Below are 230,686 nucleotides of genomic sequence, written 5' to 3' on the forward strand. Positions count from 1 at the left end.
GAAAACGTGAATGCATCTAAGAGCCGTATTAAAGACACAGACTTCGCGAAAGAAACGACGCAAATGACTAAGTCGCAAATTCTTTCTCAAGCGTCTAGCTCGATTCTTGCTCAAGCGAAGCAAGCACCGAACTCAGCACTTAGCCTACTTGGCTAATTGAAAGCAAAATTAAAATTGAAAGCTAGGTGGTCAAACACCTAGCTTTCTTTTTATTGAGTGAATTTACCGAATAATGAATTGTATTAATGATGTGGGCAGTATCATTCAGGTGTATGCAATTTGTGTTGAAGGGACAACACAAGCGGTGAGTTGGGGTAAACCTAACTAAACGGAATACAACTTAATGGTATCGATACAAACAAATATATCTTCCTCAATCGCTCAGCGACATCTTGGTGAAGCACAAGGCCAAGCCGTTGACGCTCAATCAAAGCTGCAGTCAGGCTCTCGTATCAATGCGGGGAGTGATGACGCCGCAGGCCTTCAAATAGCCAATCGACTTAAAGCTCAGACTCGAGGCATTGATACTGCGCTGTCGAATGCGACCAATGCGAATTCTATCGCACAAACCGCCGAAGGCGCGTTGCACGAAAGTACCAACATGCTTCAAAAGCTCCGTGATTTCGGATTACAGGCGTCCAATGGTGCATTAAGTCAAGATGAACGCGAAAGTATCCAGATTGAATCGGAGGCGTTGATCGACGATCTCGATCGTATTGCATCATCAACGACCTTTGCCGGGGATGAACTATTTAATGGCTCTTTTGGTAAGCGTAACTTTAACCTTAGTCCCGACTCGAACGCAGTCTCCCTGACGCTAAAGAGTATGTACACCAATATCCCACAAATGGGCGGATATTTTACTGAAGCAAGCAGCAATGTGGATGAGAATTGGCGTGTTACCGCTAATAATCAAGACTTAAGTGTCAGCTATCAAGATAGCAATGACGAGTCGCAGGCGCTCGATTTTAAGCTCAAAGAGGGCGATGATATCTATCAGGTAGCCACCTATATTAACGGCCAGCAGGATGTGGTTAGAGCTTCGGTGAACGAGGAACATCAGCTGCAATTATTTTCAGCCCATGCAGATTCACCTCAAGGTTTCGAAGTCACAGGTAGTGCCGCGAATGTCTTTAATTTTGATGATTCTCAGGCAATATCATTAGATGACGTGGATATGACGACGGTTGGTGGTGCCCAGCTTGGGGTTGCGGTAATTGATGCTGCATTGGGTTATGTGGATGGGCATCGCAGTGAAATCGGTGGTTTCCAAAATGGCGTCAGCCGCACAATGAATAGCCTTAATAATACCTTTCATCATATCGCTGACTCAGAAGGGCAAATCAAAGATACCGATTACGCTAAGCTAACTACTGAGTTAACCAAATCTCAGATGCTTGAACGCGCGACATCAACGCTGCTTGCACAAGCAAACCAAGACACTGGCACTGCATTATCTTTGTTGAGGTGATTTTCTTAGGACAACAAAAAACGCAGCCGTGAGGCTGCGCTTTTTGAACTTTTGAAATGCTAAGTAGAGATTACTTAGTCACTTTCAGAACTGGAGTTTCACCTACAGTTACAGAACCAGCAAGTTTGTTCAGCTCTTTGATTTCATCCATGTTAGAGATAACAACTGGAGTAAGAGTTGATTTTGCTTTTTCTTCTAGAAGCGCTAGGTCGAAAGTGATGATAGTGTCACCAGCTTTAACAGTTTGGCCTTCTTCTGCTACACGAGTGAAGCCTTCGCCTTTAAGTTCAACGGTATCGATACCGAAGTGAACGAATAGCTCAACACCGTCGTCAGACTCGATAGAGAATGCGTGGTTAGTTTCGAAGATTTTACCGATAGTACCGTTAACTGGAGCTACCATTTTGTCGCCAGCTGGTTTGATCGCGATGCCGTCACCAACGATTTTCTCAGCGAAAACAACATCTGGCACGTCTTCGATATTTACGATTTCACCAGAAAGAGGTGCGATGATTTCGATTGCACCAGCGTCAGCGCTGTCATCAGATACTAGCTTCTTAAGTTTGTCAAACAGACCCATTGTGTCATGCTCCTAACGTTTAGTTTTATTCTGTAGAATATACTATACCAATCTAGCAAATTAGACGACTATTTTTAGCCGTCTAATTTGATTAAGCATAGATGATTACTGAGATTTTTCAGCGATGAATTTGTCTACAACAGCTTGGATTTCAGCAGCAGTTGGTAGAGAAAGTGCTTCTTCAGCCATAGCTTTTACTTCTGCGAAGTTAGAGTTACGGATTACTTTCTTAACTTTAGGGATAGAGATACCGCTCATAGAGAACTCATCTAGACCCATACCTAGTAGAAGCAGAGTTGCACGCTCGTCGCCTGCTAGCTCACCACACATACCTGTCCATTTACCTTCAGCGTGAGACGCATCGATAACCTGCTTGATTACTGTAAGAACAGCAGGTGACAGTGGGTTGTAAAGGTGAGAAATCATCTCGTTACCACGGTCTACAGCAAGTGTGTACTGAGTAAGGTCGTTTGTACCGATAGAGAAGAAAGCAACTTCCTTCGCTAGGTGGTGTGCGATAGCTGCCGCAGCTGGTGTTTCAACCATTACACCGATTTCGATCTCTTCGTCAAATGCTAGACCTTCAGCGCGAAGCTCAGCTTTGTACTCTTCGATAGCTTTCTTCAGTTCACGGATCTCTTCTACAGAGATGATCATTGGGAACATGATACGAAGCTTACCGTGTGCAGACGCACGAAGGATACCGCGTAGTTGGTCACGTAGGATTTCGCGACGGTCTAAGCTGATACGTACTGCACGCCAGCCTAGGAACGGGTTCATCTCTTCTGGAAGATCCATGTATGGTAGATCTTTGTCGCCACCGATATCCATAGTACGGATGATCACTGACTCGCCGTTCATTGCTTCCGCAACTTCTTTGTACGCTTGGTACTGCTCTTCTTCAGTAGGAAGTGCATCACGGTCCATAAATAGGAATTCAGTACGGTACAGACCAACGCCTTCACCACCGTTACGGATGATGCCGTCACAGTCTTTAACAGTACCGATGTTACCGCAAACTTCTACACGGTGGCCGTCTAGAGTCTCAGCGTGTAGATCTTTAAGTTTTGCTAGCTCTTCTTTTTCAGCTAGGAATGCAGCTTTAACTGCTTTCGCTTCTTCAAGTTCAGCTTCTGATGGGTTGATAACAATCTTGTTATTCATCGCATCAAGAATAAGCATGTCGCCATTCTTCACTTTCTTAGTGATATCGTTAGTACCAACGATTGCAGGAAGCTCTAGTGAACGCGCCATGATAGATGTGTGAGATGTACGACCGCCGATGTCACAAGCAAAGCCTAGTACGTAATCTAGGTTGATTTGTGCAGTTTCAGATGGCGTTAGATCGTAAGCTGCTAGGATAACTTCTTCATCGATATCGCTTAGAGAAACGATGTTGATGCCTAGAGCGTTTTTAACAAAACGAGTACCGATATCACGGATATCAGTTGCACGTTCTTTTAGGTATTCGTCGTCTAGTGACTCAAGTGCAGATGCTTGCTCTTCGATAACAGTGTGGATTGCGTTATCTGCGTGCATCTTGTCGTTCTTGATAAGTGCTAGGATTTCTTCCTCTAGCTCTTCATCTTCAAGAAGCATGATGTGACCTTCAAAGATCGCTTCTTTTTCTTCACCGAAAGTCTCAAGCGCTTTTTGCTTAACAATTTCTAGTTGAGCTGAAGATTTGTTACGAGCGTCAAAGAAACGCTGAACTTCCGCTTCAACTTGGTCTTCAGTGATAGTGTTAGTGTTTAGAACGATTTCATCTTCTTGAAGTAGTAGTGCTTTACCGATAGCAATACCAGGAGATGCTAGGATACCTGAAATCATAGCTTTACCTTAAGTTGGTCAACTGTAAACGGGAGAGTGTGTGACTTTTACCGCTGGGCACTTGGCCGAGCTTATTCTGTTCTATTTCGAACAAAGCCACTTTGCAGGGCAAAATGGCTTTGAAAGAAGAAGACCGAATTAGTGTAGTTGGTCCATTAGAGCAACTAGGTGGTCTACAGCTTGCTGAGCTTGTGGGCCTTCAGCAGAAATAGAAACTACAGTACCTTTAACTAGGCCTAGAGTTTGTAGTTTGAATAGGCTTTTAGCGCTTGCGCTTTTACCGTTAGAAGTCACAGTGATGTCTGCGTCGAAAGATTTTGCTTCTTTAACGAACTGTGCAGCTGGACGAGTGTGAAGACCGTTTTCTGCTGTGATTTCTACTTGCTTCTCGTACATTTTATATACCCCAATTAATTTATTATTTGTAAAGTTTATAACCAAGTTTAGCTTAACTTCTTTAACGCGTATGCGCCAGAGTGTAGTACGCCATGTTCGTGTTTGAACAGTTTGGTTAAAATTTTATCCAGCCATGGTGCTCTTTTGACGAGAACTCACGACCTTCAGAATCTGGTTTATTGCTTCTTTTATTTTGAAGCGAAAAATAAAACAGGGGTGATATTACCAAAGGTGAGGCAGGGATCAACAAAAAAGCCCCAATTAGGGGCTTTTTTAGACCAAATATTGATTTGACCACATATTACTGTTGGTTCTCTTTGTCGGTAAAAATGCCGGCAAACAGGGCTGTGCTGAGGTATCGTTCACCTGAGCTTGGTAAAACTGTAACAATTGTTTTCCCAGCAAATTCAGGTAGTTCCGCTAGACGGTTTGCTGCAACGACTGCTGCACCAGAAGAGATACCCGCTAGAATGCCTTCTTCTGCCATTAGGCGTTGTGCCATTTCGATTGCTTCTTCTGAAGTAACAGATTCAACACGGTCTACAAGCTCTAAATCAAGGTTACCAGGGATGAAACCTGCGCCGATACCTTGGATTTTGTGCGGTGCTGGTTGAATTTCGTCACCCGCAAGTGCTTGTGCAATTACTGGAGATTCTGCTGGCTCAACCGCTACAGAAGTAATTGCTTTGCCTTTCTCACCTTTAATGTAACGGCTTGTACCTGTAATTGTACCACCCGTACCTACACCTGCTACAAACACGTCGATCTCACCGTCTGTTGCTTCCCAGATTTCAGGGCCAGTCGTTTTCTCGTGGATTTCTGGGTTTGCAGGGTTGTTGAATTGTTGAAGAAGTAGGTATTTCTCTGGGTCGCTTGCCACAATTTCTTCTGCTTTAGCAATCGCGCCTTTCATACCTTTAGCCGCTTCTGTTAGCTCAAGGTTAGCACCTAGTGCTTTAAGCAGCTTACGACGCTCTAGGCTCATTGACTCAGGCATAGTTAGCGTTAGTTTGTAACCACGAGCAGCCGCAACAAAAGCAAGAGCCACACCTGTGTTACCACTTGTTGGTTCTACAAGCTCTACGCCTGGCTTAAGAGTGCCAGCTTTTTCAGCTTCCCAAATCATGTTCGCACCGATACGACACTTAACACTGAAGCTTGGGTTACGAGCCTCTACCTTAGCGAGTACATTACCTTTACTTACTTTGTTCAAACGAACCAGTGGAGTGTTACCGATCGTAAGGGAGTTATCTTCGTAAATCTTGCTCATGGAATATTCCTTCATTTGATGACAGAACTAAACGCGGCATATCAATGACTTAGTCGTCCCGTTTATTTCAATGTTTGTTTAAGTTGAATTTAGATTAAACAAGTTGAAAAAAAGGTAAAAGGATTAAAAAGTTATATCATATAGATATGTAGCAGAATGCACGCCCATTTTGATAGAAATTAGTGATTCAACAAAATAGGCGTGAAATAGGGGAGATTAGCGAAGGTGAGTAAATTGACCTTTGTGTTCAGACACCCACATCGCTGTCGCACCACAGACAGCAACAGGCACAACAATCAAATTCAGAATTGGAATGGTTGTGAAGATAGAGACGAGAGCACCAAAACCGTAGCTTTTACCTTGCTTTTGTTTCAATGAGCTTCTCATGTCATCAAAGCTGATCTTATGATTATCGAATGGGTAATCTGCATACTGGATTGCTAGCATCCATGCAGTAAAGATGAACCACAAGAACGGCGCTACGGTCTGGCCAAGTGCAGGAATAAGTAGAAGTAAGAAAAGACCGATTGCTTTTGGCAAAGTGTAAACGAGCTTTCGCCATTCGCGAGCTAGAATGCGCGGTGTGTCTTTAACCACGTCCATTAAACCATCGTCATTCACTTTTTTGCCTGTTAATAGCTCTTCTACCTTCTCTGACAGTAAACCGTTAAATGGCGCAGCGATGAAATTCGCTAACGTACTGAAGAAGTAAGAGAAGGTTGCCAGTATTGTCAGTGCTAACAATGGCCACAGAACATAAGTCAACCAAGTAAGAAAGCTAGGAAGACCTTCTAGCCAACCATCAATCCATGTATTGAGGTTAGAAAAGATGTAAAACAGCGCGCCGCCAACCAGCAATACGTTTGCAAGTAAGGGCATTAGCACAAATTTACGAATACTTGGAGAGAGAGCGATTTTAGCGCCGAAGATGAAATAGCCGAAGCCAGAGCGAGGAATCGATAAATTAGTCATATTGGAATATCAGCTCACATAAGGAGGAGTTGGTTAAATAGCAAACACCTATAGTGTACTCGACCGATATTAAGAAAAAAAGCGTGGTGAAAATCACACCAACTGAGGAACTTATTGTATTAAGTTGTTCTAAAACAGTAGCTACTTTTGATACAGTAGTGAGATTGGTCAAATTAACCTAACTGATATAGCAACCCAAAAATTCAGGGTGGCTATGAAAGCTGAGAGCGAAAAATGCAGGAATTGCGATTTGTACTCATTATTGTTGGCGCACTAGCGATCGCCGCATTATTGTTCCACGGATTGTGGACGAGTAAAAAAGAAGGGAAAGCCAAATTTGGTGATAAACCACTTGGCAAGCTCGACAACGACAGCTTAGATGACGTGGGCACAATGCCAGAGCGCTCTTTCGCGCCAGAAGACGACTTCGAGATCATTCGTAAAGAGCGTAAAGAACCAGACTTTGCTGTATCACCAACAAATGCAGACCCATTGATTGATTCAGATCCTCTAACTTCAAGCCCATCAGCGAAAAGTGAGCAAGAGGAGCTTGAACTCAATGACCTGCCTTCTTTCAGCGTCGAAACGCCAGCTAAAGAAGAACCTGAACTTCAAAGCGACGCCCCTGTTGAACCAGCAGTTCCAAGTTTTGAATTAACGGAAGAGCAAAAAGAGAGTCACGCCGACTTTAAAGAGCACTATGGTGCCATGTCGCAAGAGCCTGCTTTCGAAACTCAACCTTTGCATCAAGAAGAGGTTGAGCCAATTGTTGAAGCAGCTGTTTCAACGAAGCCTGAAGAAGCACAAGAAGATGACTTGGGCTTAGAAGTGATTGTATTGAATGTGCATTGTGCGGGCGAGACGCCATTTGTCGGTACTGAGCTTTTCCGTAGTATGGAAAACAACGGCTTAACCTATGGTGAGATGTCTATCTATCACTGTTTCGCTGAAGCAGCGGAAACACCTAAGGTGATCTTTAGTGTGGCGAATATGATGCAGCCTGGTACGTTAGAGCATGACAACCCTGCAGACTTTACCACAAAAGGCATTTCATTCTTTATGACGTTGCCTTGCTACGGTCAGGCGGATCAGAACTTCAACGTGATGTTGAGCGCGGCGCAGAAAATTGCTGACGATTTGGGTGGTAATGTGTTGGATGAATCGAGAAACCTGATGACACCAAACCGCCTGTCTGAATACCGTAAACAAATTCGTGATTTTATGACTAGTCAAAGCGCTTAGTAGTCAATATAAGCCTTACAGTTAATCTATAATGATAGAAAGGGCTCCTGATGGGGCCCTTTTTAATATTTCAATCCGACAGAGAATGATATGAAAGAATCCATTCAAAGTACTTTAGAGCAGTTAAAAGAGACTCTGCACTATCATGCCGTTCGCTACTACGTTGAGGATAGCCCAGAGATCCCCGATGTAGAATATGATCGATTAATGCAACAACTGCTGAAGATTGAGCAAGAAAATCCAGAACTGGTCACAGTAGACTCGCCAAGTCAGCGTGTTGGCGGTGCGCCACTAGATGGCTTTACCCAAGTGACACACGAAATTCCGATGCTCTCTTTAGACAATGCTTTCTCTGACGAAGATCTAGATGCCTTTAATAAGCGCATGTCTGACCGTGCTCCTCTGGCTGATCTAACCACATTTTGTTGTGAGCCGAAGTTAGATGGCCTAGCGGTGAGTCTTCTTTATGAAAATGGCACGCTCGTTCAAGCAGCCACACGTGGTGACGGTACCACGGGCGAAAACATCACTGAAAACGTGCGTACGATCAGTTCAATTCCATTGAAGCTTCAAGGTAAAGGCTGGCCAACACGCATTGAGGTGCGTGGTGAAGTCTTTATGCCAAAAGCTGGTTTCGACAAACTTAATGAGCAAGCGCTGAAAAAAGGCGAAAAGGTTTTTGTTAACCCTCGTAACGCGGCTGCAGGTAGTCTACGTCAGTTAGATTCTCGTATTACAGCTAAGCGTCCATTGGCCTTTTACGCTTACAGTGTTGGTGTCGTTGAAGGCGCTGAGCTGTCTGAGAGCCATTACCAACGCTTTCTTCAATTAAAGGGTTGGGGCTTACCTATGTGCCCTGAAACTAAGCAACTGAGCTCACTGAACGACGTAAAAGCGTATTACCAAGATATCATGACTCGCCGCGATGCTCTGGCTTATGAGATTGATGGCGTAGTAATCAAAGTCGATAATATCGCAGCGCAAGAAGTTTTGGGTTTTGTTGCTAGAGCTCCGCGTTGGGCGATAGCGTATAAATTCCCAGCACAAGAAGAGATCACTTTACTTAACGACGTAGAGTTCCAAGTAGGCCGAACGGGTGCGATTACACCTGTAGCGAAGCTGGAGCCGGTATTTGTTGGTGGTGTAACAGTGAGTAACGCGACCTTGCATAACGCCGATGAAATAGAGCGCCTAGGGGTTATGGTTGGGGATAGTGTGATTATCCGCCGTGCAGGTGATGTTATCCCTCAAATTGTTGCTGTCGTTGCTGACCGTCGTCCAGATAGCGCGAAAGAGATTGTTTTCCCAGAAGCATGCCCTGTATGTAGCTCTGCTGTCGAGCGTGTTGAAGGAGAGGCGGTCGCGCGTTGTACTGGTGGTCTTGTGTGTCAGGCGCAACGTAAAGAGGCTCTAAAGCACTTTGTGTCTCGCAAGGCTTTGGATGTTGATGGCTTGGGTGAAAAAGTCATAGAGCAATTGGTTGACCGTGAAATGGTTGAAACCCCAGCAGATCTTTTTAAGTTAAGTGCAGGTGTGCTCACGGTATTAGATCGCATGGGACCTAAGTCGGCTCAAAATGTGGTGAATGCGCTAAATAAAGTCAAAGAAACAACATTGGCGCGCTTCTTGTACTCTTTGGGCATTCGAGAAGTCGGTGAGGCAACGGCGATGAACCTTGCGCAGCACTTTAAGTCGCTGGATAAGGTTCAAGCCGCTACTCATGAACAGCTCGTAGAAGTGCAAGATATTGGTGACATTGTTGCTAGTCATATTACAAGCTTCTTCTCGCAAGAGAAAAACCGTGAAGTAGTTGATAAGCTTTTAGAGCTTGGGCTTACTTGGCCTGCAATAGAAGCGCCAGTAGAGGGACAGTCACTGCCATTAGAAGGCAAGACTGTCGTATTGACTGGTTCGCTATCTCAGTTAGGGCGTAGCGAGGCTAAAGCCGCATTACAAGCACTTGGTGCGAAAGTAACAGGCAGTGTTTCTAAGAAAACAGACATTCTTTTTGCTGGTGAAGCTGCCGGTTCTAAGTTAGCAAAGGCACAAGATTTAGGCATCGAAATAAGAAATGAGCAAGACTTAATCGACCTACTTTCGTAAGCAAACTGCTCTAAAAAAAGCTAAAAGGCACTCCCATTGTGGAGTGCCTTTTTTGTTTCTCATGCTTCAGTCATTGACTTTTTATACTTCGAAAAAATTGTTGCTATATTATGCGCCATTTTCGGTCTGTGACTTTGCTCAACATTAAGAAAATAGCGTAATAATGCTTATTTATTTGCGAGTCATATCTCTTTATATAAAATGAAATTTTAATTAACTGGTTGATTTTTATGCTTTTTATTTGGTTGTATTAATGTGGTTTGGATTTTGTCGATCGGGATCACTAAGTCATAGATAAATTTGCACCAACTCATATTTTTTTAGATGAAAATTAAGTTCTCATTGATCTTTTTAAGGGCAAAGTTAGTCTTATTGTCATGGATGCACGCAGTGTATACCCAGTAAGGAAAAAGAGCCTCGGGCGGTTAGAGGTTCTAAACAAGAAAAGGTATTTCTCTCTACGGCGGCCAACTTTAGGTGAGAAATAATCAAACAGCTATATCCATTTTTAGGAGTTTTATTCCATGGACAAATTTTTCAAAGTATCTGCGCTAACTGCAGCTATGGTAGGTGCACTATCAGCTGCTCCAGCAATGGCAAATGATCCTATCGGCCCAGAGTATGCTAGCCAAGCATCTGAGTTTTTCTCTGAATCAACGATTAGCGGTAACCTGAACTTTTTCATGCGTGCTCGTGATCGTGGCGATGTTGACGCTAACGGCAACGATACCCCAAAAAAGACTAACTTAGACCACGGTTCTATCTTCGCTAACCTAGGTTTCCACTCTGGATATGTTGCAGATGTGGTTGGTTTTGATGCGGTTATCTACAGCACATTCGACATGTGGGCTGGTGAAGAGACAGGCGGTTCTTTCGAGCACGAAATGAACTTCTTTGATTGTGACTCAGCATATGGTGCAGCTACTGGTTGTGATTCTTACAATACTGACAACGGTGTTTCTTTCGCAAAAGCCGCTCTAAAATTCAAGTTTGGCGAAAATGTAAATGCTCAACTTGGTTACTTCCAACCAAGTGTGCCAAGTACGCTAGGTGTTAACTGGTCATTTGCTCCAGGTACTTACCGTGGTGGTGAAGTAGGCGGTAACTTCGGTGACCTATCTGTTGGTTTGGTTTACGCGGACCAATACAAAGCGCCTTGGTTTAAAGAAACTTACGAGTTCCGCGATGGCTCTTTCTGGGGAAGCCCAGGTAAAGACGTCGGTGATGTTTACTCTGTAGGTGCTCGTTACACTCTCGCTAACGGTATCTCTTTTGATACTGGTTACGGTGCTCTAACAGACGGTGATCGTAAAAACTTCCACGTTAAAGTGAAAGGTACAACAGACGGTGGTTTATACTGGTCTCCACAACTTTATGTTGTTGAAGACGATAACCAATTCGATAGCACAGCATTCCAGGCTGCATTACTAACCTCTAAATCTGTTGGTCAGTACAGCTTCCGTGCAGAAGCAACATATACTGTAGCTGATTCAGAAGATACACGCGGCAACGTTGGTAACATGTCTTACCGTCTGACTGAGCAATACGGTGGCTCAAACGGTGCGTACGAAATCTGGTGGAACAACCGCTCTGACTTTAACCACGATGGCGAGTATGCGTTCTTCCTATCTTCATCTCGTGACTTCTCAGATGTTGGTGGTACAGGCTTTAGCGCTGGTGTAAGCGGTGCATACGGTGCAGGTGCGAAGGCTGATGGTTACGATGAGTTAGTTGAATACGCTTACAGCTTCTTCGCTAACTACGCAATCCAGGCTGGTGCACTTAAAGATGCTAACATTAGCTTCTACTACACTAACTTCTTCAACGATTCAGATGCTCCAAACTGGACTGGCTACTCTAACGCTTTCCAAGACGAGACTGACTTTAAACTAGCGCTAACAATTCCATTTGGCGTTAAATAATCGAAGTTAGATTAGATAAAGCTGGGCATTTGCTCAGCTTTTTTGCTTTCTAGGAGGTATTGATGAAACGTATTATTTCCACTCTAATGTTTACCTTAGTTTTATCTGCTTGTAGCCAAACACCAAAAACAGCTGCTGAGTTTTGGTACGGGCAGGGGGAGCGCTTCGGATTGCATGGTTATGCCATAAACAATGATTCGCTTGAGAGCGTTAAAGAGAAAGTGCCATTTGATGAAGACGCATACAAAGAGGGCTATTTGAAAGGAAAAGCGGAATATTGTGACCCATTTAAAGCGTTCGAAAAAGGGATTCGAGGTACTCGGTATACAGGCCAGTGTGAAGGCATGCCAAATGAAGATATGCTCAAAGCTGAATGGCAACGAGGTTGGGATACATTTATCGGTGCTGATTTCTACAGGTTTCGATAACCCAAAAACTAGGCAAGCGAGGTTTGGTAGCCTGCTTGCCTATTTTTGTTATTGATGTGTACCACCATGAGCTTTACACAATTCGCGAGGAAGGTGTTTGACAACACCATCGCTAAATGTACATTGCACACCAGCTCCAAAAACCTTTCCGGCGTTTTGATTTGCCAACGCGAGCGGTGTCGAAAACATAAATACTGTTGCTAACGCTAGAGTTAAAACTTTCATCATTGTTATCCTTTTCTTACTTACCAAAAATGAAATAAATAGCATTCAAACGTCATGCTTAATATCACAGTATGTACATGGTCAATAAAAGATCAAAATAATATATAAATTTTAAATGAAAAATAACAATGGATTATTTCAGTAAATTAATCAGTAACTTATTGAAATTGCGTTGTGTGACTTTCCTTAAATTTGCTCTTTCAACTGAAAATCCGGAAAAACTGACCATAATTCGTAGACTTTATTTTCTCTTATTATCTTTGCTACGCCTCACGTCTATTTGAGTGTATGATTTGAGCTAAATGTGATGGTGTATGAGTGGGGTAAACTTCCTCGCTCTGCTAATGATTTGAGTAATATCATGAATATAAGTGAAGTTGCTAAGCTAACCAATTTATCTACTAAGTCGATTCGTCTTTATGAAGATAAGGGCGTAATTTCTGAGCCGATGCGATCAGAAAACGGCTACCGGACATACACCCAGAAGCAAATAAAAGAGTTAAGTGTGGTTGCGAAGGCGCGCAGCGCCGGTTTTTCTCTAGAAGAGTGCAAAGAGCTGGTTGCTTTAGCTGATAATCCTTGCCGAGAAAGTGCCGATGTTAAAGCGAAAGCTCAAAGCAAGCTGGATGAAGTGAATCGAAAAATCGCAGATTTGATGGCAATAAAGACGACATTAGAGGGGTGGGTTGAGAAGTGTCCAGGGGATACCAACAGTCATTGCCCGATCATTGATGATCTTGTTGATGAGTAAGAAAACAGGCCATTAGCACGTGCGCAGCGTTAATGGCCCTGAGTTCACTTGTTGACTGGCGCGATGGTAAGAACAATTCCATCAACAGCTGTCACAACGACTTCGGTTCCTGCTGTTATATCTGTCGCAGCAATGGCTGACCAAGTGGTGTCACCGAGCCGGATTCGACATTGACCTTTCTGGATGTCGTCTTCTAGCCGAGTTGTTTTTCCTATCAGCTGTTTATCGCGCTGATTGAGTACTCGGGTTTTATCCGATTTACGATCACTTTTTAACTGTCTACGCCACCATAACCAAGTGGTTATTAAAGAGAAGCTAGCGAAAGAGAGCCATTGCATCTGCCAGCTTAGCGGTAAGGCACCCAATAGAGTACCGACAATCATCGCTGAAATACCAATCCAGAGAAAATATCCCGCAGTACCTAGTAACTCCAGCCCAAGTAGCAGTAAGCCAAAAGCAAGCCAGTGCCAATGGTTTACCTGATCTAATAGCTCAATCATGCGCTACTCCTTGTTGTTCGATCCTTTGTGTGAAAACATTTCTGCAATACCTGCAACAGAACCCATGAGTCCTGACGCTTCTAGCGGCAACATGATGATCTTACCATTTTCAGCTTGGCCAATCGATTTAAGTGCATCGGTATAGCCCTGAGCGATAAAGTAATTTACAGCTTGCATGTCACCTTGAGCTATCGCAGTTGACACCATTTCTGTCGCTTTCGCTTCCGCTTCTGCAGCACGTTCACGCGCTTCTGCTTGTAGGATTGCAGCTTGTTTTTCACCTTCAGCTTTTAAGATCTCAGACTGTTTATGACCTTCAGCCTTTAGGATCTCAGCTTGACGAACACCTTCAGCCTCTAAAATATCAGCACGTTTATTACGCTCGGCCTTCATTTGAGCGTTCATTGCTGCTGTAAGGTCTGCTGGTGGTTGTACATCTTTAATTTCGATACGAGTAACTTTGACACCCCAAGGGTTGGTTGCTTCATCGACAATGGTTAGTAGCTTGCTGTTGATCATGTCACGTTGGCTGAGCATTTCGTCGAGCTCCATAGAGCCAAGGACGGTACGAATGTTGGTGAGTGTTAGATTACGAATCGCGTGTTCAAGATCGTTAACTTCATAAGCGGCTCTTGCCGCATCGATTACTTGTACGAAACACACAGCATCGATAACAACATTAGCGTTATCTTTAGAGATCACCTCTTGTGCTGGAATATCTAATACGCGCTCCATCATGTTGATCTTTTGACCAATGCCATCAATGAATGGAATGATTAAATTTAAGCCCGGCTTTAGGGTTTGGGTGTAACGGCCGAAGCGTTCAACGGTCCAGTTATTCCCCTGAGGAACGGTTTTTACACCCGCAAAGATAAATAGAAGGGCAACAACGGTGAAGCCGCCGATAGTAATCAGAGTATCAATAGCCATACAAAATCCTTGTTTAAACGAGTCTTTGATTTTACTTTAAAGATAGTGGCTTAATTTTGTACTCTGGGCAAATTTATAAATGAGAAATGAGCCATAAAATATTGATTTTATGGCTCATTTTAAGTTTTTTCTGTTTGGCTGACTTATTATTTTATTGAGTCATTACGCAGTAATTCAGTCTAGTATAGCAGTGAATAGAGCTGTCGACGGTATTTACTCGCACTCGCGTTACCTTGACCGAGTGCGCTTAGAATATCCATGAAGCTCTTTTTCATGTCGCCATCCAGTGCGTTTAAGTCCTTCATTAGAAACGACCACAACAGTTCAAGTGCTTCTTCGCTACGATTGACTTGATGATATTGCAGCGCAAGCTCCGCGGCGATTTTCGCATCGCTAGGATTGGATTGTAGGCTCGCTTCCAATGCTTGGATTTCAGGGCTATCGGCAGCTTGTTTATGAAGTTCGAGTTTTGCCACTAAGCCTTTGAAGTAATTGTCTTGATACTCCAGTGGGATGGTAGCAAGTTGTGCCTCAGCCAGATCAAACTGTTGTGTCTCAAGAAGGCACTCTGCAATGGCTAGTTTGACTTCACCTTTTGCGGTGAGTTCTTCTGGTAACTGCTGCATCGCAGTAAGAGCTTGCAGGTGTTCTCCTGCTTGCATCTGTTCTAGAGCTTGGCGAAGCACTAACTCATCTTGGCTAGGTAGATGCTTGCTTAACATACCAACAATGGCTTCTAATGTTTGCGGACCGCCTAGGCCATCGACTGGTTGGCCATTAACGAATAGAGCAATAGTAGGTAGCGCTTGTACACCAAACTGGCTAGCAATTGCTTGTTCTTGCTCGCAGTTTAATAGTGCCAAAGTAAATGCACCATTGTACTGCTGAGTTAGCGTTTGCAAGTCCGGAATGATCTGAGCGCTTTCTTGGCTCATTGGTGCCCAAAAATGGATCAGAACAGGAGTCTGCATCGAACCTTCTAATACCTGACGAAAGTTCTGTTCATTGAGTTCAACAATATGCGGCGATTGCATCGGCGTTCCTTGAGTTTAATTGAGTGCTAACAATGATATGGGGTCAGTTGGTTGAACTTCAAGGTGACAAGAGCAAGAGAAAGTAGGGTGTGAAGATAATAAAAAACGCTACGTTTTCTGCGCCGTTTATGTAGCGCGAAAGCATAGCGTTAATTACCAATCAGGTTGGAGGTGCAATTCCTGTCAGTACTCAAAACAGTAAAAACAGGGTGATGGCAACACTCACACCAACCCAGTTTAAGGTGTTAAGAGTCATGAATGTACCTTCAATGGATACATCAAGCAGGGGCGCTTGATGCTATGATGTGAATCATGACATCTTATTGTTACGAACAAATTACATCGTTACATTATTTTTGCGATTTATTCGATTATTTGTTGTTAGGCTGCTTTACGTAGAATGGGATCTAACCAACGGTTAGGCAGCAGACGTTTCAGGACTGCAAAGATCTTCGTCGGCGTCGTGACTCGATAACGTAATTTAGGTCTGTCAGCAGTGAGTGCGTGATAGACAGGCTCGATACAGCTCTCAGGTGGCAATACGAAACGGTTGCCGGATGTTTCGTTTTCCAGTCTCTGTTGTTGCTGTTGATAGTACTGACTGTGGACACTATCGGTTGGGTTAATCCAACGGTTAAACGCTACTAGCGCGTTGCGTCTAAACTCTGTTTCAATCGGCCCAGGCTGAAGCAATGAAACATGGATACCACTACCATGGAGCTCCAACCTAAGAGTGTCTGTCCACCCTTCAATTGCAAATTTGGAGGCGTTGTAAGCACCACGATATTTCATCGCTGCGAAACCAAGTACTGAGCTGTTTTGAATAATTCGCCCTTCGCCACGCTTGCGCATGCTAGGAAGTACCAAGCGAATTAGGTGATGCCAACCGAAAAAGTTGGTTTGGAATTGATCTCGAAGCCCTTGTGTCGGCAGGTCTTCTAGCGCGCCTGGTTGGCCGTAAGCACCATTATTAAACACGGCATAAAGACCATTGGGAGCTAATGCGAATGCTTGCTCAACCCCTTGCTCAATGCTTTGCTCGCTATTGAGATCAAGTTGAACGCAGTCTAACCCCTCCTGTTGGAGCTTGAGGACGTCTTGTTCGCTACGGCATGAAGCGATGACATGAAAGCCCCTTTCTTTGAGTGCGTGAGCACAAGTGTAGCCAATACCTGTTGAGCATCCAGTGATCAATATTGATTTCGTCACGGTCGTTCCTTTCCTAGGGTCTGTTACCTTTCCCTAGGTTAAAGGAATTAGTCTTGATGTTGTAATAAGTTTTTCAACGCAGGCTCAATTCTTGAGTAACTAAATATAAAACCCATCTCGGTGAGTTTCTTTGGCTTGGCGCGAATGCTATCGAACAATAGGCAAGAGGATTCCCCCATCATTAGAGACATTGCCCATTTTGGCGTGAACAGTATGTGTGGGCGGCCAAGTTGCTTGGCTAAGGTGCGACTGAACTGCTTGTTGGTTGCTGGGTGAGGCGCGCACATATTGAATTCCCCTTGTGCATGGGGCGTGTTGAGTAGGTGATTGATCGCTCTGATCATATCGAGGAGGTGGATCCAAGGCATATATTGTTTCCCTGATCCCAACGGCCCACCCAAGCCAAGTTTATAAGGTAAGAGCATCTTCTTTAGTGCGCCACCATGTTCTCCCAAGACGATCCCCGTTCTGAGTAACACGACCCTGGTGTTTTCTGATTGAGCGCGCTTGGCTATCTCTTCCCAGTGCGCACACACTTTATGAGGGAAACTATCGTCTGAAACATGCAGTGCTTCGTCAAAAGGGTGTTCTTGTTGATCTCCGTAATAACCGACGGCTGAGCCACTAATAAATACCTTCGGTGGAGTGGTACTCGCGTGAATCAACTCAACGATTTTCTCGGTAATATGCCAACGACTTTGACAGATACGCTCTTTCTGTTGTGAGCTCCAGCGCTTATCGGCAATGGGCTCACCAGCTAAATTGATTACAGCATCAAAGTTATTGAGATCGGAAAGGTCATCCAATGAAGTGATGTAGTGAAGATTATTTTGGTTGAGGTGGCTGAGTGCACTCTGGGCTTTTGACGGATCTCGAGTGAGCAGTGTCACTTCATCTGTCTGCCAGCTTTTGATCAATTCTGAGCCAATAAACCCAGTACCACCCGTCAACAATATCTTCATACTAACCTCCTCTCAATTTATTAATTATAGACCCGGCTTGTTTTAGTCTGCCAACCAATACGCAGAAAACTATATAACGATCATAAGGTTTCATTCATGTGATAACGCAAAGAGTGGATTAAATAACGCGTTAACTTTAGTGAGTGGTTGTGCTCACAGTTTGGCGAAAATGTTTCAATATGTTACGAAGTGCTTAATGCGAGTCACATAACGGCAGAGGATAATTTGTCATGCTTATTTGAGAAGTGACACTCAATGTGTGGTTAATTTACTCACACTAACTCGATAGCCAAGGAGATTTGATGACAGCGATACTCGCTTTGATGAAAGCCATGCTCGGTAGCTTAAGAGACTTGCTGCCTATTGTCGTTGTTATTGCATTCTTTCAGTTGGTGGTGCTCCAAGAGCCTTTACCCAATTTGTTCTCAATTTTGACTGGATTGCTGCTGGTTGTATTGGGGCTGACCTTTTTTATCTTTGGGTTGGAAATGGGGCTTTTTCCTATTGGCGAGTCGATGGCACAAGCGTTTGCCCGTAAAGGCAGCGTAGCTTGGCTGTTAGTTTTTGCCTTCTGTCTAGGCTTTGGTACCACCATTGCAGAGCCTGCGTTGACTGCGGTTGCGGATGAGGCTGCAGAAGTTGCCGCAGAGGGAGGTGTGATTCCAAACTCCCACCAAGAGATGGAAGAGTATGCGAATGGTCTAAGAGTCACGGTGGCACTCTCTGTAGGCTTAGCCATAGTTCTTGGTGTGCTGCGCATCCTAAAAGGTTGGCCAATTCACTTTATGATTATTGGCGGCTACGTTGGTGTCGTTATTCTTACCGCGTTTGCACCAGAAAACATCATCGGCATCGCTTATGACTCGGGTGGGGTAACAACATCCACCATTACTGTTCCTCTTGTAACTGCGTTGGGGGTGGGGTTGGCGTCTTCGATAAAAGGGCGTAATCCGATGATTGATGGCTTTGGATTAATAGCGTTTGCTTCCCTTCTGCCAATGATGTTCGTAATGGTGTACGGAATGGTGATCGCATGATGAGCCTGAATCTATTCATCGATACATTCTTGGGTACGGTCACTGATGTGATCCCGATTGCTGTCATTATCTTTGGCTTTCAGTTGGCGGTACTCCGCAAGCCCGTGACGAATCTGATGCGAGTTATTCTTGGCTTCTTCTATGTCATATTGGGTTTAACCCTCTTTTTAATGGGACTTGAGCTCGCACTGTTCCCGTTGGGGGAGACGATGGCAATGCAACTGACGGCCCCCGACTTTTTGAGCAACTTTAAGATCAGTGATGGTCAGCAACTCGGTTGGTTTGACTATTATTGGGTTTATCTTTTTGCTTTCTTTATTGGCTTTAGCACAACGATAGCTGAGCCGTCTCTCATCGCTGTGGCTATCAAGGCAAATCAGGTCTCTGGTGGTAGCATTAGCGTCAACGGCTTGCGTATCGCGGTCGCGTTAGGGGTTGCTATTGGTATCTCTTTAGGGAGTTATCGAATCGTCGCCGGTGACCCAATTCATTACTACATTATTTGTGGCTATGTGGTGGTGGTCATTCAGACTTTTTATGCCCCGAAGCTGATTGTGCCTCTGGCATACGATTCCGGTGGGGTAACAACATCAACAGTGACAGTTCCATTGGTCACCGCACTCGGGCTCGGTTTGGCTTCTACAGTTCCGGGCAGAAACCCGGTTATTGACGGCTTTGGGCTGATTGCCTTTGCAAGCCTATTCCCCATTATTTCTGTGATGTGTTATGCACAGATCACTCAATGGCTCAATCAATCACAGCAAATTCAAACCCAAGAAGCTCAACCACAACCACAAGAACAGAAGGAGCATTAGATGCGTTTCAAACTCATTTTAGCCTTTGTCGAGGATAGTAAAACAGACATTGTTCTCGATGCAGCGCGCGGTGCTGGGGCGACAGGCGCGACGGTAATCAACAATGCTCGTGGAGAAGGACTCAATCAGAAGCGAACCTTCTTTGGGCTAACCCTAGAAGTACAAAAGGATGTGTTGCTGTTTGTGGTTGAGGAGCACCTTTCCCGTCATATTCTTGAAACCATTAGTGAAGTGGGCGAGTTCGACCAAGAGTCGGGGCAGGGGATAGCAGTACAGATCGACGTTGAAGATGCGGTCGGTGTGGCTCACCAAGTTGAAACATTAACCAAGGTTGTTGAGGACAAGCTATGAGCGAACAACAAACGATGTGCGTCGCTGACGTGATGGCAAATACCTACATTATTGTGGATGGACTGATCACCGTTGATGAAGCGATCAGATTGGCAAGGCAACATCAGGTCAAAGCGTTGATTGTGGACAAACGTCACGATGGTGATGAGTACGGCATTGTGTTAATGAATGATATCGCTAAACAGGTGTTAGCGAAAAACCGCGCTCCGCAGCGCACCAATATTTACGAAATCATGACTAAGCCTGCGCTGAGTGTATCCGCTGACATGAACGTGAAGTATTGCGCGCGATTGTTTGAACGCTTTGGTGTGAGCAGAGCTCCGGTAATTCAAGAAGGAAAAATTATCGGTATGGTCAGTTACAATAATATCGTGATAAACGGTATGGCAAAGGATGACGTAAAGTAAGTGTAGCCTTACAATAGACCCATAGTTTTTATGGAGATGTACGCGTGAAATTATTTTTTGCTTCCGACTTACATGGTTCGCTACCAGCGACTGAACAAGTGCTTGAGCTTTATAAAGCATCTGGTGCTCAGCATCTGGTGCTATTAGGTGATACCCTAAATCATGGGCCAAGAAACCCAGTCCCTGAAGGCTACTATCCTCCAGCTGTTGCGGATAAATTGAATGAGTTTGCTTCGCAGATTATAGCGGTAAGAGGAAACTGTGATAGCGAAGTGGATCAGATGCTGCTTTCATTCCCTATGATGATGGACTACTCATGGGTATTGTTGCCGACTGGACAGCGTATCTTTTTGACTCATGGCCACCTGTATAACACCAACAAGCGTCCACCATTGAATCCTGGTGATGTGATCGCTCATGGCCATACTCATATTCCAGTAGCAGAGTATCAAGATGAGGTATTCATCTTTAACCCAAGCTCTGTTACCTTCCCTCGCGACGGTCATCCAGCGAGCTACGGCCTTTATGAAAACGGACTGTTTTCTGTTGTGAGCTTTGATGGTGAGACTTTAAAGAGCGGCAGCCTTTAGTTGTGTCCGCTCTTAAGTGACTCTGAGCCTTTCTTTAACATAGAACAAAAGGCTATTTCGAATCGACGTGGCCTAAGTCTCGCTCTGGAGCAATGATATTTCGAACTCGCTGTTTGAGTATTTTTGCTTCAGGGAACCCGCCTTCAGCTTTCCTATCCCAAATTTGTACACCATTACAAAAGATCTCAAACCGACCGCCGGTATCTGGACAAAGTGTCACAGCACCAAGCTCTTCACTAAACGTGTGTAGAAGCTCTTGTGATAACCAGCTGGCTCGTAACATCCAATTGCACTGACGACAATAATGAATACTGACCGTTGGTTTATTAGAAGCGTGATTAAGAGTGGTTTGTTCCATGTCATTTTCTCTCATCGATGGTTTAGATTTGGTAGATACTTAGATAGCAAAAAGGGGCATCATGCCCCTTTTTTATCGTAATTATCGAATCACTTAGTTCGAAAACAATACCGTAGAACCGTGGTTCAAGCTAGTTAACAGCAGTGCCTTTGGATTTACAATATCAATTCTTCGACTTTGCTCGGCATCCATTTTGATGACCTGAGTGATCAAATCCAACTGTTGTTGCGAGAAGTCTTGGCGCTGTGCTGATGTAACGTCTTTAAACTCAGTTGGTGACACAAGTAAATAATTGTCGTTGATGTCCCATTGCCCTGTCTCTGAAATATTGATGACATTCGCTGGTGCGGTTTCTGTGCCGTACAGTCGAACAATAGACATTCTTAGGTACGTACCATTTGGTAGGTACTTAGCGTTTGAAGATAGTTCAACCTTGCGCAGTGGACCAATAGTGTCCTCTTGCTTATTTTCGGTTATCAGAGTCACCATCTTTGACTGCCATTCATGTGCAGTTAGTAGGCGCTCAACCTTAGCGTCGCTGCCCCAGTACAACCAACCACTAAATAATGCAGATGCTACGAGTAACGCGAGTGAGATTTTTAATTTCATATTACTGATCACCCTTACAAATTTCACTTAGGTCGGTTTGGTTAGCGTAAAGTCTCAGCGTGATATTCTCACTTGAGTATTCTTGTGCATGAATGTAGTTCAGCGCCAAGTTATTGGTTTGGCCACCAGTCGCAATGATCTGAATCGGCTTAAGCTGTCCGCCATGTTCTGCATTGTAGTGAGTCACACACTTTTCAATAGCAGGAATCCAGCCTGATAAATCTGGGTGATTAATTGGTGATAGGATTTGAACGCCATCTACCTCAGCCAGAGTACGGAACTCAGATTCGGCAGGATTCGTGAAAGTAACAACTAAGATAGGCATTAGAATCGCTAGGAAACCAAGTGCGCGGTATAGCCATTTGTTTTCTGCAGGCGATGCTGCCTTAGTAGCCGTGCTTTGACTAGGAACCTCAGGCTTAGCGGCCGGTGTCGGAGGTACAACTGCCTCAACTGCTGCAGTTTCAACCGTTTCTTCAGCAGGCATTTGTGCGGAGCTCGTCGCTTCTACTGCAACTTCTTGTTTTTCAATAGAAGCTGTTTGATCGCTTGATGAAAACGGTGCTGAGCGCTCTACTGTCGCGATGAACTGGTAACCACGCTTTGGCACTGTTTTTACGAACTCAGGAGATTTTGTTGAGTCTTTGAGCATTTTACGCAGCGTTGAGATCGCTTGAGTCAAGCTTGAGTCATCGACTTCAAAGCCTTGGTCTCGCCATACGTATTCGTGAAGCTCATTGCGAGTGATCACTTCATTCGGTCTTTCTGAAAGCATAAGGAGAATGCGGCTTTCATTGCTGCCTAAGCGGACGATTTCACCTTCATTGGTCTGATCAACGAGGGAGTTACTATTAGGGTCAAATACAAATCGCTGCGCGAGAATAAACTTTGTGCCGATATTGCTCATTGAACTCTTCTATGTTTTTGAATGGTTTTTTGGATGCGAAATAGACAAATTACGAAGGAATTCAGCTTCAATTCCATCTAAATCATGATTCTTTTATGTTCTTTTATATTTATGATCCTTAGCATAATAAAAACAGATCAAAAAAACAGTGTTTTTATGATTTTTGACCTTGAATTTACAATTGTCATCCTCATGTTAATGAACATGCTAGGGTGGACAAAACAGAATATCCTCCCGATTTTGACGTTTTAAGTATAGATGTTTTGGAGTAAAAATGAGCGAAACAGCAACGCAAAATAAAGAGACTCGTGGCTTTCAATCAGAAGTTAAGCAGTTGCTTCACTTAATGATTCACTCACTATATTCAAACAAAGAGATCTTTCTTCGCGAATTGATCTCAAACGCATCTGACGCGGCAGATAAGCTGCGTTTCCAAGCATTATCAAATGGTGACTTGTACCAAGGTGATGCAGACCTTGGCGTGAAGCTTTCTTTTGATGCTGAAGCAAACACCCTAACCATTTCAGATAATGGTATCGGTATGAGTCGTGAAGATGTAATCGAGCATTTAGGTACGATTGCAAAATCAGGTACAGCAGACTTTTTCTCTAAGCTTTCTGAAGACCAAAGCAAAGATTCTCAACTGATTGGCCAATTCGGTGTCGGCTTTTACTCAGCATTCATCGTTGCGGATGCAGTAACTGTTCGTACACGCGCTGCTGGCCTAGCAAACGACGAAGCCGTTCAATGGCACTCTGCGGGTGAAGGTGAGTACACGATTGAAACTATCTCGAAAGAGTCTCGTGGTACTGACATCATCCTTCACATGCGTGACGAAGGTAAAGAGTTCCTGAATGAGTGGCGTCTGCGTGATGTCATCAGCAAATACTCTGATCACATCGGTATTCCAGTTTCGATTCTAACTGCGGTAAAAGATGACGAAGGTAAAGATACCGATGAGAAGAAGTGGGAGCAAATCAACAAAGCTCAAGCACTTTGGACTCGCAACAAGTCTGATATTACCAAAGAAGAGTACCAAGAGTTCTACAAGCACGTTTCTCACGACTTTGCTGATGCGCTAACTTGGAGCCACAACAAAGTTGAAGGTAAGAACGACTACACAAGCCTGCTTTACATCCCATCTAAAGCACCTTGGGATATGATGAACCGTGACCACAAGAGCGGCTTAAAACTATACGTACAGCGTGTATTTATCATGGACGATGCGGAACAGTTCATGCCATCTTACATGCGTTTCGTTCGCGGCCTGATTGACTCAAACGATCTACCTTTGAACGTTTCTCGTGAAATCCTGCAAGACAACAAGGTCACTCAGTCTCTACGTGGCGCATGTACTAAGCGCGTGCTGACAATGCTTGAGCGTATGGCGAAGAACGACAACGACAAGTACCTTGAGTTCTGGAAAGAGTTTGGCCTTGTAATGAAGGAAGGCCCAGCAGAAGACATGGCAAACAAAGAGAAGATTGCCGGCCTACTGCGCTTTGCTTCAACTGAGGTGGATTCTTCTGAACAAGCAATCAGCCTAGCGTCTTACGTTGAACGTATGAAAGAAGGCCAAGATAAGATCTACTACCTGACGGCAGACAGCTACACAGCAGCGAAAAACAGCCCTCACCTAGAGCAATTTAAAGCGAAAGGTATTGAGGTTGTGTTGATGTTTGATCGTATCGACGAATTCTTGATGAACTATCTAACAGAGTTCGACGGTAAGCAGTTCCAATCGATTACTAAAGCTGGCCTAGATTTAAGCAAGTTTGAGGGTGAAGAAGAGAAAGAGAAGCAGAAAGAGACAGAAGAAGAGTTCAAATCTGTTATCGAGCGCACTCAATCTTACCTAGGTGATCGTGTTAAAGAGGTTCGTACAACGTTCAAACTGGCAAACACGCCAGCAGTGGTAGTAACGGATGATTTTGAAATGGGTACGCAAATGGCGAAGCTTCTTGAAGCAGCCGGTCAAGCGGCTCCTGAAGTCAAATACATCTTTGAGATTAACCCTGAGCATGCACTTGTTAAGCAAATGGCTGACGAAGCAGACGAGCAAGCGTTTGGTCGTTGGGTCGAGCTTCTACTGGGTCAAGCTATGCTAGCTGAGAAAGGTTCAATGGAAGATCCATCACAGTTCTTGGGTGCAATCAATGAACTGCTGTCGAAACGTTAAGCTTTCGACTTTGGGCTAAAAGCCTAATTGCACTAAAAAGCTCGCAAATGCGGGCTTTTTTGTTGAACGTCGTTGAACGGTCGTCATTAGGTCAAAAAAAGATAATGAGTGGTTCATCATTGTTCAACCTTACATTCTTTAGTCTTAAATTCAGCCATAATGAATATTAATGTGGTAGAATGCTCGACCTAATCGGGTAGCAATCGTTAAATTGGTTTCTACCTGTATGATTTTTAAACGTTATACCGAAACTTACCGTTGTGCTTATTTTTGCAGTTTTCGATCTCTATTCGTCAAATGTGAAATCAAATAGTGAGCTTCGGTATAAATCATAATTTTATAAGAGGATTAAACATGCGCATCATTCTTCTAGGTGCTCCTGGCGCGGGTAAAGGCACTCAAGCAAACTTCATCATGAACAAATTTGGTATCCCTCAAATTTCAACTGGTGACATGCTACGTGCTGCTATCAAAGCGGGTACTGAGCTTGGTAAGCAAGCTAAATCAGTAATCGACGCTGGTCAGCTAGTTTCTGATGAAATTATCCTTGGTCTAATCAAAGAGCGTATCGCTCAAGATGACTGCGAAAAAGGTTTCCTACTTGACGGTTTCCCACGCACAATCCCACAAGCTGATGGCCTAAAAGAAATGGGCATCGCTGTTGATTACGTTGTTGAATTCGACGTAGCTGACGATGTGATTGTTGAGCGTATGGCTGGTCGTCGTGCTCACCTTCCTTCTGGCCGTACATACCACGTTGTGTACAACCCGCCTAAAGAAGAAGGTAAAGATGACGTAACTGGCGAAGAGCTAGTTGTACGTGATGACGACAAAGAAGAAACAGTTCGTGCACGTCTAGGTGTTTACCATGATCAAACAGCGCCTCTAATCGCTTACTACGGTAAAGAAGCTGAAGCAGGTAACACTAAGTACCTTAAATTTGACGGTACTAAGCAAGTTGCTGAAGTTAGTGCAGAACTTGAGAAAGCACTAGCATAATTGGCTAACAGCCAGTTTTATAATTTGATATATTGGAAGCGACCGGTTAGGTCGCTTTTTTTATACCTGTTTTCAGCTTGATTCGTGTATGTAATTGCTAAAGTGATTGTTGGTTTATTCAGAATGAACAACGAGTCTGAAAGGTATATTAGGTGATCCCAAGAGTAACTGGCCAAGTATAAAGCTTTCCAAATTTCATTAATGGTCTCAGGTATCTATGGAAAACAAAAAAAAGCAGGGTGTGTTGTTGGTGAACTTAGGAACACCTGACGCAGCAACACCTGCAGCTGTGCGCCGTTTTTTAAGCGAGTTTCTACATGACAAACGAGTCGTGAGCCTCACTCGTTGGCTATGGTGCCCGATTCTTCATGGCGTGATTCTGCCAATCCGCTCGCCTAAAGTGGCAAAGCTCTATCAATCTGTGTGGATGGATCAGGGTTCTCCTTTATTGGTTTACTCTCAGCGTCAGGTGGCTAAATTACAAGATAAACTGCAAATGCCTGTGGCGCTTGGTATGACTTACGGAAACCCAAGCTTAAAAACAGGCATTGAAGCTCTAATGGCGCAAGGTGTAGATGAGGTTATTGTACTGCCACTTTACCCACAATATTCTGGCACGACGACGGCTGCAGTGTCTGATGGATTAACTAAAGCATTTAAGCAGCTACCTGTGATACCGGGTTACCGTTTTATTCGCGATTATTACAGTCACCCAAGCTACGTTAAAGCGCTGGCTGAGAGTGTAAGAAAGCACTGGCGTGAAAATGGGCAAGGTGACCACCTTGTTTGTTCTTTCCACGGCATTCCAAAGCGTTTGGCTGACCAAGGTGATATTTATCCTCAACACTGTGAGCAAACGACAGAGCTATTAGCCCAAGAGCTTGGTTTGTCCGCAGACAAGATCACCATGACTTACCAGTCACGCTTTGGCCGAGAAGAGTGGCTTAAGCCCTACACGGACGAAACGTTAGAAGAGTTGCCTAAGCGAGGTATTAAGAAGCTCGACATCATGGCTCCTGCATTCTCGGTTGACTGCTTGGAAACGTTAGAAGAGATCTCTGATCAATGTAAAGAGACCTTTATTGAAGCTGGTGGCGAGGCCTTTAGCTACATTAAGTGTCTCAACGACAATGATGAACACATTCAAATGATGGCGGAACTTGTCGAGATGCATCGCTAGAAAAGTGGCACTCATTGAAAAGGAAAAGGAGTGACTCAAAGAGCCACTCCTTTTTTATTTGTCGATGGTTTGTTGCGCAGTATTAAGCTAGCGAAGCTTGTGCATCAGTCTCATCTGACTCAGCTTCAACAGGGTTGCCTTCGACACCGTGCATCCAAGCAACCAGTTTATTTGCACATAGAAGCAGAATCACACCACTGATCGTTGCTGAGATAGCAATACCACTAAAGATAGCCATTGCACCTAGCTCACCGACGTGAGAACCCACCAGACCTGCAACATAGTTTGCGATTGCATTGAAACCAAACCATGCACCCATCATCAAAGAAGCTAAGCGAAGAGGAGCAAGTTTAGTGACCAGTGATAGGCCAATCGGTGATAGGCATAATTCGCCAAGAGTATGGAAGAAGAATGCGCCAACTAACCATAGCATTGAAGTCTTAACGCTCAGGTCACCACCTTGCTCCATAACTGCACCGATCATACAAACGAAGCCAAGCGCTAAGAAGAACAGAGCCATAGCGAATTTAACCGGTGAGTTTGGCTCACGCTTACCTAGTTTCACCCAAAATGCCGCGATAATAGGAGCTAATGTAATAATGAAGAACGGGTTTAACGATTGGAACCAAGCCGCTGGCACTTCAAAATCGCCAATCATACGGTCAGTGTATTGCTGCGTATAGATGTTCATTAGACCACCCGCTTGCTCAAAGCCCGCCCAGAATACGATAACGAACAAACCCATAATTAGGATAACTTTTAGTCTGTCGAATTCTTCTTTGGTTAGCGGTGCTTTTTCTTTTGACTTGCTAAGTGCTTTTGCGCGCGCAGCTGCTGGCACTGAACCAATATCACCTAACCAAGATTGAGCCATCGTCATTTGCATAACAAGGCTGATCACCATACCGATACCTGCAGCGAGGAAACCCGCTTTCCAACCATATGAGTCAACAGCAGCACCAGAAATTAGGCCGCCAAGCAATGCGCCTAAGTTGATACCCATATAGAAGATAGTAAATGCACCGTCACGACGGTTGTCACCTTCTTTATAAAGATCACCCACCATGGTTGAGATGTTTGGCTTAAACATACCATTACCGCTGATCAGAAGTGCTAAGCCTAGGTAAAGTGCGCTCACCTGGTCTAATCCCATAAAGCCGGTAGGTAGTGCTAAAGTGAACTGACCCAATGCCATTAACACACCACCAATGAGAATTGATTTACGTTGGCCTAGGTAGTTGTCTGCAATCCAACCACCAATAAGTGGGGTAATGTACACAAGGCCTGTGTAGATACCGTAGAGGTCCAATGCGTCTTTGGTTGACCAACCTAGGCCGCCATTGATTGTGGTATCTGTTAAAAATAGAACGAGGATGGCACGCATTGCGTAGTAGGAGAATCGCTCCCATAACTCTGTACTAAAAAGTAGAAACAGCCCTCTTGGATGGCCGAAGATGTTGTGTGTGTTTGGCATAAGTTTTACTAATTTTAGATATTAAAAGATTTTATAGTTACTCATGTATACATACCAAGATAAAAAGCTGCAATAGGGTCTTTTTATAGTGATGATAATTAAAATTTGTTAAGTCGATGATTTAATTTGTTTTTATTGGAAATGTTGGACGGTATTTATGTGCTGCAAACTAATTTTCCATTATTGAACAAGGTGTTATCGGTGGTTTTTTTATCTTGTAAGTAACAATTTGTGATTTGTAAGCGTATGTATTTTGCCCTGTATTTTTGGGTACGGCTTACTGTATAATTCCATGGCGGTTATCGAGAGAGTTATTTTGTTGATTAATTGGTCTGTTCCGCAATATTTCTTAATGATGGGCAATTCATGCCATTAACCTGAGTTAATCCAAATTTGGCTATGTTAAGATGTAAAAAAAATACAAAATGGCTAGGAAAATGAAACGTTGGTATCTACTTTACTGTAAGCGCGGAGAGCAACTCCGAGCGAAACAGCATATGGAAAATCAGGGGGTAGAGTGTTTCTATCCTCAACTTGAAGTCGAGAAAATTGTTAGAGGAAAAAAGAAGCGAGTCAAAGAACCGTTGTTTCCTTCTTACATTTTTGTTCGATTTGATTATGAACAGGGCCCAAGCTTCACTACGTTGCGTTCAACGAGAGGCGTCGTGGACTTCATTAAATTTGGTTCTTTGCCACACGAAGTTCAAGGTGACTTAATTTACGAATTGAAGCAGATTGAACGAGAGTGTCAGGGTTACCCAATTGATGACTGTCCTGAGCTCAGTACGAACTATCAAGCAGGTGATGTGGTTGAGATCTGCAGTGGTCAGTTCGCTGGCATCAAAGCGGTTTATCATGAAAAAGATGGTGAGGCGCGATCCATTATGCTGGTACAGATGATCAGCCAAGTGGTTCCGATAAGTATTGAGAACGCAGCTCTGGCAGCTCGTATTTAATCGGACTTGTGAATTTTAGATAATAAAAAAGGCGCTATGAGCGCCTTTTTTGATTCTGATTTTCTAGAACTAGAGATTTCTAGTACGAGTCGTTGTGAACTGCTTTAACAGCACGACCAGAAGGATCAGCGTTGTTCTTGAATGATTCATCCCACTCGATTGCTTTAGCAGATGAACAAGCTACAGATGGACCGCCAGGTACACACTCAGCCGCAGATTCTAGCGGGAACAACTCTTCAAAGATCTCACGGTAAGCGTAACCTTCTTTGGTTGTTGGTGTGTTGTATGGGAAGCGGAATTTCGCTGTTTCCATCTGCTGATCTGTCACTTTCGCTTCTGCTGTTGCTTTCAGTGTATCGATCCAGTCATAGCCAACACCGTCTGAGAACTGTTCTTTCTGACGCCATGCGATAGAGTCAGGTAGGTAGTGCTCAAAACACTCACGTAGGATGTGTTTTTCCATCTTACCGTTACCACACATCTTATCTTCAGGGTTTAGACGCATTGCTACATCAATAAACTCTTTATCTAAGAAAGGCACACGACCTTCAACACCCCAAGCTGCTAGAGATTTGTTGGCACGAGCACAGTCAAACATGTTTAGTGCTAGAAGCTTACGAACGGTCTCTTCATGGAACTCTTTTGCGTTTGGTGCCTTATGGAAGTACAAGTAGCCACCGAAGATTTCATCTGCACCTTCACCAGACAGTACCATCTTGATACCCATTGCTTTGATCTTACGAGCAAGCAGATACATAGGGGTTGATGCACGAATCGTTGTCACATCGTAAGTTTCGATGTGGTAGATAACATCACGGATTGCATCCAAACCTTCTTGGATTGTGTACGTCATCTCATGGTGAACCGTACCAATCTTGTCTGCCACTTCACGTGCTGCAACTAAGTCAGGAGCACCTTCAAGGCCTACGGCGAAAGAGTGCAGTTGTGGCCACCAAGCTTCAGACTGTTCATCGTCTTCGATACGCATTGCAGCAAAGCGTTTTGCAACTGCAGATGTGATAGATGAGTCCAAACCACCAGATAGAAGAACACCGTAAGGAACGTCGGTCATCAGCTGGCGCTTAACTGCTGCTTCTAGCGCTTCTGTAAGCTCTTCTTTGCTGGTTGAGTTACCTTGCACTGCCGCGTACTCGTTCCAATCACGAACGTAGTAACGTTGAGGCTCTGCATCTTTTGAACCGTATGAACAACCTGGAGGGAATTCGCTCACTGTTTTACATACAGGTACTAGTGCTTTCATTTCTGAAGCAACATAGTAGTTTCCGTGTTCATCATAGCCTTGGTATAGAGGAATGATACCGATGTGGTCACGGCCAACTAGGTATTCGTCTTTCTCTTCATCGTAAAGGACGAACGCGAAAATTCCGTTCAGCTCTTCAAGTAGGTCTGCACCCAGCTCTTGATATAGAGCCAAGATAACTTCACAGTCAGAATCTGTCTGAAATTCGTATTTATCTTGGTAACGAGCGCGAAGTTCTTTGTGGTTATAAATCTCACCGTTTACTGCAAGAATGTGCTTTTTATCTTGGCTGTATAGAGGTTGAGCACCACTATTTAGGCCAACGATAGCAAGACGCTCATGAGCAAGAATTGCTTTGTCACTTGCATAAATACCTGACCAGTCTGGGCCACGGTGGCGGAGCTTTTTAGACATCTCTAGAGCAACAGGGCGAAGTGCTGCAGCATCACTTTTTATATCAAGAATGCCAAATACTGAACACATAGAACTTCCTTTCAAATCATTTCCAAATCAACTGCATTCAATTTGCCATTCTGGTTAAAAAATGCAACCGGGTATGATGAAAAAAATTATATAAAGAGGGTTCTATTGGAAAATATTTAGTTTAATGGTTGTTTTGGTGAATTGAATTTAAATGTGGTGTGATTTTTAGCCACTCGTCTCAAATTATCGGCAATATTTGATTGAGAATAAGAGAGAGTGGCTAGAGTGAAATACTAGATTTTCATGATGTTAGGGTTCAGTTGCTCGCATACGTGGCGAGCAAAACCACTACCAGCTTCGCTATAAATATTGAACGCAGCATCCACACCATTTTCTTTTAGTGTTTCTAACTGATCTGAATATTCCGCGATAGCGGCAATTTGGCCTTTAAAGTTACGCGCTTTGAGCTGCTCTAATGCAGTCTGGTTACCTTGGTGGTGAGGCATGGCAAGAATGACGAGCTTAACATTGGCAGTATCTAAAATACGTTCCCAAAAATCTGGGTCAGTTGCATCGCCAGAGATAACATTGCGACCGTGGTTGCGATGACTGTGTGCAGCGTCTTCTCTTACCTCTACCCCTAGGCTGACTTTTCCGTAACGAGAGCGGAGCTCATCATAAGCACCGGTGCCAATTCGACCCATTCCAAGAATCAAAACTTGGGCGTGCCCCGGATCAATTCGTTTATCACGTTGGTTGAGTTTTTCTGCAGCATGTTCTTTTAACCACTTACCCGACTGTTGATACAGTTTGTGGCCAGCACGATTGAGGGGAGCGGCAATCAAGAAAGATAACGACACGGCAATCGCGACGGCAACCAAGATATCGCCCGACATCCATCCCATCTTAAATGCAAGACCGCCGACAATCAGGCCAAACTCACTGAAGTTGAATAGAGAGAGCGAAGCCAGCAGTGACGTGCGCACTCGGAATTTGAAGAAGTTGAGTACCCAAAAGTAAAGGAAGCCTTTGACTGGTAGTAGAAGCAAGAACAAGATCGCTAGCATAAAGCCTTGAATCGTCGGTTGCTCAGATAAGCCGATGTTTAAGAAGAAGCAGACAAGGAACAGCTCTTTTAGGTTGAAGAGAGACTTTGAAAGCTCTGATGCTTTTGCGTGTCCTGCAAGTAACATTCCTAAGATCAGTGCGCCGAGGTCTGGCTTCACACCAACAAACTCAAACAGACCGGCCCCGACAACTAATGCGAAGAAGATACCAAACAGTACCAACATTTCGCCGTGTCCAACCCAGTCGAGGACTTTGTAGAAGAATGGTCGTAAAAGAGGCAGTGCAAATAGAGCAATGGCATACCACTCAGGGATCTTACCAGTAGAGGCTGTGAGGAATACCACTGCGAAGATATCCTGCATAACCAAGATGCCAATCGCTAGCGTGCCGTACGTGGCATTCATTTCACCTTTCTCTTGAAGGGTCTTAACCGCGAAAACGGTACTAGAGAAAGAAAGAGCAAAGCCTAACAGGATGATCTGTTCATTCGACATTGCTGCAAGGGAAGAAATCCCAAGCAGCTTAAATCCAAACAGAGCCAGTGCAAAAAAGAGGGTTGAAAGTAGGTTATGCACTGTCGCGCCGGCCCAAATCTCCTTGGATAGCAAGGTTTTGATATCAAGCTTGAGGCCGATAGTGAATAACAGCAGGGTTACGCCGAGGTCGGCAAGGGTAACGATGGTGTCATTACTTTCAAAACCAAACGCGTTAAGCGCAAAGCCAGCAATGAGAAAGCCAACGAGTGGGGGAAGTTGACACTTTAAAGAGATAAAGCCAGCAATAAATGCCGCGGATAATAATATGAGTTCCATAACTTGTAGTAGTTGTTCCCTAGCTTATAAAAACGGGCCGTGTTTATCCAAACACGGCCCGCGGAAAATCAATATTGTTTTTCTTTAGTCTTCGAGTAGCTTCTGCAATAACACGCCGTTGAGCATGGCACGCTTGATCATTGCGAAGGCACCCATTGTCGGATGTTTATCGATCTCAGATGCTACAATAGGCAAGCCGCTATGGAAAGTCGTTAGAGATTGATTCTCTACATTGCGCTTAATTGCGGGGAAAACAATGTCTTGAGCCTTGGTAATATCGCCAGCAATGATCACTTTTTGTGGGTTAAACAAGTTGATCGTCATCGCAATGGCTTTACCTAGTTGGTTACCCACACGAACCAAGCTCTGTTTTGCAAGTTCGTCACCATTCATTGCATGGTCACACACATCTTGAATGGTAATGCGCTCAAGCTCGGTTAGAGAAGACTCGTAACCTTGCTTAATTAACTTTTGCACTCGCTCAACGATGGCTGGGTTTGCAGCAACGGTTTCTAAACAGCCAAAGTTACCACATTGACATTGCTCACCTAGTGGATCGATTTGGATATGGCCAATCTCACCAACATTGCGGTTATGCCCTAAGAACACTTGACCGTTAACGATGATACCTGCACCCGTACCACGGTGTACGCTGACTAGAATAGAATCTTGACTGTCTTGACTCGCACCAAAGTAGTGCTCTGCCAAAGCCATACCTCGAACGTCGTTACCTACAAAACAAGCAACGTGGAACGTATCGCGAATAATGTCGCTGAGGGCTAGGTTATCGATATCGGTATTTGGCATGTACTCAACCACGCCTGTTGTTGGGTTAACAAGGCCCGGTAGGGTAATACCAATCGCAATGAGTTGGTCGATTTGATACTGCTGCTCAGCAACAAACGACTTGAGGGTTGTCAACAAGCCTTCCATCAAATCAGATTGATCTGAGTAGTTTAAGTCTTCTTGAACGAAAGCCAGTTCACGACCACCAAGATCATGAAGGCTGAGTTGAATATAATCTCGACCCAGACGAACAGCGATGGAGTGAAAAGGCTCCACCTCTGTTGTTAGTGAGATAGCGCGTCTACCGCCAGTAGACGCTTGCTGTGCGACCTCTTTGATGAGGCCACGTTCTAATAGTTGGCGGGTAATTTTTGTAACACTTGCTGGTGCGAGTTGGCTTACGTCAGCCACCTGTATACGACTGATAGGGCCTTGTTGGTCTATTAGTCTGTATACCGCCGCACTGTTTAGTTGTTTAACTAAGTCTACGTTACCTATTTGTCCGCCATTCATACTTAATTGTGCTCGTATTGTCCGTTAACAACAGTCGCTTTTACATTGAAGTCTCTATCGAATACAGCCAGGTTAGCTACCATGCCTTTCTTAATTCGACCCAGCTTACCTTCCACACCCATCGCTGTTGCTGGGTATAGTGTTGCCATGCGCAGAGCTTCGTCTAAAGCGATTCCAGCGTGCTCAACTGTGTTCTGTACTGCTTCGATCATCGTCAGAGCTGAGCCGCCCAGTGTGCCGTTTTCATCAACACACTTACCATCACGGTAATATACTTTCTTACCGACAAAAATAAAGTATTCCATGTCAGCACCTGCAGGAGCTGTGGCATCCGTCACTAATACAAGCTTTTCTCTCTTGATTTTATGTGCAATACGGATGTTTGCGTAATCAACGTGGAAGCCGTCAGCGATGATGCCTGCGTAAACTTCTGGCGTATCGTAGATAGCGCCGACAACACCTGGCTCACGGCCTACCATTGGTGTCATCGCGTTAAATAGGTGCGTTGCGAATGTAATACCTGATTCAAAGCCTTTGCGAGCTTCCGCGTAAGTGGCGTTGGTGTGGCCAATTGAAACCACTACGCCCGCTTTGTGTAGGCGCTCAATGTGTTCTGGATCGTTCTGTTCAGGTGCCAAAGTCACTTTAGCTACCAAGTCACGGTTTTCACAGATTAGGTCGATCATTTCGCTGTCTGATTTACGGATATGATCAACGCTATGGATGCCTTTTTTCGCGACGTTAAGGTAAGGCCCTTCAAGGTGCAGACCAAGAGATTGGTTTTGGTACTGATTGTGGTATTCACGAGCTGCCGCAATCACGGCACGCATGTCTTCGTCTGAAGAGGTAATGAGTGTCGGTAGGAAGCTTGTACAACCAGACTTAAGGTTTGCGCGGTGCATGATCTGCATAGTCTCAGCAGTAATTTCATCGTTAAGCATCACACCGCCACAACCGTTAAGCTGTAAGTCGATAAAACCAGGGCTTAGGTTAGCGCCGTCTAGGTCACGAACTTCAATGCCGTCTGGCAGTTCACTAACAGGGCAGACTTGTTTAATCAGGTCGTTTTCGATAACAACTGCGTGATTGGTGAGAACATCACTACCAGTGTAGATTTTACAGTTACTTAGCGCGTACATAGTCAGCTAATCCTTATTTCGTGAGATCTTTAAATTTTGTTCGTTACCTAAATGTCGACTTAGTTTGCAAACATCATTTACGTAACGATTTAACTTTTTTGAACCGGCAGGCTTCAAAGTGAAGCGCGAATTAAGCCATTGAAAATACAGTAAACAAATGCGTTATAGCCATTCATTAGGCGGGCCTGTTATTGATTATTAGCGAGGCAAAGAAAGCGGATGCTACTTATGCGTTGGCCTAATGTTTAGTGTCGAATTTTATCTGTAAATCTTCATTTTTTTGAATGATAAAATAAGTTTTATGATCTCGCTAGCAAAAACCTTGGTATTTGGCAAAAACTGGTGATTAGGATCACAAATGGTAAGGTTTTAATTTGCGGAGCAAAATTAATTGAATACACTGATTAGGACTAAATTGAGCGACTAAAATAAGTTTCTCAAACGAATTCTAAAAATCCTATAGGGGGAAACAACAGGTGAATATTCTAGGATATGCACAGAAGCTAGGTAAAGCGTTAATGCTTCCTATCGCAACGCTTCCGATTGCGGCGCTTCTACTACGTTTAGGTCAAGGCGATCTACTTGATATTCCATTCATGGCGCAAGCTGGTGGTGCTATCTTCGGTAACCTACCGCTGCTATTTGGTCTAGGTATCGCAATTGGTCTTTCTAAAGATGGTAACGGCGCAGCAGGTCTAGCTGGTGCAGTTGCTTACTTCGTTCTAACTGCGACAGCAACGACAATCAATGCTGACGTAAACATGTCTTTCTTCGGCGGTATCTTCGCAGGTATCATCGCAGGTCACTCATACAACGCTTTCCATGCAACACGCCTTCCTGAGTGGCTGGCATTCTTCGCTGGTAAACGTCTTGTTCCTATCATGGCCGGTCTATTTGCTCTTGTAGCAGGTGCGATCTCTGGTGTGGTATGGCCTGGTGTTCAATCTGGTCTAGATGCACTTGCTCATGCAGTATCTACTTCTGGCGCTATCGGTCAGTTCGTATACGGTACTCTTAACCGTGCACTTATCCCTGTAGGTCTACACCACGTATTGAACTCGTACTTCTGGTTCGGTATGGGTACTTGTCAAGAAATCGTTGTTGCAGGTTCTGCAGGCTTCGAAAGCTTCAAGCAACTTTGTGTTGACCCAGCTCTAGCGAAAACTCTAGTTGTTGGCCAAGAGTACACATTCAACTTCGCAAACTCTGTAACTCCAGAGATCACTGCGGTTGTTAAAGAAGTAACTGAAACAGTGAAGTCTGGTGACCTACACCGCTTCTTCGGCGGCGACAAAGGCGCTGGCGTATTCATGAACGGTTTCTTCCCAGTAATGATGTTTGGTCTACCAGGTGCTGCACTAGCTATGTACCTAGCTGCTCCAGCTGAAAAACGTGGTCAAGTTGGTGGCGCACTATTCTCAGTAGCATTCTGTTCATTCCTAACAGGTATCACAGAGCCACTAGAATTCATGTTCGTATTCCTAGCTCCAGCTCTATACGCAATGCACGCAGTATTCACTGGTCTATCTCTAGTTATCGCTAACATGTTCGGTACGCTTCACGGCTTCGGTTTCTCTGCTGGTCTTATCGACTTCGTATTGAACTTCGGTCTAGCAACTAAACCAATGACTCTACTGTTCATCGGTCTAGCGTTCGGTGCTCTATACTTCTTCACTTTCAGCTTCGCAATCCGCGCTTTCAACCTGAAATCGCCAGGCCGTGAAGATGACGAAGAAGGTGCAGCAGCAACTGACGGCGAAGCGCCAAAAGGTGACCTAGCTCGTCAATACCTAAAAGCACTAGGTGGTCACGAGAACCTAACTTCAATCGACGCATGTATCACTCGTCTACGTCTAACTCTTAAAGACCGCTCAGTAGCTGATGAAGCTGTTCTTAAGAAACTAGGTGCTAAAGGTGTGGTTAAATTAGGTGAGAACAACCTACAAGTTATCCTAGGCCCACTTGCTGAAATCGTAGCTGGCGAAATGAAAGCTATCGGTGCAGGTGAAGACCTATCAGACGTTAAACTTCCTTAGTCGCTTTAGCGTAGAGCAAATCACTCACGCAACAGCCTCAAGAATTAAGTAAGTCGAAATCAAAGCCTCCCTCTTTTGGGAGGCTTTTTCGTATATGGATTCTGTCCTCGAAACATCTAGCGTTCTATTCTTCAGCGAATAGCAGAAATATTCGCAATAAACTGATGGTTCTTATTGTGTAAAGGCTAAGAATTGTGGATGATTAGCAACAATGATCTTTCTATCCTAGGCTTGAGATAAAAGGGCTGTTTATGGAACAGAAAGAAGAATTTTTCTCTGACAATACTAAATACATAGAGGTGCTATAGATGAGTGAAGCTGAGGCTCGTCCATCGAATTTCATTCGCCAAATTATTGATAAAGATTTAGCGGATGGTACACACACTAGCGTGCATACTCGTTTCCCGCCGGAGCCGAACGGTTACCTGCACATTGGTCACGCTAAATCTATCTGCTTGAACTTTGGTATTGCTCAGGACTACCAGGGACAATGTAATCTTCGTTTCGATGATACAAACCCTGAAAAAGAAGACGTTGAATACGTTGAGTCAATTAAGAATGATGTAAGCTGGTTAGGCTTCGAGTGGTCTGGTGACATTTGTTACTCTTCAAACTACTTCGATACGCTTTACGCTTACGCTGTCGAATTAATTAATAAAGGCTTAGCGTATATTGACGAGCTAAGTCCTGAGCAGATCCGTGAATACCGTGGCACGCTAAAAGAGCCAGGTAAAGCGAGCCCATACCGCGATCGCAGCCCTGAAGAGAACCTAGCGCTATTTGAAAAAATGCGTGACGGCGGCTTTGAAGAAGGTAAAGCGTGTCTGCGTGCTAAGATCGACATGAGTTCGTCGTTCATGGTAATGCGCGATCCAGTTATCTACCGTGTGCGTTTTGCTCACCACCACCAAACGGGTGACAAGTGGTGCATCTACCCAATGTACGACTTCACACACTGTATTTCTGATGCACTAGAGGGCATTACGCACTCTATCTGTACACTAGAATTCCAAGACAACCGTCGTCTATACGATTGGGTGCTAGATAACATCACGATCGATTGTCAGCCGCGTCAGTACGAGTTCAGCCGTCTAAACCTTGAGTACACGGTGATGTCTAAGCGTAAGCTGAACACACTAGTGACTGAAAATCTAGTTAACGGTTGGGATGATCCGCGTATGCCAACGATCTCTGGTCTACGTCGTCGTGGCTTCACGCCAGCGTCAATCCGTGAGTTCTGTAAGCGTATCGGTGTCACGAAGCAAGAGAACATGATTGAGTTCGGTTCACTTGAGTCTTGTATCCGTGACGACCTGAACGAAAATGCACCGCGTGCAATGGCTGTTCTAGATCCGGTTAAAATCGTGATTGAAAACTACGATGCAGACAAAGTAGAAACACTAACGGTTGCTAACCACCCGAACAAACCAGAAATGGGTACTCGTGAAGTGCCGTTTACTCGTGAAGTTTGGATTGAGCGTGATGACTTCCGTGAAGAAGCAAACAAGAAATACAAGCGTTTGGTTCTAGGCAAAGAAGTTCGTCTACGTGGTGCTTACGTAATTAAAGCTGAGCGTATTGAGAAAGATGAAGAAGGTAATATCACTACTATCTTCTGTTCTTACGATAACGAAACGTTAGGTAAGAACCCAGCAGATGGCCGTAAAGTGAAAGGTGTTATCCATTGGGTATCAGCTGACAAAGCACTACCTGCTGAGATTCGTCTGTATGATCGTCTATTCACAGTCGCAAACCCAGCTGCTGCGGATGACTTTGCTGCAACGATCAACCCAGACTCTCTGGTTAAGCTGAATGGCTTCGTTGAGCCAAGCTTGGTAGAAGCAGCACCAGAGCAAGGCTTCCAGTTTGAGCGTACAGGTTACTTCTGTGTTGATTCAAAAGACTCTAAAGCAGACGCGCTAGTATTCAACCGTACGGTTGGTCTACGTGATACTTGGGGTAAAACAGAAGCTTAATTGCATCTTCTGTTAGACATATTAAAAGCCGGCGTTGATGCCGGCTTTTTTACGTCTTGATGAAAGGAGATCAAAGGTGGAGGTTATTGGCTTAAGGCGCCATATCCTCTGGGCGACTGTTAGTGATTTCACCTGTGCGTGAGTTGTACCAGAATACGTATTCTGCTCGATTGGGGTTACGATGATGGCCAATCGCGGTATAAATGTAATAACAAACTGCTTTAGCATTTTCTATTCGTTGACCTTCTTTCGTATCGAAGGTTAGGTTTTGTCATCTCGAAACAAAGTCAAAGCCCTCGAAGTTATCTCTATCTGTCGTAACGGTGAGCTCAGTGTTCATAATCGCATTCCAGATATCAACACAGCCTTGATGACCTTGACCAATATTGTATGGTGCGCCCATAGGGTTGTTTTTGGTTGTACCTAGTGGGTAACCTTCGTCGTTGATATCGAGCTGAGGATTGCCGTTCTCGTCTTCACCAAACCCAGGTAAATCATTCATCTCAGAGCTGCCTCCGCCATTTACCAGCCATTTACTATGAGCGTAAGTGATAGCCGTTTGAAATTGCGACTCTGCGGCTTGGAATTGGGCTATTCGACTGTCGTTTTGAATGCCAAGAAACCGAGGTAGGGCGACAACCGCTATGATGCCAATGATTGCTATAGCAACGATCATTTCAATCAGTGTGAAGCCATTTGGAGTGGATGAAGTCGAGGTAATGTTCATGATGGACAAATAAAAAACGCTGACCAAGGCCAGCGTTTTTTTATTTCTTCGGTTTGTGTGCGTCTGGGTTGCCTTTGCAATCACCCGACATACTTTTACCGTATAAGTATAAACTGTGGTTGGTTAGCTGAACGTTGTAACGCTTAGCAATCTCTTTTTGTCTCTCTTCGATGATATCGTCAGAGAATTCAATCACTTCACCACAGTCTAAACAAACAAGGTGATCGTGATGGTGCTGCGTTGATAGTTCGAATACAGACTTACCGCCTTCGAAGTGGTGGCGAGTTACAATGCCAGCGTCATCGAATTGGTTAAGAACTCGATAAACGGTCGCAAGGCCAATCTCTTCACCTAAGTCGATTAGCTTTTTATACAAGTCTTCAGCACTAATGTGTTGGCAGTCTGGCTGTTGTAATACTTCTAGAATTTTGAGCCTTGGGAGGGTCACTTTAAGACCAGCATCTTTTAGCGCTTGATTGTTGTCTGACATATACTTTCCTGTTGATGATCTGCAGCAATTAACAGAATTCAATATTCCCATTATTATAGGATACTCGACCACAACAATAAACCACGAACTTCAAAGGGTTACTCACTTACATCACAATCTGTTTTGTAAATTCTAAATATCTCTCTTATATTGGAGGTACGACCAGTTATCATGGTGGTGAATTAAAAACAGAACATGGAAGATCGTAATGAACAAGCAACTCGCTAGAATCTATAAACCCAATATCGTTAAGTTTGCGCTCAATATTTGGCCACCATTTTGGGGGGCTGGAATCAAAATCAAACACATTAGCTCTGATTTCCGAGTTGTAAAAACAGTACTTAAGCTACGCTGGTGGAACAAAAATGCCAATCGCACTCAGTATGGTGGCAGTATCTTTTCGCTTACCGATCCTGTTTACTCATTGATGTTAATGGGAATTCTTGGTGAACGCTATTATGTCTGGGACAAAGAAGCGAGCATTAACTTTATCAAACCGGGTCAGTCGGATTTGCATGCCGAGTTTGAAATTACACAAGGTCAATTGGACGACATCTATCGTCAAACTCAGTTAGGTGAAAAGTGCTTCCCAGAATTTGTCATTTATGTGAAAGACAGCAAGGGGCAGGTGGTGTCCGAAATACAACGTACTTTGTACGTTAGGAAAAAACCTCAATTTAGAGAGGATGACGAGCCAGTTGAGGCTTAGTACTAATGTCTTTAATTGCGGTTTGAAAGAAATAGATACAAAAAAACCTCCGAGCGGGAGGTTTTTTAATAACTTCAGTTAGCAGACAGACTGATTAGTCTTCTAGCTCTGCTAGGCACATCTCTTCGTGGATTTGCTTAACCCAGTTTGATACGCGCTCGTCAGTCAGTTCTGGTTGACGATCTTCATCGATACATAGACCAACGAATTGGCTGTCGTCGCCTTCAACAAGTGCTTTAGATGCTTCGAACTCGTAACCTTCAGTTGATGTGTAACCTAGGATAGTGCCGCCTTTCGCTTCAACGATATCGCGGATCGTACCCATAGCATCACAGAAGTACTCAGCGTAATCTTCTTGGTCACCACAACCAAAGATAGCTACTAGCTTAGTCGAGAAGTCGATTGCTTCTAGCTCTGGGAAAAAGTCATCCCAATCACATTGTGCTTCACCGTAATACCACGTAGGGATACCTAGAAGAAGCAGGTCGAAGTTATCGATGTCTTCTTTGCTGCTTTTTGCAATGTCTTGAACATGAACGAGCTGCTTGCTCAATTGCTTTTGAATCATCTTTGCAACAGCTTCAGTGTTACCTGTATCGCTACCGAAGAAGAGACCTACACTTGCCATAGAATCATTACCTTTCATTTTGTCTGTTGTCGGTGTAATAAAGTTTGGGCGAGAATCAACCGATCCCCGAACCTTCCCAGCTCACTTGAATTATTCCCTTGGCGATAAAACCCGCGCAGCCAAGGAACAGCACTAACCATACGATTCGACGACCAAATGCCGGAACATTACCCTGTTTCAGAACGTCTTTAATTGCCATACCGATTAGAAAGAAAATCGATGCAAACAGAAGATCTAAACCAATAGATTCAATGATGTTCATGTAGTCGTAAAGCATGGGAACCTTATATACCAATTTTGCTTGGGCGCACTATATCACTGTTGTGAGATAAAGTTAATCCGCAGAAATCGCTGACTTCTCATTTATCTGTTGATATAGAGTTAGTTCTTTCAAAAAGCCGGGCGAATTAGCTCAAAAACTTGCGAATTGCGCGTAGCACTTCTTTTGGTTTTTCAGCATGTAACCAGTGACCCGTATTGGCGATCACGTGTGCTTTTACATTAGAAAACTGTTGCTGAACCACGGATTGGTGTTCTGGCATCAAGTAGTCAGAATCGCCGCCCTTAATAAGTAGAGTTTTGACGCTGGTTTTCTCAATAGGTTCCCAGCCAATAATGTTGGCGTAGTTGGCTTCAAGTGAAGCCACGTTAAAGCGCCAGACCATGATGCCTTGCTCATTTTTGTAGAGTGACTTCGTTAAAAACTGTCGCACACCATCAATCTCAATATGTCGAGCTAACACTTGGAGAGCTTCGGAGCGAGAGGTAGGTTGTTCTTGAATGACCGCATTGAGACCTGCAAGTACGTTGTCATGGCGGCTCTGTGTATAAGCGACAGGTGCCATGTCGAGCACAATCAGTTTATTGATTTCTACTAACTCGGTCAGCGCCATTGCTACTTTGCCACCCATGGAATGCCCAATGACGGTTGGGTTAGAGATGTTAAGTGACATTAATAGCTGCGCGACGTCGCCGGCCATTGAGCGGTAATCGTGTGTGTCGCTGTGTGGTGATACACCATGGTTACGTAGATCAATGCTAAGTACCTGATGATCGATTTTAAGATCGCGAGCAAGTAGGCCTAAATTATCCAGATTGCCGAATAATCCATGGATCAAAACGATGGTGTGACCCTCACCTTCCAATTTATAGTTGAGCTGTACAGACATTTTTATCTTATTCATGGTGGGTTTGACGTAGAGTATCCGCGCGGATCTCGCTATAATCCCCCAGAGTTTAAACATTGAGATTGTGAAAAGCGAATGAAAACAATTGAGGTTGATGAGGACCTATACCGTTATATCGCGGGTCAGACAGAACGTATCGGCGAAAGTGCTTCAGATATTCTGCGCCGCTTATTGCAGGTGGATAACCAAGGCTTGGCTCCGGCTGAAGAGATCGTGGAGCCGAAAGGTATCGTTGTGAGTAAGGAAGTAGGCTTTACTCCAGTTACTCCTGAGAAGCTAGATGGCGTAAAAGAGATGCGCTCTCTGCTTATTTCAGATGAATTTGCCTCTTTAAAGAAAGCCATTGATCGTTTCATGCTGGTGCTATCGACACTGCATAAAATTGACCCAGCGAGCTTTTCAGAAGCGACTCAAGTGAAAGGTCGCAAGCGTGTCTACTTCGCAGACAATGAAGCGACACTATTGGCTAATGGCAATACGACTAAGCCAAAAGCGATTCCACACAGCCCATTCTGGGTAATCACCAACAACAACACGAGTCGCAAAAGACAGATGGTTGAACAGTTGATGAGTCGCATGAATTTCCAAGCTGAACTAATAGAAAAAGTAACAGGTTCAATCTAAGGAAATCTGATTTAAACCTCATAATATCCATGCTAAAGAAGATATTATGAGGTTTTTTTGTTTTTTAATTTTGTATATAAGGATGTCAAAATGGCTATGCACCCTCGTGCCGGGCAGAAAGCTCAGCAGGAAGATCTTCATAATATCCCGGCTTTAGTTGCGAACTATTTCTTACAGCAACCGGATGCTTCTAACCCTGACCACAAAGTCCAGTTTGGTACTTCAGGTCACCGTGGTACAGCAGACAAGTCAACATTTAACGAAAACCATATTCTTGCTATTGCTCAAGCTGTAGCAGAAGTGCGTGCAGAGCAGGGTACAACAGGTCCTCTGTTTGTAGGTAAAGATACACACGCGCTTTCTGAGCCAGCATTCTCTAGTGTTGTTGAAGTGCTTGTTGCCAATGGCGTTCAAGTCATCACTCAACAAGACAATGGCTATACACCGACACCTGGCGTTTCTCACGCGATTCTAACGTACAACCTTAAGCATGAAGATAAGGCTGACGGTATCGTGATTACGCCATCTCACAACCCACCGCAAGATGGCGGCATCAAGTACAACCCAGTACACGGCGGCCCGGCAGAAGCTGAGCTGACTCAAGCGATTGAAGATCGTGCAAATGTGCTGATTGCGGAAGGCTTGCAAGGTGTGAAGCGCATGTCTCTTGTAGATGCAAAAGCATCGGAACTGTTTGTAGAAATGGATCTGGTTAAGCCTTACATCGATGATCTAGTAAACGTTATCGATATGGAAGCGATTCAGAAAGCAAACTTAAAAATTGGTGTTGATCCACTAGGTGGTAGTGGTATCGACTACTGGCGTCAAATCGGTAAAGCATACAACCTTGACCTAACACTAGTTAGCGAAGCGATTGATCCATCTTTCCAATTCATGTCTCTCGATAAAGATGGCGTGGTTCGTATGGACTGTTCTTCTCCTTACGCAATGGCAGGTCTACTTGCACTTAAAGATGAGTACGACTTAGCGTTTGGTAATGACCCTGATTACGATCGCCACGGCATCGTGACACCGAAAGGCCTAATGAACCCGAACCACTTCCTAGCGGTATGTATTGATTACTTGTACCGTCATCGTGAAGGTTGGGCTGCGGATGTTGCTGTAGGTAAAACTCTGGTATCAAGTGCGCTGATTGACCGTGTGGTTGCAGACCTTGGACGTGAACTTTGTGAAGTTCCAGTGGGCTTTAAGTGGTTTGTTGATGGCCTATACAACGGTACGTTCGGCTTTGGTGGTGAAGAATCTGCAGGTGCTTCATTCCTACGTAAAGATGGTACACCATGGTCAACAGACAAAGATGGCATCATCCTTTGTCTACTTGCTGCTGAAATCACTGCGGTTACAGGTAAGAACCCGCAAGATTACTATGAAGAGCTAGCGGCGAAACACGGTGAGTCTAAGTACAACCGTATTCAAGCTGTTGCTAACGGTCCTCAAAAAGACGTTCTTAAAAAGCTATCGCCAGAAATGGTAGCGGCAGAAACACTGGCAGGTGATGCAATCACAGCTCGTCTAACGCACGCTCCCGGTAATGGTGCAGCAATTGGCGGCCTTAAAGTGACAACTGAAAACGGTTGGTTTGCAGCTCGCCCTTCAGGTACAGAAGACATCTACAAGATCTACTGTGAGAGCTTTAAGGGTGAAGAGCATCTAAAGCAAATTGAAGCAGAAGCACAAGAGATTGTGAATCAAGTATTTGCTGCAGCAGGTCTATAATCGGTAATCGATTTTAAATAAATAGAAGGGTTGATGTGAAAGCATCAACCCTTTTTTGTACCACTTAGAAAATGGCCCTATCCATGTGGCCAGCGCTCAGGCATCACGAACCAGAATTGACCTGATTTTGTTTGGCCATGTACGAAGCGATCGCCAAACTCTGTAATGGCTGATTGCTCAAAATCGTCGGTACCTGAAGCCCACTGATTCTTAGTTAATGGATATAGCGTTTCTTCAATTAGGTGAGCTTGGTTTTGATAACACCAGTAGCCATTCACTTGTGACGGGTTAATGGCATAGCCCAAACAGTGAGTGGGAACATCTTGCTCAAGAAAAGGGTTGGTATACAAGCGACCTTGCATTAACAGATGTTGCGATTGAATATTTAGGTCTGGGTACTGAGCGCGAAACGCCTCCGAACTCGACATTTTAAGCTGATGGCTCAGCATACGATCAAACTTCTTGTCGAGTTGGTCATGCGCATTAGGGCCGTACCAAGTATCTTCATGAAGCAGATAAAACTTGATTGCCACTTCCCAATGTTCCAAGCGGGCACTGCGTTTATCTTCCAATATAAAGTCGATCGCACCCAAGGTTCGGCCATCAACATTAATTTGAATCTCGTCATGAGCGATGGAGTAGTGCGGAGAGTTCTCAATCAAGGTTTGGCACAGGTGTTGATAAACAAATCCAAGTCTTGGGTTGCCTTGATACTGATGGTCGTTCGGAAGTGCGAGAGGTGACGAAAATTGCGTTAAGTCACTGACAGGCTGTTTGCACTCCAATAGTGGCGGTGACTCCATGATCCATTGGAAAAATCGTTGTAATGACGCCATCAAATCCTCACTGGTTGGTTAGTATAAAAGACCTTACGATGCTTTCGACATTCTATCTGTAAATTGATATAACCACGTTATCAAAAATGTAAGCTGGAACAAGCAATGAATAACCTACAACTAGAAAAAATTCTTAACGAAAAGCTGCAACCTCAATTAATTAAAGATTACAGCCCAAATGGTCTTCAAGTCGAGGGTGCGTCTGAAGTAAAACGTGTGGTCACAGGTGTTACTGCTTCTCAAGCTTTGATCGACAAAGCGGTTGAGCTCAATGCCGATGCACTGCTTGTTCATCACGGTTACTTCTGGAAAGGTGAACCTGAGCCGATTCGTGGTATGAAAGGTAAGCGTATCCGTACTTTGATTAAAAACGATATCAACCTTATGGGTTACCACTTGCCTTTAGACATTCATCCGGAGTTAGGCAATAACGCAGAGCTAGCTCGACTGCTTGAGATTGAAGTAGAAGGTGGCCTAGAAGGGCACCCACAATCTGTCGCTATGTTTGGTAAATTACGTAAACCGATGACAGGAGCTGAGTTTGCAGAGAAGATTAATCAAGTTTTGAACCGTCAACCACTGCATATCGCTCCAGACAACGCTGATAAGATGATTGAAACGGTAGGTTGGTGTACTGGTGGAGGCCAAGACTACATTGAGCTCGCAGCAGCTAATGGCTTAGATGCATTTATTTCGGGTGAGATCTCAGAACGCACCACTTATTCTGCACGTGAGCAAGATATTCACTACTTCGCGGCGGGTCACCATGCAACGGAGCGCTACGGTATTAAAGCACTAGGTGAGTGGCTGGCAAAAGAGCACGGCTTGGATGTTGAGTTCATCGATATTGATAATCCGGTATAAGACCAGATACGGGATGAGGGATACGAGTAAATAGCGCTCGTCATTCCCTAGACTGACGAAGGAAGGCGTAGGGAATCTCTTGGACGGCTGTTATAGAGATTCAAAATATCTCGTATTTCGTATAAAAGAAAAGGGTTGATGCTTTCGCATCAACCCTTTTTAACAATCATACTTTAACTGCGACTATTCACGTTCGTGAAGTGCTTTAAAGTCACGCTGCTCTTGACCTGTGTACAGCTGACGTGGACGACCGATACGGTTCGTTGGGTCGCTGTGCATCTCGTTCCAGTGTGCAATCCAACCGATAGTACGAGACATCGCGAAGATTACAGTGAACATTGAAACAGGGATACCGATCGCTTTCAGGATGATACCTGAGTAGAAGTCTACGTTCGGGTAGAGTTTCTTCGATACAAAGTACTCATCAGAAAGTGCGATACGCTCAAGTTCCATTGCAACATCTAGCAGTGGATCTTTGATGTTTAGTTCTTTCAGTACTTCGTGACACGCTTCGCGCATTACTGTTGCACGTGGGTCGTAGTTTTTGTAAACGCGGTGACCGAAGCCCATTAGACGGAATGGGTCATCTTTGTCCTTCGCTTTAGCAACATACTCTTCGATGTTATCTACGCTACCGATCTCTTCAAGCATACGTAGACAAGCTTCGTTTGCACCGCCGTGAGCTGGACCCCAAAGAGATGCGATACCTGCCGCGATACACGCAAACGGGTTAGCACCTGAAGAACCAGATAGACGTACAGTTGACGTAGAAGCATTTTGCTCGTGGTCTGCGTGCAGAGTGAAGATCTTATCCATTGCGCGAGCAACGATAGGGTTTACTTCGTACTCTTCACATGGATTAGCAAACATCATGTGAAGGAAGTTTTCTGCGTAGCTTAAGTCGTTACGAGGGTAGATGAACGGCTGACCGATCGAGTACTTGTAACACATTGCCGCCAACGTCGGCATTTTCGAGATCAGGCGGTAAGCCGCGATCTCACGGTGTGTGTCGTTATTGATATCAAGTGAGTCATGATAAAACGCAGCTAGAGCACCAACCACGCCACACATAACGGCCATTGGGTGCGCGTCACGACGGAAGCCGTGGAAGAAGCTTGCGATTTGTTCATGAACCATAGTGTGACGAGTAACGGTTGTTTTGAATTTCTCGTATTCGTCGCGTGATGGGGCTTCACCATAGAGAAGGATGTAACATACTTCCAAGTAATCAGCGTTATTGGCTAGTTGGTCAATTGGGTAACCACGGTGCAAAAGGATACCTTTGCCGCCGTCAATAAAAGTGATTTGAGACTCACAGGATGCAGTGGCAAGAAAACCAGGGTCAAAAGTGAAAAAACCATTAGAACCTAGTGTACGAACATCGATCACTGGCGTACCAAGTACACCTTCTGTAATCGGCAGCTCGATTGGCGCTTGACCTTCAATATGAAGGGTAGCTTTCTTATCCGCCATAACAATCTCCTTTGTTTATTATTTAATCCGTCCAGGATGTTTATGTGCCATTTTTTTACTGGTCTTACGTCCGAAAGTCAATTTTTCTGCAGCTTTGTGTGCACTTGTTAGTGTTTTTTACATTAAATTCGTTAAAAATCTGTGCTGTGTAGCATTATTTGTTACATCAATTGTATTAGAATGTTGCCGTCCGTATAGTGGCGCTGAAAAGTTTGGTTAAAACCTTATAAATGCAAGGCTAAGAAGAAATGTGAGGTGTCTTCGTTAACCTTGTTGTTAACAAATATTTTACAATTAACTCAGGCTCAACTTCAGTTATTTGTTAAGTTAATGTTAAATTTTGCAGGTTTGCGACCAAATTTTGTCCATAACAATATCAAAGGTTATTTAATGACCGTAATGCTCAATGGAGCTGAGTGAGCAAGCCCGTGAAAGAAAGAAAGACAAGACCTGTTAATTTAGATTTGCAGACTATCCACTTTCCGATCACCGCAATAGCTTCCATCCTACACCGCGTGTCTGGGGTGATTACTTTTGTTGCGATTGGAATTTTACTTTATCTATTAAATATTTCCCTCTCTTCCCCGGAAGGCTTTGCGGAAGCAAGCGACATTGTCGATGGCTTTTTCGTTAAGTTTATTCTGTGGGGCATTTTAACCGCGTTGGCATACCACATTGCTGGTGGTATTCGTCACCTTCTTATGGACTTAGGTCACTTTGAAGAGCTGGAATCTGGCGCTAAGAGCGCTAAGGTTGCATTCGCAGCGACAGCGGTATTGTCTCTACTAGCGGGGATCTTAGTATGGTAAACAACGTTTCTACATTTGGTCGTAATGGCGTTCACGATTTCCTACTGATTCGTGCAACTGCAATCATTATGACGCTTTACACTATCTACCTAGTTAGCTTCTGTGCTTTCTCTGGTGATATCTCTTATGCATCTTGGACTCAATTCTTTGGTGGAACCTTCACTAAAGTATTTACCATGTTGGCGCTAACCTCGGTTCTTGTTCACGCTTGGATCGGCCTATGGCAAGTGCTAACCGACTACATCAAGTGCGCGAAACTACGCGTCGGTCTTCAAGTTGGTGTCGTTGCGGTTCTTCTTGGATATTTCTTCTCTGGTCTGTTTGTTTTGTGGGGTGCGTAAGTGACTATTCCTGTTCGTGAGTTTGATGCCGTAGTAATCGGCGCTGGTGGTGCTGGTATGCGTGCCGCACTGCAAATTTCTGAGCAAGGCCTATCTTGTGCATTGCTTTCTAAAGTATTCCCAACTCGTTCTCACACCGTATCTGCTCAAGGTGGTATTACGGTTGCGCTAGGTAATGCGCACGAGGATCACTGGGAACAACACATGTACGATACAGTTAAAGGTTCTGATTACATCGGTGACCAAGACGCTATCGAGTACATGTGTAAAAATGGCCCAGAATCAGTTATTGAACTAGAAAAAATGGGTCTTCCATTCTCTCGTTTTGATAACGGCACCATTTACCAACGTCCTTTTGGTGGCCAATCGAAAAACTTTGGTGGTGAGCAAGCGGCTCGTACCGCTGCAGCAGCTGACCGTACTGGTCACGCACTGCTACACACGCTTTACCAACAAAACATTAAACATAAGACAACAGTGTTCTCTGAGTGGTACGCACTTGATCTTGTGAAGAACGAAGACGGTGCCATTCTTGGTACTACGGCACTTTGCATGGAAACAGGCGAAGTATGCTACTTCAAAGCGAAAGCAACGATCCTAGCGACTGGCGGTGCTGGCCGTATTTACGCTTCAACGACAAACGCACACATCAATACTGGTGACGGCGTTGGTATGGCGATTCGTGCAGGCGTTCCTATGCAAGATATCGAAATGTGGCAGTTCCACCCAACGGGTATCGCTGGCGCAGGTGTTCTTGTAACAGAAGGTTGTCGTGGTGAGGGTGGTTACCTTCTGAATAAAGACGGCGAGCGCTTCATGGAACGTTACGCTCCAAACGCGAAAGACTTAGCAGGTCGTGACGTTGTTGCACGTTCAATGATGGTTGAAATCCGTGAAGGTCGTGGTTGTGACGGCCCTTGGGGTCCACACATCAAACTGAAACTGGATCACCTAGGTAAAGAGACACTTGAATCTCGTCTACCTGGCGTTTGTGAGCTGTCTCGTACGTTCGCACACGTTGATCCTGTGAAAGAGCCAATCCCAGTAATCCCAACATGTCACTACATGATGGGTGGTGTACCAACACAAGTTTCTGGTCAAGCGATCAAACAAGCTGCAGACGGTAGCGATGTTGAAGTACAAGGTCTATTCGCTTGTGGTGAAATTGCTTCTGTATCTGTACACGGTGCAAACCGTCTAGGTGGTAACTCACTGCTTGACTTGGTTGTATTCGGTCGTGCGACAGGTCTACACCTAGGTGAAACTCTGAAGAAGCAAGCTGACGCTAAGCCTGCTACAGAAGAAGACATTGCGCGTTCACTAGAGCGTTACAACCGTTGGGAAAACAGCACCGACGGCGAAGATCCAGCGCAGATCCGTAAAGATCTACAACAATGTATGCAGAACAACTTCTCTGTATTCCGTGAAGGTAAAGCAATGGCTGAGGGCCTAGAAGAGCTTAAAGCGATTCGTGAGCGTCTGAAGAATGCACACCTTTCTGACAAGTCTACAGAATTCAATACTCAGCGTATTGAGTGTCTAGAGCTTGAAAACCTAATGGAAACAGCTTACGCGACTGCTGTAGCGGCGAACTACCGTACAGAGAGCCGTGGCGCACACGCTCGTTTTGACTTCCCAGACCGTGATGATGAGCAATGGCTATGCCACACGCTTTACAACCCTGAAACGGAAGATATGTCGAAGCGTAACGTAAACATGGAACCTATCCACCGTGAAGCGTTCCCACCAAAAGCACGTACGTACTAAGGAGATCTAACCATGAAACTGAATTTCTCTTTATACCGTTACAACCCAGATGTTGACCAAAAGCCTTACATGAAGGACTACGTTCTTGAAGTAGACGAAGGGTCAGACATGATGCTTTTGGACGCTCTTATCCTACTAAAAGAGCAAGATCCAACAATTTCATTCCGTCGTTCATGCCGTGAAGGTGTATGTGGTTCTGACGGTCTTAATATGAATGGTAAAAATGGACTGGCATGTATCACGCCATTGTCTGCGCTATCTGGCCAAGACAAGATTGTGATTCGCCCACTACCGGGTCTACCAGTAGTTCGTGACCTTATCGTGGACATGACTCAGTTCTACAATAACTACGAAAAAGTGAAGCCATTCTTAGTGTCTGATGGCAATGTGCCACCGTCACGCGAAAATCTACAAACCCCTGATGAACGTGCTCATTTGGATGGGCTGTACGAATGTATCATGTGTGCATGTTGTACAACGTCTTGTCCATCATTCTGGTGGAACCCAGACAAGTTCATCGGACCTGCAGGCCTACTAGCTGCTTACCGTTGGTTAATTGATAGCCGAGATACAGCGACAGATGAACGTTTGTCTGATCTTGATGATGCATTTAGCGTTTTTCGTTGCCATGGCATCATGAATTGTGTAAGTGTTTGTCCTAAGGGATTAAATCCTACGAAAGCGATTGGTCACATCAAGACCATGCTCGTGAATCGTTCGGTTTAGAAATAGATAAAAATTGCCGCCCTAGCTGTTTTGGGCGGCCTTTTAATAGCTCGGCATAGACCGCAGCAAACGTGAAAACTACTGGTTAAGGGAAAATATGCACAACGGCGTGATGAAGGCATGGCTCGAGTCTTCACACTTGGCTGGCGCCAATGCAACATACGTAGAGGAACTCTACGAACTGTATCTAAGTGACCCCGACTTGGTAAGTGACGAATGGAGAAGCGTTTTTGAAGAGTTGCCTGTGCAAGCTTCTGAAGCGGTGGAACAACCACACTCTCGTGTTCGTGAATACTTCCGACGACTCGCTCAAGAAACAAAGCATTACAGTGTCCAAGTTAGTGATCCAGATGTCGATGCGAAACAAGTAAAGGTTCTGCAACTTATTAATGCTTACAGATTCCGTGGGCATCAAGCAGCAAACCTAGATCCACTAGGTTTATGGAAAAGAGATACAGTCGCTGAACTGGATCCTTCCTTCCACACTCTCACCGAAGAAGACCTCAACGAGACGTTTAACGTCGGCTCTTACGCGATTGGCCAAGAGACGATGGTTCTTAAAGATCTCTACAAATCTTTGAAGCAAACGTATTGTGGTTCTATCGGTGCAGAATACATGCACATGACTAACACAGAACAAAAACGTTGGATTCAACAACGTCTAGAGTCTGTTTCTGGTCAACCATCATTCAACAAAGAAGAGAAGCAAGCTTTCTTAGAAGAGCTAACTGCTGCTGAAGGTCTTGAGCGCTATCTTGGTGCTAAATTCCCGGGCGCGAAGCGTTTCTCTCTAGAGGGTGGTGATGCTTTGATTCCAATGACGAAAGAAATCATTCGTCATGCTGGTGGTCAAGGTATGCGTGAAGTTGTTATTGGTATGGCTCACCGTGGTCGTTTGAACATGTTGGTGAACGTACTTGGTAAGAAACCACAAGACCTATTCGATGAGTTTGCTGGCAAACACGACGAAACTTGGGGTACTGGTGATGTGAAATATCACCAAGGTTTCTCTGCTGACTTCGCAACTCCAGGTGGCGATGTTCACCTAGCGTTGGCATTTAACCCGTCTCACCTTGAGATTGTAAACCCAGTAGTTATTGGTTCAGTTCGTGCTCGTCAAGATCGTCTAGACGATAAAGATGGCAGCAGCGTACTACCTATCACTATTCACGGTGACTCTGCAATTGCAGGTCAAGGTGTCGTTCAAGAGACATTCAACATGTCTCAAGCACGTGGCTTCTGCGTTGGCGGTACGGTTCGTATTGTTGTTAACAACCAAGTTGGCTTCACAACGTCAAACCCACGTGACACACGTTCTACTATGTACTGTACTGATATCGCTAAGATGGTACAGGCACCGATTTTCCACGTTAATGCAGATGACCCAGAAGCCGTAGCTTTCGTTGCGCGTCTGGCACTGGATTACCGTAATACGTTCAAGCGCGATGTTGTTATCGACCTTGTTTGTTACCGTCGCCACGGTCACAACGAAGCAGATGAGCCGAATGCAACTCAACCGCTGATGTACCAAAAAATCAAGAAGCACCCAACACCACGTAAGCTATATGCTGACATCCTAATGGAGCGCGGTGAGTTTGGTATCGACACAGCAACTCAGCTGGTGAACGAATACCGTGATGCTCTAGACCATGGTGAAGTTGTCGTTAAAGAGTGGCGCCCAATGGCACTACATTCTGTCGACTGGAGCCCATACATTGGTCACGATTGGAACATCGATTGGAACAGCCAAGTTGATATCGAGCGTCTAAAAGAGCTGGGTACTAAGCTGTGCCAATACCCAGATAGCCATAAGCTACAAAGCCGAGTAAACAAACTGTACAACGATCGTATTGCCATGATTAATGGTGAGAAACAAGTCGATTGGGGTATGGCAGAGACGCTTGCGTATGCGACTCTGGTTGATGATGGTAAGCGTATCCGTATTTCTGGCCAAGATTCAGGCCGTGGTACTTTCTTCCACCGTCACTCTGTTCTACATAACCAAACAGATGCGAGCACTTATGTTCCACTTGCGAACATTCACGATAAGCAGGGTCCTTTCCAAGTATTTGACTCAGTACTATCTGAAGAAGCAGTTCTGGCATTTGAATATGGCTACGCAACTGCAGAGCCAAGCGGCTTAACCCTTTGGGAAGCACAGTTTGGTGATTTTGCGAATGGCGCTCAAGTAGTTATCGACCAATTCATTTCGTCTGGTGAGCAAAAGTGGGCACGTCTATGTGGTCTAACAATGCTTCTTCCACACGGTTACGAAGGTCAAGGCCCAGAGCACTCTTCTGCACGTCTAGAGCGTTACCTACAACTATGTGCTGAACAAAACATGCAGGTTGTTGTTCCATCAACACCAGCTCAGGTTTACCACATGATTCGTCGTCAGGTTGTACGTCCAATGCGTCGTCCTCTGATCGTTATGTCTCCTAAGTCATTGCTGCGTCACCCACTGTGTACGTCTTCACTAGAAGATCTAGCAGAGGGTACATTCCAACCAGCAATCGCTGAGATTGATGACATCAAGCCAGAGAACGTGAAACGCGTAGTGTTCTGTTCAGGTAAAGTTTACTTCGACCTATTAGAACAGCGCCGCAAGAACGAACAAGACGATGTTGCTATTGTGCGTATCGAGCAGCTATACCCATTCCCACTTGAGGAAGTTCAAGCTGCGATTGCACAATACACAAATGTTGAAGATTACGTTTGGTGTCAAGAAGAGCCACAAAACCAAGGTGCTTGGTACAGCAGCCAACATAATTTCCGTGCTGCGATTCCAGCGGGTGCTGATCTTAAATATGCAGGCCGTCCTGCTTCAGCATCACCTGCGGTTGGCTACATGTCGGTACACTTGAAACAACAAAAAGCGTTAATTGAAGACGCTCTGACCCTACTTTCGAACTAGAAGTAAAAGGAAAATACAGATATGACAATTGAAATTCTGGTTCCAGATTTACCTGAATCGGTGGCTGACGCAACAGTCGCAACTTGGCACAAACAACCGGGTGAAGCGGTTGAACGCGATGAAGTCATCGTAGACATTGAAACAGACAAAGTGGTTCTAGAAGTACCAGCTCCAGAAGCGGGTGTTCTAGAAGCAATCATCGAAGAAGAAGGTGCAACAGTACTTTCTAAGCAACTTATCGCTAAGCTTAAGCCTGGCGCAGTTGCGGGTGAACCAACGACTGATACAACGGAAGACACAGAAGCATCTCCAGACAAGCGCCATAAAGCGACGCTTTCTGAAGAGAGCAACGACGCGCTGAGCCCTGCGGTTCGTCGTCTTCTAGCTGAGCACAACCTACAACCAGCTGACGTTAAAGGCACTGGTGTTGGCGGTCGCATTACTCGTGAAGACATCGATGCGCACCTTGCTGCAGCGAAATCTGCACCTAAAGCAGAAGCTCCGGCAGCAGTAGAAGCTCCAGCGGCAGCTCGTAGCCAAAAACGCGTGCCTATGACTCGCCTACGTAAGACAGTAGCTAACCGTCTACTAGAAGCGAAGAACAGCACAGCCATGCTGACAACTTTCAACGAAGTGAACATGAAGCCAATCATGGACCTTCGTAAGCAGTACAAAGACCAGTTCGAGAAGCGTCACGACACGCGTCTAGGCTTTATGTCTTTCTACGTGAAAGCGGTAACTGAAGCATTGAAGCGTTACCCAGAAGTAAACGCGTCTATCGACGGTGATGATATCGTTTACCACAACTACTTCGACATCAGCATGGCGGTATCTACGCCACGTGGTCTAGTCACTCCAGTACTTAAAGACTGTGACACGCTAGGTTTCGCTGATATCGAAAAAGGCATCAAAGAGCTAGCGATCAAAGGCCGTGACGGCAAGCTAACTGTTGATGAGCTTATGGGTGGTAACTTCACTATCACAAACGGCGGCGTATTTGGTTCACTGATGTCAACGCCAATCATCAACCCACCACAAGCGGCTATCCTGGGTATGCATAAGATCCAAGAACGTCCAATGGCGGTTGACGGTAAGGTTGAAATCCTACCAATGATGTACCTAGCGCTATCTTACGACCACCGTCTAATCGACGGCCGTGAGTCAGTTGGCTTCCTAGTAACGATTAAAGAGCTACTAGAAGATCCAGCACGTCTCCTATTAGACGTTTAATATCGCTAAAACGTCTAGTTGGGCTCAACAACTAGACGTTAATAGTTTCAAAGGCTAGGCTAGCTCGACGTCTGGCCTTCACTTGAGCCAAAGATTACTTGTTAAATATGAAATGTTTATCTGAATAATCTAGGCTGATTTGAGAAGACCCTACAGACGTAACACAGATAACTGTGTCGTTATGGAAATAATAATCCCTTAAGGGAAAATAAACGGAATATCAAAATGAATTTGCATGAATACCAAGCCAAACAGCTGTTTGCAGAATTCGGTTTGCCTGTACCAGAAGGTTTCGCATGTGATACAGCTCAAGAAGCTTTCGAAGCTGCGGGTCGTATCTCTACTGAAAAGAAAGTTGTTAAGTGTCAAGTGCACGCAGGCGGTCGCGGTAAAGCGGGCGGTGTAGAACTACATGACACAAAAGAAGGCGTTAAAGAGTTTGCTCAAAAGTGGCTAGGTAAAAACCTAGTGACTTACCAAACAGATGCAAATGGTCAGCCTGTAACTAAAATCCTAGTTGAAGAAGCGTCTAACATCGCTAACGAACTTTACCTAGGCGCAGTTGTAGACCGTGCAACTCGTAAAATTGTATTCATGGCGTCTACTGAAGGCGGTGTGGACATTGAGAAAATCGCTGAAGAAACTCCTGAGCTGATTCACCAATCTGCGATTGACCCTCTAGTAGGTCCTCAAGCTTACCAAGGCCGTGAACTTGCGTTCAAACTTGGTCTAGTTGGCGACCAAATCAAACAATTCGTTAAGATCTTTATGGGTCTTGGCCAAATGTTCTCTCAGTACGACCTAGCTCTACTAGAGATCAACCCACTTGTAATCACAGGCGAAGGTAACCTTCTTTGTCTAGACGGTAAGATCAACATCGACTCGAACGCGATGTACCGTCAGCCTAAGCTACGTGAAATGCACGATCCATCTCAAGAAGATGAGCGCGAAGCACACGCAGCACAGTGGGAACTGAACTACGTAGCACTAGACGGTAACGTTGGCTGTATGGTTAACGGTGCAGGTCTAGCAATGGGTACGATGGATATCGTTAACCTACACGGCGGCAAGCCAGCAAACTTCCTTGATGTAGGCGGCGGCGCGACAAAAGAGCGTGTAGCTGAAGCATTCAAGATCATCCTTTCTGATGACAATGTTAGCGCAGTACTAGTAAACATTTTCGGTGGCATCGTACGTTGTGACATGATCGCTGAAGGTATTATCGGTGCGGTTAAAGAAGTAGGCGTAACAGTACCAGTTGTTGTTCGTCTAGAAGGTACAAACGCAGACCTAGGTCGTGAAGTACTTGCTAATTCTGATGTTGATATCATTGCAGCTGAATCTCTAACAGATGCTGCTCAGAAAGTTGTTGCTGCTGCGGAGGCGAAATAATGTCTGTACTAATTAACAAAGACACTAAAGTAATCTGTCAGGGTTTCACTGGCGGTCAAGGTACATTCCACTCAGAGCAAGCTATCGCATACGGTACGCAAATGGTTGGCGGTGTATCTCCTGGTAAAGGTGGTCAAACTCACCTTGGTCTTCCTGTATTCAACACAGTACGCGAAGCAGTAGAAGTGACTGGCGCAACAGCAACAGTTATCTACGTACCAGCACCTTTCTGTAAAGATGCAATTCTAGAAGCGATCGATGCAGGTATCGAACTGATCGTTACGATCACTGAAGGTATCCCAACAACGGATATGATCGACGTCAAAGTGAAGCTAGAAGAAACTGGCGTTCGCATGATCGGTCCTAACTGTCCAGGTCTTATCACTCCAGACGAGTGTAAGATTGGTATCATGCCTGGTCACATCCACAAGAAAGGTAAAGTAGGTATCGTATCTCGTTCAGGTACTCTTACTTACGAAGCAGTTAAACAAACGACAGACGAAGGCTTCGGTCAGTCTACGTGTGTTGGTATCGGTGGTGACCCAATCCCAGGTTCAAACTTCATTGATATCCTAAAACTGTTCCAAGAAGACCCTGAAACAGAAGCAATCGTAATGATTGGTGAGATCGGTGGTACAGCGGAAGAAGAAGCAGCGGCGTTCATCAAAGAGAACGTAACTAAGCCAGTTGTTTCTTACATCGCAGGTGTTACTGCTCCTCCAGGTAAGCGTATGGGTCACGCGGGTGCAATTATCTCTGGTGGTAAAGGTACTGCCGAAGACAAATTTGCAGCACTAGAAGCAGCAGGCGTTAAGACGGTTAAGTCTCTTGCTGACATCGGTAAAGGTCTACGCGAGATTACTGGTTGGTAATCAGCGCTTTACAGCGGTAGATAATAGAAAGGCTTGGTCGATGACCAAGCCTTTTTTGTATGTTATCTAAGGTAATTTATTGAAGATACGAGATACGAGATACGAGATACGAGATTATGCGCGGTTTTTCACAATTTGCGAAAGCATAAACATAGCGGTTGCAGTAATAACCACAGAAGGACCCGCTGGGGTGTCGTAGAACCAAGATAGGCTTAAACCACCGAGCACAGCTAGTGAACCAATACCCGAAGCAATGAAAGCCATTTGCTCAGGAGTCTGCGCAAATTTGCGTGCTGTCGCCGCAGGGATAATCAGTAGCGATGTCATAATTAGGGCACCAACAAACTTCATACCAACGGCAATCACAATACCGACCATCAGCATTAATACTAGGCGCATCAGGTCTATATTGATGCCATCTACCGCCGCGAGATCTTCGTTAACTGTTGTGGATAACAATGGACGCCAGAAGATAGCCAAAACCAGAGCTACGGCAGCTGCACCCGCATAAATGAACACAAGATCGGTTGGTGATACCGCAAGTAGGTCACCAAACAGGTAGCTCATTAGATCAACACGAACATTGTCGAGAAAGCTGACTGCAACTAAACCAAGAGATAGCGCACTGTGTGCCAGAATACCCAGCAACGTATCGGTCGCGACCAGCTTCTGCTTTTGCAATGTCACCAGCAATACAGCCAACATTAAGCAGCAGATAAGTAATGCTAAGTAGAGATTAATCTCTAATAGGAAGCCAAGCGCCAGTCCCATTAATGACGCGTGAGCAAGCGTATCACCAAAGTAAGCCATTTTACGCCAAACGACGAAGGAGCCGAGTGGGCCGGCAATTAAAGCAATGCCTAATCCAGCAAGGATAGAAGGTAAAAGGAACTCAAGCATTAGTGGTGTCCGTGTTTATGGTTAGTACAGTTATGGACATCGCCGGACACGGGTTGCCCTGCTAGGTCGTGATGGTGATGGTCGTGTTGATGGTGATAGAAAGCCAAACTCTCTTGCACCGCTGTGCCAAACAGAGCAATGTAAGAAGGGTGGTGCTTGATATCGGCAGGTGCACCAGAGCAACAAACATGGTGGTTCAGGCAAATTACGTCATCAGTCTTCGCCATTACCAGATGTAAGTCATGAGAGACCATAAAGACGGCACACCCGAAACGGTGGCGAATTGAGTCGATAAGCTCGTAAAGATCAATTTGACCTTGTACGTCAACACCTTGTGCTGGCTCGTCGAGTACCAGCAAGTCTGGCCTGCGTAGCAATGAACGAGCAATGAGTACGCGTTGGTTCTCACCACCAGATAATTGATGCATGTTGCTCTTAATCAGATGTTCAGCACCAACCAGCTTTAATGATTCAAGAATCTCTTGCTTGCTGAATTTACCGGTCAGTTTGAGAAAGCGCTCAACATTGAGGGGTAGAGAGTCGTTAAGCTTGAGCTTTTGAGGAACATAGCCAATTTTTAGTTTCTTTGTTTTGGTAATGGTGCCAGTGTATCGGTTCTGAAGCCCCAGTAGTACTTTGACGAGTGTAGATTTTCCCGCACCATTTGGGCCTATTAGAGTTGTGATTTGGCCGCGCTCTATATTTAGAGAGATATTGTCTAAAACTTTTCTACCGTCGAATTCAACACTGACGGAATCCAATTGGATTAAGTTATCCATGAATAGAACTCATTTGCAATTAGCTAATGTTATAATGTAACATTTACAGCAGGCCTAAGCTACTTTTCTATTATCGAGGTAATATGTTACGTTCATCTTTTATACTGACAAGCTTATTGTTAATCCCAAGCGTTGCCAGTGCCAGTACTATTCTAACAAGTTTTAAACCTATTCAAATGATTGTTACTGAATTAACGCAAGGTGTCAGTGAACCGGATGTGGTGATGAACAGTAACGCGTCTCCTCATGACTACGCTTTAAAACCTTCTGATGTGAAAAAGATTCAGAATGCAGACATGTTGATTTGGTTCGGCCCAGATTTGGAGGCTTTCTTAACGAAAGTGGCTAAATCGAATGATAACCTTGTGACGATCAGTGAAATCCCAAATATCAATCTTAGAGAGTTTGGTGAAGATCCGCATGATCACCACCATGATGGCCACGATCACGGTAGTCACGACCCACATTTTTGGTTAGGTATTGATCAAGTAGAAGTAGCTTCATCTTACATCAGCAACAAGCTTGTGGAAGTCGACCCTCAAAATGCTGACGTATACAAAAAGAATCTAGAGGTTTTCCTATCACAACTGGCTGACAAAAAGCGCTCAATTGAAGCGCAACTTGCACCAGTAAAAGATAAGGGTTACTACGTTTTCCATGATGCATACAGCTACTATGAAGATGAATTTGGCCTTAATAAGCTAGGTCACTTTACGGTTAGCCCTGAACGTAAGCCAGGTGCTAAGACACTGATATCGATTAAAAAGACATTGGCGAAACAAGATGTTCAATGTGTTTTCTCTGAGCCTCAATTTACCCCTGCGGTTATTGAGTCAGTGGTACGTGGTAGTTCAACTAAGAAAGGTCAGCTAGACCCTGTGGGCTCAGATATCGAAGTGGACAAAGGCAGCTACTTTGAGTTCCTACAACAACTCACTGATAGCTACACGAGCTGTTTGTCAGCCCAGTAATACGCTTAAACTCTATATCTTTATAGACTTAGCAATCAGACATTTATGAATAATGCCGCATATTTGCGGCATTTTCGTGATCCACAAGATAAATCCTTCCTCAATTTTACGAACCACCTTTTTCCTAGGGTAATTTCCGCTAAAATGGCGAGATAATTATAATCACAAAATAACTCGTTGACGGTTACTCCACTCAATGAATGATATCTGTCGCGTTTTATTTACTGTTTCTGGGAAAAACCCTTGTATCAAGTGATCATTAGATTGCTCATCATAATGAGTCTTTCGCTGAGTGTTTCCGCACTGAGTAGCGCGTCATCGGTTTTCTACCCTTTACCTGTTCAAGGGCAAGGGAATTTTCTTGCGGCCAAAAATCTTTACTTAGGTGAAGGGGGAGGTCTATGGATTCATGATGTGCATGGCAAAGTCATGTTCTATGATGGTGGAACGCTATTACCTAGAAAAGGTAGCCTGCTCGAATTCTCTTCCGATGAAGTCGCTTTTTTAAACGATGAATTTTGGACCTACTTTGATAATGAGGTCTATCGCCATGTCCCAGGTATCGAGAGTTTTCTCGCATTTAGCCTAAGCCCAGGCTCAGAAATTCGTAATATAGGTGCATCGGGTGACTATATCTGGGTGACCGATAGAAATAACTTCTACACCTACAATACACTCACCAGTGAATTCGAAACGTATTCTTTACTAAAGCTATATCGTCACAACAAGCGCAGCGATATCCGAATCAATGACGCTGAACGGGTGCTTTCCAAATGGGTACTTGCAACGTCTGCTGGGGTTTATCGTTCTGAAGAGCAAGAGTTTGAACACATTACAGCATCGGGCAAGTTCTACATTGAGAAGGTCTATTTTTCTGATGCTCGACGTGAGTTACTTGTTGGAACTCGTAATGGGTTAGTGATCATTAACTTATCATCACCGAACGTGGTGAATCGAGTGCCAGGCTCACATGTGTTGTCTTTAGCTGAAACGTCCGACCAATATTGGATTGGAACCGAACATGGGTTGATGAGCTACAACTTTGTTACGGATAAGGTGCAGCGCTTTCAACGATCAGACAATCAAGATTTTTCGCTACCAGGTGAGAAGATATATTCATTAGTGAACGACTCTGCTGGTGGTATGTGGGTAGCCACAAATAATGGCATACGCTATTTCTCGCTATACAGCAGTACTTTCCAAAGAACCTCCATCTCAGGGTTAGGCATGCACTCGGTGCGCTTCTCGGTCAATAAACTACTCGCCATAGACGAGTCAGAGTTTTGGGTGGCGACCTCGGAAGGTCTTTATGTGGCCAAAACGGATACGGACGAACTTCCCAAGCGCATTTATTCGGAACCAATAAGTGATATCGTGACGTACCAAGGCTTGGTTTACCTTGCAACGCCAACAGGCTTGATCGCTATCGATCAATATAGCCATCAACTCGCCTTTTTGAACTTACCTATAAACTTACGCCAACGACAAGTCGACACCCTTGCACTTAATAAACAAGGGGTGCTTTGGCTAACCTCTGAACAGAACCTTTATTCGCTTGATCTGGCTTCGAACAAAGCGACACCATACGGCATGGATTGGCTAGTCAGTAAGTACTTACCAGCGAAGATTACAGACCTTTCGGTGGACGAACAAGGAGAGCTCTACATTGGTACAGACCATGGTTACTATTCGTTAATAGATGGCAAGATTAGCTTTAAACGAGACAGCTTGAGGTTTGGCAAAGTTGTCGATATTGCTCATGCGAGCGATGGCTCACACTGGTTTGCAGGGAGCTATGGCGTTTACCGAATGGCCAAGGGAAGTGAATACATCGAAGAGGTAGAACTGGTTGAAGATAACATCAGCCCTGTTTGTTTAGTCAGTGATAAACATGGAATTTGGTTGGGTTCATCGAAAGGGATCAGTTTCTATGGGCTCAGTGGCATTCTTAATAAGCATATTGGTTCGCCATTTGGTTTGATACTTAATGAGTTTGCTTCTGGAGCTTGTGGTCTATCTGTGGCCGATCCATTGCAATCAGGTGTGCTTGTAATGGGATCAAAATATGGGCTTGTAGGCGCGATGTCCAATGAGCTGTTGGTGTCTGATACCCCGCAACGACGTGCGTTGGTCAGTAAAGTGACCGTCGATCAAAACACGGTCGCGTTGGGGGGAAAATATATAGACTCTTTGGAAGTACCCTATGGCTCCTCGTTGAGCTTCAAATTCGGGGTTCTGCCTGTTGGCTTTGTTCAAGCGATGGAGTATCGATTGAATGAGGATGAGCCTTGGATTGAATTTGAAGGTGGCTTGTTGGCTTTGGAGCATATTCTGCCGGGAGATTATGTCCTCGAAGTGAAGCCCGTTAAAGACTCCCATTATCGCTTTGTCTCAACTAAGCAGCCATTTACCATTTTAGAACCTTGGTATCTGAGCAATTGGGCCGCCGCAAGCTTTATGGTTTTGTTAATAGGTTTCGTAACGGTACTGGTGTTTTGGCGTTCCCGTTTTGTCACCTTTGCCAACCGTAAGCTTAAGGCTCAAGTGGCACTGAAAACCGATCAGTTACGTCATCAAAGCCGAATTCTATTAGCAACCAACCAACAACTTAAAAAGCAGTTGGCGGTTAAAAATGTTCTGGTCACTCATACGGCTGGTGGGCTAGTTGAAGAGGTAAATCGCGCTGCGGCCCTTATCCCTAATTGGCAAGAAAGTGATGAGGCATCACCTATCGTCGAATTGCGCCAAGGGTTAGAACAACTTGCTCAAGGTCATGAAAAAGGTAAAACCACCCATTACGACTTGGTGCTGGTACTTGAGTCCGTGTTAACGGCGTGGAAAGACGATCTTGCGAAAGCGGGTATTGAGCTTGAGGTAAACCTAGACACTAAGCAGCGATATATAACGCTGAACTACTTCAACCTAGATATTGTCTTTAATAGTTTGGTGGCGAGTGTCATTAAGCGTAACTTTAAGTCTCAACGAATGCTTGTCTCCGTTGAGGAGGTCAAGCAAGAGTTAGTGGTAACACTGCGCGACTTTGGGATGCCATTCCCGAAATGGGCTGCGGCAGATCCGGAAGCTGGGTTGGCTCAGTCGACAGATCTAAATATCGAGAAGTTACCACTCCTTATTCATCAGAGTGGGGGAGAGCTGAAGACATTTATATCGGATTCGCAAAATGTTGTTCAGCTCTCTTGGCCAATCGAATACCAAGCTATTCAGAAAATCACAGAAAGTACCTTAGAGCAGATTGAGACGATTAAACATCCCGTGCTCACTCAAGAAGAGCAGAGATTGAGTGCTGAGCAAGAATGGAAAAATCGTGTGGCTCTATTGGTAGGAGGACACTATGCCGATGCGGAGTTTGGCACAGCGTCTGCCGCTCGTTTGCTTTATATGTCCGAACGCAGCCTACAGCGTCGTTTCAAGTCTGCTTACGATAAGACGTTTAAAGAGTACTTGAATCAAGTTCGGTTAGAGCATGCGTGTGAAAGGTTACTGGCGGGCGAGAAGGTATCTGATGTTGCATTCAACTCAGGTTTCAATGACCCATCATACTTTAGCCAGAGGTTTAAACATCACTTCGGTATGTCGCCGTCTAAATTTGCTGAGAATTCTGACGACTAAGTAGTAATCCATTTCAATCTAGCCTCGACTCTGTTCGGGGCTTTTTTATGCTTGCGAGAAACGAGAAACGAGAAACGAGAAACGAGAAACGAGAAGTTATTTTGTGGTTGAGAATGAGTGAGGGAGATAAGAAAAAAAATATCGTGGTATAGCCGGGGGGACTATACCACGGGTGTCAAAGACACCTTCGCTTGCTGCCGGAGTGATACAACGAAAGCTGTATCACCTCTGGAATAAAGTTAAAGAGAAGGAGTTTCTCTTCGTTGGAATCAACTATACGTCGTGGTACTTATTTTCCTTATAAAATTAACGCCATCGTTATGTAATAAATGCGACATATTGATAAATCATTGTTTTTAATTGATTTTATTTGAACGCCTTCAGTTTGTACTTATGCGCTAGTTTTCGTTGAGTGTTGAAAGTAACGGAATTGACGTAGCGTGTTTTGACGAAATTTACGAGTATCTATTTTCGAAAACATTGATTTCACACAGTAAGATTAGGGTTATATATGTGTATTATTCTTCTTAATAACAATATTTCTCATTATCAATCTCTATTGGATGCTTATGAACCTATCACAGCTTGAGCAAGGCAAAGCGGCCATTGTCGTCTCCCTTACTGGGTTATCTCCCGAAGTTAGAAAAAAACTAATGGTAATGGGGGTTTTACCTAAAACCGAAGTCACTCTAATTCGTCGTGCACCAATGGGAGATCCATTGCAAGTTGAGGTTAGAGGCGTCTCTATTGCAATTCGTCAGAATATCGCTCAGCAGATTGAGGTGAGTCTATGAACTATCAAGTATTGACGGTAGGTAACCCAAACAGCGGTAAAACAACCTTGTTCAACGCCCTGACGGGTGCAAAGCAGCACGTTGGTAACTGGGCTGGTGTTACGGTAGAGAAGAAAACAGGTACGTACAGTCACGCAGGTGATGAGTTCAAGCTGACAGACCTTCCAGGTATCTACGCTCTAGACAGTGGTAATGATGCAAACAGCATCGACGAGTCGATCGCTTCTCGTGCTGTACTGACTCACCCTGCAGATGTGATCATCAATGTGGTCGATGCGAGCAGCTTAGAGCGCAGCTTATATATGACACTTCAGCTGCGTGAGATGGGTCGTCCAATGATTGTTGTATTAAACAAGATGGATGTACTTAAGCGTGAGCGTCAGGTGGTTGATCAAAAAGCACTAGAGAAAGCACTAGGTTGTCCGGTACTTAGCCTTTCTGCGAACGATAAGTCGCAAGTTGTTCGTTTTAAAGAAAAGCTGCATAAATTATTGGTTCAAGGTGTCAGCCTAGAGCCGATTGCTATTGATTATGAAGAAGCGTTCGAAGCGTTATTGCCACAAGTTGAATCGAAATTTGATGACGCGGATGTCTCACACCGTGCACTTGCTATTCGCGCCCTTGAAAATGATTACCTAGTTTTGAATAGCCTTGCGCCAAACGAGCGTCAACAAATCGATGCCGTAAGATCTGCTGCACAATTTGATATCGATTTAGCGGTTGCAGATGCAAAATACACCATGCTTCATGAATTGTGTAAGCGCGTGCGTCGTAGTGAGGGTAAATTGAGCCGAAGCTTTACCGAGAAAGCTGACCAACTCATTCTTAATAAGTGGGTCGGCATTCCGTTCTTCTTTGTTGTGATGTATCTGATGTTTATGTTCTCCATTAACATCGGCAGCGCATTCATCGACTTCTTTGACATCGGCGTTGGCGCACTGTTGGTAGATGGTGGTCACTACTTATTGGATGATCATTTGCCAGTTTGGCTGGTGACTATCTTAGCTGATGGCATTGGTGGCGGTATTCAAACGGTCGCGACCTTTATTCCGGTGATTGCTTGTTTGTACTTGTTCCTTGCTGTTCTAGAAAGCTCAGGTTACATGGCTCGTGCAGCGTTCGTACTTGATAAAGTAATGCAGAAAATTGGCCTGCCGGGTAAAGCCTTTGTTCCATTAGTATTGGGTTTCGGTTGTAACGTACCTTCTATCATGGCGACTCGTACGCTTGACCAAGAGCGTGAGCGTAAGTTAGCGGCAGCAATGGCTCCGTTCATGTCATGTGGTGCTCGTCTACCTGTATACGCGTTGTTCGCTGCGGCTTTTTTCCCTGGCGCGGGTCAAAACATCGTGTTTGCACTGTACTTACTAGGCATCGTAGCATCTATCTTTACTGGCCTATTCCTAAAGAATACGCTTTATCCAGGTAGCAGTGACAGTCTAGTGATGGAGATGCCAGATTACGAATTGCCAACTATGCAAAACGTAATGCTTAAGACATGGCAGAAGCTGAAGCGTTTCGTTCTGGGTGCAGGTAAAACCATCGTTATGGTGGTAGCGATTCTGAGCTTCCTTAACTCATTGGGTACTGATGGCTCATTTGGTAACGAAGACAGCGAAAACTCAGTGTTGTCAAAAGCGGCTCAAGTCGTTACGCCTGTGTTTGCACCAATCGGTATTCAAGAAGAAAACTGGCCAGCGACGGTCGGTATTATTACCGGTATCTTTGCTAAAGAAGCGGTAGTGGGTACGCTAAATAGCTTGTACACCACACCTTCAGAGGAAGAAGCTGCGGAGTTCGATCTAGCGGGTAGTTTGCATGAAGCGGTAATGACCATTCCGGACAACCTAGCAGGTCTAAGCTATTCAGATCCTCTTGGTATCGAAGTCGGTGACCTTTCAGATTCAAGCGCTGTGGCTGAAGAGCAAGAAGTAGATACATCTATCTTTGGTAACCTAAAAGAGAAGTTCGTTTCTAGCCATGCAGCGTTTGCGTACCTTATTCTAATCCTGCTTTACACACCTTGTGTTGCAGCAATGGGTGCTTACGTAAGAGAGTTTGGTCAAATGTATGCGCGTTTTATCGCTGTTTGGACGATGGCGTTGGGTTACTTTGGCGCGACTTTCTATTATCAAGCGGCGAACTTTGCTGCTCACCCAGTCACCAGTGCGGTTTGGATGGTTGTGATTGTGGCAGGTTTCGTTCTTACCTACATTGGCTTTAAAAAGTTAGGTAAAAAGCAGCGTGCAATAGAGGCTCAATTCGCATGATTTTAAAAGAACTGCATCAATACATTTGTGAACACGGTGGAGCTGCTCGTAAAGAGTTAGCGGCAAAGTTTGGCATGAGTGAAGACGGCGTCGATGCGATGCTGAATGTTTGGATTAGGAAGGGTAAGCTAAGTCGACTTGTGGATACCAATCAACATGGCCACACGACTCGAATACGTTACACCATCAATCAGCAAGACAGTCTGTCGCTTAATGTGATGATGTAGTTCGATAGAGCTTAAAACTAAAACCGCAGCTTGGTAGCTGCGGTTTTTTTTTGACATTGAATCTTTGAATCAAGCTTTTTGGAATAGTGAACTCAGTGACAAGACGTTCTGGATACGAGTGAGGATCGCTGTTTGCTCTTCTTCGCTGCGTTGTTCACCCTTAGTATTCCCCCAAACGGGTCCCGGCCATGCGATGTCATCTTTAAAGCGGGCGATATGGTGAATGTGCAATTGAGGTACCATGTTACCCAGTGCACCTAAGTTCAGTTTGTCTGGCTGAAAAGTGGCTTCTAATGCTTGGCTTACCGCTTGCGACTCGTGGAGGAACTGCTGTTGCTCTTTCATCGGTAGATGATGAAGTTCTTTTAGATTTGCACGCTTTGGTACAAGAATAACCCAAGGCACAGCGTTGTCTTTGTGAAGAAGGGCAAGGCTAAGTGGGAATTCGCCAATAACAGTGGTGTCTTTTGCCAATTGAGGATGAAGTTCGAAGCTCATGATCTTTCCAATTAGTTGTTTTAGTTGAGTATAAGGTTGGAATGAGAATGTGGCTAGCGCTTACGTTCTCAATAAGCAGATTCGCTATCACGTTCGTTCCTCATTGTAGGGAATGACAGATGAGGGAGAGTGATAGTGCGTCACTTTTGTTGCATTGGACTTACGACACCTATATGCGTCATCTCCTAAAGCGACGAAGGAGCGTAGTAGGAGCTCTCTTGCTTTGGAAATCTGCGGATAGTGGAGATTGCTAAGTAAACGTAATCTCCAAATAAAACAAAAGGTTGACGCTTTCACGTCAACCTTTCTAATTATTTCGAATTTCGAATTTCGAATTTCGAATTTCGAATCTCGAACCGCTTACATGCGCTCTAGAGTATCGATACCCAGTAGAGATAGACCTTGTTTGATGGTCTTCGCTGTTAGTGCAGCAAGCTTCAGACGGCTCTGCTTAACTGCTTCGTCTTCAGCAACAAGGATAGGGCACGCTTCGTAGAAGCTAGAGAATTGACCCGCTAGTTCGAATAGGTAAGTACACATGATGTGCGGTTGACCTTCGCGAGCAACAGATTGAACCGCTTCTTCAAATTGTAGAAGTTTCGCGATAAGTGCTTTCTCTTTCTCTGCAGTGATTTTGATTTCACCTTCAAGAGAGTCCATAGAAACACCCGCTTTAGCGAATACAGAAGCAACACGTGTGTAAGCGTACTGCATGTATGGTGCAGTGTTGCCTTCAAACGCCAGCATGTTGTCCCAGTCGAACACGTAGTCTGTAGTACGGTGCTTAGAAAGGTCTGCATATTTAACCGCTGCCATAGCAACCGTGTTTGCGATGTTTTTCTTCTCGTCTTCAGCCAGTTCTGGGTTCTTTGATTCGATCAGTTGCGCTGCACGAACTTCTGCTTCGTCTAGAAGATCAGCAAGACGAACCGTACCACCAGCACGAGTCTTGAATGGTTTACCATCTTTACCTAGCATCATGCCGAACGCGTGGTGCTCAAGAGATACAGACTCAGGGATGTAGCCCGCTTTACGAACGATAGTCCAAGCTTGCATTAGATGTTGGTGCTGACGAGAGTCGATGAAGTAAAGAACGCGGTCTGCGCCTAGCTCTTCGTAACGGTACTTAGCACATGCAATATCAGTTGTTGTGTATAGGAAGCCGCCGTCGCGTTTTTGGATGATAACGCCCATTGGGTCGCCATCTTTGTTCTTGTACTCATCTAGGAAAACAACTTGTGCGCCGTCGTCTTCTTGAGCAAGACCTTGAGCTTTCAAGTCTTCAACGATTGCAGGAAGCATGTCGTTGTACTTACTTTCACCCATCACGTCATCACGAGTTAGAGATACGTTTAGACGGTCGTAGTTACGCTGGTTTTGAATCATGGTGATATCAACCAGTTTCTTCCACATCTCCGCGCAGAACTCGTCGCCACTTTGCAGTTTCACTACGTAGTTACGTGCTTTTACAGCGAACTCTTCGTCTTCGTCGTATAGCTTCTTAGACTCTCGGTAGAAAGCTTCAAGATCAGAAAGCTCCATAGAAACTTCACCAGACTCTTGTTGTACACGCTCAAGGTTTGCGATAAGCATACCGAACTGAGTACCCCAGTCACCGATGTGGTTAGCACGGATAACCTTGTGGCCTAGGAATTCTAGAGTACGAACAACCGCATCACCGATGATAGTTGAACGTAGGTGACCAACGTGCATTTCTTTAGCAACGTTTGGAGCAGAGTAGTCCGCAACAATCGTTTGAGCTTCAGCTGCTGCAACGCCAAGACGAGAGTCAGCCAGTGCTGCGTCTGCTTGTTGTGCAAGGAAAGCTTCATCTAGGAAGATGTTTAGGAAACCTGGGCCTGCGATTTCAACTTTAGAAGCGATACCGTCTAGGTTTAGAACGTCCAATACTTTTTGAGCAAACTCTCGTGGATTAGTGCCTAGTCGTTTAGCAACGCCCATAACGCCGTTTGCTTGGTAGTCACCAAATTGTGGTTTTGCAGATTGACGAACCGCTGCAGGAGAGCCTGCAGGTGCGCCAGCGGCTTCTAGAGCCTGAGATACTTTGTCATTAATCAGTGCTTGGATATTCACACGCGTTTCCTTCAATTCAAGGATGATAAGAGTGGCTGTTCTTTCGTTGTTCGCTAAGGTTAAGGGACAATTGACTTAACGCTTTAGTGATGAAATGAACAACAGACTCTGTTTGAGTTCACAAAAATGGCGGTAATGATACCAATTTTGTTGGCCTTCTTATAGGGCGGATTGATAGAAAATTTACATTTCCTCTAACCAAATAAGCACAATCACAGAATAGAAATCTAAACCATAGGCAATAGAAGGCTTGTTGCAAAAAATAGAGCTGCTACCATGCGCGCATTAGATTTGGAGAAAGTAGATTATGACGCTCACGCAAGCCCAATTAGAACCACAACAGATGATGGAACGACTCGATGACTTTATGGGTAAAATCGAGGAGTTTGGCAACAAGCTGGGGTTAGATCTTAGCTTTGCTCAAGCCGACCATATTGCGATGAGAGTGAACGACACCGCGTTAGCCAAAGCGGCGCATGAGGCATGGGCAAGCTATGGTGAAACCATTTCTCAGGCGATGATCAATGGTCGCCCAATTGTAGTGATCGCTTTTGATGAACCATTAAAGAGCCGTGGTTGGTCGATTGAATGTTTAGAATTGCCGTATCCGGCAGAAGGTAAGGTTTACCCGAGCCAAGATTGGGAACATGTTGAGTTTGTGATTCCATCTCATGCACAAACGGCTGATGAATACTTAGCGGATCTTAAAGACACTTACCCGCAGTTCGCGGCTAACTTTGAAACATTGGCAGAGCAAGGCGTTAAGATCAAACTCTCAAGCCCGAAAGGGGAAGGTGAGCGTTTGAATAACCCAACGGTTGCGTTTAAGCATCAAGGGATTTGCATCAAGCTGCATCCACACTCGTTGAAGAAGATTGTGGAATCAGAGCAGGGTTAATAACGCCCTTCATTACAATGAAAAAAAAGGGTTGACGATAATTGCCAACCCTTTAAAACTACTCGCTATAAAATCACAGTCTTGTTGCCGTAAACAAATACATGATCGTTTATCACCTTGTTTAGCGCCTTACTCAACACATTCTTTTCTACGTCGCGACCTGCTTGAGCCATGTCTTTAGCACTGAAGTTGTGGTCTACAGGGATCACGTCTTGCTTGATGATTGGACCTTCATCTAAATCGTTAGTCACGAAGTGAGCCGTTGCACCAATGATTTTTACGCCACGCTCATACGCTTGCTGATATGGTTTAGCGCCAATGAATGCAGGCAAGAAGCTGTGGTGAATGTTGATGATCTTGTGGTTGTACTTCTCTACAAAACCCGGTGTTAACACGCGCATGTATTTCGCTAGGACGAGGTAATCGGCGTTGTAGCTGTCGATCACTTCTAGCATTTTTTGCTCGTGCTCTTCTCGGTTGAGCCCTTCGTGAGAAACGTGGTGATAAGGGATGTCAAAGCGCTCTGTTAGGCTTTGCAGAATATCGTAGTTACCAACAACAGCAGCAATTTCAACATCTAGGCTACCATCGAAATTCTTCATCAGAATATCACCTAGGCAGTGCGCTTCTTTGGTCACTAGAACCACGATACGTTTACGTGATGAGCCCATGAGTTTGCGCTTGGCGTTTTCTGGTAGAGCTTGGTCTAAATCGGCAAGAAAAGTCTCGTCGTTGAAATACCCTTCAAGCTCGGTACGCATAAAGAAGTGGCCGCTGGTATTATCGACAAACTCGTTGTTGTGGATGATGTTGAGTTGGTGTTTGTAACAAATGTTGGTGATTTTAGAAATCAGGCCCGGCGCATCAGTACAATGCGTCAGCAGTGTCTTTTTTTCCATTTCCATCTTACTTCCATGAAATAATTCTAATTTTTCAAAAAATATACAACCAGTCGAACGGTTAACTGAGCCGTAATATGACTGTTATAATTAATCTATTATTAACTGACTTTCAACAAAATATATTGAAGAAGGATTGTTTTAATAAATATCCCTCTGCGGAATTATTTATAAGCTCTATTTTTGTAGCTTATTCATATGCTTAATATTTCTATCATGCAGATGCAGTCTCGATTCGCGCTTGCTCACTAAACCTGCCATACTGCACGGTCTGATTTCTCAACCTGTACACGGTTTTCTTCAAGTTCATAAATTATGATATCCAAAACGTTTTCTGCTGATGGTGCGCTCGGTAAAGCCATTCCCGGTTTTCAGCCGCGACAAGCTCAGCTTGATATGGCCGAAGCGGTTTCAAGTGCAATCAAAGATCAAAGTCAGTTGGTGGTTGAAGCTGGGACGGGTACAGGTAAAACTTTTGCTTATTTGGTTCCTGCATTACTCAGCGGCAAGAAAACTATCATAAGTACAGGCTCGAAGAACCTTCAAGAGCAGCTTTTTCACCGCGATCTGCCGTTAATGACAGATGCGCTTGGCTTTTACGGCCAAGTTGCCTTGTTGAAAGGGCGGTCTAACTACCTTTGCTTAGATAGACTCAGTCGCCAGATGATAGAAAGCCATGGAACTCATACCGACCCAACACTGCTGGCACAGCTTGTTAAGGTGCGCAGTTGGTCGTCGTCGACTCAAACTGGGGACCTTGGTGATTGTGATGATATCGCCGAAGACAGTCCAATCATCCCGACAATCACGTCGACCAACGATAACTGTTTAGGAAAAGAGTGCCCAAGCTATACAGACTGTTTTGTACTTAAAGCTCGTAAGAAAGCGATGGATTCCGATGTGGTTGTGGTGAACCACCATCTATTCTTGGCAGACTTGGCGATCAGAGAAACAGGCTTTGGCGAACTCATTCCCGATGCTGATGTGTTTATCTTCGACGAAGCGCATCAACTGCCAGATATTGCTAGTGAGTATTTCGGTCAATCTGTGTCGAGTCGTCAGATCCATGAGCTCGCAAAAGATATTGAAATTGGTTATCGCACTGAAGCTAAAGATATGCGCCAGCTACAGAAGGTGGGTGACAGGCTGGTCCAGTCGGCGGCTGATCTTAGAATCGTACTGGGAGATACCGGCTTTCGAGGAAATTGGCGTGAAGCTCTGAAATCGGAGTCTATTGCGCGAGAGTTAGTGCGAATGCAAGACGCTCTTCAGTTAGCGGTAGATGTACTTAAGCTAGCGTTGGGGCGCAGTCAGCTATTAGATACTGCTTTCGAGCGCGCAACATTGATTAAAGCGCGTATTGAACGCGTCTGTGATGTCTCTATTACAGGATATTCCTATTGGTATGACACCACTCCGCGCCATTTTGCATTGCATATAACGCCGCTTTCTGTGGCAGATAAGTTCCATGAACAGATTGAGCTAAAACCCGGTGCATGGATCTTTACGTCGGCAACGTTAGCTGTTTCGGATGACTTCGACCATTTTACATCGCGTCTTGGTTTGAAGCCGAGTCAGCAATTTTCGCTACCCAGCCCATTCGATTATCCGAAACAGGCGCGTTTGTGTGTGCCTCGTTACCTGCCTGAACCAAACAGCCCGGGGTTAGCAGATAAATTAGTGCGAATGCTTGCGCCAGTGATTGAACAGAACCAAGGGCGATGTTTCTTCCTATGTACGTCTCATAGCATGATGAGAGAGCTTGGTGAGCGTTTTCGCGAAACCTTGAGCGTTCCGGTATTGCTTCAAGGCGAAACCAGCAAACAAAAAACCTTAGCTGAGTTTATGGTACTTGGTAATGCGCTGCTGGTGGCTACGGGTGCATTCTGGGAAGGGATAGATGTTAGGGGCGACGCGTTAAGCTGTGTTATCATCGACAAATTACCCTTTACGGCACCCGATGATCCCTTGCTTAAAGCGCGGATCGAAGATTGTAAGCTCAAAGGGGGCGACCCGTTTGCTCAGGTTCAACTGCCTGATGCGGTGATCACCCTCAAGCAAGGTGTCGGGCGATTGATTCGTGATAAGAGCGACAGTGGCGCACTGATTATTTGTGATAATCGCTTAGTGACTCGGGATTACGGCGGCATTTTCCTAGGGAGTTTACCTCCTATTCCTCGTACCCGAGATTTAGGGGTAATTAAAGAATTTCTAGCCAAAGCTGACGAACGATAAGTGGTGCTTTGGCGACTGTTTTTAGATTTAGATAACGAATATTTGAGACACAAATGAGCGCAAAAATTCTTGCAGTAGATACAGCAACGGAAAACTGTTCAGTAGCATTGATGGTGGGAGAGCAAGTGTTCGCCCGCAGTGAAGTAGCACCACGTGACCATACTAAAAAAGTACTGCCTATGGTTGATGAAGTACTGAAGGAAGCGGGGTTGACCTTAGCTGAGCTTGATGCGATTGCATTTGGTCAAGGCCCAGGTAGCTTTACTGGTGTACGCATTGGTATTGGTATCGCACAAGGTTTAGCCTTTGGTGCTGATTTGCCTATGATTGGTGTATCAACACTTGAAGCCATGGCGCAATCGAGCTACCGCCAGTTTGGTGATACACATGTTGCAAGTGCTATTGATGCGCGTATGAGCGAAGTTTACTGGGCACGCTACAGTCGTGAGCAGGATGGTCGTTGGTCTCTTGTTGATGAAGAGTGTGTTATTCCGCCACAAGAGCTTGTGAACCAAATTGATGAAGACCAAAACACATGGGCAAAAGTCGGTACTGGTTGGGCTGCGTACGCTGAACACATGGATACACTATCATTATCGACAAAGCCAAGCGAAGTTCTTTATCCAGAGGCGCAAGACATGGCGTTCATCGCTCAGTTTGCATTTGCTGCAGGTAAAGCGGTACCAGTAGAAGACTCTGAGCCGGTATATCTGCGCGATAAGGTCGCTTGGAAGAAACTTCCTGGTCGCGAGTAAATGTCTTAGTCGCGAAGTGAGCTTTCTGATTGCAAACTAAGCGACTTAGCTATGAATCAAAAAAACGTCATAACTTTTACAAGGTTCTGATAACCCTGGGCTCTAAATAGCGCATATTTGGGGCCATATCGAGGCAGAGATTGAGTGAATGGTATCAATTAATGGTTTACCTCCTTCAGCGATAGGCAATACATCTAAGACCAATCGCACCAACAAGAAGAATCAGGTAAAGAAAACTGATGCAAAGACCTCAGTGGGGCAACCCAGTAAGGTCGCCAATGCTGTCTCGCACTCTATTCGTCATGTTCAAGAATCGGATATTCACCGAGCTCAAGTCCAATACGACCTTCCAGAAGGGCGTGGGCGAAAGGCCATGGAAGAGTATATGGATGTCATGAATCAGGCGAAAAAAGAGGAACTTACAAGACTCATCGGTGTCGATATTTATATATAAAAACATCAATTTATCTTCTATTTTAAGGGTTAGAACCATGTCGATTTCCCCTGCAAAGTTGCGCCTTTTTGCCCTAAGCCTATTCACGTTCCTATTAGTTGGCTGCTCATCTTTACCCACCGAACTGGAAGCTTCATCAGAAACCGTTATTACTGACTATCAAGAGTGGGTCAACCAGTTGCCTGAGGCTAAAGATGTCCGTTTGGGTGGTGTGATTGCTAAGGTGACGAATCTTAAAGATAAATCACGTGTTGAAGTGGTGAACATGCCGATCTCTAGCAGCGGCAAGCCAGACCTTAATGCTGAACCAAGTGGCCGTTTCGTGGCTTATGTGGATGGTTATGTTGAGCCTTTAAGCTTTGCTGAAGGTCGTTTGGTGACTTTTGTGGGGCAATCAGCAGGTTCCGAAGATGGTAAAATCGGTGAATTCCCATATACCTTTCCTGTGATGAATGCAGATAATCAGCGCCTATGGCAAATTACAGAGCGTGTGATTGTGAATGACTTTGCTCCGACTTATTACTCGTGTCGTAGCCTACATTGTCGTAGTTTCCAGACCATGCCAAGACAAGGGCGAGTGGTGCAAGACTTAGAATAGTCACCCAAGTTACACCCCGTTTGAATACGCAAGATTAAGGAATGATCACAACGGATGATTGAAAGATCTTACCAACTTCCAAGCGGCACTATGGTGTGCCAAGAGCTTGGAGACATAGAAACGGCCGCTTTGACGGTCGTTTTTGTTCATGGCTGGTTAGATAACTCTGCCAGTTTTACCTCCTTGATGCAGGCTATGCATGCAAAGTCGAATCAATATCACTTGGTAGCAATAGACCTGTTTGGACACGGGCATTCATCGCATAAGTCCGGTAGTTATTATCCTTTTCATGACTATATCGATGATTTACATCAGCTGGTGGGTAAATTATCGCCAAACAGACTGGTACTAGTAGGACATTCGCTTGGTGCATTGATCGCAAGTTGCTATAGTGCCGCTTTTCCTGAAATGGTGTCGGGATTAATCCAAATTGAAGGTCACGGACCTCTTTCCGAAGCTCCCCAAGCAACAGTCTCTCGTTTGCGAGATGGGGTACTCAGTCGTCAACGACAGCGAAGAAAGCCTTCACGTCCGCTAGCAAGCTTAGAGGATGCTATTAAGCTGAGATCTCAGGCTAACCAGATTGCACCAGATTTGATCGCTCCGGTTGTTGTTCGAGGCATTGCTCAATTTGAGGGCACTTGGCAGTGGCGCAGCGACCCAAAATTGAAGTGTGACTCTGTTTATAGGATGTCTCAAGCGCACGCAGATGCGATAAATGAAGCGATAGAATGCCCTCAATTGATAATTTTGGGAAATGAAGGATTTAAGGATTTACAGCATAATCGCTACAAATCCACTCAAAATCCCCCAATTATCGAGATGATTTCAGGCGGACACCATTGTCATTTAGAGAACCCAGAGTCAGTTTCTGAGCTAATTCTTGGTGTAGTTAACAAAATTTAAACAAGTGTTTGAGCCTTTTAGTGCTCATGCACTAAAGCTGTGCTGTAATATCGCCATGATAAATAGCGGCGAAACAGTCGTCAGCTGATAAACGAGGAGTAACATCGTGGATAAACCTTGGCTTTCACGTTATCCAAGTGACGTACCAGAAACGATCAACCCAGATCAGTACCCATCTTTAGTTGAGATGTTTGAGCAGTCAGTACAGAAATACGCTGACCAACCAGCATTCGAAAACATGGGTTCTATCATGACTTTCCGTAAGCTTGAAGAGCGCAGCCGTGCTTTCGCCGCTTACCTACAAAACGATCTGAAGCTGAAAAAGGGCGATCGTGTCGCTCTGATGATGCCAAACCTTCTGCAATACCCAATTGCTCTATTTGGTGTTCTGCGTGCTGGTATGATTGCGGTTAACGTAAACCCTCTGTACACCCCACGTGAACTTGAGCACCAGCTAAACGACTCGGGCGCAAAAGCGATTGTTATCGTTTCTAACTTTGCGAGCACGCTTGAGAAAGTGGTTGATAACACTCCAGTGAAGCACGTAGTACTGACTAGCCTTGGTCAAATGCTTCCTCGGGCGAAAGGCACGATTGTCGATTTCGTTGTGAAGTACGTGAAAGGCATGGTTCCTAAATACGATCTTCCTGGTGCAATCTCATTCCGTAAAGCACTGCACAAAGGTCGCCGCCTACAATATGTAAAACCATTTATGTCTGGCGACGACATCGCATTTCTGCAGTACACAGGTGGTACTACTGGCGTAGCGAAAGGCGCAATTCTAACGCACCGCAATATGATCGCGAACGTACTGCAGGCAAAAGGTGCATATGGCCCTGTATTGAATGAAGGTCGTGAGCTAGTAGTAACGGCGCTGCCGCTTTACCATGTATTCGCACTGACAGTAAACTGCTTACTGTTCGTTGAAATGGGTGGTCGTAACCTACTTATCACTAACCCTCGTGATATTCCTGGCTTCATCAAAGAGCTGCAAAAAGTACCATTTACAGCAATTACCGGTGTAAATACGCTATTTAATGCACTTGTAAACAATGAAGACTTCCATGAGCTAGATTTCAGTAACCTGCGTCTATCTGTTGGTGGTGGTATGGCGGTACAACGCGCCGTAGCAGAGCAATGGAAGAAAGTGACCGGTATTCACCTACTTGAAGGCTACGGTCTGACAGAGTGTTCTCCACTAGTAACTGGTAACCCATACGATCTAAAAGATTACACGGGCGCAATTGGTCTACCTGTACCATCGACAGACGTTCGTATTATTGATGACGAAGGTAATGTTGTTGCAAATGACCAAGTGGGTGAGCTGCAAGTTCGTGGCCCTCAAGTGATGCAAGGCTACTGGCAGCGTCCTGAAGCGACCAAAGAAGTGATCGATCATGATGGCTGGTTGTCGACGGGTGATATCGTTAAGTTTGATGATGAAGGCTTACTGCATATCGTTGACCGTAAAAAAGATATGATTTTGGTATCAGGCTTCAATGTATATCCGAATGAAATTGAAAATGTCGTTGCACTGCACGGTCAGGTTCTAGAAGTCGCTGCAATTGGCCAACCACACGAAGTTTCTGGTGAGCTAGTGAAGGTTTACGTGGTTAAGCGTGATCCAAGCCTGACTAAAGAAGACGTGATTGCACACTGTCGTGAACATCTAACTGGTTACAAGGTACCAAAACTGGTTGAGTTCCGTGATGAGCTACCAAAGACTAACGTTGGTAAGATCTTACGTCGCGTGCTGCGTGAAGAGAATGATGCAGAGCTTGCTAAGCGCGCAAGTGAATAACTGATAGTCATATCGCTTAATCTAAGCGATGAATGCAAATTAGTGATAGAATGCCGACAGTCAATGTCGGCATTTTTGTATCCGGCGGAATAATTAAATCAGTGAGAGTTTTGTGAACTATCAAATCATTACCCAATTGAAAGACCTTGAACGCGTATGTCAGCAAGCCCGTGAAGCCGATGCCGTGATGCTTGATACCGAGTTTGTCCGCACTCGAACTTATTACCCGCAGTTAGGTTTGATTCAATTATTTGATGGTGAAACTCTGTCTTTGATTGACCCAATCGCATTGGATGAAATGACGCCATTTGTGTCACTTTTGAAAGACGCTTCAGTACTGAAAGTTCTACACGCTTGTGGCGAAGACTTAGAAGTGTTCCAAAATGCGTTTGGTTGTACGCCTACACCAATGGTGGATACTCAAATTATGGCGGCTTTCTTAGGCCATGGCTTATCAACGGGTTTCGCAGCCTTGGTATCTGAGTTCGTTGGTATCGATCTTGATAAGAGCGAATCACGCACAGATTGGTTAGCGCGCCCACTATCTCAAAAGCAGCTCGATTACGCTGCGGCAGACGTATACTACTTACTGCCAATGTATAACAAGCTGCTAGAGAAAGTGATGGAAGCTGGCTGGTGGGATGCTGCGCAGCAAGAGTCTGACCTGCAAGTGAGTAAGCGTATTCGCTCAGTTGAGCCAGAGAACGCTTACCTAGATATTAAAGGCGCTTGGCAGCTGAAACCGAAGCAACTTGCAATCCTGAAGCCTCTGGCAACTTGGCGATTAAAAGAAGCGATTAAGCGCGATTTAGCACTGAACTTTATTTTTAAAGAACAAGACCTATGGGCAGTAGCACGCTTTGCCATTAAGAATCCAAAACGAATGGAAGAAGAGGGCTTTGATTTCCGCTCAGTGCGCCGTCACGGTGCGAAAATCAGCTCTATAGTTAAACTGGCTGAGCACACACCAGAAGAAGAGTACCCAGCGGTCGTTGAACGCTTGATGGACTTCCCTGGCTACAAGCAGATGTTTAAAGTCCTCAAAGATGAAGTGAAAAAGGCGTCTCAACACAGCGGCTTAGCAACTGAGTTTATCGCTTCTAAAAAACAGCTTAATCAAGTCTTGAGTTGGGTTTGGAAACACGATCGCAACCCAGAAAAATTGCCTGATGTAATGCAAGGCTGGCGATTAGAGATCGCTGGTGAAAAGTTAGATAAGCTGATTAAGTAGTTCATTTAAAAATGAAATAGATATAAAAACGGCTCACTTGGAAGCAAGTGAGCCGTTTTTATATCTAGGATTGCGACGAAGTTATTTATCGTCTTCTGGCAGTTTGACGTTCAACTCAAGAACTGAGATGTCATCATCTTTGTGCTCGAATGATAGATCAACCATTGACGGGTCTACCTCAACGTACTTGGCGATGCACTTTAAGATATCTTCTTTCAGTTGCGGTAAGTACGAAGGTGCTGGGTCATCGTGACTACGGCGCTCAGCAACAATGATTTGTAGGCGCTCTTTTGCAAGATTAGCCGTGGTTTTCTTCTGTGGTCTGAAAAACTCTAGTAGTGACATTGTTGATTAGCCCCCGAACAGTCGTTTGAAGATGCCTTTCTTCTCTTCCGTTAGGAAGCGGAAGTCAACTTGGCTACCCAGCAGGCGGTCTACAGTATCGCTATATGCCATGCCTGCATCTGTCGCTTCATCAAAGATCACTGGAACACCTTTGTTTGATGCGTTAAGGACTGCTTGGCTCTCTGGAATGACACCTAATAGTGAGATGTGTAGGATCTCTTCTACATCTTCTACGCTTAGCATTTCGCCTTGGTTTACACGCGCTGGGTTGTAGCGTGTTAATAGCAGGTGAGTTTTCACTGGCTCTAGGCCATCTTCTGCGCGGCGTGATTTAGAATCTAAGATACCTAGAATACGGTCAGAGTCTCGAACCGAAGATACTTCTGGGTTCGTAGTAACAATCGCTTCATCCGCAAAGTAAAGCGCCATCAGGGCACCTTGCTCGATACCTGCCGGTGAGTCACAGATAATGAAGTCGAAGCCCATTTCGTCGAGTTCATCAAATACGCGACGAACACCATCTTTAGTTAGTGCGTCTTTATCACGAGTTTGAGAAGCTGGAAGAATGTACAGATTGTCTGTGCGCTTGTCTTTGATCATCGCTTGGTTCAGCGTTGCTTCACCATTGATAACGTTAACGAAATCGTATACGACACGACGCTCACAGCCCATGATAAGGTCTAGGTTACGCAGACCAATATCAAAGTCGATAACCGCTGTTTTCTTTCCCTTCAAAGCTAAACCAGAGGCAATAGCTGCACTGGAGGTAGTTTTACCAACACCGCCTTTACCTGACGTTACAACGATAATGCGTGCCATTATTTTTTCCTTTTATTTCTTTATAGTGCGAGTACGTCAACACGTAGTACGTCATTGTCCATACTGAGCATGGTCTTCTTCTGCCAATACTCGCTTTCAATTTGATCGCTGAGCCAGTAGTTGCCTGCAATGGAAACCAGCTCGGCTTGTAAATCGTTACAGATAATTTTCGCTTCAGTTTGACCGCTTGCTCCCGCAATTGCGCGGCCGCGTAATGTGCCATGAATATGGATACTGCCATCCGCTATGACTTCCGCTCCAGCACTCACGTGACTCAAAATTAATAAGTCGCCATCTTTAGCATAGACCTGTTGTCCAGAACGAATCGGAGTTCTTACTACTTTTGTGGGCGCCATCTTAGCTGGAGCCTGTGACGGAGACTTACTGGCCGTCATAACTGCGAACCCTGCTTCTTTTGCAAGGTTTTGCATGCGCTTATCGGAACAACCCGTTACGCCAACAGGGATCATACCAGCCTGAGAGATGCCGTTTTTTAGCTGAAGGAAGTCGATGTCACCAGCCACTTGGCTAATGTTAATCACAACAGGTGCAGCAGCAAAAAAGTTTGGGGCTTGGTCGACTTTTTCTTGAAGGAATGACACTGCATTTTCGACGTTATCATCGGATAAGTGCAAGACAGATAGCGTAAAGCTGCTACCTTTTAAATCTGGGTTACTAGACATCGAAAACTACAGGACCTCAATAACGGTTGGCTACAATTTCTTTCATCTTTACGATAAAGGGCATTGCCTGAAACTAGGTTTATCATGTTATATTCCCAGACCAAGCACAGCAAGTGATCTTGTTGTCAAATGGACGTTTTGTTCCCAATATTTCACCAACATAAACTATTGATCTCGCATGTGAGAGTTTTGTAGTCATAAACATTTAGAAAAGGTTTGTCATGCTGTGTTCTATATATAAAAGCTCAAAAAAAGAAGGAACATACCTTTATATCCCTAAGAAGGATGATTTTTCACAAGTTCCTGACGCATTGATGGAAATGTTTGGTAAACCTAGTTTCGTAATGGTCATCAAAATGGATGGCCGTAAATTGGCGCAAGTGAATATCGATAAAGTTCGTGAGTCTCTAGAAACTGACGGCTTCTTTTTACAACTGCCGCCACCACCAGTGAATGAACTTGAGTTGTACAAAGAGCGCAAGGCTCAACAAAACACTCAAGATGAAGAGTAATCGTACTCACCTTATTCAGGGAGGAATGATCGTTGAGTAAATTATCGCAAACCCTAATTACCGTGTCGGCATTGTTGGCCGGCAGTGCAGTGGCTCCGTTACACGCTAATGAGTTGAGCTTCGAACAGTTTGTTGAAAAGCTGAAGCAGCAAGGCTCAGAGCAAGGTATCTCTCAATCGATCATCGACCAAGCCTTTGACGGCGTGACGTTTAAACCGCGTGCGGTGAAGGCTGATAAAAACCAACCAGAGAAAAAGCTAACGCTGGACGAGTACATCCCAAGAGCTGTCCCTAAATGGAAGGTTAAACAAGCGCAGTCGCTTTATGATAAGCACTATACTGAGCTGAAACGCATTGGTGATGAATACGGTGTTCAACCTCGCTTTATCGTTGCATTGTGGGGTGTAGAGAGTAACTTTGGCACTTTTACTGGAAATTATCGTGTGATTGATGCGCTCACCACCATGGCTTACGAAGGTCGACGTGAGGCGTTCTTCACCAAAGAGGCGATGGCGGCTCTGACTATTCTTGAAGAGGGGCACATTAAGCCACAGGATATGAAAGGGTCGTGGGCTGGAGCGATGGGGCAACCTCAGTTTATGCCAAGCTCATTCTTAGCTTATGCAGCTGATGGTAATGGTGACGGCAAGAAGGATATCTGGAATACCGAGGCCGATGTTTTCGCTTCTGCGGCGAATTATCTCAGCCAGTCTGGTTGGGATGACAAGTACACATGGGGTAGGCAGGTAAAAGTGCCAGCGAATATCTCTTTAGACATGCAAGGTCGCTCGGAAGAGAAAGGTAAATACCTTCAAGAGTGGTCAAAGCTTGGGATTACGAGATTTGATGGTAGCCCGCTACCTAAGCTCGATGAAGATATTAAAGCGTGGTTAATCATGCCTGATGACCAAACAGGGCGCACCTATTTGGTTTATAACAACTACAATGTACTGATGAAGTGGAATCGTTCGTACTACTTTGCTCTGGCAGTGAGTCATCTTGCTGACCGAATTAAGTTTAAATAACTTAAGTTTAAATAATTGCTAAAGCAAAGCGGCGTAGGCCAACAGATTTAAAAGGGACTCTTCGGAGTCCTTTTGTTTTTTAGTCAACAACGTTTTCATACAAACAGAGGGTAAGCGAGTGTTAACAGACAGAGCTGCACAGATGGTGATCTTTCACGCCTTGATTAAGCACGGTGGCTTCACCAGTGCGGCGAAGAGCTTAAATGTATCGGTGTCGCACATCAGTAAGCAGGTCGCTCTATTAGAAGACAATATTGGTATTAAGCTGGTGCAGCGAACGACGCGCAGCTTAACCTTAACCGAAGCAGGTGAGGTGTTTTATCAACACTGTGAGCAGCTGTTTGGCACCTTAAAAGCGGCACAAATGGATATGGAGAGCCAGCGTGATGATGTTTCGGGTAAATTGCGCGTTGGTATTTCACAGTCATTCGGCACTCTGCATGTGATTCCTGCAATCGATCAGCTGCGCCAGCTCTACCCTCAATTAAAAGTTGAGGTTCACCTGTTCGACTATAAAGTGGATATGATCGAAGAGCGTTTGGATCTTTGGATCACCAATAATGAAGAGCTACCTGAAGGCTACATTGCCCAACGGCTAGCAGACAGCCAGTTTGTGGTGGCGGCGTCACCTGACTACCTGATCAAAGCAGGCACACCGAGTTGCCCATCAGATCTGAGTGATCACAACTGTCTAATCTATCGCAGCCGTGAACGTGATTATACCTCTTGGGCTTTCGACAATGGGCAAGAGAGCCTATGCGTTACTGTGAGTGGGGATTATTCTGTCGACTTAGCAGAAGCGGTAAGAGACGCGGCAGTAGCAGGCTGGGGGGTTGCCTATCTAGCGACTTACCTCGTTAAAGAGGAGTTTCGCAGTGGTCAATTAATCCAAGTATTACCGGAGTGGAAAGCGAGCCAGATCATGCCATTTTTTGCTGTCTATCCAAGCCGAAAAAATATGCCTAAGAAGCTGTCTACGGTGATTGAGTTCCTTAAACAACACATTGGTTCTCCGACTTATTGGGATAAAAATCTCAAAACTTGTGTTGAATTGCACCGCTAACTGTCGCTGTTTTTGAAAATATAATTTCCATATGGAAAAAGTACTAAAAATAATCAATAAACTTTTAATTAATTCAATAGGTTAGATATTTAGGGCTCTAGCGGCCTTTTATGCCAACATCCATGTAACAACCACCGCTTGCCGCAAACGGTTTCCTCTATACAATGCGTCGCCTTTCCTACTACAACTTTTCAGGTTTGACGCATATGGCATCCCTAATTGGAATCATTACTCTTCTAGTAATCGCTTGGTTACTATCTACGGACAGAAAAAATATTCAGCTAAGAACAGTCTCTCTTGCTTTCTTACTTCAGGTTTCTTTTGCACTGCTGGTGCTGTACGTACCTATGGGTAAAGACGTTCTTAATGGCGTGACGGGTGCAGTGTCGAGCTTAATCAACTATGGCCAAGAGGGTATTGGCTTTCTATTTGGCGGCTTGACCAACAGTGGATTTGTGTTTGCGATTAACGTACTGGGCATCATCATTTTCTTCTCGGCTCTGATTTCGGGTTTATACCACATTGGTTTCATGCCAAAAGTGATCAACCTAATTGGTGGCGCACTGCAGAAACTGTTAGGTACCGGTCGCGCGGAATCTCTGTCTGCTACAGCAAATATCTTTGTTGGTATGATTGAGGCACCGTTGGTGGTTAAGCCATATCTAAAGCACATGACTGATTCACAGCTGTTTGCGGTAATGACCTGTGGCTTGGCGTCGGTAGCAGGCGGTACGCTGGTAGGTTATGCGTCTCTGGGTGTAGACCTGAATTACCTGATTGCAGCGGCATTCATGTCTGCGCCTGCAGGTCTATTAATGGCGAAAATCTTGGTACCGGGCAGCGCTAATGAGACTCAAGAGAGTATTGAGTCAGATGTAGAAATTCCACGAGCAACAAACGTCGTTGAGGCAATGGCAGATGGGGCTATGTCTGGACTTCGTATTGCGGTCGCAGTGGGTGCAACACTTCTTGCTTTTGTTAGTGTGATTGCAATGCTGAATGGCATGCTAGGTGCTGTTGGTGGCTGGTTCGGTGTAGAGCTCAGCTTCGAACTTATCCTAGGTTATGTGTTTGCACCCGTTGCATGGCTGATTGGTGTGCCATGGAATGAAGCGGTAGTTGCGGGTTCTCTGATCGGTAATAAGATTGTCGTGAATGAGTTTGTTGCCTTCATCCAATTGATGGAAGCGAAAGATATGCTAAGTGAACACTCACAAGCTATCGTAACCTTTGCACTGTGTGGTTTTGCGAACATCTCAACCATGGCGATTCTTATCGGTGGTTTAGGCAGTCTAGTACCTGAGCGTCGCTCATTCATTTCAAAGTATGGCTTCCGCGCAATTTGCGCAGGCGTGCTAGCGAACTTGATGAGTGCGTCAATCGCGGGTGTCGCTCTGTCACTCTAAGCATTATTTATCTCAACAAAAAACAAAAGCCGCGATATCAATCGCGGCTTTCATGTATCTAATGGTTCTGTCTCTCTACGGATGATATAGAAAGTGGAACGAAGACTATTTATTTGAGTGGAACTGCTCACAAGCGATCATCGTATTCTCGATTAGGCTTGCTACTGTCATTGGGCCAACACCACCTGGAACTGGCGTAATGAAGCTTGCGCTCTCTTTTGCGACATCATATTCCACGTCGCCAACCAGTTTGCCAGACTCAAGACGGTTGATACCAACATCGACTACCACAGCGCCTTTCTTGATCCATGCGCCTGGAATGAAGTTAGGTTTACCTACGGCAACCACAACAACGTCTGCTTGACGTACGTGACCTTCTAAATCTTTAGTGAAACGGTGACAGGTGGTCGTAGTACAACCTGCTAGAAGCAGTTCAAGCGTCATTGGACGACCAACGATATTTGATGCACCAACAACAACGGCATGTTTACCACGTAAGTCGATGTTGTAGCGGTCAAGCAGAGTGATGATGCCTTTTGGCGTACAAGAGCGTAGCTTAGGGATACGTTGCGCTAGACGACCGACATTGTATGGGTGGAAGCCATCAACGTCTTTTTCCGGCGTAATACGTTCTAACACGTGTGTGCTATCGATACCTGCTGGAAGAGGTAGTTGCACAAGAATGCCATCGATCTCTGGATCTTCATTCAATTGGTCAACAAGTGTCAGTAACTCTTCTTCGGTTGCCGTCGCGGGTAAGTCAAAAGACTTTGAAACAAAACCGACTTCTTCACACGCTTTGCGCTTGCTTCCAACATAAACTTGAGAAGCTGGGTCTTCACCCACTAAAACTACCGCTAGGCCCGGAGCTCGTAAGCCTGCTTCTGTGCGTGCTTTTACACGTGCAGCAACTTCAGAACGAACGGTTTGAGAAATTAGCTTTCCATCAATATTTTGAGCAGTCATGAATTTCCTTAGTATTGATATTCAAGTTAGTGGCTGATGTTTTGGCGCATTATTCCAGAAAACGTTTTTGATTTCCATCAAGCAAACGTTTGCTTTGGTCTAATTTTCAACACTTATAATGTCTTTGCCCTTTTTTTACTCACTTAGATCAGAATGTTAGATAAAGCCGTTGCTTTACTGATTCGAATTCGTATAATTCTTTCCTGTAGCGCGCCCTTAGCTCAGCTGGATAGAGCACGTCCCTTCTAAGGATGTGGTCGTAGGTTCGAATCCTACAGGGCGTGCCATTTATTCTGAGAAACCCGATAGCTCTTTGAGTTGTCGGGTTTTTTGCATTTCTGGCTCTAGTATATTTACGCCTTAGCAATTCGTCACTCTGTTATTTATCCACTTGATGGAACGGTAGGGAATTCATTTCAAGAGTCTACAAACTGTATCAAGTTATTTCCCCTTAATTGCTAGGGTTAAAAGTTCTGCGATATAAAACTAGTGGCTATAATAACTGACACTTAAAATGGACTTTAACCCCAGTAGCACTCAACTCTTCTATCAATTGATTGATAAGAACATCAGCGAACGCGAACTCATTCTCGCAAATGTTCGTCGAAACTCGCCCAAGCTCGCGGGTAGAGTTGATGAACTACTCAAACATGCCAATAACGACTCTGCGATTGACGCATTAGAAGCGCACTTGTCGACAGCCACCGAAAAAAACACCTGTTATGAAAGCCTTATTGTTGACCGCTATATAGTGGGTCATGAGTTAGGTCGAGGTGGATTTGCTTCAGTTTACTACGCGACTCGCAGCGATTCTCTGTTTCACCACCAGTACGCCATCAAGTTTTTTCATCCAGAGATCTTAGGGCTATTGGGCCAAAAGGTTCTGTTTTCAGAAGCTCAGCTCCTTGCTAATGTCAGTCATTCCAACATTACTAAAGTCTACGATGCGGGAACCTATCATGGCGCAGTGTACATAGTGATGGAGTACGTCGACGGAATGAATTTACATCATTATTTGAGCGTCCATTCGCTGAGTTTTGAGCAGAAATTAGTGCTTTTTAGAGATATCTGTTTGGCGGTCGATTATGCCCATCAACATCAGATTATTCATGGCGATCTAAAACCGGAGAACATACTGGTTTGCCGTGATGGAACACCGAAAATCATTGATTTCAATATTGCCCAAAAAGTACAAGACAGTGACCCTAAAACGTCTACCCAAGGCGTGTTAGCACTCACTCGAAATTACGCCAGCCCTGAGCAGTTAAATAAGGACACGATAAATAGCCGAACTGACGTGTATGCCTTGGGGCGGATTTTATATTTGGATGTTCTTCGCGCTCGACCAAGAGGCGACATCAAAAAAGTCGTGGCTTTGGCGACTCACTCAGATCCTCAACGTCGATATATCAGAGCCAAAGATCTTGCCAAAGATATTGAAAATGTTCGCTGTTTGTTCCCTTTAAGTCGGGAGTCCAGAGTTGGTGTTGAAGTACTAAAAAAGTTTCTGATTCGTTCTCCAATTTTTACCCTTTGCAGCGGGGCTCTGGGGTTGAGTATGGTGGCTATTACTATGGCTTTGTCGACGGCAACTTATGACCTTAATCGTCAAAAGCAGAACCTAGATACAGTGCTCAATGATGTCACGACCAGTGTCTATCCTCTAAACAACCGTTTAACGAATTGGGAATCGGTGATTGAGAACCGAGAAAATCAACGCAGGCTGCTGCTGGGCCCTCAATCTCGCTCCTTTTTAGCAGAACAGCGGAGTGAATTTACACCTTCAATTCAGGTGGTGAGTAGCATTGCAGCGGATGAGGTTGAGCTTACCCCAGTTGACCCGATACTTGTTCTGCCCGAAGGAGGCGTTGTAAATGATGAGATTCACCCGCTCGATGAGGCTGTCACTTCAAATGAATCTGTGGGGTAATAAGAAATGGTAAGAACTAAAAACACCAGCAGCGATGGCGAGCACCTTACCGAGTTGATTTCAAAGTGGCAGGTTGGCTGTAAGGAATCTGAAGAGCAGATATTTCGTTTTGCCTATCATAGGCTAAAAGGGTTGGCTCAACAGCGTCGCCAAAAGTCCGGTGTTAGTTTACATAGAGACAAAGAGTCAACCAATACCACAGCTCTAATTCACGAGTCTTATTTGAAGGTGGCAGCATTGGATAAAGGAGCCATCGAAAAAACTCGAGACTTCTATCTCATGGCCGCCAAAGCGATGCAGCACATACTGATCAACCAAGCTTGGGCGGCACAGGCTGACAAGCGTCAACCTGACCAATCTCTTGTCCTTGAGCAGGCTTTATCGATTGAAGGTCTACCTTTAGACCGTAGGATTGCGTTAGAGCAGTCTTTGATTGACTTTACCAACCACTACCCACGCCAGTCTAACGTGTTAAAGCTCAAGTATTACATTGGACTTAGACATACCGAAATCTGTCAGCTCTTGGAGTGTAGTTCTAGCTTGGTGGAAAAGGATCTTAAATTCGCTAGGAGTTGGCTTCACAATAGACTCGCTGCGTGATTAGTTGTGAAGTGTCTAATTTTCTTAATAAATTCATAAAAAAATTTACGTATTTTTTTCTGTTCCCTGTGTCTTGTTTGGGGTGGGGGATCTCCCTAAAAATAACGCCAACTTGAGGCCACTGATTCTCAGTATTCAGTTATGGCTCAAACAATAAAAGGCTTACAAAGGGAATATCAATGAAAAAGCAAGGCTTACTGGCAGCGTCAATTGCAGTGGCTCTCGTCGGATGTGGATCAGACAGTGATTCAAGCAATCCAACAACATTTTCAATTACCGCAATTGATGGCTACTTAGCGAATGCCAATGTCTCGGTGGACAGTACTCAAGATGGTGTGTGTGATTTATCTCAGGGTAAAACGGACAATAAAGGTCAGGCAAATCTGAGCTTAGAGTATCGAAACGCTGTTGTTTGTGTAGATGCAGTTGCTGGCCAAACGGTAGATAGCAATCGTGGTCTTGTACAACATGACTTCACTTTGGTGAATGCGGGCAGTGGCACAATCATCAACCCAATGACTAACATGGTGAACAAGCTTCTGGCAGAAGACTCAGAGTTGACAGTTGCTGACGCTGAGGAACAAGTGGTTGCGGCGATCACTGGTGATGGTGGCTTGGAAGTGTCACAAGCACTTATTTTTGGTGACTACATTGCCGATGCCTCAGAGCAAGCAGAAGCGCTTAACCTGATTGGCGAAGTGTTGGTGGATCATTCCGACCAAGATATCGAAACTAAGCTTAAATTGACACAGGCGATGGCGGAGGCAACACAAGAGATCATTGATGCCGATGACCAAACGCTGGATGACTACTCACCGATCATCGATATTCCACCGGGTGGTGGCGATATCATTGTGACGCCAAACACCCGACCAAAAGTTGTCGGCACCACTGAACCCGTTGAATTGATTCTGGGAGAAGCATGGCGTCCAAACAATGTGAGCGACAAATTCAAAGATGCTGAAGGTGATGACATGACCTTCACGATGGTTGTCGTTGATGGTGACGGCAATAATGGTCTGTCTATCGATTCGGTAACGGGCTTGATCACTGGTGAGCCAGAAAATGCAGGTAGCTTTGTTTACCATATCTTTGCGACCGATACTCATGATGCTCGTTCATACCCACTGACGTTTGAAGTTACCGTGTTAACGGACAACCAGCCTCCTGTTGTTGATGAGGGTGAGCTTGCAAATCTGCAGTCGACCATGAATACATGGATGCTGACAGAAGGCGAGTCGCTGACGGATACATTAGATGTGAGTGCGTTGTTCACGGATAAAGATGGTGATGACTTAGAATACAAAGTCGAAACGACCCTGTCAGTTGCTGCACGCACTGGTTTTAATGCCTTAGTGAACGACGAGGGTACGGTGAGTTTTACCGGTCTTATCCCACGTCCAGCGGCGGCAGGTGCTGAAACTCTGACTGTCTCAGTTAACGATGGCGTTAACAGTGAATGGGTCGCGGCAACTCTGAGCTTCCCGATTATTGAAGAAGCGCCACTACCGCCAGTGGATGGCCACCCATTAGAAAACCACACATGGCACTTCCTAGAGTGGGGTTCAGATGATGGCAGCGATAGCGGTGTTAATGAAGCAACACGTGTTTGGTGTGATTCAGTACGCTTTAGTGAAGGCAAGGTTTACTTCAATCAACGTGGTTTAGATAACCTGCAATCTTGTGGAGAAGCTGATCAGCTGGAAACATCGAGCTCTTACGTCGTGAAAGATGATGTGATTGAGTGGAGCATGAGCTGGGAAGATGAAGAAGATGGTTTAGTGTCTGAAACGATTCAGTTGAAAATTGCTCAAGATGCTGATGACTTAGGTCAAGGTGCTAAAATGGTGTTGATGTCATTCATGGATGATGAAGACGAGCATCAAAGATTGGCTTGGTATGTGAACAAGAGTGATGTTGAGGCTCGTATCACGCTAGATTCAGACATGGAAGATGGTGACAATGACTTCGCTATGTATCTTCCGGGCGAGCAAGAAGGCCTGTATGAGCTAGGGTATGTCTCAATGTCGATGGGGCTTCCTCACCCGCAAGATCAAGGAAATTATGATGCAAACCTGTTCTTCGATATTCCAGGGAAAGACATCACGTGTAGCGATGTTGGGGAGTTCTACGAGACATTCTTCATTAGTGGTTACGATGTAGACGGTAAGCCGTTCCAGTCTCACTCTGGTGGGGGATATGGGTTTGAGTGTTATGACAACCAAGAAAATGGGGTGAACTACGTTGGTATCGACTTCGATATTTATCAAGAGCTTGCTGTTGGCGAGGTATACAGCTTCATTGGTATTATGAAGTTTGACGAGCTTGAGCACCTAGAAGAGATTAAGTTCAACATGACTTGGGAAGGTATCAAGTAATAATCATTATTGATACACATGAAAGGAAGCCTAGCGATAGGCTTCCTTTTTTATTTTTCGATAAACTGACAATTGTTCTCTATTGGGGGTTTACATCATTTAGTAATAAAGCCACTATGAATCCACGAAGAATAGACAAGTAAAGCCGCTAGGAAGAAGGTTTACTTATTCAAACCGCCTCACTAGCTGCTAATTCAGAGGAAGCAATGGCAGGAAACAGTATCGGACAACACTTTCGAGTGACTACATTCGGAGAGAGTCACGGTATCGCACTAGGATGTATCGTAGACGGGTGCCCACCAGGATTACAAATTACCGAAGAAGATCTGCAGAAAGATCTGGACCGTCGTCGTCCGGGTACTTCTCGCTATACAACAGCTCGTCGTGAAGCAGATGCAGTGAAGATCTTATCTGGCGTTTTTGAAGGTCAAACTACGGGTACATCTATTGGTCTACTGATTGAAAATACAGACCAACGCTCTAAAGACTATTCAGAAATTAAAGACAAATTCCGTCCAGGTCACGCAGATTACACATACCATCAGAAATACGGTGTACGTGATTACCGAGGTGGTGGTCGTTCTTCAGCTCGTGAAACAGCAATGCGTGTAGCGGCGGGTGCGATTGCGAAGAAATACTTAAAGCAAGAGTTCGGTGTCGAGATTCAAGCATACCTTTCACAGATGGGCGATATCGCTATCGAGAAAGTTGATTGGAACGAGATTGAGAACAATGCATTCTTCTGCCCTGATGCAGACAAAGTGCCAGAGTTCGACCAGATGATTCGTGATCTGTTGAAAGAAGGCAACTCCATAGGTGCAAAGATCCAAGTCGTTGCGAAGCAAGTTCCAGTTGGTCTTGGTGAGCCAATTTTTGATCGTCTAGATGCGGATATCGCACATGCACTAATGAGCATTAATGCGGTTAAAGGTGTCGAGATTGGTGATGGTTTTGACGTGGTTAATCAAAAGGGTAGCGAACACCGTGATCCACTAACGCCTGAAGGGTTCACAAGTAACCATGCTGGTGGCATCTTGGGTGGCATTTCAACGGGTCAAGATATCGTAGCAAGCATTGCGCTTAAGCCTACTTCAAGTATCACAGTACCAGGCGACACCATCACTAAAGATGGCGAGCCTACACAACTGATTACCAAAGGTCGTCATGATCCATGCGTTGGTATTCGTGCTGTGCCAATCGCAGAAGCGATGCTAGCGATTGTTCTGCTGGATCACTTATTACGTCATCGTGGACAAAACCACGGCGTGACAACAAATACGCCTCAAATCTAACGATTGAGTGTATCTCGTCCTAAAAGACGTTGATTAAAAAAGGGTTGCTTCCTAGTGGAGCAACCCTTTTTGGTATCTGGTTAATATGCGCTAATTAGTGCACAGAGCTTTCAGGGTCTAAGTGGAATGACGGCAGACGCCACTTAAAGCGCACCGCTGCCATTCGCAACAGGTAACCTACAATTAGGGTCGTAATAGTTGCAGTGACATCGTTAATGCCAAACTCTAGTAATGCGAGGTAGAGACCTGAAGCAATCAGTGCAATAGAAGCATAAAGCTCTTCATGCAGCACGAGCGGCGTTTGGCGACAAATAAGGTCACGCAGTAGGCCACCAAAGACACCTGTGACGAGTGCCGACACCATACAGATCATTGGGTGCAGACCCATGTTCATCGCCACTTTAGTACCGATAATACTAAATACAATCAAGCCAAGTGCATCTAAGCGGATAAACAAGCCTTTGAGCTTAATAACCCACTTTGCTAGACCAGTAGTAACGACGCCCGCAATGCACGTAATGGCCAGAAACTGAGGATTTTCAACCCAACCCAGCGGGTAGTGACCGAGTAAGATATCTCGAACGGTGCCACCACCAATTGCGGTTGCGCTTGCAACCAACATTACACCAAACCAATCCATTTTTTGTTTACCTGCGCAGAGTGCGCCGGTCATGGCTTCTGCCGTGATACCAATGATATATAAAACACTTAGTAGCATTGCTGTAACTCTATAATTTCGGTCTATAAAATCGTGATTTATGAGCCGTGCGATATAAAAAAGAAGCGCGAGTTTAGTGCGAAAAGTCACATTTTACGAATGAATATTTGTACCGCGAATGAGGTTTTCAGATTAGCTAAACTAATCATATAACCTAAGGTAGGTTAATCTGGAGTGGGCAATCGATTATCATAGCCTTCAGAGATGATTGTCTTAATGACATTGCGCGGAATAGGGCTTTACCAAGTAGTCAAAAAAACGCAAAATGCCCTCGTTGTTCTTACTTATTTTTTATCTTATGACGCATCAATACCCAGATATCATCAACATCTTTAACCAGACTTTTTATGAGAGCTTCAATACCAAGCTAGAGTTGGGTGAAGATGAGCCGATTTACCTTCCAGCCGATGAGCAAATTGCTCACCATCGCATTATCTTTGCGCGTGGGTTTTATGCGTCAGCGTTGCATGAGATTGCCCACTGGTGTGTGGCTGGCCCAGAGCGTCGCCTATTGGAAGACTTTGGCTATTGGTATGAGCCGGATGGTCGCACTGAGGCTGTGCAAGCGGAGTTTGAGAAGGTAGAAATTCGACCTCAAGCATACGAATGGATCTTAGCATTGAGTGCAGGCTTTCCTTTTAACGTCAGCTGTGACAATCTACACGGCGATTTTGAGCCAGATCGTTTGGCCTTTATGCAAAAGGTGCACAACGAAGTTATGGGTATTTTAGAAGTGGGTTTGCCACCTCGCGTAAAAATGCTGTCAGAAGCGTTGCGAGACTTCTATGACATTGCTCCATTGACGGCGAACCAATTTATTGTGAAATAAGAGAAGACTATGATTATCGAATTTGAAGAAAAGCTACTTGAAGTAATTGATGCTCGTATTGAGAATGCCTCTGATGATGAGCTGTTTGCGGGTGGCTATCTGCGTGGTCATATTTCACTGTCTGTTGCAGCGTGTGAAGAAGAAGGCATCGAAGATATTGCTGAAGTAAAAGTTCGCATCGAAAAGAGCCTAGAAGACGCTCGTGCAGAACTGACTCCAGCAGACCGTACTATCGTTAACGACCTATGGGTTGAACTACAAAACCTCGCTTAACTTCTTCATAAATGGCGCGCTGATTTAGCCCTCCTTGTGGTGCGCCGTTCTTCCTTTCTGCTTGTTCGAAAAATTTGAATGAGTCTGTACAAATCTTGTGATTGTTCCATTTCGTGCTTAGGTTAATCTATTACCACTTACCGAGATAAACGAAAGGACATCATCATGAAAGTTATCGCATTTGGCGCAAGCACCAGCTCTACTTCTATCAATAAAGCTCTAGCAACTTACGCGGCTAACTTGATTGAAGGAGCTGAAGTAAAAATCTTAGACATTAACGATTACCAAGTTCCAATGTTCAGTGAAGATAAAGAAAAAGAGATTGGGCAAGCGGAAGGTGCTCAAGCATTTTTACGCGACTTAGCGGAAGCCGACGCTTTTGTTATCTCTTTCGCTGAGCACAACGGTCATCACCCAGCAGCATTCAAAAACCTATTTGACTGGGCGACACGAATTGAACGCTCGGTGTATGGCGAGAAACCTGCGGTATACCTAGCGACGTCTCCAGGCCCTGGTGGTGCACAGAATGTGCTAGGCGCGGCAACGGGTTCGGCACCTTATTTCGGCGGCAATGTAAAAGCGTCGGTGTCTGTACCAAGCTTCTACGATAACTTCGATTTTGAGGCGGGTTCGATCAGCAATGAAGAGATCGCAGCTCAAATTAAAGATGCGGTAGCCAAACTGTAAGTCATACTTACCAGAAATTAAAAAAGCCCAAGCTTTTAACTAAGCTTGGGCTTTTTGGTTTTACTGATTACGTCCGGCTTGTTTGTCCGCCACCCAACCAGCGGTGAGCGCTTTGCCTTTACGCAGCCTTCTTACCCACATGCGGCTAGGGTGAATCGCTTCCAATACATCAACAGGTAATGGCATTGGGTCGCCACAGATCTGCGATGCTAACACTTCAGCGAGTAACGGTGCTGAGCTTAATCCGCGCGAACCTAAGCCAATAAAGCAGTAGAGGTTAGGGTAGCTGGCTACGGTTTCTATGCTGCTAGCTTGGTCACGCTGCGGGTTAAAGTTATGCAGGTTTTGATACTGCACTTTAATTGCTTCGAAATTGCCGACACTACCAACAAATGGCAAGTGATCACGGCTAACACTGCGGATGCCTTGGCGTGATAGATTGCCAGTGGTGTCGACATCTTGAGTCCATGCTTGGTCTGGCAGCGAGCCATGTAGGCGCTCACCATTGTGCTTTTGAACCTCAGAATCAAAGTCTTGATCGATATTACTCTTGTCGTAGTTTGCCCCAATACAGTGGTGACCATTGTTCGGGTTTTGCGGTGTCATGTAGCCATCAAAGCACAGCACCGTTTTAAGCTTACTCAGATTCTCAGTCGTAGGAATATGACTTACTTGGCCTTTCACCGGAGTCAGGGGTACCGGAGCGGTTTGTTCAAACTGAGTAAACTTATGTCCGTTTGCAACCACCACTTGGCTATGTAATTTAGTGATTTCACCCTGCGGGGTGTCGATGGTGAGCTTCCATTTCTGGTCAGCATCAATCCATTCTAGATTGGTCACTTGATGTTGGTAGTGGGCTTGCAGCAAACCACTCGCCTCAAGTTGAGAAACCAAGCCTTGAGTCAGTTGACGCGGGCTTAGCCAGCCACCAAGAGGGAAATAGACGCTCTCTTTGTCGACAGGTAAACCTATCTTTTCGTTCGCTTGCTCTGGAGACAGGCGCTGAATCAAATCCGTATGGAAGTTGCCTTCAAGCATACGGTTGAGCTTTTTGGTCGAGCCTTCATCCCACATTAGAATATTTACACCACACCAGTCGTGATCAAACTCGACCGATTGAGACGCTTGCTCAATGAATTGGCGGGCATAAAGTAAACCTGGACCAAACACACGCGATACGTTTGAGCGGGTTTCACTCAGCAGGGGATAGATCGCACCTTGGTTATTACCAGAGGCATTTTCTGCTGGTTGTGCATGTTCACAGTAGAGTGACACTTGTTTATGGCGACGGGTAAGCGTTTTGGCCAATGCCGCGCTCGCCACACCACCACCAATGATAGCAATATCTTCTGTTTCACTAAGAGGCGCTAAACCAAACCAGGGCTTGATATTGGAGTGACCTTGCTTTTCATTGAGACGGCCCGCGATCATTTCACGCTTAGTTCCAAAGCCTTTGACCTTTTTCATCTCAAAGCCAGCTTCAATCAGGCCGCGGCGAACAAAGCCCGCCGCAGTAAAGGTCGCGCAGCTACAATCTTGTTTCGCCAGTTTAGCCATGCCGTTGAAAAGGTTCTGGTTCCACATTTCTGGGTTTTTGCTTGGTGCAAAACCGTCAAGGAACCAAGCATCAACCAGCCCTTGCTCTGGGGTAGGGACAAGTGGCATACAGTCTTTGATATCACCAAACCATAAATCGAGCGTGATTTTGCCATCACCTAACACAATACGGTGACACTCGGGCAGTGCAATCGGGTAGTGCTGTTGAAGTTGAGTAGCATACTCTGCAAGCTCTGGCCAAGCTTCATGCGCTTTGATGAGATCGTCTTTATTTAATGGATACTTCTCAAAACTGATGAAATGTAACTCTTTGGTCACAGCTTGTGGGTTATCTTTTAGAAACGCATCAAACCACTGCCAGACAGCAAGGAAGTTCAGGCCTGTTCCGAAGCCCGTTTCTGCAATTACAAAGCGGCGTTGTTCGTGTTCTAGCCAGCGCTCAGGAAGGTGGTTTTGTTTTAAGAACACGTAACGAGTCTCTTCTAAACCGTTCACGTTTGAGAAGTAAACGTCGTCGAATTGGTCGGAAACTGGCGTACCAGACTCGTTCCAATCCAGTTCTGCATTAGTAATTGAAGTCATAAAACCTATCATTTTGTGATTTGAAGCGATATGTTGGGATGGATTGTACGAATTTCTAGGAAAGCTGACCACTTTTGTTGGCCTTCTTAGTTATTATCTAGCTGAATTTTGAATTATAGGAATGTCACATGAAACGAGTCGTAATCACCGGTATGGGTATTGTTTCAAGTATCGGTAACAACGTCGAAGAAGTTTTAGCATCATTAAAAGCGGGTAAATCAGGTATTACCGCTTCAGAGCAATTTAAGGAACAAGGCCTTCGCTCTCAAGTTTGGGGTAACCTAAAAATGAACCCAGCTGACCATATTGATCGCAAAAAAATGCGCTTTATGGGTGATGCAGCGGCATTTGCATACCTTTCAATGGAGCAAGCAATCGCAGACTCTGGCCTGACAGAAGAGCAAGTATCAAACGACCGCACAGGTATTGTTGCAGGTTCTGGTGGTGCTTCATCTCTAAACCAAGTAAACGCGGTTGATATCCTGCGTGAAAAAGGCGTTAAGCGTGTTGGTCCATACATGGTTCCACGTACAATGGCGTCAACGGTTTCTGCTTGTCTAGCGACTCCTTTCAAAATCCGTGGTGTGAACTACTCAATGAGCTCTGCGTGTGCGACATCTGCACACTGTATTGGTCACGCAATGGAACTTATCCAACTGGGTAAACAAGACGTAGTATTCGCTGGTGGCGGTGAAGAACTAGATTGGTCTCTGACTATGATGTTCGACGCGATGGGCGCACTATCTACTAAATACAACGATACTCCAGAGCAAGCATCTCGTACTTACGATGCAGACCGTGACGGTTTCGTAATCTCTGGTGGTGGCGGCATGCTAGTTATCGAAGAGCTTGAGCACGCTAAAGCACGTGGCGCGAAAATCTACGGTGAGATCGTAGGCTACGGTGCAACATCTGACGGTTACGACATGGTAGCTCCGTCTGGTGAAGGCGCAGTTCGCTGTATGAAGATGGCAATGCAAAACGTTGAAGGTGTTGATTACGTGAACACTCACGGTACTTCTACGCCAGTTGGTGACGTTAAAGAGCTTGGTGCTATCCAAGAAGTCTTCGGTGGCAACAGCCCAGCTATCTCTGCAACTAAAGCGATGACAGGTCACGCTCTAGGTGCTGCTGGTGTACACGAAGCGATATACTCAACGCTAATGCTAGACAATGGTTTCATTGCGCCAAGCATCAACGTTGCAAATCTAGACGAAGCAGCAGCGGGTCTAGACATCGTAACTGAAGCTCGCGAGCAAGAGCTAACAACAGTAATGTCGAACAGCTTTGGCTTCGGCGGTACTAACGCAACACTAGTGATCAAAAAGTACCAAGACTAAGTCGTTACTTTCATCACCAATAAACAGAATAAGTCTGACGACAGGCGTATAGATTATTAGATTTATAGGTTTCCAGAGCTTGATCAGTACTGGCTTTGGTTAGTCACTGATCGAACAGACGCAGACTCTGTCTCCTGGAGAGCGAGACAGGATCCTTTTGTTCTGGGTATTTGCCCGATTGTTTATTCAATCGGGCATTTTTCTTTTTATAGCGTCCGAAATGTTGCGAGCTAAGGTCGTTTGTCTATTTGCCCTCGACAGCCGCTGTCTAATTTTGCACAATCATTTCAATCCTCATTTTAGGTCGATGGACCGTAACTAAAGTACCCGCGTAATGAAAATCTTAATCGATGAAAATATGCCTTATGCTGAAGATCTATTCAGTCAGCTGGGCGAAGTGATTTTAAAGTCAGGTCGTACCCTAACAGCTGACGATCTTGTAGATGTTGATGCTCTAATGATTCGCTCTGTAACGAAAGTGAATGAGTCACTGATTAGCAAAGCGAACAAATTGAAATTCGTAGGTACAGCAACCGCAGGTATGGATCATGTTGATCAAGACTTGATGAAAGAGCGTGGGATTTATTTCACAGCCGCTCCAGGTTGTAACAAAGTCGGTGTGGCTGAGTATGTGTTCAGCTCAATGATGGTGCTGGCTCAGCAGCAAGGCTTTTCAGTATTCGACAAAACGGTCGGTATTATCGGTTGTGGTCAAGTGGGCAGCTACTTAGCTCGTTGCTTAGAAGGTATCGGCATTAAGGTGCTTTTGAACGATCCTCTAAAACAGCAAGAGGGCGACGCGCGTGATTTTACTGAGCTTGAGACTTTGTTTGAGCAAGCGGACATTATCACCACGCACACGCCGATCACCAAAACGGGTGACTACCCAACGCATCACTTGATCAACGAAACGGTACTGAACAACTTCCGTGCTGATCAAATCTTGATTAACGCAGCTCGCGGTCCTGTGGTGGACAACCAAGCGCTGAAGGCTCGCCTACAAAAAGCGGATGGTTTCACAGCGGTATTGGATGTTTTTGAATTTGAACCAGAAGTGGACATGGAGCTATTGCCACTGCTTGCCTTCGCAACACCGCATGTTGCTGGTTATGGTTTAGAAGGCAAAGCGCGTGGTACAACCATGATTTTCAACAGCTATTGTGAGTTCTTAGGTAAAGAACAACGTGCTTATGCAAGTGACTTATTGCCGACCGCACCAGTGCCGCAAATGAAATTAGATAGAGCATGGGACGAAGCAACACTGCACAATTTGACTCAGTTGATCTATGATGTGCGCAAAGACGACGCCTTATTCCGTCGCAATATCGCTACGCCAGGTTCTTTTGACCGCATGCGTAAAGAATATTGGGACCGCAGAGAATACAGTGCAGTCGAACTAACGGGTGATGAGACTTGTAACTTAGCACCGTTAGCGAAACTCGGTTTTATGGTAAAGCCAACTTTATAAAAGAGAGAAACAATGAGCCAAGAATTTAATATTGCTGTTTTAGGTGCGACGGGTGCGGTTGGCGAAACCATTATCGAAGTACTAGAAGAGCGTAAATTCCCTGTCGGTGAACTGCACTTACTAGCAAGTGAACGTAGTGAAGGCAAAACCTACCGTTTCAATGGTAAAACGGTAAAAGTGCAGAATGTAGAAGACTTTGATTGGTCTCAAGTACACATCGCATTTTTCTCTGCTGGTGGTGATCTATCTGAGAAGTGGGCTCCGATTGCAGCAGACGAAGGCGTCGTTGTTATCGACAACACCTCTAAGTTCCGTTACGAATACGATGTTCCTCTAGTTGTTCCAGAAGTGAACCCAGAAGCGATCGCAGAGTTCCGTAACCGTAACATCATTGCGAACCCGAACTGCTCAACTATCCAAATGGTTGTCGCACTAAAACCGATTCATGATGAAGTGGGTCTAGAGCGTATTAACGTTTCTACATACCAATCAGTGTCTGGTGCAGGCAAGCCGGGTATCGATGAGCTAGCGGGCCAAACAGCGAAGCTGCTTAACGGTATGCCAGCAGAGAACTCAGCGTTCCCTCAACAGATCGCATTCAACTGTATCCCACAGATTGATGAGTTCACTGAAAACGGCTACACCCGTGAAGAGATGAAGATGGTTTGGGAAACTCAAAAAATCTTTGCTGACTCTTCAATCACAGTAAACCCAACATGTGTTCGCGTGCCAGTATTCTACGGTCACGCTGAATCTCTACACATTGAAACACGCTCTCCAATCGGTGCTGAGCATGTGGTTCAACTGCTAGAGAACACAGAAGGTGTTGAAGTGTTCCACGGTGCAGAGTTCCCAACTCAGGTTCGTGATGCGGGCGGTAAAGATCATGTAATGGTTGGTCGTATCCGCGGTGATATCAGTCACCACAGTGGCGTTAATATGTGGGTCGTTGCTGACAACGTTCGTAAAGGCGCAGCGACTAACGCAGTGCAAATCGGTGAAGTATTGATTCGCGATTACTTCTAATCGACACCCTCACTGTTTATTGAAGCCTCACTCATTAGTGGGGCTTTTTTAATCAATCAAAAATACATCTTCACAAATTGTGTGAAATTGCTGCGAATATTGTCGTCGCAACACATTTTTTGTTTTCATCCCTATAGTTTTGCTCCTGTTATCCGATATATTTAGTAGATCGTTATTTTTCCGAATTTAAGCACCTAACTGAGCCTTTTATGTTTCAAATTTTCAAGCAGTGGTGGATGCCTTTAGCGTTTGTTATTGCGACTCAGATTTCCGTAGTTCGTGCAGATACTATTCGAGTGGTTGGCCCCGATGGACAGATAAAATCCTCGCCAACATTCTCAGAGCCAGTTCGCGCTCAATCACTCAATCAAGCGAGTGAGCCTTCTCGATTTTATGGACCAACCAATGGCAACGAAACCTTGTGGTCTATTGCGTCTCGACTGCGCCCTGATAACTCAGTTTCAGTACAACAAACGCTTTTGGCGATCTACCGATTAAACCCTCAGGCTTTTGAAAATCAAAACATCCACAGCTTGGTACCATCAAGCTATTTGCGTGTACCATCTTTAGAGCAGGCTCGTGCAAGCTCAACGCAGCAAGCGATCCGAATTATGGACTCGCACCAAGCTAAGCTGAACGCGCCATCTAGCCAGCCAGTCGCTCCTACTAAACCAGAAGTAGTAAAACCTGCGACACCAAAACCTGCTCCAGCCGTAAAACCAGAAACGGTTGAACCTAAGGTAACGGCTGAGACCAAACCTGCAGCGTCATCAAAGCCGATGATGTCGCCTCAAGAAAATGAAGTGAATCAACTTGAGAAGCAGCTGGAGATGTCAGAGTCTGAGCTGTTGTCTCTTGAAGAGAAAAACCATCAGCTACGTCTGATGCTGTCCAATGTTCAGTCTGAAGTAGAGGTACTCAAAACTGAGCTGAGCGATGAAGATCGTATTCGCAATGAAGTAGAAAAACTGCTTGAAGAAGAGCGTCAGAAGAACGCTGAAATGGAAAAAATGGCACCGAGCACCATGGACCAACTGCTGTCTAACGGTTGGCTTGTTGCTGCATTGGCCATTATTCCGGGTCTTCTAATCGGTCTGATCATTGTTCTACTGCTAGGCAGAAAGTCTAAACAAGACGAGCCTCAACAAGCTGCGCAAGAAACCAATAACTTACCGGAGCAAAACAACGTTGTTCCAATGCCACTCGACGAAGAGATGGCGGATCTTGATACAGAGCTTTCTCTGGATGATGAGTTGTTCGGTGCTGATGATGACACTGAGAAGCTGTTTGATGATGAAGGTAGCAGTGAGCAGGAAGATGTCTTTGCTGGACTGGACGATGCTGATCTTGACTTCAACCTTGACGGCGAAGACGACGACCCATTTGCCGGTATCGGTGATGACGGCGATCTAGATGGTAGCTTCGAAGATATCGATCTAGACAGCAGTGATCTTGATAGCAATAACGGCATTAGTGTTAACGGTGAAGAAAAAGCGCTTGGTCTAGAAGAGATGGAACGTGCCCTCGACGAAACAGTAGAGAGTGCACTTGATTCTGATGAAGGTGACTTTGACCTTTCAGATGATAACCCAATGTCTGCCGATGATATTGAAGCTCTATTGTCTCAGGACGCCCAAACTGAAGATCTTGGCTCTAATGAGTTGGATCAGTCGATGTTGGACGATCTGTTTGCATCTAGCGATGATGATGACGATAGCTTCGACCTCGACACCTTGATGTCAGAAGACGATAGCTCTACGACGCCGGGTGTAAGCGATGATTTTGACATTGATGCGCTTATTTCAGAACAGCAGCCGTCAGTGGAAGAGTCTCCAACTTCTAATGAAATGCCGGAGTTGGGTGACGAATTCGATATTGATGCTTTGATTTCAGAGCAACAATCGCCAGCTGAGCCTGCAAGTAACGATGATATTGACGATATTTTCGCTCAAGTTGCTGAGCCGTCGCCAGCGAGTTCTGACAACGAGTTCAATCTTGATGATCAAGAAGACTTAACGTCTCAGTTCTCAAGTGAGCTTGCATCTGATGATGATATTGAAAACATCCTATCTCAGTTCGATCAGCCAATTCCTGAAGGGGAAGAGCTGATTGGTGATGATCTATTATCTAACGACCCAGAGCTAGCGTCGAACGACAGCACAGATCTACTCGATGAGTTGCTTGATGGTGACGATGTTGACCTTAGTAATTCAACCGATCTTCTCGATGAAATGCTGGGAGATGAGGACGAGAGTGGCGAACAAGAACATCTAGACCTTGATCCGCTTGCTGAGCTTGAAGAGCTGTCAGGTTTATCTGATGAAAGCGAAGAAGATGACTTTAAGTTAGATGAAAGCAGCACAGATCTATTGGACGATTTCTTAGATGACGACGACACTCCGCTTTCACTTGAAGATGATGAAACTCTAGATGAGCTTCTAGGTAATGAACTCTCAGATTCAGCACTGGAAGAGCAAGAAGAAGAGTCTGCATCAATTGACCCATTCGATGATCTTCTTACCAATGGTATTGATGATCTCGAGCCAGAACAAGACGCGCAGCCTGAAGAGCCTAGTTTCGAACAATCGCTTTCCGCAGCGCTTGAAGAGGTGCCTGCGACTTCAGAGGCGAGCTTAGATGAGCTTGACCCATTTGAAACAGCAGAAGCATCTGAACCGAAAGAAGAGATTCAGCAAGAAGTCGAAGCAGAGCTTGAAATTGAAGAAGAGCTTGACGCTGAAGATCTAGCAGCGGAAAGCTTGGTTGACGATGTAGAGGTTCAAGATGAGCCTGCGACTCCAGTTGAACCAGAAAACAAAGACTTCAACCGCAACGACTTTATTGATGACATGTTCGATATTGCGCCTCAAGTAGACGCGTTGTTTGATGAACATGCCCAACAAGATGAAACTTTAGCGTCCGAAGATTCAGATTTAAACTCGCCATTAGAGACCGAAATCGCTAATGAAGAGACAGCGGCTGATGAAGATGTGGTCGCTCCTCAGCACGCTGATAACGTAGAGCAAGATATCGCATCAGTTGAAGGCTCAGAGCCTGCTTTAGAAGAGCAAGAGCCTGAAATAGAAGCGCTTGAAGAGTTTACGTCACCTGAAGATTTGGAAGAAAGCATAGAATCATTACTGTCTCAACCAGAGCCAGAAGTTAAGCCGACTCAAAATGATCTGGAAGACGTGTTAGCTACGGATGTCGAGCCAGCGTCCTCCCAGCCACTTACAGAAGAGCAACTTGTAGAAGATTCTAGCGAGCTTGAAGATGATTGGCTCTCTGCGGCAATCGACGATGTTGAGTCATCGCAAGAGATGGATGCGGATTTCGATTTTGCACCTAAGATTGAAGCTAGCGAACCTCAGCTAGACATGGAAGATTCCTTGCCAGAGCCAGAGCCAGTTCGAGCGGCGAATATGCCAGAGATCATTCCAAATGAGTTTGGTGTTCCGGAAGATGACGATTGGCTGTTCGAAGATGATGCGAATACTGAACCAAAGGCAGAAGAGCCACAGGTTGATGACGCGCTAGTTACTGAGTTACCGGCTCAAGAAGAGCCGCAGCTAGAACCAGAAGCACCGACTCAAGAGCTTGCAGAACAAAAACAAACCGTTGAAGAAGAGTTCTCGTTTGATGATCTAGAGCTGCCAGAGTTTAGCGAAGATGATGCGCTAGATGCTGTTCAAGATGAACCGCAACTAGAACCAGAAACACCGGTTCAAGAGCTTGCGGAGCAAGAACAAGAAGCGGAAGAAGAGTTCTCGTTTGATGATCTCGAACTGCCAGAGTTTGACGAAGACGATGCGCTAGATGCTGTGCAAGATGAACCGCAATTGCAAACAGAAGCTCCTGCTGAAGAGTCTCCAGCGCAAGACCAAGCAGTGGAAGAAGAGTTCTCGTTTGATGACCTAGAGTTGCCTGAGTTTGGCGAAGGTAATGCGCTAGATGCTGTTCAAGATGAACCGCAGTTGGAAACAGAAGCACCTATTCAAGAACCTCCAGCGCAAGAAGCCGTTGAAGAAGAGTTCTCGTTTGACGATCTAGAGTTGCCTGAGTTTGGCGAAGATGATGCGCTAGATGCTGTTCAAGACGAACCGCAGCTAGAATCAGAAGCTCCTGCTGAAGAGTCTCTAGCTCAAGAGCAAGCAGTGGAAGAAGAGTTCTCGTTCGATGATCTAGAGCTGCCAGAGTTTGACGAAGATGATGCGCTAGATGCTGTTCAAGACGAACCGCAGCTAGAATCAGAAGCTCCTGCTGAAGAGTCTCCAGCTCAAGAGCAAGCAGTGGAAGAAGAGTTCTCGTTCGATGATCTAGAGCTGCCAGAGTTTGACGAAGATGATGCGCTAGATGCTGTTCAAGATGAACCGAAGCTAGAATCAGAAGCTCCTGCTGACGAGTCTCCTGCGCAAGAGCAAGCAGCGGAAGAAGAGTTCTCGTTCGACGATCTAGAGTTACCAGAATTTGATGAAGACGATGCTTTAGCCGAGCTTGTAAGTGGCGAGGATGATGCTCAACTGGAGCAAGACCTCATCATTGATGAAACTGCGCTAGAGCTCGAAGAGAGTGAACTGCCAGAATACGACGAAGAGAGCGCAAAAGCAGATGCTGTGCTAGATAAAATCGAACTGCAGCAGTCTGAACCTGTCCCTCTTGAACCGGGAGCTGAACTTGACGAGAGCAAGCTACCGGAATATGGAGAGGATGAAGCACTCAGCGATGCGTTCTCTGAAATTGGTGAGCCACTGAATACTTACGGCGCGCAAGCAGAAGAGCAAGATGCACTTCATGACCTTTTCTCTGGTGCCAATAGCTTTGCAGACGATGAGATCACCCCACATCAGCCTGAAGCAGAAGTACCATCATCACAAAGCGTCCAAGATGAACCACTAGAAGGCTTTGATGAGTTCGATGAGTCAGCATTGGCAGAGCTGTTGTCTGAAGATGTTCAAGATTCGGTTGACTCGATGTTCGATCGACCAATGGACAACACGGCCATTGATAGTGCAGGTCTCGATATCGATGCCATGCTGGAAGTGGGTGGTGAAGATTGGAAGGGATTCAGTTTAGAGCCTGAACAGCAATCGAACTTGTCTCACGAAGTGCCTGATGATCAGCAAGAGATTTGGGAATCGGCTAAGTATCAACCAGAGCCTCAAATCAAAGAAGAGAACTGGGGAGCGCAAGACCAGCTACTTGAAGCTACGGCTGAGAAAGAGCAGCAGTTCATGACGATTGATGAATTGATGGCTCAAGTTGAGCAAGAAGATGGCGAGATGGTGAATCCTGATGAGGAAGAGCTTAAGCTAGATGTTGGTTTGAACGAGTTCCCTGATGTGATTGGCGATATCGGTAATTATGATGTCGATAGTAACGCTGAGGCCGCAGGTAAGCTAGACCTTGCTAAGATCTACATTGAGATGAGTGATCCGCAAGGCGCAATTAAGTTATTAGAAGAAGCCATTGTCGATGGCTCCGATGAAATCCGTCGAGAAGCTAAGAACCTAATTGATACGTTGAACGGACGCTAAGCCAAAGAAATCGAAAGAGAGCCAGATACAAGGCTCTCTTTTTTTATCCATAACTTCCCCTCTAACGATTGTTTCGTCTTTATCGAGAGTTTCGGTTTTATAGACAGTTTTCCAGCTGGCGGGTTTGGGATACGCACCTTTTACGTATATACTTCGAGCCCCATTTTCAAAGAGAACAAAAACATGAAAATTGCTTTAGGTATTGAATATGACGGTACCCACTATTTTGGTTGGCAGCGCCAACGAGACGTAAAGAGTGTCCAAGAATCTTTGGAAAAGGCGCTTTCGGTTGTCGCAAACCACCCAGTTGAAGTGCAATGTGCTGGTCGAACAGACGCTGGTGTACACGGTACAGGGCAGGTCGTTCACTTTGAAACCAATGTAAACCGTAAGATGGTGGCATGGACAATGGGTGCCAATGCAAACATGCCTAAAGATATTGCGGTTCGTTGGGCAAAAGAGGTCCCTGAAGATTTTCACGCTCGCTTCTCTGCAACCGCGCGTCGCTACCGTTACGTGATATTTAACCACGCACTTCGCCCTGGAATCTTGAATTCGGGTGTGAGTCATTATCACGGCGAGTTAGATGAGAAGAAAATGCATGAAGCAGGGCAGTACTTGTTAGGCGAAAATGATTTCACCTCGTTCCGTGCAACGCATTGTCAGTCCCATAGCCCTTGGCGCAACCTGATGCACTTAAACGTTACTCGTCACGGCCACTACATTGTCATCGATATCAAGGCTAATGCATTTGTGCATCATATGGTGCGTAATATTACGGGTAGCTTGATTGCTGTCGGTAAAGGGGAGCAAAAGCCTGAATGGATTAAGTGGTTGCTTGAAGCCAAAGATAGAAAGTTAGCTGGTGCTACCGCTAAGGCTGAAGGTCTCTATTTGATTGATGTGGATTACCCTGCACACTTTGAGCTCCCAAGAGAGCCTATCGGCCCGCTGTTTTTGCCTGATAATTTGAGCTAAATGTGGGACTTAGGTTCAAAAAATATTGCGAAATCGTGCGTAAAATAGCTCATGAAAATAGGTACAACCAGTTTTTTATCTACACTTGCTGTTTTATGTGCTTTAATCTCCTCGCATAATTCCCAAATTTATTTCTTTCGCAATTAGGCGGAAGAATCGAAAGAAAAGGTCTTCCATGAGTTGGCTTGAAAAGATTTTAGAAAAAAGCAACATCGTAACTTCTCGTAAAGCGTCTATCCCTGAGGGTGTTTGGACTAAATGTACCTCTTGTGAGCAGGTTCTTTACCATGCTGAGCTAGAGCGTAACCTAGAAGTATGTCCAAAATGTGACCATCACATGCGCATGAAAGCGCGTCGTCGTTTAGAAACTTTCTTAGATGAAGGTGAGCGCGTCGAGCTAGGTTCTGATTTAGAGCCACAAGATAAGCTAAAATTCAAAGATTCAAAGCGTTACAAAGAGCGTATCTCTTCTGCTCAAAAGAACAGTGGCGAAACAGATGCACTTGTTGCAATGAAAGGTGAGCTTTTAGGTCTACCTATCGTTGCTTGTGCATTTGAATTCTCATTCATGGGCGGATCAATGGGTTCGGTTGTGGGTGCTCGTTTCGTTCGTGCGGTTGATGCAGCTATCGAAAACAACTGTGGTCTAGTATGTTTCTCTGCTAGTGGCGGTGCTCGTATGCAAGAGGCACTGATGTCTCTTATGCAGATGGCAAAAACCAGTGCAGCACTAGAGCGTCTTTCTGCAAAAGGCCTACCATTTATCTCTGTAATGACTGACCCAACAATGGGTGGTGTTTCAGCAAGTCTAGCGATGCTAGGTGATGTGAACATCGGTGAGCCGAAAGCACTTATCGGTTTTGCTGGTCGTCGTGTTATCGAGCAAACGGTACGTGAAGACCTACCTGAAGGTTTCCAACGTAGTGAGTTCCTACTAGAGCACGGTGCTATCGATATGATCGTTGATCGCCGTGATATGCGTCAGCGCGTAGGTAGCCTAATCGCGAAAATGACTAACCAGCCTTCACCATTAGTAGTTTCTGTGAACGATTCACCGAATGAAGCTACTTATGAAGTACCAGAAGCGCCAGAAAAAGGGTAAAGTACCATCTAACAAACCTACTTACATATGGTTATGAGTTAGATGAGTCAACAACCTATTCCTCAAGCCACATCCTCTCTCGAGATGTGGCTTGATTATTTAACAAACATTCACACCAGTGCGATCGACCTCGGATTAGACCGTGTTCAAGCTGTCGCACAGAAATCCAATCTCACTAAACCTGCTAAGCATGTGATTACTGTTGCTGGGACGAACGGCAAAGGTTCAACTTGTGCTTTGATGGAAGCGATTCTTCTTGATGCTGGCTATTCGGTCGGCGTATACAGCTCTCCACACCTGATTCGTTATAATGAACGTGTTCGTATTAATGGCCAAGATCTTTCAGACCAACAACTGGTCGACTCTTTTGATTTTATTGAAAAAGAGCGTGGCGAAATTAGCCTGAGCTTTTTCGAGTACGGCACTTTAGCGGCTCTGCGTGCATTTCAAGTTGAAAAGGTCGATGTGGTCCTTTTAGAAGTGGGCTTGGGTGGACGTCTCGATGCGACCAATGTCGTTGACCATGATGTTTCAGTGATCACCAGTTTGGCGGTCGACCATGTTGATTGGCTAGGCGATGACATTAATGTCATTGGCTTTGAGAAAGCCGGCATCTACCGTAGCGGTAAGCCAGCAATCTGTGGACAGCCTAAACCGCCAGCAACCGTGGCAGCGCATGCAGACGATATCCAGGCAGAGTTCTATCAAGTAGGAATTCAGTACACCTACGAAGTCACTGGTGAAACGTGGAACTGGCACAGCGGTGCATTCCAGCTTGAACAGCTACCAATTCCGAGCCTACCACTACCGAATGCTGCTACCGCGTTGATGGCTCTTGGAACATCAGAACTCGACATCAGTGATGTGAACGTTGTGAATGGTCTTAAGATTGCACAACTTCCTGGTCGTATGCATAAGATCAGTGATAAGCCAACGATAGTGTTAGATGTGGCGCACAACCCACATTCAGCAGAATACTTTGTTAAGCAAGTTGGTCAGCAGTATGCGGGCAAAACACTGCACGTAGTTGTGGCCATGTTGCACGACAAAGATATCCCTGCCACGCTCGATGTGCTTGCTCCAATTGCTCAGCATTGGTATCCAGCGTCTCTACAAGGCCCAAGAGCGGCGAAAGCAGCTGAGCTGTGTCAAAGTCTACCAAGTGGAACGACAGAGTACTCATCGCCAGTGGAGGCATTTGAAGCTGCTTTATCAAGTGCAAGCGAAGATGAAGTGATTCTTGTTGTGGGTTCATTCCATACAGTGGGTGAAGTGCTGGAGCATTGGCAAACAAAAGGAAACTAAATGGCAAGTAAATTCCAAAGCCGCTTAGTGGGCACTATTATTTTGGTGGCCGTGGGCGTTATTGTTCTCCCAGATGTACTAGACGGCAAAAAGCTTCACTACAAAGAAGAGTTTGCAAGCATTCCAATTAAGCCTGAACTTGAAGGTGATGTTGAAGTGTTTGAGGTACTTGATCCTGTTGAAGATGAGATTGCGCTACCAGATTCACCGGTAGAAGCGATTGTTCAAGAGTCATCACCGTCAGAAACAGTAACGGCAAGTCAAGAGAGTAAAGTCGATGACAATGTCGAGATTGCTATCAAGCCGGTGACTGAAAAGAATGAGTATCAAGACAGCGCGTGGATCATCCAACTAATGGCATTGAAAAATGCAGACAACGCTAAGAACGTTGTCAAGGATCTGCAAAAGCGTGGTTATCAAGCTCATACCAAGCAAGAAAAAACATTTACGCGAGTAATAATTGGCCCAGATATCTCTAAATCCAAACTTGAGCGTCAAATTAAGGAATTAGAAAAAATTACTGGTTCAAAAGGCCAATTGCTCAAATTTAAACCGTTAAATCCATAAGAAAACGTTTGCGTCAGCATTTTTTCTGTTAAAATGCGCGCCAACTTAAGATGAAGAATTCATGAATTGGTTAGATTTTGTCATTTTAGGGGTGATCGGCTTTTCAGCTTTGATCAGTTTAGTTCGTGGTTTTGCTAAAGAAGCATTGTCACTCGTTATTTGGTTTGGTGCGTTTTTTATCGCCAGCCAGTATTACGCCAAACTGGCGGTTTACTTTACAAATATCGAAGATGACATGTTTCGAAATGGCGCCGCGATAGCAGCACTGTTTGTTTCGACTCTGGTTGTCGGTGCGTTAATTAATTACGTGATTGGACAGCTAGTACAGAAAACGGGCTTGTCTGGTACAGATAGAATCTTGGGGATCGTCTTTGGCGGTTTAAGAGGTGTTCTGATTGTGTCAGCAGTGCTGTTTTTTATGGATGCGTTTACTGCATTCCCAAGTTCTGAGTGGTGGAAGAACTCGCAGTTGGTTCCTGAATTCAGTCGAATCATTGCACCGTTCTTCGAGCATTTACAAGCAACATCAAGTTTCTTATCTGGCGCGCTTTAGCGCCAGTTAATGTCGAAAATCGAGGATTAGGACATGTGTGGTATTGTTGGAATCGTGGGTTCAACACCTGTAAACCAGTCAATTTATGACGCTTTAACGGTATTGCAGCATCGTGGCCAAGATGCCGCTGGTATTTGTACCATAGAAAGCAATCGTTTTCGTCTGCGTAAGGCGAACGGCTTAGTTAAAGATGTTTTCGAAGCTAAACACATGCAACGCCTCCAAGGTGATGTTGGTATCGGTCATGTTCGTTACCCAACAGCAGGTAGCTCTAGCGCTTCTGAAGCTCAACCTTTCTACGTAAACTCGCCATTTGGCATTACCCTAGCTCACAACGGTAACCTAACGAATGCAAATGAAGTTCGTGAGAAGCTGTTTGAAAAAGACCGTCGTCACGTAAACACAACATCAGATTCTGAAGTACTTCTGAACGTACTGGCTCACGAGATCGATACTGTGAAAGGTAACGTGACGTCTGAAGATGTATTCCGTGCAGTGGCTAACGTACACCGCACTATCCGTGGCGCTTACGCAGTAACAGCGATGATAATCGGCCACGGTATGATTGCGTTCCGCGATCCAAACGGAATTCGTCCGCTGTGTCTTGGTAAGCGTGAAGTGAATGGTCGTACTGAGTATATGGTTGCTTCTGAATCGGTAGCGCTTGACGCTGTTGGTTTCGATTTTGTTCGCGATGTTGCTCCTGGTGAAGCGATTTACGCAACATTTGACGGCGAGCTGTTTACTAAACAGTGTGCTGACAATCCAAAACTGAATCCTTGTATTTTCGAATTCGTTTACTTTGCACGTCCAGACTCTTTCATCGACAAGATCTCTGTTTACAGCGCACGCGTTGAGATGGGTGAAGCACTGGGTCGCCGTATCAAAGACGAGTACTCAGACCTTGATATCGACGTTGTTATCCCAATCCCTGAAACATCGAATGACATTGCGCTACGCATTGCTCAGGCAATCGATAAGCCATACCGTCAAGGCTTCGTGAAGAACCGTTACGTTGGTCGTACTTTCATCATGCCAGGTCAACAACAGCGTAAGAAGTCGGTTCGTCGTAAACTTAATGCGATTCGCTCTGAGTTTAAAGGTAAGAACGTACTTCTAGTCGATGACTCTATTGTTCGCGGTACTACATCAGAACAGATCATTGAGATGGCTCGTGATTCAGGTGCGAACAAAGTTTACATGGTTTCAGCAGCACCAGAAGTTCGTTTCCCGAACGTTTACGGTATTGATATGCCAAGTGCCAACGAGTTGATCGCTCACGGTCGAGACAATCAAACTATCTGTAACCAGATCGGTGCTGATGCGCTTATCTTCCAAAAATTGGATGATCTGATTGAAGCGGTAGGTCAAGGCAACCAAGACATTACTCAGTTTGATACTTCTGTATTCAACGGTGAGTACGTGACAGGTGATATCGACCAGAAGTACCTAGATTTCCTAGATGCACTTCGTAACGACGATTCAAAAATACAGCGTGAAATTCAGCAAGACCTAGCGAACCTCGAGCTACATAACGAAGGCGCGTAAGATTTACTTTAGCGTTTTCAGCAAATCAAACACTAAAAACCAGAGCACAGGCTCTGGTTTTTTATTGGGTAAGGTGAGTGTCTCGCTTAGTGAATGTGGTATGCGATCACAAAATCGATAAATAGGCGTACTTTTTCTGGTAGGTGATCTTTGTGGTTGTAGAGCATGTAGATGTCTCTTGGGTTAGCACTCCAATCATCTAATACGCGCACTAGGCTACCGTCTTCAATGTATTCACGGATCATAACATCTGGCATGAGCGTAATGCCTAAGCCTTCTGAACATGCCTGTCTTACAACATTCAACGCATTAGCATTAAAGCGGCCTTTCTCAGTATTCACAACGCTCTCGTCATTGGAATTACTGAGCTGCCATTTAATCAATGGGTAGCCTTTCAGAAGCGAGTGATTAGCCAACTCTTCCGCGTGAGAAGGGGCTGGATTCTTCGCTAAGTAGTCAGGACTTGCGACGAGTATGTCCTTAACTTCGCTGATCTTACGAGCAATCAAGCTAGAGTCGCGTTGTGGGCCAACACGGAAAATGACGTCCCATTCGGTTGGGTCCAGCTGATCAGCTTGGTTGTTCATCATGAGCTCAATATTGATATCTGGGTATTGGCTCATGAAGTCGCTGAACATCGGCATCATCATACGTTTTGTAAGGTTTGATGGTGCAGAAATACGGATTTTGCCTGATGCGCCTTTGCAAACGTCAGTCAATTCCTCGGCAGTTGATGCTAAACGTTGTAGTAGCGGAGAGCACTCATTGAAAAATCGCTCGCCAGCCTCTGTCAATGAAAGTTTACGCGCATGTCTATTGAGAAGCCTCAGGTTAAGAGAGTCCTCCAAAGCTTGAATACGTCGTGTGATCGTCGCAACCGGAATCATAGTTTTGCGTGATGTTGCGGTGTAGCTCCCATTTTCGACGACTAATCGAAACAGGTTTAAATCATCTAATTTCATAAATCCAGACACATTTGTTTACAAACTCAACTAATTTATACGTAACACTGAGAACAAAGTTTGCGTCACGTCAACTTGTTGCACTATTTACAAGTATTCCAATCCCTGATGGCAATTACCAGTAAAGTTGGTAAATTTGTGTATTCACCATTTTATTACTAAGTTTGATAAAGAGTTCTTAGAACAGATAACAATAATAAATCGACTTTGTTTTGTGAGGTTAATGAGTATGTATAAAACTCACAGTCAGCCCGTTACGACCTCGGCACAGGAAGCGCTCAACCAAAAATGCATTATGTTGGTTGATGATGACCCCATTTTTCGCCGCATAACGTCAGCGTATCTAGATGCTGTAGGGTACCGTGTAGTTGAAGCCGAAAACGGCTTAGACGCACTTCAAAAATTACGAGACGCAGCGCCCGACCTTATCGTGTGTGATCTCTCTATGCCGATACTCGATGGTATCGAGCTTGTAGAGGAGTTGAGTCTCGAATATCCATCACTGCCTATGATTGTGGTTTCTGCGACCGATGAAATGTCTGACGTTGCGAAAGCATTGCGCTTCGGGATTAAGGATTTCCTACCCAAGCCATTGGAAGACCCAAATCATTTGGGAAGTGCTATAGAAAATACCCTGAAAGATTCTTTTGACAATATGAATAGTCAAAGAGACTTCTCTAGCCAATGGTTCAGTGTCGATGATGGTGGTGAGATTCCAGAAGACCAAGAGCTGCATTGGCATCTTAATTATCTTCAGAATAACCCAAGCGCTGCGCGTGATTTGTTGCACGCGTTGTTACCCGATAAAGACACCAACCAAGGCACTTGGCGAGCCAGTTATCGTCTGTTGCAGTCAACCGAAGTGATGCCATTGGTGTTTGATTATGCTTGGTTGATGAATGGACAGTTTGCTTTCTATCTTGTGGATTCGTCATCATCATCTGAGGGTGGGGCTGCGACTACCCTGTTAGTGCGTGCCTTGTTCCACGATTATGTTAGAAATCTGCAAAGTTATAGTGCCGATTTGAAAGATATGGCGGAGCTATTAGAGAAGGGTATCCAATGTTCTCAATGCGCGACGCCAGTTAATGCTCTGTTTGGTGTGGCTAATTTGGCTGAGGGTACAATTTCGATTTTGCCTGCAGGACTCGATGGGCAGTGGTCCAATGGTCTTATTAATCAACACATTGCCGCAGGACAAAGATTGGGTGACAACTGTAAGAAGAATTTCATCACCGACAGGTTGCCTATAGAGACAGGCTGCCAGCTCTCATTGAGCTTGTTGGGTTCGGCCAGTTTTAGTCTCGACTTACATCAAGGCGGCGGGGATTAACCCTACAGTTGCTTGGTATTTGTAGAAGTTTTATTAAGGTATAGTTGCAAAATTGTGTGGCTATACCTTTTTTGTTGAGTGTCGTTTAGCAAAAATTATCTGGGTCTAGCGTTAATTTTGTAAGAAAGAAATAATCATGGCAGATAATCAAGATTTTAAAGACCCGTTTAATGTATTCTACTTTTTAGGATTTTTATTAGCGTTTGCAGCGATTCCGCTACTACCAGCAACCTTAACGCTTTACCGCGTTTTCAATGGTTACGCGACTTTTTAAAGACTTCTGGAGGTCACAATTAGCATCAAAGTTCTTAGCCTGAACCTCGCTGGTGGCCTCTGCATCATCCTCGCTTTTCTAGGCATTGTTTTACCTCTACTACCAACTACTCCCTTTTTGCTATTGGCAAGCGCCTGTTTTATGCGTAGTAGCCCTCGTTTACACCGCTGGATGCATCAGCACCCAACACTTGGCCCTCTGCTCACCAACTGGTATGAACATGGTGCGGTAACAAAACGTGTTAAAAGCCGTGGCGTGTTGTTTATTCTTCTCAGCTTTTCATTATCTATCTACTTTGCACCTATCGTATGGGTAAAAGTGTTCTTAATTGTCGTACTTGCTATTCTTCTCACATGGTTTATTCGCCTTCCTACCCATGAGTTAGTTGCTGACAGCAAAGAAAATCACTAACATTAAGCCAGTGTGCCTGCTGACTTATAGCGGGCGTTTATTTTTTCAGCATCAGACTTATGACTCTGATTGCAATGAAAACCAACCAAGCCTTTCTCAAGCAAAATTAGTAACGACGATGGCGTTGATTGATGTTGGGAAAGCGGCCTAATGAAGTGCATCACTATTATGAACACAGAAAAAATCGCTCTGATCAAATCAAGCATCAAAAGCATTCCTGACTACCCAAAAGCGGGTATTCTATTTCGTGACGTAACCAGCCTAATGGAAGACCCTGCTGCGTACAAAGCGACGATCGAACTGCTAGTGGATACCTACAAAGATATGGGCTTCACTAAAGTCGTTGGTACGGAAGCTCGCGGTTTCCTATTTGGTGCACCACTAGCGCTTGAATTGGGTGTTGGTTTTGTTCCTGTTCGCAAGCCAGGCAAGTTACCACGTCAAACAGTGGCACAGTCTTATGAGCTTGAGTACGGCACAGATACTCTTGAGATCCACACTGATGCGATCTCAGAAGGCGATAAAGTGCTGATGGTCGATGACCTTCTAGCAACAGGTGGTACGATTGAAGCAACCACTAAACTGATTCGTCAGCTTGGTGGCGTTGTAGACCACGCAGCCTTTGTTATTAATCTTCCAGAAATTGGCGGTGACAAGCGCTTAGAAGGTCTAGGCCTTGAAGTGTTTAGCATCTGCGAATTTGACGGTCATTAATCCTTTCGGAATTATTCATGAGCTATCTAGCGTTAGCGCGAAAATGGCGGCCAACGAAGTTTAAAGAAGTCGTTGGTCAAGCCCATGTTTTAACAGCTTTAGAAAATGCACTTAGCCAAAACAGGTTGCACCATGCATACTTGTTTAGCGGGACTCGAGGTGTCGGTAAAACGACCATCGGCCGCTTGTTTGCTAAGGGCCTAAACTGTGAAACAGGCATTACCTCTACACCTTGTGGTGAGTGTGCAACCTGTAAAGAGATCGACGAAGGTCGTTTTGTTGATCTTTTAGAGATCGATGCCGCTTCTCGAACCAAAGTGGAAGACACGCGTGAGCTATTGGACAACGTTCAATACAAGCCTGCTCGTGGTCGCTTTAAGGTTTACCTTATCGATGAAGTTCATATGCTCTCTAGGCACAGTTTCAATGCGCTTCTAAAAACCTTAGAAGAACCGCCTGAGTACGTGAAATTTCTGTTGGCGACAACGGATCCTCAGAAGCTGCCGGTAACGATTTTGTCTCGCTGCCTGCAGTTCCACCTGAAGCCAATCAGCGTTGACAACATTCATGAGCAGCTCGATCACATCCTAGAAGAAGAGAATGTGACCACTGAGTCTCGCGCTCTGGGGATGATTGCACACGCGGCTGACGGCAGTATGCGTGACGCGTTGAGCTTAACGGATCAAGCAATCGCATTGGGTAATGGCAACGTAGCGACTGACATTGTTTCTCATATGTTAGGCACGCTGGATACTGATCAAGCGATCCATTTACTTGAAGCTATTAGCAGCAAGCAACCGCAAACGGCAATGTCGTGTATCCAAGCGCTAGCTGAAAACGGTGTAGAATGGGATGGCTTGCTCAATCAGCTAGCGACTCAGTTGCACCGATTAGCTATGTATCAAGCTCTGCCAGCATCGTTAGATAAAGCACAGCCAGACGCAGAGAAGATCGAGCTTCTCGCTCAAGCGCTTAGCCCGCAAGATGTACAGCTTTATTATCAGATCGTACTGAAAGGTCGCGAGGATCTGCCTCTTTCGCCAACCGCTCGCGTTGGTATTGAGATGGTCGTTCTGCGAATGTTGGCATTCCGCCCTGCTGCAGAGATTTCGTCAAGTGCGATCTCAACAGAGCCCGCAGAGCCGAAAGTAGTGAGCGCACCAGCACAAGGCTTGCAGCCAGCTACGCCAATGCAGTCTACCAATCAGACTCAGCCAATGGCCGCACCTCAGCAGCAAGCTCCAGCAGCGCAGCCTATGTCAAGCTCTATGCCACCACAAGGCTACGGGCAACCTAGCGCGCCACAATATTCAGAGCCTCAGGGCTACCCTGACTCTGGTTACATGAGCGGCCCACAGGATATGCCTCCAGCGTATGATGACCATGGGCAATATGGTGCACCTTCTGCGCCAATGAGCAACCAACAGGCAGCGCCTGCTCCAAGCCAACCTGTGACACAAAGTCAGCCTGCACCCGAGCGACCAGCATCGCCGGTAAGCGGTTTGCGTCATCAGTTACGCTCTCAGCGTAAAGGTGCAGCACCATCTGCAAAAGGCGCGCCAAAAAAGGCTAAAGCGACACCAGCTAAAACTTCAGTTCTCGACCGAGTTGCTCAGCAACACGGTGGTTCTGAGCGGGTGTCGCCAGCTTCTCTCCCTGCAGCATCGACACAAAATGTAACTGATGATAATGAACCTTATCGTTGGAAACCGTCTAAACCTGTAGTGAAAGAAGTCTCGAAAGAGCTAACACCTACTCAGATAAGACGCGCTTTAGAGCACGTTAAAACGCCTGAGATGACGGAAAAGCTGCTGCATGAGTCGATTGCTCAAGATGAATGGTCGGCGACTATACAAAAGCTTGAAACGGCGAAACTGGTTGAGCAGTTAGCACTGAACTCAGTGTTCAGTAAAAACGGCACCTCAATTAGCCTGATGTTACGACCAACACAAGCACACTTAAATACTGATAAAGCGCAAAGCGAATTGCTGCAGTCGCTGAACACCGTATTAGGTGAAGAGTGTCATTTAAGTGTTGAGATCGGCGAATCAGGCGAAACGCCACTAGAATTACGTGAGAGGCTTTATCAAGGCAAGTTGAAAGATGCTTTCATCAGCCTTGAGAATGACGCCAATGTCCAGTTCATTGAAAAGCGCTTTGCAGCGGAACTGGATAGAGACAGCGTTCGTCCAATTTAGTCATCACGCGTGTGAAGAAAGGCAACATGTCCTTCATCACATTAACAGTATCGTAGGGTTGAATCTGCACGGTTCAGCCCCCATTAAGTCAGTTATTGCTTAATGTATTTTATAACCAATTAGACCAGAGAGATTATCATGTTTGGTAAAGGTGGTATGGGCAACCTAATGAAGCAAGCCCAGCAGATGCAAGATCGCATGCAAAAGCTTCAAGAAGAAATCGCAAATATGGAAGTAACCGGTGAATCTGGTGCTGGCCTAGTAAAAGTAACGATCACTGGTAGCCACAGTGTACGTCGTGTTGATATCGATGAAAGCCTAATGGAAGACGATAAAGAGATGCTTGAAGATCTTATCGCTGCGGCATTCAACGATGCGGCTCGTCGCGTTGAAGAGACTCAAAAAGAGAAAATGGCTGGCGTAACTGGTGGTATGCAACTTCCACCAGGTATGAAGATGCCTTTCTAATTCGTTTTTCTCAATGATGTACTCAGTGCATCGTGAATTAAAAACTGAAATGGTTAAATAATGCGTACCAGTCATATGCTGGAGCATTTGATGGAGGCCTTACGTTGTCTACCTGGGGTTGGCCCCAAGTCGGCGCAGCGTATGGCCTTTCATTTGTTACAGCGCGATAGAAAAGGCGGCCTGCAACTGGCTGAGGCGCTCGGCCAAGCGATGACAGAAATTGGCCACTGTAGTGAGTGTCGCACGTTTACAGAAGAAGATGTTTGTCATATCTGCACCAACCCTAAACGTCAGGAAAATGGTCAGATATGTGTGGTGGAAAGCCCAGCAGACATCGCAGCAATCGAAGCGACAGGTCAATACTCAGGTCGTTATTTCGTTCTGATGGGGCACTTGTCACCACTAGATGGCATTGGTCCTAGCGATATCGGTCTCGACGTTTTGGATTACCGCTTGCGTCGTGGTGATATTTCAGAAGTGATTCTTGCTACCAACCCTACGGTAGAAGGTGAGGCAACCGCTCATTACATCGCTGAGCTGTGTAATGCTCATGAGGTAAATGCTAGCCGAATTGCTCACGGTGTGCCGGTTGGTGGTGAGCTCGAACTGGTTGATGGCACCACTCTGTCTCACTCACTATTGGGTCGACATAAAATCTAATCTCAGCCGCTGACTCTTATCTAAAGAGTCAGCGGTTTTTTTTGAGTTTAATCTTAATAACCGTCTCTTCGTTCACACTCACTTTCTCATTAGAATCAAGAGTCTTGCCCACGTACCAGCTTGTAGATGGTGGCACCGATAACTGCACCTATAATTGGTGCAACCCAGAATAACCAAAGCTGAGAGACCGCCCAGTCGCCAACAAACACAGCGACACCGGTACTACGCGCCGGATTAACTGAAGTGTTGGTCACAGGGATACTGATAAGGTGAATCAAGGTAAGACAGAGACCAATGGCAATGGGAGCAAACCCAGCGGGAGCCTTACTATCCGTTGCACCCATGATGACGAATAAAAACACCATGGTCATGACGACCTCGCAGACGAGCGCTGCAGTGAGTGAATAGCCTCCAGGAGAGTGATCACCATAGCCGTTGGAAGCAAAACCCGAAGCGACTACATCAAAGCCTGCTTGACCGGAGGCAATAACCAATAGCACGCCGCCGGCAATGATCCCACCTATAACTTGAGCGATGATATAAGGCAACACGTCTTTTGAATCAAAGCGCCCGCCACTCCAAAGGCCAATAGTGACAGCGGGGTTGAGGTGACAACCTGAAATATGGCCAATGGCGAAGGCCATGGTTAAGACGGTGAGACCGAAAGCAAGGGAGACACCAAGTAATCCAATCCCAACATCAGGAAAAGCGGCGGCTAAAACAGCACTGCCACAACCTCCTAGGACAAGCCAAAACGTACCGAACATTTCTGCGAGATATTTATTCATAACTATCCTTATTAACCAATACTGGTATCAAGAAGATAGTTGAGAATAGGGAAAAAAGAGAATGATTGACGGTTATTACGCGCTTTTATTGCTTGTTACTATGGTTGCGGGCGGTAACTGATTAAGTGATGGCTTCTAACTCAGTGATATTATCGAGTGCTTCTTTATCGGTTTTACCACAAATGATTGGGCACGCCTTAAATTGGTGGCACACCTTCGGACGTTCTGGTTGACCGAACAATTTACATAAATTTTGTTCATTGAGCTGAATACAGCGAACGCCAGCAGGCTTGCCGTTTGGCATTCCAGGGATAGCAGATGTAATACTTGGTGCAATACAACAGGCACCACAACCTAGGCGACATTCCATCAATTTATACTCAGTCAAAACAGGGGGCGCGATAGTAGCAAAAATTATCGTTTGTGGCAGCTTTTGTCGGTGATTAATCCGTGAACACTTTTTATCCTTGAACTTTTTGTGGGCTAGCGGTATAACACGCACCCCAGTAAAAGAGTAAGAAGTCCTATTATGACCAGTCCATTTTGGCAAGAAAAATCACTAGAACAGATGACCGAGCAAGAGTGGGAATCGCTTTGTGATGGTTGCGGTAAATGTTGCCTGCACAAATTAATGGATGAAGATAGCGACGAAGTGTATTACACCAACGTGGCATGTAGCTGGCTAAACAGCAAGACGTGTTCTTGTAAAGATTACCCAAATCGCTTTAGCTCGGGTGAAGAGTGTTTGAAGCTAACTCGTGACAAGATTGATGAGTTTCACTGGCTACCAGACACTTGCGCTTACCGTCTATTGTCAGAAGAAAAGCCACTACCAGAATGGCACCCTCTGATCACCGGTTCTAAGTCAGCAATGCACGCCGCGGGTGAAAGTGTTCGCAATAAAGTGGTGTATGAGATTGACGTTGTGGACTGGGAAGACCACATTTTAAACCACCCTAACAGGGGCTAGGCGTAGCAAGGTATATCAAGGCTTTGCTTGTGGTCACTTCATCAATAATCATCAATATTTATCTATATTCTGAAAATTTGTGGACATAATGTGGACGTTTTAGTGTCCACATTAGCCACTTATTTGAGGTTTGCTAAAGGATTTTTTGTGACCACATCTTCTAGGTGATCGGGGGCTAGGTGAGCGTATCGCATGGTCTGTTTTATGTCACTGTGACCAAGGATTCGTTGCAGGGCGATAATATTACCACCGTTCATCATGTAGTAAGACGCAAAAGTATGGCGCAGAACGTGGGCAGCTTGCTGCTTTAGTCGTGGAACATTGCGCACGATAAATCGGTAAACTGTCGAATAGCCAATGTTAAACAATGGGCCTGAACCCTTTTTGTAAATCACATCATAAAGTTCTGGGCTGATCGGTACCGAGCGATTCTTTTTGCCTTTCGTCTGCGTGAACGTTACTTTGTATTTTGTGATTTGAGCGCCCGTTAGTCGGGATGCTTCGCGAAAGCGACCACCTGTAGCCAAACAAAGTTTAATAATCTTATGCATGTCATCATGGAATTCGTGTGCTTCTGCCTTAGTGATAAGGTTCTGCATTTCCTCAACGGTGAGAAATTCCATTTCAGGTTCGTGTAGTTTGAATTGGCGGACAGCTTTCAAAGGGTTTTCGCCTTTCCACTCGCCCATGCGCTGCAGCTCGACAATCACAGCATTCAGTAGATCTTGTTCGTTGTTGCAGGTACGAAAAGACACTTCAACCTTTCGGCCATTCAAATCCGCGACTTCACCTGCAAGGCGGAGAGTACGGTACTCGGTAAACATCGTTGCAGTGAGCTTATGATAAAGCGGGTCGCCTAAAGCCAAGCCCATAACCTTCAACTTATTGTAAGTGTATTTGGAATGGGCAAGTGATTGGCCGTGGCGTTCTTGCCATAAGTCGATCATATCCAACAGGCTACGGGTTTGGCTTTTTTCACCTAACCATGGTTTGTCGTCAGTTTCTTTTAAAACAAACTTCTCATAAGCAAGCGCTTCGCCTTTTGTAGCGAAGCGCTTTCTTACACGTTTACCATTGCGGCCATTTGGACGAACATCGCAAAGCCATGGTTTATTGTTGCCGTCTTCGGTTTTACGTACGGACATTGATCTAATCCGGTTGCCCCTGAGCGTCAGATATCACAGTAATATAGCCTTGATTCTCATGGTTCTTTTGCTGAGGGAAAGCATAGTTAAGCGTCCCGTCCTTAATCAAACGGCTAAGATAGTTCTGCCTTAGTGCGTCGGGATTTCGGCCAAACAAAGTGGCAAGAGATTTAAGGGAAAAATACTGTTCTTGGCACAAAGCAAGAATGCTTAATTCAAGATCTTCCTTTGGCAATCGCTTTTTCTCTCTTATTGAAAATGTTACGTCCTCAAGTAGCTTTCTGTACTTAGTGTCCAATGCATCTAAGTCGTCGATAAATGGGTAATCTAGACCTTGAAATAACCGTCTGCCAAAACCGTCGCGTGCCACGTTATTACTGATATCTGCGGAGGTGATTCCCGAAAGTTTGGAGGTGAGTCTTGAATACTCGGAGCTAAGCTCTGAATGTTCGGAGCTAGTACTCGGAGCGGTTGACTCTTCATCATTTAGAGTTCCATTTTTGAACACTTCATCTACCGTTGATACTTTTATGCCAGGAAGAGTACAGAACTTTTCTTTGTGCGAACCATTGGCTATTAGCATCTCGGCGTTCTCTAGCTTTTGAAAAGCTAACGTAACAGTACGAGATGATTCGTCTGTAATTTGCATGATACGTTCATGGTTTACCCATCGGTCTACATCTGCTGTGATTAGGATTAATCTTTCTAGTTCATTGAGATGATTGAACTTGTCTCCGAAAGTAGATTCTAGTCGATTGATAGTTTCACTAGGTACCAAGCTGACCATCTTGAGCTCTAGTACAGTTTGTTCAAATATCTCACCTTTGCGCTCTGTCGTGTTTTCATACAACTTAGGCTTTTGCCAATGCTGTGTGCTCCAGTTAGAGAAAATTTGGTTTACACCGGAACCCATTCTTTCACTCAGTCCAACCATGCGGAAAATGTCGTGAATAGCTGCATTTCGACAATCGCTATCTCCACCAACCATTGCTTGTTCTGGTGGGATACGCATCAAGCCTGGGTTAAGGAAGCCAAACATATCTGGTCGTTTTACAATAATGATTGGTTTAGGTGATGAAAAATCAGCGTGAGCTAATGTGTTGACTAGGGCCTCTCGAATAGCTTCATGTACAGGAGTAAAATCGGAGCGTTGATCTGAATCTAATTTGAAAGGTACTTTCAAATCCGTAGTAAGTTTTTTGTATACGATTAGGTAGAAATCGTACAGGTTGCCTGACCAACTTCCGTCGAGCGTAACGCGATCAATGTATCGTGAGGCACGAGAGGCATTCTCACGTTCTATATAATCTAGGTGGTAATGGCTAATGTAGTCTTTTATCGTTATATCTTGACCGAACATCAACAGTCCAGCCAACGTCAAACCTTCTTCGTTTGTGTTCCTGTCGCGTTTCCATGCACCGATACGGATAAGAAAATTACGATCATCTAAATCATTAAATCGATGTTCTGGTGAGCGTGCTTGGAAGTGCTGGCGATATTTTTTTAGGGTGGAAAGGTCAAGATCTTCCATACCGAAGTTGGCTAGTACTAGTGAGTCACGTGGCTCTGTTCCCTTTTCTGCAAACATGTGTTGTAGAGCCGCATCTGAAACATGGTTATCACCCTCATGGCCTCGCATGTATGTCCCAGTCTTTGGATTGTTTTTGACAAAAACTGGTTTTTGCTTTCGGTTAGCTCTTGGGACTGTAACTTTAATGATCGTTTTACCATTAGCGTTAAGCTCTTGAACATACTTGTCAGGGTCGCCTTCAAACAAGTTCACACTAACGCATTGCGGATTACTAAGGTTGTTGAAAATATCCTTTTTAATCTTGTCGGCATCATTGACTCCAGTTACTTCAAAAGAGCCATCATCATTTTCAGTAATTCCTAAAAAGATAGTCCCGCCATATGTATTGGCAAAAGCACTGTATGTAGACCACATATCTTTTGGTGCAGCAGATTTAGCTCGCTTGCATTCTATATCGCTACTCTCTTTGAGGTCTGCAATGATCTCTTGCCAATCTTCTAAATGACCCATTATTAACCTCTGATTTTCACTTGCATTGAAAGCACCCCTAACGGTTCCAGCCTATTACTTCTTTTTCATTTCCATTGCTATTCGCCCAATTACTTTGATGTCTCCCTCAGATACTTCAATCGTGGACGTGTCGAAAGCAATAGCCAACTTCTTACCTGGCAAACGCTGGACGTAGTTCACTGACAGAACTCCATCAATATCCAACAAATAGTCACCAGAGGCTGGCTGAGTTTCAGCTTTGTTTATGTATTGCAGACAACCGTTTTGCTCTAAGACGATCACATTATCCTTAGCCAGACCAAAGTCATGTAGCGTCGACAAGCCCAGTTCAACACTACCAGTTTTCTCTAGTGTTCCGTTGATGAGACTGAATTTGTCGAAGCTGTTTGTAGCAATAATCACTTCTTCATCTTCAGGGAAAGGTTCACCTTCTCCCAAAGCTAGGTAGCGAATTGATGCTCCGGTAGCAAGATGAGTCCTAATTATCAATTCCCAGCCAGTACGGTTGTGGGTATGCCACGTCGAAAACGTAGATTTTGGGATGCCGAAGTAATCTGCTAGTAAGTCATATGTCTTACAGCCCGTCACTTTTTTTAGCTTTTCAGTAAATTCACGCCCATTCAAATATTCAAATGGCGGTACTTTTGCGGGTATGTTTGCCATAAAGGTAACTTTTCTCTGCGTCAAAAGTAGCCAAAAAGCAGATCTAGATCAAAAAACACTCTTTTGAGTTATTTTGATGGATTGTTATATGGCTAACTTTGATCTAATAATTAGTCAAAGGGTAAAGATGGTTCATCAATGTCACTCAATAACCATCTAAAAAACACAATTAAACAGGATACCACTTATGGCAAGTATTCAAATAGCGGTTGATGCACCTTTTTGCACTAAAAAAGAGTTTCTCCGTCGCACCGGTTGGTCTGCATCCTCGCTAGACCGTGCCATTGCCGACGGCGATATCCCAATCCTTCCAAAGAAAGGTGAGAAAGGCTCTGTACTCATTAACTTGCCAAAGCTATTCCAGCGCTCAGCGGAGCAACAAGTATGAGAACTGCTATCCCACCTAAAACCAAACTCACTCAGCAAAATGCAATGAGTGAGTCTTGGGAAGAAAACCACCCAAACAAATGTCCGCTTTGGCTGAATATCATCGGCTGGTCATTCGTTTTCGTTCCTTTTTTCTTTAAATGAGTATTGGTTATGGACGCAAATAACTCAATGTGTGTATTACGCGAACGCAAACAACAAATTTTTGATGCTGCTTGTTGTGATTTTGTCGTCAATCACGATGTTGAAGCGATAGCCCGTAAGTTAGAGCTAAGTGGCACGATGCTTCGCAACAAGCTGAATCCGAACCAACCGCATGTACTTAAGCCGGTTGAGTTGGCGTTAATCAGCCGTGTTTCTGGTGACTACTCAATCGTAAACACGTTATTTGCCAATGATGGTGTCGTAACCATTCCACTTCCAAAAGACGAAGACGAACTCAACTTGCTTGAAAGGGTTCTTCAGCTAAATGCCCACTCTGGTGAGCTTTCTAGCGATGCGTTAGCCATGTGCACCGCAGAGCGTTTACCGCGATCTACTAAACGCAAAACCTTAGCCAAGGCGCAAGCCGCTTTGGGCAATCTGGTTTTGCTTATCAATGACCTTGAACACCGCACCACAGGCCTGCAGCCACTAATGCAATTTGGCACAGATTTTCTGGCTAATGGTGCACCTATTCCAGGCTTAGCCTAAACAGCTTGAGCCCGATTAAGAGGATATGAACACCATGAGTCAGTTAGCCAGACAACAAAAAACGCAGCCCCAAGTACCGAGTGCAGCAGATAGCATTGCCGCGTGTAAGTCGCTTTTTAATGGTGAGGCCACTCGTCGTAAGTTGAAAAAGGTGTTCAACAGCCTGCCAGACAAAAGCCGTGGTTTGGTGCTTATTGCAGGCGGTTTGCCAGCAAGAGATTACCAACGCCAATTCGAATCGTTCGATGATTTAGAGCTGCAGAAAATTCGCAAGGGGATGCAGTACTTAAAAGAAATCGTCGTGGGTTTTGATAAGCAATTTGGCGATGTTCGCCGCTTAAAACACTACCAATTCAGCAGTACCCATTAACAGCCTAGCCAGCCATTTGCCCCTGTAACAGGGGGCTTTTTTTCGTCTTAGCGTAGGAGCATAGAAGATGAGTGAACTAGAACAAGCCAAAAAAGTATTGGCTCAAGCCGAAAACGTTTTAGAACAATCAACACAAAATTTAGAAAAATCTCAGACATTTAATGAACTGATGGTGGAACAAAACCGCCGCCTTTCATTTGCGTTGTCTAGTCTGTTGCCAAGGCAATATGTAGTAACTCTTAATCCATGTGAAGTAACTTTTAACCCATATGAAGAGAAGCAACTTACTGAGTTAGCAAAAGCTATGAATTCAGGTTCGTTTGAAGTGATTGCCGAAGAACTAGCAGAGAACTTTAAGCAAAGAGAAGCCTTTGACATCGTTCACGCTATCAATGTGCTAGCAATGGCTAATACGGACATATTAAACATCAACACCCAATTCCGTGGTTGCAGCAATCTATTTATTGTCCGTGTTCGCCCATTGTCTGCAGTATCACCAGATGGAGATGAATATTCACTTTCACCAGTTACTTATCGTGAAGAAGTTAGCCTTGTTGATGGGTTCTATGAGGGTTGTCCAACAGGTGATTGCCCAATTCAACGTCTTTTAAGAATAGAAAGCGAAGTCACTGAGCAGATCATTGAAGCCCGTGAAGAAGCCGAAGCAAAAGCAGAGGTGACAGCATGAGCAATATCTACGAACAACTATTTAACCAGTCATTTGAACAGATTGCTGCACGCTTTGAAAAAAGCAGCACAGCGCAGCAAGAAGAAATCGTGATTCAGCTTGATGCTATTGCTAAAAAACTGACTCCTGTTCAAACCCACCGCCCACTAGAAGACGTTTTAGCCGACATCAAAGAAGCAATGCAGGGTGATCGTGCAAGCGTGTTCTTCGCTCACACCTATGTGAGCTGGTACCGCTCTTATCAAAACGAAAACGCCAAGCCACAGCTACACCATTGGTCACAGCTAGATATGAAAAACCGCAGCCTGTTTATTGAGATGCTGGCCTTGCGTGATCTTGGCCGCTGGGACGATGAAGTACTTTTTCAATTCGAACAATACTGCTTGTCAGTGATTGAGGGGTAAGGCATGAGCACTATCACCGTATTTCGTAAAGATTTAGAGCACGGCCTTCGTGGTGAAGGCTTTACCACTCGCAAAATTGAGCAGTTCATTCGTGTGTTCAAAGGCGTTGATTCAAGCCAGGGCGCAATGCTTCAGCTTGATTCTACTCGCGCTATGTTGGTCAACGTGAATGGTACTGAGCAAGGGTTATGTCTTGAAGACTTTATTACTGCTTGGTGGGTTTTCTGGGTTGTTGTATTCAACCAATCAACTGATAGCGCAATGCATCATCAAGCCTTAGGCGCAATTCGCGCACTTTTCTTTGTTTCTGCTTGCAATAAAGCACTAGCCAAAACGCAACCATGCAAATGTGGTGGAGAGACTGTGAGCCGCTACATGGATACCCAACAGTGGAGGCGATGTGATGCTGCATGAATTTGTAAGCCACGGAGAAAAACTGAAAGTCACAAATGCGGGATGGGTGAATTCAGCTCGAGCAGTTTACGTGACCTATACAGGCAACGATGGTTGGGGTGTTTCAATTACGATTCCAGAGTCAAAGCTCAGTGAGTTTTTAGATGATCCAATTGCCCAGTACGCATTCATTTGGAAAGCCAAAAGGTACCTAGGAATGGAGGAACCATCATGCAATACGCCGCAGTAATGCTTTGTCCTGATGGCGGAATCGTCCGCCATCAAGATACCCAAGAAGTTGCCAATGTTTTGGTTGGCGACTTTGAATCAATGGAAGTGGCAATTGAACAAGCTTGCCAAGACCTAAGTTGCACTCACCTACACAAAGGGGTGATCAGCAAGGGAAAAGGGAAAGGCGGTTTTATGTTGGTTACAACTCAAGAATTGGAGGAAGTATGAGCATACAGGACGCATTGAAAGAAGCAGGTTCACGTCCTGCAAAGGACATAGCTCAAGACTATGGAATTTCTAGCAATTACCTCCGTTCTGCTGCGTCTCGACGTGGTATTTCTCTCGCTTACAGTTTGGTAAATGTAGTAAAGAAATCTTGGACAAACAAAGAAGAGCAATTTCTGAAACTTAATGCGCAATGCATGACAGCCAAAGAAATTGGAAAGCATCTAAATCGAACAGAAGTTGGCATCAAGAGTAAAGCCAAGCAGCTTGCCGAAAAGATGGATCTTGATTACAGCTATGTCCAATGCATTTTGAAATACCGCATTAGACGGAATGGGTGATCGGCTTTGAGCACTTCAAAACCTGAATTCTCGACTAAACAAAAACGTGCAGCCTCCATCGCTTGTAAGCAATGGGGGCATTTGCACGTTTATCCGCAAAAACCTAAGGCAGTAGAAGTTTTGGCAGAACGCCCTGTGTTTGATCGTGAACCGGAGGGTATGAGTGTTACGGAACGCAAACTGTTTGAAGCGAACCCAGAAGACTTCGAGTGGGCACGAGAAAGAATTAAAGACCTACCGGATTACCTAACCAAGTACTTCGTGACTCGTTACATTTCAGTTTTCGAAAAGAAAAGCAGAAGAGAAGCGAACATCTTTTTGCGTGAGCGCATGGGGCCAGCTGCAGAACGTGCGTTTATGGTTTTGCGCAAATACAAAAAACTACCGACAACCCAAAAGGTTTCTTTGCTTAGTGAAGAGTTTAGCGACACTGAGCAAAGTGACTTTGCCAACAATAAGCAAGCTTATTTTGATTTTGATAAGGTAGAGCAAAATCGCAAGCCAGTAAAAAATCGATTACTCGCAGAGCTTGAGCCATCTGAAATCAAAGAGATGGCTTTTAAACTTTCTGTCATTGTTGATCGCTTTTTTCGATTGGAAAGCGACAAATATCACGCAAAGACCGAGCTTGGTACCACCATGGCGGTGGTGTTCACCTATGAGCAAGTAGCTAAGTTCGTGACCGATACTTTTGGTGTTAAGCCTCCTCGCAAGTACAAAGATCAATCCGAACTATCTGCCCTACAAGACATCTCAAGGCTGATCAGCGAGAAGTGGTGGTGTGGTCGTCTTAATAAAATCCGCAAAATTATGCGTGAGCACCTAGCCATTGCAATGGGACAAGTCTCTTCTAAGGCTTCACCGTATGCGTCTTGGGATTGTGTTCGTGAACACCAAGAACAGCAAACGGCCAACTATGAATACATCAAACAGTGCCAGCTATTAGATGAAGAAACAGGTGAAGAAGCTGATTTGTGGGATATGGTCAAAAAGAGTGTGGCTAACCCTGCGATACGTCGTCATGAATTAATGGTGCGTTGTCGTGGCTGTGAAGACATTGGCAACGAGTTGGGTTTACAAGGTTTGTTCTTAACGCTGACCACGCCAGCTAAATATCACAACTCATACAAGAAAGGCGGTTTCATTGGTCACTGGAACGGCGCAAGCCCACGTGATGCACAAACGTACTTAAACAATGTATGGCAACGAATCCGTGCCAAGTTAGGCCGCAAAGACATCCGTTGGTTTGGGGTTCGCGTTGCAGAGCCGCATCACGATGGCACACCACACTGGCACTTGCTTATCTGGGTTAAGCCAGAGGACAAAGAGTTAGTTACAGAAATATTTGTCGATTACGCAACGAAAGAAGACAAACACGAGCTATTTGATAAACAAGGCAAGTTTGATCACTCGGCTCGTTGTGATGTAGGCGAAATTGACCCAGAGTTAGGTACCGCAACAGGATACATCGCTAAATACATTTCCAAAAACATCGACGGTTTCGCTATGGACGATGAAGTGTCCGACGAAACTGGCAAGTCAGTTAAAGACATGGCGAAGAATGTGAGTGCTTGGAAAAGCCGTTGGAACATTCGCCAGTTCCAGTTCTTCGGTGGTGCACCGGTTACGACTTACCGTGAATTACGCCGCTTTGCTAACCAGAACAAAAAAGCGTTTATGGAATACCTCTTCATGCAAGAGCGCGTCGACCTACTCACTATTTACTCGATGCTACAGCGTGATTTGGTTGGGCCTATCAAGCCGAGTAAGCTGATCACCAATGAAGAGTTGATGAAGGTGATTGGTGATAGCTACCAAGCACGCACCAAGTCAGAAGATTCAAGCATCACAGATACTTTAAAAGCTGCCGACCATGGTAACTGGCAAGGTTACATAATGGGGCAAGGTGGCCCATTCGTTAAACGTGAAGATTTGCTGATCGTGAACTCTTATGAGGTTTTGCCGTTTGCTTCACCACATGGGGAAGATGTTCGCAAAATCGAAGGCTTCGCAACACCAGAAGAAACTATCAAAACACGCACTAAGGTTTGGACAATCCAGAAGAAGTCCAAGGTTAATAATGATGTTGAAGCGGGGGCTCTTGCTCTTTCTGGAGCCTCTGGCTCCTCTCGGAGTTCTGTCAATAACTGTACGGAGCCCGAGAAAGTACAGGTCTGCGATCAGCTAACTAGGTTATTAGCTCCAAATGAAATATTGGCGAATAGCCCATCAAATATTGATGACTTTGCCTTAACTGCATTGTTAAAAGGCAGCTCACTAAAAGTAGATAACGAGACAAGTCTTAAAATCCGCCCTGCGGAGGTAGACGAACACGGCAATAAACGCCCAGCACAGCTTGTCGTTTATTGCCGTGCACCTGCAGATGATCTGAAATGGATGGATTTTGAGGGGTGGCACCAACTATTTACCCAACCTGAGCAAGTAAAAGATGAATACCAACAACCAGACCTCTCTTTCTTCCCTGAGTTGGAAAACGATTGGCCGTTAGTCTAGAAAATAGTCCAGCTTTGATAATATTGAATGTTTTGGTTGTGATGGTGTTCAAAATTTTTGAAATTGATGTTTTACGTATTAAATGTGGCAAAATAGCGAAATAAATGGAGTGTTTTATTATGGTTGAAAATTTCTATGTGCCTGAAAGTTAAGGGTATTACTAATAAAGTGGTATTCAAATGTTGTGCTGATATTAAATCTAATATTTCCCTTTGTGGTAACATGGTGACACAGCTGATAATTTGGCGAAAAATGGGGTGTTGACAGTAAAATTCAAATTGGCACTATAAATACACCATCCCTTCCAAATCCATCCTCTTCAATTTTATTAGCCATAACATAACTGACCAACATGCAACCTTTTTAATTTTGGTAATCTGTTGATTTAAAACAACTTTACGGCGCTTGCATATCTTCAAAGCTGTTATAGGTTAATAGGCGAGCTTCAAGGCTGCAGGCGCATTTAGGAAATATATCTACGCCAGGTATGCTGAAAGTAAGGTGAACAGAAGTAGGAGAACACATGCCAAATCTCAGTCAGAAGACGACATATCAATACATTGTAGAACTAGAAGATGAGAAGTTAGCCACAGCTCAGACAATGGAAGAACAGCTAACTATCCTCAGCCACTTTAGAACGATGCGTGATGCTATTTATCAACGAGAATTAGAGTCATTTCTTACAGCACACTAGACAGATTTGTTTGCTGGCTGCGGTAGTCTTACTGGGTTAACCACTCGTTGTGGTTAACCAAAAACTTACAGTAGATCTCACAGCCGAAAATCTGCGCTGGAATACTGTTTTTATATACAGTATATTTCATGTGTAAATTGTAAGGATATTGATATGTCTAAAGAAAAACAGTTATTTCAATCTGCACTCGACGTAATCATTGATGGTGTGGCTGTCAGTTCGGCGGGGGAAGGTAGACAGGAAGCTGGTGTGATCTTGTTGGAAGGGTTACTAAGTAAATACGGTCATTTGGTAGACGATGAAAAACAAAAAGCCATCCGTTCGATCATTGGGATGGCTGCTGAAGTGGATAGTTCAATATTCAGGATATAGCATGGAGAGTTGTTGTTTTAGCTCCGCCCTATGTTCTGGTGCGAGCGCTTTTACCATATTGAAGGCGAGCTGCGAGGTGGTTTTAGCACTAGGGCTAAGGGAATGGCTAAAAGACAAATTCATCACAAACGAGTGACCACATTCAGGGTCACTGCAAGAGCAATATAAATCTGCGTACTTAGCACTTATTCTGTTTGATTTTTGGATGCGGCTTTTTTCACCGCATTCGGGGCAAAACACTCTCATAACAATGACCTAGCTGAACTGACTGACAGTTCAATATTAAGCCATAAACTGTGTTTTTGTACAGTTTTATGCAGTTGTTCCTGTCTCGGTATCAAACTTCAAGCGGAGCTGTTTGGGGATCTCCGGGTCGCTGTTCACTTCATCCATAATCAGTTCACAAACGGGAATGATTTCATCTTTGGCGTACTCGCTGCCAATCTTGATCGGGTCGCCTAAACTGGTGGTACCCTGAGGGATAATTCCTGCTTTGCCTACTGGGAAGCGATGGCCCACTAGAACGTCTTGTGCGGTGATATTTTTGATTCGCTCAAACTCATCTTTGGTGGCAATGTCACCCACAGGAATTAATTGAATCCCTTTCTCTTTCCCGTTAGGGATGTTCACAAACATGCTGCGGAAGTTACCCACTCCTTTTGAACTGGCAATGGTTTTCTTCATCATCTCTTCGTCTTCTTCGCTCAAGCTAGGGTCAGTCGCGTAAAAGATAAAGCCCATGTGCGCCCCGTTCTTGTAATAACGGCGGCGAAATAGCGTGGCATCTTTGTTTAGTAAGCTGCTTTGAATACTACCCAAGTAATCAGCCAAACCATAGATTTGTTGTTGCGGGTCGTACTGAGGCAAGAAGATCACATCTTCTTTGCGGTATTCTCGTTGTTGATTATCTCGTTCAAGAATAATGAAGTTGCCGTTTTTGCGCTTACGTAAGTACATACCTGGCAACGGATGCAAACGCACTACACGCTTGAAACCATCACGGATTTTTAAGAAAGCGGCATCACCAAAGGTGAAGTAATCGCGGCAAAAGGCTTGAATGTGCCTACGGCGAGTCGAACCACCTTGTTGAAATCGTCCTGCGACATAGTTGGCCCGAGCAATCAACAAAGAGCCGTGATAAGCGTTGGCTCTGGCAATGTCGGCCAATCCAGTGCGTGAAATTGGCGGTTCCCAATAGTTGTCGGTGTCGTTGTAAAACAAATCTGAGTAGGAAGTCATCCAACTATTAGAGTCGATGGCCTCCGGTGATGAGTCGATGTGGTAGACCGACTCGGGTGCTTGTTTTTCTTGTTTGACTAAAGTTTCTGTTTGCTCGGTCATGCTGCGGTTGCCCAAGTTGATTTAGTTGGTGTTGAGTGGTCTAGCGGCTCATTGGCGACGGCGTGAGAGATAGCCCAGAATGCATCGGCATGGCCTGTGGTCTGGCTGCGCTCTGCCTTGAATGTCATGGCGTTACCGCTGGCCGTTGGTACTCGCTTAATAGCCATGAATGCCATAGCAATATCTTTATGTTCGGCATCAAATTGAAGTCGGTTGGCTTCTACAACGTCGATCATCTTCATTACTAGGCGGTTTTTTTGTTCGTTGCTGTAGTGGATTGCGTGAGCCTCACGCGGGTATTTTTTCGAAATCAAATCCCAAACACCACCGCCAATGCCTGTGGTATCGACGCCAATGTAAGTGACTTTGTAACGCTGAAATACTTTTTCGATTTCTGAAACGTGATACTGGAAGTTGAGTCCTTTCCAATAGTGCTTTTCCAATACACGGAATTTTTCACCCGCTACGGCAGGTGGAGCCACAACCACCAAGCAGGCATTGTCTCGGGTTCGGGATGGGTCATAACCTAGCCAAACCTCTCGACGGGCAAAGGGTTGTTTATTGTTTGGTTTGAAGTCTTGCCAGTGAGCCGTGTCTACCATGCCTTTTTCAAGGTCAGAGAACTTGAAGACAGAAAGCGAACCATCAACAAATACACACATAAATAGGTTGTTGAAGTCGTCTTGGCTGTATTCTTCTCGCAGTTCGTCAATGTCGAATAGGTCACAACCACCATTAGCGGCATCTTCAATGGTTACAACATAACGCCACTGCTTATCGTCGCAGAGTCGGCCACCATCGCGATATTCTTCAAAGGTTGGAAATTCAATCTTGGCGCGAGACTCTTTGCCTTTTCGCCACTGGTCGCCTGTCCAAAATGGGTAAGCCTGGTGCATCTTCGATGATGGCGTGGAAAAGTAAGTTTTGCGCCATTTCTTGTGCGTAGCCATTGCCGAAGCAAGTTTGTTCAGCTCGTCAAACTTGGGTATCCAGAAATATTCATCGACATAAACGTGGCCGTGGTAACTCTGGGCTGTTTTGCTGTTGGTTGATAAAAAGCGAAGTTCGGCACCGTTAGACAGAATGATCGGGTTGCCGGTTAACTCGATGTCTAAGAACTCTTTACCAATGGCAATAATGTAGCTGCGGAAAACTTCGGCTTGAGCGCGAGAGGCTGAAAGGAATATTTGGTTATCGCCCGTTAGAATTGCGTCTTCTAACGCTTCACCACTGAAATAGTAAGTTGCACCAATCTGGCGTGATTTTAGGATGTTGCGAATACGCTGCTTAATGTTGTTACGCATGACATGCTGATATTCGAACAGCGATTCATGCCAATCTACAAAGTCACTTTCACATAGGTGCTCGATGTTGTTTTTGCCTTTGCCTTTTTTCTTGCTGTTGCCACTACCACCACGGCTTTGATTAGACGGCTCGGAACCATTCGACTTCGAGCTGCCTTGCGAGAGCATGCGTTCAGCTTTGGCTTTTGCATCGGCATTCGCTTTTAGCAACTTAACGTGATGGTCTATGAGCTTATCCATCTCTTTAAGCTGCTGATCGGTTTTCTCGTCTTTATCAATTAACACGGCCAAACGGCGGTTAATCATTTCCTCTACAGAAAGTTCGTTCAACAACAAAGCCCAGCCGAATTTCTCCGCCCAGGTATAAATGATGCGGTCGCTATTTAGGTTAAGTTGCGCCGCTATTTCCTTTGGAGGTACTCCGCGTAAATAAAGCTTTTTCGCGGCCTCTTTTATTTCGTCTGAATATGCCATAGCTGCATCATACGCCCCGAAAACTCTCAAATGACTAAGCAAAATTCGGATGAATTCGGATTTAGCCAAAATCCGAATTTCTAGGAATTGAAGTGGCTGAAAGCAGTCAGTCAAAGGCGTATTGTTTGCCGTGACCAAGATTCATTTGACGTAATTAACTAGGCAAACGACAAATATGAGTAAAACCAGTGATTGGAATATTGTTGCAACTGAAGGCGCTACCGTAGACGGTCGTCAGATTAGCGCAGCACAAATTAAAGAGATGGGTGAGTCGTATTCGCCTGCACTTTATGCCGCATTAATTTGGCCTGAACACTCTCGCTCTCATTGGAACGTATTCGAAGGTAACAACTGGGGTGAAGTGCCGGAAGTTAAAGCCGAAAAACGTGCAGGTAAGTTGCGATTACTTGCCAAGATTACGCCCAATGACCTCTTACTCTCCGCTAACAAAAAAGGTCAGAAGCTCTATACCTCTATCGAGATGCACCCAGATTTCCAAGGAACGGGGCGAGCTTACCTGATTGGCCTAGCTGTGACTGACTCCCCAGCCTCAACAGGCACGACTCGCCTCAAGTTCTCTCGCCAAGCGGGTGAAACTCAAGAGATTGAAACCGATTCATTGGAGCAAATAGACCTTAGCGAGTTTTACTCTGTCAATCCGTTAGCGCAAGCATTTGCGACCATCGCAAGCTATTTCCAATCTGGTGGGGAACTGCCAGAAACACCAACTGAACAGCCAGAACCAGAGGAAACGGAAGTGACCGAAGAACAATTAAAAGCAGCACTAAAAGAGCAATTTGGTGTGCTTAAAGAAGATTTAAAAACTGAGCTGAAAAACGAACTCAAACAAGAGTTTGGTCAGCAAACCCCAGAAACACCAGAACCGGAACAAAAACCGGAAGGTACAACAGTCGAGCAGTTCTCTGCTGCAGTAAGTACGGCTATTGCGCCTCTGATGGAAAAAGTTTCTGGCCTTGAAACTAAGTTCAACGCCCTTTCGAAAGAAGTACCTGGTCAAGAGCCTCAAGGCGAAGGTGCGGCGGAAGACACAAGCCACTTTTTGTAAGGAGCAATAGTAAATGCAATTAACTCAAACCGCTCGTGCATTACTGGAAGAATACTGCGCAAAACAGTGTGAAGTATTTTCTCGCCCTGATGTGAGTAAGCAATTCGCTATTTCGGGCCCAGTTGAAACGGCGTTAAAAAACAAGCTGATGGAATCAGTTGATTTCCTCAAGCTGATCACTGTTGAAGATGTAGACCAAATTTCAGGCCAAGTTGTTGATGTTGGTACCAACAAGCTACATACAGGCCGTAAAAAAGGCGGTCGTCATACCACATCAAGTGGTGTTGATGGCAATACCTACACCTTAGTCGAAACCGACTCTTGTGCTGTTGTTACGTGGGATTTGTTAAGCGTTTGGGCGAACTCCGGTAAGCCTGGCGAATTCATGAAGCGCCTAAACGAAAACGCAACGCTGAATTTCGCGCAAGACATTCTTCGTGTTGGCTTCAACGGTACTTCGGTAGCGGAAACAACGAACCCAACGACTAACCCTAACGGTGAAGACGTTAACAAAGGCTGGCAGCAGCTAGTGAAAGAAAAATCACCAGACCAAATCATTGATGTAGACATTTATCTAGATCCTGATGGCGGTGGTGACTACACCAACTTAGATGCAATGGCGTCTGACTTAATCAATACCAAGATTCATCCAGCTTTACGAAGTGACCCGAATTTAATTGTGTTGGTTGGTGCTGATCTTCTTTCATTCGAACAGGCGCGTTTATATGACGCAGCAACTACGCCAACAGAGAAGAAGGCAGCACAACAATTGCCTAACTCTATTGCTGGTCGTCGTGCAATGTCGCCTCCGTTCTTCCCTGGTATGCGAATGACAGTCACCACGCTGAAAAACTTGCATGTATACACGCAGAAAAACACGCGTCACCGCAAGTCTGAACATGTAGAAGACCGCAAGCAGCATGAAAACTCATACCTACGTAATGAAGGTTATGCGGTGGGTGATCATGAAGGTTACGCAAGCTTCAATGAAGCGAAAGTGCACTTCGGTGCGACACCTGCTGAATAAGGGTAAATGAATATGCGCTTATCTCCTGGCATGAGAGACAACCTAGAGAAGAAAGCAGCGAGAGAGCAGAAAGCTTTTAATGTTAGCCCTGCAGCTGACACTGATAGTTTGCACATCAAGCTGATTGACTTCGAAGAAGACCGCAAGCATTTGCGCTCTTTCAATGCGATTGCTGATCGTGTCGAGCATAAGCGCAATGTCTTAGTCCCGAAATACAAGCCGTATGTTCAAAGCTACTTAGAAAGCGGTGAGCAGTTCGAAAACCCAATTTTTACCAACTTGGTGATCTGGCTATTCGATATTAAAGAGCTGGATACCGCGATTGAGTGGTGTATGACGGCAATCGAACGTGACTTGCCAACGCCAGAGAACTTCCGCCGTGACTGGCCGACATTCTGTGCTGATGAAGTACTGGCTTGGGCTGAAAGCGAGTCTGAACGTGGTAACTCGATTGAACCTTACTTCTCCAATGTGTTTGAGAAGATCGAAAAAGATTGGCGTTTACACGAAAAGGTTCACGCCAAGTGGTTCAAGTTTGCAGGCTTATACCTGATTCGAAATGAAGAAGGCCAACCGCAAGCGACAGCAATCGGCAACTTGGAAACGTTGGAAAAGGCTTTGGATCTGCTTCAACACGCCCACGATAAGCACAGCAAAGTGGGTGTGGGTACCCAAATCAAGAAAATAGAACAACGTATTCGTGCCATTAAAGACGGCAAGAATCTTTAAAGACTCCTACGCCACCGCGCCTCGGCTGGTGAGGTAAGAGAAGCCAACAGGCTAACTCGATACCGTCGATCCAGTGGCTAGAGGCGCACTTATTCAAAGAAGGAACCGTGATGAGCTTTGGTGGAAAAGTTAACAGCGCAGCCAATACCGCCATACCTGGTGAAGGTTGGCCGGATTTATCAACCGATGAATTCCGCAAGCTGCGCCGTATTCCCCATACGTTTGATAACGATTCTATGGCTGCAGCCGTGAGCATTGCGGCTCTGAATATCCAACAACGACTTGCAAGCCTGCTCGTTGATGGCAATCCGCCAGTGCTAAGTGTCGCTAAAACGGCGGCATATAAACGCGCGGTTTATGGTTTGGCCCACGCTGACCTATTGGCTGAGTTCGCCACGCAAGACCGCCGAAAAGAAGGCGAGAGCGTAGCGACAGATGAACCAGAACAAGAGTCACGTTTTGTCACCCAAAGCAATCAAGATGTGCGCTTGTTACTTGGCCGTAGTGCCAATGGGATTGCTTCGATATGAGCGAAACAGCTTACAACAAAACTAAGCTGGAGCACTTAACGGATTACATCGTTAACCACCTGAACAGCAATGTGCTTGATAACAAAATTGATGCTTGGCAAGAGAACGGCTCGATAGTGCCAAGCGGTGAAGACCGTGGAAACGATGGCTATATCGCCTGTTATTGGAAATACAACGCTGTGGTGTCGGTCGAGGAGTTTCCTCACCAGTTATTAGACCCACGTTGTTTGTTAGCTCTGGTTGCCTGTTGGTTGAGCGACCATGAAGAAGACCGAAACGAACAGGAACTAGAAGACCCAACGCTATCAGTAGATGTGATCAGCAATGAAGTCGCTGATGTGAGCATAGAGCTTGAGCTGATGGAGCCTATCGAACTGGTACCAGATGCGGAAGCTGGAATGATTACCTGGCGCGGAATTAAATACCGAGTTCAAGCCGTAGAGATTTACACCGCCGAAGAAGCGGAGTTGGTGAATGAAACCAACGATTAGTGCGAATAAAAGGGATGTGCTCAACATGCAAGAAAAGCTTGCCATGTTAGCACTGCCCCCAAAGAAGCGAGTTTGGATACTGAAAACCCTAGGTCGTTGGGAAAAAGCTAATACACGCAAACGAATTCAGCAACAGAAAGATATTCATGGGCAAGCATTAGAGCCCAAAAAAGGGAAGAAGCGCGGCAAAGTGATGCGCCGTATGGCGAAGGGATTAACCCCTTATGTACGAAACGCCAACATGCTCGACCTAACTTGGAGCAACAAGCTCACCGCAAGAATTGCAGCCAGGCATCACGTTGGTCAAAAGCAAAAAATGACCAAGCGCCAAATGCAAAAGCGATGGGGAACACCAGACTATTCCGCGCCTTGCTCTAAAGGGCAAGCGCGAAAGCTAAGGGAACTGGGTTACACGGTACCGAGAAAAAGCGGCAAAGGACGGAAAAAGCCAAGCCTTCGTCTATTGGTGGAAACCGTTACCCATGGGCAAGCAGGGCAAATTATCCGGGAGCTGAGCAATCAGCCCAATGTCACCTCTTGGGATATCCCATTAGCAGAACGTCAGGTATTAGGCAGTAACGAACGCGAAGTAACCCGCCAACTCATTAAGATCTTTGAGCAGGCCAAGACGCGAACATAAGCGAGGAAATAACCAATGGCAACCGGAAAGGTAGAGGTAAACAACCTCAATTTAGGGCAAGGCGGGATTCCAGAGATTGAACGCCACCTGCTCTACATCGGGCGAACGGATAAAGCCGAACTGCAAGGCAAAGTTACCCGTGTAAACAATATGACTAACCTTGATGAAGTGGTCGCTGATGATGCGCTAGGCGCAAACGTCAAAGCTGCGCAGCTCAATGGTAAACAAAACTGGACGGGTGCCATCTTCGGTTTGGCTGACGGTGAATCTTGGGAAGACGCTGTAGATACTGCCAACCTTACCGACTCTTTCGAAGGTATTTGTATTGTTGATGTTGTGGCCGATAAAGCGGAGTTCACAACGATGCAAGACAAAGCAACAGAGCTAACGAGCAAACTTGGTCGTTGGGTGTTCTTCCTTGCTGCGTGTGCTGGTATTGATGCAGGTACCCAAACGTGGTCGGACTACGAAACCGCAATGCTAGCCCTAGTGAAAGATGTGGCAGCAAACATGGTAACGCCAGTGCCAATGCTTAACGGCAATAATGTCGGTGTGCTTGGTGGTCGCTTATGTGATCGCGCTGTCACCGTAGCCGATAGCCCAATGCGAGTCGCAACGGGCAGCCTATTAGGTCTTGGTGAAATGCCAGTGGATAGCGCAGGTAAACCACTTGAAATGAGCATTATTTCAGCGCTAGCCGATGCGCGTTATTCACTGCCCCAATGGTACGCCGATATGGAAGGCGTTTACTGGACAGATGCCACCACGCTGGAAGCAAAAGGCGGAGACTATCAATACCTTGAATATGTTCGCCCAGTTCACAAACTAAATCGCCGCGTTCGAATTAAAGCGATTCGTCGTATTGCTGACCGCATTCTTAATTCAACACCACCAAGTATCGAGCTCAACCGCACTTACTTCAGTAAAGACATGCGCGACATGTCGAAGACCACTGAGATTGGCGGCATTCCGTTCCCTGGTGAAATCATGCCACCACGCGATGAAGATGTGTCAATTCAATGGATGACTAAAACCAAAGTAAACATTGGCTTAATGGTCCGCCCTCATAACTGCCCGAAACACATTGTGGTCAACATTGGGCTTGATCTCTCTAACCCTGCAGATTCGGAGGCGTAACCCATGAGTATGCGTATTTCTGGCAAGAACATGCACTTTTCAATGGGCGACTACAAGTTGAAAGCGCAAAAAGTCACCCTGTCTATTACCGACAATTCAGCCGTGAATAAAACCTCTGGTGTGCCAGATGGTTATGTCGATGGTGATGTAGAAGCAAGTGGTGAAATGGAACTCACCACGCAGCAGTTTAACCAGTTGAGTAAAGCTGCAAAACAAGCCGGTTCTTGGCGTGGTCTGCCTGCCTTTGACGCGCTGTTCTACGGCAAGATTGATAAAGATGAGCTGAAAGTAGAAGCCTTTGGTTGTCGAATCAAAATTTCTGATTTGCTTGATGTTGATTCCAATGGTGGTAGCGCACTGCTTCACAAACTGCCGTTTGAAGTAACAAGCCCAGATTTTGTGAATATTAACGGTGTTCCATACCTGCGCTCAGATGAAACCGAAGACTTGGTGCAGTAAGAAGGGGGCGTGATGTCTGATGTTATCGACCATGCCAGTGGCCTTGAAACCCAATTCACAGAAGTGGCGCTTGCCAACCAACTGGCAAGGGCTAAGCGAATTGAACAACGGGAAAGCGCACAGGAATGCGGCGAATGTGGCGACCCAATACCCGAAGAACGCCGCCAAAAAGTACCAGGGTGCCAATATTGCACCCAGTGCCAAAGCGACATGGAGAGAATGACGCGATGAAACTAGGAAAGCTCTTTGTTGAGCATGTGATTAAGCCGGTTCTTGACCATTTGGATATGGCAACAGGCGGACACGGAAAAATGAACACGCAAGCCGCTATCAATCTGATTTTGATGATTGTGGCTCATGAGTCTGGAAAGTTGACCTATTCAAAACAGGTTCGTGGTCCTGCTCTTGGTTTTACTCAGATGGAGCCAGCGACATTCCGATGGTTGATTGAGTGGTTAGGCAAATCACGCCCTCACTTGCTGGATGCTTTATCTATGTTTGGGCCTGCTGGTGCTGATCCTATTTGTGAAAGCGATGCGGATTATATGGTGATTTCCCCTCAGTTTGCGGTTGCTACTGCAAGGTTGAACTTGATTCGGTTCCCAGAAGCTCTGCCCGAAGCGGATGATTTGGAAGGGCTTGCGCGATACGCCAAAAAGTATTGGAACACTCACGCAGGTAAGGCTACTGAAGCGGATTACCTCAACGCATACAAATCCATGGTTGGAGAAGATTAATGAGCTTTTTAACTGGAATTATCGGCAAAACCTTACTCGAAGTTTTGAAAGGCCTGTTCTTTCAAATCGGTTGGAAAATCATTCTTGAACGCTTTGCGACTCGCTTGGTGGTGTGGGGCTTGGAAACACTAAAAGGCTTAAGCACAAATGATGTTCTTCAAGAAACTGTTGACGACATCATTGCAGCACTTCAGGGCAAACGCTTGAAGGAAATCCCACAGAAGGAATAGCGATGGACCCGACTTGGTTATCCGCACTGGTTGCCCTTGCCACCTTGTTGGTGATGTTAACTGGCGCTTTGATTGGCAAGCTGTTTTCTCTAACAAAAGAGCTTGCTGACTACAAAACACATGTGGCGGAGAACTTCGCCACTAAAGAAGAAGTTAGGGATGGTTTCGAACGACTAGAACGTCAATTAGAAACTGGACTCACTCGAATTTACGACACATTGAAGCGAGAAACAGCATGACAAAAACCATTGTTTTAACCGTTGGTACGACAGACCTTGAATTCAACCCAACGCCAGCTGAGTACGACGACGCACAAAACATCATCTTGCAAGGTGATGCGAGCAGCGCAGCTCATAACTTCCTCATGAGTAGCGTTAGTGAAGGTTCAAAAGACGCACTGCGTGAAATTACTAAGCAGAACCCAGGTGCAGCAACGCAGATTTACGGTGCCGTTATTAAAGAGTACGCGCCTAAGCTTTCCATCTCGGTAAAAAAATAGATGGGCTTGTCGCTGCCATTGATAGTAGCGACAGGCAAAAAATGTATGCGTGGCGGCGAAAGTGGCTACCTAATGAGCCGGATACTGATCAGAACCTTGCTTATGCGATTTGGTTAGAGAAGAACCATTGGGAAAACATGCAAGCCGTCACCGCTAGCGGTGTAGCCAAAGCCTTTGGCGGTTAACCACTAAGCAAATAGAGAATTGTTGATGTTACCAGAAGCACTCAGATTTCAAGTTGGACTCATTGACCAGATTTCAAAACCACTGGGCAATATTCAACGACAAATGACCGATGTGACCAACACCTATCGTCAAGGTACTCATACCATGATGGCAGGTGCGGCAGGCATGGTGGGTGCTGGTTTCGCATTGCAACAAGCTTTGATGCCAGCCATTGAAATGGATAGGGCATTAGGTGAGGTTAAATCTCTTAGTGTTGCTGATGAGCAGTTGAAGCAGCTAAGTGACACGGCACTTGAATTTGCCGTGGACTATGGCAAATCAGCCTCAGACTTTGTGGCGGCTTCTTATGATATTCAATCCGCTATTTCTGGCTTAGGAGGCAATGAGCTTTCTGAGTTTACCCGTGCGTCAGGGGTGCTCGCTGCTGCGACCAAAGCCGATACTTCAACCATTACCGACTATGTCGGCACCATGTACGGCATTTTCCAGAATTCAGCCAACGAAATGGGTAAGGCGGATTGGGTAAATGTGTTGGGTGGTCAAACTGCGAAAGCGGTTCAGATGTTTAAGACCACTGGTGAGGGCATGTCATCGGCGTTCACCTCAGTCGGTGCTGCGGCAACCTCTGTCGGTGTGGGCATGACTGAGCAGATGGCGATTCTTGGTACTTTGCAGTCCACCATGAGTGGTAGTGAAGCAGGTACCAAATATCGTGCGTTCTTAGCGGGTACGGCCAAAGCTCAAGAAGCCTTGAATATGCAGTTCACGAATGCTCAAGGTCAAATGCTGCCAATGGTCGATATTTTGAATCAAATCAAGGGCCGTTATGGTGAAACAATTTCGGTAGCGGAAGCGGCAGAGCTGAGTAAAGCGTTTGGTACTCAAGAAGCCACAGCCATGATCCAACTTCTGATGCAAAACACTGATGGACTCGCCACTTCAATAAATGAGCTTGGCAAAGTCAAAGGGCTTGATGTTGCTGAACAAATGGCGGGAGCCATGACCGACCAATGGGAGCGGTTAGAGCAAGGCGTTTTTGCCATAAGTGCTGCTTTCGGTTCTGTGCTTCTACCTGCCATCTTGCCTGTTGTTGGCGGTATGGCTGAAGGAGCTACCGCAATTGTTCAATGGACACAGATGTTCCCGAACCTCACTAAATACATTGGCTTTGCGGCAATAGCGATTTTAGGTGCTGCGGCAGCAGGCGGTGCATTTACCTTGATGATGGGTGTGGGTAAGCAAGCAATGGCAACTTACATGCTCACCATGAAGATGTTCACGGGTGTAAGTTTCTTATTAACCAAGGGCATGGCAGCACTACGTGTGGCCGTGTTAGCAGCTAACATTGCGATAGCTGCTAACCCAATCATTTTGGTCGTTGGTGCAGTGGTAGCGGCAATCGCAGCAGTAGGGGCATTGATTTACTACTGGGATGATCTCAAAGCTTCATTTGGTGACACAACGTGGTTCCAGGTACTTGAAGGAGCAATCACGTTAATCACCCTGCCATTTAAGGCCATGTTCGAGTTTGTTAAAGCTGGTTGGCAGTGGGTGATGAGCGGCTTTACAGATACCAGTGGCTTTGCCTTCATTAGGCAAATGGTGTCGTGGTTGAAAGGCGGGTTTGAGAGCCTAGTGTTGGGTTGGCACATGTTTACAGCGGAAATGGCTGATACATGGTGGTTTACCGCAATTTCTGGTGCGGTAGAACTAGTGACATTGCCATTTCAAACCCTATTCAACTTCCTATCGGCAGGTTGGCAATGGGTAATGAGTGGTTTTACCGATACCAGTGGCTTTGCCTTTATTGGGCAAATGGCCGACTCGATGCGAAACATCTTTGGGAGCGTATTTAATTGGTTCACTGACAAGTTGGCAGGTATCTGGGAAACCATGAAAGGGCTAATTGATTGGATACCAGGTTTCGGCAGTGACGATGAAACGGCTCCGGTTCAATCCGAGTCAGTAAAACGAGCAACACCTCAAGCACAAATTAAGCCAGGTGGCGCGGCAAAGAGTATTGCCAATTACCAAAGCAGCTCAAACGTGTATCACGTTGGCGGTATTCATCCAACTTACATGAACAACGTGGCTGACTTTGATAACGAAATGATGATGGCGGCAGGCTAATGGCAGATTTTAAATACCAAGATTTGCTCATTGAAAACGGTGATGTGGTGCTTGATGCAGGCCGTAACCCTGTATTGATTCAAGACAGAGCAGTGATCGCTCAAGACATTAAACACGCCATTATTGAGAGTAACTTAGCCGTGTATCTGATTGCAGAGCGCAGCCCTTCAAAAAAGGCGGATGCTCGGACACAACTAGAACTCTTGGTTGAAGAAGATGTGCGGCTGGTACCAGGCACAGTGCGTATTGACGAAGTTAATGATGGCTTAATTTACATTTTTGCAGAAACCCTTGAGTTTGGCGAAGTAAGCACAGAGGTGAACCTTGACTGATATACCTAAACCAGATTTTACCGAACTTGCTAAAAAAGCAGGCTTGCCTCTTGATGAAGACCAATGGAAAGCCGTGCTGAAAGAGGAAGCGGAGAAGCAAGGTAGCATCATTGCTAACGATTCCAAGTACTCATCGTTTTGGCGTTTGATTGAAACTATGGTAATCAGCCCAACAGTGTGGCTTATCAATACGTTATTGGTTGGGTATGTTCTGCCAAATATGTTTGTTGCTACGGCTGTGGGCAAATGGCTCGACTTATGGGCTTGGCAGTTTAACGTACAACGCAAACCTGCAACGAAAGCACTCGGTCAAATCGTGTTTCATCGAGCAGCATCGAAGGGGCCGGCTATTGTCGTTCCTAAAGGGACATTTATTCAAACTGACCCTATTAACGGCACTGTTTATCGAGTGGTGTTAAAAGAAGATACCACGCTGCCTGAAAATGAGCTGTCGGTTATTGGTGAAGTGGAAGCAGAGCATGAAGGGGCAGCTTATAACCTTGGTGAGGGTTACTACCACATTTTTGCTACTGCAGTGCCAGGTATCGGACAAGTAGTGAACTCAGCTGATTGGCTTATTGAAGCCGGAGCCGACGAAGAGAGTGATGATCAGCTTCGAGTTCGTATCCGCAACCAGTTCAGCGGCGTGGCAAAGTGGCATATAGACGCGGCTTACCGTTCATTACTCATGTTACGAGCGGGTATCAACAGTGAAAATGTTTACTTCGAGCATAACGCGCCACGCGGTGCGGGTTCAGCCAATGCCTTTATTTTGCTGGACTCGGGCGAACCTTCTTCTCAAATGCTGAGTGACTTAAATAATCATATCAATCGCGATGGTAACCACGGTCATGGTGATGATCTTCTTGTGTATGCGATGCCAGGTAATCTGATTGATGTGACATGCAAAGCGTGGGTTGGGCGAGTGCTGACAGGGGCTGAAAGGCAAGACTTAGAAACGGATATCGGTCTATTCATTGGTTCAGCATTTAGGCAGAACACGGACTACAAGGCGACGAAAACTAAACCCTCATCGCGCTTTAGTTTCTCAAGATTGGCGCAAGAGCTTCACGGCCAGTTTCCTGAACTTGAGTCAATTGAATTCGATAATGCTGATATTGCCAATGGTATGGAAGTACCTCGTATTAGCAGCTTGGGGGTGACCATTGCAACTGCCTGAATTTAAGTTAAAGCACTGGATGGGCAAAGGGGAAATCCTCAAATTAGCAAATGCCCTTCTTGGATATTGGGATGCAATCAAAGCCGTGTTGGAGTGGCCGCTGCAGCAATTAGACCCGATGGTGGCCCCCATTGAGTTTGTGGATTTGATTGCTTGGCAACGAGACATAGAGCGACTACCTGAAGAGCCAGAAGAGATTTATCGCATAAGGGTGAACTTTGCATACTCCTTTGCGGCAGGTGGCGGCTCAGAAGTGGGTTGGGAAGATATGTTTGCCAAACTCGGTTACCCACATATCAAAATTGACGAAAGGCTGAACTATTACCCTTGGGATATCGTGAGCGTCAAAGTAAATGATGGGGATATTAACGATGTACCTGGTTTGATGGATGCCATTGTAAGGCAATATGGGCGAACATGCCGACGATACAGCTTTGATGTGACCACTACCGCTAATTTTCATGTTTCGGTCGCTGAGTTCAGCCATACCCATGAAACCTACTCAGCTTCAATAGGATAAGAATATGGCAGTAATTACTATCGCGGGCGAACAGCTTATTGCACAAAAGCAGCAAGCGGAAGAGCCGCTAGAAATTGCAGAGTTTGTTTTGGCTTACGTGCCCGGTGTTGATCCTTCAGTGCCGCCAGAAAGAAATCAGTCGTTGCCTCCAAGTAACCAAATTCGACTAAGAATGGCCCCAACGCGAAGTGCCTATGTGAATTCGAATGAAGTGGTTTACTCACTTATCTTGGATAACACCATTGGTAACTTTGATTTTAATTGGCTTGGCTTAGTCAGTGAAGAAGGTGTGTTGGTGTCGGCTAACCACATGGTGGTGCAGTCTAAGCGCAAGAATAACGAATTGACGGGTGAAGAAGGGAACAACTTAACGCGTAACTTCTTGCTTAAGTTCTCGGGCGCACAAGCTATCACAAATATCACCGTGCCAGCCGAAACATGGCAATTCAATTATTCAGACAAAATTAATTACTTTGACACGATGGTGGTGTCTTTAGCGGCAAATCACTTTGCTTCTCAAAAACACATTATCGAACTTTATCACAAGAACATTCAAATCACTGAACGATTGAATGCATTGGAGAAACAAGATGGTTAATCAAAATGTTGAGCAGCTGTTGCAGCGAGCTGTAGACCAGTCAATGGCCCAAACCCAAGAAAGTCGAGAGTTGGCTGAAGAAGTCTCGGGGAAGATGGGTGATATAGACCAAAAGGTTGATGACAAAATAGTCGAAATGGATACAAAAATATCTCAAGCGACAGGAGATATTGATGCAGCAATCCAAGGGAAAGTTGATATTGTTCTTTTTGTTGATTCTAGTGAAGGGACACCAGAAGGCAGTGGAACAAGCTCAGATCCGCTTGATACAGTAGAGAGTGCTTTTGAAAAAATCATCCCTGGAACTAAGGCACTTATCTATTTGACCGGAGATGGCCGCCGTTATGTTCTAAATGAAAAAGTTATTGCTGACAATGTGACAGTAGCATTCAAGTCTTATCGAGCTAACGGCACTAACCCAGTACTTACTCATTCAGCTAAGAAGAATGGAGATAATATTGAAGCTAAAAGCTTCCTATTGAAAGGAGGAAGTAATTTTCAATTCTATGGGATCGATATTGAAACTTGCCGCTGGCAAGATTGGGTGTCGTCAGGAGTCCCAGTGAATTACATAAGCGCATTGTTTGGGACACATTCAAATGGTGTAACAGGAGGGCGAGTAACATTCTATGCATCGAAAATAACTATAAATAACAGCGCGCTAGTTCAGCAACATGCTAGCGGAAAGATTGGTTGGTTAGATACTATCTCTATTGTTTATTCGTCGGTTACGAAGCGTGATTTATCAAGTGACTTAATCACTAATGGTTTCCAATATTTAGTGGATCAGTATGGGGTGGAAAACATTCCATTTGATTTAGAGATTATTTCTTTATCTTTGAATGGTGGTATTACGTTGCCTGAGTTAATCGGTCCACTCGTTGGCAAAGATAATATTCGTTCAACAGTATCACTAACTGCTTAATAGGGACTAAAAATGCAAATGATTGCTAATGTAGAAATAAACGGGTGCCACTATTACAACGTGACGGTAGAAGACCTACAAGCGTTAGGTGTTGGACAAAGTATCATTGATGCGGCGTTGGATAATGAACGATGGAAGGAAATTTCAGGAAAACGCAGTCAGTTGTTATTTGAAACCGACTGGACGCAGGGGCAAGACAGTCCGTTAAATCCTGAAAAAATCGCTGAGTTCGCAGCGTACCGCCAAGAGCTACGAGATGTTCCTCAGACTTACAGCGATCCAACTAAGGTTGTGTGGCCAGAAAAGCCAGAATTATAGGTAGAAAAAATGCTAACTCTCGACGGTTCCCAACTCCCACTCAAGAACTTACGCATTAGCGTTCGCCAACAGTTAGCCGGACAAGATATGTCCGGCCAAACTTCGGCTACCGACCAAGCGGAAACAGGTACTAAGGGCAAGATTCTAACCATAAAAGGTGTGATCCCGTTTAGTAAGAACCAACTTATCACCAATTTGTTTAGCATGGCCGAAGCGTTAGAAAATGGCTCTCGCCATATCTACCGTGTCAGTAACAAAACCGCAGAAGCTTTGAAAATTCGCCAGGTGAAATTCCAAGGTTCAGTCCGTGCCGATGAGCAAGATTCTCATAGGCAATGGAGCGTTTCGTTTGAGCTAGTTGAGTACTTATCGGTACCAGAACGAGTCGAGCAACGCCAACCGGATGAGCCTGCAGTACAACAAAAAGTTCAAGGTGTGAGTACGCCGGTTGAAACAGGACAGGTCGAGGATGTGCCGCCAGATACCGAAGTCGAATTAACTGGTGTGATGAAGGTGCTAAAAGCCGTAGATAGTGCTTTGGGCTAATGGTGATTTATGACGACAACCAACAAGTTCCTTTGCCGTGCTTATTTGGGTAAAGACAAAGCCAAGGTGAAAAGCCATCGCATTGTCTTTAGTGAAAACACTCCAGGTCGTTGTGAGCTTGCCATTGAAGGTAACCCCGAACTTAATACCATCATTGCGGTAGATTTAGGTTGGGGCAGTGATATCAGCCGTGTTTTTCTCGGTTACATTGAACGAGTACAACCTGCAGAAAAAGGCTGGTCAAAAGTGTTTTGCCGCGAATTAGCGGCAATACTTTATAAGCCACTCAATATCATCATGCGTCACCCGACACTTATGCAGCTTCTTAGCGAAGTGACTAATAAAACGGGACTTCAATTTGTGGTACCAGAGAAAGCCTACAGCAAAACAGCCATTCCTTGTTTTTATAGCGATGGTAACGGCTATCGAGTTATGGACGAACTAGCTCAAGCGTTCAGCATTGATGGCTTGTTCTGGCAGCAACAAGGCAACGGGCAAATTTACGTAGGCAGTTGGAAAGATTCATTCTGGGCAGATAAGCCCGTCACCATCCCTAATGAGCTAATGACAAACCACACAGCCAACAAGTCAGTAAAGATACCGGCTATTCCAAAACTAAAGCCAGGTGTTGTGGTGAATGGACTTCGATTAATTGGTGTAGAGTTTGAAGGAACGGAGGCAAAGTTAACATGGATGTGAATGTTATTAAGCGCATTATTTTTAGGTTGTTTCCAGAGTTCACAGGCCAGTGGCATTTGCCAAGATGGGGAAAGGTGGTGGCATTGCCAGAACTACCAGAAGAGGGTGACTTGTCAGATCGCTTTTATCCTCATTATGCCGTGGATGTTCAGCTACTCGATGAAAAGGGCATGGAATACGAAGATAAACCACCACTGCAGGCGGTACCGCTTCCGGTTCCTGGTCTTGGTGATCATGCAGGCCGTTTAGAACCGCCTGCTATTGGCAGCATTGTAGAGTTAGGTTTTATGTTTGGACAACCAGACAAACCTTTTATTCGTTGCGTTCTTCCACTTGGCTTCAAGCTACCAGGTATCAAAGAAGGTGAAAGCCGATACCAACAACGCCAAGGCGTTTATCATTTGGTAGACCAAGACGGTAACTTTGAACGAAAGACAGATAAAGACGATAAGTTGGAATGTCTTAACCAACGAATCAAAGTACTCGAAAACCGTTTAGCCGAAATTGATGGTGATCATACGGAAACCGTCAAAGGTAATAAGGCAACCACAGCTAAAAATATTACCGAGAATGCCGACTCTATAAAGATGAATGGTGGTAAGGGAGTATGCACAGGTGCAAGTATTTGCCCGTTTATGGGTAAGCCACATGTAGACGTATCAAACACCGTATTTGCAGGTAAGTAAGATGGCACTGAGTAAATCATCACTGAAAGAGAAGTTAGAAAACGAGTTGAAAGCACAGGGCTTTGTTCTTGATGGTGAATTCGCTATGGCAGGTAAGATGGCAGAAGCCATTGCTAACGCGGTAGTGGACGAAATTACTCAGAATGCCCAAGTGCCAGTTACAAGCGGCAGCTCAGCCGGGAACCACAAAGTAACCTAAGGTAAACACATACCATATCATCACCAAGCGCCCACCATGGGCGCTTTTCTTATATCTAAAACCCAATGGTATAGCTACAGCCTAACGCCACGGAAAGGAGCAATCAGGTGACGGAATCCGCACTCCTCCTCCCCACCTGCGACGTTTTCGATCTGGTTTCTTCGCAATTTTGATTTAGTGAAAATCTACGGGGCTGCGAAAAGCGTAGAACACACGCTAAAGCCTTTTGCTATAAGGACTTCGAGTGATATGAAAAACCGCTGAAAAGGGCTTGTATTGCGTCTAATAGAATTTCAAAAATTGCGTTTTTTTTCGATAAATTGCAACTGAAACGATCTGTGATGATCTCGTTTTGTTTTTTAACCTATTGAATTCTAATGGTTGAGTGTGTTTTTCGTCACTTTTTAAAGATCTAGTGTGTAAAATTAAAGATCTCTTGGGGCGACAATAAAGCTTGATGTGGCAAGGCTTCACCGTAAATCTGAGGAAATTTCACTTTTGCAAAATTGTCCATAGGATTTAGCTGTAAAAGTGACCGACAAAAGAGAGTAAAGCCGTGGCAGAAAATATGCTTTTTCGGCAAAGGGTAAAAATATAGGTGAGGACATTTTTTTGGGGAGGGGGGAGCTTATAACTTATTAATGCTACTTATTGAAATTAGGTGTTTTTTAGTTTGGTTCTTTCGTAAGGACATAAGCAAGCGAGTACGAATAGTAGAGGTGAACTATCGCCAACCTCCTAAAGGCCCAGTAGCTAATGACACAACTGGTGTTAAAGTCTTTGGGGAAGGGGAGTTGAAGACTCGTAAGTATGGCAGCGAAGGCCGACGCACATGACGCAAAGTCCACTTTGCTGTAGGTTCAGATAGCCACTATATTGTCTCTGCCGTAGTTTCGCTACTGCTAGTTCACTTGAATCATTTACGTAGGAGAATAGAACAAGTATCGGCAGATGGTGACTATGAGACACGAGGTTGCTATGAAGTGACAGGCAAAAAGGGAGCGAAAGCGGTGAACCCTCCCCGAAAGAATGCTGCTCTCTAGGACGACGGGCACCCACGAAACGAAGCTATTATTGCTAGCAGCAGACCAAATGCAACAATGGACAGAGAACAGCCGCTATCACCAACGGTCACTGGTTGAGACGGCGATGTATCGCTACAAGCAACTACTCAGTGGGAAAGTGACGTTGAGAGAATACAATGGCCAAATAAGTGAAATCTTGGCTAATGGCTTCAAGCGTTTCCAAGGCTATATTGAACAACAACGCCCATTCGAGTTAATCAACCAAGGGGTAGTACATGAAGGCCTAGAATGGTGCTAGTAATTGCTTATACCTACGTTTATAATGTTGTTCTTATTGATAATATTGAGCAACGTTGTTTTGAAAAAAATATATTATTTGGATTCACTTCGTGGGTTAGCCTGTATGATGGTTGTATTCTCACATATATCTTTGGCTTTTTTTCCTTACTTACACAACCTTGAAAAAGTTAGTATTCCGGATGTTAATGGAGTGCAGTACTTTATTCATCATTCACCATTTTCGTTTTTCTTTTCTGGAACGTCAGCGGTATACATATTTTTTGTGTTGAGCGGAATAGTCCTTTCACGTTCGATGGAAAAAAAAGATAGATTAGGCTACGTTGACTCATTTATTTCAAGATACCCTCGATTAATGATTCCTGCTTTGGTCTCTTGTTTAATATCATTTTTTATTTTCGAGTATTTGATTACGTCATGGAGTATTGGTTTAACTCCATGGTTTAATAGGATGTATGTAGATGCATCACTATTGGATGCAATATATAACGGAACAATAAAACCATTTTTCTTAAACGGGAGTTCTTATAATAATGTACTCTGGACTATGAAGATTGAGCTTTTGGGCTCATTTTTGATTTATATATTCTCTTATTCTTCAAGGAAAATCGATCAAAAAGCTAACTGTTTGTTGTTTTTACTACTATCTTTGTGTGCCTATGCAATTGAAACAAGATTAAGCTTAGGGTTTTTATGCTTTTGGTTTGGTTTTACTGTATATAATTTCAATATAAAAATAAGAAGTAATTATATGGGTTATTTCTTACTGTTTTTAGGGTTGTATTTAGCTGGGGCCCACAATGAAAGTATGTCCTATGGTATTATAGCTAATCTCTTGGGAAATAAAACATATGGTATCTGTAATTTGCTTTCAGGTTTCATTATTGTATGGGTGGTATTTTCAAATGAAAATATTCAGAGAGCACTAAATAAAGATTACTTGGTGAAACTAGGGAAACTTTCATTCTCAATCTATCTAATTCACTTGAGTGTTATTATTCTAGTCTGTTACTTTTTTTATAATAATTTATTGGGTTACTTTAGCTATAATGTGACATCTATTATATTATCAGGATTGATAGTGTTCTTGACAGTTATATTATCAAAACCAATGAGTAAGATTGATGACTTAGCAGTGAAGTTTTCAAAATCTTGTTGTGTCTTCTCTAAGAAAGGACGTCTTAAAGAAAGTAAGAGTTTACTATAATGATCAAGTATTATGCACACTACATAGTGTGCATTTTAGGTATCGGTTCATTAGGAATTCATGCAGGTACCTCTATACAACCTGATTTAGGTGTGGACATTTTTGTGACATAATTGATGTAGTCATCATGTAATTTGTTGTTTTATAAATTTATTTTATAAGGTGAACAATAAGACCACATAATCAACCACCCAAATCGCGCTTAGTGTGGATTAATCGCGAATAAAAGAATGAAAAAAAGGCTCACATTTCTGTGAGCCTTTTGCTTAGTTAGGAGGGTCCAAGCAAGTGGACATCGTCATGGCTAATGTCAATTAAGTGGTAGTTCTGCAACCACTTGATTGAACGCACTACGAGCTTTCTGTGCTTGTTCAGACAACTCAAGTTTCTTCGCTTGCGCTGCTGTCAGGTTGCTTTCGGCAAGCTCTAGAGCTTGTTGCAACTCCTCTGGCAATTCATGCGTCTCCATTTGAGAGCCTTGTTCAAGAACATACGCTCGAATCTCTTTCTTCACATCGGCAAGTGCTTTGTAAGCCGAACGCTCAAGCTCCGCAGCATCTTGAGCGGCGTCTTTCACTTTTTCAAATTGAGCTAGCGCGATACCTTCTGCAGACCATGGGTCCATGTCTGGTAGCTCTTCAATGTTGATTGTCGGCTCGATGTAGTCATCTTGATGACGCAGGTCGAGGCTTGTCGCACGTACCGCTGAAATCATCAACATCACGGTGATCGCCAATAGTGGCAAACCACCGACGATGGCTGCCGTTTGCAGAGTACTTAATCCACCCAAAAACATCAGAATAGTCGGTAGGAATGACAGTGTGAACGCCCAGAACATACGGTTCCAACGCATTGGTTCTTCCGTCACGTTATTCTGTACTACTGATGCTAGGATGTATGAGATTGAGTCAAACGTCGTTGCCGTGAAGATAATACATAGCAACGTGAATACTGCGATAACAAGCGTGCTCATTGGCAGTTGATCAAGCATTGAGAAGATCGCTTTGGTTGCGCCGTGCTCATTGAGTATTGCGACGACATCTAGTTCGCCAGATAACTGCAACGACAGGCCATAGTTACCCAAAATCATAAAGAACAGGAAACAGCCTAACGAGCCAAAGAAGATTGAGCCTGTGACCATCTGTTTGATTGTGCGACCACGAGAGATACGCGCAACGAACAAGCCCATGCTTGGCGCAAATACTAACCACCATGCCCAGTAGAAAATGGTCCAATCTTGTGGGAAGTGGGTGTTTTCAAAGGTGCCGTAGCCACCAAATGGTTCAGCCCAAGTTGCCATCACAAAGAAGTTGGAGAGTAAGCGACCAATCGAGTCTAGACCGGTTTCCAACATGAAGATGGTTGGGCCAGCGATAAGAACAAATGCCAGCAGACCCATCGCACCCCAGAAGTTGATATTACTTAGGATTTTGATGCCTTTCTCTAGGCCCGCGTATGAAGAATACGCAAAAATCGCGGTACAGATCAGTAACACACCCGCTTGGGTTAGCGTGGTCTTCGGTAGGCCGAATAGGTGGTTCAAGCCTTCAGTGATCAGAGGTGCTGCTAGGCCAAGAGTAGTAGCCGCGCCGCCTAATAGACCGAAAATGAACAGCACATCAACAATTTTCCCCGGAACGCCTTTACTGCGGTGCTCACCCAATACCGGCATAAGTGCACTGGAAACTTTTAATACTGGCTGTTTACGTACATAGAAGAAGTAGGCAATGGGTAAAGCAGGGATGAGGTAGATTGACCATGCAATTGGTCCCCAGTGGAACAGGCCATAGGTTGCTGCCCAACGCACAGCTTCTTCACTACCAGGTTCGAGTTGGAATGGAGGCGATTGATAGTAATAGGCCCATTCGATACAGCCCCAGTAAAGTATGCTAGCGCCAATCCCACCACAGAATAACATCGCAGCCCAAGAGGCAGTGGCAAATTCTGGCTCTTCATCAGCTTCACCTAGTTTGATCTGACCCATGTCACTAAATACGACATAAACCATAAATGCACAGGCGGCCAATCCTAGGGACAGGTATAAGAAACCGAGCTTGTCGGTCATGAAGGTTTTCGCGATCGCAATCCATTCTGCCCCTTGTACAGGGAACATGATCAGCGGAAACACTATCGTGAGTAGCAGTGCAATGGCACCGAAAAAGGTAGGCTTATCAATAAGCGCAAAGGAGTTTTTCACGAGCTTTAATTCCATAATAATGAGAGCAGAATTATGGTGTGAAGTCGTTTTTTAGAACAAATCAGGAATGTTGTCGTAACGACAAATTAGAGCTGAGAGTCTAATTGAGGTAGGCAAGATGAAGATATTGATTAGACAAGGGCAAGCAGAATGCCGCCAATGGTTACCGCTGCGGACAGATATTGCCCCGCAGAGTACGAGCCATCTTCCTCTTTTTCAATCTTGTCTGGGTGGTCCATGCCGAGTGCGCCATGAGCAAAAGATTCAACCTTGTCGCCAACGGTCTCGTTTTCAGCTTCGACCTTTTTAGCTTCTTTATCGATTTGTTGAAGGGCAACCAGCAGGGCTTTTCCTTCGTCAGATAATTTCACGGTATTTTGCTCAACCTTAAGTGGTGCTGGCTCTGAAGGCGTAGAGGCGCCTTTTGTTGGCTGAGCTTGCGCTGCACTATAAGTTTGAGTCGCATTGTGGGTAACAGGCGTCATAACACTCTCCGTAGTTGCACCTTAAATAGAGTATCGGCCGAGCAGTGAAAAACTTGTGTAATTAATCACCGAGGTGATGTTTTCTTGCTCTATCTAGGTTTGCCTAATTAATAAGCAATAGTTGTGCCGATACTCTGGTAAGTTGAACTACGTGGTTGTGTTAGGAGGAGTTATTTACACTCTAGGCCTTTGCTGCGATGAGAAAGCTTTTTGTAGGCTTTCATACGATTCTCTTGTTTTACGTAGCGTGTTGGAGGAGACAACACTTGCAGTTGATAGTCTTTGCTAGAATCACTCAATGATTCGACCGGTGTAATGACTACGACATTGAGATCGGCGTTACGACGTAAAATAGAAGCAGCTGTGCCTAAGCCTTGTTCTGTATGAAACTTGCCCGCGACGTGAACGACTTGCGTATCTGGATTCTCATCTAAGTATTTCACAATCGAATCTGCCATGGTTTCATCCCACGTCACTTGAGCGGCAAACTGTTTCTCGGTTTGCTCGGGTGTGCCGTGGTGCATCGAAGCCATAAATTTCTCTTTATATGGGCTGTCATTAGTATTTATCTCATCAGCTACCCATTGACGCTCTTCTGGTGTCAACTTTTCTAAGTAGTCAACCCCGTTGCGACCAATGCACTGAACAACGGGCTTTGGTGCATTAGCGGCGATAATGCCTATGCCCTGCGACTTTGCAAGCTCGACTAGAGGACGATAGTCGCTTTGATAGTTTGGCCATGCCGCTGCATCTGACATTAAGACTTGCTCACCAATCTTACCCGCTAGGTAATCATCGATGATGTCTTGGTGCTGTCGAGTAAATTGCTCCATTGATAAGGCAACGTCTTTGCTGTCTGCCAAGCGTGCTTTAAGAAAATCGGTCTGGAACCGGTGTACGGCTGAATGAGTGTGCCATTCGCCAATTAGAACGACATCGGCATCGGTCAATGCACTAGGGAGCTTGTTAAGCGCGATTGGCTGGCCATTGTTCGAAGCAAGCTGGTAATCGTAATAGGTGGTGACTGGGGATAAGGTTGTGTTGTCGCCTTGCGCCTGTTGAGAAGGCTGATTTGCACAAGCGGTGAGAAGGGCGGTTAAGCCAATAAGAATAATACGTTGCATTGAATAACTCCTTGAAGAGTAAGCATACTAAATGAGGCTCACAGAGAATTCAATGCAAACGATAATTAATATCAACTAGCTCTGTTTACGGTAAACTCTTAGCATGAAATCGGCCTCGCAGTGATAGCGGTCGCTTTGCATCAACTCTTGCTTAAATGATTCCGTTGCTTTCCAAGCGAAAGGAGTCATTTGAAGCAGGTCAAAGGCATCAGAACCTGAAAGCTCCATCATGTAGTTTAGGTGTTGTTGGCTCTCGAGGCTAAATCCTTCGATGGTTTCTGGTGTCTCATCATGCAATCGCACACCATCGTAGATCGCATCACGCAGTTGATATAGATGGCGGCCTGCAGGTGTTACTGTGATCACCACACCTTGCTCTTTCAGTGTTCTCTGTAACTCTTCAGCTTTACATGGCGCATAGATGCGTAGAACGGCGTCTAAGCTGTTATTAGCAAAAGGCAGCCTATGGCTCGAGGCGACTGAAAAGTTAACGGCAGGGTAGCGCTTAGCCGCATAACGGATCGCAACCTTAGAGATGTCTAAGCCGTAAATACTGGGTTCACGTTGCGCGAGCTTTTGAGCGATTTCATTGGTGTAATAGCCTTCACCACAGCCAATATCCAATAGGTTTGGATCTTCAGTTGGTAATACATTCTCACACAGAGCGACGACAGCTTGGCGCATTGGATCGTAGTGATCACCCTCTAAGAATCGACGACGAGCTTGCATCATCTCTTTGTTGTCACCTGGATCTTTTGAACGCTTGTGGTGGGCTGGCATCAAGTTGACGTAACCCTCTTTGGCAAGATCAAATTGGTGGTTATTCTCACACTTAAAAGTTCGTTCAACTTGAGTGAGAGATTGGTGACATAAAGGGCACTGGTAGTTCATGACGCTCTCTGTGCAGCTAGTGAAGTGGGCAGCGAGTTTATCAAAAATGTCGCACTAGGCGAAATAAAAAGAGCCGTGTATTACGGCTCTTACTTGGGTTAATGGAAGAAGTCGACCTGTTGTTTTAGGTCTTGAGCTTGTTGTTGGAGTGTAGTGGCACTCTGCGAGGTTTTTGCGCTGGTATGGCGGCTTTCTCTGTTTAGCTCACTGATGGAGTGCGCATTGGCTGCGATCTCTTGGGTAACGTGTGCTTGCTCTTCAGAAGTTGCAGCAATAGCGTCGGCTTGCGAGGCGATTGAATGGATCTGATCAGCAATCGACTCTAAAGCAGTCCCCGCTTCCTGTGCTTTGTCTAAGACAGAGTTAGCACTTGTTTGGCTCTCATTCATCATGCGTACAGCGTTGTCCGTTGAACTCTTAAGAACCGTAATAATGTCTACAACGTCTTTAACTGACGTTTGCGTTCGATGCGCTAGCGTTCTTACTTCATCAGCAACCACAGCAAAACCTCGACCTTGCTCACCCGCACGCGCCGCTTCAATCGCAGCATTGAGTGCTAATAAGTTGGTTTGCTCGGCGATCTCATCAATCATCTTGGTGACTGTTTGAATGCTCTCGCTATCGGTGTTTACTTTCTCAATTGCAGCGGCCGATTGGTCGAGTTGATCGTTGAGCTGAGCCACATCAATGCAGACGTTTTCGACAATTTCTAATCCTGATTGTCCATCAGTATTAGCAGAACGTACATTTTCAGCGATGTTTTCCACCTGCTGGGCAACAGACTGCGCTGATGATGCCATCTCTTCAATTGCGGTAACGACTTGTTCAACTTGCTCTTGCTGACGCTCAGATTGGGTCAGGTTAAGTGACGCATCGCCGGCCACGCTAGTCGAGTTGCTCTCAACTTTATCGCTTGCTCCGCGGATCTCGCCGACTAGATTGTTGAGCTGGTGAGCCATGTTAGATAGCCCGTTACTCAAGTTGACGATCTCGTTATTGGTGCTTACGTCAGTTCGTGGAATATCGATGCTTACTTCGCCTTTCGCCAGACGATTCATGTACTGGTTCAAGGTCGTTAATGGGTTAAGTGTGCGGCTCAAGAACACGGTTAGAATCAAAAAAGTGATGGAGCCAACGATAAGTGACACGATAGCGATCAGCTTAAGTAGGTCTTGGCTGCCTTTAGTCACCTCACTGATGAAAGTACCGCCAAGCAGTTTCCAATTCCAACCAGCGACTTCTGTGTACACCAGGTACTTTTCACCGATGTGGCCTTGGTACTCGTATGGATATTTGATGAGGCCACTTGCTTGTTCAAACACTTGATAGAAAGGTTTGTTGCCGTCGTAGTCCTGCACATTAATAATCGAAGGATCATTTTCTGTGTGTGTTGGGTGTAATAGGTAATGACCTAGATGATCTGGATTGTTATCCACGACGATGGTGTAGCCACTGTCACCCCAGTTGACGGTTTTTAAAGCGGCAAACAAATCTTGGGTTGCACGCTCAACAGGAAGACCAATGAAAGAGATGCCACTGACCTTGCCTTGAGCGTTTTTCAGGGGCGCGTAGTAGGTAATGTAGCGCTGGCCGTAGAGCTTTATTTGCGCGTAGTAGGGCTGACCACTGATAAGTTTTTGGTATCCGGGGTGGCTTTGATCCAGTGTCGTGCCTATCACACGTTCGCCTTGAGGGTTCTTGAGTGAGGTAGCCACGCGAATAAATTGATTACCAAGGGGAGCAAACAAAGTTGCTACAGCACCGGTGTCACGAGTAAAACTATCGACGAGATTCGTATCACCAATCAGACTCTCACTGTATTGGGTGATATTAGGAACCTGATGACCTTGAAAGTCTACGGTGTAGTTTTCTACATAAACACCCGCGAGATAACCATTTCGAAAGGTCGACTCAAGCACTTCAGCGGTGTGTAAGTAGGCATTAAATTGGCCTTCTATGGTTTTGGCCATCGATTCAATCTTAGATTGATGTTCTTTGAGGGTGCTCTCTAGGAGAACCGTTGAAGCATTCTGATAGACCAGTGCAGCTATACTGGAAAATGCGATAACGAGACACAGTGTCGTAACCAGCTTTAGTTGCAGCCCAACACTTTGGTTCTTGTATTTATTCCACATGACGTTCCTTTAATGTTTATTTTATAAGTATATGATTTGCATGCTAGCTATTTATCAAAGTGATTAATTTGATATCTATTAATTTAATTATCAAAAAAGGTATGGAACTAGCAGGTTGCTGATGATTTGACCGGAAGTGTCGGGAATAAATTACAAAAAAAGGCCGGAGATTCCGGCCTTTGAAAAATTACAGAACTGCTTTGGCAATTCAATAAAAGGTAACTCGTTAGTTCAACGATTTATCCGAAGAGCTATTTTGCTGCGATAGTGGTCACCAGCTGGTGGTTTTCGCCTGGTTGAAGCTCTTTACCTTGCTCGATGCTTGGCGCATGAAGCGTCGATTCAACACATAGCATGGTCAGGTAACCATCATCTTGCATGTCACCCATACCTGCTGCACCCTCAGCCCATGGATTCCACAGAACGGCACTGTTGTGACCTTGGTTTTCAATCGTTAGTGTACGTGCAAGCTTTGTATCAGCTACTGAAATCACCGCTTCAGGCTGTGTGTAAACACGGTCAATGGTATCAGTAAGTACAAGCTCATCTCCGCCCTGACATACTTTGCCACCCTGTAGGCTATCAATGTACTCAGCACCCATACCAGTTGTTGTCGTTTGATGAATATCACCAACATTCAGGTATGTGTGTAGAGCACCTGAACACTTCCATGGCTGAGAGTCAGTGTTTGTCACATCTAGCGTCACTTTCAGTTCATCACCGATCTCGACATTAAGGCGTGCCTCAAAGCGGTGTGGCCATACTGCAAGCGTATCATCGTTAGTGCTTAATCCTAGGCTCACGATAACACCCGCTTCATTTTCACGGTGCTCAACTAATTGCCATTCGCTGTTGCGTGCAAAGCCGTGTGCTGGCGCAGCTATACGGCCAAACCAAGGCCAACATACTGGAATACCGCCACGCAGAGCGGTTTTTCCGTCAAACTTTGCTTGTTGACTCATCCAAATCAGATCTTGTTGACCTTGTGGCTGGTAAGACACAACGTGCGCACCAAATAGAGAGATCGCAGCGTTCGCTTTATCGTGAATCACGCGAACCAGTTTTACACCTTCGTGCTCAACAATCGTTACGTTGTCAGAAAGCACAGCTACGGCAGGGAGAGTTGATAAATCCATTACATAATCCTTCTTAAGGGAAATTGAATTCAAATTCGAGATGAGAAACTCAATCATAGAAAGAGCAGGGGGAGTTCTCGTATTTGAATTGAATCTCGTATCTGACCAATGTGCCGCCTGTTAAACATCATTTTTTACAAAAGCGGTGATGTTTCATAAACAGCAGGTACAAAAAAGGCGACTCTAGAGCCGCCTTTTCTTTTCAGTCTTTTCTCAAAGACAGTCTAGCTAAACGCTATCTAAGTGGTAATTACTTAGAGATGTGAGCGATTAGGTCTAGAACTTTGTTTGAGTAACCGATTTCGTTGTCGTACCAAGATACAACTTTAACGAATTTGTCAGTTAGAGCAACACCAGCTTTAGCATCGAATACTGAAGTGTTAACTTCGCCGATGAAGTCTTGAGAAACAACTTGGTCTTCAGTGTAACCTAGAACGCCAGCCATTTCGCCTTCAGAAGCTTCTTTCATTGCAGCACAGATTGCTTCGTAAGATGCAGCTTCTTTTAGGTTAACAGTTAGGTCAACTACAGAAACGTTAGCAGTTGGTACACGGAAAGCCATACCAGTTAGAAGGCCGTTTAGTTCTGGAAGAACAACGCCTACAGCTTTAGCAGCACCAGTTGAAGATGGGATGATGTTTTGAGAAGCACCACGGCCACCGCGCCAGTCTTTAGCAGAAGGACCATCTACAGTTTTTTGAGTTGCTGTAGTAGCGTGAACTGTAGTCATTAGGCCAGACTCGATGCCCCACTTGTCGTTAAGAACTTTAGCGATTGGAGCAAGACAGTTAGTAGTACAAGAAGCGTTAGAAACGATGTCTTGACCAGCGTAAGTGTCTTGGTTAACGCCCATAACGAACATTGGAGTTGCGTCTTTAGAAGGACCAGTTAGAACAACTTTCTTCGCACCAGCAGTGATGTGCTGACGAGCAGTTTCGTCAGTTAGGAAGATACCAGTTGCTTCAGCTACAACGTCAACACCGATTTCGTCCCACTTAAGGTCAGTTGGGTTACGCTCAGCAGTTACGCGAACTGTTTTACCGTTAACGATTAGGTTACCGTCTTTAACTTCAACAGTACCGTTGAAACGACCGTGAGTTGAATCGTACTTAAGCATGTATGCCATGTACTCTACGTCGATAAGGTCGTTAATACCTACTACTTCGATGTCAGCGCGCTCAACAGATGCACGAAATACGAAACGACCGATACGGCCAAAACCGTTAATACCTACTTTGATAGTCATTGTAGTTGCTCCACAACTTAATTTCTGATTAAAGATAACTGGTAGTAAAATTACAGAATCCAGTTTAAATCTGCAATAGATAATCCGACTTAACTTGTTTAATGTCAAAAAAAAGCGACGCTTTTCTTAACAATTGAGTGTAAGTGGTTGAAATTTGACCATTGCTGGTGGTTCTGTACCCCTCCAGTTGGGTAAAATACCTCTAAATGACGATTCACTTATGAGTGTATATGTACAATGTATCTCGGTGAGAAAGTATGTGCTACAAATCCCGCTAGATGCAAGTATTTATGGAAAAAAGTAAATATAATAAAAGAGAATGTGGAGAAATATTAACGTGAATCAAAGGGGAGAAAATATGACGAAGCCCGATGAATACTGGCGTGAGCGCCTGACTGATGAAGAGTATCAGGTGTGTCGTCTACGTGGAACAGAGCCTCCTTTTACCGGTAAGCTGTTACACAATCATAAGACAGGGGTTTACAGCTGTACCTGTTGTGAAGCCCCACTGTTTGTGTCTGAGAACAAATATGACTCTGGCTGTGGTTGGCCAAGTTTCGATGCCCCTATAAATGATAAGGCAATCCGTTATTTAGAAGATCTAAGTCACGGTATGAAACGTATCGAGATCCGCTGTGCGGCTTGTGATAGCCACCTAGGTCACGTTTTTCCTGATGGTCCGAAAACCACAGGTGAACGTTTTTGTGTGAATTCTGTGTCGTTAATTTTCAACAAAAATGACAAAACTACAGAATAAATGACTTCTATTGTCAAAACCTTTCATATGACGCGATGTCATTAGGAAAGTAAGTTGGCAAAATGCGAGCGGCTTCTCTTAGAGGCATAAAAAAACAGCTACCACAAAGGGTAGCTGTTTTTGTTTTTATAGCTTGATTGTGATGCTATTGGCTAGAGATGAGTGACGGTTGGTAACGCCCGTCTTCAATCGCTTCTACGATGTAGTCAGCATCATCCTGCAGTTTGTCGTATACCTCACTTGGGAAGTGGTACATGACTTTAAGCTCAGGCTCCGATGCAATCGGTACATTAAATTGTTTTGCGACCATCGCCCACAGATACGCTTTTTCCATGTTACCTAAGCTGTGATTAATGCTCGCTAAGGATTTAAAGATCTCGGTATTGACTGTCGAGCCATTGGAAAGCGTCAGCGCATTATTGAGGAGTGTGACAGTTTTCTCGTGATCACGGGTGGTGTAGAAGGTAGCGAGAGCATATTGCATCTCGGCTGTGTTCAGTACATCACTGCCTTCTAGTTGTAAGAAACTACGACGCGCGTCAGTATTACCCGTTTGTGACCATAAGAAGTAGAGAGTTTCCGGTTCATTGGACCCCAAAAGCTCTTTTACGATTCGTTCTTCTTCTTCGATACTGTGCATCAGTGCTGAGAAACGGCGTTGCTTGAGTAGGGTTTGATCGATGGTTTCTATTTGAGAAGCGAGTTCAAGACACTTCTTGTATTCGGCCACTAAACCATATTCAATAATCTTGTTGTGTTCAGTCGGTTGCTTTAATACGTCAAAACGGTGCCAGATGAGATCGGTACGCGCGACTCGGCATTGGCCATCATTCATATTCAGGTCAACACAACGCAGTTCTGAGTGAGCTTCACATAGTTGTTCTGTATTTTTGTTCCCCTCAAAACACCCAGTCAGTGCTAAAGGAGCGGCGGCGAGTAGCCATTTAAAAATTCTCATATACCTTCACTTGTGATCGAATACACTTATTTCCAGTGCTCCGCTTGACTCCATTCTACGACAGGTTATTTTCTGGTGAAAATTGTTAATACTAAGGCTTTACCATGGATGCAGAACAACTTCTTAACGCTATGACCCCAGAGGTCTATGAGCGCCTAACGTATGCAGTAGAAACGGGGAAGTGGCCCGAGGGTACGACATTAACGCAAGAGCAACGCGACTCTTGTATGCAAGCTGTCATGCTTTATCAGTCAAAGCACAATGTTGAAGCTCAGCATATGACAGTTGCAGCGGGTGGCGATATTAGCTTTAAGTCAAAAGCAGAACTTAAGAAACAATTTACTTCAGATCAAGAAGATATTGTTAGAGTAAATCCTAATCACTAAGTCATACTTGTGACAATATCACATAGTTTAAGATTTAAAGTGAAAAGGGGTGGCATTGAGCCGCCCCTTTTTATTGTCTTCACTTTGATTTTCAGCGTGTTGTCTATCGAAAAACGTCTTCGTTATAGACTCATTTCACCACGTAAAACCTGCTGCATTTTTTCTTTTACTTGCTCGTAGCTCAAATCTTGGCTTAGCAAGAAATGGAGTTTCGCCAGTGCTGCTTCCGGCGTCATGTCATAACCACTCACTACACCAGCATCAGCAAGTGCACAGCCCGTCGCGTAACCACCCATGTTCACTTTACCAGCAAGACACTGAGTCAGGTTCACCACAATTACACCACGTTCAGACGCATCTTTTAGGTGCTGAAGTAGTTCAGGGTTTTGTGGTGCGTTACCTACACCAAATGTCAGCAAGATCATTGCATTTACTGGCTGAAGTAGTGTGTTTCGAATCACTTCGTGAGAAATACCAGGGTACATGGTGATCACACCAATAGGCTGAGGTGTGATGTTGTGTACCTTGAACTCGCCTTCTGGTTTCTGATCAACCACAACATTGTTGCTTAGCTGGATGTTGATACCTGCTTCAAGCAGCGGGTTCAGATTTGGCGAAGTGAACGCATTGAAACCGTCAGCGTGCGATTTTGTACTGCGGTTACCACGCATCAATTTGTTGTTGAAGAACAGTGTTACTTCATTGATCGGGTAGTTTGCCGCAATGTGCAGTGCGTTTAGTAGGTTTGCTTGACCATCTGAGCGTAGTTCTGCAAGTGGAATTTGAGAGCCGGTCACAATAACTGGCTTGCCAAGGTTCTCTAGCATGAAAGAGAGTGCCGAAGCAGTGTATGCCATGGTGTCCGTGCCGTGCAAAATAACAAAGCCGTCGTACTTATCATAGTTCGCGCGGATGTCATCAGCGATGGTTTGCCAATCGAGTGGCGTCATGTCTGAAGAGTCCATCAGCGGAGAGTATTCGTGAATCGTATACTCAGGCATTTCCGGACGGTGGAACTCAGGCATGCTTGCTAGCTGCTTGTCCATAAAACCCGCCACTGGCACGTAGCCGTGGTCATGCGATTTCTGCATGCCGATGGTGCCACCAGTGTACGCAATGTAGATATGTTTTCTTTCCATAGCGATTGTTACTTTATGTTTATAGGGAACAGGGCCGCGATTATAGCGGATAATGCGCTAATAAAAAGAGGCACCCCACACAGAGGTACCTCTTAATAGAAGAGTTGAAAAAGGCGACTATTGCACTTGGCAATTCAAGCAAAATGCATAGCGACCTTGAGGATCGTTAAAGTTACTTAAAAGTTGGCTATCTTGCGCCAATTGTTGAGTAACTGGCTGTAAAGCGCTTGGAATAAGGCTTTGTACATCTAGCCCCAAAGAGATCTGAACTTGGTTCATGAATTCCTGAATAAATTGTTCTGTTGCTGAAAGTGGCTCCTCAACCCAGTAAACATTGTATTCTTCCAATTCAGCTAGCGTTGCAGCTGCAGCAATAGCGTCGTCAAAGTCACCGATTTCATCAATCAAACCGTACTGAAGTGCATCTTGCCCCGTCCAAACTCGACCTTGAGCCACCTTATCAACACTCTCTACATCCATACCACGGCTTGAGCCAACCAAACCCATAAAGCGCTTGTAGCCGTGCTCGATACCCATTTGGAACGCGTCTTTAGCACCGTCAGTGAGGCCTGTTGTCACACCCAAACCAGAAAACGGTGATGTACCAACACCATCTGTATAAACACCGATGTCATTCAAACCTTTCTCGAACGTGGTAATCACACTAAAGATACCAATCGAACCTGTTAGTGTTGTTGGTTGTGCCATGATCTTGTCAGCGCTCATTGAGATCCAGTAACCACCAGAAGCAGCAAGGCTAGACATCGATACCACAACCGGCTTGCCGGCTTCTTTCAGGGCAACAATTTCATTGCGAATCACTTCAGAAGCAAATGCACTGCCACCTGGGCTATCTACACGCAGTACAACCGCTTTTACTTGGTCATCGTTGCGAGCTTGGCGAAGTAGTGCTGCAGTTGTGTCGCCACCGACTGTACCGCGAGGTTGCTTACCATCCATGATCGCACCACTTGCGATAACAACAGCGATATCATCGGTTGCTGTTGGAAGGTTTGGTAACATGGTTGCGCGGTAGTCGTAGTAGCTCAGCGCGTTATAGCTGTCTTTGCCATCGCTACCAAAGGTATCTGCAAGTTCTAAACGAACCTCTTGGCGTGTCGATAGTTGATCAACTAAGCCGAGTTTCTTAGCAAGTTGAGCGATGTCACCGTCAACAGATTCAAGTTCAGACAAAAAGGTATCCATGCTCGGGTTTAGAGTTGCAGACTCGATCTGACGATTATTTGAGACGTCATCTACGTACGCACCCCAAAGTTGTCCCAACCAGCGAGACGCCGACTGTTTAGCTTCTTGTGACATGTCGTTACGTGTAAATGGCTCGATTGCGGATTTGTAAGTACCGACACGGAATACATGAGTGTTCACGTCGAGCTTTTCTAACAGAGTTTTGTAGTAAAGCGAGTAAGCGCTGTAGCCTTTCAGCAGGACGCCGCCATCGGGAGACATGAAAATCTTATTGGCGTAGCTTGCTAGGTAGTATTGGCTTTGATTGTAGAAGTCACCAATGGCATAGATAGGTTTGCCTGTCGCTTTAAACTCGTTCAAAGCTTTTGCGATGTAGCGAAGCTTAGTGAGATTGGTTTCTGGCAGCTCACCCAGTGCTAACACGATGCCGGTGATGTTCTCGTCATCTTTTGCGTAACGAATGGTATCAACGATATCAAAAAGCACGTTTTCTTTTGGTAAGTCCTTGCCCAGTAAAGAGCCGGTCACTGAATCCATTGGGTTAATGTAGCGGCTCTGCTCAACAATCGGACCTGATAGGTTAAGCACTAATGCCGATTGCTGTGGAACCGTAGGCTGTGTGTTGTCCGTCTGGAAATACACAAAGTAGATAAGGGCAATACTCAATAAAAAGATAAGATTGACCAACGCAATACGCACGAAGGTGATCAGTTTCCATATCCCTTTAAAGATCATACCGATGAATTTGGCTATTTTTTTCATTATTTCTCCACAGCGAGAACACCACACTTAAACAAGCAGTAGTACTATTTATCTCAATAATATTAACTGGTTAGTATCCTACGTTAATTCAAAGTTCCAAACTAGATGAACTATTTGTTAATCGATAGATATTCTCATTAAGTGTAGACAGATTAAGGGCTTTTGAACGATTAATACCGTCAGCATTATGATCGGTGTTACAAAAATGTAAACGGTTGTTTGAAATTTTGGTTTGTGCACTATAATGTGGTCAGACCACAAGGATAAATAACAGAAGTGATGTCTGCCATGTACCCACATTTATTAGAACCTCTAGATCTTGGATTTACTCAGTTACGAAATCGTGTATTGATGGGATCAATGCATACAGGCCTTGAAGAAAATAAAGAAGGGCTGCACAAGTTGGCTGCGTTTTACGAAGAGCGAGCGCGAGGGGGCGTTGGTCTTATCGTAACGGGCGGCTTTTCACCTAACTTACGTGGCAGACTGCATCCCTTCAGTGCTGAATTCAGCAAAGTAAAACACGCAAAGGCGCACCAAGTCGTGACACAAGCCGTACATAAGCATGGCGGTAAGATCGCGTTGCAACTTCTGCATGCAGGCCGCTACGCGATGCACCCATTTGCGCAAAGTGCGTCTGGAATTAAGGCTCCAATTGCTAAGTTTGCACCGAGCGAAATGAGCCCTCGTCAGATTAAGAAGACCATTGCAGCTTTTGCAAACAGTGCTGAGTTAGCGCAAGTTGCGGGTTACGATGGTGTTGAGATCATGGGCTCTGAAGGCTACCTGATTAACCAGTTCATCTGTAAGCGCACCAATATGCGTTACGACGAATGGGGTGGCTCTTACGAAAAACGCATGCGCTTCCCACTTGAGATTGTGAAATCCATTCGCGAAGCGGTCGGCAAAGACTTCATCATTATTTTCCGTCTGTCGATGCTGGATCTGGTCGAGCAGGGCAGTACTTTTGAAGATGTTGTGCTATTGGCTCAAAAGCTCGAAGAAGCGGGCGTTACCATCATTAACACAGGTATCGGCTGGCACGAAGCCCGTGTACCGACTATCGCAACTCAAGTGCCGCGTGGTGCGTTCTCTTGGGTAACGGAAAAAGTGAAGCCTTATGTCTCTATCCCAGTCGTGACATGTAACCGAATCAACACTCCCGAAGAAGCAGAGCGCATTTTAAGTTCTGGGCAAGCGGATATGGTGTCGATGGCGCGACCATTCTTGGCCGACCCTGATTTTGTAAATAAAGCCGCACAAGACCAAGCACAGTTCATTAATACCTGTATTGGTTGTAACCAAGCCTGCTTGGATAATGTGTTTAAGGGCAAACGAGCTAGCTGCTTGGTGAACCCAAGAGCCTGTTATGAGACAGAAATTGTGGTTCAACCGGCTGAAGCGAGCAAGTCCATTGCTGTCGTTGGTGCCGGCCCTGCTGGCTTAGCGTGTGCGACCACATTGGCGCAGCGTGGCCACAAAGTCGATTTGATAGAGAAGAATGACCGTATCGGTGGTCAATTTAGACTGGCGATGCAGATCCCGGGTAAGGAAGAGTTTAGAGAGACGATTCGTTACTTTGCGAACCAAGTGGATGCGTCAGGCGTGAATCTTAAACTCGATACCGAGGCGACCTTCGAGATGCTACTTAAGTACGATGAAGTCGTGATGGCGGCTGGGGTAGAACCGAGAAAACTGAATCTAGAGGGTATTGACCAAGAGAAAGTCGTAGATTACCAGACTTTGATTCGCGATAAGACACCAGTAGGCGAAAAGGTCGCGATTGTTGGTGCGGGTGGTATTGGTGTTGATGTCGCAACCATGCTCACCGAGCCATCCTCTCACAGCTTGGATGATTGGCTGCATGAGTGGGGCATTGATAAAAATATGGAACACCCAGGTGGCTTATACCCATACCCAGATGCGATGAGTGATAAGACGGTTTGGGTAATGCAGCGTAAAGCCGGTCGCGTTGGTAAAGGCCCAGGTAAGACCACAGGCTGGATTCATAAACGTACCCTTGAGAAGCGCGGTGTAAACCTAATGGGTGGCGTGAGCTACGAGAAAATTGACGATCAAGGCCTACACATTACCGTTAACAAACAACCGAAAGTGTTGGATGCTGACTCTGTAGTTATCTGTGCTGGTCAGGTGTCTGTAAGACCGTTTGAAGACATGTGGCAAGAGTTTGGTGGGAAGCTACACGTGATTGGTGGTGCGGACTACGCGGGTGAGTTGGATGCCGTTCGAGCGATTCGTCAAGGTGTAGAGCTAGCTACCAAGCTATAAGCATCAAACTGTTCTGATTGCGTTTCAAATGGCGCAATTAATCGTCAAAGCCCTTAGAGAATATCTGAGGGCTTTTTTGTTACAGATGTTGCGACTTATTATCGTTTGTAATCTATGCTACAGTTCAAAGATATAAATAAGAAAATAGTAAGGACTTCAAATGGATGCTTTGGATCTATTGCTCAATAGACGCTCTATCGCCAAGCTATCTGAGCCAGCCCCTGAAGGTGTTGCCCTAGAGAACATTATTAAAGCGGGATTGCGTGCCCCTGACCATGCTGCTTTAACCCCTTGGCGCTTTGTAATTGCGCAAGGTGCTGGGCTTCAGAAACTCTCTGATATTCTAGTACGAGCAGCCGAAGCGGATAACAGTGAAGAAGCTGTGGTAGAGAAAGTGAAAAAAGCGCCTTTCAGAGCGCCGATGGTGATTACGGTTATCGCAAAAGTGACCGAACACGATAAAGTACCGGCATTAGAGCAACATCTATCTGCCGGTTGTGCGGTTCAAGCGATGCAAATGGCCGCTGTCGCACAAGGCTTCCAAGGCTTCTGGCGTTCTGGTAAGTGGATGTTCCACCCAGAGGTACATCAAGCATTTGGACTCGAAGGTGAAGATGAAATTGTTGGCTTCTTATACCTAGGAACACCAGGTTGCACGCCAATGAAAGTACCAGAGCGTAACCTATCTCAGTTCGTAGAGTTCCTATAGTTACCTCGCCACTGTACAAAAAAACAGTTTATCTTGATTTATTAGAGCCACATTAGATAATGTGGCTCTAATTGTTTGTACTCTTTGGAAAATCATGTCTCGCTTAATCATCGCTGAAAAACCAAGTTTGGGTCGCGCTATCGCCGCTGCTTTGCCTAACCCACAAAAAAAAGGTGAGGGTTTCATCCAGTGCGGAAACGGTGATGTCGTGACATGGTGTATTGGCCACCTTTTAGAGCAGGTTGAGCCCGATGCGTATGAAGAGAGATACAAGAAATGGAATTTGGTCGATCTGCCCATCGTGCCTGAACAGTGGCAACTGAGACCTAGAAAAAGTTCCAGTAAGCAGCTCACTGTTATTCGCAAATTACTTAAAGATGCCAAAGAGATCGTTCATGCAGGAGACCCTGATAGGGAAGGGCAACTGCTGGTTGATGAGGTTATCGACTACTGTAAAGTCTCAAAAACTCGCAAAGAGTCTATTCAGCGACTACTCATCAGCGATTTAAACTTGCCAGCTGTTAAGCGCGCACTAGGCCAGATGCGCAGCAATAAAGAGTTTATTCCTCTGTCCGTCTCTGCTTTGGCGCGTTCAAGAGCTGACTGGCTCTATGGGATGAATATGACTCGCGCCTATACTTTGCTTGGTCAAAAAGCAGGGTATCAAGGCGTACTGTCCGTAGGGCGTGTACAAACGCCAGTACTTGGGCTGGTGGTGAGACGCGATGAAGAGATCGAAAACTTCATCCCTAAAGACTATTTCACGTTGCACGCCTTGATTCCGTATCAAAATGGCAGCGATAGCTTCGACATTCGTGCACGCTGGAAACCCAGTGACGCGTGTAAGCCTTGGCAAGATGAAGAGGGTCGCGTACTTAATCGCAAATTGGTGGAGAACGTCGCCAGTCGTATTCAAAATCAGCCAGCAAAAGTCATGGAGTCTGAGCAGAAACAGACGAAGCAGGCTGCGCCTTTGCCTTATTCACTCTCTGCGTTGCAAATCGATGCCGCTAAACGCTTTGGCATGAGCGCGCAACAAGTCTTGGATACCTGTCAGTCTTTGTATGAGAAGCATAAGCTGATCACTTATCCGCGTTCAGATAGTCGTTATCTGCCAAAAGATCATTATTCACAAAGACAGTCCGTCGTTGACGCCATTGCAAACAACGCAAAAGAACTTGAACAAGGTGCTCAAGGCGCTGATTTATCACTGCGCTCTAAGGCATGGAATGACAGCAAGGTCGATGCGCACCACGCGATTATTCCAACCCCGAAAAAGTCTTCGGTGAACGGGCTTTCTGGCAATGAAATGAAAATCTATCAGCAAATTGCTCGTCAATACTTAATGCAGTTCTACCCACACGCTGTGTATGCAGAAGCTAAGTTGGTATTCGATATTGCTGGTGGGGTGTTTATCGCTAAGGGCCGACAGTTGGTGACTCCGGGTTGGAAAGTGCTGATGGGAAAAACGGACTCGACTGATAAAAACGACGGTGCGGATACGGTGCCGCCGTTGTCGGAAGGGACGGTATTAACTTGCCGTGAGGGCGTGATTGGCGATAAGAAAACAGAGCCGCCAAAACACTTCACCGAAGCAACGCTTCTGCAGGCGATGACGGGTATTGCTCGTTTTGTTGCGAATAAAGATCTTAAATCGATTTTGAAAGAGACCGATGGACTCGGCACTGAAGCAACACGCGCGGGCATTCTTGATACTCTGTTTAAACGGCAGTTACTCACCCGTCAAGGTAAGAGCATTCATAGTAGCCCTGCAGGTCGAGGTTTGATTCATGCGTTACCTGAAGATTCGACCTTCCCAGATATGACAGCGCACTGGGAGCACCAACTGCAAGGAATGGCGGAGCGAAATCAAGCCTATCAGCCCTTCATGTCGGATCTTGAAAACAAGATATCAGGGCTTATGCATCATGTGAAAACGTCTGAGGTGCCGGAGTCGCTGCGTCACTTGCCGAAAGTTGAGAGACCAGCTTACAAGAAACGCAAGGCGAGTGGTCGCAAAAAGTTTACCAAGAAAAAAGCCTCTAGCTAGCGTCCGACTTTTCGCCCACAGCGTTCAAATAGGGCTTTCCAATAGTCTACGTGCTCACGGATGGAGACTCTGAATGCTCGGTGAGTTTCTACCAGCGGAAAAGTGTAGGCGTGCAACTGTGGTTGAGACTCAAACAGTGAAAGGTGTGGGGCTAGCTGCTGGTAGTAGCCATCTAACTGTGCCATGTAGGGTTGAACCAACCCAATAAATTGCTGCTCAAAAACATTGTTGAGATGGCGAAATTTTGTGGTATCTCGCTGCTTTCCACAGATGATTTTATGATCGTACTTCTTGAGTTGTTGAGTTATCTGGTTTAGCTCAAACGTGGCGGCGCTCAAAGAGTAATGAAGATCGCCAAGCACGACTTGCTTCTCAAGTGTCTCTTGTACTTCGGTTACTGAGCCCAGAGTGAGTGTCGTATTGAAGGATTGATTGAGGTAGCCCAGAGCGTCACTGACTCGTTGAACCTTTAAGCCGACATCTTCGCTAAGCCATTGGCTGCCACGCAACTGGGACTGCATTGCATCACTGGCGTAGAGAAGGTTCCATCTATGTTGCGCCAATTGATCACGCTTTTGTTGATCAATTTTGAGTAGTTGTTGTTGGACGTCTGAAGAAACCCCTGGATGATTCAAACACTCAGATAAGCCGTTGAGAAATTCGACCTGATAATCAAAGTTGCGAAATTGGTCGGCGACTTTCCCTAGTACTGAATTACGCTCGGCTATCAAGTTAAACAGCCCGCATTCCCTTAGCTGATAGCTGTCTAGTAGCCCCATTGAAATCGGCTCAATATTGATATTCAGCTCTCGCTTTCGTGGCAGAGCTTCATATTCCCACTCTTCTGAGGTTCGAGTTTCGTCTTGAACTCGAGCTACCCGGTTGTGGTATTCATCAAACAAATCGCCTTGCTCATTCCAGCACCCACTGATAAGCAGGCACATAGAGCCTAGGAGCGCCAATTTATAGTGGGTTGGAGTACATCTCATCTTAGTACCTAGAACCGCTTACCAAGCGATCGCGGAGCCATCGTAGTTAATGAAGTGACCGCTTGATTCAAGACCACTTTGTTCTATAACCTGAATGAGCCCTTTTGCTGAAGTGCTGGTATCGATGAGCGCATTTGGTCCACCCATTTCAGTTTGTACCCACCCTGGATGTAGTGCTAATACAGTGAAGCCTTGAGAGGTCAGATCGTTGCTTAAACTTTTCACAACAGAGTTGAGTGCAGCCTTAGAAGAACGATAGATGTAACCACCTCCAGAAGTATTCTCTGCCATGCTACCGACCTTAGAAGATAGGCAAGCGACTTTCTTAACCGTGCTTTGCGCTAGATTTGGAAGCATGGATTCAACGAGTTTGAGAGGGGCAATGCTGTTCACCTCAAACACACGACGCCATTCATCCACATCTGTATTACCCAACCCGTAGCCTTTGGGGCCGTAATAACCTGCGTTGTTAACCAATATATCGATATTGTCGAGCTTATTCGCAAGCTCTGCCACAGCTGGGTAGTCTGTTACATCAAGTTGTAGGCAGGTGAGCTGCGGGTATTGTTCACACATGGCTATGAGGGACGCTGCGGAATTTCGATCGCGGTAGGTTGCGTAAACCGTGTGTCCTAACTCTAAATATTGTTCAGTCAGGCTAAGTCCAATACCGCGATTTGCTCCAGTAATGAAGATGGTGCTCATGAGAAGTCCTTATAGAGAGAATAAATTAAGTTTGATGGCTTCCAAGCAGAAAATCAACGACCCACCAACTGGTTAGCAACATAGTCACGAATAGCATTACTGCGACCAACGAGCCACAGATCACTCCACTGAACAACATTAAATTTTTCATAATAGCACCTTTAATCAAATCAAATGATAACTATTATCATTTATTACAGTTGTCGCCAAGACTCAGGCTGTTATGATCTTGAGACTCTGTCAAAATGAAGCGTTTTATGATCCCGTTAATCTATCATCCAATTTACTCGCAGTTGCCTTTGCCAGAAGGGCACCGTTATCCAATTAATAAGTATCGATTGCTCCAACAAGCGGTTGAGGCTAAGAGAGCGGAGTCTTCTAGTTGGCATCAAGTATTTGAGGTGTTTGAGCCGCAACCTGTATCAATTGAGCAAGTTAAACAAGTGCATAGTGCAGAATATGTTGATTTGTTAATTAGCGGCCAGCTCGCTGCTCCTAAGATGCGTCGAATCGGTTTTCCTTGGAGTCAGCAGCTTATAGAGCGCACGCTTTGTTCGGCTGGAGGGACGTCTCTCTCGGCTGAAATGGCGATTGAGCACGGTATCGCCATTCATTTGAGTGGAGGGTATCATCATGCACATCATGATTTTGGTAGCGGCTTTTGTCTGTTTAATGATTTGGTTGTGGCGGCGAAGCTCGCGTTGACCTTTGAACATATTGAAACCGTTCTAATTGTTGACAGCGATGTACATCATGGTGATGGTACTGCAACCTTGTGTCAGCATGAGCCAGATATTGCAACGTTATCCTTTCATTGTGATAAGAACTTTCCTGCACGTAAGCCATCGTCTGATTTTGATGTCCCTCTATCCCGTGAAACAGAAGATGCAGAGTTTTTAGCAAGCTTCGAACAAGTGACGCAAATGGCTTTGTTGCACTACCAACCGGATTTGATTATCTATGATGCGGGCGTTGATATTCATATCGACGATGAGCTTGGTTATCTAAACGTGTCAACGCAAGGGATCTATCAACGTGATTGCATGATGTTTGAAATGGCGAAAAGTCACGATATTCCGATCGCGTGTGTCGTCGGGGGCGGATATCGTTCACAACACCAAGATTTGGTACCGATTCATATGCAATTATTGAATGCTGCATATAAGGTAATGGGCTAGATTTCATTACGACAGATATGAAAAAAGCCGCTGATTTCTCAGCGGCTTTTTCGAATGTGGTGGAGGGATAGGGATTTGAACCCTAGAACCGCTATTAACGGTTGCCGGTTTTCAAGACCGGTGCTTTCGACCACTCAGCCATCCCTCCGATGGCGTGCATAATATAAAGCTTACTGATGCTTGTAAACCCCTACAAAGAGCGTTTGCTTTCTTTATAACCGCTTTAACCTGTTTTTTTATTTGAGTGCTGAAAGCTTGATCAAATAAGCGTTTCAACTCGCACATTAAAGGGCTGGTGCCTGAAATCTTATTATTGTGAGTCTATTGATTCGCGAAGCTAGGGTAAATGGCGAGTAAATAACAGTGAAGGCAGTTTCATGGGGCAGAAACGAAAAAAGCCGCTGATTTCTCAGCGGCTTTTAGAATGTGGTGGAGAGATAGGGATTTGAACCCTAGAACCGCTATTAACGGTTGCCGGTTTTCAAGACCGGTGCTTTCGACCACTCAGCCATCTCTCCAGTGCGGTGAATAATATAAGGCATCCTTAGGCTTGTAAACCCTTAATTTTCATTATTTTGTTTGAATGCTCGTTTTATAAACATTAATGATAATAAAAAAGGAAGCGCATGCTTCCTTTTTCTTGATAAACCTACATTTCACTGCATTTTAGTCGTTCTTGGTATAGAAACGCTGCAGCTCGGTTAGGCCTTGCATCAACACAGGGAGGCGAGGGCTAACGTCTTTTAAACGTTTGTAGTTTTTATCGTAAAGCTTGTAGTTACCAAATTTATCGATAACCGTTGTTTGCTGTGTCGTAACCAGTGCAAGTTCGCGAGAATCACCGGCTAAGATCCACTTACGTTTACTCTCGTCGAATAGGTTACGACCACTGCTGAAGTCATTCGGGTTAGACGAAACACCCAATAAATCTTGTAGTAGAGTCACTGACAGATCTAAATGGCTAGAGCGGTGATTGTATTCAGATGCCGACTTACCTGGCCAGTGCATAAACATTGGCACTTGAAGCTGGTAACGGCTGTAATTTGAGTTTGCACCCCAGCTGTTCGTCTTGGTCTCGTTAAATTCAGTACCGTGGTTAGAGGTAATGATGACGACGGTATTTTCAGTTAAAGACAGCTCTTCAAGGGTTTGATAAATAGTTTGTAGTTCATCATCTGCCGCTTTTGCTGCTTTTTGGTAATCTGCAGCGAAACGTTCTGCTGCACTGCGAGTTTCGTTGCTGTCGTTTTGATAATTGGTGAAGTTATCTAACGTGGTTAACTCAATGAAGCTGAACCAAGGTGCACCTGCATTTGAAGACTGAACCCATTCCGTCCATGCATTGATTGCACTCTCGTCGTTATGAGTCTGAGTCCCTTCGTCAATTTTACGTCCGCGGAATATGATTTCAGAGAACATTGCATCTTCGAAATGATCGCCGCTGAAAGCAGCAATACTGTAGTTGTGGTGCTCAAGAACATCGAGCAGAACGGCGTTTGAGCCTTGCGACTTGATGCTACTCGAGTAGCTACTTGGTAGGCCGTAAAACAGGCCAAAAATACCGTACATATCATTACTTGAACTGTAATGATTGGTGAAGCTGATCCCTTCTTTTGCGTAAGCAAAGCTATTTGGCATGACTTCGCTATTGAGAGCATCAGCACGCAGGTTGTTTACACTGACTAATAGAATATTAAGGTCAGCACTGCGACGGTTATATTGAATTTGTTCCAGTGGGTAGCTGACAAGGTCGACATTGTCTGCATTCGCTTCGCGTCGTTCTAGGTACTCCTCACGGTCAAGTAAGCCGTGTTTCTCCATGAAGCTTTTTGCTGTCATTGGATAAGAGAGCGGGAAGTTCGCTTTTTGACTGGTAATTGGATTATAAAAATAGGCATCTGCCCAGATGTAGGTGAGATGACTACTAATAAAGCTTAAGAAAAACACAGCGGCGATCGGGCGGCCGATATGCTTGTGTGACAGTTTGCGCTGCTTGCGCCATACCCACTCAGATAAACCAAGTTGAAGCATGAAGATCAGCGGCATAACGATGAACAGATGTTGCAAGTCTGAGCTAAATGCAGTCTCTTCTTCGCTAAAGAGTACCTCCCAAACGACAGGCGTCAGGTGGAGGTTAATGCTTTGATAGGTTTGAGTATCTATCAATAGGACAGTTAATCCGATTGTTGCGAAGCATACGGCAACAAGTCGGAGTAACTTTCTTGACGGTAATATAAAGGTGAGCGGGAACAGCACCAATAGGTAGAGAGCGAACACCAAAAAGCCAAAATGGCCAACCCAAGAAACGGCCAGATAGAACTGTCCTAATAAGGTTTCGGGCCAAGCTGATTGAGTGATATAACGAGTACCGATCAACATCGCAGCAATGATGTTGAAAAATGCAAACCAGTGACCCCAACCAACCAGTCGAGATACACGATCGCTATATGAGTTTGCGCTGTCTACCATTTATTATTCTTTTATCCGTCAGTCTATCTTAGTGAGACTTCTTTTCGTCAAGCGAAGAGATTAGTGCCTCGGCAAATTTTTCAGCAATTCCTTTGCGTTGTGAAGCAGCAACGTTCTGATTTAAGACATTGGTTGCGATATTTCCGGCGATCATCAGTGAAAGTTCTGGTGAAGCTTTGTGCTTAGACAGTACAGCACCTACTTCAGCTAGGATGTTTTCAACTTGTTCATCTGTGTATTTAGATATAATCGGCATAAGGACTCTAATAATGATAGTAAAAGCGGCTTATGATAACCTACAATTCACGACAACTGAAACCTGAACGATAATATTTTCACTATGAGCCTTCATCTTTCCAACGTAATTTTACACCAGCTGAGCAAGAACGATCAGGATGAACTGATTGTTAACTTCCGTGCTGAGTCTCTCGATAACGACGCTTCATCTGAAAGCTTAGTGGCTGAACTGCATCGCGTTTTTAACTCAAAGCCTGGCAAAGGTTTTGGTGCATTTAAGTCCGACAGCGAATTTCAACAGTGGTTGCATGAACTTCGTAAAGGCGAGACAGATTTCTACGATTTCTCTCAAAAAAGTGCTCAACGTCTAAAAGAAGAGCTTTCAAAATACCCGTTTGCTGATGAAGGCACGCTAGTTCTAGCGGAATATCAGTCGTTGGCGACCGATTACCTGTTTATTGGTCTGCTACCGTCAAACCAAAGTCTTAAAGTCACTGAAGGTCTTGATATCAGTGCGACAGACTACCTAGATATCTCAAAGATGGACATCGCCGCTCGTCTTGATTTATCGACTTACGAGACTGATAAAGAGTCAAATCGTTACCTTGCATACATTAAAGGTCGTGTTGGCCGTAAAGTGGCAGACTTCTTCTTAGACTTTTTGCAGGCTGAAGTTGGTTTGGATGCTAAACAGCAGAACCAAGTACTGATGCAAGCAGTAGAAGATTTCGTTTCTGATTCTAAACTAGAGAAAGAAGAAGCGATTAGCTACAAGAAGCAGGTGGCAGATTACTGCAACGAACAGCTAAAAGCGGGTGATGAAGTTCAAGTTCGTGAGCTTTCTGGAGAACTTCCTCCAAGCACTGACGGTACAAGCTTTTTAGATTACACCAGCGAACAGGGATATGAGCTTGAAGAAAGCTTCCCAGCCGATCGTGCAACTATGCGTAAATTGACTAAGTTTGTTGGTGCTGGTGGCGGCTTGAATGTGAGTTTCGATAGTCTGTTATTGGGTGAGCGTATTTTTTACGATCCGGAGACAGATACTCTAACGATCAAAGGTACACCACCAAACTTACGCGATCAGTTGACTAGAAATAAGTCATAGCGTTAAGTTAACAATAAGTGGCAGTAGGACGCTGCCACTTATGCTCAATTTTGCTTTTAATTCTTTAGCTTAATGAGTCAATCTCCTCGAATCATTGGTTCACAACAAGGAATGTCGATGGAATTATCTGTGAGTCGCCAGCCAAGCTTTACGAGAACAACCAAAGTCATCACTCTGGTTTTTATCCTTTGGATTATCCCCGCTCTTATGTTGCTTAATTTAAGTCGCGCCTTTAATCAATCATTAGAACAGATCGAAGAGTTAGGGATTCGTGCCACTGAGTTAAGGCAATCGCTCTATTTCTCTGAACCGCTCCGAGTTTCCCGTGTGAACGATCTCGCGCTAGATGCTCAGCTAGTTTATTCCTTGCGACTGCAAATTGAGTCGGACTTCAATAATGCTTGGATTCGCCCAGATGTGAATCAGTTGCTGTATGTCGTAGACCAGTTTCTTGAAAAGTTTGATGAGTTCATTCCGATTGAGAGCCAAGTTCAATACCTTGTCGATGATATTAAAGCTTTACGCGCCGATCCCAATACCTCTGAACAATTGCAGCCACTGCTTAATCAATTCGGCACTGTGGTGTTTCAAGCCATGTATTCAGAGAATCACACTTCATCTTCCATCTATCGTGCCTTTGATGCCATTTTAGAACAGTCTTATCAATTGAATGGTGACGAGCAAGATGCGTTGCAACAGCTGTTGGCCGACGCCTCTTCTTTACTTGGTAACTATGCCCAGCTTAATTACCTTGTGGATCGAATTAAGAAAAATTCCGTCAGTGAACAGATAATTGATCTTGAAGATCAATATCACTCAGCACAATTCTATATTGTATTTACACTGATGTTGTTGAGTGGTTTGGCGCTCTGTGCTGTTGCGTTTGTAAAAATCAGACCATCTGAAGAGAGTGGGGAGCTCATTAGTTCCAGCTCCGAAACAACAAAACCTGAACACACGGAAACCTCAAAGAGTGACACTACGCCTTCAAACGACACTCAGAGTTTTGACTTTATGGTGAAAGCAAATCATGAGCCGCAAGATTCGTCCTTTGGTCACGTGGATGCGACATCTCAAAGTAATACTCCAAACCCAACTCCATCTCCAGCGAAACAAGAGCAAGTGACATCTCCGGAGGCTACTAGCATTACCCAACATGCTACTTCTGCGACGGACACTGTTGCTATTGAACCCTTGGTCGAGGAGGCGCAAATTTCTGACTCACTAAACAACGCCAAAGCTGATAATGTCGTTCCATTGCAACCCAAAGAGGAATCTTTGAAGGTGGATGAGCCAGCGGCTGAGTCCGTGATAAACATTGAAGAGATGCTAGAAACCTTGGACGGCGACCACGAATCTGTAGTCTTGCTATTGAATGTGTTTGTAGAAGATCACGCCAATGACTTTAACAAGTTCATCGAACTCAAAGGTGAAGATGAGGTGACAGCGGCACGAGTGGTGCACAGTTTGAAGGGCGTTGCTGGTAGTATCAAGGCATCGAGACTGGCCGTGATTGCTAGTAGCGTTGAAGCGAGCATGAAGCAATCGCAGTCGATCAGTGAAGATGAACTAGAAGAGCTTAAACTGGCTATAGAAGCAACAGTAAACGCAGCACAGGCTCATCTTCTAAAACACAGCAACTAGCATTCGAATCTAATCTCTATGAGATACAAAAAAAGAGCAACCACACTGAGTGTCGTTGCTCTTTTTTATCTGGACTGGGTAGAGATTACGCTTGCTGTTTGTTTAACTCTACTACTTCTTCTGTTTCCACTGCTGGCGCGGTTGGTTCACATTTATCAACGAACCAACCCATGTAAGAGGTCACGATGGTTACGATGATACAAATGAAGCTCAACCACATGAATGGCGCGTAAGAGAGCGTTGCAACACCTAGAATACTCGCCATGTAGATACCGTTATCACTCCAAGGAACCATACCCGAAGTTAAGGTGCCACCAAATTCTGCGTTACGTGATAGGTTCTTACGTTGGTAGCCTAGACGGTCGTAGTTCTTAGCACAGATTTTTGGTGTAAGAATCAAAGATACGTACATGGCTGAGCCAAATACGTTCCCCATGAATGCAGTACCAATCGTACTCGTTGCGAGTGAGCCTGCGCTGTTTACGCGGCGCTCGAACACTTTCGCTATCGTCTCTAGTACACCTACCTTATCAAGTAAGCCACCAAAGCCTAAACCAAACACAATGACCGCTACCGAACCAAGCATTGAAGACATGCCGCCACGGTTTAAGATCGAATCAATAAACTCAACACCCGAAGAGATAGAGAAAGGTGCCCATGCAGTGTTAAATGCTGTTAGGAAATCAATCTCTTGAATCATCACTGCCCAGATAATACCTAGCAGAGAACCAAAGCTAATCACTGGGAATGAAGGCATACGAAATGCCAGTAGACCTAATACAATCAGGACAGGGACAAAAGAGTAAGGAGTAATGTAAAACTGAACTTCCATCGCCTTGATAACAGAGTCCACTTGGCTCATGTCGACATTACCTGCGTAATGGAAACCAAACGCTGTAAACATAATACCCGTGATGATGTAACTGATTAGAGCAACCGGCAACATGCCTTTAATGTGCTCAACGACTTCTACGTTAGACATTGAAGACGCAAGGATCACTGAATCAGAAAGCGGAGACATCTTGTCACCAAAGTAACAACCCGACAGTACAGCACCTGCAGTAATTGGAGCCGGTACACCCAGACCTTGGCCAATACCCATCATCGCAATACCTGCTGTACCTGCTGCGCCCCATGATGTGCCGGTCGCTAATGCAGTTAGTGAACAGATAATCATGGTTGCTAGTAGGAATATCGATGGATGAATCGCTTTTAAGCCGTAGTAGATAATGGTCGGAACAATGCCGCCAGAGATCCATGTACCAACCAGAGCACCTACCGCTAAAAGTATTAAAACAGCCCCTAAACCATTTGAGATCCCTTTGAGCGCTGCTTTTTCTAAGTCTTTGTATTGGTGCCCTAGACGAATCCCCAGAACCATGATGATAAACCAACCGATGTACAGTGCGAGTTGGATAGGAAGATCAAGCTTCGCTGTAAATGAAAACGCGAGGGACAAAAATAGCCCTAACGAAATGAAAACCTGCATCAAGTTCGGTAGGCGAGTTTTACTCTGCTGCATAAAAGCCTCTTATTATTTCGAGCATTATAGTGCTTCGTTATAGTGTGGGGTACGAATTGGACACTACAGTAATGAGAGGATTATATCGAAAAATAACGTTCAAGTTGTGATATTTGACTATTTATAGTCTTGTTTTTAGTATCAATGTCTAAATATTTGTTAAATTGATGATTTAATAATGTTGATTTTTGTTGCACGTTGTTTTCACCATGTGAATGATTGTTTTGTGATTTGGTAGTGCTGCAGAGATAAGTGCTGACTGGAACTTGCTCGTATTGATTTTAATTTAATCAAATTAGAGGCTGGATAGCTTTTAAATGAGGATTTGACGAGTGTTTTCTGTGCTTTAGTTAAGGTGAGCAAAGATTAGATAACTCACAGATTTATCCCGTTCACTGAAAAGAAACGAAAAAGTTACACTTTTTGACAAAAAGCGCTTGAGTTCTGTTTCTGAAAAACTTATAGATGGAGGAAAGCAATTTAATTTTTATACATGGAGAGTTCGAGATGAGAGTAGGTCTAGTTGGTTGGCGTGGTATGGTTGGTTCTGTACTAATGCAACGTATGGTTGAAGAGCGTGATTTCGACCTGATTGAACCTGTTTATTACAGTACATCTCAAATCGGTATCCCAGCCCCTGTTCTTGGCGGCAAAGATGCGGGTTTACTGCAAGACGCATTCGACATTGATAGCTTGAAGCAGCTTGATGCTGTGATTACATGTCAAGGTGGCGACTACACATCAAAAGTTTACCCAGCACTGCGTCAAGCGGGTTGGAAAGGTTACTGGATTGATGCTGCGTCGACTTTACGTATGGATACTGACTCTATCATTACTCTAGATCCAGTTAACTTGGCTCAAATTCAACAAGGTATTCACGGTGGCACCAACACCTTTGTTGGTGGTAACTGTACTGTGAGCCTCATGCTGATGGCATTGGGTGGTCTTTACGAAAAAGGTATGGTTGAGTGGATGAGCGCAATGACGTACCAAGCCGCTTCTGGTGCAGGTGCGAAGAACATGCGTGAGCTTATCTCTCAAATGGGCGTGATCAACGACAGCGTAAGCTCTGAACTTGCTAATCCAGCAAGCTCTATTCTTGATATCGATAAAAAAGTAGCAGATACCATCCGTTCAGAATCATTCCCAACAGACCAGTTTGGCGCACCACTTGCTGGCTCGCTAATCCCATGGATCGATGTGAAGCGTGAAAACGGCCAAAGTAAAGAAGAGTGGAAAGCGGGCGTTGAAGCGAACAAGATCCTTGGCCTAGACGGTCAACCGATTCCTATCGATGGTACTTGTGTACGTATTGGTGCGATGCGTTGTCACGCACAAGCGTTGACTATCAAGCTTAAGCAAGATGTTCCAATGGACGAGATTGAAGAGATCATCGCAACGCACAACGATTGGGTTAAAGTGATTCCAAACGATCGTGATATCACAGCTCAAGAGCTAACGCCGGCGAAAGTAACAGGTACTATGTCTGTACCAGTAGGTCGTCTACGTAAGATGTCTATGGGTAACGACTTCCTAAACGCATTCACAGTAGGTGACCAACTACTATGGGGTGCTGCAGAACCTCTACGCCGTACTCTGCGCATCATTCTTGCTGAGAAAGCGTAACTGCCTCATTTCTGAGAATAATTAAAGAAGAAGCGCCTTAGGGCGCTTTTTTTGTATCTGATGACAGAGATCTGACTTTAAAACCTTACATTTCGTGCGTCTTAAAGTTGGAGCGAGAAAATGAAAGCAAATCTCAAAGGTTTTACTCTGATCGAGTTAGTTGTTGTTATCGTCATTATTGGTGTTTTAGCGGTTGTCGCAGCGCCTAAGTTTTTAAACATACAACATGATGCTAGGGCTTCGGTTATAGAAGGGTTGGGGGCATCGGTTCACACTGCTGCTGATTTGGCATTCGAAAAAGCTGCCGTTGAGGGCATGGAAGATCAAGAGTCTTATCTGATCCCTGACTACGGCCGTGTGAAGTTCGGCTACCCCGCAGTTGAGAAAGGGGGAATGGAAAACTTTTTAGCGATTGATTCTGGGTTTCATGACCTGACTAAAGAGTGGACGTGGGCTGCGCATAATAATGGTCCTGTAAGTGACCCTGACCTATGGCTGATTACCCGATCGGAATATTTGCCGGATGTTCTTCCTAATGACTTCAACACCGCTATCGAGGAGACCCAGTGCTATGTGAAATACACGGCTGCGATGGAAGCGAATGATGACTATAAAGTCGAAGTGTTTACCGACGGTTGTTAGTTGCGTTAGTTAGATAGTAAAGAAAACAAAAAGAGCTCTTAGGAGCTCTTTTTTGTGGGCGTTTATTCTTTCTCTTCAGTAACGACTCGTTTGTCAGGGTCGGCCAACTCACTGCCACAGTGCTTACAATGCATAGCATCAGAATCATGTCCTGAACGATTGCAGTTCGGACATTTTACGAGCTCTTTATGGGCATTCATTTCATTACTCAGTTCTGCAGTAATAATGCCTGTTGGTACTGCAAGGATTGAGTAACCTAATAACATGGTCAGTGATGCAATCGCCTTGCCGAGTACGGTTTGAGGGACGATATCGCCATACCCAACAGTTGTGATGGTTACGATCGCCCAATAGATACTTTGCGGAATACTTGTAAAGCCGTTGTTTGGACCTTCAATAACAAAGATCAGTGAGCCAAAAATGGTCACCAAGATACCGACTGTACTGAAGAAAATCAGGATCTTACGTCGTGCCATCAACAGCGAGCGCAAGAGAATGTTGGAGTCTTGCAGATAGCGAACGAGCTTGAGGATGCGGAAAATACGCATTACGCGCAGCAGCCTGATCACGCCCATGAACGACGCACCTGGAAAGAGTATCGCTAAATAGGTTGGTAAAATCGCAAGTAAGTCGACAACACCATAGAAGCTGGTGGCATAGGACTTTGGCTTGGGTGAGCAATACAGCCTTAACAGATACTCAATCGTAAACATAGCTGTGAAAGTGTATTCAATATAACGCAGCTCTTGCGACCACGCTGTCATAACGTTGGGCAGTGACTCGATGATTAACACCACTAAAGACGCAATAATGGCAACAATCAGTGAGATATCAAAGATACGCCCCGCGCGGGTGTGTGTACCAAAAATAATGATATAGAGATGATGCTTTAGAGAGTGTCGAGACATGGTTGTAAAAGTGTGCTTTTTGTAATGACTTAGTAAACATCATACTCGGTTGAAATAAATGAGGCGAGTGAAAGCCTGTGCTTTACTCGCCTCTATACAATTTTTTCGTCAATTAGACGTTTTCTTTATTACGCTAAACCTGGGAATAGGTTGCGAAGGCCATTGGCGATGAACTCAATACCTAACGCCCCAAGGATCAGACCCATAATACGAGTGATTACGTTGATTCCTGTTTGACCGAGGAAACGCACAATCACGGGTGCTGAGCGGAACAGTAACCATGAACACGTAGCAAACGCGACAATACTAATACCGATGCCGACAGTGTCGATTGCTGCTGGGTAGCGTGAGCCATAAACAATCGTCGAACTGATAGCACCTGGGCCGGCCATTAGCGGCATCGCAAGAGGTACAACACCGATTTGCTCACGGCTTACGTATTCTGATTTCTCTTGTTTATTCTGCTTATCCTCACCCAGCTTACCGCTCATCATTGAAAATGCGATGCTGAGTAGCAGTAAGCCACCGGCTACGCGGAATGAATCTAAAGAGATGCTGAACATGTCTAGCAGCATCTGTCCTGCCACTAATGACACAATCAATATAACCGCTACTGCTACGTTGGCTTGGAGTGCTGTACGGTTCCTCTCTTCTGGCGGCATATGAGCTGTGAGAGAAACAAAAACAGGCATGATGCCGATAGGGTTTACAGCGGCGACAAGCCCAAGGAAGAATTGCAGAAAAATTGCGAGTTCTAAACCTTGCATGAGAGCGATCTCCAGTTAGCGTTAATAGTAAAGTGACTTTGATCTGACCTATATCAGAGTGCGTAATGTAAGGGACAAATTCAAAGAGAGCGAATGAAAAAAACTAACCTGAAAAGGGGGCTGTTTTTTAGAAAAACTAATTGAGTGATAGATGTGTAATTTGAATGTTGCGAGATATTGTTTGGTGTTTCATGTTGTAACTTGATTTGGTTTAAATGTTATCTCGCGCACGCTTTTAATAAAAATTATGACAGTTTCTCCCCCGTTGCAACGGGATGGATATACTCTCAGTAGCACAAATTTTGCCGTATACATGTAACTTAGCTGACTAAAAATGAAACTTTTTTACAGAATATGACATTAATTAGAAAAGTTTTATCCGTTTGCTTGTTTTTTGTTCGAATGCAAATTGTGATTTTAGTCTATATAAATCATGACTTTAACGACGTTTTTGCGATTGCCTTACCACTTATTGGTTAATTCCTTTTAGGTAACTGATCTGGGTCAATTTTTTTCACACACTGAAATAATATACTCAGTTCCGAAAGCAATTTACTAAGAACGCTGTTGGCAACCGAGTGATGACACAGTGAATTTAATAAAAAGTTTTTAATATTTATTATTTTAGGAGATCCACCATGCCTGTAACTAACTTAGCTGAACTAGATGCTCTAGTAGCACGCGTTAAAGCAGCACAAGAAGAGTTCGCAACTTTCTCTCAAGAAAAAGTAGATGCAATCTTCCGCGCAGCTTCTCTTGCAGCTAACCACGCTCGTATCCCGCTAGCTCAACAAGCGGTAGCAGAATCTGGAATGGGTATTGTTGAAGATAAGGTAATCAAAAACCACTTCGCGTCAGAATTCATCTACAACAAATACAAAGACGAAAAAACTTGTGGCATCTTAGAAGAAGATGACAACCTAGGTACAATGACTATCGCAGAACCTGTAGGTATCATCTGTGGTATCGTGCCAACAACTAACCCAACATCTACTGCGATCTTTAAGTCTCTTATCTCACTTAAAACTCGTAACGGCATCATCTTCTCTCCACACCCACGTGCGAAGAACTCTACAAACGATGCAGCGAAACTAGTTCTAGACGCAGCAGTAGCAGCGGGTGCTCCAAAAGACATCATCGGTTGGATCGACCAACCATCTGTAGAGCTTTCTAATGCTCTTATGAAGCACGACGGCATCGCTCTTATCCTTGCAACTGGTGGTCCAGGCATGGTTAAAGCAGCTTACTCTTCTGGTAAGCCAGCAATCGGTGTAGGTGCAGGTAACGTTCCTGTAGTTATCGATGAAACAGCAGACATCAAACGTGCTGTAGCTTCTATCCTTATGTCTAAAACTTTCGATAACGGCGTAGTATGTGCTTCTGAGCAAGCAGCTATCGTAGTTAGCGAAGTATACGACGAAGTAAAAGAGCGTTTTGCTTCTCACAAAGCTCACGTTCTATCTAAAGCTGACGCTGACAAAGTACGTAAAGTACTTCTAATTGACGGTAACCTAAACGCGAAAATCGTAGGTCAACCTGCTCCAGCAATCGCTGAAATGGCGGGTGTTAAAGTTCCTGCTGACACTAAAGTGCTTGTAGGTGAAGGTCTAGGTAAAGTTTCTTACGACGATGAGTTCGCTCACGAGAAACTATCTCCAACTCTAGGTCTATTCCGTGCTGACAACTTCGAAGACGCAGTTGCTCAAGCGGTAACTATGGTTGAAATCGGTGGTATCGGTCACACATCTGGTCTTTACACTAACCAAGACGTTAACGCAGACCGCATCCGTTACTTCGGTGACAAGATGAAGACTGCACGTATCCTTGTAAACATCCCAACTACTCACGGTGGTATCGGTGACCTTTACAACTTTAACGTAGCACCGTCTCTAACTCTTGGTTGTGGTTCTTGGGGTGGTAACTCTATCTCTGAGAACGTAGGTCCTAAGCACCTTATCAACAAGAAAACTGTAGCTAAGCGAGCTGAAAACATGTTGTGGCACAAACTACCTAAGTCTATCTACTTCCGTCGTGGTAGCCTTCCAATCGCAATGAGCGACCTAGAAGGTAAGAAACGCGCATTCCTAGTAACTGACCGTTTCCTATTCAACAACGGTTACGCTGATGAAGTAGTTAAACTGCTTAAAGAGCAAGGCATCGAAGTTCAAACATTCTTCGACGTAGAAGCGGATCCAACACTATCTGTTGTTGAGAAAGGTGCAGAAGCAATGAAGAGCTTCCAACCTGACGTAATCCTAGCTCTAGGTGGTGGTTCACCAATGGATGCTGCGAAAATTATGTGGGTAATGTACGAGCACCCAGAAACTCACTTCGAAGAACTAGCAATGCGCTTTATGGACATCCGTAAACGTATCTACAAGTTCCCTAAAATGGGTAAGAAAGCTGAGCTTGTATGTATCACTACAACTTCAGGTACTGGTTCAGAAGTTACTCCATTCGCAGTTGTTACAGACGACAAGACTGGTGCTAAGTACCCACTAGCTGACTACGAAATCACGCCAAACATGGCTATCGTTGATGCTAACCTAGTAATGAACATGCCTAAGTCTCTAACAGCATTCGGTGGTTACGATGCAGTAACTCACGCTCTAGAAGCTTACGTATCTGTTCTTGCTAACGAATACTCTGATGGCCAAGCTCTACAAGCACTTAAGATGCTTAAAGAGTACCTACCATCAAGCTACGCGAACGGTGCAAACGACCCAATCGCTCGTGAGAAAGTACACAACGCAGCAACTATCGCTGGTGTAGCATTCGCGAACGCATTCCTAGGTGTTTGTCACTCTATGGCGCACAAGATTGGTGCTGAGTTCCACCTACCACACGGTCTGGCGAACGCACTACTAATCTCTAACGTGGTACGTTACAACGCGAACGACAACCCAACTAAGCAGACTGCGTTCTCTCAGTACGACCGTCCACAAGCACGTCGTCGTTACGCTGAAGTTGCTGACCACCTAGGCCTAAGCCAAGCTGGTGACCGTACTGCTCAGAAGATTGAACGTCTACTAGCATGGCTAGACGAGCTGAAAGGTGACCTAGACATTCCTAAGTCAATCAAAGAAGCAGGTGTTTCTGAAGCTGACTTCGTAGCTAAGCTTGATGAGCTAGCGGTAGAAGCGTTCGATGACCAATGTACTGGTGCGAACCCACGTTACCCACTAATCACTGAGCTTAAAGACGTACTACTAGCGTCTTACCACGGCCAAGCTTACGTTGAAGGTGAAACTTTCGAAGGTACTACAGTAATCCTTAAGAAAGCTGACCAAAAACCAGCAGAAGCTAAAGCGTCTAAAGCTAAAAAAGAAAAAGCTGAAGCATAAGTAAGATTCAGTTTTGAGATAGATTTTCGCTAGCACGTTAATCTACATTCGGGAAAAGAACAAAGCCCCAGTCGAAAGACTGGGGCTTTTTTTATTTTCAGATATTTAGTGAGAATTTATTGGGAAATCACACCTCTGCCGCCACCACACGACCGCTAAAGTAATCATTAGAGATAATGTATTCCGTAGTTCGGGTGAGTTCATCTTGCAGTTGTGCCCAATGGCATTTGTTGAGCTTGCCGTCGGCATTATGAATAGCGGGGATAACACCGCCGACTCGGATATTGAAAGGGGTGAGCTCTTTGGCCCAACTGTGGGTGAAGCCAGTGATCATAGAGTTTGCACTTTCGAGCCCCGAGACATCTTTGAAGTCTTCATGTGAAATCACATTGACTATCACGCCTTGCTTGTTGGCTTGACGCAGTCGGTCGACGCTGGCTTGACCGAACGAGAAAAGGGTAGAGGCCATAGCGGAAAGGTTATCAATAAAGCAGCTCACGGGTTGAGTGCCAGTAAGTGTTGGCATGGGTGTGCTTACCCAGTTGTTCACGAGAACATCGGGCGTTGTACCAAAGGTTAGCTGTATAAAATCAAATACCTTGAGAATGGTCTGGCTATCGTAACGCTCGATTGGGTAACTATACACAGCTGTAGAATAGCGAGAACACACTTGGTAGGTCTCTTCTAGGCTGGCACTATCAATATCACAAAGAATGACGGTCGCACCCAGATTCACAAAGTGGTTTGCGATGGTTCCTCCAAGTTGTGACCCAGCGGACGTCACCAATATGATAGAGCTTTTAATTTCCATTCCTAGACCTAAATGAGTAGCAGTGGTTAGCTAAGAATGGGTTAAAAATTATACGATCGGTGTGAATTAGTTCAAAGTAAGCACTGAAAATACAGAACTTTATACGAACTTAGTGACAGCTCACACTTTATAGGTACATGTGTGAAATATATCACTTAGAAGCTGGGCATAGATGAAGTTTAGGCTTGTGCTTGAATATGGAACTGACGTTGAGCTGTTCTAAGTTCATTGTATAACGTTGCGTGTGGCAACTCAGCGGGTGGCTGTTTGGCGAGCTTACGACGTTCATGAGTCGAGAGGTTGTGATATACCTCTTCAGGGAAGTCATATGTTCCCTCTGGCATGAAAGCTAACGCTTCAGGTGTTAGGTAATGACTCAGCTTTGCACTTGGAAGCCCGGCTTGGTGAAAGCCTTGCGACTGTTTTGCTGAAATTTCATATGAAGATTGATTTGAACGTAGAGGTTGCGGCTCGGCAACACCAAACTGTTGGCGCAATTTGCTTTCTGTTGTCTCTTCGACCGAGAAAGCATCAAGAGGGGTGTTGTCGCGAACATCATCAGAAAACATGGACAGCAGCAACGCGAAATCAGCACGGCGACCCTGTTCAACCGCTTGGTTGATCCCAGTCCCGAACTTGAGTTCGTTAATTATGACAGTGCTATCGAGTGTGTTTACTTGCATGGTGCCTCTCTTTGGATACACCTATAACGGCAAGCTGGGTTCAAACTTTAGTGTTTAAATCAATTAAGTGATTGATTGGTTTTATTTTAATCAGGGGGGATGGGCAGGCCAAAAACAAAAAAGCCCACGCATGCGTGAGCTTTTATCAGAATCAGCTAGATGCTAATTATTTAGCTAGGTTCGCTGCAACGAATTCCCAGTTAACTAGAGCCCAGAAAGCGTTCATGTAGTCTGGACGTACGTTACGGAAATCGATGTAGTAAGCGTGTTCCCATAGGTCAACAGTTAGAAGTGGAGTAACACCTTCTTCTGTTAGAGGAGTTGCTGCGTTAGACGTGTTAACGATAGCTAGAGAACCGTCAGCGTTCTTAACAAGCCAAGTCCAAGAAGAACCGAAGTTGTTGATTGCTGAATCAGTGAATTTTGCTTTGAACTCTTCGAAAGAGTCAAATGAAGCGTTGATTGCGTCTGCAACTGCACCTGTTGGTTCGCCGCCAGCTTGTGGAGCTAGACAGTGCCAGTAGAAAGTGTGGTTCCAGATTTGAGCTGCGTTGTTGAATACGCCACCAGTAGAAGTCTTGATGATCTCTTCTAGTGTTTTACCTTCGAACTCAGTACCAGGAATAAGACCGTTTAGCTTAACAACGTAAGTGTTGTGGTGCTTACCGTGGTGGAAATCTAGAGTCTCTGCAGAGATGTGTGGTTCTAGTGCGTCTTTCGCGTAAGGTAGAGCTGGTAGTTCAAATGCCATTGCTCAATTCTCCATTGATATGAAAGAGTTACCTCTTTCGATTGCTTCCAGTGATATTTATTATTCATAGCTTACTTTTTGCAGGCTACGGTCAATTTGCTGACTTGCGATATAGTTTAGCAAGTTTTTACTTTATTAAAAGCACATTTGTGTGATTTTCTATGAAATCTTACTCTAACTCTTTAACCATTATTTTTATATGGTTTTTATTCTTGGGGTTTGGGGTAGAATACAGGCAATAAAGCCGTAATCCATTAACGAGGAAGCAATGGAAACTATCGATAAAATCAAACAGCAAATTGAAGAAAATACCATTCTACTTTACATGAAAGGTTCTCCTAAACTACCAAGCTGTGGTTTTTCTTCTCAAGCATCTCAAGCGCTAATGGCATGTGGTGAAAAGTTTGCTTACGTAGACATCCTACAAAACCCTGACATTCGTGCAGAGCTACCAGCTTACGCACAGTGGCCAACTTTCCCACAACTTTGGGTTGAAGGTGAGCTGATCGGTGGTTGTGACATCATTCTTGAGATGTTCCAAAAAGGCGAACTTCAGCCTCTTATCAAAGAAGCTGCAGCGAAAGTTGCTGGCGACGAAGCATAAGAGCTGAGCTTTTTAGCGACACTCAATGAGAAAAGGGGCCGTTGGGCTCCTTTTTTATTGGTATAAGGGAAATGCAATGAATGTAAAACTTCACTATGTCCACGATCCAATGTGCAGTTGGTGTTGGGGATACAAGCCGACATTAAAGCTTCTTAAACAGCAGCTACCTGCGAGCATTGAGTTTAATTACGTGGTTGGTGGCCTTGCACCTGATTCTGATGAGCCTATGTCTGATGAGATGAAGCAAAAGCTGCAAGCGATTTGGAAACAGATTGAAGCGAAACTCGGTACTGAGTTTAACCATGAATTTTGGACCGAATGCAAACCAGTACGTAGTACTTACCCAGCTTGCCGCGCAGTTATTGCAGCAGGGTTTCAAGATCACTACGAAGAGATGTTAGAAGCCATTCAACACGCTTACTATCTACGTGCGATGTTGCCACATAGCGTTGAAACTCACGTGCAGCTTGCTGAAGAGCTTGGTATGAACGTGCAGCAGTTTGAAAATGACCTGTCTGGTAAGCTTTTGGAAGGCGAGCTAGACGACCAGTTGAGCTTCAAAGAGGCGATGGGTGTTTACTCTTACCCAACGTTAATGCTTGAAGTTAATGGTATTTTCACTGAAGTTGAACTCGATTATCAATCGACAGAACCAACGCTACGATCTATTCGAAGTGCACTAGAAGCCAATTTAAAGTAAATCCTCTTAGACCAATTACTTACTGCGATTGGTAAAGTCAGATTAACAATAAAAAGGGCCGCTATGGATATCATAGCGGCCCTTATTTTTAATAATGATTGTGCGTTCGGAAAACGCTAAGTCGCTTACAGCGTCATCGCAGCAATCCAACCGAATGCAATTAGTGGAAGGTTGTAGTGTAGGAACGTTGGTACTACCGTTTCCCATACGTGTTCGTGTTGACCATCCGCGTTAAGACCCGATGTTGGACCTAACGTAGAGTCAGAAGCTGGTGAACCTGCATCACCCAATGCTGCTGCAGTACCTACAAGTGCGATAGTTGCCATTGGAGAGAAGCCGAATGCTGCTGCTAGTGGAACGTAGATTGTTGCAAGAATTGGAATCGTAGAGAACGAAGAACCAATGCCCATAGTTACAAGTAGGCCTACAACCAGCATCAGTAGTGCAGCAAGTGGTTTGTTGTCACCGATTGATGTTGATAGCGCTTCAACCAGAGATTCAACGCCGCCAGTTTGCTTCATTACTGCTGCAAAACCCGCTGCTGCGATCATGATGAAGCCAATCATTGCCATCATGTGAACGCCTTTTGTGAATACATCTTGCGTCTCTTTCCATGCAATCACGCCACCAAAAGTGAACACCATGAAACCCGCTAATGCGCCAATGATCATTGAACCAGTTGAAAGTTGTACTGTTAGAGCGGCAACAATACCAACCGCAGCAACAATGATGTGCTTCTTATTGATCTGTTTCGTCTCTGTCGACACTGTCGTAAGCTCAGTTTCTTTGTACTGACGAGGTTTACGGTAAGTGAAGAATACCGCAGTCAGTAGACCAAAGATCATACCTGCTGCTGGTAGTAGCATTGCGACTGGAACTTGGCTCGCAACTACATTCTCAAGACCATTGTCGTGAAGGTTCTTGAGTAGGATGTTGTTTAGGAAGATACCACCGAAGCCGATTGGAAGAACCATATATGGCGTGATCAGACCAAAAGTCAGTACACACGCGATCAAACGACGATCAAGGTTCATTTTTGCAAACACGCCAAGTAGAGGTGGAATCAAAATTGGGATGAAGGCGATATGCACAGGGATAACGTTTTGAGAAGACATAGTCACAAGAATAAGTGACGCAAGAATGCCATATTTCAAACCAGTAGAAGCTGTGCTGTTCTCTTTGCCGTGAATACGTTTGATAACACTTTGAGCAAGCAGGTCAGTAATACCTGAACGTGAGATAGCAACCGCAAATGTACCTAACATTGCGTAACTTAGAGCGATAGTCGCACCGCCACCTAGGCCACTTTCAAAAGCAGCAACGGCATCGTTAAGATTCATGCCCGACACAACGCCACCGATGATCGCACTAAACGTGAGAGCAACGACAACGTTAACACGCATCAAGGCTAGAACTAGCATGATGCAAACTGATATAACAACAGGGTTCATAATTTTCTCGGAGTGTTGTGTTTAACTGTTTTTAATTAATGACAATACGAAAAGACGTGTGTCGATTTTATTTTTTATTCTGGTTCAACAAGTGGCCAGCCGCCAAGCGCTTTCCATTTGTTGACGATACCGCAAAACAGTTCAGCTGTTTTCTGAGTATCATACAAAGCAGAGTGTGCTTCTTTGTTGTCGAATTCCATCCCCGCAGTACGGCAAGCTTTAGCCAGAACGGTTTGGCCATAGGCAAGTCCACTTAAGGCAGCAGTGTCAAAAGTTGCAAAAGGATGGAAAGGGACGCGTTTAAGCTTACAACGCTCACTTGCAGCATTGACGAAGTTTAGGTCGAATGTTGCGTTGTGTGCCACCATGATTGCGCGGCTACAGTTGGAAGCTTTTTGTTCTTTTCTCACAAGTTTGTAGATTTCTTTGAGGGCTTCTTGCTCAGAGACCGCACCACGCAATGGGCTAAATGGGTCTTTGATGCCATTGAAATCCAAGGCTTCTTGCTCGATGTTGGCACCTTCAAAGGGCTCGATATGAAAATGAAGCGTCGATGCTGGATGGAGATCTCCGTTTTCATCCATTTTTAGGGTAATGGCACAGATTTCTAATAATGCATCGGTTTTCGCGTTGAACCCTGCGGTTTCCACGTCAATGACTACTGGAAAATAGCCACGGAAACGTTTTTTTAGGGTCAGAGCTTCGTTTTCTACAGTCATGTTAGCCCAAATAAGTGTGATTGAGGCTGCATTATTGCAGATAATAGCAGTGATAAAAACTCCAGAAAGTGATTAATTCATAAATTAGCAACCTACATTCGGCTCGATATTTGCATTAATCTGAATAGAGAGAATATGCGGCAATTGGCTGCATTGTTAAACGAATTGCTTAAGAGATACTCCCCCTTATGAATAAACGACTAATTACAGGTTCAATTCTGTTTTCGTTACTGATGTCGTCGACAGCGCTTGCGCAAGAGAAGCGATATGGAGCATCTCCTCAACAGTCGACGTGGGAAATGGTGGCAAACACGCCATTGGAATGTCGATTGGTTCACCCAATTCCAAATTTTGGTGATGCGGAGTTTTCATCCCGCGCCAGCAAAAAGATCATACTCGATTTTGAACTTAAAATGCGTCGCCCAATGGGGGCAACCCGCAACGTCAGCCTGATTTCTATGCCACCGCCTTGGCGCCCGGGTGAAAGTGCAGATCGAATGACGACGATTAAGTTTTTCCAACAATTTGATGGTTATGTTGGCGGTCAAACTGCTTGGGGTATCTTAAGCGAGTTAGAGAAGGGGCGTTACCCAACGTTTAGTTATCAAGAGTGGCAAAGCCGAGATCAGCGCATTGAAGTGGCACTCTCTTCGGTACTGTTCCAGCAAAAATACAATGTGTTCAGTGACTGTATAGCGAACTTGTTGCCGTACAGCTTTGAAGATATTTCATTTACGATCCTGCACTATGACCGTAATAGTGACCAGTTAAGTAAAGCGTCGCAGAAGCGTTTGAGTCAAATTGCTGAGTACATTCGTCATAATCAAGATATCGATCTTGTACTGGTGGCGACGTATACCGACTCGGCAGACAGTAAAGGTGTCAGCCAGAACTTATCGGAGCGTCGAGCAGAGTCGTTGCGTGAATATTTTAAGTCACTGGGTTTGTCAGAAGAGCGTATTCAAGTTCAAGGTTATGGTAAGCGCCGTCCGATTGCTGATAATGCCTCTCCAATCGGCAAAGACAAAAACCGACGTGTCGTTATTTCACTTGGTCGAACTCAGGTTTAGATTTTACGGTTATTACAGCTTTAACAAATTAACCAATAAAAAATGCCAGTCTTTTGAGACTGGCATTTTTTATGAGTAGGAATCAGTTAAGGCGGAATTTAGCAATGATTTCACAGTTAGTTGCTGTATCGATCTTCTCGACCATCGATGCTATTTGTGGGTTAGGGTGGCGCTTCATGAAGTCAATGAGTGCTTTTTTGCAGCAACCGATAGAGTCAATGAAACTTGAGCATTGCGTATTCGGGCATTGAGGAATAAGGGTTAACACTTTTTCAGAAGCGAGTTGTAGGTACTTCAATTCATAATCTGTATCGCCGGCCCAACGCCAGAATTGCGCCAGATTATGGCAAGAGATAACAGAGATTAGCAGTCGCTCGTCGGCTTCTATATCAGTACGTTCGGTGATTCTTTCACTGAGAGTCAGAGCTTGCTGATAATGCAGGATACTTCGAATAGGATCGTCGAGTTGCAGTGCAGTATCGGCAAGTAATGTGTGTTTTTCCCATTCGTTTATCATGATGATAGCTCCCTAATTAAAACTGGCATCAATCTAAACGATAATTATTATCATGTAAAGTCTGGTGATTGAGAATTAAGCAAGATGTAGTGTTTTATGGGACGCGCTGCTACAAAATAAGGGCAAATAAAAAGCGAGCACTAGGCTCGCTTTATGATTGAATGCATGGTGCTACTCAGCTGGTCTGCTTGAGGGATTAACCTTCTAGACCGGCACTTGCTTGCTTGTTTTGAATTAGCTCAATCATGTAACCGTCTGGGTCTTTAACAAATGCAATGTGAGTTGAACCACCTTTCACAGGGCCTGGTTCACGAGTTACATTACCACCTGCTGCTTTGATTGCATCACAAGTGGTGTAGATGTCATCAACACCGATCGCAACGTGACCAAACGCGTTGCCAAGATCATATTCAGACGTGCCCCAGTTGTACGTCAATTCAATCACAGAACCCTGTGATTCATCACCGTAACCCACAAATACCAATGTGTACTCATACTCTTTGTTTTCATTACGACGAAGGACATTCATACCCATCACGTCGGTGTAGAACTCGATTGAACGGTCAAGGTCTCCCACGCGCAGCATGGTGTGTAAAATACGGCCGTTTGACATAATTTTTGCTCCTAGCATTAATGTTTTATGGAAAACCGATAAATAGTTAGACTTCGGTTTTCTCTTTGAATTCGCATAAGTCTTCAATGATACAGCTACCACAGCGTGGCTTGCGCGCTACACAAGTATAGCGACCGTGCAGGATCAGCCAGTGGTGTACATCTAATTTGAACTCTTTAGGTACGACTTTAAGCAGCTTGGCTTCAACATCATCCACGGTTTTACCCATAGCAAACTTGGTGCGATTAGATACGCGATAGATGTGAGTATCGACGGCAATGGTTGGCCAGCCAAAAGCGGTGTTGAGTACCACGTTCGCTGTTTTTCGTCCGACACCCGGCAATGCTTCAAGAGCTGCACGGTCTTCAGGAACTTCACCGTTGTGTAGGTCAAGTAGCATACGACAAGTCTTGATGGTGTTCTCTGCTTTGGAGTTAAACAGGCCAATTGTTTTGATGTACTCTTTCAAGCCTTCAACACCCAAGTCATAGATAGCTTGAGGTGTATTAGCAACTGGATAAAGTTTGTCGGTTGCTTTGTTTACACTGACATCAGTGGCTTGCGCTGATAGTAAAACAGCGATTAACAGCTCAAATGGCGAACTCCAATTAAGCTCCGTTTGAGGGTTAGGGTTGTTTTCCCTTAAACGCTCTAAGATCTGAACGCGTTTGACATTATTCATAGTGACATTACTTTCCAGTTTTAAAGCTTGGAGTTGCTTACGCTTCAAGCTTGTTCTTTTCGCACTCTTTTGAGTGTCTCTGTTTATATTTGCAAAAGGGGCTAAATTAGCCCCTTTAAATAGTTTGAACTACACGTTAGTGACACGCGCACGTTCGATAGTTGGTTTTTCTTGCTTCGGCTGTCTCGCCTTTGCTTGATGGTCGATTAGGTTTTTCAATGCAATCAAGAAACCGACACCAATGAAGGCGCCCGGTGGTAGCAAGGCGAGCAGAAAGCTATTGTGGAATTGGAATATTTCAATTCTTAATGCGGACGCCCAATCACCTAGCAGAAGGTCTGCACCGTCAAATAGGGTACCGTTACCGGTGATTTCACGCATCGCACCCAACACGACCAAAACCGCGGTCATGCCCATGCCCATCCAGAAGCCATCTTGTGCCGCTGGAAGTACCGTGTTTTTTGAAGCAAAGGCTTCAGCGCGGCCGATGATGATACAGTTGGTTACGATAAGCGGAATGAAGATACCTAGCGATAAGTACAAGCCGTATGCGTAAGCATTCATTAGTAGTTGAACGCAAGTTACCAACGATGCAATGATCATCACGAACACGGGAATACGTACCTCTTTTGGAACGTGATTACGAACCAAAGAGACGCAGACATTTGAGCCTACCAGAACGAGTAGTGTTGCAATGCCTAAACCTAGCGCATTCGTAACCGTTGACGAAACCGCAAGTAACGGGCAAAGACCAAGTAGCTGTACAAGGGCAGGGTTGTTTGCCCACATACCATTTTTGATTAGCATTTTATGTTCACTCATTACGCTCCTCCACAATTTTTAGGCTGAGACAACAGTGCCTGTTGGTTTTCATTAACGAAAACGACGGCATTTTTGACCGCTTTGACAACCGCTCTTGGTGTGATGGTTGCTCCGGTGAACTGGTCGAAGTCACCGCCATCTTTGCGCACTTTCCATTTGTCTTGATTCGCTTCTGTAACTTGTTTACCAGTAAACGAAGTGATCCAGTCGGTAACGCGGAGATCGATTTTATCACCAAGCCCTGGCGTTTCTTGATGTGAAAGCACACGAGTACCCAGCACCGTACCATCGATATCAAGACCCACGATCACCTTAATCGCACCGTTGTAGCCATCGGGTGCAATCGCTTCAATCGCAATAGCACTAGGTTCACCATTGATGGTTGCAATGTAAGCAGGCATGGCTTGTTTGCTACCAAGTGCCTCTGATTCTACTAGGGTACAAGAAGAAAAGAGTTCATTGTCATGCTTCTCGTGTGGAATCACTTGATTCAAAACAGACAGTAGTTGAGCTTGTTCTTGAAGTTTGATTTGGTCTTTCGTTAGATAGTGAGTCACCGCCACTAAGCCAGTAGACGCACAGGCAAATATTGCTAGGGTTAGACCATTTTTTCTAATCGCATTTAGCATTGTCTGTCGTTTCCTTAATGGCCGTATGTACGAGGTTTGGTGTAGTAGTCGATCAAAGGAACGCACATGTTTGCTAGCAATACTGCGAACGCGACACCATCTGGGAAACCACCCCAGCTACGAATGATGAAAACTAAACCACCGATCATGGCACCAAACACCAGTCTACCTTTAACCGTGGTAGAGGCTGAAACAGGATCCGTTGCAATGAAAAATGCGCCTAGCATCGTCGCACCTGAAAGTAGGTGAACCATTGGCGAGGCTGTCTCACCAGGAGTCAGTACACTGAACACCAGGCTAAACAGCGTCAAACTTGCTAAGAATGAAACAGGGATATACCACTGAATCACTCGTTGTTTAATAAGCACTAAACCACCAAGTAGGTAAGCAATGTTTACCCACTCCCAACCGATGCCTGCTAGCCAACTAAACTGGGGCTGTGAAAGGGCTTCAGATGCTGTGTTACCTGCAGCCAATGCTGTCTTAAAGGCATCCAAAGGCGTCGCCATAGTGGTGCCATCGATACCAATGCGCGCTTGCTGTAACGAGAGACCTTCATTGTTGAAGCCAGTAAAGATCATCAAGAACGAATCAACAAAGCTTGCAGGCTCGGCACTCAAACTTATCGGTGCATTCCAGCTTGTCATTTGTACTGGGAATGAAATCAGCAACACTACGTAGGCGACCATGGCTGGGTTAAATGGGTTTTGTCCCAATCCGCCATAAAGGTGCTTAGCAATAACAATGGCAAAGAACAAGCCGATAACCATTAACCACCACGGAGAGTGTGGCGGGATCGCAACACTCAGCAACCAAGCTGTTACGACGGCGCTGTAGTCACGCAAAGCCATAATAGGTGGACGTTTACGCAGTAGCATGACGCCCGCTTCAAAAGTAACGGCGAGCAAAATAGCCAATACTAGCTGAATAATTGTGCCCCAACCAAAGAAGTAGGTTTGAGCCAGTAATCCAGGTAATGCCGCAATCGCCACCCATTTCATCAAATCTGGTGTGCTTCTGCGGCTATGCGCATGCGGTGAGCTGGCAATAAAAAAGGCCACTACTCTTTCTCCTCAATATTCTTTTTATTTTGCTCTTGCTGAGCTTTTCTCGCTTTCGCGCGTGCAATAGCGGCAGCGACAGCAGCTTTCTTCGGATCGACCACTTCGTCGGTTGATTCAGCTTCTGCTTCTTCAACTTGTGACTCGGCTTGCTGAGCCTTCTTTGCTTTAGCGCGAGCAATGGCAGCAGCGACAGCGGCTTTTTTCGGGTCAATGCTTTCTTCGGTTGATTCAGCTTCAGCTTCTTCAACTTTTGATTGAGCTTGCTGAGCCTTCTTTGCTTTAGCGCGAGCAATGGCAGCAGCGATAGCGGCTTTTTTCGGGTCAATGCTTTCTTCGGTTGATTCAGCTTCTGCTTCTTCAACTTGTGACTCGGCTTGCTGAGCCTTTTTCGCTTTAGCGCGAGCAATGGCAGCAGCGACAGCAGCTTTCTTCGGGTCAACGCTTACGTCTGTTGATTCTGTTTCAGCTTCTTCAACTTTCGACTCAGCTTGCTGAGCCTTTTTCGCTTTTGCGCGAGCAATGGCCGCAGCGACAGCGGCTTTCTTAGGATCAACGCTTTCGTCTGTTGATTCTGTTTCCGCAGCTTCCACTTGTGGTTCGGCTTGCTGAGCCTTTTTCGCTTTAGCGCGAGCAATGGCGGCAGCGATAGCGGCTTTCTTAGGATCAACGCTTGCGTCTGTTGATTCAGCTTCTTCAACTTGCGACTCGGCTTGCTGAGCCTTCTTCGCTTTAGCGCGTGCTATTGCAGCCGCAACGGCATCTTTCTTATTGGCACTGCTTGTGTCTGAGTTTGCCTCAGCCTGTTGTGCCTTTTTCGCTTTAGCACGAGCAATAGCAGCAGCGACCGCATCTTTTTTATCTTCGCCTGACGTTTGGTTTTCCGCATTGGCTTGTTGAGCTTTACGCTCTCTTGCAAGCTTCTTACGCTCTTCACGTAGCTTCGACATTTCAGAATTATCTGGCTCAGCACTGTTACCTTGCTGGGCTGCCGCTTGTTTCGCTTTTGCTTTGGCGATAGCTGCTGCAACCGCTGGTTTCACTGCGGGTTCTTTGCTGGTGGTATCCGCAGCCGCTTTCTGTGCTTTAACCCTTGCGATAGCAGCAGCGATAGCATCGTCACCGTCAGATGTTTTCATCTCTTTCCGGCGGTTGTCAGCGGCTTTCTTAAAGCGATTTTCACGCTCAGCTTTATCACGCTCCATACGAGCGTTCTTCTCTTCAAAGCGTTGTTTGGCTCGTTCAGCAGCAGCAGCTTCATCTCGACGAGTCTTGATTTCAGCTTTTGCTTGACGATAGTACTGAACTAGCGGGATCTCACTAGGGCACACAAATGCACAAGCACCACATTCAATACAGTCTTTGATATTCAGTTCTTCACACTTATCGAGCTCGTTCGCTTTAGCGTGCCATTGCAGTTGCTGTGGCAATAGAGACGCAGGGCAAGCTTCTGCACATTGACTACAACGGATACATTCCATTTCATAGCTATTTGGAGAGATCTCACGGCGTGTCGGCGCTAGAATACAGTTCGACGTTTTAGTGATTGGCACATTTTCATGTGGCAAGGTGAAGCCCATCATAGGACCACCCAGAATGAGCCTTGGTAATTTCTTATCGGCTTTGTAGCCGAACTCAGTAAGCAGTGCGCTAACCGGAGTACCAAGTAACGCCCATACGTTACGTGGTTGCTTAAAAGTTTTACCTGTCAGCGTAACAACACGATTCACAACAGGCTCGCCATCAATCACCGCGCGTTTGATCGAGTACAGTGATCCGACGTTTTGGACTAATACACCAATATCGGCAGGAATGCCGCCAGCTGGTACTTCTTTATTTGTCAGGATCTTAATCAGCTGCTTTTCACCACCCGATGGGTATTTGGTTGGGATCACGCGAATAACAATATCTTTGTCCTTCGCTGCGATCTCTAGAGCTTTGATCGCTTCAGGCTTGTTGTCTTCGATACCAATGACAGTCAGTTTTGGCTGCAATAGATGCTCAACAACTTCGATACCTTTTAGCACTTCGTCTGCATGCTCTTGAAGTAGCTTGTCATCTGAGGTGATGTAAGGTTCACACTCTGCCGCGTTAACGATCAGAATTTCTGTACGACCTAGGCCAGATTGCAGTTTTTTAGCTGTAGGGAAGCCAGCGCCGCCCATACCTGAAATGCCCGCTTGACGAATAATATCAAGCAGTTCATCTGAGGTTTTTTGAGTGTAATCTTCAGTGCTTTGGCGCTCGATCCATTGATCTTGGCCATCGGGCTTGATGACGATGCTCAGTTCTGACAAGCCAGAAGGGTGAGCTGTCGTTCTTGGTTCGATCGCAACAACACTACCTGATGTTGGAGCATGAACAGGTAGGGTGAAGCCTGTATCAAGAGCTGTAAGTTGTTGCCCTTTTAATACACTATCGCCAACGGCGACAAGTAGATTACCCGCTTTACCAATATGCTGTTTTACAGGCAGGACAATCTCTTGCGGGATCGCAGCATGAGCGATAGCTAGACCGTTAGACTGCTTTTTGTTCTCTGCTGGGTGCACGCCACCAGGAAATGTCCAAACTGAGCCGGTACGAATTTGTTCAATTAATGAGTTCATACTAACCCTACGCCTGTTTATCTGCGTCTGCAGTTTGGTTAGTAATATCAGTAACCGGAATTATGTTCATCTGCCATTTCCAATTTTCAGTTGTTGTCGCGACTGGAATCATTTCTATACAGTCTGTAGGGCAAGGAGCCACACAAAGATCACATCCAGTACACTCATCTTTGATCACCGTGTGAAGGGCTTTGGTTCCGCCAACAATTGCGTCGACTGGGCACGCTTGAATACACTTAGTACAGCCGATACACATATCTTCATGAATAAAGGCAACGGTCTTAACTTTGTTGTCTAAGTCGTGTGCTGAATCTTCAACTTCTACGCCCATTAAGTCTGCGAGCTTTTCGATTGTAGCTTGGCCACCTGGAGGACACTTGTTGATGCTATCGCCGTTAGCAATCGCTTCGGCATAAGGTCTACAGCCGGGATAACCACATTGACCACATTGAGTTTGAGGCAAAATAGTGTCGATTTGATCAACGATCGGATCTGCCTCAACTTTAAATCGAATAGAGGCGAAGCCAAGAATAGCGCCGAATACAGCAGCCAATATAGCTAAGGCAATAATTGCAATTAGAATGGTACTCATGGTTACTTCACCAATCCTGTAAAGCCCATGAATGCCAATGACATTAGGCCTGCAGTGATCATTGCAATAGATGCGCCTTTGAATGGCATTGGCACATCGGCCACGGTAATACGCTCACGCATAGCGGCAAATAGGATCAGTACCAGAGAGAAACCAATCGATGCACCGAAACCGTAAACGATCGATTGAATAAAGTTGTGATTCTCATTGATGTTGAGAAGTGCCACACCTAATACAGCACAGTTGGTCGTGATCAACGGCAGGAAGATACCGAGAAGTCTGTATAGCGTTGGGCTGGTTTTGTGGACAACCATTTCAGTGAATTGAACCACTACAGCGATCACTAAGATGAAGCTCATGGTTCTTAAATATTCGATGCCCAGTGGTGCAAGGATGTAGTTTTCTACAAGGTACGAGCAAACCGACGCAAGTGTTAACACAAACGTCGTAGCAAGGCCCATACCGATCGCCGTCTCCAGTTTTTTGGAAACGCCCATGAAAGGACACAGCCCTAAAAATTTAACTAGCACAAAGTTGTTGACCAGCACAGTGCCAACCAACAACAAAAGGTATTCGGTCATAATGGATTAATTCTTGAAATTCCGATCCCAATATTATCCTGCTTTGCTCACCTAATAACAACCAAGGATCGTTAGGGATTTAGGCAGTTGATGAAAAAATCTACGGCTAATCGTTTGATTCACATGGTTGTAGCAAGTATAGACGCTCTCAATCCCAAGGATCGTTGCAAAATGTAAGACTAAGAATGCAGATTTTAACGTTGGTTCATACGGTCGGAAGAGAAATTTAGGTCAATAGAAACGCAAAAAGCCGCATCGAGTGATGCGGCTTCTTTAAATTTGGCTCCCCTTGTCGGGACTCGAACGCGGGCGGCTAGCTATGAGACATTAACTTGGAACAAGTTAGTCGCAGTTAAAACGAAAAAAGCTCAATCTTTCGATTGAGCTTTTTTCTAGAATTTGGACTTCCCATGTCGGGATTGGAACGCGGACGGCTAGTACGGTCCGACGTTTCGACTGAGACATTGGTTTGGTACAAACCAGTCGCTTTAAAACGCAAAAAGCCGCATCGAGAGATGCGGCTTCTTTAAATTTGGCTCGCCTTGTCGGGGCTCGTACGCGGGCGGCTAGGTCTGAGACATTAACTTGGAACAAGTTAGTCGCAGTTAAAACGAAAAAAGCTCAATCTTTCGATTGAGCTTTTTCTAAAATTTGGCTCCCCCTGCGGGACTCGAACCTGCGACATACGGATTAACAGTCCGCCGTTCTACCAACTGAACTAAGGGGGAATTGCTTGTTAGCGACGCGAATATTAATCACAGCATCGATTTCTGTCAACAGTAAATGCCGACAAAAAAATAGATAAATTACTTTACTTTTCTGTAGCCCTTGTAGAATTTGGCTTTGCTTTAGTTATCCACCAAAATTGTGGATAAGTGTGTGGGCGAAACTTTGACAACCCTAGTTGGATGTTTAGTTAGAAGAGGTGCTTTTATTGTAAGTGCTTATGAAGTAAGAGTTTAATCTGGTTTTTTGCGAGTGTATAACTTTTGGTGGTTACTGTGTGAGCAGAATAAAACGTGGTTATTTTAGATATTTTGGGGAAAAGTCGTGGATTAAAATATTTGAAATTAAGCGGAGAAGCTTGGGTAGGGCGACGGATAATATCAATTAATCTGAATAAAAGCTATAACTTAACGACAATAATATGAGGTGATTGTTTCGATAAGGGTTGCATCGATAGCCAACCTAAGGAGACAATACCCTGATTAAATAAACAGTATGGGAATGACAACCTATGAGTAAACTCTTTGACTTGGTTTCTGACTATAAACCCTCAGGTGACCAACCGACCGCCATTGCAAAGCTGTTAGATGGTTTAGATTCTGGGTTAGCGCACCAGACGCTGCTAGGGGTTACGGGATCGGGGAAAACCTTTACCTTAGCGAATGTCATTTCCGAGGCTCAACGCCCAGCTATCTTACTTGCACCAAACAAAACTCTGGCCGCTCAGCTTTATGGTGAGATGAAAGCCTTTTTCCCAAACAATGCAGTTGAGTATTTCGTTTCTTACTATGATTACTATCAGCCGGAAGCATATGTTCCGACCACGGATACTTTCATTGAAAAAGACGCTTCGGTTAACGCACATATCGAGCAGATGCGTCTTTCTGCCACCAAAGCCCTGCTTGAACGCAAAGATGCCATCATCGTAGCGTCAGTATCGGCGATTTATGGTCTGGGTGATCCTAAGTCTTACCTCAAGATGATGCTTCATGTGTGTCGTGGTGATGTGATTGACCAACGAGACATTCTGCGACGTCTCGCTGAGCTCCAATATTCAAGAAATGACGTTGCCTTTGAACGCGGCCAGTTTCGCGTGCGCGGCGAAGTCATTGATATCTTCCCTGCTGAATCTGATCAAGATGCCGTTAGAATCGAGATGTTCGACGATGAAGTCGACTGTATTAGTATTTTTGACCCGCTGACCGGTGTCGTAAAGCAGCGTGACTTGCCAAGGTTTACGGTTTATCCGAAAACGCACTACGTGACACCTCGCGAAACCATATTGGATGCGATCGAGAACATTAAAGAAGAGCTGCGCGAACGAGCACAGTACCTCAAAGACAATAATAAGCTCTTGGAAGAACAGCGCATTTCACAGCGTACACAGTTTGATATTGAAATGATGACTGAGCTGGGTTTCTGTTCGGGTATCGAGAACTATTCCCGTTATTTAAGTGGTCGTGCAGAAGGAGAAGCTCCGCCTACCTTATTTGATTATCTGCCTGCAGACGGTCTTTTGGTTATCGATGAGTCGCACGTAACCGTACCGCAAATTGGCGCCATGTATAAAGGCGACCGTTCACGTAAAGAAACGCTGGTGGAGTTTGGTTTCCGTTTGCCGTCTGCACTGGACAACCGACCAATGAAGTTTGATGAGTTTGAGGCGATTGCGCCACAGACTATTTTTGTCTCTGCAACACCGGGTAACTATGAACTCGAAAAGTCTGACGGCGATATTGCGGATCAAGTGGTTCGTCCGACTGGCTTGCTCGACCCTGAGATTGAAGTGCGTCCTGTTGCTACTCAAGTCGATGATCTTCTGTCTGAGATCCGTATTCGCTCACAGAAAGACGAGCGTGTGTTGGTGACAACGCTGACCAAGCGTATGGCAGAAGACCTTACTGAATATCTGACAGAACATGGTGTGAAAGTTCGTTACTTACACTCTGATATAGATACGGTGGAGCGTGTTGAGATCATCCGAGATTTGAGACTGGGTGAGTTTGATGTCTTAGTCGGAATCAACTTGCTCCGAGAAGGTTTGGATATGCCTGAGGTGTCGTTGGTGGCGATCCTTGATGCAGATAAAGAGGGCTTCTTGCGTTCTGAACGCTCTCTGATTCAGACCATTGGCCGTGCGGCACGTAACTTACATGGTAAGGCGATTCTGTACGGTGACTCGATCACTAAATCGATGAAAAAGGCGATTGATGAGACCGAGCGTCGCCGCATTAAACAGATGCAATACAATGAAGAGCAGGGTATTACGCCGCAAGCATTAAAGCGTAATGTTAAAGATATCATGGAGCTTGGCGACATCACTAAGTCGAAGAAACAGCGCCAATCTAAGCAGGTACCTCTGTCTAAAGTGGCTGAGGATTCGGCTAACTACGCAACGCTAAGTCCACAAGAACTCGATAAAGCGATCAGCAAACTAGAAGCTGAGATGTATCAACATGCCCAAAACCTCGAGTTTGAGCTTGCAGCACAGAAGCGTGATGAGATTGAACAAATGAGGCAGCAATTCATCACCAATAGCTAACCCTCGGTAGCCAGCGGCAAAACGGACAAAAAAAAGCCAGTAGTAACTCATCTACTGGCTCACATTTGTGGAAATGTCATCCACTAACAACGTCAGTTGGCTAGGTGACCCGAAGGTCAATTATTTGACTGCATCCTTCATGCCAGATGTTTAACTGTATGATTCTTGGTTATCATAGAAAATGATGCGATAAAATTTGCGTAGTAATTTGCATAATGCAAAGCGGAATGCGATTATTACAATAAATGCAAAATAATATCGGCTAGGATATGCAATCACAAACATTTGATAACAAATCTAAATATTTGTTAATGGTGGAAGATACGGCGTCAGTCGCGGCGTTATATCGATCTTACCTGACCCCATTAGAGATAGATATCAATATCGTAGGGACAGGTAAAGAGGCTATCGAGAGCCTAAATCACCGAATCCCAGACCTCATTCTACTTGATCTTCGTCTTCCTGATATGACGGGGATGGATGTCCTTTTTGCGGTAAAGCAGAACTTTCCTGAAGTCCCTGTCATTTTCATGACGGCTCACGGTTCAATTGATACTGCAGTTGAAGCAATGCGTCACGGCTCTCAAGACTTTTTGATTAAGCCTTGTGAAGCTGACCGTCTGCGTATCACGGTTAATAATGCGATTCGTAAAGCAACTAAGCTGAAGAACAGCGCTGAGCATCCGGGCAGTCAGAATTACCAAGGTTTCATCGGCAGTAGCCAAACCATGCAGCAGGTATATCGCACTATTGATTCAGCCGCTTCAAGTAAAGCCAGTATCTTTATTACTGGCGAAAGTGGTACCGGTAAAGAGGTGTGTGCTGAAGCCGTTCACGCTGCGAGTAAGCGAGGCGATAAACCGTTTATTGCGATTAACTGTGCTGCGATTCCTAAAGATCTCATTGAGAGTGAGCTATTTGGTCACGTTAAAGGTGCGTTTACGGGCGCTGCGACCGACCGACAAGGTGCTGCAGAGCTAGCGGATGGCGGCACTCTGTTCCTCGATGAGCTTTGTGAGATGGACTTGGAACTTCAAACCAAGCTGCTTCGTTTCATTCAAACGGGTACGTTCCAAAAAGTGGGCTCTTCAAAGATGAAGAGTGTGGATGTGCGCTTTGTGTGCGCGACCAACAGAGACCCATGGAAAGAAGTGCAAGAAGGACGCTTCCGTGAAGATTTGTACTACCGTTTATATGTTATCCCATTGCATCTTCCGCCTTTGCGAGAACGTGGTGAAGATGTGATTGAGATTGCTTACTCCTTACTTGGTTATATGTCAGTGGAAGAAGGAAAAGCGTTTGTTCGTTTTTCTCAAGAAGTTATTGATCGATTTAATCAGTATGAGTGGCCGGGTAATGTACGACAGTTGCAGAATGTTTTGCGAAATGTTGTGGTACTCAACAACGGTAAAGAGATCACGCTCGGTATGTTGCCACCACCGCTCAATCAACCGTTGGAAAACAGCCTAAGATTGAAAGAAAAACAGAGTGAAGACATAACGGTTAAAGATATTTTCCCACTATGGCTCACTGAAAAAACAGCGATAGAACAAGCGATTAAGGCATGTGATGGTAATATTCCGAGAGCTGCAGGCTTTTTGGATGTGAGTCCATCGACAATTTATCGCAAGTTACAGGCATGGAATGCAAAACAATCATCCTCAGAATAATTAGTGCATAAGAATAACGATGAACATACTAAACCAAGAAAAAGTTGATGAACTTGCCAATGAAATCGGCCAAGAGAATGTGCCAGTTTTGTTAGAGATATTTTTGGGAGAACTCAAGGGCTATCACGAGCATTTGGAGCAGAGCAATGCGGTAGACTCTGCCAAATATTTAGCCGATATCAGTCATGCGCTAAAGAGCAGTGCTGCAAGTTTTGGTGCCGATGCTCTCTGTGACTTTGCAATTGGTTTGGACGCTAAGGTAAAACAAGCTAAATCGATCACCGATGAAGACTATCAAGATATGAAAGCATTGTTGGTCTCGACATACACAGAATACCAACAGTTGATGAGTTAAGAAAAAGGAGCGCAATGCTCCTTTTTTGTGTCAGGTCGCAAGATACCTTGTTTATGCTAGCTGAGCTTCGATAGCTTGCTGGAGCTTGACTCTATCATGACGCCAATCTCGGTTAGGTGAAGCAAGGTCAGTTGTCACGCAATGCCATAGTCCATCGAGTTCTGGATGAGCGGTATCACCAATGATCACGTCCACTTTGCGTGCTTTACATGCACGTTCACACCATTCGATCTTCTCTTTTAGCGACATCATGCCAGCAGGGCCGTGCTCAGGAGAAAGGTTTTCAACCAAAATCACCTTCGCCTTGGTATTGTCTGCTATCGCTTTACCAATTTCCGGTAAAAGTAGTGGCGGCATAATACTGGTTAAGAAACTGCCTGGTCCCAAGACAATGCAATCAGCTTCTGCAATTGCTAACACCGCTTCTTTAGTGGCTGGTACTTCTGGTGATAGGTCAAGGCGGCGCAAACGCTCATTCATATCATCAACGTTGGTTTCACCTGTTACCCAACGGCCCTCTAAAGAAAGAGCGGTTAAATCTGAAGGGTGCTCTGTCATTGGTACAATGTTGACGTCAACTTTGAGCATGCTGCGGATCAGATTGATTGCTTCCAGTGGTCTTACTGAAAGGTTGTCCAAGGCAGTTAGCATTAGGTTCCCAAGGTTGTGACCATCAAGTTCGCCCTGGCCTCGGAAGCGATATTCAAACATCATTGAACTAATGGAAGGCTCAGTAATTAACTGGTTGATACAGTTGCGAGTGTCACCCCATGCGATACCACCTTGGCAGTCTCGAATTCGACCTGTTGATCCACCATTATCTGTGGTAGCTACAATGCCTGTTGCGTTACTACCGAACTGTTTAAGTGCCGCTAACATGCGACCTAAGCCGTGACCGCCGCCAATTGCGACGACTTTTTTTGAAGAGTACAAATTCATTTTTTAGTTCTTATTAGATTATTACCAACTATAATTTAGGGTAAATGCTTATAGGCAGATACTCAACAAGAGTTATTTTGAGGGTCTGGTGCGGTTTTTTTGCCGTTGAGGTTCGTTTTTTTGGCAACAGAGCTAGATTCACACACAATTATTAAGTATTTTATACGCAGCTACTACGTGTGCCCCAGTGTACCGTAGTTGCCATAACTCCGAGCTCTTACATGCTAAGTCGCACAGTGGTATTTTGCTGTATTGATAAGCGTTAAGAGCCAGTGACATGTTGTCACAAGGGCTTAATTGGAAATGATTATGCCTCCCGTGTTTGGAAAGGTGTTCCGTGGCGCAACAATTCGAAGATAGATTCCATCGCAAGTTTTATTACTTGCGCTTGTCAGTTACAGACGTATGTAACTTTAAATGTACGTATTGCTTACCTGATGGCTATAAGCCTTCGGGGCAGAAAAACTCGTCTTTTCTCAGTGTTCCCGAGATCAAACGCATCGTAAGAGCGTTTGCTGATTGTGGTACCTCCAAGATTCGTATTACTGGTGGCGAGCCAAGCCTACGCAAAGATTTCACTGAAATTATCGATACAGTAGCCAGCACTCCGGGTATTCAAAAAGTTGCGACTACCACTAACGGTTATCGCATGGAAAAGCAGGTTGCACAGTGGCGTGAAGCAGGTCTAACGAATATTAACGTCAGTGTTGATAGCTTAGACTCGCGCATGTTCCATCAAATCACAGGTGAGAATAAGTTCACCGAGGTGATGCGTGGTATCGATAAAGCGTTCGAAGTCGGTTATGAACAGATCAAAGTTAATGTTGTGTTGATGAAAGATCTCAATAGCCAAGAGCTGCCTTCATTTCTTAACTGGATCAAAGATAAGCCTATCCAATTGCGGTTTATTGAGTTGATGCAAACTGGTGAAATGGATGACTTGTTCGATAAACACCATGTATCTGGCGTTGCTATCAGAAATCATTTGATTGCGAACGGCTGGCTGCTGAAAGTCAAAGCGGTTAATGACGGCCCTGCGCAGGTCTTTGTTCACCCAGACTACAAGGGTGAAATTGGTTTGATCATGCCTTATGAGAAAGACTTCTGTGAAAGCTGTAATCGTCTGCGTGTGTCTGCGACAGGTAAGCTTCACTTGTGTCTCTTTGGAGATCACGGTGTTGAGCTACGCGATCTTCTCCAGCAAGACGAACAAGAAGATGCGCTTATCGCACGTATTCAGGCTGAGCTACAAACCAAGTCAGTGAGTCACTTCCTCCATGATGGCAACAGCGGTATGACTCCGCACCTTGCCTCTATTGGCGGCTAAGCTCCCACATCAACAATATTTAATCACCTAGCTTAGGCAAGCTGGGTGAATCAGTATAATCATTGAAATAGACAGAATAGGTGAACAAATGGGTCACGCAGAGAGTAAATTCCAACCTGCAAACATCGCAGTACTAACCGTTTCAGATACTCGTACAGAAGAAAATGATACATCGGGTCGTTACCTAGCTGAGCATGCTCAAGAAGCAGGTCACAACGTGGTTGATAAGCAGATTGTTATTGATGATATGTACAAGATCCGTGCAATCGTTTCAAAGTGGATTGCAGACGAAACAGTACAAGCAATTATGATCACTGGTGGTACAGGGTTTACTTCTCGTGATAGCACTCCAGAAGCACTGAAGCCACTTTTCGACAAAGAAGTGGAAGGTTTTGGTGAGCTATTCCGTCAGGTTTCTTACGAAGAGATCGGCACATCTACGATTCAATCACGTGCGATTGCTGGTTTTGCAAACCACACTGTTATTTTTGCAATGCCAGGTTCGACGGGTGCTTGCCGTACAGGTTGGACAAAAATCATCAAGCAACAACTTGATGCTAGCCACCGCCCATGTAACTTCATGCCACACCTTTCTGTATAGGTAGGTGGTTATGAGTCAATTTACTCACATTAACGCTTCTGGCGAAGCAAACATGGTCGATGTATCGGCAAAAGCCGAGACTGTGCGTGAAGCACGTGCAGAAGCTTTCGTTCATATGGCTCCTGAAACGCTAGAGTTGATCATGTCAGGCAGTCACCATAAAGGTGATGTGTTTGCTACAGCTCGAATTGCTGGTATCCAAGCTGCGAAGAAGACTTGGGATCTGATTCCACTTTGTCATCCGTTACTATTGTCTAAGGTTGAGGTTCAACTAGAACCTATCGTTGAAGAGAATAAGGTACGCATCGAGTCAGTTTGTAAACTAGCGGGTAAAACGGGTGTTGAGATGGAAGCGCTGACAGCGGCTTCTGTCGCGGCTCTAACCATTTACGATATGTGTAAAGCGGTACAAAAAGATATGGTGATCGAGCAGGTACGTCTTTTAGAAAAAACGGGTGGCAAATCAGGCCACTTTAAGGCGGAATAATGATTACAGTACTTTTCTTTGCGCAAACACGTGAACTCGTTGGTGTCGATAGTGTAGAAGTAGACGCAAGTTTTACTACCATCGAAGCCATTCGTAGCCATCTTGTGAAGCAAGAAGGTAAGTGGGACATCGCTCTGGAAGAGGGCAAGCTGTTGGCTGCGTTGAATCAATCGATTGTTCCATTGACCACTGAAGTTAAAGATGGTGATGAAGTGGCATTCTTCCCGCCGGTAACGGGAGGCTAGAGATGGACTCACGAGTATTGGTGACAGCTGAGGACTTTTCAGTTGCTGACGAATACGACTTTCTGTCGCAAGGTACATCAGCGGGCGCAGTCGTTACTTTTGTCGGTAAAGTTCGTGATATGAACTTAGGGGATAACGTAATTGGCTTGTCCCTAGAACATTACCCAGGTATGACCGAAAAGTCGTTAAGCGAGATTTGTGATCAAGCGGAAACGCGTTGGCCTATTCAAAAAATGCGTGTTATTCACCGAGTAGGTGACCTTGATATTGGCGATCAGATTGTATACGTCGGTGTGTCTAGTGCTCACCGTGGTGCTGCATTTGAAGCGTGTGAATTTGTTATGGATTACCTAAAAACAAAGGCACCGTTTTGGAAGAAAGAGCGTACAACTGAAGCAACTCGTTGGGTAGAATCTCGAGATTCAGACGCGAAAGCAGCCGAGCGTTGGCAGAAATAAACGCCTATTTTGATGATATAAAACCGACTCTTTGAGTCGGTTTTTTTATACCTGAAGAACAAATAACCAAGTAATGTGTAGAGTTTTTGTGAATAAGTACGCATATAAAGTGATTAAAACAATTTGTTACACCAATATAATGCACTAAGCAGCCATTTGTTCTGTTTTTGATAGAGTGATAATCCTCACAATTAACGTAAGCAACTTAGGGGATATGTGATGCCCTATTAGATTTCATGTGGCAATAATGTTAATTTGTCAGGGTTGTTCTAGCATAAGATGCTAAAAATAAGTATCAAAACAGATATATCAACATTTACGGCTGACTTTTAATAATACATCGTATTTAAATAGCTATAAATTACGATTTTATTAGAGTTTATCGCTAATTCATTGAGTATTTCGGAGAATTATACGATTTTTTGCCAGTTCTTTATGGCAAATTACTTCAATGATTGATAGTGTGTGCCGCAATCTTTGTAAGGTTTTAGGTTTTTATGCTCAAAAATTGAGCTAAATAAATCTAAATCACTAACCGTTCAGTGAACCAAGCAAAGAAGTCATGGATGCAATACAAAAACTTGGAGTTTATGCATGTACAAGAATAAAATCACTCAGGCCCTTCTTCTAGGTGCTGGTCTGGCAGTGGCTGCCACTTCTACTACATCAATCGCTGCTGACGTTCCAGCGGGTACAAAATTGGCAAAAGTTCAGGAACTCGTTCGTGGTAACGGTACTGAAGTTGCAACAATCGACCCACACAAATCTCAAGGTGTACCAGAGTCTCACGTAATTCGTGATCTACTAGAAGGTCTAGTGAATCAAGATGCGGACGGTAACACTATTCCTGGCGTAGCGAAAAGCTGGGAAACATCTGACAACAAAACTTTCACTTTCCACCTACGCGACGACGCAAAATGGTCTAACGGCGACCCAGTAACTGCTGGCGACTTCGTATACAGCTTCCAGCGTGCGGTAGATCCAGCAACAGCATCACCATACTCTTGGTACATGGAGTACACGAAGATGGTGAACGCGAAAGACATCATTGCTGGTAAGAAAGATAAGAGCGAACTAGGCGTTAAAGCACTAGACGATAAGACTCTTGTTGTTGAGCTAGAAACAGCAGTGCCATACTTCGTAATGATGACTGGCCACACAACAATGAAGCCAGTCCACCAAGCAACAGTTGAGAAGTTTGGTGATCAATGGACTAAACCAGAAAACTTCGTAGGTAACGGCGCATTTAAAGTAAACAACTGGGTTGTGAACGAGCGTCTAGAAATGGTTCGTAACACAAACTACTGGGACAACGACAAAACTGTTCTAAACAAAGTTACTTTCCTACCGATCGAAAACCAAGTAGCGGAAATGAACCGTTTCCTATCTGGTGAGATCCACTTCACTTCAACGCTGCCAACTGAGCACTTCAAGCGTCTGAAGAAAGAACATGCAGATTCAGTATCTGTTGAAGGCAGTCTGTGTACTTACTACTACTCTTTCAACACTAAGAAAGAACCATTCAACGACGTACGTGTTCGTAAAGCGATCTCTTACGCTATCGACCGTGATATCGTATCGGGTGCTATCCTTGGTCAAGGCCAAAAACCAGCTTACTTCCTAACACCTGAAATTACAGCGAATTTCGATCCAGAAATGGCTGCATACGGTGAGCTATCTCAGAAAGAGCGTAACGCAGAAGCTGCACGTCTTCTTGAAGAAGCAGGCTACGGTAAGAGCAACCCTCTAGAATTTACTCTTCTATACAACACCAACGAAAACCACAAGAAGATTGCGGTAGCGCTTGGTTCTATGTGGAAGAAGACTCTAGGTCTTAAAGTAACTCTTGAGAACCAAGAGTGGAAAACATACCTAGATTCTAAAGATCAAGGTGACTTCGAAGTTGCACGTGCTGGTTGGTGTGGTGACTACAACGAAGCATCTTCATTCCTAACTCTAATGGTAAGTGCGAACACTACAGGTGGTCAGCACTGGGGCAACGCAGAATACGATGCTCTTATCGACAAAGCACTGAAATCTACTTCTGAAGAAGAGCGTAAAGCTATCTACCTAGAAGCAGAGAAGATGATGGCTGACGATATGCCAATCGCACCGATTTACCAATACGTGCGTTCACGTCTACTTTCTCCGCAAGTTGGTGGTTTCCCAGCTGAAAACGCGGAAGAGAAAATCTTCTCTAAAGACCTCTACATCAAAGCTCAGTAATCTGCGCTTCGATTCTAGAAAGTTAATATAAAAATATAACGATATAGGCACTACATGCGCAGGGCGCGCATGTAGGGTCTTTCTAATTTTAATTGTCACAGACTGAAAGAGTGAGTTTATGCTTAAATTCATTATGAAAAGGATATTTGAAGCGATCCCAACAATGTTGGTGTTGATCACTATATCTTTCTTTCTTATGCGTTTCGCACCGGGTAACCCGTTTTCAAGCGAGCGTCCATTACCGCCAGAAGTTATGGCGAACATCGAAGCTAAATACGGTTTAGATAAACCAGTATTTGAGCAATACACAACATACTTAACGAATATCCTACAAGGCGACTTCGGTCCTTCGTTTAAGTACCAAGATTACACAGTAAATGAGCTGATCGCAGTAGCACTACCTGTGTCTGCAAAGGTTGGTTTCGTTGCCTTTATCTTTACGCTGATAATGGGGGTATCGGTCGGAACCATTGCCGCCTTGAAGCACAATACCTGGATCGACTACACCATAATGTCGACCGCCATGCTCGGGGTTGTAATGCCATCCTTCGTACTGGCACCCGCTCTAATTTACCTATTCTCGCTCCACTGGAACATCTTCCCAGCAGGTGGCTGGCATGGTGGTACCTTTATTTACATCGTCCTACCTGTAATCGCAATGTCGCTTCTTTACGTTGCAACGTTTGCTCGTATTACCCGTGGTAGCATGATCGAAACTCTTAACAGTAACTTTATCCGTACCGCTCGTGCTAAGGGTCTAAGCTACCGTTACATCATTCTAAAACATGCACTTAAGCCTGCAATGTTGCCTGTTGTTTCGTACATGGGTCCAGCATTCGTAGGTATCATCACAGGTTCGGTGGTTGTTGAAACCATCTTCGGCCTACCAGGTATCGGTAAGCTGTTCGTGAACGCTGCGTTTAACCGTGACTACTCGTTAGTAATGGGTGTAACCATTTTGATTGGTTTCCTATTCATCTTATTCAACGCAATTGTTGATATTTTGCTAGCGGTTATTGACCCGAAAATTCGCTACTAACAGGGACGCATGGACATGTTGAAGAAAAAAGAAAATTTAGAAGCGATCGAAAAGTTTTCTGAGAACTTAGAAATTGAAGGTCGTAGTTTATGGCAGGATGCGCGTATTCGTTTTATGCGCAACAAAGCTGCAATGGTGAGCCTGTTTATTCTGACACTGATGGTATTGGCGGTTATCTTCCTACCAATGCTGGCTCAATACACTTATGACGATACTGACTGGTACGCAATGCACGTTGGTCCAAATGCTGACCACTGGTTTGGTACTGATAGCTTAGGTCGTGACCTTTACGTACGTACTCTTATCGGTGGCCGTATCTCACTTATGGTAGGTGTGATGGGTGCCTTCGTAGCGGTATTGATTGGTACGCTTTACGGTGCAGCTTCAGGCTTCATCGGTGGTCGTACTGACCGAGTGATGATGCGTATCCTTGAGATCTTGTACGCGGTTCCATTCATGTTCCTAGTTATCGTACTAGTAACGTTCTTTGGTCGTAATATTGTACTTATCTTCGTTGCGATCGGTGCGATTGCTTGGCTTGATATGGCGCGTATTGTACGTGGTCAAACGTTGAGCCTACGTAGTAAGGAGTTCATTGAAGCTGCTCACGTGTGTGGTGTAAGCAAATGGAAGATCATTACACGTCACATCGTTCCAAACGTATTGGGTATCGTAGCCGTTTACTCAACTCTACTTATCCCAAGTATGATCCTGACGGAATCATTCCTATCTTTCCTTGGTCTTGGTGTTCAAGAGCCTATGACAAGCTGGGGCGCATTGCTTCAAGAAGGTTCGCAGACAATGGAAGTTGCTATCTGGCAACTGGCATTCCCTGCAGCATTCATGGTAGTTACGCTGTTCTGCTTTAACTATGTAGGTGATGGCCTGCGCGACGCGCTTGATCCAAAAGACAGATAAAAACTAAATAGCAAATAAAAATATAAAAGCTATAAAAGATTAAGGAAGCAATGATGAGCTTATTAGATGTCAAAGACCTGCGCGTCGAATTTACCACTCAAGATGGTATCGTAACCGCAGTAAATGACTTGAACTTCTCACTTAACCAAGGCGAAACGCTGGGTATCGTAGGTGAGTCAGGTTCAGGTAAATCACAGACTGTATTTTCTATCATGGGACTGCTGGCGAAAAACGGCATCATCTCTGGTAGCGCAAAATTCGAAGGTAAAGAGATCCTTAACCTTCCAGAAAAAGAGCTGAACAAGGTTCGTGCTGAACAGATCGCGATGATCTTCCAAGATCCAATGACTTCGCTTAACCCTTACATGAAGGTGAGCGACCAGTTAATGGAAGTGCTAATGCTTCACAAAGGCATGGGCAAAGCAGAAGCATTCGAAGAATCTGTACGCATGCTTGAGGCTGTTAAGATTCCAGAAGCGCGCAAGCGTATCACCATGTACCCACACGAATTCTCTGGCGGTATGCGTCAGCGTGTGATGATCGCAATGGCACTACTTTGTCGCCCTAAGCTGCTTATCGCCGATGAGCCGACAACCGCATTGGATGTAACTATTCAAGCGCAGATCATGGAGCTGCTGAATGAACTTAAAGATGAGTTCAACACAGCAATCATCATGATTACCCACGACTTGGGTGTGGTAGCGGGTTCTTGTGACAAAGTACTTGTGATGTACGCAGGTCGTACAATGGAATACGGTACAGTAGATGAAATCTTCTACAACCCAAGCCACCCATATGCAGAAGGTCTGTTGAAAGCGATCCCTCGTCTTGATACTGAAGGTGAGATTCTTCCGACTATTCCAGGCAACCCGCCAAACTTACTTCGTCTACCGCCAGGCTGTCCGTACCAAGACCGTTGTCATCGCGTGATGGACCGTTGTAAGCAAGAAGCACCGATTCTGACACCATTCGGAAATGACCGTCAGCGTGCATGTTTTTCTGATTGGGAGGCTTGGAAAAAATGAGTGTAGATAAGCAGTTACTATTAGACATTAAAGATCTTAAGGTTCACTTTAGCATCGCGGCGAAGTCAGCATGGCCTTGGGCTAAGCCTTCTAACCTGAAAGCGGTTGACGGCGTTGACATCCACCTTTACGAAGGTGAAACGCTGGGCGTAGTAGGTGAGTCGGGTTGTGGTAAGTCAACATTCGCTCGCGCAATCATCGGTTTGGTGGAAGCAACAGACGGTGAAGTGATGTGGTTAGGTCAAGACCTAACGAAAATGGAAGAGATTCAACGTCGTGAAACTCGTAAAGAGATTCAGATGATTTTCCAAGATCCACTAGCATCACTTAACCCACGTATGTCGGTTGGTGACATCATTGCTGAGCCACTAGAGACTTTCTATCCAGAGCTTTCAAAGCAGGAAGTGAAAGATCGCGTTAAAGAGATGATGGCGAAAGTAGGTCTCCTACCAAACGTAATCAACCGTTACCCACACGAGTTCTCAGGTGGTCAGTGTCAACGTATCGGTATTGCACGTGCACTGATCTTGAAGCCTAAGATGATCATCTGTGACGAACCGGTTTCGGCGCTTGATGTATCTATCCAAGCTCAAGTAGTTAACCTTCTGAAAGAGCTACAAAAAGAGTTAGGTCTTTCGTTGGTATTTATCGCGCACGACTTGTCAGTGGTTAAGCACATCTCTGACCGTGTATTGGTAATGTACCTAGGTAATGCGGTTGAGCTAGGTGAATCGGATGCACTGTTCTCTGATCCTAAGCACCCATACACCAAGGCACTGATGTCTGCGGTTCCAATCCCGGATCCTCGTATTGAGCGCAGCAAGACAATTCAGATGTTGGAAGGTGATCTACCATCACCAATCAACCCACCATCAGGTTGTGTATTCCGTACTCGTTGCCCTCAGGCGACAGAGGCGTGTGCTGAGACAAAACCTAAGATTCAAGGTAACGACGTTCACGCGGTATCTTGTCTTCATGTTCAGGTTTAACAAAGCGTAATTCAGCCTGTGACAGGCTTAAGCGTGGCTGGTCAAACGGTCACGCTTTTTTTGTCTCTGGCGCTTATTCAAATAATTCGAACAACTAAGCCAACTTCTTCTAGTTTTGAAAAAGTTGGCTTTTTTTATACTAGTTGTGATTGGTATATATAAGTTTGAATATGAAGGGGTTCAAAATGGGTAAGTTAATTCAAGGCGAGTGGCACGACGTTTGGTACGATACGAAATCGAGCAATGGTAAATTCGTGCGAGAGGATGCCGGCTTTCGTAGTTGGGTAGAGAACCGTGCAGACGCACCGTTTCAACCTGAAAGCGGACGTTACCACCTGTATGTTTCGCTAGCTTGTCCTTGGGCTCATAGAACACTTATCTTTCGGGCGCTTAAAGGCCTAACTGAGCATATTGATGTTACTGTGGTGTGCCCAGATATGATGAGCGAAGGCTGGCAAATGGGGCTACCTGAACCGCTATTTGGCCATACCCGTCTACACCAAATCTATACACAAGCTAAGCCGGACTATACAGGTCGTGTTACGGTTCCTGTATTGTGGGATAAGAAAACCAACACCATTGTGAGCAACGAATCATCTGAGATCATTCGTATGTTCAACTCTGCATTTAACGATTTAACGGGAAATAGCGACGATTACTACCCACCAGCGCTGCGCCATACGATCGATGAGTGGAACGACTTCATCTATCCGAATATCAATAATGGTGTTTATCGTTGCGGCTTTGCAACCACTCAAGAGGCTTATGAAGAAGCGTATGAGGGATTATTTGGTGCTCTGGATAAAGTCGATGCACACCTAGCAAAAAGTCGTTACTTAGCTGGAGATACAATTACAGAAGCGGATTGGCGTTTGTTCACGACTCTGATTCGTTTTGATGCTGTGTATGTAGGGCACTTCAAGTGTAATAAAAAACGTATTGCCGATTACCCACATTTGAATGGTTATATGAAAGAGCTATACCAAGTGAAGGGTATTAAAGAGACGACGGATTTTTACCACATCAAACGTCACTATTACTACAGCCATACAGGCATCAACCCAACACAAGTGGTACCAAAAGGTCCTGAGCTGGACTTAGAGTCACCTCATGGGCGCGGTTAGAATCATTAATTAATTCGCTTTTCTTCAGGCATAAAAAAACCCTAGATAATCATCTAGGGTTTTTGCTTTCTGAAAAAGAGAATTAGTTAACTACTTTTTCTTCAGCTTGTGCAGCTTGGTCTGCTTGGATAGCCGTTAGAGCTACTGTGTAAACGATGTCGTCTACTAGAGCGCCACGAGACAAGTCATTTACTGGCTTGCGCATACCTTGAAGCATTGGACCGATAGATACTAGGTCAGCTGAACGCTGTACAGCTTTGTAAGTCGTGTTACCAGTGTTTAGGTCTGGGAATACGAATACTGTCGCTTTACCTGCTACTGGAGAGTTTGGCGCTTTAGAAGCAGCAACGTTTTCCATGATAGCCGCGTCGTACTGTAGAGGACCGTCGATCACTAGATCTGGACGCTTCTCTTGAGCAAGCTTGGTTGCTTCACGTACTTTATCTACGTCTGCACCCTTACCAGATTCACCAGTAGAGTAAGAGATCATAGCAACGCGTGGTTCGATACCAAATGCCGCTGCAGAGTCAGCAGATTGGATTGCGATTTCAGCAAGCTGTTCAGCTGTTGGATCTGGGTTGATCGCACAGTCACCGTAAACCAGTACTTGGTCAGGTAGCAGCATGAAGAATACAGAAGATACGATAGACGCATCAGGTGCAGTCTTGATGATTTGGAACGGAGGAACGATAGTGTTCGCTGTAGTGTGAACAGCACCAGAAACTAGGCCGTCAACTTCGTCGTTCTCAAGCATCATTGTGCCTAGGAATACAGAGTCTTGTAGCTTCTCACGAGCAACAACTTCAGTCATGCCTTTCGCGCCACGTAGTTCAACTAGGCGAGCCACGTAGTTTTCACGTACTTCGTCAGAGTTGATGATCTTAACGCCAGCACCTAGCTCAACGCCTTGCTGCGCTGCAACACGCTTGATCTCTTCTGGGTTACCTAGAAGTACACATTCCGCGATACCGCGCTCAGCACAGATAGCTGCAGCTTTCACTGTACGTGGTTCGTCACCTTCAGGAAGTACGATACGCTTAGCCGCTTTACGAGCGAATTCAGTTAGCTGGTAACGGAATGCTGGTGGGCTTAGACGACGAGACTTCTGAGTACCTTCAGTCATAGACTCGATCCAGTTGCCATCGATGTGACCCGCAACGTGTTCATTGATGAACTCGATACGCTCTTTATCGTCAGCTGGAACTTCTAGGCTGAAGCTCTGTAGGTTAAGAGACGTCTGCCAAGTGTTACCTTGAGCTTTGAAGATTGGTAAACCGCTTTCTAGAGCTGGCTTGATTAGCTCTTCGATTTCTGCAGGGATATCGTAGCCGCCAGTTAGAAGAACTGCACCGATCTCAACGCCGTTCATTGCTGCAAGTGCTGCTGCAACGATAACGTCAGGACGGTCAGCCGAAGTTACTAGTAGTGAACCTGGCTTGAAGTGCTCGATCATGTGAGGCAGTGAACGCGCACAGAACGTGATGCTCTTGATACGACGAGTGTTCAGTTCACCTTCGTTGATGATTTCAGCGTTTAGGTGAGAAGCCATGTCTGCAGCACGAGTAGCAATTAGCTCGATGCTCCAAGGCACACAACCTAGTACACGGATAGGAGAAGTATTGAAGATCTCCATTACTTTTAGTTCGCTTTGCTGAGCGCTGTCTGAATCGTCAAAGATTTCAGAAAGATCAGGGCGAGTACGACCCGCTTCATCAACTGGAGCGTTAAGCTTGTTGATGATAACACCAGAGATGTTTTTGTTCTTAGTGCCGCCGAAGTTAGAACATGCTACTTCGATGCGCTCTTTAAGTTGAGCTGGGTTGTCAGTACCCGGAGTTGCAACTAGTACAATCTCTGCACCTAGTGTTGCAGCGATTTCTGCGTTCACTTGGTTAGCGAATGGGTGTTTACGAGTTGGTACTAGACCTTCGATAAGTGTTACGTCAGCATCTTTGTTGATCTGGTTGTAACGCTCAACAACAGTTTCTAGTAACTCGTCCATGTTGTCGTTACCGATTAGGCTTTCAGCAACAGACATCGCTAGAGGTTGACCGATCTTAACATCGCTGCTTGTGCCAACGATAGTTGACGTTAGATCAGGTTGGTCACCACCAGAGCGTGGTTGAGAGATTGGTTTGTAGAAAGAAACCTTAACGCCTTTGCGCTCCATTGCGCGAAGAACACCCATACTTGCGCTAGTTAGACCAACACCAGCACTTGTAGGGATAAGCATAATAGTACGAGACATTCGTATGAGTACCTTTAGCTATTGGATTAAAAAAGCTCAACTTCATATTCCTATTGAAGGGTAGGAATAGGAATAGAAGCTGAGCCCCATTTTTGTATCAAAATACCGCTAGCCCAAGTGAGCTAGCGGTATAAATCTTGATTAAAGACCTGCTAGACGTGCAGTGTCTTCAGCGATTACTAGCTCTTCGTTAGTAGAGATAACCATCGCAGGGATGCGGCTGTCAGCAGTAGTGATAACACCTTCACCACCGAAGCGAGCTTTTAGGTTAGCTTCGCCGTCAACTTCGATACCGAAGATGCCTAGGCGGTTAAGTACTAGTTCACGGATTGGAGCGCCGTTCTCACCGATACCACCAGTGAATACGATAGCGTCTAGACGACCATCTAGAGTCGCAGTGTAACCAGCGATGTATTTCGCTAGACGGTGACACATTACGTCCATTGCGCGAGTTGCAGCTTCTTCTTTACCGTAGTTGTCTTCAACGAAACGACAGTCTGGAGAAACAGCAGTTAGACCAGCAAGACCAGACTCTTTAGTTAGCATGTTGTTGATTTCTTCAACAGAGTAACCTAGAGAATCGTGTAGGTGGAAGATGATCGCAGGGTCGATGTCACCACAACGTGTACCCATTACTAGACCTTCAAGAGGAGTAAGACCCATAGAAGTGTCTACAGATTTACCGTTCTTGATTGCACAAACAGATGCACCGTTACCTAGGTGACAGTTGATGATGTTTACTTCGTCAGCTGGCTTGCCTAGTTGCTCTGCTACTTCGCGAGCGATGAATAGGTGAGAAGTACCGTGCATGCCGTAACGACGGATGCCGTGCTCTTCGTACAGTTTGTACGGTAGAGCGTATAGGTAAGACTCTTGAGGCATTGTTTGGTGGAATGCAGTATCAAATACAGCAGACATTGGTAGGCCAGGGAATGACTTTTGAGCAGCCTTGATACCGATGATAGCAGCTGGGTTGTGAAGAGGTGCTAGAGCAGCACAGTCTTCGATACCTTTCAGTACATCGTCAGTGATTAGTGCAGACTGAGTGAACTTCTCGCCGCCGTGTACAACACGGTGACCAACTGCTGCTAGGTTTTCAGCAAGTTCTGGCTTAGAAGCAAGAATAGTTTCTACCATGAACGCTAGCGCTTCTTCGTGAGCTGCGCCATTACCTAGCTGAGCTTCGTGTTTGCCGTCAAGTTTCCACTTGATGCGAGCTTCAGGAAGGTGCAGACACTCTGCAAGACCTGTTAGGTGCTCGTCACCGTTTTCTGCGTCAACAACAGCGAATTTAAGAGAAGAACTACCGCAGTTTAAAACTAAAACTAGCTTAGACATGAATGACTACCTGTAAATTTGTCTGATAAAATCAGTTAAGGGTGAAAATCAATCACAAGAATAGACGAAGCACACAAGCTTGCGTACTAATCTTGGTCAAAAAAACATTAATTTCCGTATAAGTGAATGTCGCCTTTCGTCATAAAAGGGACAGGTGCAATCCTTGCAGAGGTCGTCACAAAGTTGCTTAAATTGTAAATAAGGGCAACAATGAGATTGAGGTCTGCAAATAATAGCGATATTGTGCAAATATAACAAAAAAATTTGAAAGAATATTATTTTTCGTCAATTTTTTGCGTTTTTAGTTGATGATTTCAACTTTTTTTTAACGGGAGACTCATATGAGCAATAGAGTTGGGTTAGCCAGTAGTTTAAAAGATGGCCAAAAGTACATGGATCTCTGGCCTGTCAGAAAAGAGTTAAATGCGATCTTTCCCGAGCAACGCATCATTAAGGCAACTCGCTTCGGCATTAAGGTTATGCCAGCGATCGCCGCGATCAGTATTTTAACACAGATGGTATTCAACAATTATCAAGCGATGCCACAAGCTGTGGTTATGGCACTATTCGCAATTAGCTTACCGTTGCAAGGTATGTGGTGGTTAGGCAATCGCTCCAACACTCAACTGCCACCAGCACTTGTGTCTTGGTATCGCGAATTGCATGAAAAGATTACTGAAACCGGCTTTGCGTTAGAGCCAATGAAGTCTCGCCCGCGCTATAAGGAGTTGGCGATTATCTTAAACCGAGCGTTTCGCCAGCTCGACAAATCATCGATGGAACGTTGGTTTTAACTTCGACATCGATCTGTCCAAGGCCCAGACAACAACCTAGTTGATCCGAGCGACGCTCATTAATACCATCAAACAATGCGCCCTGTGAGATCCCTTCGGGGCGTTTTTGATCTTAACAGTAAATCCCCTTCTTTTGTGCGCACCATCGCCTTTTTATTTTTCGATTTCAGACCTTTCACTCTAATTCTTGAAGCTAGCTCATAAATTCGACACTTGTTGCACTTTTGTTATTTTTGGCTTTCGTTGTTTATCTCTTACTGGTAATACTATCAGTAATGTAATAACACGCTGTTCTCTTTATGCAACAGTGGAAATATGGTTGTTAGGGTAAACGACGACATAACAGGGAGTGTCAATGAAAATAGGGTTGAATTGGTCGAGTGCCATGTTGTTGAGTGTGCTGGCACTAATCTATTCTAGTGCCTTGTTGGCAAGCAGTGCGAAAGTGTCGATTTCTCAGATTATTGACCATCCAGACTTAAATGCCGCGCATAGGGGGTTGATTGACGGCTTAGAAGCGCATGGCTATAAAAATGGAGAGAACCTAGAGCTGGTTTCACAAGTTGCAGATGGCATGCCTGCACAAGCGGCGAAAATTGCGCGAGAATTGGTGAGCAAGAATCCGCATGTATTGGTAGGGATTGCCACTCCGTCTTCGCAGGCGTTAGTTTCAGCAACGCGTACAATCCCTATCGTTTTCACAGCGGTAACAGATCCTGTTGGTGCGCGCTTGGTGAGACGTCTAGAGAAGCCTGGTCGCAATGTGACAGGGTTGTCTGACCTTTCTCCAATACATCAACATGTAGAGCTGATTAAGTCGATCATGTCTGACGTGGACTCTATTGGTGTTGTCTACAACCCTGGTGAGTCTAACGCCGTTGCTCTGATCTCGATTTTGAAAATCGCGGCGAAACAACACGGTTTAGCCTTGCATATCGAGCCTGTGTTTACTGCTGACGAAGTCGAAGAGAAAACCCGTATTGTGGCAGCTAAATCGGATGTCGTTTATGCGATGACGGACAATACTATCGCAAGTGCTATTGATAGCCTGATTCAAGCCGCCGACAGCCAAAACACTCCTGTTGTTGCGGGTACTACAGCATATGTTAAAAACGGCGCAGTCATTGGTGCAGGGCTAGACTATTATCAGATCGGCTTGGAAACAGCTGAGTATGTAACAGCGATACTAGAGGGTGAAAAACCGGGTAAGTTGAACGTCAAAACGCCCAGCCATTCAACGATCAAGATTAACCTAGACGCGCTTAAGAAGTTTCGTATCACACCACCAAGCTCGATTCTGGATCAAGCGACAATCATCCAGTAAGCAGCAGCCCTACAAAACATTAAGTAGTGAACTTTATTTGAACAATGTAGGGCTACAAAGCGTGATCCACTTTAATTGTTGATGGTTTTCACATTGTGGGGAATCGGAATTTTCATATCTTTAGCGAATCAGTCAACGTGCGAGATTCGTTATGCGTCCATATCTATTTCATGCTCAAACCTCCGATTATGTTCAACTTGAGCAAAGAGTTGTTACTTTAAAGCTCCATACGGAGCGTGATGACTGGACCAAGGTACAAATACGTCATGAGCCGGACAATGAAGAGTATCTGGTTGATATGTCATTGGTTGGCAAACAAGGACGGCTGTTTGTGTGGGAAGCGAAGATTCCGCTTAACACTGACCAAGCCATAACTCACTATACTTTTAAGCTGCTGAGCCAATCTGGCCAGTTTTGGTTGGACTCACAAGGTGTACATATTCGTATGCCAAGTCGCGCGCATCATTTTAAACTCAATGCTGATCATCAACCGCCAAATTGGGTGGCGGAACAGGTGTTTTATCAAATTTTCCCAGAACGTTTTTGCAATGGAAATCCCGAGATTAGCGTTCAACCTGGTGAGTACCGCCTTAAAGAAGGCACCGTCGACGTTGTCGTGAAAGAGTGGGGAGCAGATGTTGAAGGCCACAATGGGACGGGGGCTGCAGAGTTTTTTGGTGGTGATTTAGCGGGTATTCATAGCAAACTGGATTACTTGCAAGAGTTGGGCGTTACCGCGCTGTACCTTAACCCAATTTTTCAATCTCCGAGTAATCACAAATACGATACGACTGATTATTACAACGTCGATTCTCACTTCGGTACAAATCAAGAGTTTGCTGCTCTGTCAGATGATTTGCATTCAAGGGGGATGAAAGTGGTGTTAGACGCGGTGTTTAACCATACGTCTGTAGAACACCCATGGTTCGATAAGTTAGGCAAAGGGGATGCTGGGGCTTTTGGTAAACCAGACTCTGAATACCGTGACTACTACTTCTTCAATGACGATGATGCACAAACTTACGTAGGTTGGAAGGGCATCAACTCTCTACCAGTATTGAACTTCTCCAATGAATCCGTTCGCGAGTATATCTATCAATCAGAAGATTCGGTGATCAAACACTGGCTTAAGGCACCTTATTCCGTTGATGGATGGCGGTTTGATGTGATTCATATGCTTGGAGAAGGTGAGGGGGCTTATAACAACGCCCACTACGTAAGAGAGTTTCGTAACGCGGCTAAAAGCCAAAACCCAGATGCTTATATACTCGGAGAGCACTTCTTTGAAGCGACTTCGTGGCTGCAG

The 230,686-nt window shown here is 44.9% G+C and carries 222 protein-coding genes, 4 tRNA genes, 2 pseudogenes and 1 riboswitch (1 of these 229 cut by a window edge); of the genes and pseudogenes, 144 read left to right on the forward strand and 84 right to left on the reverse strand.

Annotated features, from left to right (window positions below):
- On the forward strand, positions 1-156 hold a 156-nt coding region (locus L1D60_RS12170; protein ID WP_256859724.1), incomplete at its 5' end, for a flagellin.
- A gap of 187 nt (positions 157-343) precedes the next feature.
- A complete protein-coding gene (locus tag L1D60_RS12175; protein ID WP_239841296.1) occupies positions 344-1,471 on the forward strand; it encodes a flagellin in 1,128 nt (375 codons plus the stop codon).
- Between the two features lie 70 nt (positions 1,472-1,541).
- On the opposite strand, the gene crr is transcribed toward L1D60_RS12175, so the two are convergent.
- From crr to cysZ, 5 genes are all read right to left on the reverse strand, one after another.
- Positions 1,542-2,051 carry a PTS glucose transporter subunit IIA gene (gene crr, locus L1D60_RS12180; protein WP_032551815.1) on the reverse strand — a complete coding sequence of 170 codons (510 nt, stop codon included), beginning with the start codon at positions 2,049-2,051 and terminating at the stop codon, positions 1,542-1,544.
- Positions 2,052-2,156: 105 nt separating this feature from the next.
- Positions 2,157-3,881: a phosphoenolpyruvate-protein phosphotransferase PtsI gene (ptsI, locus tag L1D60_RS12185; protein ID WP_239841297.1), complete on the reverse strand. Its 1,725-nt coding sequence runs from the start codon at positions 3,879-3,881 to the stop codon at positions 2,157-2,159.
- A 138-nt stretch (positions 3,882-4,019) separates the two neighbouring features.
- Positions 4,020-4,277 (reverse strand): HPr family phosphocarrier protein, encoded by a 258-nt coding sequence (locus L1D60_RS12190; RefSeq protein WP_032552209.1) that lies wholly within the window; start codon positions 4,275-4,277, stop codon positions 4,020-4,022.
- 301 nt (positions 4,278-4,578) lie between these two features.
- Entirely contained in the window at positions 4,579-5,547 is a 969-nt protein-coding gene (gene cysK, locus L1D60_RS12195) for a cysteine synthase A (RefSeq protein ID WP_032551817.1), read from the reverse strand.
- Between the two features lie 216 nt (positions 5,548-5,763).
- On the reverse strand, positions 5,764-6,519 hold the full coding sequence (gene cysZ, locus L1D60_RS12200; RefSeq protein WP_032551818.1) for a sulfate transporter CysZ: 756 nt from the start codon (positions 6,517-6,519) through the stop codon (positions 5,764-5,766).
- Between the two features lie 234 nt (positions 6,520-6,753).
- On the opposite strand from cysZ, the gene zipA reads away from it, so the two are divergent.
- The 5 genes and pseudogenes from zipA (at position 6,754) to L1D60_RS12225 (ending at position 12,214) form a co-directional block, all read left to right on the forward strand.
- Positions 6,754-7,761: a cell division protein ZipA gene (gene zipA / locus L1D60_RS12205; RefSeq protein WP_239841298.1), complete on the forward strand. Its 1,008-nt coding sequence runs from the start codon at positions 6,754-6,756 to the stop codon at positions 7,759-7,761.
- A 90-nt stretch (positions 7,762-7,851) separates the two neighbouring features.
- Positions 7,852-9,864: an NAD-dependent DNA ligase LigA gene (gene ligA, locus L1D60_RS12210; RefSeq protein ID WP_239841299.1), complete on the forward strand. Its 2,013-nt coding sequence runs from the start codon at positions 7,852-7,854 to the stop codon at positions 9,862-9,864.
- Positions 9,865-10,300: 436 nt separating this feature from the next.
- A pseudogene (locus L1D60_RS12215) lies at positions 10,301-10,402 on the forward strand (DNA ligase); the annotation flags it as partial.
- Positions 10,389-11,786 carry an OprD family porin gene (locus L1D60_RS12220; protein WP_239841300.1) on the forward strand — a complete coding sequence of 466 codons (1,398 nt, stop codon included), beginning with the start codon at positions 10,389-10,391 and terminating at the stop codon, positions 11,784-11,786. The pseudogene L1D60_RS12215 and the gene L1D60_RS12220, both read left to right, overlap by 14 nt.
- Before the next feature lie 62 nt (positions 11,787-11,848).
- Positions 11,849-12,214 carry a DUF2799 domain-containing protein gene (locus L1D60_RS12225; RefSeq protein WP_239841301.1) on the forward strand — a complete coding sequence of 122 codons (366 nt, stop codon included), beginning with the start codon at positions 11,849-11,851 and terminating at the stop codon, positions 12,212-12,214.
- 48 nt (positions 12,215-12,262) lie between these two features.
- Here the strand turns inward: L1D60_RS12225 and L1D60_RS12230 are convergent, their stop codons facing one another.
- Positions 12,263-12,442, reverse strand: a complete 180-nt coding sequence (locus L1D60_RS12230; protein WP_239841515.1) for a hypothetical protein — start codon at positions 12,440-12,442, stop codon at positions 12,263-12,265.
- Between the two features lie 358 nt (positions 12,443-12,800).
- Between L1D60_RS12230 and cueR the strand changes: the two genes are divergently transcribed.
- Positions 12,801-13,190: a Cu(I)-responsive transcriptional regulator gene (gene cueR, locus L1D60_RS12235; protein WP_239841302.1), complete on the forward strand. Its 390-nt coding sequence runs from the start codon at positions 12,801-12,803 to the stop codon at positions 13,188-13,190.
- A gap of 44 nt (positions 13,191-13,234) precedes the next feature.
- Here cueR and L1D60_RS12240 read toward each other — a convergent pair whose 3' ends face one another.
- The 5 genes from L1D60_RS12240 to L1D60_RS12260 form a co-directional block, all read right to left on the reverse strand.
- On the reverse strand, positions 13,235-13,690 hold the full coding sequence (locus tag L1D60_RS12240; RefSeq protein ID WP_239841303.1) for an NfeD family protein: 456 nt from the start codon (positions 13,688-13,690) through the stop codon (positions 13,235-13,237).
- Positions 13,691-13,693: 3 nt separating this feature from the next.
- On the reverse strand, positions 13,694-14,620 hold the full coding sequence (locus L1D60_RS12245; RefSeq protein WP_239841304.1) for an SPFH domain-containing protein: 927 nt from the start codon (positions 14,618-14,620) through the stop codon (positions 13,694-13,696).
- Positions 14,621-14,799: 179 nt separating this feature from the next.
- Positions 14,800-15,654 carry a co-chaperone YbbN gene (locus L1D60_RS12250; protein ID WP_239841305.1) on the reverse strand — a complete coding sequence of 285 codons (855 nt, stop codon included), beginning with the start codon at positions 15,652-15,654 and terminating at the stop codon, positions 14,800-14,802.
- 381 nt (positions 15,655-16,035) lie between these two features.
- Positions 16,036-16,863 carry an SDR family oxidoreductase gene (locus tag L1D60_RS12255; protein WP_239841306.1) on the reverse strand — a complete coding sequence of 276 codons (828 nt, stop codon included), beginning with the start codon at positions 16,861-16,863 and terminating at the stop codon, positions 16,036-16,038.
- Positions 16,864-16,910: 47 nt separating this feature from the next.
- Positions 16,911-17,825, reverse strand: coding sequence for a TIGR01777 family oxidoreductase (locus L1D60_RS12260; RefSeq protein WP_239841307.1), 915 nt, complete (start codon positions 17,823-17,825; stop codon positions 16,911-16,913).
- Between the two features lie 302 nt (positions 17,826-18,127).
- On the opposite strand from L1D60_RS12260, the gene L1D60_RS12265 reads away from it, so the two are divergent.
- From L1D60_RS12265 to yfcE, 5 genes are read left to right on the forward strand one after another with little or no spacing between them, the layout of a single operon-like run.
- The gene (locus L1D60_RS12265; RefSeq protein ID WP_239841308.1) at positions 18,128-18,862 is read left to right on the forward strand and encodes a DUF1538 domain-containing protein; all 735 of its coding nucleotides are present in this window, start codon (positions 18,128-18,130) and stop codon (positions 18,860-18,862) included.
- The gene (locus tag L1D60_RS12270; protein WP_239841309.1) at positions 18,859-19,677 is read left to right on the forward strand and encodes a DUF1538 domain-containing protein; all 819 of its coding nucleotides are present in this window, start codon (positions 18,859-18,861) and stop codon (positions 19,675-19,677) included. The genes L1D60_RS12265 and L1D60_RS12270 overlap by 4 nt, the downstream gene beginning before the upstream one ends.
- Complete coding sequence (locus L1D60_RS12275; protein ID WP_239841310.1) at positions 19,678-20,028, forward strand: P-II family nitrogen regulator; 351 nt, start codon at positions 19,678-19,680, stop codon at positions 20,026-20,028. It abuts the gene before it with no gap.
- Entirely contained in the window at positions 20,025-20,435 is a 411-nt protein-coding gene (locus L1D60_RS12280) for a CBS domain-containing protein (protein WP_032551831.1), read from the forward strand. Before L1D60_RS12275 ends, L1D60_RS12280 begins: the two co-directional genes overlap by 4 nt.
- A gap of 44 nt (positions 20,436-20,479) precedes the next feature.
- Positions 20,480-21,025, forward strand: coding sequence for a phosphodiesterase (gene yfcE / locus L1D60_RS12285; RefSeq protein ID WP_239841311.1), 546 nt, complete (start codon positions 20,480-20,482; stop codon positions 21,023-21,025).
- Positions 21,026-21,077: 52 nt separating this feature from the next.
- Here yfcE and L1D60_RS12290 read toward each other — a convergent pair whose 3' ends face one another.
- The 3 genes from L1D60_RS12290 to L1D60_RS12300 form a co-directional block, all read right to left on the reverse strand.
- Positions 21,078-21,383, reverse strand: coding sequence for a SelT/SelW/SelH family protein (locus tag L1D60_RS12290; protein ID WP_239841312.1), 306 nt, complete (start codon positions 21,381-21,383; stop codon positions 21,078-21,080).
- A 93-nt stretch (positions 21,384-21,476) separates the two neighbouring features.
- On the reverse strand, positions 21,477-21,992 hold the full coding sequence (locus L1D60_RS12295; RefSeq protein WP_032551835.1) for a regulatory protein ToxS: 516 nt from the start codon (positions 21,990-21,992) through the stop codon (positions 21,477-21,479).
- A 1-nt stretch (position 21,993) separates the two neighbouring features.
- Positions 21,994-22,899, reverse strand: coding sequence for a transcriptional regulator (locus L1D60_RS12300; RefSeq protein WP_239841313.1), 906 nt, complete (start codon positions 22,897-22,899; stop codon positions 21,994-21,996).
- 274 nt (positions 22,900-23,173) lie between these two features.
- Here L1D60_RS12300 and htpG point away from each other — a divergent pair, with 274 nt between their 5' ends.
- The 3 genes from htpG to hemH all read left to right on the forward strand — a co-directional run bounded on the left by htpG (position 23,174) and on the right by hemH (position 27,257).
- The gene (htpG, locus tag L1D60_RS12305; RefSeq protein WP_239841314.1) at positions 23,174-25,078 is read left to right on the forward strand and encodes a molecular chaperone HtpG; all 1,905 of its coding nucleotides are present in this window, start codon (positions 23,174-23,176) and stop codon (positions 25,076-25,078) included.
- A 354-nt stretch (positions 25,079-25,432) separates the two neighbouring features.
- On the forward strand, positions 25,433-26,077 hold the full coding sequence (gene adk / locus L1D60_RS12310) for an adenylate kinase (protein WP_239841315.1): 645 nt from the start codon (positions 25,433-25,435) through the stop codon (positions 26,075-26,077).
- A 217-nt stretch (positions 26,078-26,294) separates the two neighbouring features.
- Positions 26,295-27,257: a ferrochelatase gene (hemH, locus tag L1D60_RS12315; protein ID WP_239841316.1), complete on the forward strand. Its 963-nt coding sequence runs from the start codon at positions 26,295-26,297 to the stop codon at positions 27,255-27,257.
- A gap of 82 nt (positions 27,258-27,339) precedes the next feature.
- Here the strand turns inward: hemH and L1D60_RS12320 are convergent, their stop codons facing one another.
- A complete protein-coding gene (locus tag L1D60_RS12320) occupies positions 27,340-28,731 on the reverse strand; it encodes a peptide MFS transporter (protein WP_239841317.1) in 1,392 nt (463 codons plus the stop codon).
- A gap of 437 nt (positions 28,732-29,168) precedes the next feature.
- Between L1D60_RS12320 and rfaH the strand changes: the two genes are divergently transcribed.
- Positions 29,169-29,687, forward strand: a complete 519-nt coding sequence (gene rfaH, locus L1D60_RS12325) for a transcription/translation regulatory transformer protein RfaH (protein WP_239841318.1) — start codon at positions 29,169-29,171, stop codon at positions 29,685-29,687.
- Between the two features lie 79 nt (positions 29,688-29,766).
- Here the strand turns inward: rfaH and asnB are convergent, their stop codons facing one another.
- The 4 genes from asnB to nagA all read right to left on the reverse strand — a co-directional run bounded on the left by asnB (position 29,767) and on the right by nagA (position 35,689).
- Positions 29,767-31,431, reverse strand: a complete 1,665-nt coding sequence (gene asnB / locus L1D60_RS12330; protein ID WP_032551843.1) for an asparagine synthase B — start codon at positions 31,429-31,431, stop codon at positions 29,767-29,769.
- Positions 31,432-31,664: 233 nt separating this feature from the next.
- Complete coding sequence (locus L1D60_RS12335) at positions 31,665-33,251, reverse strand: cation:proton antiporter family protein (RefSeq protein WP_239841319.1); 1,587 nt, start codon at positions 33,249-33,251, stop codon at positions 31,665-31,667.
- An 84-nt stretch (positions 33,252-33,335) separates the two neighbouring features.
- Positions 33,336-34,550, reverse strand: coding sequence for an ROK family protein (locus L1D60_RS12340; RefSeq protein ID WP_032551845.1), 1,215 nt, complete (start codon positions 34,548-34,550; stop codon positions 33,336-33,338).
- A 2-nt stretch (positions 34,551-34,552) separates the two neighbouring features.
- Entirely contained in the window at positions 34,553-35,689 is a 1,137-nt protein-coding gene (nagA, locus tag L1D60_RS12345) for an N-acetylglucosamine-6-phosphate deacetylase (protein WP_239841320.1), read from the reverse strand.
- 476 nt (positions 35,690-36,165) lie between these two features.
- Between nagA and nagE the strand changes: the two genes are divergently transcribed.
- Positions 36,166-37,725: an N-acetylglucosamine-specific PTS transporter subunit IIBC gene (gene nagE, locus L1D60_RS12350; RefSeq protein WP_345772871.1), complete on the forward strand. Its 1,560-nt coding sequence runs from the start codon at positions 36,166-36,168 to the stop codon at positions 37,723-37,725.
- Positions 37,726-38,033: 308 nt separating this feature from the next.
- Positions 38,034-39,701, forward strand: a complete 1,668-nt coding sequence (gene glnS, locus L1D60_RS12355) for a glutamine--tRNA ligase (protein ID WP_239841321.1) — start codon at positions 38,034-38,036, stop codon at positions 39,699-39,701.
- 271 nt (positions 39,702-39,972) lie between these two features.
- Here glnS and L1D60_RS12360 read toward each other — a convergent pair whose 3' ends face one another.
- Both L1D60_RS12360 and fcrX read right to left on the reverse strand, forming a co-directional pair.
- Positions 39,973-40,428, reverse strand: a complete 456-nt coding sequence (locus L1D60_RS12360; RefSeq protein ID WP_239841322.1) for a prepilin-type N-terminal cleavage/methylation domain-containing protein — start codon at positions 40,426-40,428, stop codon at positions 39,973-39,975.
- 40 nt (positions 40,429-40,468) lie between these two features.
- On the reverse strand, positions 40,469-40,918 hold the full coding sequence (fcrX, locus tag L1D60_RS12365; protein WP_239841323.1) for a ferric iron uptake transcriptional regulator FcrX: 450 nt from the start codon (positions 40,916-40,918) through the stop codon (positions 40,469-40,471).
- 208 nt (positions 40,919-41,126) lie between these two features.
- Between fcrX and L1D60_RS12370 the strand changes: the two genes are divergently transcribed.
- Complete coding sequence (locus L1D60_RS12370; RefSeq protein ID WP_239841324.1) at positions 41,127-41,627, forward strand: DUF4442 domain-containing protein; 501 nt, start codon at positions 41,127-41,129, stop codon at positions 41,625-41,627.
- 94 nt (positions 41,628-41,721) lie between these two features.
- Here L1D60_RS12370 and fldA read toward each other — a convergent pair whose 3' ends face one another.
- From fldA to L1D60_RS12385, 3 genes are all read right to left on the reverse strand, one after another.
- Complete coding sequence (gene fldA, locus L1D60_RS12375; RefSeq protein ID WP_239841325.1) at positions 41,722-42,255, reverse strand: flavodoxin FldA; 534 nt, start codon at positions 42,253-42,255, stop codon at positions 41,722-41,724.
- A gap of 55 nt (positions 42,256-42,310) precedes the next feature.
- The gene (locus L1D60_RS12380) at positions 42,311-42,532 is read right to left on the reverse strand and encodes a DUF2788 domain-containing protein (RefSeq protein ID WP_032551852.1); all 222 of its coding nucleotides are present in this window, start codon (positions 42,530-42,532) and stop codon (positions 42,311-42,313) included.
- Positions 42,533-42,662: 130 nt separating this feature from the next.
- Positions 42,663-43,424 carry an alpha/beta fold hydrolase gene (locus L1D60_RS12385; protein ID WP_239841512.1) on the reverse strand — a complete coding sequence of 254 codons (762 nt, stop codon included), beginning with the start codon at positions 43,422-43,424 and terminating at the stop codon, positions 42,663-42,665.
- Positions 43,425-43,517: 93 nt separating this feature from the next.
- On the opposite strand from L1D60_RS12385, the gene seqA reads away from it, so the two are divergent.
- Both seqA and pgm read left to right on the forward strand, forming a co-directional pair.
- Positions 43,518-44,066: a replication initiation negative regulator SeqA gene (seqA, locus tag L1D60_RS12390; RefSeq protein WP_239841326.1), complete on the forward strand. Its 549-nt coding sequence runs from the start codon at positions 43,518-43,520 to the stop codon at positions 44,064-44,066.
- 90 nt (positions 44,067-44,156) lie between these two features.
- Entirely contained in the window at positions 44,157-45,803 is a 1,647-nt protein-coding gene (gene pgm / locus L1D60_RS12395; RefSeq protein WP_239841327.1) for a phosphoglucomutase (alpha-D-glucose-1,6-bisphosphate-dependent), read from the forward strand.
- Positions 45,804-45,880: 77 nt separating this feature from the next.
- Here the strand turns inward: pgm and L1D60_RS12400 are convergent, their stop codons facing one another.
- The gene (locus L1D60_RS12400) at positions 45,881-46,639 is read right to left on the reverse strand and encodes a DUF1853 family protein (RefSeq protein ID WP_239841328.1); all 759 of its coding nucleotides are present in this window, start codon (positions 46,637-46,639) and stop codon (positions 45,881-45,883) included.
- Between the two features lie 105 nt (positions 46,640-46,744).
- Here L1D60_RS12400 and L1D60_RS12405 point away from each other — a divergent pair, with 105 nt between their 5' ends.
- Positions 46,745-47,503, forward strand: a complete 759-nt coding sequence (locus L1D60_RS12405; RefSeq protein ID WP_239841329.1) for a Nif3-like dinuclear metal center hexameric protein — start codon at positions 46,745-46,747, stop codon at positions 47,501-47,503.
- Between the two features lie 183 nt (positions 47,504-47,686).
- Here L1D60_RS12405 and L1D60_RS12410 read toward each other — a convergent pair whose 3' ends face one another.
- Positions 47,687-48,976, reverse strand: coding sequence for a citrate synthase (locus L1D60_RS12410; protein ID WP_032551858.1), 1,290 nt, complete (start codon positions 48,974-48,976; stop codon positions 47,687-47,689).
- Positions 48,977-49,392: 416 nt separating this feature from the next.
- On the opposite strand from L1D60_RS12410, the gene sdhC reads away from it, so the two are divergent.
- The 8 genes from sdhC (at position 49,393) to sucD (ending at position 59,027) form a co-directional block, all read left to right on the forward strand.
- Positions 49,393-49,785 (forward strand): succinate dehydrogenase cytochrome b556 subunit, encoded by a 393-nt coding sequence (gene sdhC / locus L1D60_RS12415; RefSeq protein ID WP_150893808.1) that lies wholly within the window; start codon positions 49,393-49,395, stop codon positions 49,783-49,785.
- Complete coding sequence (gene sdhD, locus L1D60_RS12420) at positions 49,779-50,126, forward strand: succinate dehydrogenase, hydrophobic membrane anchor protein (protein WP_239841330.1); 348 nt, start codon at positions 49,779-49,781, stop codon at positions 50,124-50,126. Before sdhC ends, sdhD begins: the two co-directional genes overlap by 7 nt.
- The gene (gene sdhA, locus L1D60_RS12425; protein WP_239841331.1) at positions 50,127-51,893 is read left to right on the forward strand and encodes a succinate dehydrogenase flavoprotein subunit; all 1,767 of its coding nucleotides are present in this window, start codon (positions 50,127-50,129) and stop codon (positions 51,891-51,893) included.
- Positions 51,894-51,905: 12 nt separating this feature from the next.
- Positions 51,906-52,619 carry a succinate dehydrogenase iron-sulfur subunit gene (locus L1D60_RS12430; protein WP_150869062.1) on the forward strand — a complete coding sequence of 238 codons (714 nt, stop codon included), beginning with the start codon at positions 51,906-51,908 and terminating at the stop codon, positions 52,617-52,619.
- Between the two features lie 97 nt (positions 52,620-52,716).
- Complete coding sequence (sucA, locus tag L1D60_RS12435) at positions 52,717-55,533, forward strand: 2-oxoglutarate dehydrogenase E1 component (protein ID WP_239841332.1); 2,817 nt, start codon at positions 52,717-52,719, stop codon at positions 55,531-55,533.
- 21 nt (positions 55,534-55,554) lie between these two features.
- Positions 55,555-56,763: a 2-oxoglutarate dehydrogenase complex dihydrolipoyllysine-residue succinyltransferase gene (odhB, locus tag L1D60_RS12440; RefSeq protein WP_032551864.1), complete on the forward strand. Its 1,209-nt coding sequence runs from the start codon at positions 55,555-55,557 to the stop codon at positions 56,761-56,763.
- Positions 56,764-56,988: 225 nt separating this feature from the next.
- On the forward strand, positions 56,989-58,155 hold the full coding sequence (gene sucC / locus L1D60_RS12445) for an ADP-forming succinate--CoA ligase subunit beta (protein WP_032551865.1): 1,167 nt from the start codon (positions 56,989-56,991) through the stop codon (positions 58,153-58,155).
- Complete coding sequence (gene sucD, locus L1D60_RS12450) at positions 58,155-59,027, forward strand: succinate--CoA ligase subunit alpha (protein ID WP_004737919.1); 873 nt, start codon at positions 58,155-58,157, stop codon at positions 59,025-59,027. The genes sucC and sucD overlap by 1 nt, the downstream gene beginning before the upstream one ends.
- A 114-nt stretch (positions 59,028-59,141) precedes the next feature.
- Here the strand turns inward: sucD and znuB are convergent, their stop codons facing one another.
- Positions 59,142-59,927: a zinc ABC transporter permease subunit ZnuB gene (gene znuB / locus L1D60_RS12455; protein ID WP_239841333.1), complete on the reverse strand. Its 786-nt coding sequence runs from the start codon at positions 59,925-59,927 to the stop codon at positions 59,142-59,144.
- The gene (gene znuC / locus L1D60_RS12460; RefSeq protein ID WP_239841334.1) at positions 59,927-60,706 is read right to left on the reverse strand and encodes a zinc ABC transporter ATP-binding protein ZnuC; all 780 of its coding nucleotides are present in this window, start codon (positions 60,704-60,706) and stop codon (positions 59,927-59,929) included. Before znuC ends, znuB begins: the two co-directional genes overlap by 1 nt.
- Before the next feature lie 83 nt (positions 60,707-60,789).
- Between znuC and znuA the strand changes: the two genes are divergently transcribed.
- From znuA to L1D60_RS12485, 5 genes are all read left to right on the forward strand, one after another.
- Positions 60,790-61,677, forward strand: coding sequence for a zinc ABC transporter substrate-binding protein ZnuA (gene znuA / locus L1D60_RS12465; protein ID WP_239841335.1), 888 nt, complete (start codon positions 60,790-60,792; stop codon positions 61,675-61,677).
- A 276-nt stretch (positions 61,678-61,953) separates the two neighbouring features.
- Positions 61,954-65,307, forward strand: a complete 3,354-nt coding sequence (locus tag L1D60_RS12470; protein ID WP_239841336.1) for a helix-turn-helix domain-containing protein — start codon at positions 61,954-61,956, stop codon at positions 65,305-65,307.
- A gap of 569 nt (positions 65,308-65,876) precedes the next feature.
- Positions 65,877-66,101: a FeoA family protein gene (locus L1D60_RS12475; protein ID WP_239841337.1), complete on the forward strand. Its 225-nt coding sequence runs from the start codon at positions 65,877-65,879 to the stop codon at positions 66,099-66,101.
- Entirely contained in the window at positions 66,098-68,371 is a 2,274-nt protein-coding gene (gene feoB, locus L1D60_RS12480; RefSeq protein WP_239841338.1) for a Fe(2+) transporter permease subunit FeoB, read from the forward strand. The genes L1D60_RS12475 and feoB overlap by 4 nt, the downstream gene beginning before the upstream one ends.
- The gene (locus L1D60_RS12485; RefSeq protein ID WP_239841339.1) at positions 68,368-68,598 is read left to right on the forward strand and encodes a FeoC-like transcriptional regulator; all 231 of its coding nucleotides are present in this window, start codon (positions 68,368-68,370) and stop codon (positions 68,596-68,598) included. The genes feoB and L1D60_RS12485 overlap by 4 nt, the downstream gene beginning before the upstream one ends.
- A gap of 69 nt (positions 68,599-68,667) precedes the next feature.
- On the opposite strand, the gene L1D60_RS12490 is transcribed toward L1D60_RS12485, so the two are convergent.
- Both L1D60_RS12490 and argS read right to left on the reverse strand, forming a co-directional pair.
- The gene (locus L1D60_RS12490; protein ID WP_239841340.1) at positions 68,668-69,096 is read right to left on the reverse strand and encodes an HIT domain-containing protein; all 429 of its coding nucleotides are present in this window, start codon (positions 69,094-69,096) and stop codon (positions 68,668-68,670) included.
- 360 nt (positions 69,097-69,456) lie between these two features.
- Positions 69,457-71,190, reverse strand: a complete 1,734-nt coding sequence (argS, locus tag L1D60_RS12495; protein WP_239841341.1) for an arginine--tRNA ligase — start codon at positions 71,188-71,190, stop codon at positions 69,457-69,459.
- Positions 71,191-71,497: 307 nt separating this feature from the next.
- Between argS and L1D60_RS12500 the strand changes: the two genes are divergently transcribed.
- A complete protein-coding gene (locus L1D60_RS12500) occupies positions 71,498-72,088 on the forward strand; it encodes a VOC family protein (RefSeq protein ID WP_239841342.1) in 591 nt (196 codons plus the stop codon).
- Between the two features lie 65 nt (positions 72,089-72,153).
- Here L1D60_RS12500 and purU read toward each other — a convergent pair whose 3' ends face one another.
- Entirely contained in the window at positions 72,154-72,987 is an 834-nt protein-coding gene (gene purU, locus L1D60_RS12505; RefSeq protein WP_032552212.1) for a formyltetrahydrofolate deformylase, read from the reverse strand.
- A 315-nt stretch (positions 72,988-73,302) separates the two neighbouring features.
- On the opposite strand from purU, the gene L1D60_RS12510 reads away from it, so the two are divergent.
- The 7 genes from L1D60_RS12510 to rnd all read left to right on the forward strand — a co-directional run bounded on the left by L1D60_RS12510 (position 73,303) and on the right by rnd (position 80,967).
- A complete protein-coding gene (locus tag L1D60_RS12510; protein WP_239841343.1) occupies positions 73,303-75,222 on the forward strand; it encodes an ATP-dependent DNA helicase in 1,920 nt (639 codons plus the stop codon).
- A gap of 53 nt (positions 75,223-75,275) precedes the next feature.
- A complete protein-coding gene (gene tsaB / locus L1D60_RS12515) occupies positions 75,276-75,977 on the forward strand; it encodes a tRNA (adenosine(37)-N6)-threonylcarbamoyltransferase complex dimerization subunit type 1 TsaB (protein WP_239841344.1) in 702 nt (233 codons plus the stop codon).
- Between the two features lie 148 nt (positions 75,978-76,125).
- The gene (locus L1D60_RS12520) at positions 76,126-76,431 is read left to right on the forward strand and encodes a chromosome partitioning protein ParA (protein ID WP_239841345.1); all 306 of its coding nucleotides are present in this window, start codon (positions 76,126-76,128) and stop codon (positions 76,429-76,431) included.
- 37 nt (positions 76,432-76,468) lie between these two features.
- On the forward strand, positions 76,469-77,029 hold the full coding sequence (locus tag L1D60_RS12525; RefSeq protein WP_239841346.1) for a Slp family lipoprotein: 561 nt from the start codon (positions 76,469-76,471) through the stop codon (positions 77,027-77,029).
- Between the two features lie 54 nt (positions 77,030-77,083).
- Positions 77,084-77,935, forward strand: a complete 852-nt coding sequence (locus L1D60_RS12530; RefSeq protein WP_239841347.1) for an alpha/beta hydrolase — start codon at positions 77,084-77,086, stop codon at positions 77,933-77,935.
- A 106-nt stretch (positions 77,936-78,041) separates the two neighbouring features.
- Positions 78,042-79,736, forward strand: coding sequence for a long-chain-fatty-acid--CoA ligase FadD (gene fadD, locus L1D60_RS12535; protein WP_239841348.1), 1,695 nt, complete (start codon positions 78,042-78,044; stop codon positions 79,734-79,736).
- A gap of 112 nt (positions 79,737-79,848) precedes the next feature.
- Complete coding sequence (rnd, locus tag L1D60_RS12540) at positions 79,849-80,967, forward strand: ribonuclease D (protein ID WP_239841349.1); 1,119 nt, start codon at positions 79,849-79,851, stop codon at positions 80,965-80,967.
- A gap of 81 nt (positions 80,968-81,048) precedes the next feature.
- On the opposite strand, the gene minE is transcribed toward rnd, so the two are convergent.
- The 3 genes from minE to minC are packed head-to-tail and all read right to left on the reverse strand — an operon-like array spanning position 81,049 to position 82,814.
- Positions 81,049-81,312 carry a cell division topological specificity factor MinE gene (gene minE / locus L1D60_RS12545; protein WP_032551884.1) on the reverse strand — a complete coding sequence of 88 codons (264 nt, stop codon included), beginning with the start codon at positions 81,310-81,312 and terminating at the stop codon, positions 81,049-81,051.
- A gap of 6 nt (positions 81,313-81,318) precedes the next feature.
- On the reverse strand, positions 81,319-82,131 hold the full coding sequence (gene minD / locus L1D60_RS12550; protein ID WP_239841350.1) for a septum site-determining protein MinD: 813 nt from the start codon (positions 82,129-82,131) through the stop codon (positions 81,319-81,321).
- A 20-nt stretch (positions 82,132-82,151) separates the two neighbouring features.
- Positions 82,152-82,814, reverse strand: a complete 663-nt coding sequence (gene minC, locus L1D60_RS12555; protein WP_239841351.1) for a septum site-determining protein MinC — start codon at positions 82,812-82,814, stop codon at positions 82,152-82,154.
- A 221-nt stretch (positions 82,815-83,035) separates the two neighbouring features.
- Between minC and L1D60_RS12560 the strand changes: the two genes are divergently transcribed.
- The 4 genes from L1D60_RS12560 to L1D60_RS12575 all read left to right on the forward strand — a co-directional run bounded on the left by L1D60_RS12560 (position 83,036) and on the right by L1D60_RS12575 (position 86,820).
- Positions 83,036-83,326 (forward strand): YcgL domain-containing protein, encoded by a 291-nt coding sequence (locus L1D60_RS12560; protein WP_032551887.1) that lies wholly within the window; start codon positions 83,036-83,038, stop codon positions 83,324-83,326.
- Positions 83,327-83,358: 32 nt separating this feature from the next.
- Positions 83,359-84,351 (forward strand): lytic murein transglycosylase, encoded by a 993-nt coding sequence (locus L1D60_RS12565; RefSeq protein WP_239841352.1) that lies wholly within the window; start codon positions 83,359-83,361, stop codon positions 84,349-84,351.
- Between the two features lie 142 nt (positions 84,352-84,493).
- Entirely contained in the window at positions 84,494-85,414 is a 921-nt protein-coding gene (locus L1D60_RS12570) for a LysR family transcriptional regulator (RefSeq protein WP_239841513.1), read from the forward strand.
- A 206-nt stretch (positions 85,415-85,620) separates the two neighbouring features.
- Positions 85,621-86,820 carry a NupC/NupG family nucleoside CNT transporter gene (locus tag L1D60_RS12575; RefSeq protein WP_239841353.1) on the forward strand — a complete coding sequence of 400 codons (1,200 nt, stop codon included), beginning with the start codon at positions 85,621-85,623 and terminating at the stop codon, positions 86,818-86,820.
- 105 nt (positions 86,821-86,925) lie between these two features.
- On the opposite strand, the gene folD is transcribed toward L1D60_RS12575, so the two are convergent.
- On the reverse strand, positions 86,926-87,786 hold the full coding sequence (gene folD, locus L1D60_RS12580) for a bifunctional methylenetetrahydrofolate dehydrogenase/methenyltetrahydrofolate cyclohydrolase FolD (RefSeq protein WP_032551891.1): 861 nt from the start codon (positions 87,784-87,786) through the stop codon (positions 86,926-86,928).
- Between the two features lie 210 nt (positions 87,787-87,996).
- Between folD and L1D60_RS12585 the strand changes: the two genes are divergently transcribed.
- The 5 genes from L1D60_RS12585 to aroC all read left to right on the forward strand — a co-directional run bounded on the left by L1D60_RS12585 (position 87,997) and on the right by aroC (position 93,986).
- Positions 87,997-88,073, forward strand: a tRNA-Arg gene (locus L1D60_RS12585).
- Between the two features lie 227 nt (positions 88,074-88,300).
- Entirely contained in the window at positions 88,301-89,716 is a 1,416-nt protein-coding gene (locus tag L1D60_RS12590; protein ID WP_239841354.1) for a serine/threonine-protein kinase, read from the forward strand.
- Positions 89,717-89,722: 6 nt separating this feature from the next.
- Entirely contained in the window at positions 89,723-90,316 is a 594-nt protein-coding gene (locus L1D60_RS12595) for an ECF-type sigma factor (RefSeq protein WP_239841355.1), read from the forward strand.
- Between the two features lie 179 nt (positions 90,317-90,495).
- The gene (locus L1D60_RS12600) at positions 90,496-92,694 is read left to right on the forward strand and encodes a putative Ig domain-containing protein (RefSeq protein WP_239841356.1); all 2,199 of its coding nucleotides are present in this window, start codon (positions 90,496-90,498) and stop codon (positions 92,692-92,694) included.
- A gap of 206 nt (positions 92,695-92,900) precedes the next feature.
- A complete protein-coding gene (aroC, locus tag L1D60_RS12605; protein WP_032551893.1) occupies positions 92,901-93,986 on the forward strand; it encodes a chorismate synthase in 1,086 nt (361 codons plus the stop codon).
- A 94-nt stretch (positions 93,987-94,080) separates the two neighbouring features.
- On the opposite strand, the gene L1D60_RS12610 is transcribed toward aroC, so the two are convergent.
- Positions 94,081-94,704: a trimeric intracellular cation channel family protein gene (locus L1D60_RS12610; RefSeq protein ID WP_239841357.1), complete on the reverse strand. Its 624-nt coding sequence runs from the start codon at positions 94,702-94,704 to the stop codon at positions 94,081-94,083.
- 298 nt (positions 94,705-95,002) lie between these two features.
- Here L1D60_RS12610 and L1D60_RS12615 point away from each other — a divergent pair, with 298 nt between their 5' ends.
- The 3 genes from L1D60_RS12615 (at position 95,003) to L1D60_RS12625 (ending at position 96,493) form a co-directional block, all read left to right on the forward strand.
- Positions 95,003-95,533, forward strand: a complete 531-nt coding sequence (locus tag L1D60_RS12615; protein ID WP_239841358.1) for an elongation factor P hydroxylase — start codon at positions 95,003-95,005, stop codon at positions 95,531-95,533.
- Positions 95,534-95,542: 9 nt separating this feature from the next.
- Positions 95,543-95,806, forward strand: a complete 264-nt coding sequence (locus L1D60_RS12620) for a YfcL family protein (protein ID WP_032551895.1) — start codon at positions 95,543-95,545, stop codon at positions 95,804-95,806.
- A 165-nt stretch (positions 95,807-95,971) separates the two neighbouring features.
- Positions 95,972-96,493 carry an NADPH-dependent FMN reductase gene (locus L1D60_RS12625; protein ID WP_032551896.1) on the forward strand — a complete coding sequence of 174 codons (522 nt, stop codon included), beginning with the start codon at positions 95,972-95,974 and terminating at the stop codon, positions 96,491-96,493.
- Between the two features lie 60 nt (positions 96,494-96,553).
- Here L1D60_RS12625 and mnmC read toward each other — a convergent pair whose 3' ends face one another.
- On the reverse strand, positions 96,554-98,704 hold the full coding sequence (gene mnmC / locus L1D60_RS12630) for a bifunctional tRNA (5-methylaminomethyl-2-thiouridine)(34)-methyltransferase MnmD/FAD-dependent 5-carboxymethylaminomethyl-2-thiouridine(34) oxidoreductase MnmC (protein WP_239841359.1): 2,151 nt from the start codon (positions 98,702-98,704) through the stop codon (positions 96,554-96,556).
- Between the two features lie 56 nt (positions 98,705-98,760).
- On the opposite strand from mnmC, the gene fabB reads away from it, so the two are divergent.
- The 10 genes from fabB to purF all read left to right on the forward strand — a co-directional run bounded on the left by fabB (position 98,761) and on the right by purF (position 114,053).
- Positions 98,761-99,972, forward strand: coding sequence for a beta-ketoacyl-ACP synthase I (gene fabB, locus L1D60_RS12635; RefSeq protein WP_032551898.1), 1,212 nt, complete (start codon positions 98,761-98,763; stop codon positions 99,970-99,972).
- 334 nt (positions 99,973-100,306) lie between these two features.
- Positions 100,307-101,440 (forward strand): 4-phosphoerythronate dehydrogenase, encoded by a 1,134-nt coding sequence (locus L1D60_RS12640; RefSeq protein WP_239841360.1) that lies wholly within the window; start codon positions 100,307-100,309, stop codon positions 101,438-101,440.
- Between the two features lie 12 nt (positions 101,441-101,452).
- Complete coding sequence (locus L1D60_RS12645) at positions 101,453-102,466, forward strand: aspartate-semialdehyde dehydrogenase (RefSeq protein ID WP_032551900.1); 1,014 nt, start codon at positions 101,453-101,455, stop codon at positions 102,464-102,466.
- Between the two features lie 209 nt (positions 102,467-102,675).
- Positions 102,676-108,000: a FimV/HubP family polar landmark protein gene (locus L1D60_RS12650; protein ID WP_239841361.1), complete on the forward strand. Its 5,325-nt coding sequence runs from the start codon at positions 102,676-102,678 to the stop codon at positions 107,998-108,000.
- A 183-nt stretch (positions 108,001-108,183) separates the two neighbouring features.
- On the forward strand, positions 108,184-108,978 hold the full coding sequence (gene truA, locus L1D60_RS12655; protein ID WP_239841362.1) for a tRNA pseudouridine(38-40) synthase TruA: 795 nt from the start codon (positions 108,184-108,186) through the stop codon (positions 108,976-108,978).
- Positions 108,979-109,153: 175 nt separating this feature from the next.
- Positions 109,154-110,080 carry an acetyl-CoA carboxylase, carboxyltransferase subunit beta gene (gene accD, locus L1D60_RS12660; protein ID WP_239841363.1) on the forward strand — a complete coding sequence of 309 codons (927 nt, stop codon included), beginning with the start codon at positions 109,154-109,156 and terminating at the stop codon, positions 110,078-110,080.
- A gap of 42 nt (positions 110,081-110,122) precedes the next feature.
- Positions 110,123-111,385, forward strand: coding sequence for a bifunctional tetrahydrofolate synthase/dihydrofolate synthase (gene folC / locus L1D60_RS12665; RefSeq protein ID WP_239841364.1), 1,263 nt, complete (start codon positions 110,123-110,125; stop codon positions 111,383-111,385).
- Positions 111,386-111,952, forward strand: coding sequence for an SPOR domain-containing protein (locus L1D60_RS12670; RefSeq protein ID WP_239841365.1), 567 nt, complete (start codon positions 111,386-111,388; stop codon positions 111,950-111,952). It begins immediately after the preceding gene.
- 61 nt (positions 111,953-112,013) lie between these two features.
- A complete protein-coding gene (locus L1D60_RS12675; protein WP_032551906.1) occupies positions 112,014-112,505 on the forward strand; it encodes a CvpA family protein in 492 nt (163 codons plus the stop codon).
- Between the two features lie 33 nt (positions 112,506-112,538).
- The gene (gene purF / locus L1D60_RS12680) at positions 112,539-114,053 is read left to right on the forward strand and encodes an amidophosphoribosyltransferase (RefSeq protein ID WP_239841366.1); all 1,515 of its coding nucleotides are present in this window, start codon (positions 112,539-112,541) and stop codon (positions 114,051-114,053) included.
- 86 nt (positions 114,054-114,139) lie between these two features.
- On the opposite strand, the gene L1D60_RS12685 is transcribed toward purF, so the two are convergent.
- Positions 114,140-115,015, reverse strand: a complete 876-nt coding sequence (locus L1D60_RS12685) for a LysR family transcriptional regulator (protein WP_239841367.1) — start codon at positions 115,013-115,015, stop codon at positions 114,140-114,142.
- 229 nt (positions 115,016-115,244) lie between these two features.
- Between L1D60_RS12685 and L1D60_RS12690 the strand changes: the two genes are divergently transcribed.
- The 7 genes from L1D60_RS12690 (at position 115,245) to recR (ending at position 121,073) form a co-directional block, all read left to right on the forward strand.
- Positions 115,245-116,348, forward strand: a complete 1,104-nt coding sequence (locus L1D60_RS12690; protein WP_239841368.1) for a response regulator — start codon at positions 115,245-115,247, stop codon at positions 116,346-116,348.
- A 136-nt stretch (positions 116,349-116,484) separates the two neighbouring features.
- The gene (locus L1D60_RS12695; RefSeq protein WP_239841369.1) at positions 116,485-116,622 is read left to right on the forward strand and encodes a hypothetical protein; all 138 of its coding nucleotides are present in this window, start codon (positions 116,485-116,487) and stop codon (positions 116,620-116,622) included.
- An 18-nt stretch (positions 116,623-116,640) separates the two neighbouring features.
- A complete protein-coding gene (locus tag L1D60_RS12700) occupies positions 116,641-117,033 on the forward strand; it encodes a YbaN family protein (protein ID WP_032551911.1) in 393 nt (130 codons plus the stop codon).
- Between the two features lie 168 nt (positions 117,034-117,201).
- Positions 117,202-117,747, forward strand: coding sequence for an adenine phosphoribosyltransferase (gene apt / locus L1D60_RS12705; RefSeq protein ID WP_032552216.1), 546 nt, complete (start codon positions 117,202-117,204; stop codon positions 117,745-117,747).
- 17 nt (positions 117,748-117,764) lie between these two features.
- A complete protein-coding gene (dnaX, locus tag L1D60_RS12710) occupies positions 117,765-119,945 on the forward strand; it encodes a DNA polymerase III subunit gamma/tau (RefSeq protein WP_239841370.1) in 2,181 nt (726 codons plus the stop codon).
- Positions 119,946-120,083: 138 nt separating this feature from the next.
- On the forward strand, positions 120,084-120,413 hold the full coding sequence (locus L1D60_RS12715; RefSeq protein WP_004748326.1) for a YbaB/EbfC family nucleoid-associated protein: 330 nt from the start codon (positions 120,084-120,086) through the stop codon (positions 120,411-120,413).
- A 60-nt stretch (positions 120,414-120,473) separates the two neighbouring features.
- The gene (recR, locus tag L1D60_RS12720) at positions 120,474-121,073 is read left to right on the forward strand and encodes a recombination mediator RecR (protein ID WP_239841371.1); all 600 of its coding nucleotides are present in this window, start codon (positions 120,474-120,476) and stop codon (positions 121,071-121,073) included.
- 95 nt (positions 121,074-121,168) lie between these two features.
- Here recR and aqpZ read toward each other — a convergent pair whose 3' ends face one another.
- Positions 121,169-121,861, reverse strand: coding sequence for an aquaporin Z (gene aqpZ, locus L1D60_RS12725; protein WP_239841372.1), 693 nt, complete (start codon positions 121,859-121,861; stop codon positions 121,169-121,171).
- Between the two features lie 121 nt (positions 121,862-121,982).
- On the reverse strand, positions 121,983-122,231 hold the full coding sequence (locus tag L1D60_RS12730) for a YkgJ family cysteine cluster protein (RefSeq protein ID WP_239841373.1): 249 nt from the start codon (positions 122,229-122,231) through the stop codon (positions 121,983-121,985).
- 159 nt (positions 122,232-122,390) lie between these two features.
- Here L1D60_RS12730 and L1D60_RS12735 point away from each other — a divergent pair, with 159 nt between their 5' ends.
- Entirely contained in the window at positions 122,391-122,831 is a 441-nt protein-coding gene (locus L1D60_RS12735; RefSeq protein ID WP_239841374.1) for a YcgN family cysteine cluster protein, read from the forward strand.
- A 119-nt stretch (positions 122,832-122,950) separates the two neighbouring features.
- Here L1D60_RS12735 and L1D60_RS12740 read toward each other — a convergent pair whose 3' ends face one another.
- The 3 genes from L1D60_RS12740 to L1D60_RS12750 are packed head-to-tail and all read right to left on the reverse strand — an operon-like array spanning position 122,951 to position 126,680.
- On the reverse strand, positions 122,951-123,976 hold the full coding sequence (locus L1D60_RS12740; protein ID WP_239841375.1) for a tyrosine-type recombinase/integrase: 1,026 nt from the start codon (positions 123,974-123,976) through the stop codon (positions 122,951-122,953).
- Positions 123,977-123,980: 4 nt separating this feature from the next.
- A complete protein-coding gene (locus tag L1D60_RS12745) occupies positions 123,981-126,017 on the reverse strand; it encodes an RNA-binding domain-containing protein (protein WP_239841376.1) in 2,037 nt (678 codons plus the stop codon).
- A gap of 54 nt (positions 126,018-126,071) precedes the next feature.
- A complete protein-coding gene (locus L1D60_RS12750) occupies positions 126,072-126,680 on the reverse strand; it encodes a phage repressor protein CI (protein ID WP_239841377.1) in 609 nt (202 codons plus the stop codon).
- Positions 126,681-126,867: 187 nt separating this feature from the next.
- On the opposite strand from L1D60_RS12750, the gene L1D60_RS12755 reads away from it, so the two are divergent.
- The 12 genes and pseudogenes from L1D60_RS12755 to L1D60_RS12810 all read left to right on the forward strand — a co-directional run bounded on the left by L1D60_RS12755 (position 126,868) and on the right by L1D60_RS12810 (position 133,992).
- Positions 126,868-127,068, forward strand: a complete 201-nt coding sequence (locus L1D60_RS12755; RefSeq protein ID WP_239841378.1) for a Rha family transcriptional regulator — start codon at positions 126,868-126,870, stop codon at positions 127,066-127,068.
- A gap of 152 nt (positions 127,069-127,220) precedes the next feature.
- Complete coding sequence (locus L1D60_RS12760; protein ID WP_239841379.1) at positions 127,221-127,760, forward strand: phage regulatory CII family protein; 540 nt, start codon at positions 127,221-127,223, stop codon at positions 127,758-127,760.
- A 34-nt stretch (positions 127,761-127,794) separates the two neighbouring features.
- A complete protein-coding gene (locus tag L1D60_RS12765) occupies positions 127,795-128,130 on the forward strand; it encodes a hypothetical protein (protein ID WP_239841380.1) in 336 nt (111 codons plus the stop codon).
- 67 nt (positions 128,131-128,197) lie between these two features.
- Positions 128,198-128,818 carry a hypothetical protein gene (locus L1D60_RS12770; protein ID WP_239841381.1) on the forward strand — a complete coding sequence of 207 codons (621 nt, stop codon included), beginning with the start codon at positions 128,198-128,200 and terminating at the stop codon, positions 128,816-128,818.
- Entirely contained in the window at positions 128,815-129,222 is a 408-nt protein-coding gene (locus tag L1D60_RS12775) for a hypothetical protein (RefSeq protein WP_239841382.1), read from the forward strand. The genes L1D60_RS12770 and L1D60_RS12775 overlap by 4 nt, the downstream gene beginning before the upstream one ends.
- 3 nt (positions 129,223-129,225) lie before the next feature.
- Positions 129,226-129,626, forward strand: a pseudogene (locus L1D60_RS12780) (hypothetical protein).
- A 56-nt stretch (positions 129,627-129,682) separates the two neighbouring features.
- Positions 129,683-129,865, forward strand: a complete 183-nt coding sequence (locus L1D60_RS12785) for a hypothetical protein (protein WP_239841383.1) — start codon at positions 129,683-129,685, stop codon at positions 129,863-129,865.
- The gene (locus L1D60_RS12790; protein WP_239841384.1) at positions 129,847-130,074 is read left to right on the forward strand and encodes a hypothetical protein; all 228 of its coding nucleotides are present in this window, start codon (positions 129,847-129,849) and stop codon (positions 130,072-130,074) included. Before L1D60_RS12785 ends, L1D60_RS12790 begins: the two co-directional genes overlap by 19 nt.
- Entirely contained in the window at positions 130,071-130,412 is a 342-nt protein-coding gene (locus L1D60_RS12795; RefSeq protein ID WP_239841385.1) for a hypothetical protein, read from the forward strand. Before L1D60_RS12790 ends, L1D60_RS12795 begins: the two co-directional genes overlap by 4 nt.
- Before the next feature lie 6 nt (positions 130,413-130,418).
- Positions 130,419-132,926, forward strand: coding sequence for a replication endonuclease (locus L1D60_RS12800; RefSeq protein ID WP_239841386.1), 2,508 nt, complete (start codon positions 130,419-130,421; stop codon positions 132,924-132,926).
- Between the two features lie 523 nt (positions 132,927-133,449).
- Entirely contained in the window at positions 133,450-133,620 is a 171-nt protein-coding gene (locus L1D60_RS12805) for a hypothetical protein (protein ID WP_239841387.1), read from the forward strand.
- Between the two features lie 153 nt (positions 133,621-133,773).
- The gene (locus tag L1D60_RS12810; protein ID WP_239841388.1) at positions 133,774-133,992 is read left to right on the forward strand and encodes a hypothetical protein; all 219 of its coding nucleotides are present in this window, start codon (positions 133,774-133,776) and stop codon (positions 133,990-133,992) included.
- On the opposite strand, the gene L1D60_RS12815 is transcribed toward L1D60_RS12810, so the two are convergent.
- From L1D60_RS12815 to L1D60_RS12825, 3 genes are all read right to left on the reverse strand, one after another.
- Positions 133,975-134,238, reverse strand: a complete 264-nt coding sequence (locus tag L1D60_RS12815; protein ID WP_239841389.1) for an ogr/Delta-like zinc finger family protein — start codon at positions 134,236-134,238, stop codon at positions 133,975-133,977. The two genes, L1D60_RS12810 and L1D60_RS12815, sit on opposite strands and share 18 nt — an antisense overlap.
- A 66-nt stretch (positions 134,239-134,304) precedes the next feature.
- On the reverse strand, positions 134,305-135,333 hold the full coding sequence (locus L1D60_RS12820; protein ID WP_239841390.1) for a phage portal protein: 1,029 nt from the start codon (positions 135,331-135,333) through the stop codon (positions 134,305-134,307).
- A complete protein-coding gene (locus L1D60_RS12825) occupies positions 135,330-137,111 on the reverse strand; it encodes a terminase family protein (RefSeq protein ID WP_239841391.1) in 1,782 nt (593 codons plus the stop codon). The genes L1D60_RS12820 and L1D60_RS12825 overlap by 4 nt, the downstream gene beginning before the upstream one ends.
- A gap of 175 nt (positions 137,112-137,286) precedes the next feature.
- On the opposite strand from L1D60_RS12825, the gene L1D60_RS12830 reads away from it, so the two are divergent.
- The 27 genes from L1D60_RS12830 to L1D60_RS12960 all read left to right on the forward strand — a co-directional run bounded on the left by L1D60_RS12830 (position 137,287) and on the right by L1D60_RS12960 (position 155,504).
- A complete protein-coding gene (locus L1D60_RS12830) occupies positions 137,287-138,177 on the forward strand; it encodes a GPO family capsid scaffolding protein (RefSeq protein WP_239841392.1) in 891 nt (296 codons plus the stop codon).
- Positions 138,178-138,190: 13 nt separating this feature from the next.
- Complete coding sequence (locus tag L1D60_RS12835) at positions 138,191-139,204, forward strand: phage major capsid protein, P2 family (RefSeq protein WP_239841393.1); 1,014 nt, start codon at positions 138,191-138,193, stop codon at positions 139,202-139,204.
- Between the two features lie 12 nt (positions 139,205-139,216).
- Positions 139,217-139,933: a phage terminase small subunit gene (gene gpM, locus L1D60_RS12840; protein ID WP_239841394.1), complete on the forward strand. Its 717-nt coding sequence runs from the start codon at positions 139,217-139,219 to the stop codon at positions 139,931-139,933.
- A 110-nt stretch (positions 139,934-140,043) separates the two neighbouring features.
- Positions 140,044-140,463, forward strand: a complete 420-nt coding sequence (locus L1D60_RS12845) for a head completion/stabilization protein (RefSeq protein WP_239841395.1) — start codon at positions 140,044-140,046, stop codon at positions 140,461-140,463.
- The gene (locus L1D60_RS12850; protein WP_239841396.1) at positions 140,460-140,954 is read left to right on the forward strand and encodes a phage tail protein; all 495 of its coding nucleotides are present in this window, start codon (positions 140,460-140,462) and stop codon (positions 140,952-140,954) included. The genes L1D60_RS12845 and L1D60_RS12850 overlap by 4 nt, the downstream gene beginning before the upstream one ends.
- Positions 140,938-141,594, forward strand: coding sequence for a virion morphogenesis protein (locus L1D60_RS12855; RefSeq protein ID WP_239841397.1), 657 nt, complete (start codon positions 140,938-140,940; stop codon positions 141,592-141,594). Before L1D60_RS12850 ends, L1D60_RS12855 begins: the two co-directional genes overlap by 17 nt.
- 15 nt (positions 141,595-141,609) lie before the next feature.
- Positions 141,610-142,731, forward strand: coding sequence for a DUF2586 domain-containing protein (locus L1D60_RS12860; RefSeq protein WP_239841398.1), 1,122 nt, complete (start codon positions 141,610-141,612; stop codon positions 142,729-142,731).
- 3 nt (positions 142,732-142,734) lie between these two features.
- Complete coding sequence (locus L1D60_RS12865; protein WP_239841399.1) at positions 142,735-143,190, forward strand: phage protein; 456 nt, start codon at positions 142,735-142,737, stop codon at positions 143,188-143,190.
- A 12-nt stretch (positions 143,191-143,202) separates the two neighbouring features.
- The gene (locus tag L1D60_RS12870) at positions 143,203-143,421 is read left to right on the forward strand and encodes a TraR/DksA C4-type zinc finger protein (RefSeq protein ID WP_010437011.1); all 219 of its coding nucleotides are present in this window, start codon (positions 143,203-143,205) and stop codon (positions 143,419-143,421) included.
- On the forward strand, positions 143,418-143,927 hold the full coding sequence (locus L1D60_RS12875; RefSeq protein WP_239841400.1) for a hypothetical protein: 510 nt from the start codon (positions 143,418-143,420) through the stop codon (positions 143,925-143,927). Before L1D60_RS12870 ends, L1D60_RS12875 begins: the two co-directional genes overlap by 4 nt.
- Positions 143,927-144,157 (forward strand): hypothetical protein, encoded by a 231-nt coding sequence (locus L1D60_RS12880; protein ID WP_010437017.1) that lies wholly within the window; start codon positions 143,927-143,929, stop codon positions 144,155-144,157. The genes L1D60_RS12875 and L1D60_RS12880 overlap by 1 nt, the downstream gene beginning before the upstream one ends.
- A gap of 2 nt (positions 144,158-144,159) precedes the next feature.
- Positions 144,160-144,396, forward strand: a complete 237-nt coding sequence (locus L1D60_RS12885; RefSeq protein WP_239841401.1) for a hypothetical protein — start codon at positions 144,160-144,162, stop codon at positions 144,394-144,396.
- Positions 144,393-144,656: a putative phage tail assembly chaperone gene (locus tag L1D60_RS12890; RefSeq protein ID WP_239841402.1), complete on the forward strand. Its 264-nt coding sequence runs from the start codon at positions 144,393-144,395 to the stop codon at positions 144,654-144,656. Before L1D60_RS12885 ends, L1D60_RS12890 begins: the two co-directional genes overlap by 4 nt.
- Positions 144,657-144,697: 41 nt before the next feature.
- On the forward strand, positions 144,698-144,841 hold the full coding sequence (locus tag L1D60_RS12895) for a hypothetical protein (RefSeq protein ID WP_167332346.1): 144 nt from the start codon (positions 144,698-144,700) through the stop codon (positions 144,839-144,841).
- Between the two features lie 25 nt (positions 144,842-144,866).
- Entirely contained in the window at positions 144,867-146,972 is a 2,106-nt protein-coding gene (locus L1D60_RS12900; RefSeq protein WP_239841403.1) for a phage tail tape measure protein, read from the forward strand.
- Positions 146,972-147,304 (forward strand): DUF2590 family protein, encoded by a 333-nt coding sequence (locus L1D60_RS12905; protein ID WP_102532787.1) that lies wholly within the window; start codon positions 146,972-146,974, stop codon positions 147,302-147,304. The genes L1D60_RS12900 and L1D60_RS12905 overlap by 1 nt, the downstream gene beginning before the upstream one ends.
- Positions 147,297-148,484, forward strand: coding sequence for a baseplate J/gp47 family protein (locus tag L1D60_RS12910; RefSeq protein ID WP_239841404.1), 1,188 nt, complete (start codon positions 147,297-147,299; stop codon positions 148,482-148,484). Before L1D60_RS12905 ends, L1D60_RS12910 begins: the two co-directional genes overlap by 8 nt.
- The gene (locus L1D60_RS12915; protein WP_239841405.1) at positions 148,471-149,004 is read left to right on the forward strand and encodes a hypothetical protein; all 534 of its coding nucleotides are present in this window, start codon (positions 148,471-148,473) and stop codon (positions 149,002-149,004) included. Before L1D60_RS12910 ends, L1D60_RS12915 begins: the two co-directional genes overlap by 14 nt.
- Positions 149,005-149,008: 4 nt before the next feature.
- Positions 149,009-149,602, forward strand: coding sequence for a phage tail protein (locus tag L1D60_RS12920; RefSeq protein WP_239841406.1), 594 nt, complete (start codon positions 149,009-149,011; stop codon positions 149,600-149,602).
- Positions 149,595-150,527, forward strand: coding sequence for a hypothetical protein (locus L1D60_RS12925; RefSeq protein WP_239841407.1), 933 nt, complete (start codon positions 149,595-149,597; stop codon positions 150,525-150,527). The genes L1D60_RS12920 and L1D60_RS12925 overlap by 8 nt, the downstream gene beginning before the upstream one ends.
- Before the next feature lie 12 nt (positions 150,528-150,539).
- Positions 150,540-150,845, forward strand: coding sequence for a tail fiber assembly protein (locus L1D60_RS12930; RefSeq protein WP_239841408.1), 306 nt, complete (start codon positions 150,540-150,542; stop codon positions 150,843-150,845).
- A gap of 9 nt (positions 150,846-150,854) precedes the next feature.
- On the forward strand, positions 150,855-151,391 hold the full coding sequence (locus tag L1D60_RS12935; protein WP_239841409.1) for an adenine glycosylase: 537 nt from the start codon (positions 150,855-150,857) through the stop codon (positions 151,389-151,391).
- Positions 151,392-151,400: 9 nt separating this feature from the next.
- Entirely contained in the window at positions 151,401-152,090 is a 690-nt protein-coding gene (locus L1D60_RS12940) for a hypothetical protein (protein WP_102532793.1), read from the forward strand.
- Positions 152,081-152,776 carry a hypothetical protein gene (locus L1D60_RS12945; protein WP_239841410.1) on the forward strand — a complete coding sequence of 232 codons (696 nt, stop codon included), beginning with the start codon at positions 152,081-152,083 and terminating at the stop codon, positions 152,774-152,776. The genes L1D60_RS12940 and L1D60_RS12945 overlap by 10 nt, the downstream gene beginning before the upstream one ends.
- Before the next feature lies 1 nt (position 152,777).
- On the forward strand, positions 152,778-152,975 hold the full coding sequence (locus tag L1D60_RS12950; protein ID WP_239841411.1) for a hypothetical protein: 198 nt from the start codon (positions 152,778-152,780) through the stop codon (positions 152,973-152,975).
- 1,092 nt (positions 152,976-154,067) lie between these two features.
- Positions 154,068-154,298, forward strand: a complete 231-nt coding sequence (locus tag L1D60_RS12955) for a hypothetical protein (RefSeq protein WP_239841412.1) — start codon at positions 154,068-154,070, stop codon at positions 154,296-154,298.
- A gap of 24 nt (positions 154,299-154,322) precedes the next feature.
- Positions 154,323-155,504, forward strand: a complete 1,182-nt coding sequence (locus L1D60_RS12960; RefSeq protein ID WP_275665681.1) for an acyltransferase — start codon at positions 154,323-154,325, stop codon at positions 155,502-155,504.
- 310 nt (positions 155,505-155,814) lie between these two features.
- Here L1D60_RS12960 and L1D60_RS12965 read toward each other — a convergent pair whose 3' ends face one another.
- The 7 genes from L1D60_RS12965 to gap form a co-directional block, all read right to left on the reverse strand.
- A complete protein-coding gene (locus L1D60_RS12965) occupies positions 155,815-157,701 on the reverse strand; it encodes a BCCT family transporter (protein ID WP_239841414.1) in 1,887 nt (628 codons plus the stop codon).
- Between the two features lie 131 nt (positions 157,702-157,832).
- Positions 157,833-158,186, reverse strand: a complete 354-nt coding sequence (locus tag L1D60_RS12970; RefSeq protein ID WP_239841415.1) for a hypothetical protein — start codon at positions 158,184-158,186, stop codon at positions 157,833-157,835.
- Positions 158,187-158,356: 170 nt separating this feature from the next.
- On the reverse strand, positions 158,357-159,310 hold the full coding sequence (locus L1D60_RS12975) for a ChaN family lipoprotein (protein ID WP_239841416.1): 954 nt from the start codon (positions 159,308-159,310) through the stop codon (positions 158,357-158,359).
- A 75-nt stretch (positions 159,311-159,385) separates the two neighbouring features.
- The gene (rlmA, locus tag L1D60_RS12980; protein ID WP_239841417.1) at positions 159,386-160,201 is read right to left on the reverse strand and encodes a 23S rRNA (guanine(745)-N(1))-methyltransferase; all 816 of its coding nucleotides are present in this window, start codon (positions 160,199-160,201) and stop codon (positions 159,386-159,388) included.
- Between the two features lie 98 nt (positions 160,202-160,299).
- Positions 160,300-162,336 (reverse strand): methyl-accepting chemotaxis protein, encoded by a 2,037-nt coding sequence (locus tag L1D60_RS12985; RefSeq protein WP_239841418.1) that lies wholly within the window; start codon positions 162,334-162,336, stop codon positions 160,300-160,302.
- Between the two features lie 251 nt (positions 162,337-162,587).
- On the reverse strand, positions 162,588-163,472 hold the full coding sequence (locus tag L1D60_RS12990; RefSeq protein WP_239841419.1) for a D-hexose-6-phosphate mutarotase: 885 nt from the start codon (positions 163,470-163,472) through the stop codon (positions 162,588-162,590).
- A gap of 250 nt (positions 163,473-163,722) precedes the next feature.
- Positions 163,723-164,718 (reverse strand): type I glyceraldehyde-3-phosphate dehydrogenase, encoded by a 996-nt coding sequence (gene gap / locus L1D60_RS12995; protein WP_004740660.1) that lies wholly within the window; start codon positions 164,716-164,718, stop codon positions 163,723-163,725.
- Between the two features lie 358 nt (positions 164,719-165,076).
- Between gap and msrB the strand changes: the two genes are divergently transcribed.
- Complete coding sequence (msrB, locus tag L1D60_RS13000; RefSeq protein ID WP_032551960.1) at positions 165,077-165,475, forward strand: peptide-methionine (R)-S-oxide reductase MsrB; 399 nt, start codon at positions 165,077-165,079, stop codon at positions 165,473-165,475.
- 145 nt (positions 165,476-165,620) lie between these two features.
- Here the strand turns inward: msrB and L1D60_RS13005 are convergent, their stop codons facing one another.
- Positions 165,621-166,433: a DUF2989 domain-containing protein gene (locus L1D60_RS13005; protein WP_239841420.1), complete on the reverse strand. Its 813-nt coding sequence runs from the start codon at positions 166,431-166,433 to the stop codon at positions 165,621-165,623.
- 104 nt (positions 166,434-166,537) lie between these two features.
- Here L1D60_RS13005 and L1D60_RS13010 point away from each other — a divergent pair, with 104 nt between their 5' ends.
- Positions 166,538-166,819, forward strand: coding sequence for a DUF1315 family protein (locus tag L1D60_RS13010; RefSeq protein ID WP_239841421.1), 282 nt, complete (start codon positions 166,538-166,540; stop codon positions 166,817-166,819).
- A 122-nt stretch (positions 166,820-166,941) separates the two neighbouring features.
- On the opposite strand, the gene ansA is transcribed toward L1D60_RS13010, so the two are convergent.
- Together ansA and sppA are read right to left on the reverse strand one after the other, a co-directional pair.
- Entirely contained in the window at positions 166,942-167,958 is a 1,017-nt protein-coding gene (gene ansA, locus L1D60_RS13015) for an asparaginase (protein WP_032551963.1), read from the reverse strand.
- 117 nt (positions 167,959-168,075) lie between these two features.
- The gene (gene sppA / locus L1D60_RS13020; RefSeq protein ID WP_239841422.1) at positions 168,076-169,926 is read right to left on the reverse strand and encodes a signal peptide peptidase SppA; all 1,851 of its coding nucleotides are present in this window, start codon (positions 169,924-169,926) and stop codon (positions 168,076-168,078) included.
- Between the two features lie 279 nt (positions 169,927-170,205).
- On the opposite strand from sppA, the gene L1D60_RS13025 reads away from it, so the two are divergent.
- The 3 genes from L1D60_RS13025 to L1D60_RS13035 all read left to right on the forward strand — a co-directional run bounded on the left by L1D60_RS13025 (position 170,206) and on the right by L1D60_RS13035 (position 174,974).
- The gene (locus L1D60_RS13025) at positions 170,206-172,215 is read left to right on the forward strand and encodes an NADPH-dependent 2,4-dienoyl-CoA reductase (protein WP_239841423.1); all 2,010 of its coding nucleotides are present in this window, start codon (positions 170,206-170,208) and stop codon (positions 172,213-172,215) included.
- Positions 172,216-172,375: 160 nt separating this feature from the next.
- Positions 172,376-172,924 carry an NAD(P)H nitroreductase gene (locus L1D60_RS13030; protein ID WP_239841424.1) on the forward strand — a complete coding sequence of 183 codons (549 nt, stop codon included), beginning with the start codon at positions 172,376-172,378 and terminating at the stop codon, positions 172,922-172,924.
- A 94-nt stretch (positions 172,925-173,018) separates the two neighbouring features.
- A complete protein-coding gene (locus L1D60_RS13035; RefSeq protein ID WP_239841425.1) occupies positions 173,019-174,974 on the forward strand; it encodes a DNA topoisomerase III in 1,956 nt (651 codons plus the stop codon).
- On the opposite strand, the gene L1D60_RS13040 is transcribed toward L1D60_RS13035, so the two are convergent.
- Genes L1D60_RS13040 through L1D60_RS23545 form a run of 3 tightly spaced genes read right to left on the reverse strand, consistent with a single transcriptional unit; the run spans position 174,971 to position 176,819 of the window.
- The gene (locus L1D60_RS13040) at positions 174,971-175,963 is read right to left on the reverse strand and encodes a DUF3080 domain-containing protein (RefSeq protein WP_239841426.1); all 993 of its coding nucleotides are present in this window, start codon (positions 175,961-175,963) and stop codon (positions 174,971-174,973) included. The genes L1D60_RS13035 and L1D60_RS13040 overlap by 4 nt on opposite strands.
- Positions 175,964-175,981: 18 nt before the next feature.
- The gene (locus tag L1D60_RS13045) at positions 175,982-176,668 is read right to left on the reverse strand and encodes an SDR family oxidoreductase (protein WP_239841427.1); all 687 of its coding nucleotides are present in this window, start codon (positions 176,666-176,668) and stop codon (positions 175,982-175,984) included.
- Positions 176,669-176,693: 25 nt separating this feature from the next.
- Positions 176,694-176,819, reverse strand: coding sequence for a hypothetical protein (locus tag L1D60_RS23545; protein WP_275665671.1), 126 nt, complete (start codon positions 176,817-176,819; stop codon positions 176,694-176,696).
- Positions 176,820-176,925: 106 nt separating this feature from the next.
- Between L1D60_RS23545 and L1D60_RS13050 the strand changes: the two genes are divergently transcribed.
- A complete protein-coding gene (locus tag L1D60_RS13050; protein ID WP_239841428.1) occupies positions 176,926-177,846 on the forward strand; it encodes a histone deacetylase in 921 nt (306 codons plus the stop codon).
- A 57-nt stretch (positions 177,847-177,903) separates the two neighbouring features.
- Here L1D60_RS13050 and L1D60_RS13055 read toward each other — a convergent pair.
- The 4 genes from L1D60_RS13055 to L1D60_RS13070 form a co-directional block, all read right to left on the reverse strand.
- A tRNA-Ser gene (locus L1D60_RS13055) sits at positions 177,904-177,994 on the reverse strand.
- Between the two features lie 279 nt (positions 177,995-178,273).
- Positions 178,274-178,364 (reverse strand) — tRNA-Ser (locus tag L1D60_RS13060).
- Between the two features lie 148 nt (positions 178,365-178,512).
- Positions 178,513-180,315 carry a DUF3413 domain-containing protein gene (locus L1D60_RS13065; protein ID WP_239841429.1) on the reverse strand — a complete coding sequence of 601 codons (1,803 nt, stop codon included), beginning with the start codon at positions 180,313-180,315 and terminating at the stop codon, positions 178,513-178,515.
- Between the two features lie 28 nt (positions 180,316-180,343).
- Positions 180,344-180,571, reverse strand: a complete 228-nt coding sequence (locus L1D60_RS13070) for a YejL family protein (protein WP_032551972.1) — start codon at positions 180,569-180,571, stop codon at positions 180,344-180,346.
- Positions 180,572-180,655: 84 nt separating this feature from the next.
- Here L1D60_RS13070 and yejK point away from each other — a divergent pair, with 84 nt between their 5' ends.
- Together yejK and L1D60_RS13080 are read left to right on the forward strand one after the other, a co-directional pair.
- The gene (gene yejK, locus L1D60_RS13075; RefSeq protein ID WP_239841430.1) at positions 180,656-181,660 is read left to right on the forward strand and encodes a nucleoid-associated protein YejK; all 1,005 of its coding nucleotides are present in this window, start codon (positions 180,656-180,658) and stop codon (positions 181,658-181,660) included.
- Between the two features lie 117 nt (positions 181,661-181,777).
- Positions 181,778-183,304, forward strand: a complete 1,527-nt coding sequence (locus L1D60_RS13080) for an Hpt domain-containing protein (RefSeq protein ID WP_239841431.1) — start codon at positions 181,778-181,780, stop codon at positions 183,302-183,304.
- A gap of 85 nt (positions 183,305-183,389) precedes the next feature.
- On the opposite strand, the gene nhaC is transcribed toward L1D60_RS13080, so the two are convergent.
- Positions 183,390-184,826 (reverse strand): Na+/H+ antiporter NhaC, encoded by a 1,437-nt coding sequence (gene nhaC / locus L1D60_RS13085; RefSeq protein WP_239841432.1) that lies wholly within the window; start codon positions 184,824-184,826, stop codon positions 183,390-183,392.
- 507 nt (positions 184,827-185,333) lie between these two features.
- Between nhaC and asd the strand changes: the two genes are divergently transcribed.
- Positions 185,334-186,452 (forward strand): aspartate-semialdehyde dehydrogenase, encoded by a 1,119-nt coding sequence (asd, locus tag L1D60_RS13090; RefSeq protein WP_239841433.1) that lies wholly within the window; start codon positions 185,334-185,336, stop codon positions 186,450-186,452.
- A gap of 120 nt (positions 186,453-186,572) precedes the next feature.
- Positions 186,573-187,094, forward strand: coding sequence for a prepilin-type N-terminal cleavage/methylation domain-containing protein (locus tag L1D60_RS13095; RefSeq protein ID WP_239841434.1), 522 nt, complete (start codon positions 186,573-186,575; stop codon positions 187,092-187,094).
- 62 nt (positions 187,095-187,156) lie between these two features.
- On the opposite strand, the gene L1D60_RS13100 is transcribed toward L1D60_RS13095, so the two are convergent.
- Positions 187,157-188,002 carry an ion transporter gene (locus L1D60_RS13100; RefSeq protein WP_239841435.1) on the reverse strand — a complete coding sequence of 282 codons (846 nt, stop codon included), beginning with the start codon at positions 188,000-188,002 and terminating at the stop codon, positions 187,157-187,159.
- Between the two features lie 128 nt (positions 188,003-188,130).
- Positions 188,131-188,769, reverse strand: coding sequence for a YchE family NAAT transporter (locus L1D60_RS13105; protein ID WP_032551978.1), 639 nt, complete (start codon positions 188,767-188,769; stop codon positions 188,131-188,133).
- 638 nt (positions 188,770-189,407) lie between these two features.
- Between L1D60_RS13105 and adhE the strand changes: the two genes are divergently transcribed.
- Positions 189,408-192,113 (forward strand): bifunctional acetaldehyde-CoA/alcohol dehydrogenase, encoded by a 2,706-nt coding sequence (adhE, locus tag L1D60_RS13110; RefSeq protein ID WP_239841436.1) that lies wholly within the window; start codon positions 189,408-189,410, stop codon positions 192,111-192,113.
- Positions 192,114-192,240: 127 nt separating this feature from the next.
- On the opposite strand, the gene L1D60_RS13115 is transcribed toward adhE, so the two are convergent.
- The 3 genes from L1D60_RS13115 to sodB all read right to left on the reverse strand — a co-directional run bounded on the left by L1D60_RS13115 (position 192,241) and on the right by sodB (position 194,358).
- Positions 192,241-192,924, reverse strand: coding sequence for an SDR family oxidoreductase (locus tag L1D60_RS13115; RefSeq protein ID WP_239841437.1), 684 nt, complete (start codon positions 192,922-192,924; stop codon positions 192,241-192,243).
- Between the two features lie 179 nt (positions 192,925-193,103).
- Positions 193,104-193,607: a VC2046/SO_2500 family protein gene (locus tag L1D60_RS13120; RefSeq protein ID WP_239841438.1), complete on the reverse strand. Its 504-nt coding sequence runs from the start codon at positions 193,605-193,607 to the stop codon at positions 193,104-193,106.
- Positions 193,608-193,773: 166 nt separating this feature from the next.
- A complete protein-coding gene (sodB, locus tag L1D60_RS13125; RefSeq protein WP_239841439.1) occupies positions 193,774-194,358 on the reverse strand; it encodes a superoxide dismutase [Fe] in 585 nt (194 codons plus the stop codon).
- A gap of 268 nt (positions 194,359-194,626) precedes the next feature.
- On the opposite strand from sodB, the gene L1D60_RS13130 reads away from it, so the two are divergent.
- Both L1D60_RS13130 and L1D60_RS13135 read left to right on the forward strand, forming a co-directional pair.
- Complete coding sequence (locus L1D60_RS13130) at positions 194,627-194,962, forward strand: Grx4 family monothiol glutaredoxin (RefSeq protein ID WP_239841440.1); 336 nt, start codon at positions 194,627-194,629, stop codon at positions 194,960-194,962.
- A gap of 76 nt (positions 194,963-195,038) precedes the next feature.
- Positions 195,039-195,662, forward strand: coding sequence for a DsbA family protein (locus L1D60_RS13135; protein WP_239841441.1), 624 nt, complete (start codon positions 195,039-195,041; stop codon positions 195,660-195,662).
- A gap of 125 nt (positions 195,663-195,787) precedes the next feature.
- Here L1D60_RS13135 and L1D60_RS13140 read toward each other — a convergent pair whose 3' ends face one another.
- Positions 195,788-197,113 (reverse strand): Na+/H+ antiporter family protein, encoded by a 1,326-nt coding sequence (locus L1D60_RS13140; RefSeq protein ID WP_239841442.1) that lies wholly within the window; start codon positions 197,111-197,113, stop codon positions 195,788-195,790.
- A 74-nt stretch (positions 197,114-197,187) separates the two neighbouring features.
- Complete coding sequence (gene rnt / locus L1D60_RS13145) at positions 197,188-197,832, reverse strand: ribonuclease T (RefSeq protein ID WP_032551987.1); 645 nt, start codon at positions 197,830-197,832, stop codon at positions 197,188-197,190.
- A 188-nt stretch (positions 197,833-198,020) separates the two neighbouring features.
- Between rnt and L1D60_RS13150 the strand changes: the two genes are divergently transcribed.
- Positions 198,021-198,902: an OmpA family protein gene (locus L1D60_RS13150; RefSeq protein WP_239841443.1), complete on the forward strand. Its 882-nt coding sequence runs from the start codon at positions 198,021-198,023 to the stop codon at positions 198,900-198,902.
- A gap of 82 nt (positions 198,903-198,984) precedes the next feature.
- On the opposite strand, the gene L1D60_RS13155 is transcribed toward L1D60_RS13150, so the two are convergent.
- The 10 genes from L1D60_RS13155 to L1D60_RS13200 all read right to left on the reverse strand — a co-directional run bounded on the left by L1D60_RS13155 (position 198,985) and on the right by L1D60_RS13200 (position 207,733).
- On the reverse strand, positions 198,985-199,419 hold the full coding sequence (locus tag L1D60_RS13155) for a DUF2753 domain-containing protein (RefSeq protein WP_032551989.1): 435 nt from the start codon (positions 199,417-199,419) through the stop codon (positions 198,985-198,987).
- A gap of 196 nt (positions 199,420-199,615) precedes the next feature.
- Positions 199,616-200,032 (reverse strand): lactoylglutathione lyase, encoded by a 417-nt coding sequence (gene gloA / locus L1D60_RS13160; protein WP_239841444.1) that lies wholly within the window; start codon positions 200,030-200,032, stop codon positions 199,616-199,618.
- Between the two features lie 46 nt (positions 200,033-200,078).
- Entirely contained in the window at positions 200,079-200,714 is a 636-nt protein-coding gene (gene nth / locus L1D60_RS13165; protein WP_239841445.1) for an endonuclease III, read from the reverse strand.
- Between the two features lie 129 nt (positions 200,715-200,843).
- Positions 200,844-201,536, reverse strand: a complete 693-nt coding sequence (locus L1D60_RS13170; RefSeq protein WP_239841446.1) for an electron transport complex subunit E — start codon at positions 201,534-201,536, stop codon at positions 200,844-200,846.
- Complete coding sequence (rsxG, locus tag L1D60_RS13175) at positions 201,536-202,165, reverse strand: electron transport complex subunit RsxG (RefSeq protein ID WP_239841447.1); 630 nt, start codon at positions 202,163-202,165, stop codon at positions 201,536-201,538. Before rsxG ends, L1D60_RS13170 begins: the two co-directional genes overlap by 1 nt.
- Before the next feature lie 14 nt (positions 202,166-202,179).
- Positions 202,180-203,226, reverse strand: coding sequence for an electron transport complex subunit RsxD (rsxD, locus tag L1D60_RS13180; protein WP_239841448.1), 1,047 nt, complete (start codon positions 203,224-203,226; stop codon positions 202,180-202,182).
- Positions 203,226-205,832, reverse strand: coding sequence for an electron transport complex subunit RsxC (rsxC, locus tag L1D60_RS13185; protein WP_239841449.1), 2,607 nt, complete (start codon positions 205,830-205,832; stop codon positions 203,226-203,228). Before rsxC ends, rsxD begins: the two co-directional genes overlap by 1 nt.
- Before the next feature lie 7 nt (positions 205,833-205,839).
- Complete coding sequence (gene rsxB, locus L1D60_RS13190; RefSeq protein ID WP_239841450.1) at positions 205,840-206,424, reverse strand: electron transport complex subunit RsxB; 585 nt, start codon at positions 206,422-206,424, stop codon at positions 205,840-205,842.
- 2 nt (positions 206,425-206,426) lie between these two features.
- Entirely contained in the window at positions 206,427-207,005 is a 579-nt protein-coding gene (gene rsxA / locus L1D60_RS13195) for an electron transport complex subunit RsxA (RefSeq protein ID WP_032551997.1), read from the reverse strand.
- Between the two features lie 652 nt (positions 207,006-207,657).
- Positions 207,658-207,733 (reverse strand) — tRNA-Asn (locus L1D60_RS13200).
- Between the two features lie 509 nt (positions 207,734-208,242).
- On the opposite strand from L1D60_RS13200, the gene uvrB reads away from it, so the two are divergent.
- From uvrB to luxU, 3 genes are all read left to right on the forward strand, one after another.
- The gene (uvrB, locus tag L1D60_RS13205; RefSeq protein ID WP_239841451.1) at positions 208,243-210,273 is read left to right on the forward strand and encodes an excinuclease ABC subunit UvrB; all 2,031 of its coding nucleotides are present in this window, start codon (positions 208,243-208,245) and stop codon (positions 210,271-210,273) included.
- 269 nt (positions 210,274-210,542) lie between these two features.
- Positions 210,543-211,943 carry a quorum-sensing sigma-54 dependent transcriptional regulator LuxO gene (gene luxO, locus L1D60_RS13210; RefSeq protein ID WP_239841452.1) on the forward strand — a complete coding sequence of 467 codons (1,401 nt, stop codon included), beginning with the start codon at positions 210,543-210,545 and terminating at the stop codon, positions 211,941-211,943.
- Positions 211,944-211,962: 19 nt separating this feature from the next.
- Entirely contained in the window at positions 211,963-212,298 is a 336-nt protein-coding gene (gene luxU / locus L1D60_RS13215) for a quorum-sensing phosphorelay protein LuxU (RefSeq protein ID WP_239841453.1), read from the forward strand.
- Positions 212,299-212,349: 51 nt separating this feature from the next.
- Here luxU and L1D60_RS13220 read toward each other — a convergent pair whose 3' ends face one another.
- A complete protein-coding gene (locus L1D60_RS13220; protein ID WP_239841454.1) occupies positions 212,350-213,237 on the reverse strand; it encodes a YvcK family protein in 888 nt (295 codons plus the stop codon).
- A 195-nt stretch (positions 213,238-213,432) separates the two neighbouring features.
- Positions 213,433-213,586, forward strand: a riboswitch (molybdenum cofactor riboswitch).
- Between L1D60_RS13220 and moaA the strand changes: the two genes are divergently transcribed.
- The 11 genes from moaA (at position 213,575) to L1D60_RS13275 (ending at position 223,676) form a co-directional block, all read left to right on the forward strand.
- Complete coding sequence (gene moaA, locus L1D60_RS13225) at positions 213,575-214,564, forward strand: GTP 3',8-cyclase MoaA (protein ID WP_239841455.1); 990 nt, start codon at positions 213,575-213,577, stop codon at positions 214,562-214,564. (Overlaps the previous riboswitch by 12 nt.)
- 88 nt (positions 214,565-214,652) lie before the next feature.
- Positions 214,653-215,165 carry a molybdenum cofactor biosynthesis protein B gene (gene moaB, locus L1D60_RS13230; protein ID WP_239841456.1) on the forward strand — a complete coding sequence of 171 codons (513 nt, stop codon included), beginning with the start codon at positions 214,653-214,655 and terminating at the stop codon, positions 215,163-215,165.
- Positions 215,166-215,175: 10 nt separating this feature from the next.
- The gene (moaC, locus tag L1D60_RS13235; RefSeq protein ID WP_239841457.1) at positions 215,176-215,652 is read left to right on the forward strand and encodes a cyclic pyranopterin monophosphate synthase MoaC; all 477 of its coding nucleotides are present in this window, start codon (positions 215,176-215,178) and stop codon (positions 215,650-215,652) included.
- The gene (gene moaD / locus L1D60_RS13240) at positions 215,652-215,897 is read left to right on the forward strand and encodes a molybdopterin synthase sulfur carrier subunit (protein WP_239841458.1); all 246 of its coding nucleotides are present in this window, start codon (positions 215,652-215,654) and stop codon (positions 215,895-215,897) included. The genes moaC and moaD overlap by 1 nt, the downstream gene beginning before the upstream one ends.
- Before the next feature lie 2 nt (positions 215,898-215,899).
- Positions 215,900-216,355, forward strand: coding sequence for a molybdopterin synthase catalytic subunit MoaE (moaE, locus tag L1D60_RS13245; protein WP_239841459.1), 456 nt, complete (start codon positions 215,900-215,902; stop codon positions 216,353-216,355).
- Between the two features lie 594 nt (positions 216,356-216,949).
- Positions 216,950-218,581, forward strand: coding sequence for an ABC transporter substrate-binding protein (locus tag L1D60_RS13250; protein WP_032552007.1), 1,632 nt, complete (start codon positions 216,950-216,952; stop codon positions 218,579-218,581).
- A gap of 118 nt (positions 218,582-218,699) precedes the next feature.
- Complete coding sequence (oppB, locus tag L1D60_RS13255; RefSeq protein WP_239841460.1) at positions 218,700-219,620, forward strand: oligopeptide ABC transporter permease OppB; 921 nt, start codon at positions 218,700-218,702, stop codon at positions 219,618-219,620.
- A 15-nt stretch (positions 219,621-219,635) separates the two neighbouring features.
- Positions 219,636-220,538 carry an oligopeptide ABC transporter permease OppC gene (gene oppC, locus L1D60_RS13260; RefSeq protein ID WP_032552009.1) on the forward strand — a complete coding sequence of 301 codons (903 nt, stop codon included), beginning with the start codon at positions 219,636-219,638 and terminating at the stop codon, positions 220,536-220,538.
- A 53-nt stretch (positions 220,539-220,591) separates the two neighbouring features.
- Complete coding sequence (locus L1D60_RS13265; protein ID WP_032552010.1) at positions 220,592-221,563, forward strand: ABC transporter ATP-binding protein; 972 nt, start codon at positions 220,592-220,594, stop codon at positions 221,561-221,563.
- The gene (oppF, locus tag L1D60_RS13270; protein ID WP_275665674.1) at positions 221,560-222,552 is read left to right on the forward strand and encodes a murein tripeptide/oligopeptide ABC transporter ATP binding protein OppF; all 993 of its coding nucleotides are present in this window, start codon (positions 221,560-221,562) and stop codon (positions 222,550-222,552) included. The genes L1D60_RS13265 and oppF overlap by 4 nt, the downstream gene beginning before the upstream one ends.
- A 185-nt stretch (positions 222,553-222,737) precedes the next feature.
- Complete coding sequence (locus L1D60_RS13275; RefSeq protein ID WP_239841461.1) at positions 222,738-223,676, forward strand: glutathione S-transferase family protein; 939 nt, start codon at positions 222,738-222,740, stop codon at positions 223,674-223,676.
- Between the two features lie 82 nt (positions 223,677-223,758).
- Here L1D60_RS13275 and pta read toward each other — a convergent pair whose 3' ends face one another.
- Together pta and L1D60_RS13285 are read right to left on the reverse strand one after the other, a co-directional pair.
- Complete coding sequence (gene pta, locus L1D60_RS13280; RefSeq protein WP_239841462.1) at positions 223,759-225,924, reverse strand: phosphate acetyltransferase; 2,166 nt, start codon at positions 225,922-225,924, stop codon at positions 223,759-223,761.
- 141 nt (positions 225,925-226,065) lie between these two features.
- Positions 226,066-227,262 (reverse strand): acetate kinase, encoded by a 1,197-nt coding sequence (locus L1D60_RS13285; protein WP_239841463.1) that lies wholly within the window; start codon positions 227,260-227,262, stop codon positions 226,066-226,068.
- 341 nt (positions 227,263-227,603) lie between these two features.
- Between L1D60_RS13285 and yfbV the strand changes: the two genes are divergently transcribed.
- From yfbV to malZ, 3 genes are all read left to right on the forward strand, one after another.
- A complete protein-coding gene (gene yfbV / locus L1D60_RS13290; protein ID WP_032552015.1) occupies positions 227,604-228,056 on the forward strand; it encodes a terminus macrodomain insulation protein YfbV in 453 nt (150 codons plus the stop codon).
- 355 nt (positions 228,057-228,411) lie between these two features.
- On the forward strand, positions 228,412-229,380 hold the full coding sequence (locus L1D60_RS13295; protein ID WP_239841464.1) for an ABC transporter substrate-binding protein: 969 nt from the start codon (positions 228,412-228,414) through the stop codon (positions 229,378-229,380).
- Positions 229,381-229,531: 151 nt separating this feature from the next.
- Positions 229,532-230,686 carry the 5' portion of a maltodextrin glucosidase gene (gene malZ, locus L1D60_RS13300; protein ID WP_239841465.1) on the forward strand. The gene runs 693 nt beyond the window's last position, so 1,155 of the gene's 1,848 nt are visible here — the first part of the coding sequence; it begins with the start codon at positions 229,532-229,534; its stop codon lies beyond the right edge, outside the window.

It is taken from the genome of Vibrio sp. Isolate30 (genome assembly GCF_022397975.1).
In the GTDB taxonomy this organism is placed as follows: Bacteria; Pseudomonadota; Gammaproteobacteria; order Enterobacterales; family Vibrionaceae; genus Vibrio; species Vibrio fortis.

Bases quoted from the DNA above. Each gene is read 5' to 3' on its own strand.
- L1D60_RS13285 (WP_239841463.1), bottom strand. From the start codon at position 227,262: ATGTCTAAGCTAGTTTTAGTTTTAAACTGCGGTAGTTCTTCTCTTAAA.
- recR (WP_239841371.1), top strand. From the start codon at position 120,474: ATGCGTACCAGTCATATGCTGGAGCATTTGATGGAGGCCTTACGTTGT.
- L1D60_RS12295 (WP_032551835.1), bottom strand. From the start codon at position 21,992: ATGAAATTAAAAATCTCACTCGCGTTACTCGTAGCATCTGCATTATTT.
- L1D60_RS12280 (WP_032551831.1), top strand. From the start codon at position 20,025: ATGAGCGAACAACAAACGATGTGCGTCGCTGACGTGATGGCAAATACC.
- L1D60_RS13295 (WP_239841464.1), top strand. From the start codon at position 228,412: ATGAAAATAGGGTTGAATTGGTCGAGTGCCATGTTGTTGAGTGTGCTG.
- purF (WP_239841366.1), top strand. From the start codon at position 112,539: ATGTGTGGTATTGTTGGAATCGTGGGTTCAACACCTGTAAACCAGTCA.
- pta (WP_239841462.1), bottom strand. From the start codon at position 225,924: ATGTCTCGTACTATTATGCTTATCCCTACAAGTGCTGGTGTTGGTCTA.
- accD (WP_239841363.1), top strand. From the start codon at position 109,154: ATGAGTTGGCTTGAAAAGATTTTAGAAAAAAGCAACATCGTAACTTCT.
- L1D60_RS12530 (WP_239841347.1), top strand. From the start codon at position 77,084: ATGATTGAAAGATCTTACCAACTTCCAAGCGGCACTATGGTGTGCCAA.
- fldA (WP_239841325.1), bottom strand. From the start codon at position 42,255: ATGGCAAGTGTAGGTCTCTTCTTCGGTAGCGATACAGGTAACACTGAA.
- gloA (WP_239841444.1), bottom strand. From the start codon at position 200,032: ATGTCAAACGGCCGTATTTTACACACCATGCTGCGCGTGGGAGACCTT.
- L1D60_RS12875 (WP_239841400.1), top strand. From the start codon at position 143,418: ATGAAACTAGGAAAGCTCTTTGTTGAGCATGTGATTAAGCCGGTTCTT.
- rsxC (WP_239841449.1), bottom strand. From the start codon at position 205,832: ATGAACTCATTAATTGAACAAATTCGTACCGGCTCAGTTTGGACATTT.
- L1D60_RS12620 (WP_032551895.1), top strand. From the start codon at position 95,543: ATGATTATCGAATTTGAAGAAAAGCTACTTGAAGTAATTGATGCTCGT.
- feoB (WP_239841338.1), top strand. From the start codon at position 66,098: ATGAACTATCAAGTATTGACGGTAGGTAACCCAAACAGCGGTAAAACA.
- cysK (WP_032551817.1), bottom strand. From the start codon at position 5,547: ATGAGCAAGATTTACGAAGATAACTCCCTTACGATCGGTAACACTCCA.
- sppA (WP_239841422.1), bottom strand. From the start codon at position 169,926: ATGAAAAAAATAGCCAAATTCATCGGTATGATCTTTAAAGGGATATGG.
- L1D60_RS13065 (WP_239841429.1), bottom strand. From the start codon at position 180,315: ATGGTAGACAGCGCAAACTCATATAGCGATCGTGTATCTCGACTGGTT.
- L1D60_RS12825 (WP_239841391.1), bottom strand. From the start codon at position 137,111: ATGGCATATTCAGACGAAATAAAAGAGGCCGCGAAAAAGCTTTATTTA.
- L1D60_RS12510 (WP_239841343.1), top strand. From the start codon at position 73,303: ATGATATCCAAAACGTTTTCTGCTGATGGTGCGCTCGGTAAAGCCATT.
- L1D60_RS12270 (WP_239841309.1), top strand. From the start codon at position 18,859: ATGATGAGCCTGAATCTATTCATCGATACATTCTTGGGTACGGTCACT.
- rsxA (WP_032551997.1), bottom strand. From the start codon at position 207,005: ATGACCGAATACCTTTTGTTGTTGGTTGGCACTGTGCTGGTCAACAAC.
- L1D60_RS12500 (WP_239841342.1), top strand. From the start codon at position 71,498: ATGACGCTCACGCAAGCCCAATTAGAACCACAACAGATGATGGAACGA.
- L1D60_RS12905 (WP_102532787.1), top strand. From the start codon at position 146,972: ATGGCAGATTTTAAATACCAAGATTTGCTCATTGAAAACGGTGATGTG.
- L1D60_RS12520 (WP_239841345.1), top strand. From the start codon at position 76,126: ATGGTATCAATTAATGGTTTACCTCCTTCAGCGATAGGCAATACATCT.
- luxU (WP_239841453.1), top strand. From the start codon at position 211,963: ATGAACATACTAAACCAAGAAAAAGTTGATGAACTTGCCAATGAAATC.
- L1D60_RS12890 (WP_239841402.1), top strand. From the start codon at position 144,393: ATGACAAAAACCATTGTTTTAACCGTTGGTACGACAGACCTTGAATTC.
- yfbV (WP_032552015.1), top strand. From the start codon at position 227,604: ATGAGCAATAGAGTTGGGTTAGCCAGTAGTTTAAAAGATGGCCAAAAG.
- L1D60_RS13045 (WP_239841427.1), bottom strand. From the start codon at position 176,668: ATGAGCACCATCTTCATTACTGGAGCAAATCGCGGTATTGGACTTAGC.
- aqpZ (WP_239841372.1), bottom strand. From the start codon at position 121,861: ATGAATAAATATCTCGCAGAAATGTTCGGTACGTTTTGGCTTGTCCTA.
- odhB (WP_032551864.1), top strand. From the start codon at position 55,555: ATGACAATTGAAATTCTGGTTCCAGATTTACCTGAATCGGTGGCTGAC.
- oppC (WP_032552009.1), top strand. From the start codon at position 219,636: ATGTTGAAGAAAAAAGAAAATTTAGAAGCGATCGAAAAGTTTTCTGAG.
- L1D60_RS13170 (WP_239841446.1), bottom strand. From the start codon at position 201,536: ATGAGTGAACATAAAATGCTAATCAAAAATGGTATGTGGGCAAACAAC.
- L1D60_RS13005 (WP_239841420.1), bottom strand. From the start codon at position 166,433: ATGAGAATTTTTAAATGGCTACTCGCCGCCGCTCCTTTAGCACTGACT.
- asnB (WP_032551843.1), bottom strand. From the start codon at position 31,431: ATGTGTTCAGTATTTGGCATTCTTGATATAAAAAGTGATGCTGCAGCA.
- glnS (WP_239841321.1), top strand. From the start codon at position 38,034: ATGAGTGAAGCTGAGGCTCGTCCATCGAATTTCATTCGCCAAATTATT.
- L1D60_RS13265 (WP_032552010.1), top strand. From the start codon at position 220,592: ATGAGCTTATTAGATGTCAAAGACCTGCGCGTCGAATTTACCACTCAA.
- sodB (WP_239841439.1), bottom strand. From the start codon at position 194,358: ATGGCATTTGAACTACCAGCTCTACCTTACGCGAAAGACGCACTAGAA.
- L1D60_RS12745 (WP_239841376.1), bottom strand. From the start codon at position 126,017: ATGGGTCATTTAGAAGATTGGCAAGAGATCATTGCAGACCTCAAAGAG.
- L1D60_RS12940 (WP_102532793.1), top strand. From the start codon at position 151,401: ATGACGACAACCAACAAGTTCCTTTGCCGTGCTTATTTGGGTAAAGAC.
- L1D60_RS12175 (WP_239841296.1), top strand. From the start codon at position 344: ATGGTATCGATACAAACAAATATATCTTCCTCAATCGCTCAGCGACAT.
- purU (WP_032552212.1), bottom strand. From the start codon at position 72,987: ATGGAAAAAAAGACACTGCTGACGCATTGTACTGATGCGCCGGGCCTG.
- L1D60_RS12625 (WP_032551896.1), top strand. From the start codon at position 95,972: ATGAAAGTTATCGCATTTGGCGCAAGCACCAGCTCTACTTCTATCAAT.
- L1D60_RS12385 (WP_239841512.1), bottom strand. From the start codon at position 43,424: ATGTCTGTACAGCTCAACTATAAATTGGAAGGTGAGGGTCACACCATC.
- ansA (WP_032551963.1), bottom strand. From the start codon at position 167,958: ATGGAAAGAAAACATATCTACATTGCGTACACTGGTGGCACCATCGGC.
- L1D60_RS12690 (WP_239841368.1), top strand. From the start codon at position 115,245: ATGTATAAAACTCACAGTCAGCCCGTTACGACCTCGGCACAGGAAGCG.
- L1D60_RS12220 (WP_239841300.1), top strand. From the start codon at position 10,389: ATGGACAAATTTTTCAAAGTATCTGCGCTAACTGCAGCTATGGTAGGT.
- L1D60_RS12430 (WP_150869062.1), top strand. From the start codon at position 51,906: ATGAAACTGAATTTCTCTTTATACCGTTACAACCCAGATGTTGACCAA.
- L1D60_RS12670 (WP_239841365.1), top strand. From the start codon at position 111,386: ATGGCAAGTAAATTCCAAAGCCGCTTAGTGGGCACTATTATTTTGGTG.
- sucC (WP_032551865.1), top strand. From the start codon at position 56,989: ATGAATTTGCATGAATACCAAGCCAAACAGCTGTTTGCAGAATTCGGT.
- htpG (WP_239841314.1), top strand. From the start codon at position 23,174: ATGAGCGAAACAGCAACGCAAAATAAAGAGACTCGTGGCTTTCAATCA.
- L1D60_RS12970 (WP_239841415.1), bottom strand. From the start codon at position 158,186: ATGACGCCTGTTACCCACAATGCGACTCAAACTTATAGTGCAGCGCAA.
- L1D60_RS12845 (WP_239841395.1), top strand. From the start codon at position 140,044: ATGAGCTTTGGTGGAAAAGTTAACAGCGCAGCCAATACCGCCATACCT.
- L1D60_RS12760 (WP_239841379.1), top strand. From the start codon at position 127,221: ATGGACGCAAATAACTCAATGTGTGTATTACGCGAACGCAAACAACAA.
- L1D60_RS13025 (WP_239841423.1), top strand. From the start codon at position 170,206: ATGTCTGCCATGTACCCACATTTATTAGAACCTCTAGATCTTGGATTT.
- L1D60_RS12735 (WP_239841374.1), top strand. From the start codon at position 122,391: ATGACCAGTCCATTTTGGCAAGAAAAATCACTAGAACAGATGACCGAG.
- L1D60_RS12265 (WP_239841308.1), top strand. From the start codon at position 18,128: ATGACAGCGATACTCGCTTTGATGAAAGCCATGCTCGGTAGCTTAAGA.
- L1D60_RS12715 (WP_004748326.1), top strand. From the start codon at position 120,084: ATGTTTGGTAAAGGTGGTATGGGCAACCTAATGAAGCAAGCCCAGCAG.
- L1D60_RS13030 (WP_239841424.1), top strand. From the start codon at position 172,376: ATGGATGCTTTGGATCTATTGCTCAATAGACGCTCTATCGCCAAGCTA.
- L1D60_RS23545 (WP_275665671.1), bottom strand. From the start codon at position 176,819: ATGAAAAATTTAATGTTGTTCAGTGGAGTGATCTGTGGCTCGTTGGTC.
- L1D60_RS12240 (WP_239841303.1), bottom strand. From the start codon at position 13,690: ATGATTGAGCTATTAGATCAGGTAAACCATTGGCACTGGCTTGCTTTT.
- znuC (WP_239841334.1), bottom strand. From the start codon at position 60,706: ATGGATAACTTAATCCAATTGGATTCCGTCAGTGTTGAATTCGACGGT.
- L1D60_RS12320 (WP_239841317.1), bottom strand. From the start codon at position 28,731: ATGCCAAACACACACAACATCTTCGGCCATCCAAGAGGGCTGTTTCTA.
- L1D60_RS13070 (WP_032551972.1), bottom strand. From the start codon at position 180,571: ATGCCGATTATATCTAAATACACAGATGAACAAGTTGAAAACATCCTA.
- rnt (WP_032551987.1), bottom strand. From the start codon at position 197,832: ATGACTGTAGAAAACGAAGCTCTGACCCTAAAAAAACGTTTCCGTGGC.
- L1D60_RS13050 (WP_239841428.1), top strand. From the start codon at position 176,926: ATGATCCCGTTAATCTATCATCCAATTTACTCGCAGTTGCCTTTGCCA.
- L1D60_RS12590 (WP_239841354.1), top strand. From the start codon at position 88,301: ATGGACTTTAACCCCAGTAGCACTCAACTCTTCTATCAATTGATTGAT.
- L1D60_RS12470 (WP_239841336.1), top strand. From the start codon at position 61,954: ATGAGTCTTTCGCTGAGTGTTTCCGCACTGAGTAGCGCGTCATCGGTT.
- L1D60_RS12290 (WP_239841312.1), bottom strand. From the start codon at position 21,383: ATGGAACAAACCACTCTTAATCACGCTTCTAATAAACCAACGGTCAGT.
- L1D60_RS13120 (WP_239841438.1), bottom strand. From the start codon at position 193,607: ATGCAAGTAAACACACTCGATAGCACTGTCATAATTAACGAACTCAAG.
- asd (WP_239841433.1), top strand. From the start codon at position 185,334: ATGAGAGTAGGTCTAGTTGGTTGGCGTGGTATGGTTGGTTCTGTACTA.
- pgm (WP_239841327.1), top strand. From the start codon at position 44,157: ATGGCTATGCACCCTCGTGCCGGGCAGAAAGCTCAGCAGGAAGATCTT.
- L1D60_RS13130 (WP_239841440.1), top strand. From the start codon at position 194,627: ATGGAAACTATCGATAAAATCAAACAGCAAATTGAAGAAAATACCATT.
- L1D60_RS13100 (WP_239841435.1), bottom strand. From the start codon at position 188,002: ATGTCTCGACACTCTCTAAAGCATCATCTCTATATCATTATTTTTGGT.
- ptsI (WP_239841297.1), bottom strand. From the start codon at position 3,881: ATGATTTCAGGTATCCTAGCATCTCCTGGTATTGCTATCGGTAAAGCA.
- L1D60_RS12645 (WP_032551900.1), top strand. From the start codon at position 101,453: ATGAGCCAAGAATTTAATATTGCTGTTTTAGGTGCGACGGGTGCGGTT.
- L1D60_RS12740 (WP_239841375.1), bottom strand. From the start codon at position 123,976: ATGTCCGTACGTAAAACCGAAGACGGCAACAATAAACCATGGCTTTGC.
- ligA (WP_239841299.1), top strand. From the start codon at position 7,852: ATGAAAGAATCCATTCAAAGTACTTTAGAGCAGTTAAAAGAGACTCTG.
- L1D60_RS12870 (WP_010437011.1), top strand. From the start codon at position 143,203: ATGTCTGATGTTATCGACCATGCCAGTGGCCTTGAAACCCAATTCACA.
- L1D60_RS13135 (WP_239841441.1), top strand. From the start codon at position 195,039: ATGAATGTAAAACTTCACTATGTCCACGATCCAATGTGCAGTTGGTGT.
- L1D60_RS12485 (WP_239841339.1), top strand. From the start codon at position 68,368: ATGATTTTAAAAGAACTGCATCAATACATTTGTGAACACGGTGGAGCT.
- L1D60_RS13010 (WP_239841421.1), top strand. From the start codon at position 166,538: ATGGATGCAGAACAACTTCTTAACGCTATGACCCCAGAGGTCTATGAG.
- L1D60_RS12400 (WP_239841328.1), bottom strand. From the start codon at position 46,639: ATGGCGTCATTACAACGATTTTTCCAATGGATCATGGAGTCACCGCCA.
- L1D60_RS13140 (WP_239841442.1), bottom strand. From the start codon at position 197,113: ATGAACCCTGTTGTTATATCAGTTTGCATCATGCTAGTTCTAGCCTTG.
- oppF (WP_275665674.1), top strand. From the start codon at position 221,560: ATGAGTGTAGATAAGCAGTTACTATTAGACATTAAAGATCTTAAGGTT.
- L1D60_RS13155 (WP_032551989.1), bottom strand. From the start codon at position 199,419: ATGATAAACGAATGGGAAAAACACACATTACTTGCCGATACTGCACTG.
- rsxG (WP_239841447.1), bottom strand. From the start codon at position 202,165: ATGCTAAATGCGATTAGAAAAAATGGTCTAACCCTAGCAATATTTGCC.
- truA (WP_239841362.1), top strand. From the start codon at position 108,184: ATGAAAATTGCTTTAGGTATTGAATATGACGGTACCCACTATTTTGGT.
- L1D60_RS12560 (WP_032551887.1), top strand. From the start codon at position 83,036: ATGCTGTGTTCTATATATAAAAGCTCAAAAAAAGAAGGAACATACCTT.
- rlmA (WP_239841417.1), bottom strand. From the start codon at position 160,201: ATGAACTACCAGTGCCCTTTATGTCACCAATCTCTCACTCAAGTTGAA.
- aroC (WP_032551893.1), top strand. From the start codon at position 92,901: ATGGCAGGAAACAGTATCGGACAACACTTTCGAGTGACTACATTCGGA.
- L1D60_RS13105 (WP_032551978.1), bottom strand. From the start codon at position 188,769: ATGCAAGGTTTAGAACTCGCAATTTTTCTGCAATTCTTCCTTGGGCTT.
- L1D60_RS12935 (WP_239841409.1), top strand. From the start codon at position 150,855: ATGCTAACTCTCGACGGTTCCCAACTCCCACTCAAGAACTTACGCATT.
- cueR (WP_239841302.1), top strand. From the start codon at position 12,801: ATGAATATAAGTGAAGTTGCTAAGCTAACCAATTTATCTACTAAGTCG.
- sdhD (WP_239841330.1), top strand. From the start codon at position 49,779: ATGGTAAACAACGTTTCTACATTTGGTCGTAATGGCGTTCACGATTTC.
- L1D60_RS12595 (WP_239841355.1), top strand. From the start codon at position 89,723: ATGGTAAGAACTAAAAACACCAGCAGCGATGGCGAGCACCTTACCGAG.
- L1D60_RS12805 (WP_239841387.1), top strand. From the start codon at position 133,450: ATGCCAAATCTCAGTCAGAAGACGACATATCAATACATTGTAGAACTA.
- L1D60_RS12610 (WP_239841357.1), bottom strand. From the start codon at position 94,704: ATGCTACTAAGTGTTTTATATATCATTGGTATCACGGCAGAAGCCATG.
- moaB (WP_239841456.1), top strand. From the start codon at position 214,653: ATGGGTCACGCAGAGAGTAAATTCCAACCTGCAAACATCGCAGTACTA.
- L1D60_RS12260 (WP_239841307.1), bottom strand. From the start codon at position 17,825: ATGAAGATATTGTTGACGGGTGGTACTGGGTTTATTGGCTCAGAATTG.
- L1D60_RS12820 (WP_239841390.1), bottom strand. From the start codon at position 135,333: ATGACCGAGCAAACAGAAACTTTAGTCAAACAAGAAAAACAAGCACCC.
- L1D60_RS12865 (WP_239841399.1), top strand. From the start codon at position 142,735: ATGAGTATGCGTATTTCTGGCAAGAACATGCACTTTTCAATGGGCGAC.
- L1D60_RS12230 (WP_239841515.1), bottom strand. From the start codon at position 12,442: ATGATGAAAGTTTTAACTCTAGCGTTAGCAACAGTATTTATGTTTTCG.
- L1D60_RS12245 (WP_239841304.1), bottom strand. From the start codon at position 14,620: ATGGCTATTGATACTCTGATTACTATCGGCGGCTTCACCGTTGTTGCC.
- L1D60_RS13250 (WP_032552007.1), top strand. From the start codon at position 216,950: ATGTACAAGAATAAAATCACTCAGGCCCTTCTTCTAGGTGCTGGTCTG.
- L1D60_RS12340 (WP_032551845.1), bottom strand. From the start codon at position 34,550: ATGAATGGCGGACAAATAGGTAACGTAGACTTAGTTAAACAACTAAAC.
- L1D60_RS12275 (WP_239841310.1), top strand. From the start codon at position 19,678: ATGCGTTTCAAACTCATTTTAGCCTTTGTCGAGGATAGTAAAACAGAC.
- L1D60_RS12675 (WP_032551906.1), top strand. From the start codon at position 112,014: ATGAATTGGTTAGATTTTGTCATTTTAGGGGTGATCGGCTTTTCAGCT.
- L1D60_RS12790 (WP_239841384.1), top strand. From the start codon at position 129,847: ATGCAATACGCCGCAGTAATGCTTTGTCCTGATGGCGGAATCGTCCGC.
- msrB (WP_032551960.1), top strand. From the start codon at position 165,077: ATGACGAAGCCCGATGAATACTGGCGTGAGCGCCTGACTGATGAAGAG.
- dnaX (WP_239841370.1), top strand. From the start codon at position 117,765: ATGAGCTATCTAGCGTTAGCGCGAAAATGGCGGCCAACGAAGTTTAAA.
- L1D60_RS12360 (WP_239841322.1), bottom strand. From the start codon at position 40,428: ATGAACATTACCTCGACTTCATCCACTCCAAATGGCTTCACACTGATT.
- L1D60_RS12895 (WP_167332346.1), top strand. From the start codon at position 144,698: ATGTATGCGTGGCGGCGAAAGTGGCTACCTAATGAGCCGGATACTGAT.
- L1D60_RS12525 (WP_239841346.1), top strand. From the start codon at position 76,469: ATGTCGATTTCCCCTGCAAAGTTGCGCCTTTTTGCCCTAAGCCTATTC.
- L1D60_RS12575 (WP_239841353.1), top strand. From the start codon at position 85,621: ATGGCATCCCTAATTGGAATCATTACTCTTCTAGTAATCGCTTGGTTA.
- gpM (WP_239841394.1), top strand. From the start codon at position 139,217: ATGCGCTTATCTCCTGGCATGAGAGACAACCTAGAGAAGAAAGCAGCG.
- L1D60_RS12600 (WP_239841356.1), top strand. From the start codon at position 90,496: ATGAAAAAGCAAGGCTTACTGGCAGCGTCAATTGCAGTGGCTCTCGTC.
- L1D60_RS12695 (WP_239841369.1), top strand. From the start codon at position 116,485: ATGGCAGATAATCAAGATTTTAAAGACCCGTTTAATGTATTCTACTTT.
- L1D60_RS12300 (WP_239841313.1), bottom strand. From the start codon at position 22,899: ATGAGCAATATCGGCACAAAGTTTATTCTCGCGCAGCGATTTGTATTT.
- L1D60_RS12855 (WP_239841397.1), top strand. From the start codon at position 140,938: ATGAAACCAACGATTAGTGCGAATAAAAGGGATGTGCTCAACATGCAA.
- minE (WP_032551884.1), bottom strand. From the start codon at position 81,312: ATGTCACTACTAGAGTTTTTCAGACCACAGAAGAAAACCACGGCTAAT.
- L1D60_RS12730 (WP_239841373.1), bottom strand. From the start codon at position 122,231: ATGGAATGTCGCCTAGGTTGTGGTGCCTGTTGTATTGCACCAAGTATT.
- L1D60_RS12750 (WP_239841377.1), bottom strand. From the start codon at position 126,680: ATGGCAAACATACCCGCAAAAGTACCGCCATTTGAATATTTGAATGGG.
- L1D60_RS12850 (WP_239841396.1), top strand. From the start codon at position 140,460: ATGAGCGAAACAGCTTACAACAAAACTAAGCTGGAGCACTTAACGGAT.
- hemH (WP_239841316.1), top strand. From the start codon at position 26,295: ATGGAAAACAAAAAAAAGCAGGGTGTGTTGTTGGTGAACTTAGGAACA.
- rfaH (WP_239841318.1), top strand. From the start codon at position 29,169: ATGAAACGTTGGTATCTACTTTACTGTAAGCGCGGAGAGCAACTCCGA.
- yejK (WP_239841430.1), top strand. From the start codon at position 180,656: ATGAGCCTTCATCTTTCCAACGTAATTTTACACCAGCTGAGCAAGAAC.
- L1D60_RS12810 (WP_239841388.1), top strand. From the start codon at position 133,774: ATGTCTAAAGAAAAACAGTTATTTCAATCTGCACTCGACGTAATCATT.
- gap (WP_004740660.1), bottom strand. From the start codon at position 164,718: ATGACTATCAAAGTAGGTATTAACGGTTTTGGCCGTATCGGTCGTTTC.
- L1D60_RS13115 (WP_239841437.1), bottom strand. From the start codon at position 192,924: ATGGAAATTAAAAGCTCTATCATATTGGTGACGTCCGCTGGGTCACAA.
- fabB (WP_032551898.1), top strand. From the start codon at position 98,761: ATGAAACGAGTCGTAATCACCGGTATGGGTATTGTTTCAAGTATCGGT.
- L1D60_RS12835 (WP_239841393.1), top strand. From the start codon at position 138,191: ATGCAATTAACTCAAACCGCTCGTGCATTACTGGAAGAATACTGCGCA.
- L1D60_RS12370 (WP_239841324.1), top strand. From the start codon at position 41,127: ATGAACAAGCAACTCGCTAGAATCTATAAACCCAATATCGTTAAGTTT.
- sucD (WP_004737919.1), top strand. From the start codon at position 58,155: ATGTCTGTACTAATTAACAAAGACACTAAAGTAATCTGTCAGGGTTTC.
- cysZ (WP_032551818.1), bottom strand. From the start codon at position 6,519: ATGACTAATTTATCGATTCCTCGCTCTGGCTTCGGCTATTTCATCTTC.
- L1D60_RS12755 (WP_239841378.1), top strand. From the start codon at position 126,868: ATGGCAAGTATTCAAATAGCGGTTGATGCACCTTTTTGCACTAAAAAA.
- apt (WP_032552216.1), top strand. From the start codon at position 117,202: ATGAACACAGAAAAAATCGCTCTGATCAAATCAAGCATCAAAAGCATT.
- tsaB (WP_239841344.1), top strand. From the start codon at position 75,276: ATGAGCGCAAAAATTCTTGCAGTAGATACAGCAACGGAAAACTGTTCA.
- L1D60_RS12955 (WP_239841412.1), top strand. From the start codon at position 154,068: ATGCAACAATGGACAGAGAACAGCCGCTATCACCAACGGTCACTGGTT.
- zipA (WP_239841298.1), top strand. From the start codon at position 6,754: ATGCAGGAATTGCGATTTGTACTCATTATTGTTGGCGCACTAGCGATC.
- L1D60_RS12335 (WP_239841319.1), bottom strand. From the start codon at position 33,251: ATGGAACTCATATTATTATCCGCGGCATTTATTGCTGGCTTTATCTCT.
- L1D60_RS12490 (WP_239841340.1), bottom strand. From the start codon at position 69,096: ATGAGCTTCGAACTTCATCCTCAATTGGCAAAAGACACCACTGTTATT.
- L1D60_RS12615 (WP_239841358.1), top strand. From the start codon at position 95,003: ATGACGCATCAATACCCAGATATCATCAACATCTTTAACCAGACTTTT.
- L1D60_RS12925 (WP_239841407.1), top strand. From the start codon at position 149,595: ATGGTTAATCAAAATGTTGAGCAGCTGTTGCAGCGAGCTGTAGACCAG.
- L1D60_RS12475 (WP_239841337.1), top strand. From the start codon at position 65,877: ATGAACCTATCACAGCTTGAGCAAGGCAAAGCGGCCATTGTCGTCTCC.
- nhaC (WP_239841432.1), bottom strand. From the start codon at position 184,826: ATGCAGCAGAGTAAAACTCGCCTACCGAACTTGATGCAGGTTTTCATT.
- L1D60_RS12770 (WP_239841381.1), top strand. From the start codon at position 128,198: ATGAGTGAACTAGAACAAGCCAAAAAAGTATTGGCTCAAGCCGAAAAC.
- luxO (WP_239841452.1), top strand. From the start codon at position 210,543: ATGCAATCACAAACATTTGATAACAAATCTAAATATTTGTTAATGGTG.
- nth (WP_239841445.1), bottom strand. From the start codon at position 200,714: ATGAATAATGTCAAACGCGTTCAGATCTTAGAGCGTTTAAGGGAAAAC.
- L1D60_RS13095 (WP_239841434.1), top strand. From the start codon at position 186,573: ATGAAAGCAAATCTCAAAGGTTTTACTCTGATCGAGTTAGTTGTTGTT.
- L1D60_RS12815 (WP_239841389.1), bottom strand. From the start codon at position 134,238: ATGAGAGTGTTTTGCCCCGAATGCGGTGAAAAAAGCCGCATCCAAAAA.
- uvrB (WP_239841451.1), top strand. From the start codon at position 208,243: ATGAGTAAACTCTTTGACTTGGTTTCTGACTATAAACCCTCAGGTGAC.
- L1D60_RS12945 (WP_239841410.1), top strand. From the start codon at position 152,081: ATGGATGTGAATGTTATTAAGCGCATTATTTTTAGGTTGTTTCCAGAG.
- L1D60_RS12830 (WP_239841392.1), top strand. From the start codon at position 137,287: ATGAGTAAAACCAGTGATTGGAATATTGTTGCAACTGAAGGCGCTACC.
- oppB (WP_239841460.1), top strand. From the start codon at position 218,700: ATGCTTAAATTCATTATGAAAAGGATATTTGAAGCGATCCCAACAATG.
- L1D60_RS13150 (WP_239841443.1), top strand. From the start codon at position 198,021: ATGAATAAACGACTAATTACAGGTTCAATTCTGTTTTCGTTACTGATG.
- L1D60_RS13040 (WP_239841426.1), bottom strand. From the start codon at position 175,963: ATGAGATGTACTCCAACCCACTATAAATTGGCGCTCCTAGGCTCTATG.
- moaD (WP_239841458.1), top strand. From the start codon at position 215,652: ATGATTACAGTACTTTTCTTTGCGCAAACACGTGAACTCGTTGGTGTC.
- rsxB (WP_239841450.1), bottom strand. From the start codon at position 206,424: ATGAGTACCATTCTAATTGCAATTATTGCCTTAGCTATATTGGCTGCT.
- L1D60_RS12650 (WP_239841361.1), top strand. From the start codon at position 102,676: ATGTTTCAAATTTTCAAGCAGTGGTGGATGCCTTTAGCGTTTGTTATT.
- L1D60_RS12795 (WP_239841385.1), top strand. From the start codon at position 130,071: ATGAGCATACAGGACGCATTGAAAGAAGCAGGTTCACGTCCTGCAAAG.
- moaC (WP_239841457.1), top strand. From the start codon at position 215,176: ATGAGTCAATTTACTCACATTAACGCTTCTGGCGAAGCAAACATGGTC.
- znuB (WP_239841333.1), bottom strand. From the start codon at position 59,927: ATGCTTGAGTTCCTTTTACCTTCTATCCTTGCTGGATTAGGCATTGCT.
- L1D60_RS12410 (WP_032551858.1), bottom strand. From the start codon at position 48,976: ATGGCGGATAAGAAAGCTACCCTTCATATTGAAGGTCAAGCGCCAATC.
- L1D60_RS12190 (WP_032552209.1), bottom strand. From the start codon at position 4,277: ATGTACGAGAAGCAAGTAGAAATCACAGCAGAAAACGGTCTTCACACT.
- L1D60_RS12765 (WP_239841380.1), top strand. From the start codon at position 127,795: ATGAGTCAGTTAGCCAGACAACAAAAAACGCAGCCCCAAGTACCGAGT.
- L1D60_RS12930 (WP_239841408.1), top strand. From the start codon at position 150,540: ATGCAAATGATTGCTAATGTAGAAATAAACGGGTGCCACTATTACAAC.
- L1D60_RS12775 (WP_239841382.1), top strand. From the start codon at position 128,815: ATGAGCAATATCTACGAACAACTATTTAACCAGTCATTTGAACAGATT.
- L1D60_RS12860 (WP_239841398.1), top strand. From the start codon at position 141,610: ATGGCAACCGGAAAGGTAGAGGTAAACAACCTCAATTTAGGGCAAGGC.
- znuA (WP_239841335.1), top strand. From the start codon at position 60,790: ATGTTACGTTCATCTTTTATACTGACAAGCTTATTGTTAATCCCAAGC.
- L1D60_RS12570 (WP_239841513.1), top strand. From the start codon at position 84,494: ATGGTGATCTTTCACGCCTTGATTAAGCACGGTGGCTTCACCAGTGCG.
- L1D60_RS12405 (WP_239841329.1), top strand. From the start codon at position 46,745: ATGAATAACCTACAACTAGAAAAAATTCTTAACGAAAAGCTGCAACCT.
- fcrX (WP_239841323.1), bottom strand. From the start codon at position 40,918: ATGTCAGACAACAATCAAGCGCTAAAAGATGCTGGTCTTAAAGTGACC.
- crr (WP_032551815.1), bottom strand. From the start codon at position 2,051: ATGGGTCTGTTTGACAAACTTAAGAAGCTAGTATCTGATGACAGCGCT.
- L1D60_RS12885 (WP_239841401.1), top strand. From the start codon at position 144,160: ATGGACCCGACTTGGTTATCCGCACTGGTTGCCCTTGCCACCTTGTTG.
- adhE (WP_239841436.1), top strand. From the start codon at position 189,408: ATGCCTGTAACTAACTTAGCTGAACTAGATGCTCTAGTAGCACGCGTT.
- L1D60_RS12985 (WP_239841418.1), bottom strand. From the start codon at position 162,336: ATGTGGAATAAATACAAGAACCAAAGTGTTGGGCTGCAACTAAAGCTG.
- L1D60_RS13080 (WP_239841431.1), top strand. From the start codon at position 181,778: ATGGAATTATCTGTGAGTCGCCAGCCAAGCTTTACGAGAACAACCAAA.
- L1D60_RS12975 (WP_239841416.1), bottom strand. From the start codon at position 159,310: ATGCAACGTATTATTCTTATTGGCTTAACCGCCCTTCTCACCGCTTGT.
- minD (WP_239841350.1), bottom strand. From the start codon at position 82,131: ATGGCACGCATTATCGTTGTAACGTCAGGTAAAGGCGGTGTTGGTAAA.
- L1D60_RS12960 (WP_275665681.1), top strand. From the start codon at position 154,323: ATGTTGTTCTTATTGATAATATTGAGCAACGTTGTTTTGAAAAAAATA.
- adk (WP_239841315.1), top strand. From the start codon at position 25,433: ATGCGCATCATTCTTCTAGGTGCTCCTGGCGCGGGTAAAGGCACTCAA.
- L1D60_RS12640 (WP_239841360.1), top strand. From the start codon at position 100,307: ATGAAAATCTTAATCGATGAAAATATGCCTTATGCTGAAGATCTATTC.
- L1D60_RS13035 (WP_239841425.1), top strand. From the start codon at position 173,019: ATGTCTCGCTTAATCATCGCTGAAAAACCAAGTTTGGGTCGCGCTATC.
- L1D60_RS12685 (WP_239841367.1), bottom strand. From the start codon at position 115,015: ATGAAATTAGATGATTTAAACCTGTTTCGATTAGTCGTCGAAAATGGG.
- minC (WP_239841351.1), bottom strand. From the start codon at position 82,814: ATGTCTAGTAACCCAGATTTAAAAGGTAGCAGCTTTACGCTATCTGTC.
- L1D60_RS12250 (WP_239841305.1), bottom strand. From the start codon at position 15,654: ATGCAATCGCCGCATATTGTTGAACTCAATGAACAGAACTTTCGTCAG.
- moaE (WP_239841459.1), top strand. From the start codon at position 215,900: ATGGACTCACGAGTATTGGTGACAGCTGAGGACTTTTCAGTTGCTGAC.
- L1D60_RS12880 (WP_010437017.1), top strand. From the start codon at position 143,927: ATGAGCTTTTTAACTGGAATTATCGGCAAAACCTTACTCGAAGTTTTG.
- L1D60_RS13275 (WP_239841461.1), top strand. From the start codon at position 222,738: ATGGGTAAGTTAATTCAAGGCGAGTGGCACGACGTTTGGTACGATACG.
- L1D60_RS12225 (WP_239841301.1), top strand. From the start codon at position 11,849: ATGAAACGTATTATTTCCACTCTAATGTTTACCTTAGTTTTATCTGCT.
- seqA (WP_239841326.1), top strand. From the start codon at position 43,518: ATGAAAACAATTGAGGTTGATGAGGACCTATACCGTTATATCGCGGGT.
- L1D60_RS12900 (WP_239841403.1), top strand. From the start codon at position 144,867: ATGTTACCAGAAGCACTCAGATTTCAAGTTGGACTCATTGACCAGATT.
- folC (WP_239841364.1), top strand. From the start codon at position 110,123: ATGAGTCAACAACCTATTCCTCAAGCCACATCCTCTCTCGAGATGTGG.
- sucA (WP_239841332.1), top strand. From the start codon at position 52,717: ATGCACAACGGCGTGATGAAGGCATGGCTCGAGTCTTCACACTTGGCT.
- L1D60_RS12380 (WP_032551852.1), bottom strand. From the start codon at position 42,532: ATGCTTTACGACTACATGAACATCATTGAATCTATTGGTTTAGATCTT.
- L1D60_RS12920 (WP_239841406.1), top strand. From the start codon at position 149,009: ATGGCAGTAATTACTATCGCGGGCGAACAGCTTATTGCACAAAAGCAG.
- L1D60_RS13220 (WP_239841454.1), bottom strand. From the start codon at position 213,237: ATGAATTTGTACTCTTCAAAAAAAGTCGTCGCAATTGGCGGCGGTCAC.
- folD (WP_032551891.1), bottom strand. From the start codon at position 87,786: ATGACTGCTCAAAATATTGATGGAAAGCTAATTTCTCAAACCGTTCGT.
- L1D60_RS12950 (WP_239841411.1), top strand. From the start codon at position 152,778: ATGGCACTGAGTAAATCATCACTGAAAGAGAAGTTAGAAAACGAGTTG.
- L1D60_RS12990 (WP_239841419.1), bottom strand. From the start codon at position 163,472: ATGGATTTATCAACTCTCCCTGCCGTAGCTGTGCTTTCTGACAACGTA.
- nagA (WP_239841320.1), bottom strand. From the start codon at position 35,689: ATGTACGCGCTAAGTAACTGTAAAATCTACACTGGTAGTGATGTTCTC.